This window comes from Erwinia sp. QL-Z3 (assembly GCF_004551645.1).
GTDB classification, from domain to species: Bacteria; Pseudomonadota; Gammaproteobacteria; order Enterobacterales; family Enterobacteriaceae; genus Erwinia; species Erwinia billingiae.
Genome location: NZ_CP037950.1, coordinates 2,071,502 through 2,302,187, shown reverse-complemented (window position 1 = coordinate 2,302,187; position 230,686 = coordinate 2,071,502). Strand labels below are relative to the sequence as shown.

Below are 230,686 nucleotides of genomic sequence, written 5' to 3'. Positions count from 1 at the left end.
ACGGGACCGACGGGCAGCGGGAAAACGTTCACGCTTTATAGCGGCTTAAATTCGCTGAACACGCCACAGCGTAATTTATGCAGCGTCGAAGACCCGATTGAGATCCCGCTGGCCGGGATAAACCAGACCCAGCTCCACCCGAAAGCCGGGCTGGACTTCAACCTGGTGCTACGCGCCCTGCTGCGCCAGGATCCGGACGTGATTATGCTGGGCGAGATCCGCGATCGGGAAACGGCAGAAACGGCGGTGAAGGCTGCGCAAACCGGTCACCTGGTGCTGTCGACACTGCATACCAACTCCACTCTGGAAACCTTAACCCGCCTTGGACAGATTGGCATTCCAGGTTACCTGCTCGCTTCAGCCCTAAAGCTGATTGTCGCCCAGCGGCTGGTGCGTCGTCTTTGCCCGCACTGCCGGCAGAAAAGCGAGGCTGTCGCCCACTTCCCGCCCGCTATCTGGCCCGGCACCGTGCAAAACTGGCAGGCACCGGGTTGTGAGCGTTGCTACTCGGGCTTTTATGGCAGGCTGGCACTGTTCGAGATGCTGCCGATCACCGCGCGGCTGCAAAATGCGATTGCCGCTAACAGCACGGCAGAGCAGCTTGAAATGATTGCCCGCCAGCATGGAAGAAACTCGCTGTTTATCGAAGGACTGCATTGCGTCAATCGTGGCGACACTACCCTTGAGGAACTGAACAGGATCGTCGGCAACAATGATGGCTGAACCTTACCTGTTTCGCTGGCAGGCGATGGATCAAAGCGGCAGGTTGGTTGAAGGTGCCCTGTTTTGCCAAAGCCAGCAGGAGGTGATGGATCGCCTGCTGGCTGACGGGCTAATGCCACTGTCGCTCTCTGCCGCTAAACGCTACCGGGCGCGTGAGTGGCAATGGGCACAGAAAATTGCCTTCTTTCGTCAGCTGGCGACGCTGTTGAAGGCCGGTCTGACCCTGTCTGCCAGTCTGAATCTGCTGGCGGAAGAGCATCCTCATCCCGGTTGGCAGGCATTGTTCAGGCAGCTGGAAAACAACGTGGCGGAAGGCATGCCCTTTTCTGACGCGCTGGCGCTGTGGCCGCAGGTCTTCCCACCGCTGTTTCCGGCATTGATGTACGTTGGCGAGTTAACCGGCAGGATCGATGAGTGCTGTCTGCAACTGGCCTGTCAGCAGGAGCGCCAGCAGCAACTGCAAAAGAAGGTGACGAAAGCGCTACGCTACCCTTTGTTTATCCTGTCGCTGGCTCTGTTGGTCAGCATTGGCATGCTGGTGTTTGTGCTGCCGGAATTTATGTCTGTCTATCAGGCTTTCAATGCGCCGCTACCGGCGTTCACTGCGGGCGTCATCGCGCTTTCTGGGGGGTTACAGCATTACGGTTTTCAGTTGCTGGTAGGTCTGACGGTTCTGGCCTTCAGCTGGCGCTGGCAGACCAAACGCTCCCCGGAATGGCAAAAGAGGGAGCAGCGCTGGCTGTTAGCCTTACCGCTAACGGGCAAGCTGTATCAGGGCGGGCTGTTAAGCCGGATATTTATGACGCTGGCACTGACGCAGCAGGCCGGGCTGACACTGCTACAAAGCTTGCAGGCGGTGGAGAAAACGCTGACCTCATTGCTGTGGCGTGAAGCGATCCAACAGCTTAAACACCACATTGCCACTGGCTATCCGCTTTACCAGGCCCTGAAGCAACACCCGCTTTTCAGCCCGGTGTGTTATCAGCTGATAAAAGTGGGTGAAGAGTCTGGCTCACTGGACAGCATGCTGGAACGGCTGGGAGAATTACATGAAGAGATGACGCATGAGCTGGCAGACAATCTGGCCGCCGCGCTGGAACCGATGATGATGGTGATTACCGGGGTGCTGGTGGGCGCGTTGGTCATTGCTATGTATCTGCCCATCTTCAATCTGGGGGATGCGTTGGGATAAAGGTAAATCCAGCCTGCCATGGATGTTAGCTGGCTGGATTAGCGCGCCGTTAAGCGGACAATGGCGGTGGCGCGTTGCCAGTTGCCTGGCGCCGGTTGCCGGTTGCCCGCGAAGGTAACGCGAACAGGCTAGCGGTTAAATACGCGGTTTTCCTGCTCGTTAACCCGAATAAAGGTGGTGCGCTTGGTCAACTCTTTCAAATGCTCAGCACCGACATAGGTACAGGCTGAACGCAGGCCGCCAAGGATATCGCGCACGGTGTTGTCGACCGGGCCACGGAAGGGGATCTTAACGGTTTTACCTTCCGCTGCGCGATAACCCGCCACGCCGCCAACATGGCGCTTCATCGCAGATTCGGAGCTCATGCCGTAGAACAGCATAAACGCTTCGCCCTCTTCTTCCACCAGCGTGCCCTCGCACTCTTCATGGGCTGCCAGCATACCGCCAAGCATCACAAAATCAGCCCCGCCGCCGAACGCTTTTGCCACATCGCCTGGCATAGAACAGCCGCCATCGCTGACAATTTGCCCGCCGAGGCCATGCGCCGCATCGGCACACTCAATCACCGCAGAAAGCTGCGGATAGCCCACGCCCGTTTTAACCCGGGTGGTGCAAACTGAACCCGGACCAATGCCCACTTTGACAATGTCTGCGCCAGAGAGGATCAGTTCTTCAACCATTTCCCCGGTCACCACATTGCCTGCACAGATGGTTTTGCCCGGACAGGCTTCACGGGCACGCTGCAGAAACTCTACGAAATGTTCGGAGTAGCCGTTAGCCACATCGATACAGATGAAATTCAGCAGTGGCGAAAGCGCCAGAATCTGCTTCATCTTGATGAAGTCGGCATCGGAAGTGCCGGTAGAGACCATCACATGCTTCAGCACATTTTCAGGCACACGGGAGACGAACTGCTGCCATTGCTCAACACTGTAATGTTTATGCACCGCGGTGAGCATATCAAAGGACGCCAGCGCTTCGGCCATAGTAAAGGTGCCCACGGTATCCATATTGGCAGCAATGATCGGCACACCTGACCAGGCTACACCGGAATGTTTGAAGGTAAATTGACGGGTAAGTTCTACCTGAGAGCGGCTTTTCAGCGTGGAACGCTTTGGCCGAATAAGGACATCTTTAAAGCCTAATTTAATATCTTCTTCAATACGCATGATAGATTTCCTGGTTGATGGCGCGAAAGTCAGCAATTGCCAGCTCCAGTGACGCTATCATACGCGCTAAAATCGCGCGGACAAGACTGCGAAAGCAGGTTTATTTACGCTACAATCTCATAAATTTATCTGCTATCCGCTCGTGTGACCGGTGCCTCATTTTTAAGCCAGTAGCCGCCTTGTTAATCCTCCGCGATACCGACTGCCCACACTCAGAGCCAGGAGAGAAGAGGCTTATGCGCTATACTGTTGCGCTGACCGGTGGCATCGGCAGCGGAAAAACCACCATTGCCAACGCCTTTGCCGACAGAGGTGTGGATATCGTCGATGCTGATGTGATTGCCCGTCAGGTCGTCGAGCCAGGCCAGCCAGCGCTTGCCGCGATCCGCCAGCGATTTGGCGCAGACGTGATGCAAAGTGATGGCAGCCTCGATCGTAAAGCGCTGCGTCAGCGCATTTTCACTTCGGGGGAGGATAAAACCTGGCTCAACGCCCTGCTCCATCCCCTTATTCAGGCAGAAACACGCCGCCAGCTCGCGCTAACTCACTCCGTTTGGTGTTTGTGGGTCGTGCCGCTCCTGGTTGAAAATAATCTTCAGCATCTGGCGAACCGGGTGCTGGTCGTCGACGTGGATCGTGAGACCCAGTTAAGACGCACCATCGCCAGGGATGGTATCAGCCGCGAACAGGCGGAACATATTCTGGCTGCCCAGGTATCGCGCGAACAGCGCCTTGCGGTAGCAGACGACATTATTGATAACGGCGGGTCACCCGAGTCGGTGACCGCGCGCGTTGCCCTGCTTGACCAGCAATATCGCCAGCTGGCCGGGGCCATTGACCAGGATTAACAGCATGAGCACAACGATTCTATTTGAGTACCCACTGAACGAAAAAATGCGCACCTGGCTAAGAATCGAGTTTTTAATCAGCCAGTTAGAGAGCAGCCGAACCATCACCGATCCTCTTGGAGCACTGACCTTTTTCCGTAACGCGGCCGAACTGCTTGATGTGTTTGAACGCGGCGAATTACGCACTGATATTGTGAAAGAGCTGGAAAAACAGCAGCAGAAATTGCGCGCCTGGGCGGATGTGCCGGGTGTGGCTATGGAACTGATCGATACGCTGCGCGACAAGCTTAAAGCCTGTTCCGGCACGCTGATGGCCGCCCCACGAATGGGTCAGCTGATGCGTGAAGATCGTCTGATTGGCCTGGTACGCCAGCGGCTGAGTATTCCCGGCGGCTGTTGCAGCTTCGATCTGCCGACTCTGCATATCTGGCTACATGTCGCACAGGAACAGCGTGATGCCCAGGTTGCGGTCTGGATGGAGTCGCTGATGCCCATCCGCGAAGCGCTGACCCAAATTCTGGATTTGATCCGTCAGTCTGGTGAGTTCCGCACGCAAACCAGCGTCAACGGTTTTTTCCAGGACAACGGCGAAGGTGCCGAGCTCCTTCGGCTTCAGCTTTCGCTGGATGATTCCCTATACCCGCAGGTTTCCGGTCACAAAAGCCGCTATGCAATTCGTTTTCTGCCATTAGACAGTGAACGCGGTGAAGTGCCGGCACGCCTCGATTTTGAACTTGCCTGTTGTTAAGGTTTTGCCTGATGAATAAAGATGATGTGATAGTTGTTAACTGCCCGACCTGTGCGAAAGAGGTGATTTGGGATGAACTGAGTCCGTGGCGGCCATTTTGCTGCAAACGCTGCCAGTTAATCGACCTTGGGGAATGGGCTGCGGAAGAAAAGCGTATTGCCAGCAATGACCAGCATTCAGAAAGCGTAGGCTGGAGCGAGCACGACCCAAACCACGATTAAGATGCTCCCGCCATCGCTGGCGGGAAGCTTGTTAAAGCACTTCGGCCAGCAGTCGACGAACGATTGCGGCGTTGGCGGGAGGAAATTCATCCGCCACCAATTCCCGTTGCGGTACCCAGCGCTGCGGTTGCCCTTCGCGGCCATAGGGTTCTCCCTGCCAGCGATCGACAATAAAGAAGTGTAGCGTCACGTGGAAACTGCTGTCGCCATGCTCACCTGAGCCATACGCCACGGCGTTTTCAACCTCAATGCCCGTCTCTTCATGCAGCTCACGCTTCAGCGCCTCTTCAGGCGTTTCACCTGCTTCAATTTTGCCACCCGGGAACTCCCACATGTTCGCCATATGCGAGCTGGCTGAACGCCGTGCGAGGAAAATATTCTGGTTTTGATCGCGGATAATTCCTACCGCCACTTGCAGCTGCTTCATTCACTTTCACTCTGAGAAACTTTACACCTCGCCACTATTCCAGCGTTAACGGGGAATGGCAAGCCAGAATCCGCCTGTTTCGAGCCCGCCCGAAAATCTGCTTTGCAAGGCGATGTAATCATCTTGTGCACCTTCTGAGGCCTCAACTCAGGCGTATAGTACCGGCAGACGCTACTGAAGCATGGGGACCAGGGAGGGGAAATGATGGTGCAGGCATTACAGGGATCGGGGCTGTTATGGGCAAATGGCGTCTGGCTAACGACAGGCCTTATCGGCGCGATGATGGGCAGCCTGGTCTGGCTACTGAGTGGCTGGTTGCCCGCTAAGATACGGGGTGTGTCCTTCGAGATCAGCCGTGAAAATATTCCCGGCTTCTGGCTGCTGCCAACGCTCTGTTGCGGCATTTCATTGCTGGTAGCCGCAGTGCTCCCCGCCCGTCTGCTGCCCGCTTCCCTGTTGTTAAGCTGGATACTGCTGGCGTTGATCGTTATCGACCTGCGCTATCTGCTGCTTCCCGATGTACTGACCCTTGCACTGCTGTGGCTGGGATTGCTGGGCAACGTCGCAGGCGTGATTTCCTCAGCGCTTCTCACCGAGGCGGTGCTTGGCGCGGCGGCTGGCTTTACGGTGCTGGCGCTACTTTCATATGGCTACCGGATGGTCTGCAAAAAAGAAGGACTGGGGCTGGGAGATGCGAAGCTGCTTGCCGCACTGGGTGCCTGGCTCGGGGTGTACTGGCTGCCCATACTGGTGCTGATGGCCTCGCTCGCCTCGCTAATTGCTTTAGGCATAATGCAGTGGGTATCAGGACGTCCATTGCGCGATCCCTTTCCATTTGGCGCGGCGCTGGCAGTTAGCGGCTGGTTATTGTTTATCTGCAACCCTGTTGTGGCATAAAAAAAGGGCCGGAGAATCTTCTCCAGCCCTCTTATGCTCACCGTCTGCTGTTAAGCAAGACGACCGTGACACTGCTTGTATTTTTTACCAGAACCACATGGGCAAAGATCGTTACGGCCAACTTTACGCTCGCCGGTTTGATCTGCCATCTCGATGGCGGCTTCGGTTTCAACATCAACGTGGCTCAGCTGCTGCTGGCTAGCCAGGCGTTCCGCTTCTTCACGGCGCTGCTCTTCCATTGCTTCCACTTCTTCAGGCATACGTACCTGAACTTTGCACAGCGTACTGATCACTTCGTATTTCAGTGATTCCAGCATCGCAGCAAACATGGCGAAGGATTCACGCTTGTATTCCTGCTTCGGATCCTTCTGCGCATAACCACGCAGGTGGATACCCTGACGCAGGTAATCCATCGCGGCCAGGTGCTCTTTCCACAAGGAATCCAGCGTTTGCAGCATGACGCCTTTCTCGAAGTTACGCATCATCTCGACGCCAACCACTTCTTCTTTGCGCAGATACTGCTCTTTCGCATGTTGCATGATGCGCTCACGCAGCGTCTCTTCATGCAGTTCTGGCTCTTTATCCAGCCATTCTGCTACTGGCATATCCAGATCGAAGTCGTTTTTCAGACGCTCTTGCAGACCTTTCACATCCCACATTTCTTCCAGGGACTGCGGTGGAATGAAGGTGTCCAGCGTGGTTTTGAACACGTCTTCGCGGATGCTGCTGATGGTTTCTGAAACGTCAGACACGTCCAGCAGTTCATTACGCTGAGAGTAAATCGCACGACGCTGATCGTTAGCAACGTCATCATATTCCAGCAACTGCTTACGAATATCGAAGTTACGGCTTTCCACTTTCCGCTGGGCGTTAGCGATCGCTTTGGTCACCCACGGGTGTTCAATCGCTTCGCCAGGCTTCATGCCCAGTTTACGCATCATATTAGACACGCGATCGGAGGCGAAAATACGCATCAACGCATCTTCCATCGACAGGTAGAAGCGGGATGAACCGTTATCACCCTGACGACCCGAACGGCCGCGCAACTGGTTATCGATACGGCGTGATTCATGACGCTCGGTACCAATGATGTGCAGACCGCCCGATGCCAGTACCGCATCATGACGAATTTTCCAGGCGCTCTTGATCGCGTCGATCTGTTCTGCGGTTGGATTTTCCAGTTCAGCAATTTCTGCCTGCCAGCTGCCGCCCAGCACGATGTCCGTACCACGACCCGCCATGTTGGTGGCGATGGTGACGGCACCTGGCTGACCAGCCTGCGCCACGATATCTGCTTCGCGGGCGTGGAATTTGGCGTTCAGTACCGCGTGCTCGATCTTGGCAAGTGAAAGCTGCTCAGAAACCACTTCGGATTTCTCAATGGAGATGGTACCCACCAGTACCGGCTGACCATTCGCGGTCCGCTCGCGGATGTCTTCGATGATCGCGTCAATCTTCTCTTTCTCGGTCATATAGACCAGATCGGCCAGATCTTTACGCACCATCGGACGGTTGGTTGGTACAACAATAGTTTCCAGCTTATAGATCGAGCTGAATTCGAACGCTTCGGTGTCCGCTGTACCGGTCATCCCGGCCAGTTTGTTGTAAAGACGGAAGTAGTTCTGGAAAGTGATGGAAGCCAGAGTCTGGTTCTCATTCTGGATTTCCACGCCTTCTTTCGCTTCAATTGCCTGATGCAGACCGTCAGACCAGCGACGTCCCTGCATGGTACGGCCGGTGTGTTCATCAACGATGATCACTTCGCCGTCTTTTACAATGTAGTCAACGTCGCGGGTGAACAGCACATGAGAACGCAGAGCGGCGGTCACATGGTGCATCATCATGATGTTGCCTGGGGAGTACAGCGACTCGCCCTCTTCCATGATGCCTTCGCTGACCATCAGCTCTTCAATCGCCACCAGACCCCGTTCGGTCAGGTGAACCTGGCGGGCTTTCTCATCTACTGAGAAGTGGCCTTCGCCCTGGAAGCTGTCGGAATCTTCTTTTTCCTGACGGATCAGGCTTGGGATGATTTTGTTGACCTTAATATACAGCTCAGAGCTGTCTTCCGCCGGACCCGAGATGATCAGTGGGGTACGGGCTTCATCGATCAGGATGGAGTCAACCTCATCCACCAGCGCATAGTTCAGCTTACGCTGTACACGGTCTTCAGGGCTGAAGGCCATGTTGTCACGCAGGTAGTCGAAGCCGTATTCGTTGTTGGTGCCGTAGGTAATATCGGCTGCATACGCTTCACGCTTGGCCGGTGCAGGCATACCTGGCAGGTTGATACCAATGCTCAGGCCAAGGAACTCGAACAGCGCACGGTTGTTTTCCGCATCACGAGAGGCCAGATAGTCATTGACCGTGACCACGTGGACGCCTTCGCCGCTCAGGGCATTCAGGTATGCTGGCAGCGTTGCGGTCAGAGTTTTACCCTCACCAGTACGCATTTCAGCGATGCAACGGTCATTCAGTACCATACCGCCCAGCAGCTGTACGTCGAAGTGACGCATACCAAATACACGCTTACTGGCTTCACGAACGGTAGCAAAGGCTTCCGGGATCAGGTTTTCCAGTACTTCGCCTTTTGCCAGACGGGCGCGGAACTCAACGGTTTTTGCCTTCAGCTCATCATCAGACAGCTTCTCAAAATCCGGTTCCATTTTGGTGATCTGATCGACGACTTTGCGCATACGGCGCAGGGTGCGGTCATTGCTACTGCCAAAAACTTTGGTTAATAATTTGATTAACATAGTAAATACTTTCTCTCAGCCACCACATGACGTGGTGAAGCGCTTAATTATAAGTTAGGTGTAATGAACGTTGACGTTACGCGAGAGAGGCAGGTCCGGCACGAATGCCCTGAACCTGAGCAAGCCACAGGCCGGTCTGATAACGGGGTTTTGCTGCGCTCTGAGGCTCAGTGGTCTGACGAATGATCGTCGGCGGTCTGGCTTCGTGCGTCAGTAAGGCGTTCAGCGTATCCAACAGCGCCAGTTTCTGCACTTCGAGCGGCATAACCTGCTCGGCAGTGGGCTGATTGGCTGGCGTTAGCGTGAAGGAGAGATGACGAATAACGGTGCGGATGGCATGCTGATGCCAGTAATCCACGTTAAAATTAGGACGACGGACGCTTTCCTGCAGCAGTGCGAGGCTGTCGAAGCGCACGCCATTGCTGATATTCAGGCTTCGGGAGGCGGTTTCTGGTAAAGTTGTCCGGTCGCTGGCAGCGTGAGGCAGGCCAAGACCAGCCGCGACCATCCCCAACAGGAGATGCGGCCAGAAATAACGTCTGCCAAGTTGTCGCCAACGATTTAGAATCCCGATCACTGTTTCCGCCGGAGCTTGCTATGCGTGATAGTCGCCCGCATTCAATTGAAAATTTATTCGAAGTCACCGATGCCAAAGGTATGCTGCAATCCATTCAGCAGCGCGCCATTGCGCTAAACAAACTGAACCGGGCCGTGCAGGGTATTCTTCCTGCGCAGATGCATCCCTGGTGCCGCGTGGCCAATTTTCGCCAGGGCATTCTGGTGCTCGAAACCGCTAATGCCAGTTGGATGATGCGCTTACGCTATGAACAATCCAGCCTGCTGTCAGCTTTACGAGCGCAAATATTACCATCATTGACGGCAATCGACATCACGATAAATCCTTCACTGGCAGCAAAAGGGCAGGAAAGCGTGCAAAAAAGCGGCGGTCGACCTGAAGCAGAAGAAAATTCGCCGGGACGTCAGCTGAGTGAACAGAGTGCGGAGATACTGCGGAGTGTGGCGAGCCGGGGCTCTGAAAAACTGAAGAAGACAATAGAACGACTGGCCTCACTGGCCGGAGAGAGTACCAGCTCAACCAGTCGTAATAAGTAATGCTGACTTTATGCCCACACCAGATTTGGTGCTCTGAAGGTCACTGGCAACTCGGCTTCGTCCTCGAACGTTGCCCATTCCCAGGCTTCTTGCTTAGCCAGAACCGCCTGAAGCAGCTTGTTGTTTAATGCATGACCTGATTTATAGGCAGTGAATGCGCCGATAATGTTGTGGCCACACATAAACAGGTCACCAATGGCATCCAGCATTTTGTGACGGACGAATTCGTCTTCAAAGCGTAAACCGTCTTCGTTCAATACGCGGTAATCCTCCACCACGATTGCACAGTCAAAGCTGCCGCCGAGACACAGGCCACGGGACTGCAATGCTTCGATATCACGCATAAAGCCGAACGTACGGGCACGACTGATCTGACGCGCAAAGGCTTCAGCAGAGAAATCCATGCTGTAGCGCTGTGAACCGGAATCGATCGCCGGATGGTTAAAGTCGATGGTGAAATCCAACTTAAAACCGTTGTGCGGCGTAAATTCGGCCCATTTGTCACCATCTTCAACCCGGACTGGCTGTTTGATGCGGACAAATTTCTTCGCAGAATTCAGTTCTTCGATGCCTGCGTCCATCAGCAGATAAACAAAGGGGGCGGCGCTGCCATCCATAATAGGAATTTCTGGCGCGTTCACTTCCACCACGATGTTATCGATGCCCAGACCCGCAAGTGCTGCGTTCAGGTGTTCGACTGTCGAAATACGCACGTCATGCTCATTAACCAGGCAAGTACAGAGCATGGTATCACGCACGGATTTGGCATCAGCCGGGAAATCTACCGGGGGATTCAAGTCAGTGCGACGATAGATGACCCCGGTATTAGCCGACGCGGGGCGCAACGTCAGCGTGACTTTTTTGCCGGTATGTAAACCGACTCCAGTCGTCTGAACGATACGTTTTAATGTCCGTTGTTTGATCATCGTATTATCTCGCAAAATTACTCATCCGACCGCCAGTATAACTTACTGACGGGCGAACATTTTAACACAAAGAGCGGAGAATCCCAATTCTCAGGAAATTCCTAATCCGCCTGCTTACGCAGGAAGGCTGGAATATCAAGATAATCAGGCTCTTTGTTAGTCTGCGTGCTCGGATCGTTGACCACTTTAGCGGCGGGTTTCTGCTCCTGAGGAAGCGGTGCCATACCGTGCTGCTGGTAACGGTGATCCATCACTGGCTGAGTCTGCTGCTGCTTGTTGGTGACCAGGGTAATCTCTGGACGCTTGTCCATGCCAATACCGGTAGCCACGACGGTTACGCGCAGTTCGTCGTTCATTTCCGGGTCCAGCGAGGTACCGATAACCACGGTCGCATTGTCAGAAGCAAACGCACGGATGGTGTTACCCACCGTTTCAAACTCATCGAGACGCAGGTCGAAGCCCGCGGTGATGTTAACCAGCACACCACGCGCGCCAGACAGGTCGATATCTTCCAACAGTGGGCTGGAAATCGCCATTTCGGCTGCTTCTTCTGCACGGTCTTCACCGCACGCCACGCCAGAACCCATCATCGCGTAGCCCATTTCGGACATCACGGTGCGCACGTCAGCAAAGTCGACGTTCATCAGGCCAGGACGGGTAATCAGTTCGGCAATACCCTGCACAGCGCCTTTCAGCACGTCGTTCGCTGCGCCAAACGCGTCCAGCAGTGAGATACCACGGCCGAGCACTTTCAGCAGCTTGTCGTTTGGAATAGTAATCAGTGAATCGACATGCTTGGACAGCTCAGCGATACCCTGCTCGGCGAATGCCATGCGCTTCTTGCCTTCAAAATTGAAAGGCTTGGTCACCACAGCAACCGTCAGGATACCCAATTCTTTTGCAACTTCAGCGACAACTGGCGCTGCACCGGTACCGGTACCGCCGCCCATGCCTGCAGCGATGAACACCATGTCTGCACCATCAAGTGCCTGACGCAGTGCTTCACGGTCTTCTTCTGCCGAGTTACGACCCACTTCCGGGTTCGCGCCGGCACCCAGACCTTTGGTAATACCATTACCAATCTGGATAGTCTGGCCAACCGCAGTCTTACGTAACGCCTGCGCGTCCGTGTTTACTGCGAAGAACTCAACGCCTTCGATGCGCTCACGCACCATATGCTCTACGGCGTTGCCGCCGCCGCCGCCGACGCCGATGACTTTAATCACCGCGTCATTGGTTAATTCCATTGGTTCAAACATAATTTCTCTCCGTTATGTGCCTGTCGCCTGGAGATCATAAAAAGTCTAGCATGATCCCCTTTTCTCTAAATTAAAACTCTTTTCTCAGCCAGCTGTTGATTCGTTTGAACCAGTTGCCCACTGAGGCTCTTTTTTCTACATCCGCCTCACCGTTAAGGTGTGACTCTTTTCCGTAGTGCAGTAAGCCAACCGCTGTTGAGTAGTACGGCTCCTGCGCGTAATCCGTTAATCCTGTGATGTTTAACGGCTGTCCGATACGCACCTGCGTGTGGAACACACGCTGGGCGCAAGCCGCTAATCCTTCAATTTGTGCTGCGCCACCGGTCAGGACGATACCCGCTGCCAGATGGTGCTTAACGCCCTGTTGGCGAAGCTGTTCCTGCAACTGCAGGATCTCGTCATTGACCAGATTCAGCAGTTCGGTGTAGCGAGGTTCAATCACCTCTGCCAGCGTCTGACGCTGCAGACTTCTCGGTGGACGTCCACCGACGCTTGGCACTTCGACGTTTTCGTCTTTACCGACGATGGAACCCAGCGCGCAACCGTGGCGAACTTTAATCGCTTCCGCATCGGTCGGCGGTGTGCCAAACGCATAAGCGATATCGCTGGTGACAACATTACCTGCATACGGGATCACCTTGGTGTGACGCAGCGCGCCACCGGTGTAAACCGCGATATCCATGGTGCCGCCGCCAACGTCCACTACGCAGACGCCCAGCTCACGCTCATCTTCAGTCAGCACCGCAAAGCTGGATGCCAGACCGGCGAAAATCAATTGGTCAACTTTCAGGCCACATCGTTCAACGGCTTTTACAATGTTTTTCGCCATATCGTTGTGACAGGTGATCAAATGCACTTTTGCCTGCATTCTCACGCCGGACAAGCCGACCGGATTTTTGATCCCTTCCTGATAGTCGATCGCATATTCTTGCGGAATAACATGGAGGATGCGGTGCTCGTCACGAACACGGACGGATTTGGCGGTGTGTACCACGTTCTCCACATCTTCCTGTGTCACTTCCTCTTCGGAAATAGGAACCATCCCTATTTCGTTCTGGCAACTGATGTGTTTGCCCGATAATGCAAGGTAAACCGACGAAATCTGGCAATCAGCCATCAGCTCAGCCTGGTCGATCGCGCGCTGAACACATTTGACCACGGATTCGAGGTCGTTCACCCCGCCTTTATCCATTCCGCGGGAAGGACAGCTGCCCACGCCAATGATATTGACCATGCCATCCGGCAGAATTTCCCCTACCAAAGCGGCAACCTTCGCGGTGCCAATCTCGAGTCCAACTACCAGTTTTCTGTCCGTCGACTTGATCATTGTTGTTTAACCTGTGCCTGATTCTGTTGCTGATTATTGTCGGGGGTCTTAATTTCTGCCGGTGCCCATCCTACTGCCGCGCCAGAGTCGTACCGCAGATCCCCGTAAGTGATACGTTTGTTTTCTGCCTGTCCCTGCTGCTGCAGCGTGGGGTAAAGCTGAATGAAACGTTTCAAACGCTTCATATCTTCGTTGCGTCCCAGTTCCAGACGGACATCATCGCTCAACACCAGTTGCCAGGACCGCCTTGCGGTCATCGACGCCACCTTCAATTTAAATTTGCTTGCCGCCAGCAGATCGCTCATCTGGTGATAGCCGGTCAGCACTTCTGTTTCGCTCCCTTCCGGGCCATACAGCATTGGCATCTCTTCCTTGCCAATGTGGTTAGCCGGCACGGAGAATGACTTTCCGTCTGCATCAACCATATGCAGGTCGTTCCAACGCGCAACGGGCACATACTCAACCAGGTGGATCTTCAGCTCGTCAGGCCATTGCTTGCGCACGCTGACCTGCTGGATCCCCGGCAGACGTTCAATCTGCTGCTGGATGACGTCGACATCCTGGGACATAAACGTTCCCGGCGCGCCAAGCGATAAAATCGCCTGGCGAATATCGTCGTTGGTGGTGTAATGCGTCTGCCCGGTCACCACCAGCTTTGACAGCGGTTGCCTTGAGGCATCATCCCTCCACTTCACCACCACAAATCCGGCGGCGAACACCACGCCAAGCACTATCGTCAGAAAGATGATGCCTGCCAGTCTGGAGCCATTACTGCGCCCGGATCGCGCTTTTTCCTGCGCCTCGCGGTTTCGAACATTCAGAGCAGCCTGGGACATATCAGTCCGCCAGCTCCAGAATGCGCGCGACCAGCTGGGAGAAACTCAACCCCGCCTGCTTACCCGCCATCGGCACCAGACTGTGCCCGGTCATGCCTGGGGAAGTGTTCACTTCCAGCAGGTAGAACTGACCATCGCCGCCCATCATCACGTCAACACGTCCCCAGCCGCTACAGCCTAATGCGCGCCAGGCTTTAATAACAATATCGCTCAGTTCAGCTTCCTGTTCAGCAGACAATCCGCTTGGGCAGAAGTATTCAGTATCGTCAGAAAAGTATTTTGCTTCATAGTCATAGAACTCAGAAACCACCTTTATGCGTATTGAAGGCAATATTTCATCGCCAATCACCGCTACGGTGTATTCCGGTCCGCTTAAAAACGCTTCCACCAGCACATCGTCGTCATGGCGGAACGCTTCAACCAGCGCAGCCTGAAGCGTGTCAGCGCTGTTCACCCGGCTGATGCCAACGCTGGAACCTTCGCAACTTGGTTTTACGAAAACCGGCAGGCCCAGCGCAGCGATTTTTGCTTCCGTTTCCGGCGTCAGTCCGGCGTCCATTTCCTTACGGGTCAGCGCCACATAAGGAGAGACCGGAAGACCACAGCCCTGCCAGAGGAACTTGGTACGCAATTTGTCCATGGTAATGGCCGACGCCATTACGCCGCTGCCGGTGTAAGGGATGGACAAGAACTCCAGCACGCCCTGTAGCGTGCCGTCTTCGCCACCGCGACCGTGCAGCGCGATGAAGGCTTTATCAAAACCCTCTTCTTTCAGGCGCATCACCGGGAAATCACGGATATCTACCGCATGTGCATCAATACCGGCTTCAATCAGCCCGGCCAGCACTGCATTACCTGACATCAGCGAGACTTCTCGCTCCGCAGAGGTGCCACCCAGCAATACCGCTACTTTCTCAGCCATGATGTTCCCCTTCTTTATTCTGCAGTTGTAACTTTTGCTCTGACAGCGTGCGGGCAATACGGCCGACGTTGCCTGCACCCTGAATCAGGATTAAATCGTTGCCGGACAGTTTTGGTGCCAGCATATCGAGCACCGCATCGTGGTCAGAGACCAGGATTGGATCCACTTTGCCACGGCCACGAATGGTGCGACAGAGTGAACGGCTGTCCGCGCCGGGGATCGGTGCTTCACCGGCCGGATAGACATCCAGCATCAGCAACACATCGACCTGAGACAGCACGTTAGCGAAATCGTCATACAAATCACGCGTACGTGAATAGCGGTGCGGCTGGAACACCATCACCAGCTGCTTGTCCGGCCAGCCCGCACGGGCGGCTTTAATGGTGACATCCACTTCGGTCGGATGGTGGCCGTAATCATCAACCAGCATCGCCGTACCGGCAGTGCCGTTGGCCGCCTGCACCGGGTATTCCCCCAGGAAGTCAAAGCGGCGTCCCGTGCCCTGGAAGCTCTCCAGCGCACTGAGGATCTCTGCATCTTCGATGCCTTCTTCGGTTGCCACCGCAACCGCTGCCGCCGCATTCAGCGCGTTATGACGGCCCGGCGCATTCAGGGTCACGTGCATCAACGGCTTGTCATGACGGACCAGGGTGAAATGGCCCTGAGCGCCATTCTGCTGGTAATTTTCTACCCGGACGTCAGCATCCTCGCTGAAGCCGTAGGTGGTGATATGGCGGCTGATACGCGGGATCAACTCGCGGATCACCGCATCGTCAATGCACAACACCGCACGGCCATAAAACGGCAGATTGTGCAGGAAGTTCACGAACGTCTGTTTCAGGTTCTCAAAGTCGCCATGGTAAGTATCCATATGGTCGGCTTCGATATTGGTCACAATCGCCACCATCGGCTGCAAATGCAGGAAGGAGGCATCGCTCTCGTCGGCTTCAGCAATCAGATAACGGCTGCTTCCCAGACGGGCGTGTGTGCCGGCGGCTTTGACCAGGCCACCGTTGACGAAAGTCGGATCCAGTCCGCCTTCCGCATAAATGCTTGAAACCATCGCGGTGGTGGTGGTTTTACCGTGCGTGCCGGCAACGGCGATGCCGTGGCGGTAACGCATCAGTTCAGCCAGCATTTCTGCGCGGCGGATCACCGGGATACGCGCTTCACGCGCGGCAACGACTTCAGGGTTATCCTGAGACACCGCGGTAGACACCACCACCACGCTGGCGTCACTGACGTTCTCAGGGCGATGGTTGAAATAAATGGTCGCACCCAGGTTGCTCAGATGCTGAGTCACCGCATTCGGCGCCAGGTCGGAACCACTGATTTCATACCCTTCATTGGCCAACACTTCGGCAATACCGCCCATGCCAGCACCACCGATGCCAACAAAGTGAATGTGCCGGACGCGACGCATCTCGGGCACTATGGAACGCAGTTTTGCCAGTTGTTGTGTATTCATCTCTTCTGCCTGTCGCTACCTTTCAGTATCGTGTTGCGGACCGGAATGCTCCGGGCCTGAAATTCTGTTAAAGCGCAGCTTTACTGACTTCCGCTGCAACCCGGTCGGTCGCATCGGGGATCGCTACGGCACGCGCTTTTTCTGCCATTTGCAGTAAAGTCGGTCGATCCCAACGGGCCAGCGTGTCTGCCACACCCTCCGCAGTAAACTGCGGCTGTTCATAAATTTTGGCGGCGCCCGCCTGCTCCAGCGGTATCGCATTCCAGTACTGCTGGCGGTCTTTATGCTGAAACGGTACAAAAATCGCCGGTAAGCCTGCGGCGGCGACTTCACTGACCGTCAGCGCACCTGAACGGCAAACGACGACGTCTGCCCAGGCATAGGCCGCAGCCATATCGTCGATAAATTCGGTGACTTTATGCTGCGTCAGGTTCAACTGCTCATAAACCTGATTCACGCCTTCCAAAGCGCCCTTCCCTACCTGGTGCCAGAGGGTAACTGAGTCACCCAACAGCGCCGCAACCTGAGGCATGGTCTGGTTCAGCACCCGCGCGCCCTGGCTTCCGCCGATGATCAGCACGCGGATTGGGCCGCTGCGGTTGGCCAGACGTTCAGCCGGTAACGGCAGCGCCAGCACATCGGTACGCACCGGGTTGCCAACAACGTCCGCATTGGGGAATGCGCCGGGGAATGCCTGCATCACCTTTTTGGCAATTTTCGCCAGCCATTTGTTGGTCAGGCCGGCAATACCGTTCTGCTCATGCAGCACCACCGGGATGCCGCAGCTCCAGGCCGCTAAGCCACCCGGACCGGAAACGTAGCCGCCCATCCCCAGTACCACATCCGGCTTGTAGGCCTTCATGATGGCTCTGGCCTGACGCACCGCGTTGAAAATACGCAGTGGCGCGGTGAGCTGCGCCTTCAGGCCTTTGCCGCGCAGGCCGGAGATCCGGATAAAATCGATGTCGATACCGTGCTTAGGAACCAAATCGGCTTCCATACGATCCGCCGTGCCCAACCAGCGAACCTGCCAGCCCTGATCCATCAGATGATGCGCAACCGCCAGCCCGGGGAAAACGTGCCCACCGGTTCCGCCAGCCATGACCATCAGTCGCTTCCCTTTCATCGACTACCCCGCGTAAACGCCTGCGCTTTTGCCAGACGCGTTTCATAATCAATACGTAACAAAAACACGATGGCGGTCGACATGATGATCAGACTCGAACCACCGTAACTGATCAGCGGCAACGTCAGACCTTTGGTCGGTAACATGCCCGCTGCAGCGCCAACGTTAACCAGCGCCTGGAAGCTGAACCACACGCCAATCGAGCACCCAAGGAAGCCGGAAAAACGCTGGTCAAGCTCAAGCGCACGACGACCAATGGACATCGCGCGAAAAGCGACGAAGAATACCATTAACAGGGCTAAAACCACACCGATATAACCCAGTTCCTCACCGATTATGGAGAAGATAAAATCGGTATGTGCCTCCGGCAGATATTCCAGTTTCTGCACTGAATTTCCCAGCCCCTGGCCCCAGAATTCCCCACGACCAAAAGCCATCAGAGACTGGGTCAGCTGGTAGCCACTGCCGAACGGATCTTCCCAGGGATTCCAGAAGGACGTGACGCGGCGCATACGGTACGGTTCGGCCACAATCAGCAGGCAAACCGCGAAAATACCGGAGCCGATGATCGCCAGGAACTGCCAGAGTTTGGCTCCGGCGAGGAACAGCATCGCCAGCGTGGTGACGAAGAGCACCACCACCGTACCCAGGTCAGGCTGAGCCAGCAGTAACACCGCCAGCACCACCATCACGCCCATCGGCTTACAGAAGCCCCAGAAGTTGTTACGCACCTCTTCCACCTTGCGCACCAGATAGCTTGCCAGGTAGCAGAATAACGACAGCTTGGAGAGCTCTGCGGGCTGAATACGCAGCGGACCCAATGCAATCCAGCGTGAGGCGCCGTTGACCGAGCTACCCACCACCAGCACCACTAACAGCATTACTACCGTCACCAGCAGCATGATGTTGCTGTAACGCTGCCAGAAATCCATCGGCACGCGCAGCGTAACCAGCGCCATGCCGACCGCCAGCGCAATATAGAACGCATCACGCTTGGCAAAGTAGAACGGATCGTCAGACAAACGCTGACCGACCGGCATCGACGCCGAGGTCACCATCACAAATCCAATGATCGCCAGACCGATGGTCAGCCACAGCAGCGTGCGATCATAAAGAACCATCGAGCTGGCGTCGCTCTCGCGTGGGCCCATCACCCAATCTTTCAGACGATTCGTGACGCCACCGGCAAGGCTTAATCCTGGTAAACGCATCAGCCAAGCTCCTTTGCCAGTTGAGTGAACGCGTCGCCGCGCTGCTCGAAGTTTTTAAACTGGTCCAGGCTGGCGCAGGCTGGGGAAAGCAGCACCATATCGCCCGGCTTGACCTGCGTGGCGATCTGCTTCATCGCGTCTGCCAGCGTTTCTGTGCGTACGGCGATTTCAGGACGCAGTTCAGCCAGCGCTTGCGCATCACGACCAAAGCAGTAAGTGCGGACGTTATCGCCCTGCAGGTAGCGGGTCAGCGGGCTGAAATCAGCCGACTTGCCATCGCCACCCAGCAGCAGCCACAAGGTGCCCTGCACCTGCAGTCCGTTCAACGCCGCTTCAGTACTGCCGACGTTGGTGGCTTTAGAGTCGTTAATCCAGCGCACGCCGTTACGATCCAGCGCAATCTGGAAGCGGTGCGCCAGCCCGCTAAAGGTGGTTAAGGCTTTCAGGCTGGATGCCAGCGGCAGACCAACGGCCTCAGCCAGTGCCAGCGCAGCCAGCGCATTGGTCTGGTTATGCTGTCCAACCAGCGTCATGTCGCTGGTTTTCATCAGGTTGTCACCCTTCACGTTCAGCCAGCTCTCGCCAGATTCCGTTGCGAGGTGATAATCGCCGGCGTTGATGCCAAAGCTGACGCAGCGCGCATCCAGTCCACGGACCGGGAAGGTCATCGCATCATCGGCGTTGACCACGCAGACGGCAGCGTTTTCATAGACGCGCAGTTTGGCGGCACGGTACTGCTGCATGCCTAACGGATAGCGATCCATATGATCTTCAGTAACATTGAGGATCGTTGCCGCGGCGGCCTTCAGGCTGGCGGTTGTTTCCAGTTGGAAGCTCGACAGCTCCAGCACATACAGTTGAGCCGGTTGCTCCAGTAGCATCAGCGCAGGCAAACCAATATTGCCTCCCACGCCAACCTGCCATCCGGCCGCCCTCGCCATATCGCCCACTAAGGTGGTCACGGTGCTTTTGCCATTGGAGCCGGTGATCGCCACGATCGGCGCCTGGGCTTCACGGCAGAACAGCTCGATATCCCCGACGATTTCCACACCCGCTTGCGCGGCATCCATTAACGACGGATGCGCCAGCGCCATACCCGGGCTGGCAACGATCAAATCAGCGGCCTGCAACCAGCTGTCATTCAGCGAACCCAACCAGCGCTCAACGCTGGCGGGCAGTTTATCGAGGCCCGGCGGGGCGACACGGGTATCCATCACGCGTGGCGTCACGCCGCGCGCTAAAAAGAAATCAACACAGGAGAGCCCGGTCAGGCCCAACCCGATAATGACCACTTTTTTACCCTGATAGTCAGCCATTGTTACCGCACCTTCAGTGTTGCCAGGCCAATCAGCACCAGCATCAGAGAAATAATCCAAAAGCGCACAATCACGCGCGGTTCCGGCCAGCCTTTAAGTTCGTAATGGTGGTGGATCGGCGCCATACGGAAAATGCGCTGACCGCGTAATTTGAAGGAACCCACCTGCAGGATCACCGACAGGGTTTCAACCACAAACACGCCGCCCATGATCACCAGCAGGAATTCCTGACGCAGCAGCACGGCAATGGTGCCCAGCGCGCCGCCCAACGCCAGAGAGCCGACATCGCCCATAAAGACCTGCGCCGGATAGGTGTTGAACCACAGGAAACCCAGACCGGCTCCGACGATCGCCGTACAAACGATCACCAGCTCGCCGGCATGGCGCAGATAGGGAATGTGCAGGTATTCAGCAAACTTGACGTTACCCGTTGCCCAGGCGACCAGCGCAAAACCGGCGGCGACAAACACGGTCGGCATAATGGCCAGGCCATCGAGGCCATCGGTCAGGTTAACGGCGTTGCCGGTGCCGACAATCACGAAGTACGCCAGCACCACATAGAACAGGCCCAGCTGCGGCATGATGTCTTTGAAGAACGGCACCACTAACTCAGTGGCTGGCGTCCCTTTACCGGCGATGTACAACCCGAAGGCGACACCCAGCGAGATCACCGACATCCAGAAGTATTTCCAGCGGGCGATCAGCCCTTTGGTATCTTTACGCACCACTTTGCGGTAGTCGTCGACAAATCCGATGATGCCGAAGCCGACTAATACCACCAGCACGCACCAGACGTACGGGTTAGAAGGATAAGCCCACATCAGCACGGATACGGTGATGGAGAACAGGATCATCACCCCGCCCATCGTCGGCGTGCCGCGTTTGCTGAAGTGTGATTCCGGACCGTCGTTACGGACGACCTGACCAAAGGACATTTCCTGCAGACGGGCGATCATTTTCGGCCCCATCCACAAAGAGATAAACAGGGCGGTCAGCAGGCTGACAATGGCGCGAAACGTCAGATAGGAAAAGACGTTGAAGCCAGAATAAAAAGTGACCAAATGTTCGGCCAGCCAGACTAGCATGTTCCTTTCTCCTGTAAGCTCTGTACTACCTGCTCCATGGCGGCACTACGCGAACCTTTGACTAAAATAGTGATGACGTCATGCTCAGCGAGCAGCGTCTGCAGGCGTGCCGTAACGGCCGCCTTGTCTTGTAAATGCTCTCCTGCGCCGCTGGCTTCACTGATAAGGTGACTCATCTTGCCAACGCTCAGAACTTTATCGATTCCTGCCAGCCGTGCGGCTTCGCCCACTTCGCGATGGCACTCTTCTGCCTCATCGCCCAGCTCGCCCATATCGCCTACCACCATCACGCGGTAACCCGGCATCTCGGACAGCACCTGTGCGGCAGCCGTCATTGAACCGACGTTGGCGTTGTAACTGTCATCCAGCAGCAGTTTGTTCTCAGCCAGCGCTACCGGATATAAACGTCCCGGTACGGCCTGAAGATGGCTTAATCCCTTCTGGATAGCGCTTAATGGGGCATCGACCGACAACGCCAGTGCCGCAGCGGCCAGCGCATTGGCAATATTGTGGCGTCCCGGCAGCGGGAGCTGAATGGCGATGCTGCCAGCAGGCGTGATCATCACGAAGTGCGTACCGCTGCTGGTGACCTTAACGTCGGTCGCGGAGAAGTCGCTGTCAGCTTGCGGCGCGGAGGAAAAACGCCAGACCGTTTTGCTGTGCAGGGAATGCTGCCAGTGCGGCCAGTCATTGCTGTCTGCATTGAGGATCGCCGTGCCGTTGATTGGCAATCCCTGGAAAATTTCGCCTTTGGCTTTAGCCACACCCGCCAGCGATCCAAATCCTTCCAGATGCGCGGCCGCCAGGTTATTCACCAACGCCGTTTCTGGACGGGTAATTTCTGTGGTGTAGGCAATTTCGCCCTGGTGATTGGCACCCAGCTCGACGACTGCATATTGATGCGAGGCATTCAGGCGCAACAGGGTCAGGGGCACCCCAATATCATTATTCAGGTTTCCTGCGGTATAGAGCGTCTCGCCACATTCACGAAGAATGGCGGCCGTCATCTCTTTCACCGAGGTTTTACCTGAGGATCCGGTCAGAGCTACCACGCGCGCGGTGGATTGCTGACGCACCCAGCCGGCCAGCTGACCCAGCGCGATGCGGGTATCAGCCACCACGACCTGAGGCACAGCCACAGTTACGTGCTTACTAACCAGAAGTGCGGATGCACCGGCTGCCATCGCCTCACCCACAAAGTCATGGGCATCAAAACGTTCACCCTGTAGGGCGATGAACAGGCAACCCGCGCTGACTTTGCGAGTGTCGGTGGTGACTTCATCGACGGACAGGTCACCACCGAACAGTTTGCCGCCAGTTAAGTCGGCCAGCTTTTGCAGAGTCAGTGTAATCATGCGATCACTCCCAGCAGACGGGCGACCGTAATGCGGTCTGAGTAGTCCAGTCGGCGGTTGCCAACTATCTGATAATCTTCGTGGCCTTTGCCGGCTACCAGCACGATGTCGCCGTCCTGCGCCTGCATCACCGTGTTAGTGACCGCTTGCGCGCGTCCTGGCATAACGCGAGCGCGACCGGCATCCAGCAGCCCGCTCAGCACATCGGCGACGATAGCCGCAGGATCTTCGCTGCGCGGATTGTCATCGGTGATCACCACCACGTCAGAGAATTGCTCGGCGATAGCACCCATAAGTGGGCGCTTACCTTTGTCACGATCGCCGCCGCAGCCAAAGACGCACCACAGTTTGCCTGTACAGTGCAGACGCGCGGCTTCCAGCGCCTTTTCCAATGCATCCGGCGTGTGGGCATAATCCCCCACCACCGTCGGCTTGCCTGGTGCACTAAACACTTCCATACGGCCCGTCACCGGCTGCAGTTGATTGCCGGTGGCAATCAGCGAATCCAGCGGATAACCCAGCGCCAGCAGCGTGCCTAACGCTACCAGCAGGTTACTGACGTTGAACGCGCCCATCAGGCGGCTCTCAATTTCCCCTTCGCCCCAGCTGGAATCGAAGCGGATTTTAGCGCCGTTGTCGTGGTAATCGACTTCTGTCGCCTGCAGCCAGCGGCCATGGCAGCCGGGATCAATGTTGTCTTCCATGGTGACCGCGACCGCATCCGGCAGCTTCTGCAACCAGCGGCGACCGACTTCATCATCGGCATTGACGATGATCTGGCCGACCTGATGTTCAGAGAACAGCAGCCATTTCGCGGCTTCGTAGCGCGCCATATCACCATGATAATCAAGGTGGTCACGGCTCAGATTGGTGAAAGCGGCCGCGGCGAAAGGCAGTGCCGCAACGCGATGCTGTACCAGACCGTGCGAAGAGATCTCCATCGCCGCCAGCGTCGCGCCCTGCTCAACCAGTGAGTGCAACGTTTGCTGAACCTCAACCGCAGAACCGGTGGTGTTTTCTGCCGGAACAAGATGGCCGTACAGGCCATTGCCCACGGTACCCATCACCGCCCCGGTTTCACCCAGTAACTGGCCCCATTGCGCCAGCAGTTGCGTCGTCGTGGTCTTACCGTTGGTGCCGGTCACACCAATCAGACGGAGCTTATCGCCCGGCTGCTGGTAGAAGCGTCCGGCCAGCGCCGATAAACGCTGCGAAAGCTGTGCGAGATAAATCACCGGCACGCCGTGCATTTCGGTGATGTCGCCATCTTCAGCTTCACCCTCTGCATCGGCTATCACTGCGGCAACGCCCTGGGCGATAGCTTGTGGAATAAAGCGGCGACCATCGGCCGCATGACCTTTAATCGCGACGAACAGATCGCCGGACGCAGCCTCGCGGCTGTCCAGGATCATTTCATGCAGCGCCCGCTCAGGTGCTCCAGGCACCCACGGGGCCAGTAAGTCGCGCAAACTACGATCGGTCACTGGATCCCTCTCTTCTGTTCTCTACCATCTCGGTTTTTTCCGTCGGTGTCGGTGGCAGCGCATCCGGTTCAATATTCATGGTGCGCAGTACGCCGCCCATGATCGCGCCAAACACCGGTGCAGAAACTGCACCACCGTAATATTTGCCACCCTGTGGATCGTTAATCACCACAACCAGCGCAAAACGAGGACGGCTTGCAGGTGCAACACCTGCGGTATAAGCGATGTACTTGTTAACGTATCCGCCATCCGGCCCGACTTTCTTCGCGGTACCCGTTTTAATGGCGATACGATAGCCCTTGATGGCGGCCTTCACGCCGCCGCCGCCCGGCAGAGCAACGCTCTCCATCATATGCATGACGGTGCGGACCAGCTCTTCAGGGAAGACGCGTTCACCCGCCACCGGCGGATCAACTTTGGTAATAGACAGCGGGCGCAGAACGCCATAACTGCCAATCGTTGAGTAGACTCGCGCTAACTGTAACGGCGTTACCATTAGCCCGTAGCCGAAAGAGAAGGTGGCCCTCTCTATGTCAGACCACCGTTGTTTTTGAGGATATAAGCCACTGCTTTCTCCGACCAACCCCAAATTGGTCGCCTTACCCAATCCAAAGCGTGCGTAAGTATCTACTAACGCTGAGGATGGCATCGCTAACGCCAGCTTTGAAACACCGACGTTACTCGATTTCTGCAGAACCCCGGTCAGGGTCAGTTCGTTGTAGCGCGCCACGTCTTTGATTTCATGGCCATTGACGCGATACGGAACGGTATTCAGCACGCTGTTTTCTTTCACCACGCCACGTTGCAGCGCGGTCATCACCACCATCGGTTTCACGGTAGAACCCGGTTCAAAGATGTCGGTGATGGCGCGGTTACGCATCACGTCTTTGGTGGTGCCAGTGAGATTATTGGGGTTGTAAGCCGGGCTGTTCGCCATTGCCAGCACTTCGCCGGTGTTGACATCAACCAGCACTGCGGTGCCGGACTCGGCTTTATTGAAGGCCACCGCGTTGTTGAGTTCGCGATAGACCAGCGCCTGTAAACGTTCGTCGATGCTCAGCGCGAGATTATGTGCAGCACGACTGTCGACCGAGGAGATGTCTTCAATCACGCGGCCGTGACGGTCTTTACGCACCGTTCGCTCACCCGGTTGGCCGGTCAGCCATTTATCGAAGCTTTTCTCAACGCCTTCAATCCCCTGGCCATCAATATTGGTAAAACCGATCAGGTGCGAGGTGACCTGGCCTGCCGGATAGTAACGGCGTGACTCTTCGCGCAGGAAGATGCCGGGCAGCTTCAGTTTTTTGATGTAATCGCCGATGGCAGGATTGACCTGGCGCGCCAGATAGACAAAGCGGCCTTTCGGATTGGCGTTGACTCGGGCGGCAAGCTGGTCCAGCGGAATGGACAGGGCATCCGACAGCGCTTTCCAGCGGCTATCAAGAGTAATACCGCCCTTATCGTGAAGTTCTTTCGGGTCAGCCCAGATAGCATTGACCGGCACGCTGACCGCCAGAGGGCGTCCGGCGCGGTCGGTAATCATGCCGCGAGACGTTGGCACGGCCTGCACGCGAAGCGAACGCATATCGCCTTCGCGCACCAGTTTGTCCGGGTTGATCACCTGCAGATAAGCCACACGGGAGAGCAGGAAGACCAGGCCAAGGAAAATGCAGCCGCACAACAACGCAAAACGCCAGCTTACAAAGCTGGCCGGATTCTCGCTGCGTTTAACCTTCTTGTTGCTTGCGGCTTTCATTCAGTCCCTTAAGGTTGTACCACGATGTTTTCCTGCGATGGATCGACATGCTGCATTTGCAGTTTTTCCGTTGCCGTCCTCTCAACCCGGCTGTGATCGCCGAGGGCATTCTCTTCCAGGATCAGGTTGCGCCATTCGATATCCAGCGCGTCCCGCTCCAGCACTAACTGTTCGCGCTGTGCGGTGAGCAGGCGCGTTTTATGCGCCGTGGTCACCACTAACACCGCTGAGATCAGCACAGCGACAGCGAGGATCACCGGGATTTTACCGTGGCGAAGGATATCGCCGCCGATCACGCCCGGTAAGCTGTGTCGCTCGTTGCCAATCATGACGCCGTCCTCTCTGCGACGCGTAAGACAGAACTGCGGGCGCGTGGATTCTCTTTCACTTCCTCGTCACCCGGCATCATTTTGCCGAAGGCTTTGAGGTGGCGCCCACCCAGCTTAGCCAGCTGCGCTTCGGTCATCGGGATCCCGGCGGGGACCTGAGGTCCGCGACTCTGCTCGCGCATAAAGCGTTTAACGATACGGTCTTCCAGTGAATGGAAGCTGATCACCGATAAACGACCTTCCGGTGCCAGAGCCGTCAGCGCGCCTTTCAAGGCCTGCTCAATCTCTTCCAGCTCGCTGTTGACCCAAATGCGGATCGCCTGGAAACTGCGGGTCGCCGGGTGCTTAAACTTGTCTTTCACTGGCGTGGCGGCGTAGATCACATCCGCCAGCTCTTTGGTGCGCGTCATCGGCTGTTCGCGGTTGCGTTCAACGATGGCGCGGGCAATACGCTTGGCAAAACGTTCTTCGCCAAAGGTCTTCAGCACAAAAGCAATATCGCTCTCTTCAGCCTGCAGTAACCACTGCGAAGCCGACTGTCCTTTGGTGGGATCCATGCGCATATCCAGCGGTCCATCACGCATAAAGGAGAACCCGCGTTCGGCATCATCCAGCTGCGGCGATGACACGCCAAGATCCAGCAGAATGCCGTCGATCTTGCCGGTCAGGCCGAGTTCGTCGGCATAGTCTGCCAGCGCGGAAAAAGGGCCATGGATGATCTGGAAACGTGGGTCAGTGATCTCTGCGGCGGCGGCAATCGCCTGCGGATCGCGGTCTATGGCATAGAGACGACCGTGCTCTCCCAGTTGAGAGAGGATCAGGCGCGAATGTCCACCTCGTCCAAAGGTGCCATCGAGATAAATGCCGTCAGATTTAATGTTGAGGCCATTTACCGCCTCATCTAACAGCACCGTGGTATGTTTGAAATTATCCTGCATAGCTATAGTGACAAATCCTGCAAACGCTCAGATAACGGTTCCTGAGTCGACTGCTCTGCGTCAATATCCTCCCTGACTTGTTGATACCAGGTCTGTTCATCCCACAGCTCAAACTTGTTGAACTGTCCAACCAGCATCACTTCTTTGGTCAAATTCGCATGCTGACGTAGCGTTGTGGCTACCAGCAAACGACCTGCATTATCCATCTGACACTCGCTGGCATGTCCCAGTAACAGGCGCTGTACGCGGCGTTCTGCCGGGTTCATGCTCGATAAGCGGGCCAGTTTACGTTCAATAATTTCCCATTCGGGCAGGGTATAAAGCAGCAGGCATGCCTGGTGAAGGTCAATGGTACAAACCATTTGCCCTTGTGATTCCCCGATCAGCGTTTCGCGATAGCGCGTGGGTACGGCGAGCCGTCCCTTGCTGTCGAGATTGACTAACGTTGCCCCACGGAACATGCCAGCCTCACCCTCCAGTTACCCCTGTTCACCACTTTACACCACAATTTCCCACCAAAGGAGTTTACGGAGCGAAGGAAAACATTGTCAAGGCGCAGCAGTGGTTGGAGAGAATTATTTCTGAGCCAGTTAAAACTGGAGGGAGTTAAAAAGAACGCGGTCTGGTCAGGAATTTAAAAATAAACTAATGAATAGTGGCAGGAAATTCTGCGGTAAAATTAGATTGTTCAAAAATATGCCAGTTCTACGCCGTAAATTCCTCACCCTCAACTTTGCGACATGGACGGCATTTTAGGGTATATCCTAAGAGATTCCTACCTCAGTCGCGCTGCGCCTGAGCTTCTGTCGACTGGTTTGTCCTAAATTTTTAATAATCAGGAAGATTTAGATAAATGATAAGCGGCGGACTGATTCGCCTTTACTTTTATTTACGTGAATCCTGGTCACAGAAAACTCACGACAATTTAGCAGTTGTTAACGCAGGCTGATTTTTGCCAGGCAATCAAAAAGAAAAAAGGCAGTCAGGCTGCCTTTTTATGTGGAAATGTTAACTCGCTTTACGGCTTAACCTGCCCCGCCGATAAAGATTACGCCGGATTCGCGTTAATCCTGGCTTCGGTTTTCGCGGTTCATCCAGACTCGCCAGCACCAGCTCAAGCACCCGTTCGGCCACATCCCGATGACGCTGGCCGACCGCCAGCACCGGACAATCGAGGAAATCCAGCAGCTCATGATCGCCGAAGGTGGCAATCGCCAGATTGCTTGGCAGACGTCCCTCACGTTTCAGCGTCACGTCCATCACGCCCTGCAACAGGCCGAAGGAAGTGGTAAACAGCGCATCGGGCATATCGTGCGTCTCCAGCCACTTCTCGAACAGCGCGGCTGCCGCGGTCCGTTCAAAGCTGTTGGCGTAGATAAAGTCGATGGTGCGTTCGTCCCCTTTCCAGGCATCCCGGAAACCCATCTCGCGCAGGAAGCTGACGGATAACTCAGGTAAGGCCCCCATAAACAGAATCGATTCGACCGGTTGCTTGCGCAATTCCGCAGCCAGCATTTCGGCGTCGTCCTGATCGGCACCGACCACGCTGGTGAAGTGCTCGCGATCCAGCGCACGGTCAAGGGCGATGATCGGTAAGGGATCGTTGATCCAGCGCTGATAGAAAGGATGTTCCGGTGGTAACGACGTTGAGACGATGATCGCATCAACCTGACGCTGCAACAGATGCTCCACGCAGCGCATTTCGTTATCGGGCTGATCTTCAGAACAGGCAATCAGCAGTTGGTAGCCGCGCTGACGCGCCTGTCGTTCAAGGTAATTCGCAATACGCGTGTAGCTGGTATTCTCCAAATCAGGAATAACCAGCCCTATCGACCGCGTACGCCCCGCACGGAGCCCGGCAGCCACCGCGTTGGGATGGTAATTATGCTCGCGCACGACTGCCATGACCTTTTCGACGGTTTTGTCGCTGACACGATACTGCTTAGCTTTGCCGTTAATAACATAGCTGGCAGTCGTGCGCGAAACACCGGCCAGGCGCGCAATTTCATCCAGTTTCACAATAACCCCACGCTAGCACCGTGACGGCGCAGAAAATAGCCACGTCCCGGCTATGGATAAGAGATTTGTTACATCTAACAGCAGAACAGTTTAGCGAGCAACCGCTTTTACTTCTGTGCGTTAGCTTTCAGACAAAAAATAAAAAACCCAGCATTACGCTGGGTTAGCAGAAGAGAGCGATAATCACCGGGCGTGATTAACGCATAATGCGGTCACCACGAGAAACGCCGACGATACCGGAGCGGGCGACTTCAACAATTTCCGCCACTTCGCGCACGGTGTTGAGGAACGCATCCAGCTTATCGCTGGTGCCGGTAAGCTGAACCGTATAAAGCGAAGGCGTCACATCCACAATCTGGCCACGGAAGATCTCAGCGCTGCGTTTCACTTCTTCGCGGCCGTAACCGGTAGCCTGAACTTTCACCAACATCACTTCACGTTCGACGTAAGCGCCCTGACCTAATTCCGTCACGCGCAGCACGTCCACCAACTTGTGCAGCTGCTTTTCGATCTGTTCCAGCACCTTGGCATCACCCACGGTTTGAATGGTCATGCGCGAAAGCGTTGGGTCATCGGTCGGTGCCACGGTCAGGCTTTCAATGTTGTAGCCACGCTGGGAGAACAGGCCAACCACGCGGGACAATGCGCCGGATTCGTTTTCCAGCAGTACTGATAAAACACGACGCATAATTAAGTCCTCTCCGTTTTGCTAAGCCACATTTCGTCCATTCCCCCGCCGCGGATATGCATCGGGTAGACGTGCTCAGTGCCATCGACGTTAACATCGACAAACACCAGACGCCCTTTACCTAACTCTTCCAGTGCCTGAGTCAGCTTGGCTTCCAGATCCTCCGGCCGGCTGATATTGATGCCGACGTGGCCATAAGCTTCTGCCAGTTTCACAAAGTCAGGCAAAGATTCCATATAAGACTGTGAGTGACGGCCAGAGTAGATCATGTCCTGCCACTGTTTCACCATGCCCAGCACGCGATTGTTCAGGCTCAGCACCAGCACCGGCAGATCGTACTGCAGCGCGGTGGACAGTTCCTGAATGTTCATCTGGATGCTGCCGTCGCCGGTCACGCACACCACCGTGGCTTCGGGTACCGCCAGCTTGACGCCCAGCGCAGCGGGCAGGCCGAAGCCCATCGTGCCGAGGCCACCGGAGTTGATCCAACGACGCGGTTTGTCGAACTGATAATAGAGCGCGGCAAACATCTGGTGCTGACCCACGTCGGAGGTGACATAGGCTTCACCATGGGTCAGACGGCAGATGGTTTCGATAACCGCCTGAGGTTTGATCTGCTCACTCTTACGATCGAACTCCAGACACTGGCGGGAACGCCATTGATCGATGCTCTGCCACCAGTCGCGAAGACTGTCGAAATCCTGCTGCTTGTCACCCTGTTCCAGTAGCTCAAGCATCTGCGTCAGCACCTGCTTAGCATCGCCGACGATCGGCACATCTGCCGGCACAGTCTTGGAAATAGACGTCGGATCGATGTCGATATGCAGCACGGTAGCATTCGGGCAGTATTTCGCCAGATTGTTGGTGGTGCGGTCATCAAAGCGCACACCGACGGCGAAGATTACGTCAGCATTATGCATGGTCATATTGGCTTCGTAGGTGCCGTGCATACCCAACATGCCGACGCTCTGGCGATGGGTGCCGGGGAAGGCGCCCAGGCCCATCAGCGAACAGGTGACCGGCAGGTTAAGTTTTTCGGCGAGTTGACGAAGCTCATCATCACATGCGGAAGTGATTACGCCGCCGCCGGCATAGATCACCGGCTGTTTCGCCGCCAGCAAGGTCTGCAAGGCGCGCTTAATCTGGCCTTTGTGTCCCTGAGTGGTCGGGTTGTATGAGCGCATGCTGACTTCATCTGGCCAGACATACGGTAATTTGTTCGCCGGGTTCATCATGTCTTTCGGCAGATCGATCACCACCGGACCAGGACGTCCGCTGGCAGCCAGCCAGAATGCCTTTTTCATGATGGTCGGAATATCTTCAGCCGACTTGACCATAAAGCTGTGCTTCACCACCGGGCGGGAAATCCCGACCATGTCGCACTCCTGGAAAGCATCGTAACCAATCAGTGAGGAAGGCACCTGGCCGGAGAGCACGACTAATGGGATTGAATCCATATAAGCAGTGGCGATGCCGGTGATGGCATTGGTCGCACCTGGGCCGGAGGTGACCAGCACCACGCCCACTTCACCGGTGGAACGGGCGTAGCCGTCCGCCATGTGCACCGCGCCCTGCTCGTGACGAACCAGTATATGATCGATGCCGCCGACGGTTTGTAGCGCATCATAGATATCAAGTACTGCCCCGCCGGGGTAGCCGAATACATGTTTAACGCCCTGATCGATCAACGATCGGACGACCATCTCGGCTCCTGACAACATCTCCATTTTTGCCTCCAGGCTCTTAAGGTGCTGAATTATCGTATAGGCAGATAAGGTCAAAACCTGTGTTTATGCAAAGACGCTGGAAATCATTTCCAGAATCCAGGTACAGGGTGAATCCCTGGCTATTTTTATGCGTTGATGGACGTACCATAACCGTAGAAAAGTTGGCAGGCAAACCTGCAAGCACGGCTTTTAACGAATACCAGGTCCGCAAGGCACTACCGCTAATGGGGACTTGTCGACAAATACACTGACCAAAGGCTGAAAGAAAAGCGGTTTGTTCTGGTGAGCAATTCTTTTGCAGTGTGATCGTTTTGTTATCAAAACGCTCACAGCCTTAATTCAAGCTCACCTGTTCAAACATCGCGCCTAATTTAGTTTTATCTGCTGCCAGCATTTAATTATCAAACATATTTAGCTGAAGAGAAGTGGCATAAGCCTCAAAGCAAGCCATAAGATTTTCCTATGCAAGCCATTGATTAACCGCTTTTTTAAAGGCCAGCCTGGCGCGAATAATCCGGCCGCATTTCCCGCTGAAAAATATCCCTGTTTGCCCGCCTTCCTTTTTGTTCTGCTCACGGGCTTCCCCCCAGAATATCTTTCCTGAGCCACGTTGGCTGCCGCCGTTATAACCTTACGGCGAAGGTTGACATCGCCCCCGCAAATCAAGTATCAATAAGGGAACAGCAAATTTATGAGGTCTGAAGACATGATTCGTACCGTTCGCCTACTCGGTCTACTACTAAACGCATCCCAATTGCGCGGTAGACTTGTGGGCGAAGAAATGAATCAGTGATTCAGGCTTACAAACCTAAAGAACCCGCGCCGATGCGCGGGTTTTTTTATGCTCGTAGCACTGGTAAAGCAAACACGACAAGGAATATCCCGATGAGCCAACAAGTTATTATTTTCGATACCACTCTGCGTGATGGCGAACAGGCCTTACAGGCCAGCCTGAGTGTGAAAGAAAAGCTGCAGATCGCCCTGGCGCTGGAGCGCATGGGTGTGGACGTGATGGAAGTGGGTTTCCCAATTTCTTCCCCCGGTGATTTTGAATCCGTCCAGACCATTGCGCGTCAGATCAAAAACAGTCGTGTTTGCGCCCTCGCCCGCTGCGTAGAAAAAGATATCGATGCCGCCTATGAAGCCCTGCGCGTGGCCGAGGCTTACCGTATCCATACCTTCCTGGCCACCTCGCCAATGCATATCGCCACCAAGCTGCGCAGCACGCTGCCCGAAGTGATTGAGCGCGCGGTAACCATGGTGAAACGCGCCCGTAACTACACCAACGACGTGGAATTCTCCTGCGAAGATGGCGGACGTACGCCGATTGACGATCTGTGCCGCGTGGTGGAAGCGGCGATCAACGCCGGTGCCACCACCATCAACATCCCGGACACCGTGGGCTACACGCTGCCGGAAGAGTACAGCAACATCTTCGCGCAGCTGCGTAATCGCGTGCCGAACATTGATAAAGCCATTCTGTCCGTGCATACCCATGACGATTTGGGCATGGCCACCGGCAACGCCATTGCCGCCATTCAGGCCGGTGCGCGTCAGGTTGAAGGCACCATCAACGGTCTGGGCGAACGTGCCGGTAACTGTGCGCTGGAAGAAGTGATCATGGCGATCAAAACCCGCAGCCAGTTGATGAATGTGAATACCAACATCCATCACCATGAGATCTACCGTACCAGCCAGCTGGTCAGCCAGATTTGTAATATGCCAATCCCGGCAAACAAAGCGGTAGTCGGCACCGGTGCCTTCGCTCACTCTTCCGGTATCCACCAGGATGGCGTGCTGAAGAACCGCGAAAACTACGAAATCATGACCCCGGAATCTATCGGCCTGAATAAAATCCAGCTGAATCTGACCTCCCGTTCTGGCCGTGCCGCCGTGAAGCACCGCATGGATGAGATGGGCTATAAAGAAAACGACTACAACCTGGATAACCTGTACGACGCGTTCCTGAAGCTGGCTGACAAGAAAGGCCAGGTCTTCGACTACGATTTGGAAGCGTTGGCCTTCATTAATAAGCAGAACGAAGAGCCGGAACATTTCCGTCTGGATTACTTCAGCGTGCAGTCAGGCTCAAGCGTGATGGCGACCGCGTCGGTCAAACTGGCCTGCGGTGAAGACGTGAAGTCCGAAGCAGCAACCGGTAACGGTCCTGTCGACGCGGTTTATCAGGCGGTTAATCGCATTACCGATTTCGATGCCGAGCTGGTTTCCTATCAGCTCACGGCAAAAGGCCATGGCAAAGATGCGCTGGGCCAGGTGGATATCGTGGTGAAGTACAACGATCGCAAATTCCACGGCGTCGGTCTGGCAACGGATATCGTCGAGTCTTCGGCGAAAGCGATGATCAATGCCCTGAACAACATCTGGCGCTCGCGTCAGGTTGAGCAAGAGTTGCAGCGCAAATCTCAAACAACCGATCATAAGGAAGTGGTGTAATCATGTCAGGCTCTTACCATATTGCAGTATTGCCCGGTGATGGCATCGGCCCGGAAGTGATGGCTCAGGCCAGTAAAGTGCTGACTGCCGTTCGTGAGCGCTTCAACCTGCGCATCACCACCAGCGAATATGACGTTGGCGGCATCGCCATCGATCGTCACGGCGAGCCTCTGCCGGCGGCGACGGTAGCCGGCTGTGAACAGGCTGATGCGATCCTGTTTGGTTCTGTTGGTGGTCCAAAATGGGAACACCTTCCACCGGCCGAACAGCCAGAGCGCGGGGCGCTGCTGCCCCTGCGTAAGCACTTTAAACTGTTCAGCAACCTGCGCCCAGCCAGCCTGCATAAAGAGCTGGAAGCCTTCTGTCCACTGCGCAGCGATATCGCCGCGAAAGGCTTTGATATTTTGGTGGTGCGTGAACTGACCGGCGGCATCTATTTTGGTCAGCCAAAAGGCCGCGAAGGCAGCGGCCAGCACGAGCGCGCGTTCGATACCGAGGTCTATCACCGTTTTGAGATTGAGCGCATTGCCCGCATCGCCTTCGAGTCAGCGCGCAAACGTCGCAATAAAGTGACCTCAATCGACAAAGCGAACGTCTTGCAGTCATCGATCCTGTGGCGCCAGATTGTGAATGAAGTGGCGAAGGATTATCCGGACGTTGAACTGAGCCATATGTATATCGATAACGCCACCATGCAGCTGATCAAAGAGCCGTCGCAATTCGACGTGATGCTTTGCTCCAACCTGTTCGGCGATATCCTGTCCGATGAGTGTGCGATGATCACCGGCTCGATGGGCATGTTGCCTTCCGCCAGCCTGAACGAGCAGGGTTTTGGCCTGTTTGAACCGGCAGGTGGATCGGCCCCGGATATCGCAGGCAAGAACATCGCCAACCCAATTGCCCAGATCCTGTCACTGTCGCTGCTGCTGCGCTTTAGCCTGAATGCCGCAGACGCCGCCGATGCGATTGACCAGGCCATCAGCCGCGCGCTGGCTGAAGGTCACCGTACTGGCGATTTAGCCGGTGGCGGCCAGTCCGTCGGCACCGAGGAAATGGGGTCGATTATCGCCCGTTACATTCGCGAAGCCTGATTATGAAAACATTATACGAGAAGCTGTTTGATGCGCATCTGGTGCACGAAGCACCAGGCGAGACGCCACTGCTGTATATCGACCGTCATCTGGTGCATGAAGTGACTTCCGCGCAGGCCTTTGATGGTCTGCGGGCACACAATCGCCCGGTGCGCCAGCCGTCAAAGACCTTCGCCACCATGGATCATAACGTCTCTACCCAGACGCGTGATATCAATGCGAGCGGTGAGATGGCGCGGATCCAGATGTCGATGCTGATCAAAAACTGTGAAGCCTTTGGCGTGCGTTTGTATGACCTCAAGCACCCGTTCCAGGGCATCGTGCATGTGATCGGTCCTGAGCAGGGCCTGTCCCTGCCGGGTATGACCATCGTCTGTGGCGACTCGCATACTTCCACTCACGGTGCCTTTGGCGCGCTGGCATTTGGTATCGGCACCTCAGAAGTTGAGCATGTGCTGGCCACCCAGACGCTGAAGCAGTCCCGCGCCAAAACCATGAAGATTGAAGTGGTGGGACACACCGCACCGGGCATCACTGCCAAGGACATTGCGCTGGCGATCATTGGCAAAACCGGCAGCGGCGGCGGCAATGGCCATGTGGTTGAATTCTGTGGTCCGGCGGTAGAAGCCCTGAGCATGGAAGGCCGCATGACGCTGTGCAATATGGCGATTGAACTGGGCGCGAAAGCGGGCCTGGTTGCGCCGGATGACACCACCTTTGATTACGCCCGTGGCCGCCAGTTTGCGCCGAAAGGGGCGGAATGGGATGAAGCGGTCGCCTGGTGGCGGACGCTGAAATCCGACAGCGGTGCGCACTTCGACAAAGTGGTGACCTTAAATGCGGCGGACATCGCGCCACAGGTTACCTGGGGCACCAATCCCGGCCAGGTGATCGCCGTTAACGAGCTGATCCCCGATCCGGCCTCGTTCAGCGATCCGGTTGAGCGTGCCTCAGCCGAGAAGGCGCTGGCCTATATGGATTTGCAGCCTGGCATCCGGCTGACCGAGGTGAAGATCGACAAAGTCTTTATCGGCTCCTGCACCAACTCACGTATTGAGGATTTGCGGGCGGCGGCATCGGTGGTGAAAGGCCACAAGATTGCGCCAGGCGTTCAGGCCTATGTCGTGCCGGGATCCGGTCCGGTCAAAGCACAGGCGGAAGAGGAAGGTCTGGATAAAATCTTCCTTGATGCCGGTTTTGAATGGCGCTTACCAGGCTGCTCAATGTGTCTGGCAATGAATAACGACCGTCTGAATCCCGGTGAGCGTTGCGCATCCACCAGCAACCGCAACTTCGAAGGTCGTCAGGGCCGCGGTGGCCGCACGCATCTGCTGAGCCCGGCAATGGCTGCGGCTGCGGCGGTAGCAGGCCATTTTGCTGATATCCGCGAACTGATTTAAAGAGGCTGTATGGCGAAGAAATTTACCCAACATACCGGCATCGTGGTGCCGATGGATGCGGCAAACGTCGATACCGATGCGATTATCCCGAAGCAATTTTTGCAGATGGTGACGCGCACCGGTTTTGGCCGCAACCTGTTTTACGACTGGCGTTACAGCGATGCCGAAGGCCAGATCCCCAACCCGGATTTCGTGCTGAACAAGCCCGCGTTTCGCGGTGCCAGCATTATGCTGACGCGGGAAAACTTTGGCTGCGGCTCCTCCCGTGAGCATGCGCCCTGGGCGCTGACTGACTACGGTATTCAGGCGATTGTCGGCAGCGATTTTGCCGATATCTTTGCCAATAACTCGTTTAACAATCAGCTGCTGCTGGTGTCGTTGAGCGAGGAAGAGGTGGACACGCTGTTCCAGCTGGTTGCCGCACAGCCGGGCGTGGAAATCACCGTCGATCTGGAAAAGCAGGAGGTCATCGCCGATGGCAGGCACTACGCGTTCAGCATCGACAGCTTCCGCCGACACTGCCTGATCAACGGGCTGGATAACATTGGCCTGACGCTACAACATGACGCCGACATTACGGCGTATGAGAAAACCCAGCCGGCCTTTCTGCGTTAGTTGCCCTCACGGGCGGAAGCACTTCCGCCCGAACTTCCCTCAGACATCCTTCACTTTGGCCGACATCACCAGCGCCCCAATCGACAGCACCAATGCCGCCCAGTACACCGAATAATGGCCAAAGGTTTCCGCCAGCGCGCCCTGAATCACGCCCGCCAGAATCACCCCCGTCGAAATACTGTTGGTAAATAATGTGGTCGCCGCACCGGGCCTTCCCGGCATCAGATCCTGGAAATAGAGCATGCCAATCCCGGCGACAATACCAATAAAGATGGCATTAAAGATCTGCAACGCCATCAACGCCGCTTTGTCGTGGAACACCACCAGCCCCAGATAGAATATCGCCCCGGACGCCACCGCAAACAGCATCATTTTGCGTTTGCCGAAGCGCTTCACATAATGGCCGGCCAGCAGCATCGCCGGGATTTCCAGCCCGGCCGCCACGCCCATCAGCAATCCAGCCAGCTTATCCGGCAACCCCAACACGCTGCTGATATACAGCGGCATATCGATGATATACATGGTGTTGCAGGTCCACATCAGCAATGAAGCCATAAACAGCAGCCGCACATCTTTATTCTTCCACGCGCTGATTTGGGTGATCACCACTTCAGGCGGTTGTTCCACGCGCGGCACCGACGGCAGCGCAAACCAGATCAGCGCCACACAGACCACAAACAGTCCGGCGGCAATCAAAAACATGGTGGTGAAGCCGTAATTCAGCGCCAGCGCAAAGGACAACGGCGGCCCGACTACCCAGGCCAGTGACAGTTGGGCACGCATCACCGAACTGAACATCACCACCTCTCGGGCCGAGCTGTCAGCATATTCGCGGGCAAGGGCAAAGATTTGCGGCATTGACACGCTGGCCAGCGCGGAGAGCAGCACGCCAAAGGTAATCAGCGTCAGATAGTCACGGTTGAAGGCAAAGATCAGCGCGTTGCCAATCGCCATCACGCAGCAAAACAGGATCAGCATGCGGCGATCGCCCCGGTTGTCCGAGCGCTTTGCCAGCAGAATGCTCACCGCAATGCCGGCTATCGCATTGATGGTGTAAAACAGCCCGACCCAGAACGGGCGAACGGCCACTTCACGGGTCAGAAACAGGCTAAGCGTCGGAGCCTGAAGCGCACCCGCCACGCCCACCATAAACGACACGGCCATAAAGGCGACGTAAACAGGATTAATACGGCGACGGCGCGTGAGGAGCGATTTCATAGCTGATCCTTCAAAAAAAGTCGCCACAAATGTGAGTCGACAAACAGCAAGCATAGAAGAAAACATGGAGCAGCGAAAAAAGCCAGCAAGGTATTAACCCGGCTGGCTGGTGAAAGGCACCATACTCAGAATCATCAATGTCAGAGCGCATTCGAAGAATGTCTCCCGCTCTTTCATCTGCGGGCATTATCGTCCTAATATAAGGAAGAAAAAACAGACTGCTTTCTGATAAGGGTTCCTCTTTTATGTCTTCTGCCCGCTTACAACAACAGTTTATCCGCCTGTGGCAGTGCTGCGAAGGCCAGCCGCAGGAGACCACGCTCAACGATCTGGCGGTACAACTGAGCTGCTCCCGCCGGCATATGCGCAATCTGCTGAATGCGATGCAGGAACAGGGCTGGCTGGACTGGCAGGCTGAAGCCGGGCGGGGAAAACGTTCGAAGCTCAGCTTCCATTACACCGGACTGGCATTGCAACAGCAGCGGGCGGAAGAGTTGCTGGAGAACGATCGCATCGACCAGCTGGTGCAGCTGGTGGGCGATAAAAACGCGGTCAGACAGATGCTGATCTCGCATCTTGGCCGCAGTTTCCGCCAGGGGAAACATATCCTGCGGGTGATGTACTATCGCTCGTTACTGAATCTGTTACCCGGTACGCCGCTGCGTCGTTCTGAAACCCACCTTGCCCGTCAGATTTTTAGCAGCCTGACGCGGATAAATGAGGAAAATGGGGAAATCGAAGCCGATATTGCCCACCACTGGCAGCAGCTTTCTCCGCTGCACTGGCGGTTTTATCTGCGCCCGGCGATCCACTTTCATCATGGCCGGGAGCTGGAGATGGCCGACATTATCAGCACCCTTGAGCGACTGAAGCCCCAACGCCTTTATGCCCATTTCGATCGCATCGAGTCCTCGGCGCCCTGGACGCTGGATATTCATCTGCATCAGCCCGACAACTGGCTACCCTGGCTGCTGGGCAGCGTCAGCACCATGATCCTGCCAAAAGAGTGGCCATTCCTCGCGGACTTCGCCCGTCAGCCGATTGGCACCGGCCCGTATGCGGTGGTGCGCAATCAGACCAGCCAACTGAGGATCCAGGCGTTTGATGACTATTTTGGTTACCGCGCGCTGATTGATGAAGTGAATATCTGGGTGCTGCCGGAAATCAGTGATGAGCTGGTTTATGCCGGGGTTAAGCTGGAAGGCAAAGGGCTGGAAGAAAAATCGGAAGAGAGTCGTCTGGAAGAAGGCTGCTACTTCCTGCTGTTTGACCAGCGATCCGAACAGGGTCGCGATGAACAAATCCGTCGCTGGGTCAGCACGCTGTTCAACCCGATCGCCCTGCTGAATCATGCCGGTATTGGCTATCAACGCTACTGGTTCCCGGCTTATGGCCTGCTGCCGCGCTGGCATCATCGCCGCGATATGGCTGCCAGCCAGAAGCCCGACGGGCTGACCTCCCTGACGCTGACCTGGTATAACGATCACGTCGAGCATCAGGGCATCGCCAATGCGTTACGGCCGATCCTCGCCGAACAGGGCGTGGAGTTGATCACCCAACAGGTCGATTATGACGTCTGGCACCGTGGCGAAGCCGAAAGCGATATCTGGCTCGGCAGCGCCAACTTCACCCTGCCGCTGGAATTTTCCGTGTTTGCGCTGCTGTACGAAATCCCGCTGGTGCATCATTGCGTGACGCTGGACTGGGAAAAGGATGCGCAACGCTGGCGCGAACAGAAGCTGCCGCTGGCCGACTGGGGCAAGCAGTTGATCAACACCTGGACGCTGCATCCGCTGTTCCATCACTGGCTGCTGCTGGAAGGTCAACGCAGTATGCGCGGAGTCAGAATGAATATGCTGGGCTGGTTTGATTTTAAATCCGCCTGGTTCGCCCCTGACGACGCATGATGCTTTCGTTACCCAGCGGAAATCACTAGAATAGGCCGTTCTCAACGGGGTGCGTTCGCGGTGTTTCACTGCCAGCGCTGAGACAAACCCGTCGAACCTGATCCGGATAATGCCGGCGTAGGGATTTGAGACTCTCCAGATTGCTCAGATCCTTTGCGACCCCTAACTTTCAAGGAACGCAAAGTGTTAAAAAAAGTTCTGCCTTTACTGATCCTCGGCACCTTCCCGGCCTTCGCGGCTAAACCCGTCCTGACTGTTTATACCTACGACTCTTTTTCCGCTGACTGGGGACCGGGTCCTGCCATCAAAAAGGCGTTTGAAGCGGACTGCGGCTGCGAGCTGAAATACGTGGCGCTGGAAGACGGCGTCTCGCTGCTTAACCGTCTGCGGATGGAAGGTAAAAACAGCAAGGCCGATGTGGTGCTGGGCCTCGATAACAATCTGCTGGATGCGGCGGAGAAAACCGGCCTGTTCGCACCAGGCCAGGTGGATACCAGCAAGGTCACCGTTCCGGGTGGCTGGAACGATAAGACCTTTGTGCCGTATGACTACGGCTGGTTCGCCTTTGTATACGACAAAACCAAACTGCAAAATCCGCCCACCAGCCTGAAAGAGTTGGTCAACAGCGACAAACCGTTGAAGATTATTTATGAAGATCCCCGCACCAGCACCCCGGGCCTCGGCCTGCTGCTGTGGATGCAGAAAGTGTTCGGTGATAAGGCACCGGAAGCCTGGCAGAAGCTGGCGAAGAAAACCGTCACCGTCACCAAAGGCTGGAGCGAAGCTTACGGGCTGTTCCTCAAGGGTGAAGGCGATATGGTGCTGAGCTACACCACCTCTCCGGCTTACCACCTGATTGAAGAGAAGAAATCGCAGTACGCCGCCGCCAATTTCAGCGAAGGTCACTACCTGCAGGTAGAAGTGGCCGGCCAGCTGAAAAGCAGCAAACAGCCGGAGCTCGCGCAGAAATTCATGAAATTTATGCTGGATAAACCGTTCCAGGACAGCATCCCAACCGGCAACTGGATGTATCCGGTGGTGAAAAGCACCCTGCCTGCCGGTTTCGATACCCTGACCGTCCCGTCCAACTCGCTGCAATACACGCCACAGGAAGTCGCCAGCCAACGTAGCCAATGGATCAGTGCATGGCAACGCGCCGTCAGCCGCTGATTGCTGGCCCGTTAGTGCCCGGTGCGCTGGCGGCGACGCTGCTGGTCGCCGTGGCCCTGACCGCATTCAGCGCGCTATGGCTGAGTGCGCCGGCGGTCCACTGGCGGGATCTCTGGCAGGATGACTATCTCTGGCACGTCCTGCGCTTCTCCTTCTGGCAGGCCTTTCTTTCCGCGGTACTGGCGGTAGTGCCGGCGATCCCGCTGGCCCGCGCACTTTACCGACGCCGCTTCCCCGGCCGGGACACGCTGTTAAGACTCTGCGCGATGACGCTGGTATTGCCGGTGTTAGTGGCGTTGTTTGGCATCCTCAGCGTCTATGGCCGCACGGGCTGGCTGGCCGATCTCTGCACGTTGCTGGGCATTCCCTATACCTTCACGCCGTATGGCTTGCAGGGCATTTTGCTGGCGCATGTGTTCTTTAATTTGCCGTTAGCCGCGCGTCTGCTGCTGCAGGCGCTGGAACAGATCCCCGGAGAGCAGCGCCAGCTGGCCGCGCAGCTGGGATTACGCGGCTGGCACCATTTCATGGTGGTCGAATGGCCCTGGCTGCGGCGGCAAATTCTGCCTGCCGGCGCGCTGATTTTTATGCTCTGTTTTGCCAGCTTCGCAACCGTACTGTCGCTGGGCGGCGGACCAAAAGCCACCACCATCGAGCTGGCGATCTTCCAGGCGCTGAACTTTGATTACGATCCCGGCCGTGCCGCCCTGCTGGCGATGATTCAGATGGTCTGCTGTCTGGGATTGGTGATGTTAAGTCAGTGGCTCAGCAAAGCGATTCCGTCGGGCACGGCAAGCATCAACGGCTGGCGAAATCCCGAAGACAGCGGGCGCGCCAAAGTGTGGGATGCGCTGTTAATCTTCGCCGCGCTGCTTTTATTACTGCCGCCGCTGCTGGCGGTCATCGTGGATGGCCTGAATCAGGGGCTGCCCGCGGTACTACGCCAACCGGCGCTGTGGCAGGCCACCTTCACCTCAATACGCATTGCGCTTGGCGCAGGGTTACTGTGTGTGATCCTGACGGTGATGCTGCTGTGGAGCAGCCGGGAATTGCGCCTGCGTCAGCGCGTCTGGCTCGGCCAGTCAATGGAACTGAGCGGCATGTTGATTCTGGCCATGCCCGGCATCGTGCTGGCGACCGGCTTCTTTCTGCTGCTGAATGCCACCGTGGGCCTGCCGGACGCCGCCGATGGCATCGTAATTTTCACCAATGCGCTGATGGCCATTCCTTACGCCATGAAGGTGCTGGAGAACCCTCTGCGGGACATTGCAGAACGCTATAACCGGCTCTGTTTGTCGCTGGATATTCACGGCTGGAATCGCGTCAAACTGATCGAACTGCGCGCGTTAAAGCGCCCTCTTGCGCAGGCGCTGGCATTTGCCTGCGTGCTGTCGATTGGCGATTTTGGCGTGGTGGCGCTGTTTGGTAATGAAAATTTCCGCACGCTGCCGTTTTATCTCTATCAACAGATTGGCTCCTACCGTAGCGAAGATGGCGCGGTCACTGCGCTGCTGCTTTTGCTGCTCTGCTTCCTTCTGTTCACCCTGATTGAAAAACTGCCGGGACGCCATGCTGACGTTAACTAATCTGACCTACCTCTATAACCATCTGCCGATGCGCTTTTCACTGAGCATGCAGGCGGGAGAAAGGCTGGCGATCCTCGGCCCGAGCGGCGCGGGGAAAAGCACCCTGCTGAGCCTGGTGGCGGGGTTTCTTGCGGTAAATAGCGGCAGCTTGCTGCTGAATGGCGAAGATCACAGCCACACGCCACCGGCGAAGCGACCGGTTTCCATGCTGTTCCAGGAGAATAACCTGTTCCCGCATCTGACGGTGGCGCAGAACATCGGCCTTGGCCTGCATCCCGGGCTGAAGCTGGATCCTCAGCAGAAGCAGGCGTTGCAGGACATCGCGCGACGAGTCGGTCTGGACACCTTGCTGGACCGTTTGCCTTCGCAACTTTCCGGTGGCCAACGGCAGCGGGCGGCGCTGGCACGATGTCTGGTGCGTCAGCAACCGTTGCTGCTGCTGGATGAGCCGTTCTCTGCCTTGGATCCGGCCCTGCGCAAAGAGATGCTGCAGCTGGTGGTAGAGGTCTGTCAGGAGAGGAAGATGACGCTACTGATGGTGTCGCACAGTATTGAGGATGCCGCGCGGATAGCGCCACGCAGCATACTAATTGTCGATGGACGGGTTTACTGGGACGGCAGCACCGACGTGCTGCTCAATGGTGACGTGGCTGAAGCCGCCGTGCTGGGCATTAATGTCCGATAAAGACTTCTGACAACAGATGGCGGAATATCGGCATCATCGGATGGAATTGCAGGGCGACAAAGCTGGCCACGGCAATAACAATCACCAGCGGCGCCAGCCAGCGCAGACGGCTCGGCGGCAGATACGCGCTGGCCCAGTCGGCCTGCTTTTTCGAACGTAACCAGCGCCATCCCAACCAGCATCCCAGCCAGACCAGCAATGCCACCGCCAGCAACAGCCATTTAAACATGCTGCTGCTCGCCCCTTTCGGCACATCAATCGCCACACCCGCCAGAATGCCCGGCAACAGATACAGCGGTGGCCAGAGCACGCAGCCAATGATATTCGGCGGGATAAACTTCTTCACCGGCAGTTCCAGCATTCCCGCCACCAGCGGGATCAGCGGACGGGTCGGCCCGACAAAACGCCCAACAATGATGGTAAACATGCTGTGCTGATGCAGCGCATGTTCGGTTTTATCCATCAGCCCCTGATGCTTTTTAATAAATGACCATCGGTGCAGCGGCCCTTTGAATTGCCAGCCAATCAGATAGGAAATCCAGTCGCCGACCAGACAGCCAATGGTCCCCGCCAGCCAGGCGGGATACAGGCCAATTTGCCCGCTGCCGATCAGCGCGCCGAAGGAAGCCATTAAAACAGTGCCAGGCAACAGCAGCCCGACCAGCGCCAGGGATTCAAAAAAAGTGATAAGCCCCACCGCCAGCAAAGACCAGGCCAGTGATTGCGTAATAAGATGTTGCAGCCAGGCTTCCATACTTTCCACATTCTGTTTTGATTGAGGTCGGATTGTCCTGAGACACCCGTACTGCGTCAAGGTCTGTTTTGTATGAACTCATTGATCGCGGTCAGATTAAGATAACCTCCAGCACGGGCCGGACGGCATCCGCACTGACCCGACCGGGCGAGATTCCCCCGGCATCGCGCTATACTGTATAAATAAACATGCTATTATTGTGCAAAGAAGCAACATTAAGGATTTCCGGTGAACGATGCACGCGCAGGCTTTCTGCTCACCCGCCACTGGCGGGATACGCCTTCAGGCACGGAAGTGGTGCTGTGGCTGGCCACCGACAGTGGCCCGCAGAGAGTGGTGCTGCCGCCACAGGAATCCGTTGCCTTTATTCCGCAAGAGTATCAGGCGCAGGCTGAGGCGTTACTTAAGCAGGAACGCCATTTCCGTATCGTTCCCCTCGGGTTAAAAGATTTCCGCCATCGGCCGGTGTTCGGCCTCTATTGCCATCAGTACCGCCAACTGCAAAAGCTGGAGAAGCTGCTGCGTGAGAATGGCGTGATGGTGTATGAAGCGGATGTGCGGCCGCCCGAGCGCTACCTGATGGAGCGCTTTATCACCTCGCCCGTCTGGTTTAGCGGCCAGCCGGCGGGAAACAGCCTGATCAACACCCGCCTGAAACCCAATCCCGACTACCGGCCGCCGCTGAAGTGGGTCTCGCTGGATATCGAAACCACCCGCCACGGCGAACTCTACTGCATCGGGCTTGAAGGCTGCGGACAACGCGATGTCTATATGTTGGGCCCGGAGAACGGCGATGCCAGCAAACTGGACTTCAATCTGGAATACGTCTCCAGCCGGCCACAGCTGCTGGAAAAACTGAACGCCTGGTTTGTGCAGCACGACCCGGACGTGTTGATTGGCTGGAACGTGGTGCAGTTTGACCTGCGCGTGCTGCAAAAACACGCCGACCGTTATGGTATTCCGTTAAAACTCGGGCGCAATAACGAGGCGCTGGAGTGGCGTGAGCACGGCTTCAAGCCCGGCGTGTTCTTTGCTCAGGCCACCGGCCGGCTAATCGTCGATGGGATTGATGCGTTGAAATCGGCGTTCTGGAACTTCGCCTCTTTCAGTCTGGAAGCCGTCTCACGGGAACTGTTGGGAGAAGGCAAAGCGATTAACAATCCCTGGGACAGAATGCAGGAAATCGATCAGCGCTTTGCGGAAGACAAACCCGCCCTCGCCCATTACAACCTGAAGGACTGCGAGTTAGTCACCCGAATTTTCCATCACACCCAGCTGATGCCGTTTCTGCTGGAGCGGTCGACGGTAAATGGCCTGGCGGTCGATCGCCACGGCGGTTCTGTGGCGGCGTTCGGCCACCTGTATTTACCGCGCATGCACCGTGCAGGCTTTGTCGCGCCGGGCCTGGGCGAAGTGGCTCCTGAGGCCAGCCCAGGCGGTTATGTGATGGACTCGACGCCGGGCCTGTATGATTCGGTGCTGGTGCTGGACTATAAAAGCCTGTATCCGGCCATTATCCGCACCTTCCTAATCGATCCGGTTGGGCTGGTCGAAGGCCTGGCGCATCCTGATGACACCGATTCCGTCAGCGGTTTTAAGGGCGCGCGCTTCTCCCGCACCACCCATTGCCTGCCTGAAATCGTCAACCAAATCTGGCAAGGGCGTGAAGCCGCCAAAAAAGAGGGCAATAAGCCGCTGTCGCAGGCGCTGAAAATCATTATGAATGCCTTTTATGGCGTGCTGGGCACCAGCGCCTGTCGCTTTTTTGATCCGCGTCTGGCGTCGTCAATTACCCTGCGCGGCCATGAGATCATGCGGCAGACCAAAGAGCTGGTCGAAGCCGAAGGTTATGACGTGATTTATGGTGATACCGACTCGACCTTTGTCTGGCTGAAAAAGCCCCATGACCAGCAGTCGGCCAATGCCATTGGCCGGCAACTGGTGGAGAAGGTCAATGCCTGGTGGAAACAGCATTTGCAGCAGGCGTTTGGGCTGGAAAGCGCGCTGGAACTGGAGTTTGAAACCCATTTCAGCCGTTTTCTGATGCCCACCATTCGCGGTGCCGAACAGGGCAGCAAGAAGCGTTATGCCGGGCTGATTTGCGAAGGCGACAGCGAACGCATGGTGTTCAAAGGGCTGGAAACCGTGCGCACCGACTGGACGCCGCTGGCCAAAAATTTCCAGCAGGAGCTCTATCGACGCATCTTTAAAAAACTGCCCTATCGCGATTATATCCTGGAGACGGTGCGCCAGTTGCTGGATGGCGAGCTGGACGATCAGCTGGTGTACGGTAAAAGGCTGCGTCGCCCGCTGGACGACTATCAGCGCAATGTGCCGCCGCATGTCCGCGCCGCCCGCATCGCCGACGAATTCAACGAGAAGCAAGGCCGTCCGCTGCTTTACCAGAAGGGCGGAAAAATTCGTTACGTGATGGCCACCTCCGGGCCCGAGCCTTTAGAAGCGCGCATCACGCCTCTCGACTACGATCATTATCTGACAAAGCAGCTCCAGCCGGTGGCTGAGGGCATTTTACCTTTCCTTCAGGATGACTTTGCTACACTGGTGACAGGCCAGTTAGGTCTTTTTTGACAGGTGACGAACGCGCTACCTTCCAGTACCATAGCGCCCTTCCAGATAATTTGAATTTTCTGCCGGGCACCGAGTGCCGGGCGGTCATGCTATTGCCTGCCATAACCTCTAAGAGAATCGAGCCGAATATCTATGCCTTTTACACTTGGTCAACGCTGGATCAGCGATACGGAAAGCGAATTGGGATTGGGCACTATTGTCGCGATCGACACGCGCATGGTGACTGTGCTGTTCCCCGCCACCGGCGAAAACCGTCTTTATGCCAGAAATGATTCTCCAATCACCCGTGTGATGTTCAATCCGGGCGACACCATTACCAGCCATGAAGGCTGGCAGCTGGAAGTGGCAGAAGTCACCACTGAAAACGGTCTGATGACCTACATCGGCACGCGTCTGGATACCGAAGAGACCGGCGTGGTGATGCGTGAAGTAATGCTCGACAGTAAGCTGGTCTTCAGCAAGCCTCAGGATCGCCTGTTTGCTGGCCAGCTGGATCGTATGGATCGCTTTGCCCTGCGCTTCCGCGCCCGTAAATACCAGAGCGAGCAGTATCACCTTGCGGTCAGTGGCCTGCGTGGCATGCGCACCAGCCTGATCCCGCACCAGCTGCACATTGCCCATGATGTTGGCCGCCGCCATGCGCCGCGCGTCCTGCTCGCAGATGAAGTCGGCCTCGGTAAAACCATCGAAGCCGGGATGATCATCCACCAGCAACTGCTGGCCGGCCGCGCAGAACGCGTGCTGATCGTGGTGCCTGAAACCCTGCAACATCAGTGGCTGGTTGAGATGCTGCGCCGCTTCAACCTGCGTTTCGCCCTGTTCGACGATGAGCGCTATGCGCAGGCGCAACTGGACAGCGATAACGCCTTCGAAACCGAACAGCTGGTGATCTGCTCACTCGACTTCGTGCGCCGCAACAAAACGCGCCTCGAAATGATGGCGGATGCCTCCTGGGACCTGCTGATTGTCGATGAAGCCCACCACCTGGCGTGGGAAGAAGGCCAGCCAAGCCGCGAATATCAGGTGATTGAGCAACTGGCCGAACAGATCCCTGGCGTGCTGTTGCTGACCGCGACGCCAGAGCAGCTGGGACTGGAAAGCCACTTTGCCCGTCTGCGCCTGCTCGATCCTAACCGCTTCCATGATTTTGCTGCCTTCGTTGAAGAGCAGCAGCACTTCCGTCCGATTGCCGATGCGGTAACCGGCCTGCTGGCCGATAAGTCGCTCAGCGCGGAAGAGATGAATATGCTTAACGATCTGGTCGGCGAGCAGGATATCGAGCCGCTGCTGCAAACCGCCAACAGCGACCGTGAAGGAAAACTGGAAGCGCGTCAGGAACTGATCAGCATGCTGATGGACCGCCACGGCACCAGCCGCGTGCTGTTCCGTAACACCCGTAATGGGGTGAAAGGCTTCCCGAAACGTGAACTGCACCAGATCCGTTTGCCGCTGCCAACGCAGTATCAAACCGCGATCAAGGTTTCCGGCATCATGAGCGCGCGTAAATCTGTCGATGAGCGCGCCCGCGACATGCTGTATCCCGAGCAGATTTATCAGGAATTTGAAGGCGACAGCGGCACCTGGTGGAACTTCGATCCGCGCGTTGAGTGGCTGATGGGCTTCCTGACCAGCCAGCGCGATAAGAAGGTGCTGGTGATCTGTGCCAAAGCGGCCACGGCGCTGCAGCTGGAGCAGGTTCTGCGCGAGCGGGAAGGTATCCGCGCGGCGGTGTTCCACGAAGGCCTGTCGATTATTGAACGTGACCGTGCGGCCGCCTGGTTTGCCTCTGAAGAAGATGGCGCTCAGGTGCTGCTGTGTTCTGAAATTGGTTCCGAAGGCCGTAACTTCCAGTTCGCCCATCAGATGGTGATGTTCGATCTGCCGTTTAACCCGGACCTGTTAGAGCAGCGTATCGGCCGTCTTGACCGTATCGGTCAGACGCATGACATTCAGATCCACGTGCCTTACCTGGAAAAAACCGCCCAGTCGGTGCTGGTTCAGTGGTATCACGAAGGTCTGGAAGCATTTGAGCATACCTGCCCGACCGGCCGCGCTATATATGATAAGGCCTACGCCCAGCTGGTTGCATTCCTCGCCTCGCCGGAACAGACCGAAGGCCTGGAAGAATTTATCGCCGACTGCCGTAAGCAGCACAGTGCGCTGAAAATGCAGCTGGAACAGGGACGCGATCGCCTGCTGGAGCTGAACTCTAACGGCGGTGAGAAAGCGCAGGCGCTGGCAGAGAAGATTGGCGAGCAGGATAACGATACCGAACTGGTTAACTTTGCGCTTAACCTGTTTGATATCGTCGGCATCAATCAGGAAGATCGCAGCGATAACCTGATCGTGCTGACGCCGGGCGATCATATGCTGGTGCCAGATTTCCCGGGTCTACCGGAAGACGGTTGCACCATCACCTTCGATCGCGGCCAGGCACTTTCCCGTGAAGACGCGCAGTATGTCACCTGGGAACACCCGATTATCCGCAACGGTCTGGATCTGATCCTCTCCGGCGATACCGGCAGCTGCGCGCTGTCCCTGCTGAAGAACAAGGCATTACCGGTCGGCACCCTGCTGGTAGAGCTGATCTACGTGGTAGAAGCGCAGGCGCCGAAACATCTGCAGCTGACCCGCTTCCTGCCACCGACGCCGGTGCGCATGCTGGTTGACCGCAAAGGCACTAACCTGGCCGGTAAAGTCGAGTTTGAAAGCTTCAACCGTCAGCTGAACGCGGTGAATCGCCACACCGGTAGCAAGCTGGTCAACGCCGTACAGCAGGATGTTCATGAGATCCTGAAGCTGGCCGAAGACGAAGCCGCGACCATGGCCCGCGAGGTGATTGACGTCGCCCGCCGCGAAGCCGATGAAAAGCTCAGCGCCGAACTGTCGCGCCTGGATGCCCTGAGTGCCGTGAATCCGAACATCCGTCAGGATGAGATTGACGCACTGGAAAGCAACCGTGAGCAGGTTCTGTCCGCGCTGAACGAGGCAGGCTGGCGTCTCGATGCGCTGCGTCTGATTGTCGTAACGCACCAGTAACTCAACATGGGGCGGTTCACGCCGCCCCTGACAGGCAACAAGATGGAACCCTATAACCCACCGCAAGAACCCTGGCTGCACATCCTTTATCAGGATGAGCACATCATGGTGATCAACAAACCGAGCGGATTGCTGTCGGTCCCCGGACGTCTGGAAGATCATAAAGACAGCGTGATGACCCGCGTCCAGCGTGATTTTCCTGCGGCGGAATCGGTGCACCGGTTGGATATGGCCACCAGCGGCGTGATCGTTGTGGCGTTAACCAAAGCGGCTGAACGCGAGCTGAAGCGTCAGTTTCGCGAGCGTGAACCGCAAAAGCAGTACGTTGCCCGCATCTGGGGGCATCCGGAGAAAGCTAAAGGGTTGGTCGATCTGCCGCTGATTTGCGACTGGCCAAACCGGCCAAAGCAGAAGGTGTGTTTTGAAACGGGGAAGTCAGCACAGACCGAGTATGAAGTGCTGGATTATGCCGATGACAACAGTGCCCGTATTCAGCTGAAGCCGATTACCGGACGTTCTCATCAGTTAAGGGTGCATATGCTGGCGCTTGGCCATCCGATTCTGGGTGATAATTTTTACGCCCACGCTGAGGCTAAAGCCATGGCACCGCGACTGCAGCTGCATGCCGAGATGCTGACCATTACCCATCCGCAGTACCACACGCCAATGACCTTCCGTCAGCCGGCGGATTTCTAACGAATAAGGGCGGAATCTCTTCCGCCCTTATTATCACCGTCAGGTCATCGCCATCTGGCAAATCCGCTACTTAAACCCTTTCTCGCGTTTGATCAGATCGTAAGCCGCCTGAATTTCCTGCGCTTTCTGCTTGGCCATTTCCATCATTTGCGGCGGTAAGCCTTTAGCAACCAGCTTGTCCGGGTGATGCTCGCTCATCAGCTTGCGATAGGCACGTTTGATGGTGGTGCCATCATCGCTGCTTTTCACGCCCAGCACGCTGCAGGCATCTTCCAGCGTGGGTCCGCGTCGCGCCTGACCAAAGCCGCCGCCCTGCGAACCCGCACCGCTGTGATAATTGCCGCCACCGCCGCCAAACTGCTGACCGCTTTCCATCATCCGCAGGAACTGATCGAACTGCGCTTTGGAAATACCCAGCTCTTCGGCGATCACAAACAGCACCTGGCGTTCGTTAGGATGCAGAGAGCCATCGGCAAACGCCGCCTGAATCTGAATTTCCAGAAACATCCGAATCAGGTCAAAGCGGCCAAAGCAGGCGCTACGCAGTTCACGCAATTTACTGCGTAACGGGTAGTCGCCCTCTTTCCCTTCACGGAAAGCACGCTGCGCCGATGTTCGTGCGTCGCCGTGCAGCTGCATACGGTCCATCAGCAGTGAAGCCATCTGAATATCCGCATCCGTCCCGCGTCCTTTGGATTTGGTCAGATGGCCCATAACCTGAAAGGTGGTGCGGAAAAACAGCGACTGCCGGGTTTGCTGGTTAGCAAAATAGCCCTGTCCTTTTACTGCCCGCGCTTTGTCGATCAGGTGGCCAATCAGCAGGCCAAATGCTAAACCCCAGAAGCCGGTGCCGCTCAACAAACCGAGCACAAGGCCAATTACTTTTCCCCAATAGCGCATATACTCCTCAATTCGCCATGCTGAAGGCTAAAAATTGCATTATCATACCTGTCATTTAACTCAGAGCCTAACGGCAACGCGGCCAGACGACCAGGATTAACACTAGCGCAACGCAGTTGAGTGCGATAGTCTCTGACCGTTTGTCGGCATGATGCCAGCTATCACGGAATTCTCGATACCGCGTATGAAAAAAAGATTACCTACTTTGCTGGCCACGCTTATCGGCACAGCGATTTACAGCCAGCAAGGCCTGGCCGACGACCTGGCATCGCAATGTATGCTGGGTGTACCAAGTTATAACCGTCCTCTGGTCCAGGGAAAAACGAATAATGACCTACCGGTAACGATTAACGCCGACAATGCCAAAGGCAATTATCCCGATAATGCGGTCTTCACCGGCAACGTGGATATCCAGCAGGGTAACAGCCGTCTGCTGTCTGACGAGGTTCAGCTGCATCAAAAGCAGCAGCCGGGTCAGCCGACGCCTGTGCGCACCGTGGATGCCTTAGGTAATGTGCACTACGACGACAATCAGGTCATCCTGAAAGGTCCGAAAGCCTGGTCAAATCTGAACACCAAAGACACCAACGTCTGGAACGGCGACTACCAGATGGTGGGCCGTCAGGGCCGTGGTACTGGCGATCAGATGAAACTGCGTGGCCAGAACCGTTACACCATTATGGAAAACGGTACCTTTACCTCCTGTCTGCCTGGCGATAACAGCTGGAGCGTGGCTGGCACCGAGATTATTCAGGACCGCGAAGAGCAGGTTGCTGAAATCTGGAATGCCCGCTTCAGGATCGGATCGGTACCGGTGCTGTACAGCCCTTATTTGCAGTTGCCGCTTGGCGACCGCCGCCGCTCAGGTTTCCTGATCCCGAATGCCAAATACGGCAGCTCCAACGGTTTTGAGTTCATTCTGCCGTATTACTGGAACATTGCGCCGCAGGCCGATGCCACCATTACGCCGCACTATATGAGCAACCGTGGGCTGCAGTTACAGAACGAATTCCGTTATCTGACCCTGGCGGGTGCCGGTCTGATGGAGTTCGATTATCTGAATTCGGACAATCAGTTCGAAAAAGATGCGCCTTCACGCAACATCAGCGATGACGATTCCAAACGCTGGATGTTCTACTGGAAGCATGCCGGTGTTTACGATAAGAACTGGCGCTTCAACGTCGACTACACCAAAGTCAGTGACACCTATTACTTCACTGACCTCGACTCGCCGTATGCCAACTCGACGGACGGCTACGTCACGCAGAAATTCAGTATCGGTTATGCTGAGAAAAACTGGGACGCCACGCTGTCGACCAAACAGTTCCAGATCTTCTCCACTAACGCCAGCAATGACGTTTACCGTGCAGAACCGCAGTTTGACTACAACTATTACCAGAACAACGTCGGGCCGTTCGACACCCACCTGTATGCTCAGGCGGTGAAATTCACCAACGTCAACGAAGAGTTGCCGGATGCAACCCGTTTGCACCTCGAGCCGACCATCAACCTGCCGCTGTCTAACGGCTGGGGAAGTTTGAATACCGAAGCGAAACTGCTGGCGACCCACTATCAGCAGGACGACATTGAGTATTACAACAATACCGTTGATACCAACAAAGTTAACCAACTGAAAAGCAGCGTTAACCGCGTGATGCCGCAGTTTAAAGTTGACGGCAAGATGGTGTTTGACCGGGATATGGACTGGTCAGAAGGCTACACGCAGACGCTGGAACCGCGTATGCAGTACCTTTATCTGCCTTATCGCGACCAGAGCGATATCCGCGCCTATGACTCCACGTTGCTGCAAAGTGACTACACCGGCCTGTTCCGCGACCGCACATACAGTGGTCTGGATCGCATCGCGTCAGCCAACCAGGTGACCAGTGGTGTGACCACGCGAATTTTTGATAACGATCTGGTTGAACGTTTTAACGCTTCCATAGGTCAAATCTACTCGTTTACTCCATCCCGTACCGGTCTGGAGAACGCAGACAGCGACGATCGTGGCAGTCTGGTGTGGGCAGGTGACACCTACTACCGTATCAGCGATCGTTGGAGCACCCGTGGTGGCCTGCAGTACGACACCCGTCTTGATAACGTTTCGCAAGGCAATGCCGTACTGGAATACCGCCGCGATGCTGACCGTATGGTGCAGTTGAACTACCGTTACACCAGCCCGGAATATATTGCCCAAACGTTATCCACGGTGACCAACCCAGGCTATCAGGATGGCATTTCTCAGGTTGGCGCAACGGCAAGCTGGCCGATTGCTGATGCCTGGTCGGTGGTAGGCGCCTGGTACTACGATACCAAAGCCAAACAGCCGGCCGATCAGTTGCTTGGTGTGCAGTACAGTTCCTGCTGCTATGCAATTCGTCTGGGTTACGAACGTAAAATCACCAGCTGGAATAGCGATAACAGTACCAGTAATTACGACAATAAAATCTCGTTCAACATTGAGCTACGTGGCCTGAGTCCTTCTTATAGCCTCGGCACCGGTCAAATGCTGCGTGAGGGCATCTTGCCTTATCAGCGCTCTTTCTGATGTTGTGATTAATACAATGCAAACCCGCAGTGCGGATAGAAGAATGGAAAAAGTATGAAGAACTGGAGAATGCTGATCCTTGGTGCAGCGCTGACAGCCAGCACCGCGTTTGCAGCCCCGCAAGTTGTTGATAAAGTTGCCGCTGTAGTAAACAACGGCGTAGTACTTGAAAGTGATGTCGACGGCATGATGCAGTCGGTTAAAAGCCAGGCTCAGCAGGCTGGTCAGCAATTGCCTGATGACAAAACCTTGCGTCATCAGATCGTTGAACGTCTGGTCATGGACAATATTTTGCTGCAGATGGCAAAACAGTCCGGGATTCAGGTGACGGATGCTCAGCTTGATGGGGCTATCCAGAACATCGCCGCACAGAACAAAATGACGCCAGACCAGCTGCGCAGCCGCCTGGCGTACGATGGGATGAACTACGGCACCTACCGTGAGCAGATCCGTCGCGAGATGACCATTGCGGAAGTGCGTAACAACGAAGTGCGTCGTCGCGTCACCATCCTGCCTCAGGAAGTGGATTCTCTCTCCAAGCAGGTTGCGTCACAAAACAATGCCAGCACCGAGTTAAACCTCAGCCACATCCTGCTGCCACTGCCGGAAAACCCGACTCAGCAACAGGTTGACGATCAGGAAACGTTGGCGAAGCAGCTGGTCAGCCAGAGCAAAAGCGGCGCTGACTTCGGCAAACTGGCGATCACCTACTCTGCCGATCCCCAGGCGCTGAAAGGCGGCAACATGGGCTGGGGCAAGATTCAGGAGCTGCCATCTCTGTTTGCTCAGGCGCTGGTCACAGCGAAGAAAGGCGACATCATCGGTCCAATCCGTTCGGGAGTTGGCTTCCACATCCTGAAAGTTAACGATGTGCGTGGCGAGAGCCAGAACGTTTCCGTGACCGAAGTGCATGCCCGCCACATTCTGCTGAAGCCGTCTCCGGTAATGACCGATGAGCAGGCGCGTCAGAAGCTGGAGCAGGTGGTGGCGGATATTAACAGCGGCAAAACCACCTTCGCTGAAGAAGCTAAACAGCTTTCTCAGGATCCAGGTTCAGCCAATCAGGGCGGCGATTTAGGCTGGAGCTCCCCGGAGATGTATGACCCGGCGTTCCGCGATGCGCTGATGAAGCTGAAAAAAGGCCAGTTGAGCGCACCGGTTCACTCGTCCTTCGGCTGGCATCTGATTCAGCTGCTCGACACCCGTCAGGTGGACAAAACCGACGCGGCACAGAAAGAGCGTGCTTATCGTCTGCTGTTCAACCGCAAGTTTGCTGAAGAAGCGCAGACCTGGATGCAGGAGCAGCGTGCTGCCGCCTACGTGAAAATCCTGGATGCGAATGCACAGTAATCAACGTGTGGTGATCACTCCCGGCGAACCCGCCGGGATTGGTCCTGATGTTACCCTTCAACTGGCCCAGCGCGACTGGCCAGTTGAACTGGTTGTGTGTGCCGATCCAGCTTTGCTGCTCGACCGTGCAGCAAAGCTGGGTTTACCCCTCACCCTGAGAGACTATCAGCCCGGTACGGCGGCGCAGCCGCAGCAAGCCGGCACGCTGACCGTCCTTCCCGTCGTTTTGCCGCAGCCGGTTATCGCTGGCGAGCTGTGCGTCGCCAACAGCCATTACGTGCTGGAAACGCTGGCGCGCGCCTGTGACGGCTGCCTTAACGGCGAATTCGCCGCGTTAATCACCGGCCCGGTTCATAAGGGTGTGATTAATGACGCCGGTATTCCGTTTAGCGGCCATACCGAATTCTTTGCCGAACGTGCGCAGTGCGAACGTGTGGTGATGATGCTGGCGACGGAAGAGTTGCGGGTGGCGCTGGCGACGACCCATCTGCCGCTTAAAGACGTCTCCGCGGCGATAACCCGCGACAGCCTGCATGAAGTTATCGGCATTTTACATGCTGACCTGCAGCGCAAATTTGGCTTAGCCTCTCCGCACATCTTCGTTTGTGGCTTAAATCCGCACGCCGGTGAAGGCGGACATATGGGTCGGGAAGAGATCGATGTTATCATCCCTGCCCTGGACGAGCTTCGTCAGCAGGGAATGCTGCTGACCGGGCCGTTACCGGCCGATACGCTTTTCCAGCCAAAATATTTGCAACATGCCGATGCCGTCCTGGCGATGTATCACGACCAGGGGCTTCCGGTGCTAAAATATCAGGGATTCGGGCGCGCGGTGAATATCACCCTCGGCCTGCCCTTTATCCGTACCTCCGTTGACCATGGCACCGCCTTAGAACTGGCTGGCCTGGGCAATGCTGATGCGGGCAGCTTTATTACGGCGCTTAACCTCGCCATCACCATGATCAAGAGCAGTAATGAATAATCGCGTCCACCAGGGCCACTTCGCCCGCAAACGTTTCGGACAGAACTTCCTGAACGATCAGTACATTATCGACAGCATCGTCTCCGCCATTCACCCGCAGAAAGGCGAGGCCATCGTCGAGATCGGTCCCGGTCTGGGTGCGTTAACCGAACCGGTTGGCGAGCGTCTGGACGCCATGACCGTCATTGAAATCGACCGTGATTTGGCGGCTCGTCTGCAAACCCATCCGTTTTTGGGACCGAAGCTGACGATCTTCCAGCAGGATGCCATGGCCTTTGACTTCGCTGAGTATGCTCGCGAAAAAGGCCAGTCGCTGCGCGTCTTTGGTAACCTGCCTTACAACATCTCCACGCCACTGATGTTCCATCTTTTCAGCTATGCCACGGCAATCCGTGATATGCATTTTATGCTGCAAAAAGAAGTGGTTAACCGGTTGGTCGCGGGCCCGGGCAGCAAAGCCTATGGCCGCCTCACCGTGATGGCGCAGTATTACTGCCAGGTGATCCCGGTACTGGAAGTGCCGCCCGAATCCTTTACGCCCGCGCCTAAAGTTGATTCAGCAGTGGTGCGTTTAATGCCGCACGCGAAAATTGAACATCCGGTCACCGACATGCGCGTGCTGACCCGAATCACCACAGAAGCCTTTGGTAAGCGTCGTAAAACGCTGCGCAATAGCCTGGGGCATCTGTTCTCGCTGGAAGTCTTGCAGGAGATGAACATCGACCCGACCTTACGGGCTGAAAACATCACTGTGGCGCAGTATTGCCAGTTAGCTAACTGGCTGATTGCGCATCCGCAGACCCAGCCTCAGACCCAGACGCCGGAGAAGTAGCAGAATGATCGATACGCCTCGTGTATGTGTCCATGTTCAGAGTGCCTATATTCCTTCGCAATCTGTGCCTGAAGAAGAACGTTATGTTTTTGCTTATACCGTCACAATACGCAATCTGGGGCGTAACGCCGTTCAGCTGCTGGGCCGCTACTGGCTGATTACCAATGGTAATGGCCGTGAAACCGAAGTTCAGGGTGAAGGCGTGATTGGCGAGCAGCCGCACATCCAGCCCGGCAGTGAATTTCAGTACACCAGCGGCGCCGTGCTGGAAACGCCGATGGGCACCATGCAGGGACATTACGTGATGATCGACCATCAGGGCGCAAGCTTCCAGGTTGAGATCCCGGTGTTCCGCATGGCCGTTCCCAGCCAACTCCATTAATTCATCTGATTGCATAGACGGCGATCGGGCTTAACGGCTCAGGAACACGTCTGCCTGGAAAGGTCCAATGAGCACATATCTGATCGGTGACGTCCACGGTTGCTATGACGAACTTCATTCCCTGCTGGAGCAGGTTGCTTTCGATCCTCAGCAGGATACGCTGTGGCTGACCGGCGATCTGGTGGCCCGCGGTCCGGGATCGCTGGACGTGCTGCGCTACGTGCGTTCGCTCGGTGACTGTGTGCGCCTGGTGTTGGGCAATCACGACCTGCATCTGCTGGCGGTCTATGCCGGTATCAGCCGCAATAAGCCCAAGGATCGCCTGACGCCATTGCTGGAAGCGGACGACGCCGACGAGCTGATCAACTGGCTGCGTCGCCAGCCGCTGCTGCAGGTGGAGGAAGAGAAAAAGCTGGTGATGGCGCACGCCGGGATCACCCCGCAGTGGGATATTGAAACGGCGAAAACCTGCGCCCGCGAAGTTGAAGCGGTCCTCTCCAGCGATACCTACCCCCTGTTTATCGACGCCATGTACGGTGATATGCCGAATAACTGGACGCCGGAACTCAGTGGGCTGGCGCGTCTGCGTTTCAGTACCAACGCCTTGACGCGGATGCGCTTCTGCTTCCCGAACGGGCAGCTGGATATGATCTGCAAGGATACGCCCGACACCGCCCCACCGCCGCTGAAACCCTGGTTTGATATTCCTGGCCCGGTCGCCAGCGAGTACACCATTGTGTTTGGTCACTGGGCCTCGCTGGAAGGCAAAGGCACACCTGACGGGATTATTGGGCTGGATACCGGCTGTTGCTGGGGTGGCGTGCTGACGATGCTGCGCTGGGAAGATAAAGCGTGGTTCGTTCAGCCTTCCAACCGCGAACGTGCGCTGGAAGACTGACGCGATAAAGCGGCTTAGCCAATGCCAGACTCCGGTCTGGCATTGTCACATCTGGCGGGTGGTGATTAACGACGTTGCAGAATTTCGAAGCAGAAACTGTGGCTGTTCTTCTCATCCGCATCGTGGAATTCACTGAAGGTCGACTGCCACTCTTCCGGTTCGAAATCCGGGAAGGTGGTGTCGCCCACCACTTCCGCATCAATGTGCGTCAGATACAGACGATCGGCACGCGGCAACAGCTGTTCATAGATGCGACCGCCACCGATGACCATCACTTCATCCACTTCTCCGGCTGCCTGCAGCGCCTCATCGATAGAGGTCACCCAACTGACGCCTTCCGCATCGCCCGGCTGGCTGCTGATCACAATGTTCAGTCTGCCTGGCAGCGGGCGTCCAATCGACTCCCAGGTGCGGCGGCCCATGATCACCGGCTTATCCAGGGTCTGGCGTTTAAACCAGGCCAAATCGGCTGGCAGGTGCCACGGCATGGCATTATCCATTCCAATAACGCGGTCGGCCGCCATGGCCGCAATCAGGCTTATCATCATAGAAACTCAGTAAAGGGGGTAAAATTGGCGCCATCATACGTAAAGGTGAAACTTTCGTCGATACCCCTGGCGGGGGATTTGCGTAAAGGTTCTTCAAGGTAACGTTTGCGTTGTATTTGCTCTGGCTGATAGCTAAAAAACCCTGCGAACGTGCTAGAATCCGCCCCTCATTTGCTACAGGATGCCACCATGTTAGAGACCAGCTTGATTATCGCCACGATCGCGGCTCTGGGAATGCTCTCTCCCGGCCCCGATTTCTTCCTGATTATCAAGAATGCCGCCCGTTATCCCCGCTCAGCCGCAATGTTTACCGCGCTGGGGGTCAACTGTGCCGTCGCGACGCATATGGCTTACTGCGTGGCAGGTCTGGCGGTGGTGATTACCACCACGCCGTGGCTGTTTATGATGCTGAAGTATGTCGGCGCGGCCTATCTGATCTACATCGGTGTGCAGGCCCTGATGTCGCGTGGCAACAGCAAAATGGATCTCAGCAATATCGAGCCGGAAACCACCTCGCTGAAGAAGGCGTTCCTGCAGGGCTACCTGTGTAACCTGCTAAACCCGAAAGCCACGCTGTTTTTCCTGTCGATGTTTACCCAGGTGCTTAACGTGCATACCGGTTTCGGCGAGAAGATTTGGTACGCGGCGATCATCCTGATGCTCTCCTCGATTTGGTGGCCGCTGCTGGTGGTGATCATCCAGAGCGCCCCGGTCCGTCGTGGCCTGGCGAAGGCGCAAAAGCTGGTGGATAAACTGCTGGGCGGCGTGCTGATCGCGCTGGGCATCAAGGTCGCGCTCTCCTGATCGCGCGAACCGGCCTGCCGCGCTTAACGCCGGCGGCAGGCCGGTCAAACTGACCGGCTACGGCAACCGCTGCTGGCTGTCGGCATCAAACAGCTGTACCCGCTCCAGATCAAACTTCACCCCTCTGACATCCCCCGCCGCACAGCCCGACCGCTGCGTGCAGTAAATCATCATCGGTTCCCCGGCCAGCGTGCCATGAATTAGCTCAGACAAGCCGGTTGGCTCAATCAACGACACGGTAAACGGCATCGCACCCTGATCGGCCAGATCGCACAGCAGGATATTTTCCGGGCGGATGCCATAAATCACCGCTTTGCCATGGCTGAGCGGCGTGGCCCGCTCCAGTAACGGCAGGGAAAGTTCGGCGCTGACCTGCAGGCTGAGGCCCAGATCATGGCGTTGGATGTTGCCGCTGATAAAGTTCATTGGCGGCGATCCGATAAAGCTGGCGACGAACTTATTGGCGGGCGTGTCGTACAGCTCTAACGGCGTACCCACCTGCTGAATAACCCCGTGGTTAAGCACCACGATGCGGTCGGCCAACGTCATCGCTTCCACCTGATCATGGGTCACGTAGACGATAGTGTTGTTCATCTGCTGATGGAGTTTTTTAATCTCCACGCGCATCTGCCCACGCAGCTGTGCGTCGAGGTTAGATAAGGGTTCATCAAACAGAAACACCTTGGGCTGGCGGACAATCGCCCTTCCCATGGCCACACGCTGGCGCTGGCCGCCGGAAAGTTCTTTCGGGCGACGATCCAACAAGGCGGTCAGGCTTAAAATCTCGGCCGCCCGTTTTACCGCCGCCTCAATTTCGGCTTTGGGCCGTTTCTGCACCTCCAGACTGAACCCCATATTGCGCGCGACCGTTAGATGCGGATAGAGCGCGTAACTCTGGAACACCATCGAGATATCACGATCTTTCGGCGCGACCTGATTCATCAACCGGTTGCCAATGCGAATATCTCCGCTGCTGGCCAGTTCAAGCCCGGCGATGGTCCTTAACAGCGTCGATTTGCCGCAGCCTGACGGACCCACCAGCACCACGAATTCGCCGTCAGCAATGGTCAGATTGATGTCACGCAGCACTTCGACGTTGCCGTAGCGCTTTTCAATTTGCGAAAGAGAGATTTGAGCCATGATGATTATCCTTTTACCGCACCCGCCGTCAGCCCCTGAATGAGGTAACGCTGAATGAACGCGAAAAACAGACAGGCAGGGATCAGCGCCAGCACTGCGGCTGCCATCATATCTCCCCATGAAACGGCGAATTTCGAGACAAAACTCAGTAGTCCGACCGGAAAGGTCATCACCGAGTTTTTATTGATCAGCATCAGCGAGAACAGCAGCTCGCTCCATGCGGCGGTAAAGACGAACCCTAACGTGGCCGCCATACCCGGTAAGGTCAGCGGTGCCAGCACTTTGACTAACGCCTGAAAACGCGTACAGCCTTCCAGCATCGCCGATTCTTCCAGGTCTTTGGGAATGGCGTCGAAAAAGGACTGCATCAGGAAGGTGGCAAAAGGGACGTTAAACGCGGTGTAAATCAGGATCAGCCCCAGCAGATTATTGGTCAATCCTAACGGCGCCATCACCTTGTAAATCGGGGCGAGGATCATCACCAGCGGGAACATCTGGGTGAACAGCAACAGGGCAGCAATCACCGTTTTTCCTTTGAAGGAGAAGCGGGAAAAGGCATAGCCTGCCAGCGCGGAAATCACCGTCGCCAGTGCCGCGGTGGAAAACGAGACGATCAGGCTATTGCTGAAGAAGGTTGGAAAGTCGCTCTCAACAAATACCCGTCTGAAATGCTCGAAGGTGAAGGCGCTCGGCCACATTTTCACCCCTTCGCTGTAGAGCAGCTTGTCAGGCGTCACCGAAATTTTGATCACCCAGTACAGCGGAAACAAGGCAAACAGCAGGTAAGCCAGAATGCCCACCCGGTGACCCATCAGACGTAATAGCTGGCGCATTATGCTCTCCTTATTTCAGCATCTGATGACGGATCCGCAGCAGCACCAGGGCATAGCAGGTCATCAGGATCAGCAGGAACACCGCCATCGCGGAGGCATAGCCAAAGTCCAGCTTGCGATAGGCCGTGGTGAAGATATAGCTCGACAGAATCGAGGTCGATCCGGCAGGCCCGCCATCGGTCATCACCACGATCAGGTCAGCAAAGTTAGCAATCCAGATGGTCCGGAGCATCACGGTAATGGCGATCATTGGCGCCAGAAAAGGCAGCGTCACCCGCCTGAACTGCTGCCAGCTGCTGGCACCATCCATTGAGGCCGCTTCATACAGATCTTTCGGGATCGACTGCAATGCCGCTAACAGGGTGATGGCGAAAAAGGGAATGCCAAACCAGACGTTGGCGATCACCGGCCCATACAGCGCCAGTTGCGGATCGGAGAGAATGTTGTACGGTTCGCTGATCAAATGCAGGGCCGTCATCCAGTGCGGCAAAATGCCGATCACCGGGTTCAGCAACCATGACCAGGTTAATCCGGACAGAAACGCCGGAACTGCCCAGGGGAGAAACACCAGCGCCTGCACCCAGCGCCGCAGCGGAAACTCCCGGTTAAGCAACAACGCCAGCCCGAGCCCGAGGAAAAACTGCAGTCCCAATGACGTCAGCGTCCAGTTTGCGGTGTGCCCGAGCGCCTTAAAGAAACGGCGGTCATCAAACATTTCGCGGAAGTTATCCAGTCCCACCCAGCCGCTGTCCAGCGGATTAAGTAGCTGGATATTCTGGAAGGCGTACGAGATGCCGATCATCATCGGCACGAAGATAAACAGGCCAATCAGGATCAGCGTTGGGCTCATATACAGCCAGGGCTCTGCCAGCATCCGCAGCCGGTGGAAGCGCGGCGGTCTGGCAGTTTCAACCATTCTGACGTCCAGCATCATAATTCCGTCTCCATTGCCGCCCCCGTCACGACGGGGGCGCGTGGGTTACTGGGTAGCCATCCAGGCTTTTTGCTCTTTGGTCAGGTATTTGGCCCAATCCTCCACCATCGAGGTCGTGTCGTTTTCCCCTAACAACGTTTCCTGGGTACTCTCTTTCACCGTGACCGAGTTGAAATAGCCCCAGCCTTTCAGATGGGTTGGCATGGTCAGGGGAACGTATTTCGGGTCGTTAAGCTCGGTGAACCAGCCCGCAAACTGGGGTGAATGGTAGAACGGATCGTTCTCGGCCCCTTTGTAGATTGGCAAGGTGCCGACAAACTTCGACCAGGTGAGGTTATTGGCTTCACTGCTAAGGAACTGGATCAGCTGCCAGGCGTCATCCGGGTGTTTGGCCTGCTTGAAGATCGACCAGCCGGTGTAGCCAATCGTCGGATAGGCTTTGCCTGATGGCCCAACCGGCATTGGCGCCACGCCAAAGTCATCCGGATTCATGCTGTTTTTGATGGCGATCAGGGCATCGGGATCCTGGTCCAGCATTGCGCATTTTCCGGAGTAGAAGCCGGAGACAATTTCATTGAAGCCCCAGTTGACGCTGTCCTTCGGTGCACCACCCTGCTTGTACATATCGACCAGCAGCTGCGCGCCTTTGATCGCCCCTGGCTGAGTCAGCGTGCTGTTCCCGTCTTTATCAAAGAAAGCCGGTGAGCCGTTCATGGTGGTCATAAACATCATCCAGGCATTGGTGCCACCTACGCCGCCGCGCATGCAGTACCCGCTGATGCCATTGCCCAGCGCGCTGATCTTTTTGGCATCCGCCACAAACTCATCCATGGTTTTTGGTGGGCCACTCAGGCCTGCCTGCTGGAAAAGTTTCTTATTCCAGAACATGGCGCGCAGATAGAAACCGTAGGGAACCATATTGGCTTTGCCGTCCGACGCCCGCGCCATATCCAGCGTTTTGTCGGTCAGGTTGGCGGTGTTTGGCCACGCCTTCAGCTTAGGTTCCAGATCCACCAGCATATTGTTGCTGGCATACAGCCCTTGCCAGGTGTCCGGCATTTCAACCACATCCGGCACCTGCCCGCTTTGCATCATGGTGCCCAGTTTTTCAAATGCCTGCCCCCAGGGAAGGGAGATCACTTCGATTTCCGTCTCCGGGTGCTGGGTTTTATATTCGCTCAGCATTTTCTGCAGCATCGCCGTGCGGGCCGGGCTGGTGATCACTTCCACCAGCGTCAGTTTGGTGGCGGCCACTGTGCTGTAGGCACTGCACATTCCCAGGGTAATCAGGACGCTGTTAAGTAACAAAGAGCGTAAAGGCTGTCGCATTTTCATGACCTCTTGTTAATGGAGTGCGGGCAATCAGGTTACTGACGTGCGGCGGCAATCGCCTGCTGCAGGTCGTTCCACAAATCTGCGGTGTCTTCCAGACCGATGGAGACGCGGATTACGCGTGGTGAGACGCCAAAATCCACGGCGGAGTTAAATTCACCGGCCTGATTCAGCACCGAAATGGCGGGCATCACCAGACTTTCAAATCCTCCCCAGCTCACGCCCATATGGAACAGCTGCAACGCATTACAGAAGGTCGGAATATCGACCGACTGATCCAGCTCAAAAGAGAACAGCCCGCTGTAGCCGCTGAGGGTGGAAAAGGCGGCTTTGTGCAGGCCCGGATGGTTTACCGCGAGGATCTGCGGATGGTCCTGAAGTTGAGAAGCCAGCTGCAGCGCACTTTCATGGTGCTGCCGCATGCGTAACGGCAAGGTCCGCAGGCCACGGATCAGCAGCCAGGCTTCATTAGCCGACAGCTTGCCGCCAAGGAACGGGCTGATATAACGCGAGATGGCGCTGATGCGTTCGGCATTGGCGATAACCAGTCCAGCCACCACATCGCTGTGGCCACCAATGTATTTCGAGGCGGAATGCACCACCATATCGATGCCCAGCGCCAGCGGCTTCTGGAACAGCGGCGAGGCCCAGCTGTTATCAATCAGGGTGATCACCTTGTGCTCTTTCGCCAGCGCGGCAATCTTCTGCAGATCCTGTTCGCTCATCACCCAACTGCTTGGGCTTTCGAGATACAGCAACTTCGCACCCGGCAGCGCGGCGGCAATCGCCTCAAGCGAGTCGCCATCGACAAACTCACTGCTGATGTTAAAGCGGGTGCAGAACCCTTTCAGGAAACGGTAGGTATCCGGATAGACGTGATTGATGCAAACCACCTTATCGCCGGGCTGGACCACGCTCAGAATGGCATTGCTGATCGCCGCCATCCCGCTGCCAAAAGCCAGGCAGGCTTCCCCACCCTCCAGTTCGGCCATTTTGTCCTGCAGAACTTTGACCGTCGGGTTATCGACCCGTGAATACAACGGCTGATCGCTGTCGCCACGAAAGCGGGCAATCATGCTGTCGTAATCACTGAAGCTGAACAAAGAGGATTGATAGACGGGTGGGGAAACCGCGCCTTTGTCATGACGTTGATCGTGGGTCAGTCGGGTTTGTTCACTAAAGGGCTTTTCAGGCTGCATTAATCACTTCCTTCATATCACGCTCGGTTATATCGAGAATTAAATGGCTGATGCGGCGTGCTTCTTCCGCATTACGGTCGGCAATGGCTTCATACAAGGTGCGATGCAGGGAAAACGAATCGCTAAACAGGGCCTGTTCAGGCGGTGATTCAAAAAAGGCATGCAGCGTGTCGTAAAGACCGACCACCATCCGCAGTAACAGCGGATTGTGTGCCGCGTGGTAAATGCTGGCGTGAAATGCCCAGTCTTCTGCCCCAGCAGAACCGACTGCCAGATGGACTCTTTCCATCTCTTCCAGCCGGGTCTCAATGTCACGCAGATCGTCATCGGAAGCACGGACCGCCGCCAGCGCGCAGGATTCGCTTTCAATAATCCGGCGCACTTCCAGCGCATGGAGCATGTTGCTGGAGTCGTTTTTGAAACGCAGCGACAGGAAACTGTCATCACTGGTGACTTCAGCATGGAGAAAGGTGCCACTGCCTTTACGGCGAACGATGATACCCAGCGCTTCCCACCGTTTAAGGGCTTCGCGCACGGTGTTACGGCTGACGCCGAGCTTTTCTGCAAGCACGCGTTCCGGCGGTAAACGCTCGCCGATTTGGGTGCCGCTTTGGGCGACGTAACGGGTCAACGCGTCCAGTACCAGCACATCACTGTGCTGCACCGCAATCGGGCCGAGATTACCGATCGATGCTGACATGGCTTCCCCTGAATAATTGGTCCAACAACTCTACCTTTTTTACTTAAAGCAAATTGGGTGCCAATAAATCAAGCTACTGATTTGCTGGGATAATCGCCTGAAGATAATAAAAAGCTCTGATTAAAAAAGGTGCAAGTGGTTAACCGGTTGCACAACAATCGGCCAGCAAGGCGGGTTGGGATCGGGGGAATTTCAGGTAAAAAAAATCCCCGCCGAAGCGGGGATCGATGTTCGCTGACAGAGACTTAGCCCTGGATCTGCGCGTGCATTTCCTGCACCGAGATAACCTGCGCGGTGGGATCTGCGCTCAGTGAGTTTGCCGTAGCAAACGCACCGTTCAGCGTGGTGTCGTAGTGCACCTTGTACTGCAGCGCGCTGCGGCGGATCAGTTTGGAATCCTCAATCGCCTGGCGTCCTGCCGTGGTGTTTACGATGTAAGCGTACTCACCGTTTTTCAGACGATCCTGGATATGAGGACGGCCTTCATGCACCTTGTTGACCAGACGGATGTTGATCCCTGCTTCACCCAGCACCACTGCGGTACCGTGAGTTGCGTCCAGTTCGAAGCCCAGTGACTGCAGCTTGGCAGCCAGCGCAACGATGCGCTTCTTGTCGCCATCACGCACGGACAATAAGGCACGACCGGTTTTCTTCATATTGCTCGCCGCGCCCAGCATCGCTTTCGAGAACGCTTCTGCGAAGGTTTTGCCAACACCCATGACTTCACCGGTGGAACGCATTTCAGGGCCGAGGATGGGGTCAACGCCCTGGAACTTGTTAAACGGCAGCACCACTTCTTTCACCGAGTAGTAAGGCGGAATGACTTCTTCCGTAATGCCCTGCTCTGCCAGCGTTTTGCCTGCCATTACGCGTGCCGCCACTTTCGCCAGCGGCACACCGGTTGCCTTGGAAACAAACGGTACGGTACGGGCAGCACGTGGGTTCACCTCAATCAGGTAAACTTCGTTGTCTTTCACCGCAAACTGCACGTTCATCAGGCCACGTACGCAGAGTTCGAAGGCCAGCTTCTCAACCTGCTGACGCATCACGTCCTGGATCTCTTTGCTCAGCGTGTAGGCTGGCAGAGAACACGCGGAGTCACCGGAATGCACGCCCGCCTGCTCGATATGCTCCATGATGCCGCCAATCAGCACGCGCTCACCGTCGCAAATCGCATCCACATCCACTTCTACCGCGTCGTCAAGGAAGCGGTCCAGCAGCACCGGCGCATCGTTAGAGACGGCAACCGCATTCTGGAAGTAGCGCTTCAGGTCGATGTCGTCATACACGATTTCCATCGCACGACCGCCCAGCACGTAAGAAGGACGCACAACCAGCGGATAGCCAATCACCGCCGCTTTCTCTACCGCCTGCTCAATCGCAGTCACGGTGGAGTTTGCCGGCTGCTTCAGGCCCAGGCGTTCAACCGCCTGCTGGAAACGCTCGCGGTCTTCTGCACGGTCGATAGCATCCGGGCTGGTACCGATAATCGGCACGCCAGCGGCTTCCAGCTCACGCGCCAGTTTCAGTGGCGTCTGACCACCGTACTGCACGATCACGCCTTTCGGCTTCTCGATACGCACGATTTCCAGCACGTCTTCCAGCGTTACCGGCTCGAAGTACAGACGGTCGGAGGTGTCGTAGTCGGTGGAGACGGTTTCAGGGTTACAGTTGACCATAATGGTCTCGTAACCATCTTCACGCAGCGCCAGTGATGCATGGACGCAGCAGTAGTCGAACTCAATGCCCTGGCCGATACGGTTTGGACCGCCGCCCAGCACCATGATTTTCTCACGGTCGCTGTTAGGGTTGGATTCGCACTCTTCTTCATAGGTGGAGTACATGTAAGCGGTATCGGTAGAGAATTCCGCCGCACAGGTATCGACACGCTTATATACCGGGTGCAGATTGTACTGCTCACGCAGCTTACGCACTTCAGCTTCAGACACACCCGCCAGCGCAGACAGACGCGCATCGGCAAAGCCTTTACGCTTCAGGGTACGCAGGAAGTCCGCCGTCAGGCCATTAACGCCTTCGCGGGCAACCTGGCCTTCCAGCTGAACCAGCTCTTCAATCTGAACCAGGAACCAGCGGTCAACGTTGGTCAGGCTGAAGATCTCTTCCACGTTCATGCCCGCACGGAACGCATCCGCGATGTACCAGATACGGTCAGAACCGGCGTCTTTCAGCTCGTGACGGATAACCGTCATTGCTTCCGCATCGTTCAGGTCAACTTTCGGGTCAAAGCCATGTGCGCCAACTTCGAGGCCGCGCAGCGCTTTCTGCATGGATTCCTGCAGGGTGCGGCCAATCGCCATCACTTCACCCACCGACTTCATCTGCGTGGTCAGGCGGTCATTCGCGCCGGCAAATTTCTCGAAGTTGAAGCGAGGGATTTTGGTCACTACGTAGTCGATAGACGGTTCGAACGATGCCGGGGTCAGGCCACCGGTGATGTCGTTCATCAGCTCATCAAGCGTGTAACCTACCGCCAGTTTGGCCGCGATTTTAGCAATCGGGAAACCGGTGGCTTTCGACGCCAGCGCAGAAGAGCGCGACACGCGTGGGTTCATTTCGATGATGATCAGACGGCCATTCGCCGGGTTAACGGAGAACTGCACGTTGGAGCCACCGGTTTCCACGCCGATTTCACGCAGTACCGCCATCGAGGCGTTACGCATGATTTGATATTCTTTGTCGGTCAGGGTCTGGGCTGGCGCCACGGTGATGGAGTCACCGGTGTGGATGCCCATTGCATCGAAGTTTTCAATCGAGCAGACGATGATGCAGTTGTCGTTTTTATCACGCACCACTTCCATCTCGTACTCTTTCCAGCCAATCAGCGACTCATCAATCAGCAGCTCGTTGGTGGGGGAAAGATCCAGACCGCGTTCGCAAATCTCTTCAAACTCTTCACGGTTATAGGCAATACCGCCACCTGAGCCGCCCATGGTAAAGGAAGGACGGATGATGCACGGGAAGCCAACGTCTGCGGCAACCGCATAGGCTTCTTCCATGTTGTGTGCGAAGCCTGAACGCGCGGTATCCAGACCGATGCTCTTCATCGCTTTATCAAAGCGCTGACGGTCTTCTGCCTTGTCGATGGCATCGGCGGTAGCACCAATCATCGCCACGCCGAACTCTTCCAGCACGCCCTGGCGTTCCAGTTCCAGCGCACAGTTCAGTGCGGTCTGGCCGCCCATGGTTGGCAGAACCGCATCCGGACGCTCTTTTTCGATAATCTTGCGCACAACTTCCCAGTGGATCGGCTCGATATAGGTCGCATCGGCCATTTCCGGGTCAGTCATGATGGTTGCCGGGTTGGAGTTAACCAGAATCACGCGGTAACCCTCTTCGCGCAGGGCTTTACAGGCCTGTGCACCAGAGTAGTCAAATTCGCAGGCCTGGCCGATTACGATCGGGCCAGCGCCAAGGATCAGGATACTTTTTATGTCGGTACGTTTTGGCATTTTCTCGCTCCTGATTATTTAGCGGTTGAACGGTAGGCTTCGATCAGTTCGATAAAGTGATCGAACAGCGGCGCGGCATCGTGCGGGCCCGGGCTGGCTTCCGGGTGACCCTGGAAGCTGAACGCTGCTTTATCAGTGCGGTGAATGCCCTGTACCGTCTGGTCAAATAGCGAGGTGTGCGTCACTCGCAGGTTTGCCGGTAAGTTGGTTTCGTCTACGGCGAAGCCGTGGTTCTGTGCGGTGATCATCACGGTGTTGTTATCCAGGTCTTTCACCGGATGGTTGCCGCCGTGGTGGCCCAGCTTCATCTTGACGGTTTTTGCCCCGCTGGCCAGCGCCAGTAACTGGTGGCCAAGGCAGATGCCGAAGACCGGCACGTCAGTTTCCAGGAAGGCTTTGATTGCCGCAATCGCGTAATCACACGGTTCCGGGTCCCCAGGTCCGTTAGAAAGGAAGATGCCATCCGGGTTCATCTTCAGCACCTCTTCTGCTGGCGTTTGCGCCGGCACAATCGTCAGGCGACAGCCACGGTCAACCAGCATGCGCAGGATGTTGCGCTTCACGCCGTAGTCATAGGCCACGACATGGAAAGGCAGGTCGGCCTCTTGCTTCGCGTCCGGCAATCCGTCCAGCGTCCAGCTGCCTTGCAGCCAGCTGTAGCTCTCACTGGTGGTCACTTCTTTCGCCAGATCCATTCCTTTCAGGCCCGGGAAGGCTTTCGCCTGCTGCAGAGCCAGCTGCGCATCAGGTGCGTCGCTGGCGATGATGCAGCCGTTCTGCGCCCCTTTTTCGCGCAGCAGACGGGTCAGCTTACGCGTATCGATATCGGCAATAGCGACAATGTTGTGACGCGTCAGATACTCAGACAGCCCTTCTTCATTACGGAAGTTGCTGGCAATCAGCGGCAGGTCACGAATGACGAGGCCCTGAGCATGTACCTGAGAGGATTCTTCGTCAGCGGAATTGGTGCCGACATTGCCGATATGGGGATAAGTAAGAGTAACGATCTGGCGGGAATAGGAAGGATCAGTGAGGATTTCTTGATAACCGGTCATTGAAGTGTTGAAAACAACTTCCCCAACTGCCGATCCTGTTGCCCCGATGGCCCGACCGTGGAATTGGGTTCCGTCTTCGAGAACCAATAGCGCTGACTTAATCAAAACATCCTCCTGAGAATAAACAGTCACATTATTTGCATATTAATTCATAACAAAGCCATAAATCAATGCAAAAACCGCCTGAATTCTCGATTTTTGGCAAATTGCGCGCATTCTAATGATCGCTCACTCTGTTGTCTACCCCGCAGCTCACTTTTTCTTAGTCTTTTACTCAACTGGAGAGGAAATCGGAGGATTCACCCTGAAAAGGACAGATATCCAGTCCATAAAACCGGTTGCCTGACGGGATGTGCATAGGAAAAGGGAAAATGGCGTTAAAAAGTGGACCAAATGGTCAAAATTAACAAATTTTGCGGAATAAATTGAGGATAAAAACCCATAATAGCCATTATGGCTTTAAAATTAACTCAAGACAGGATTATTAAAAAATAAAAAGGGCAATAAAATTATTGCCCTGTCCAATCAGAACCTTATGATTGAAATAACCACATCACGATGGTGCACAACACTTATAAATCATCTAAATTCAACACGCTTCGCATATCATAAAGACCTGCTTTACGCGTGCTTAACCAGTCTGCTGCACGAACTGCGCCTTTCGCGAAGGTCATGCGGCTTGAAGCCTTGTGGGTAATCTCTACGCGCTCACCGATATCTGCAAACATCGCGGTGTGTTCGCCAACGATATCGCCGGCACGAACGGTGGCAAAACCGATAGTTTGCGCCTTACGTTCACCGGTATGGCCTTCGCGGGCATACACGGCGTGCTCATTTAAATCCCAGTCCATTGCATCAGCAATCGCTTCGCCCATCGCCAGCGCGGTCCCGGATGGCGCATCCACTTTATGACGGTGGTGAGCCTCAACGATTTCGATATCGGCATAGTCGCCCATCACTTTGGCGGCTTTTTCCAGCAGTTTCAGCACCAGGTTCACACCCACGCTAAAGTTCGCTGCGAACACAATAGCAATCTCATGTGACGCTTGTTTGATCGCCGCTTTGGCCGAATCATCCAGCCCGGTGGTACCGATCACCATCGCTTTCTGGTGCTGACGGCAAAAATCCAGATACGCCAGCGTGCCTTCAGGACGGGTAAAGTCGATCAGCACGTCGAAGTCGTTCACCACAGCGTCCAGGTTGTCGCTAATCCTGACGCCCGTCGCGCCGGTTCCGGCCAGCTCGCCGGCATCAACGCCGACCAGTGAAGAGCCTTCCCGCACCAAAGCTGCGCCTAAGCACACGCCGTCCGCCTCCTGTGCTGCCTGAATTAACTGACGCCCCATGCGTCCTGCGGCGCCAACAATGGCAAGGCGGATTTGTGCATTGTTCATAATGAATCCCTGTATAAAGTCTGTGCATGCAAAGCGTTGACAGGTTAACCATGCGGTAACCTCTGCGCCACAATAAAAACACCATGATTAGAATTTTATGCCAGACGCGACGGATTATCAGTAAAACAAATTTTGTCTGGCTTTGATCGGCGGGTATAGCAGGCGGTTCAGCGAAGTAAAAACTTCCGCAGCAGGGCGCTGCGGAAGGCGTTTAGTCGACCTGGCGGACGTCGACGCGGAGTTCTTTCGGCACTTCGAAAACAATGTTCTCTTCACGGCCGATCAGCTCGATAGCGGTTTCGCCACCGAACTCGCGCAGACGCTGGATCACTTCCTGCACCAGAATGTCTGGTGCGGAGGCACCGGCAGTGACGCCAACGCAGCTCACGCCTTTGATCCACTCTTCCTGGATGTCATCGGCGGAGTCGATCAGTCGCGCAAGTTTCCCTGCACGCTGCGCCAGCTCGGCCAGACGGTTGGAGTTGGAGGAGTTGCGTGAACCCACCACCAGCACCACGTCGGCGTCTTTTGCCAGCGTGCGCACGGCTTCCTGACGGTTGGTGGTGGCATAGCAGATGTCATCTTTGCGCGGGCCGACAATCTTCGGAAAACGGGCACGCAGCGCATCAATCACTTCGTAGGTATCATCCACCGACAGCGTGGTCTGGGTCATAAAGCACAGGTTGTTTTCATCCTTAACCTGCAACTTATAGACATCCTCGGGCGCTTCAACCAGATACATGCCGCCTTTAGGGCTGCTGTACTGGCCCATCGTCCCTTCCACTTCCGGGTGACCGGCGTGACCAATCAGGATCGCTTCAGTGCCTCTGCGGCTGGCACGCGCCACTTCCATATGCACTTTGGTCACCAGCGGACAGGTGGCATCAAACAGCATGGTCAGATCGCGGGCTTTAGCTTCCGCCCTGACCGCCTGAGAAACACCGTGCGCCGAGAAGATCAGGATCGAGCCGTCCGGCACTTCCCCGATATCTTCAATAAAGATCGCACCGCGCTCGCGCAGACTGTTGACGACATAGCGGTTATGCACCACTTCATGACGCACGTAGATTGGCGCGCCGTACATTTCCAGCGCGCGCTCCACAATGCTGATGGCGCGATCGACGCCGGCACAAAAGCCGCGGGGATTAGCCAACAGGATTTGCATTTGTCGCCTCCAGTACCGGATCGATCTCCAGCACTTCAACCTCAAAGTGGATAGTCTGCCCGGCCAGCGGATGGTTGAAATCAACGGTGATCGAATCACCGGAAATCTCGCGGATCACGCCGGGCATTTCGTTACCATCCATGCCGCTGAACAGCATGATGGCGCCGATTTCAGGCTCGCCTGCCTGGGTAAAATCCCGGCGGGAGAAATACTGAATCAAATCCGGGCTGCTCTGGCCAAAAGCATCGTCCGCCGTCAGCGAGAAGGATTTCTTCTCGCCCACGGTCAGACCCAGCAAATGCGACTCCAACCCTTCTGACAGGCTGCCGTCGCCCAGGCTGAACAGCGCGGGTTTGCCGTTATTGCGCGTGGATTCCGCCGTGGAGCCGTCTTCCAGCTTCAAGGTGAAATGCACCAGCACTGCGCTCTCGCGCTGTACAGAATCAGTCATGCCCTGCCCTTAATTTTTTGCCGGTTTGCCGGACGGGCTGAGAAAGCCCTCCAGCACGATCAGTGCGGCACCAATACAGATGGCACAGTCGGCGATATTGAACGTGGCAAAGTGCCAGTCGCCAACGTAGAAGTCGATAAAGTCGACGACAAAGCCATGATACGCGCGGTCAAACAGGTTACCTAACGCGCCGCCAATAATTAGCGCGTAAGCAATATTGTTGAGCTTATTGCTGGCGGCAGTGCGGTACATCATCACCAGCAACGCCACCACAATCGCCACCGCGATGCCGGCAAAGAACCAGCGCTGCCAGCCGCCCTTATCGGCGAGGAAGCTGAACGCCGCCCCGTAGTTATGCGCATAGAAGAAGTTGAAAAATGGCATCACTGACATCGACTCATGCAACATCAGCGTGTTCATAATCCACTGCTTGCTGGCGAAGTCGATGGCAATCACCACCAGAACCAGCCAGACCCAGCGTAAACCGGTCGAGAAGATAGGTTTACTCATCAGGCAAACTTACGCTGTTCGCCAGCGCCCGCAATGTTGGTGGCACAGCGTCCGCACACGTCCGGATGCTCAGCACTCTGACCAATGTCAGTAGTGTAATGCCAGCAGCGTGGGCATTTCTCGCCTTCTGCTTTATGCAGGGCAATTTTCAGACCTTTCACCAGCTCGCTCTGCTGCGCTTCTTCGGTTGCCAGCGCATAGTCAGCCACCTGGGCACCCGAGGTCAGCAGCACAAAGCGCAGCTCGTCACCCAGGCTAACCAGCTTCTTAGCCAGATCGGCATCGGCGTACAGCGTTACCGTCGCTTCCAGCGATCCGCCAACGCGCTTATCAGCACGCGCCTGCTCGATCACTTTGTTCACTTCGCCGCGCACTTTCAGCAGCTCAGCCCAGTAGCTGTCGTTCATCGATTCGTTATCCGCCAGACCAAACAGGCCGTCGAACCACTCACCGGTGAAGACATACTTCTCGCGCTTGCCTGGCAGTTCGCCCCAGATTTCATCTGCGGTGAAGGACATGATCGGCGCCATCCAGCGGACCAGTGCTTCCGCGATGTAATACAGCGCCGTCTGGCAGCTACGACGCGCCAGGCCATCGGCTTTCGCGGTGTACTGACGGTCTTTGATGATATCCAGGTAGAAGGAGCCCATCTCAACCGAGCAGAACTGCATCAAACGCTGGACGACTTCATGGAAGTCATAGTTCTCATACGAAGCGAGGATATCGTCCTGCGCCGCTTTGGCACGACCCACTGCCCAGCGATCCAGCACCACCATCTCTTCCGGCTTCACGCTGTCGGTTTCTGGGTTGAAGCCGTTCAGGTTAGCCAGCAGGAAGCGCGCGGTGTTACGGATACGGCGATAGGAGTCAGCCGAGCGTTTCAGGATCTCGTCCGATACCGCCATTTCGCCGGAGTAATCGGTAGACGCCACCCACAGACGCAGGATGTCGCCACCCAGCTTGTTCATCACATCTTGGGGTGAAACGGTGTTGCCGATGGATTTCGACATCTTACGGCCCTGACCATCAACGGTGAAACCGTGGGTCAGTACCTGACGGTAAGGTGCTTTGCCTTTCATCGCCGTCGAGATCATCAGGGAAGACATAAACCAGCCACGGTGCTGATCCGATCCTTCCAGATACATGTCCGGCGAGTGACCGTCGAATTCAGGACGGGCAGCCACCACCGAGAAGCTGGTCGAGCCGGAGTCAAACCACACGTCCAACGTGTCAGGCACTTTGACGTAGTTTTCTGCGTCGGCGCCCATCAGCTCGCTGGCGTCCAAATCCCACCAGGCCTGAATACCGTCTTGCTCAACGCGCTGAGCAACTTTCTCCATCAGCTCAAGGGTATCCGGGTGCAGCTGCTCGGTGTCTTTATGCACGAACAACGACATCGGCACGCCCCAGGTACGCTGGCGGGAAATACACCAGTCTGGACGGTTGGCAACCATCGATTCGATACGCGCCTGGCCCCAGTCTGGGATCCACTGCACGCCTTTAATCTCTTTCAGTGACTGCGCACGCAGACCTTTCTGATCCATGCTGATAAACCACTGCGGCGTGGCACGGAAGATGATTGGGGTTTTGTGGCGCCAGCAGTGTGGGTAGCTGTGCAGCAGTTTTTCCACATGCAGCAGAGCGCCTTTTTCACGCAGGATCTCAACGATCATGTCGTTGGCTTTAAAGACGTTTACGCCATCCAGCGAGGGATAGGTGCCCGGCAGGAAGCTGCCGTCTGGCCCAACCGGGTTGGCGGTTTCGATACCGTATTTCTGGCCGATAACATAGTCATCAGGACCGTGGCCCGGCGCGGTGTGAACGGCACCGGTACCCGCTTCCAGCGTTACGTGCTCGCCGAGGACAACCGGTGAAGTGTGATCGAGGAACGGATGCTGGAAGGCCTGCAGCTCAAGAGAAGCCCCTTTCACCTCGCCCAGCACTTTCCACTCGCTCACGCCGACGCGCTTCATCACGCTCTCGACCATCTCTTTTGCCAGGATCAGCGCGCGACCTTCGATCTGCAGCAGTTCGTATTCGAACTCCGGATGCAGAGAGATGGCGCGGTTAGCCGGCATGGTCCACGGCGTGGTGGTCCAGATCACCAGCGAGATCGGGCCGTCAACGTGCGCGGCGCCAAACTTGGCCTGTACCGCCTCTTTATCAACGGCATTAAACATCACGTCGATAGAGGGCGAGGTTTTGTCGTAGTACTCGACTTCGGCTTCTGCCAGCGCAGAGCGGCAGTCCATGCACCAGTGCACCGGTTTGGCGCCTTTGTGCATATGGCCGTTGCCGATGATTTTGCTGAGCGCACGGATGATGTTCGCTTCAGTTTTGAAGTTCATGGTCAGGTAAGGACGATCCCAGTCGCCCAGCACGCCCAGACGGATGAAGTCCTTTTTTTGGCCTTCAACCTGCTCGGCCGCGTATTCACGGCAGGCAGCACGGAATTCTGCCGCGGTGACTTTCTCACCTGGCTTACCGATCATCTGCTCAACTTTGTGCTCAATCGGCAGACCGTGGCAGTCCCAACCCGGCACATACGGCGAGTCGAAGCCCGACAGACCTTTCGACTTAACGATAATGTCTTTCAGAATCTTGTTAACTGAGTGACCAATATGAATGCTGCCGTTCGCGTACGGAGGGCCATCATGCAGGATAAAGGTTTTTTTCCCTTTTTTGGCTTCGCGGATGATGCCGTAGAGATTGTCATCATACCAACGCTGCAGCATTCCCGGTTCACGCTTGGCCAGATCGCCACGCATCGGGAACCCCGTTTCCGGCAAATTCAGGGTAGATTTATAGTCACTCATCAGATTCTCGATTCCGTATTTCGGTTCTGTTTAAACCGGTGTTTTCAGCCCGAAAAATGTCCGGGCGCTCACCACATCTTTAGCAATTTGCTCTTTGAGCTCGTCAAGTGAAGCAAAACGCTGCTCATTTCGTATTTTTTGACAGAGCACCACGTCTATATGGCGTCCATACAGGTGCATTGCAACGTCCAGCAGGTGAACTTCTAACTGCTGACGCATGCCGGCAACCGTTGGGCGGGTGCCAATGTTGGCAACGCCAGGCAACGGTTTATCGCCCAGACCCAGCACTTCCACGGCATACACCCCTTTCACCGGCGAAACGTAGCGTCGCAACGGCAGATTAGCGGTAGGGAAGCCTAACGTCCGGCCCAGTGCATCACCGTGCACAACCCGGCCTGAAATGCTGAAGGGATGTCCAAGAAGTGCAGCCGCCAGCGGCAGATTATCTTCGGCCAACGCCTGACGGACTGCCGTGCTGCTGATGCGCTTGCCATCATCACAGAAGGTCTGGGTACTGATGACATCAAAGCCATGTTCGATGCCCGCATGCTGTAATAACAGGAAATCCCCCTGGCGACCAGCGCCAAAGCGGAAGTCATCGCCTACGGCCAGGAACTTCACATCCAGCTTGTCCACCAGTAAGTCGGTGACAAAACTTTCCGCGGTCAGCGCGGCAAAGCGGCGGTCGAAACGCACGCACAGCACCGCATCCACACCCGCTTCGCTCAGGTAGCGAACTTTATCCCGCAGGCGTGTCAGCCTGGCAGGCGCTTTATCAGCCGCAAACAGCTCAAGCGGTTGCGGTTCAAAGATCATCACCACCACCGGCAAATTGCGTTGGCGTCCTTCTTCACACAGTCGGGCCAGCAGCGCCTGATGGCCGCGATGCACGCCATCGAAGTTACCGATGGTCAGTACGCAGCCGCGATGCTGCTCCCTAAGGTTATGTATGCCGCGGATAAACTTCATGGCTGGCTCAAATTTGTGGAAATCGGCGGATTATACCTTGTACAGCTCTGAAGGTTAACCCGCGAATGCGGCTTTACTCTGTTTATCGCGGCATTTTCTGCGGTAAACTGCTCCTTCAGGCGGCAATAGCATTTATCTTGTGATTAAGCTGTATTCGGTGAGATGAAGCTGGTAGAATCTTGCGCCATCGAAACGTAATAGAGTGTCGCGTGTTTGGCGGCGCTTATTTGCACAAATCCATTGACAACCATGGGCGAAAGAGGCATATTCCTCGGCCTTTGAATTGTCCTCATAGAACTATTTGGGAGTTGGACCTTGGCTAATATCAAATCAGCTAAGAAACGCGCAGTAACGTCTGAGAAGCGTCGTAAGCACAACGCTAGCCGTCGTTCAATGTTGCGTACTTTTATCAAGAAAGTCTACGCGGCTGTCGCTCTTGGCGATAAAGCGGCTGCGCAGAATGCATTTAATGAAATGCAACCAATTGTGGACCGTCAGGCAGCTAAAGGCCTGATCCACAAAAACAAAGCTGCACGCCATAAAGCAAATCTGGCTGCACAGATCAGCAAACTGGATTAATCTCCAGCCCGCTAATCGGCTTTGATGAAAAAACCGGCTCTGCCGGTTTTTTTGTGTCTGCAATTCAGGAAAACAGACCCGTAAAGTCCTTGTTGCAGATACGCTGTACCGCCGGATGCTGGATCATCCGCTCGGCAAATATCACGTGATACTCTTCCACCACGCTATCTATCCTGCCCAGTTCTAAAATCCCTTTCTCAAAAAATACATCATTCGCATAGCTGGATGGCGCGACAAATATCGCATTGTGGCTGGCACCGAACGCCTTCATCAGTGCGGCATCGTCAAACTCGCCCAGAATATCCACTTCCAGTCCCTGAGTCTGAAACCAGTTCAACAACTTTCGTCCCAGCATCGAACGACGGCCGGGGATCAGCAGCTTTCGCTGTTCAAGGCAGGCCGGGAAAGGTAAATCAGGTTGCGGTGCCTGACACCAGAAGCTGATGCAGGATTCGCCCAGCTTGACGGAGAACAGTCCTTCCTGCTGGGTGGAGTCGATTGGGCAGTCGGAGAGGATCATATCCAGCTTGTGCTGGCTCAGCTGCTCCAGCAGCATTTCGTGGGTCGATTCATAACAGCGCAGATGAATTTTATCTTCGTCGACCACCGCGGTTTGCAGCACCTGGCTGACCAACCGTTTCGACAGCACATCCGCCACGCCAACGTCGAACAGCAGACTGGCTTCCTTGCGATAGTTAACGATATCCAGCATCTCCTGGCTGAGCTGAAACATTTTGTCGGCATAGCGGAACACCAGCTGTCCAAGCTCAGACGGCACCAGCCCTCTTCCCTGGCGTTTAAACAGTTTGCCCTGCAGACGGTCTTCCAGCGCTTTGATCTGCCCGGTGATGGTCTGCGGCGTCAGATTAAGGGCATCTGCCGCGCCCACCACCGAACCGGCTTTGCACACCTGCCAGAAGTAATAAAGATGGTTGAAGTTAATGTGTGACATGCGCGCCTCCCTGATGGCGTGTTCGGAACCGGCCAGCCGGGGCTGGCCGGAAACGCGTTATCGCAGTTTAAGACGCAGCAGCGTGTACCCCATCACCGCAGAAATAGCCGAACCGACCAGGATACCCAGTTTCGCCAGCGTCACCATCTCTTCGTGGGCGGCATCAAAGGCCAGCGAGGCGATAAAGATCGACATGGTAAAGCCGATACCGCACAGCAGCCCGACCGACGCGATGTCCTGCATGCGGGTGCCTTCCGGCAAGGCCGCAATCTTCAGTTTTACCGCCAGCCAGCAGATCAGGGTGATCCCCAGCGGTTTACCGATAAACAGCCCGAGAATAATGCCGATTGGCACCGCCGACAGCAGGCCATCAGCAGACACGCCGGTTAACGAGACGCCGGCATTGGCAAAGGCAAACAGCGGCAGGATCACCCAGCTCACCCATGGCGCCAGGCCATGCGCCAGGTGCATCGCCGGGGAATGACCGTTCTCTTTTTTCAGCGGCACAAAGAATCCAACCAGCACACCCGCCACCGTGGCGTGGATGCCAGACTTCAGCACCGCCACCCACAGCACCATGCCAACCAGCATATAAAGCGAGATACTGCGCACGCCCAATTTATTTAGCAGCGCCAGCACCACAATCGCGCCGCCGGCAACGGCCAGTGACGTCACGGACAGGTCCTGGGTATAGAAGAAGGCAATGATCAGGATCGCCCCAAGGTCATCAATGACGGCCAGCGCCATCAGGAACATCTTCAGCGCAGGCGGCACGCGGCTGCCGAGCAGCGCAAGGATACCCAGCGCAAACGCGATGTCCGTCGCGGTCGGGATAGCCCAGCCGTGAATGGCCAGCGGATCGTTATGGTTCATCGCCGCATAGATCAGCGCGGGGGCCAGCATACCGCCCAGCGCGGCAATCAATGGGAACATCGCACGCTCACGCGTTGCCAACGAGCCGGAAACCAGCTCGTGCTTCACTTCCAGACCGATCATCAGGAAGAACACCGCCATCAGCGCATCATTGATCCACAACAGCAGGTTTTTGCTGATATCCAGGCTACCGAAGCGGAATTCGACCGGCATATTCAGGATAGATTGGTAAGCCTGCTGGGTGCCGGCCGTGTTCGCGAGGATCATCGCTATCGCCGCAGCGATAATGAGTACCACGCCACCGGTGGCTTCATTTTTCAGGAGTCGTTTGAGCGCTGCATTCATCTTGGCATTCCCTTAACAAAGTGATGAAGAAAAGTACCGCAAGCATACGCGTTTTAACTGCTCGTAAAAAACAGTTTATACCCGGTTATAAGGTAGGTATTTCCGAGTTGTGAAGCCGTTCGGGAAAATGCGCAAAAAAAAACGGACAGCCTGAGCTGTCCGTTAGTCTGACTTCCGCAGAAATTAGCGGGTCAGGTCATCGAAGAATTTCTTCACGCCGTCGAAGAAGCTTTTCGAGCGCGGGCTGTTCTTCTCGCCGCTAGGGCCACCGAAGCTCTCTTCCAGCTCCTGCAGCAACGCCTTCTGCTTCTCGTTCAGGCTGACCGGGGTTTCCACCACCACGCGGCACAGCAGGTCGCCCTGAGCACCGCCGCGCACGGATTTAACACCCTTGCTGCGCATACGGAACAGCTTGCCGGTCTGGGTTTCCGCCGGGACTTTCAACTTCACACGGCCATCCAGCGTCGGCACTTCAATCTCGCCGCCCAGTGCTGCCATGGCAAAGTTGATCGGCACTTCGCAATACAGGTTGTTCTCTTCACGCTCGAAGATTGGGTGCTTGCGCACCTGCACCTGAACGTAGAGATCGCCTGCCGGTGCGCCATGCTCGCCCGCTTCACCTTCGCCAGTCAGACGGATACGGTCGCCGGTATCGACGCCAGCCGGGATCTTCACCGACAGGGTCTTAGACTTCTCGACGCGGCCGTGACCGTGACAGGCATTACACGGATCTTTGATCACTGAGCCGCGACCGTGACAGGTAGGACACGCCTGCTGCACGGTAAAGAAGCCCTGACGCATCTGCACCTGGCCCTGTCCATGACAGGTGCCACAGGTCTGTGGTTTGGTGCCCGCTTTCGCGCCGCTACCGTCACACACCTCACACTCTTCCAACGTTGGAATGCGGATCTCTTTGGACACGCCGCGGACAGCTTCTTCAAGCGTCAGCTCCATGTTGTAGCGTAAATCGGCACCACGCGCAGCACGTTGCTGACGACGTCCTCCGCCAAAGATATCGCCGAACACGTCGCCAAAGATATCGCTGAAATCGGCACCGCCGCCACCAAAGCCGCCGCCACCGCCGCCCATACCGCCCTGTTCAAAGGCTGCATGACCGTACTGATCGTAAGCTGCACGTTTCTGGCCATCGGTCAGAATTTCGTACGCTTCCTTCACTTCTTTAAATTTGGCTTCAGATTCTTTATCACCGGGATTACGGTCAGGGTGGAGTTTCATCGCCAGGCGTTTGTAGGCCTTTTTGATTTCACGCTCATCCGCTGATTTGGAAACGCCTAAAATCTCGTAATAGTCTTGCTTCGCCATACTGGTGTTCCTGCCCTTAACATGCGTGCACGGGCGTGGAGAAATTCCCACGCCCGTGCCGGTTATCATCAGTGGCCTGTTACAGGCCACCGTGCCCGCTCAGGGCGATTATTTTTTGTTGTCTTTCACTTCTTCAAATTCAGCGTCAACAACGTCGTCATCTTTCTTCGCAGAAGCGTCACCGGCCTCCGCTGCGCCGCCAGCGGCCTGCTGCTGCTGTGCGAACTCCATCAGTTTGCTGGAAACTTCAGTCAGCGCCTGCATTTTCGCTTCGATAGCGGCTTTATCTTCGCCTTTCAGCGCTTCGTTCAGCTCGGCCAGGGCTGCCTCAATCGGCGCCTTGTCATCTGCTGGCAGTTTATCGCCGGCTTCGTCCAGCTGCTTACGGGTGCTGTGCGACAAGTGATCGGCTGTGTTACGAACCTGAACCAGCTCTTCGAACTTACGGTCTGACTCAGCGTTAGCTTCAGCGTCACGAACCATTTTTTCGATCTCTTCGTCGTTCAGACCAGAAGATGCCTTGATGGTGATCTTCTGCTCTTTACCGCTGTTTTTGTCTTTAGCAGACACGTGCAGGATACCATCGGCATCGATATCGAAGGTGACTTCGATCTGCGGCATGCCGCGCGGTGCGCCCTGAATCCCGTCCAGGTTGAACTGGCCCAGCGATTTGTTATCCGCAGCACGCTTACGCTCACCCTGAACCACGTGAATGGTTACAGCAGACTGGTTGTCTTCAGCAGTAGAGAACACCTGGCTGTGTTTGGTCGGGATAGTGGTGTTCTTGGTGATCAGTGAGGTCATCACGCCACCCATGGTTTCGATACCCAGAGACAGAGGGGTAACGTCCAGTAACAGAACGTCTTTCACTTCACCCGCTAACACGCCACCCTGAACCGCAGCACCGACGGCAACCGCTTCATCCGGGTTTACGTCTTTACGTGGTTCTTTACCGAAGAACTCAGCCACTTTCGACTGCACCATTGGCATACGCGTCTGGCCACCAACAAGGATAACGTCGTTGATGTCTGAAACAGACAGACCGGCATCCTGCAGCGCCACTTTCAGCGGGTCGATAGAGCGAGCCACCAGATCTTCAACCAGTGATTCCAGCTTCGCACGGGTCACTTTGATGTTCAGGTGCTTAGGACCAGTCGCATCAGCCGTGATGTACGGCAGGTTCACGTCAGTCTGCTGTGCAGAAGACAGTTCGATTTTCGCTTTCTCTGCCGCTTCTTTCAGACGCTGCATTGCCAGCGGATCGTTGTGCAGATCGATGCCAGAATCTTTCTTAAATTCTGCCACCAGATAATTGATCATGCGGCTATCGAAGTCTTCACCACCCAGGTGGGTATCACCGTTGGTTGCCAGCACTTCAAAGGTTTTTTCGCCATCAACTTCATCAATTTCGATGATGGAGATATCGAAGGTACCGCCGCCCAGGTCATAAACCGCGATAGTACGGTTGCCCTGGCCTTTGTCCATACCGTAAGCCAGTGCCGCTGCGGTTGGTTCGTTGATGATACGTTTTACGTCCAGACCTGCGATACGGCCGGCATCTTTCGTTGCCTGACGCTGCGCATCGTTAAAGTACGCTGGAACAGTGATAACCGCTTCAGTTACCGGTTCGCCCAGGTAATCTTCAGCCGTTTTCTTCATTTTCTTCAGCACTTCAGCAGAGATCTGCGGCGGTGCCATTTTCTGGCCTTTCACGTCGATCCAGGCGTCACCGTTGTCAGAACCGGCGATTTTGTATGGCATGATTTTGATATCACGCTGCACTTCTTCGTCCTGGAAGCGACGGCCAATCAGGCGCTTAATCGCAAACAGGGTATTCTGTGGGTTGGTCACAGCCTGACGCTTAGCCGGTGAACCGACCAGAATCTCGCCGTCCTGGGTGTACGCGATGATGGAAGGAGTGGTGCGATCGCCTTCCGCATTCTCCAGTACACGCGCTTTGCCGCCATCCATAATCGCGACACAAGAGTTAGTCGTACCCAGGTCAATACCAATAATTTTACCCATCTATACATCTCCCACTTAAATTTATGTCAAATCAGTTTATGAACACTTAATGCGGGCTTTTTTTGCCGTTTCAACTGCTGGCGCCGCGCTTTTTTTCCAGGTCCATAACCTTGGATGCCAAATAAGATGGGGCCATCCAGAGCGGCATCAAGGGGCAAGGTGAAAAAAATTTCGTTTTTTCCACTCTTCAGATCAAGGTTTGCCGGACGGCGGATCATTATGATGCCGCGCGAGTTGAAAAAATGGGGTCATTAATCCGCAAAAACAGCCCCTTTCAGTCAGTTACTTCACTTTTTTTTTACGTCTTGATCATGGATATCAGAGGACTTATGGACAGCAGCAAATTAGCGAACCCCGGACCGCTCGGCCTGATGGGCTTTGGCATGACCACCGTTTACCTTAATCTGCACAACGCCGGTTTCTTTCCGCTTAACGCCGCCATTTTCAGCATGGGGATATTTTTTGGCGGTCTGGCGCAGATCCTCGCCGGCCTGATGGAGTATAAAAAAGGCAACACCTTCGGCCTGACAGCCTTCACCGCCTATGGCTGCTTCTGGCTGAGCCTGGTGGGCATTCTACTATTACCCCGCCTCGGACTAGCAGAGCCCGCTGATGACACCGCGCTCGGTATCTGGCTGGCATTATGGGGCGTGTTCACGCTGTTTATGTTCTTTGGCACCCTGCGCGCCAACCGGGCCTTACAGTTTGTCTTCGCCAGCCTGACGCTGCTCTTCGCCCTTCTCGCTATCGGCCATATTGCCGGCAATCATGCCGTGATAACGCTGGCAGGCTATGAAGGCATTCTTTGCGGTGCCGGCGCGATTTATCTGGCCATGGCCGAAGTGATTAATGCGCAGTTGGGGCGCACAGCGCTGCCCGTTGGCGAGATGAATAAGGCGTAATTTGCGGAAGACAGTGACCCGCCCGGCCGTTGAAAAACGACCGGGCTTTTTATTAGCTGAAGGTACGACCAACCAGTGCGTCACGCTTGCCATCGCGCTTTAACCAGATGCCGACCAGCAGACCAATTGCTGACAGCGCCAGCACATAGTAAGCCGGGGCCAGCGGCGTCACCGCCATAATCAGGGTGACGAAAATTGGCGTTAAGCCGCCAAAAATGGCGTAAGCGACGTTATATGAGAAGGCAATACCGGTGAAACGCACTTCCGCCGGAAAGGCCCGCACCATCACATAAGGCACCGCGCCGACCACGCCCACGCTTAAGCCCACCAGCGCATAGCAGGGGAATAACAGCTCGGGATGCGCGCCAACCGTGCGGTAAAATATCCAGCTGCACACCGCCAGCAACAGGCTGCCCACGATAAAGGTTTTACTGGCGCCAAAGCGATCGGCTGCAAAGCCCGCGCAGATGCAGCCCACCAGCAGCATCACCGTTGCGAGGCTGTTGGCCTGCAGCGCTTGCGCCGTCGGAATACCGTACTGCTTTTGCAGCAAGGTCGGCGTCATCAGGATCACCACCACAATTCCCGCCGAGAGCAGCCAGGTCAGCAACATGCTGATGGCGATTTCGCGTTTATGTTTCACCACCACCGCTTTCAACGGCAGTTCCGCGGCCAGCGCTTTACGCGCTTTCATCTCGACAAAGATCGGGGTTTCCTGCAACCAGCGGCGCAGATACAGCGCGATAAAGCCAAACACGCCGCCCAGCAGGAACGGGATACGCCAGGCGCCGGACAGGATGCCCTGCGGACCAAAGGCGCTGTTGACCAGCGTTGCCACCACCGATCCCAGCAGGATGCCCGCGGTGAGCCCGGCGGTCAGGGTGCCACAGGCAAAGCCGATGCGTTTTTCGGGAACATGTTCAGCGACAAACACCCAGGCACCCGGCACTTCGCCACCGATCGCCGCGCCTTGCAGCACGCGCAGCAGTAACAGCAGGATCGGTGCGGCAATGCCCAGCGTGGCATAGGTCGGCAATAGCCCCATCGCCAGCGTGGGCAGCGCCATCAGCAGAATGCTCAGACTGAACATCTTTTTGCGCCCCTGGCTGTCACCGAAATGCGCCATGATCAGGCCGCCTAACGGACGGGCAAGATAGCCGGCAGCGAAAATGGCAAAGGTCTGGACCTGGCGCAGCCAGTCAGGAATATCCGCCGGGAAGAACAGATCGCCAATCACCGCCGCGAAGAACACGAAGATGATGAAGTCGTAGAATTCCAGCGCGCCACCGAGCGCCGCCAGAGAAAGGGTCTTGTAATCCTGCCGGTTCAGGCGGCGATCGTTATTGTGCAGCATAATTATTCAGGCACATCCAGAAGGTGAAGAAAAAAGGTGAGTAAGAAGTTGTAAAGCTATCCTTACTATACCGTTCAATTCCCGCTACGCCAGCTCGATCTTATGCCTGAATTACGCCATTTTTAGCCGTTTGTTTCGCGACGCGCACTTTTAGGACGAAATGCTGCTACCACCGCGTCATGCGTCTCTACATACGGGCCTTCCAGCAGCTGAATACAATACGGCACGCTGGCAAAAATTCCGTGCACGCGCGCCTTACCCTCGGCATCCTTCAGCCCTTCCAGCGTCTCTTGAATCGACTTTGGCTGGCCCGGCAGATTGATAATCAGCGATTGCTTACGGATCACGCCGACCTGACGGGAGAGGATCGCCGTCGGCACAAAGTTGAGGCTGATCTGGCGCATTTGCTCGCCGAAACCGGGCATCTCGCGATCGGCAATCGCCAGCGTGGCATCCGGGGTGACGTCACGACGCGCCGGCCCCGTGCCGCCCGTGGTCAGGACCAGATGGCAGAACATTTCCTCCACCAGCTCGCAAATCGCCTGTTCAATCATCGGCTGTTCATCCGGCACCAGCCGTTTTTCAATCTCAAACGGCGTCGCCAGCGCCTGGGTTAACCAGGCCTCAAGTGCAGGCAGCCCCTGATCCTGATAGATGCCGTTGGCGGCACGATCGGAAACCGAAATTAAGCCTATACGTAGTGTATTCATGGTGTGGTCACTGTGTTTACGGCCACGGTAAAAGCGCGGGCGTGGAGGAGGATAAAAGCAGGATAAACCATTACAAAGCGGGATGTACAGCGGGGGAAAACGGTGGCCGGATAACCGGCCACCGTCGGAGACTTACAGCAGGTCGGCAATCATTTTGTCGAGTTTGCCCTGGTCGAGAGCAAAGTTACGGATGCCCTGAGCCAGTTTGTCTACTGCCATCGGATCCTGGTTGTGCTGCCACAGGAACTCAGATTCAGTCATTTTCGCCGGACGCGCTTTCACTTCGCCGGTGTAAGACAGTTTACGCTCCAGCGTCCCTTCGGTTTCTGCCAGCTCTTTCAGCAGGTTCGGGGAGATGGTCAGACGGTCGCAGCCAGCCAGTTCGATGATTTCGCCAACGTTACGGAAGCTTGCGCCCATCACAACGGTTTCGTAGCCATGCTGCTTGTAGTATTCGTAGATTTCAGACACGGAAACCACGCCTGGATCTTCATGGGCAGCGTACTCTTTCTTGTCAGTGTTGGCTTTGTACCAGTCGAGAATACGGCCGACGAACGGAGAAATCAGGAACACGCCCGCTTCAGCACAGGCACGCGCCTGGGCGAAGGAGAACAGCAGCGTCAGGTTACAGTTGATGCCTTCTTTTTCCAGCTGCTCAGCAGCACGGATGCCCTGCCAGGTGGACGCCAGTTTGATCAGGATGCGGTCGTTGCTGATGCCAGCATCGTTATACAGTTTGATCAGGGAACGGGCTTTATTGATGCTGCCTTCGGTGTCGTAAGACAGACGGGCATCGACTTCGGTAGAGATACGGCCAGGGACCAGCTTCAGGATTTCCAGACCGATATTGACGGCCAGCTTGTCCGCAGCGTAGTTCACCTGCTCTTCTTTTTTGCTGCTCTGATCGCGAGCCCAGGTAACCGCTTCATCAATCAGCTTGCGGTATTCAGGGATCTGCGCGGCGCTCAGGATCAGGGAAGGGTTGGTGGTAGCATCTTGCGGCTTGTACAGCTTCATCGCTGCAATGTCACCGGTATCGGCAACAACGGTAGTCAGTTGACGCAGGGAAGTCAGTTTATCCGTCATGGTTGTCATTCTCATCAGAGTAGAGTTATCGGGTTCTAGAAAATGTCTGACACGGATAATATCACGCGAAGCTTGCCATGCAAGGTAAGGTTGCCCGCAGGCCACGCAGTGCTAAATTGATGAAGAATACCCCCTTTAACGCGCCGGGGATCAGTAAAGGCAATGGCAGCGATTACTCCTTTCATGTCACTTTTTTGCTAAAGTAGCGGCTAAACTTTTGCCCCTCGCGGCATATTCATACAAGGACTCAGGCATGTTGATGGTTATCTCCCCAGCCAAAACGCTGGATTTTGAAAGCCCGCTGGCGACCAAACGTTTCACCCAACCTGCGTTGCTGGATGATTCCCAAAAACTGATTGAGGTTGCCCGAAAGCTGACGCCAGCGCAGATCGGTTCACTGATGCATATCAGCGATAAGCTGGCTGGACTGAACGCCGATCGTTTCCATCACTGGCACCCGCCGTTCACCCCGGAAAATGCCCGTCAGGCGATCCTCGCCTTTAAAGGTGATGTCTATACCGGCCTGCAGGCGGAAACCTTTAAAGAGAAGGATTTCGATTTTGCTCAGCAGCACCTGCGCATGCTGTCCGGCCTTTACGGTCTGCTGCGCCCGCTGGATTTGATGCAGCCCTATCGTCTGGAAATGGGCATCAGGCTGGAAAACCCGGCCGGCAAAGATCTCTACACCTTCTGGGGCGATAAGCTGACCGAAGCGCTGAATGCCGCGCTGGCCGAGCAAGGCGATGATGTGTTGCTGAACCTGGCGTCCGATGAGTATTTCAAAGCGGTGAAGCCGAAAAAGCTCAATGGCCGCATCATCAAGCCGGTGTTCCTCGACGAGAAAAACGGCAAGTTCAAAGTGATCAGCTTCTATGCCAAAAAGGCGCGTGGCCTGATGAGCCGTTATGTCATTGAGAATCGCCTGACCAAACCGGCACAGCTGAAGAAGTTTGATGTGGACGGCTACGTCTTTGTCCCGGAAGAGAGTAGCGACAGTGAACTGATGTTTAAGCGCCGCGAAGCGGTCTGACAGCACACCCGCAGCATAAAAAAACGGCCCTTTTCAGGGCCGTTTGCATGGGTGGATACGGCCCGCAACGGGGCCGGAGACCTTATTTGTGCAACAGGAACTCGCGCAGTTCCGCGAAGTCCGCTTTCATCTCATGGGAGAGCAGCGGCAGGTTGGCACGCTGTGCCAGCTCTTCAGGCACCGGCAGCTTGCGGTCGAGGATCGCTTCCACGCTTTCGATAAACTTGGCCGGGTGCGCGGTGCCGAGGAACAAACCAAACTCCCCTTCCTGCAACTGATCGCGCAGCATACGGTAAGCAATCGCCGCGTGGGGCTCAGAGATGTAACCCAGGTCCGCCAGCTCACGCATGGTGGCTTTGGTGGTCTGATCATCAACCGCACCAAAGCCCAGATCGGTCAGGCGCCAGGTTTTGCGGCGGAAGATCTCTTCCACGCGCGGCCAGTTGTTCGGCTGGCTGACATCCATCGCGTTAGACAAGGTGGAAACCGTGGCATTAGGCTGCCATTCGCCCTTCTCAAGGAAGCGCGGAACGGTGTCATTGGCGTTGGTGGCGGCAATAAAGCGCTTAACCGGCAGGCCAAGGGATTTCGCCAGCAGGCCCGCGGTCAGGTCGCCGAAGTTACCACTCGGTACGGAGATCACCAGCTGGTTACGCTTCTCCTGAGGCAGTTGCGCCACCGCTTCGAAGTAGTAACAAATCTGCGCCAGCAGGCGGCTGATGTTGATTGAGTTTGCCGAGTTCAGGCCAATGGCTTTCTTCAGCAGCTCATCATCAAAGGCCTGCTTCACCAGTGACTGACAGGCATCGAAGTCGCCTTCAATGGCGATGGTCTGGATATTGCCACCCAGCGTACAGAACAGTTTTTCCTGCAGCGGACTGATTTTGCCTTTCGGATAGAGGATCACCACGCGAACGTTTTCCATGCCGAAGAAAGCATGGGCAACTGCCGCACCGGTATCGCCGGAAGTGGCGGTCAGAATGGTGATTTTCTCATCGGCGCCGCTAACGTAGGAGAGCATTTGCGCCATAAAGCGGCCGCCAAAGTCTTTAAACGCCAGCGTTGGACCATGGAACAGCTCCAGCGCAGCGATATCATCCGTCACCTTTTGTACCGGTGCCGGGAAGCTGAAGGCGGTTTTCAGGCGCTGATGCAGCTGATGAGGTTCGATCTCATCGCCAATAAAGGCAGAGAGGATTTTGCTACTGCGGGTAACGAAATCCATTTCCAACATCTCGTCGATGTCGGTCAGTTCAAACTCAGGCAGCTCGAGCGGAAAGAACAGGCCCTGCTGTTTGCCGAGGCCTTGCTTAACGGCCTGCGAGAAGCTTACCTGCTCGTTGTGATCCTTAAGATTATACAGTTTCATGCGTTATCCCAGTTTACGTGCGCCTGCCGTGTCTATGCGGCAGATATGAACGAAGCCTTCATCATTTTGCAGATAGTGCTGGCTGAGCCAGTCTGCCATGCGCTGCGCCGTGTCCGGTTGGTTACAGACGGCGAATAGCGTTGGGCCGGATCCTGAAATCCCACAGGCCAGCGCGCCAATATCCTGCGCGGCCTGACGGGCTTCAGCAAATCCCGGTAACAGCTTGGTGCGGTAAGGCTCGGCGATCACATCGCGCATCAGCTTTGCCGCCAGCGCCGGTTGCTGCGTGTGGCAGGCATGAATAAACCCACCCAGGTAGCGACCGTGCTTAATAATGTCTTCTTTACGGTACTGTGCCGGCAGGATCGCGCGGGCTTCCGCGGTGGAAACTTTGATCCCCGGGTAGGCCATTACCCACAGCCAGTCATCAAAGCCTGGCACCTGCTGGCTGATAATCCCATTTTCCTCGAGCATCAGCTGAATGCCGCCGAGGAAGCATGGCGCCACGTTATCATAATGCACGCTACCGGAAATACGCCCTTCCAGTTCGCCCATCAGCGCCAGTAATTCATTATCGCTCAGCGGCTTACCGCAGTGCTCGTTCATCGCCATCAGGCCAGCCACCACCGAACAGGCGCTGGAACCCAGGCCGGAACCGATTGGCATGTTTTTTTCAAGCGTCATCGCCACCGGCACGCGTTTGCCAATCGCTTCGCAGAAACGATCCCAACACTGCCAGACGATGTTTTCCTGCGGATTGGTGGGGAGCTTGCTGACGAAACGCCCTTCATTACGCAGGCTGAATTCGCTGGCCGCTTCCACGGTCACGCAGTCGCCCAGCAAGGCGCCGTCAATCGGAGACACCGCCGCACCCAGTACATCAAAGCCCACGCTGACGTTGCCGATTGAGGCAGGGGCATAAATCTTAACCATTCTTAAACTCCCAACTTCCATGACAAGGTGCGTAACAGGTCGGCGAACACGCCTGCTGCGGTCACATCATTACCGGCACCGTAGCCGCGCAGAACCAGCGGAATGGGCTGATAGTAGCGGCTGTAGAAGGCCAGGGCATTCTCGCCGTTTTTCACTTTATACAGCGGATCGTTACCGTCCACGGCATCAATTTTTACCTGACAACGGCCACCTTCTTCAATGGCGCCGACAAATCGCAGCACTTTGCCCTCTGCACTGGCCCGCGCCACGCGGGAAGCAAAGGCATCATCCAGCTCTGGCAGACGCGCCATAAAGGTTTCCACGTCGGCAATCGCCGTGAATTCTTCCGGCAGCACCGCTTCAATCTCGATGTCGCTGAGCTCCAGCTGGTAGCCGGCTTCACGGGCAAGGATCAACAGCTTACGCGCCACGTCCATCCCGGAGAGATCGTCACGCGGGTCTGGCTCGGTGAAGCCCATTTCACGTGCGGTTTTGGTGGCTTCCGACAGCGACACGCCTTCATCCAGTTTACCGAAGATGAACGATAAAGAGCCAGAAAGGATGCCGGAGAAACGCAGCAGCTCATCACCGGCATTCAGCAGGTTTTGCAGGTTCTCGATTACCGGCAGACCCGCACCAACATTGGTATCGTAAAGGAATTTACGGCGAGATTTCGCCGCTGCCGCACGCATCTGCAGGTAGTAATTGTAAGAGGAGGTGTTGGCCTTTTTATTCGGCGTCACTACGTGGAAGCCTTCACCGAGGAAGTCGGCATACTGATCGGCAACCGCCTGGCTTGAGGTACAGTCCACAATCACCGGGTTCAGCAGGTGATACTCTTTTACCAGACGCATCAGGCGGCCAAGATTAAACGGCTCTTTGGCGTCAGCCAGCGACGCTTTCCAGTTTTCCAGCGGAATGCCGTGCACGTTGGTCAGCAACGCTTTGGAATTGGCGATGCCGCACACCCGTAAATCGATATGTTTATTCTTCAGCCACGCCTGCTGGCGATGCAGCTGATCGATCAGTGCCGCGCCAACACCGCCGACGCCGATCACAAACACTTCAATCACCTGGTCAGTGGCGAACAGCATCTGATGCACCACGCGCACGCCGGTGGTGGCCTGATCGTTATCCACCACCACCGAGATAGAACGCTCGGAAGAGCCCTGGGCGATAGCCACGATATTAATATTAGCCCGCGCCAGCGCCGAGAAGAATTTGGCAGAGATGCCGCGTAGCGTGCGCATACCGTCGCCAACCACTGAAATCACCGCCAGATGCTCCATCACATCCAGTGGCTCTAGCAGACCATCTTTCAGCTCAAGATAGAACTCTTCTTCTAATACGCGGCGGGCACGCGCCTGATCGCTCTGCGGCACGCAGAAACTGATGCTGTATTCAGACGAGGACTGGGTGATTAACACCACGGAGATCCCGCTGCGGGACATGGCGGCAAAGACTCGCGCCGCCATGCCGACCATCCCTTTCATGCCGGGGCCGGAGACGTTAAACATCGCCATGTTATTCAGATTGGTGATGCCCTTAACCGGATTATCATCATCTGAGCTGTCGCCACCAATCAGCGTGCCGGGCGCCTGAGGATTGGCGGTATTCTTGATCAGGCACGGGATCTGGAACTGTGCGATAGGAGTGATGGTGCGCGGGTGCAGCACTTTCGCGCCAAAATAGGAAAGCTCCATCGCTTCCTGGTAGGACATTGATTTCAGCAGGCGCGCATCCGGCACCTGGCGTGGATCGCAGGTGTAAACCCCGTCCACATCGGTCCAGATTTCACAACAATCAGCGCGTAAACAGGCGGCCAGCACCGCGGCCGAATAATCGGAGCCATTGCGACCCAGCACCACCAGTTCACCTTTATCATTACCGGCGGTGAAACCGGCCATCAGGATCATGTTTTCTGGCGGGATTTGGCTGGCGGCAATGCGGCGAGTGGATTCAGGGATATCAACGGTGGATTCGAGGTAATGCCCAACGGCCAGCAGCTTCTCAACCGGGTCGATGACGCTGACGCCATGTCCGCGCGCCAGCAACAGCGCTTCCATAATGGCGATCGACAGCTTTTCGCCACGGCAGATAATCGCCGCGTTGACGCTGTCCGGGCACTGTCCCAGCAGGCCAATACCGTGCAGGATCTGCTTAAGCTGCGCAAACTCCTGGTCGACAACGGTTTTCAACTTGTCGTACTGGAAACCCGGCTGCACTTCCGCCAGGCCCTGCAGCAGGGAAGCAAAAATGCTTTCCGCATCGCTGATGTTCGGCAAGGCATCCTGGCCGCTGATGGTTTTTTCAATCATCGCCACCAGGTGATTAGTGATCTTAGCTGGCGCGGACAATACGGTAGCAACCTGTCCCTGCTTCGCATTACTTTCCAGAATGTCTGCCACGCGTAAGAAGCGTTCCGCGTTGGCTACTGAGGTTCCACCGAATTTCAGCACTCGCATATCAAAATCTCCTGAATTTTTGCCGAAAAAAAAGCCCGCACTGTTTAGGTGCGGGCTTATTTTTGATGATTCCTGTATGCGTCAGCCCGCACCGTTACCTGTGGTAATGGTGGTGGTAATAATGATTGTTGTCATCAGGCTGAAATTGCGCATTTTAGATTTATCGTCTGTCTGTTTATAAATTCTGTCGGCCTCCAGAAGTAAAGCAATCCCCTGGCCAAGTCAATTTTTTTATCACCGTCTGGCCGACGGCGCAGCGGAGAAGCCTTGGGGCATTCCCCGAAAAAACAGATCCATTCTGTTAGCTGTCGAAACAATGCCAGTAATACCCACTGCCATTGCTTTATTCGCCAGTTTTTTTATCTATAAGTTTTTTTTCTACATCATGCAGCAGACGATGCAGCATGGCGTTGTCGCGCTGTTCCAACAGGCCAAGTCGCTGGGCCAGCCAGTCCACCAGTTTGCTGTCCTCGCTGACTTCCAGGCTCAGCAACAGCCGATCGAGACGCTGCCGCAATGCATCCAGCTGCTGGGCATCCGCGGGCGCTTCTTTTATGGCACTCACCTGCCGTAGCGCGGAAAGCTGGTAGCAATAGACCATGACTGCCTGTCCCAGATTCAGGGAAGGATAGTCGGCAGCCATCGGGATCCCGGTCAGCACATCCACCAACGCCAGCTCCTCATTGGTCAGCCCGGTATCTTCACGGCCAAACACCAGCGCGGCACTTTGCACCCACTGCTGCTTCTCTTCTAACAGGCTCTGCACCTGCTGAGGCGTAGCGTAATAGCGGAATTTTGCCCGACTGCGCGCGGTGGTGGCGATGCTGAAGTCGATGTCCGCCAGTGCCGCGTCCAGCGATTCCCAGTGGGTGGCGTTGTCGAGGATTTCCCCGGCACCATGCGCAACCCAGCGGGCGGCCGGTTCAAGGTGCGCCTGACTGTTGACGATCCGCAGCTCATCAAATCCCATGGTTTTCATGGCGCGGGCGGCGGCGCCGACATTTTCTGGTCTGCGTGGTGAGACAAGGATCAGGGGAAAACGCATAACTGCCTTAATAATGGTTGGCCGGGCGGTAAACAAATTACAGCCAGCTTGTAAAAAAATTCGCTCACCAGTAACAAATAAACAACATTACCGGTGCATACTCTATTCAGTCATAAACAAATTATATGACGAGTTCAGGCTAAATACCCTAATAAAAACAATTATCAGCACATAAAACTATAGGGTTCAATCAATTACCAAATGTTAAATCCGATCCAAACTCCTTTTGCCTCCGGGCGCTAACTTGTCGGCGAAAAGCACATAAATGTGAGCTAAGCTGGCATTCTTGGAAGAGTTTTTCACAAACTTGTTAACGTGCTACAATTGGTTTGATATAAGTCAACTTAGCGTTGTTTATTACATTTCGGTCAGGTCTTGTACTGTTATATTGCTGTTAATGCGGATAAGATGTACACCCATTTTTAAGCGTACCAGGACAGGATGCACCTTGTCTTCCCGGGAAGCACGGCCTGGTCTTTAATGGCTCAAGAACATATTCTGTACAGTTGACGTTTTGCGCCGGATGACTCATCTGCTTTGTCTGGTCCTGTTAACTGTATGCCCTGTTTTAACTTTGTTGGCAATTTTAGGTAGCGAACACATGCAGACCCCGCACATACTTATCGTTGAAGACGAATTAGTGACTCGTAATACTCTCAAAAGTATTTTTGAGGCCGAAGGCTACATGGTTTATGAAGCTACGGATGGTGCTGAAATGCACCATATATTGACCGAGAACGACATCAACCTGGTGATCATGGATATTAACCTGCCTGGGAAAAACGGTCTGCTGTTGGCCCGCGAACTTCGCGAACAGGCTAACGTAGCCCTGATGTTCCTGACCGGTCGCGACAACGAAGTCGACAAAATTCTCGGCCTGGAAATTGGCGCAGATGATTACATCACTAAACCGTTTAACCCGCGTGAGCTGACCATCCGTGCACGCAACCTGCTTTCCCGCACCATGAATCTGGCGCCGCACAGTGAAGAGCGCAAGCTGGTTGAGAGCTACAAGTTTAACGGTTGGGAGCTGGACATCAACAGCCGTTCCCTGATCAGCCCACAGGGCGAGCAGTACAAGCTGCCGCGCAGTGAGTTCCGCGCGATGCTGCATTTCTGCGAGAACCCAGGCAAAATCCAGACCCGTGCCGATTTGCTGAAAAAGATGACCGGCCGTGAGCTGAAGCCACACGATCGTACCGTTGATGTGACCATCCGCCGTATTCGTAAACACTTCGAATCCACGCCGGATACCCCAGAAATCATCGCGACCATCCACGGTGAAGGTTACCGTTTCTGTGGCGATCTGCAGGACTAATTCCTGCGGGTGCAAAAAATTAAGGGCCGGTAATCCGGCCCTTTTCTATGCAGCAGACTATTTCCACGGCATAATAGGCACTGCGCTCAGGGCGTTTTTAGGCGAACCATCCACAACTTTATCGGAATAGCTCAGATAGATCAGCGCATTACGCTTCTGATCGTAAAACCGTACCACCTGAAGCTTTTTAAACACCAGTGAAGTCCGTTTCTGGAACACGACCTCGCCTTCCGCTTTGCCCTTGGCAATTTTATCGCTAAGTTCAACCGGACCAACCTGCTGACAGGAGATGGCCGCGTCTGAGGTATCCTCAGCCAGCCCAAGTCCCCCCTTGATGCCGCCGGTTTTGGCGCGACTGATATAACAAGTTACATTTTTTACATCCGGATCGTCGAAGGCTTCAACCACTATCTTATGGTCTGGGCCAAACACCTTAAACACCGTGTCCACTGATCCAACCTGCTCAGCATGAGCGGTTACCGATGCAAAAATTACCGACGTGACTATTAACAATTTTCTCATTGTCATAACGTTACCATTGCTTAGAAAATAGATGACATTGTAAGGTAAACTTCTTCAGGCACTTGCCGCATGGTAACACCTCCCCGTTGTTTGAGGCGCATCAGCACAGGGTATTTGTCTTCTTGCAGACTGAATGCGTAACAGAAGCCAGTAGTGGAACTTTTCCCTGCACTAATTTTAACCAGGTAAGGATGATTTATGGATCAAGCCGGTATCATTCGCGATTTGCTTGTCTGGCTTGAAAGCCACCTTGATCAGCCGCTGTCTTTGGACAACGTGGCGACCAAGGCCGGTTATTCAAAATGGCACTTGCAAAGAATGTTTAAGGAAGTCACCGGACACGCGATTGGCGCATACATCCGCGCACGCCGTCTGTCTAAGGCCGCAGTAGCGCTTCGCCTGACCAGCCGTCCGATTCTGGACATTGCCCTGCAGTATCGTTTTGATTCGCAACAGACGTTTACCCGGGCATTTAAAAAGCAGTTCAACCAGACGCCTGCGTACTATCGCCGCTCGTCTGACTGGAACTCGTTTGGCTTACGTCCGCCGATCCGCCTGGGTGATTTCCACGTTCCCGAGCCTGCCTGGATCACTCTGCCGGAAACGGTGTTGGTTGGGCAAACGCAAAGTTACACCTGTACGCTGGAGCAGATCTCCAGTGCGCGGAGTGAGATGCGGTTGCACTTCTGGCGTCAGTTCCTGGCCGAAACGGATATGGTGCCGCCGGTGCTGTATGGCCTGCATCAGTCGCGTCCAAGCATGGAAAAGGATGATGAGCAGGAGATCCTGTACACCACCGCCGTGCCGTCGGACAAGCTGTCGCAACCGTTGCAGTCCACGCAGACCGTGATGTTAGAAGGGGGGGAATACGTGCAGTTTACGTACGAAGGCCCGCACAGCGAGTTCCAGGACTTTATCCTGCTGGTGTACGGCACCTGTATGCCGATGCTGAAGCTGACCCGCCGCCATGGCCAGGATATCGAGCGCTTCTACACCCACGGTGGCAAGAAACGCGCCGAGCCGCCGACGGAGATCCGTTGTGAATATCTGATCCCCATCCGTGCGCCGGCAGATTCAGCAACCGCGTAACCACAGGGTAATTGAGCACGGTATTCCCCGGCTTTTAGCGTGAAGGGGCGAAACACATCGCCCCTGCTTCATCTTCCGGTGATTAGCGCTGCAGCTCATCCAGCGCAGGCTGATCGAGATGGGCAACATCCCCGGCCGTTTCCACGACCCAACCCGCTGCCAGCCAGGCACTTTGCTGATGATCGACGCGTGAAATCGAGCAGTTGCGTAAGCGCAGGCGACGTTCGGCATGCGCCGGCAGGCCCAATAAGGTACTGACCAACACGCCCAGCGCCATACCGTGGCTGACGATCAGCGGACGGCTACCTGCAGGCAGATCCAGACAGGCATTCAGCGCGTTATGCATCCGCTCTGCCATCTCCGTCATCGACTCTCCGCCAGGGATGCGGCCGTTTTCGGTGCCGTCGACCAGTGTTTTCCGCCAGCTCTCCTGCTCGGCGCTCAGTTCATCCAGCGGCTGCTCTTCCAGCACGCCCATGTTCAGCTCGCGCAAGCGTGGGTCGAGGGTGACGTTGCAGCCACAGGCATCCGCAATGATCTCCGCGGTGCGTTTGGTTCGCCCCAAATCGCTGGAGATCACATGGGTGATGCCAAGATGTTTCACGCGCTCCCCAACCTGATGAGCCTGCTGCTCTCCTTTCTCCGTCAACGCGCTGTCTGACTGTCCCTGAATGCGTCGGGCGGCATTCCAAAGCGTTTCTCCGTGACGAACAAGATAGACCTGTAACATGCGATTTTCCGTTATACTGCGACAAATTTGCCTAAAGGGTTCAAACAATTATGTACCATGTTGTCGCTGCCACCATCAATCCAGCCAAAATTAAGGCAATTTCTCAGGCATTCAGCGATGTGTTCGGTGAAGGATCCTGCCATATTGAGGGTGTCGAGGTCGACAGCGGCGTGGCCGCACAGCCAATAACAAATCACGAAACGAGAACTGGCGCACGCCAACGGGTGATGAATGCCCGCCAGGTTCGTCCGGAAGCGGATTTCTGGGTAGCGATTGAAGCCGGGATCGAAGAAGAGAGTGCCTTCGCCTGGATGGTGGTTGAAAACCACAAACTGCGCGGCGAATCGCGCTCGGCCAGCTTTACGCTGCCGGCCATCGTGATGAAAGGGATCCACGAAGGCCGTGAACTGGGTGAAGAGATGTCCCGCCTCACCGGCATTGATAACATTAAGCAAAAAGGCGGTGCCATCGGCGCCTTTACCGCTGGCCTGCTGTCACGCACCAGCGTGTACCATCAGGCGCTGATTCTGGCGCTCTGCCCGTTCCATAATGATATCTATCAGATGAAGCCGGGCGAATCCGACGGATCAGATCTTATCTGAGCCGGTCAGCAGTTGCGCCTCCAGCCAGGCTTTCAGCGCTGGCGGCGCACTTTTCAGGCTGTTCGACCCACGGGTAATGGTCGCAATCCCCACCCCTAAATCGTTTTTCAATTCACGCTGGCTCAATTCGCCCCGCATCAATTCTTCAATAATCCGCAGTCGCGTTCCCAATGCTTCGCGCTCATCGGGCGTCATCATCAGTTGCAGCAGCGGCAGATGTAATCCATTGCCAAAGGCACGTTGCAGCAGCGTCACAAAACGCTGCCACTCTTCGTTATGCGGTTCCATGGTAACGGGAACGGAAGATTCGCTCATGTGTGGCCCATACTATTAAACTAGTACAGAAGCATAGCACAGGCCTGGCGCGATCAGTAGCGTCGTTGCCACTCGTTATCCGTCAGAATTTTGTCTGACTTATCCATGAAATGGCGATAATACGCATCGTACGCCAGCACGTTTTTCACATAGCCGCGCGTTTCTGAGAACGGGATGGTTTCGATAAAGGCCACCGGATCCAGCTTGCCTGCGCTGTTACCCAGCCAGGTTTTCACCCGTGATGGGCCGGCGTTGTAGGCAGCAGACGAGAAGATGCGGTTCTGACCAAACTGCTGATAGACCGATTCCAGATACTGCGTGCCGATCTGAATATTGGTTTCCGGATCCAGCAGCTGGCTGCTGTTGCTGTAGCCCGGCAGGCTGTAGACCTTCACCGTATGCTGCGCGGTAGCCGGCATCACCTGCATCAGACCAGACGCCCCCACCGGCGAGCGCGCTTTCGGGTTCCAGGCGCTCTCCTGACGGGCGATGGCCATCGCATAGCTAATCGGAATCGCCTTGCCGTTGGCATAGCGCTGGAACTGATCCTGATAGGCCAGCGGGAAGCGTTCCTGCAGGCTGTTCCACAATTTGCCGGTAATGGTCGCCTGCACGCTCAGCACCCACCAGTTTTGCTGGTAGGCATACTGGGCCAGTTGCTGCTGCTGGCCGCTGTTTTTACTGGAAACAAGGTAGCTCCATTCGGTGCGGGCAAGGTTATCCATTCCCCAGTACATCAGCTCACGCACGCGGGCAATCTCGGCGCCCTGGGTCAGGCTGCTGTCCTGAGGCGGCGCCTTGTCGATCTGCATTTTGTACTCTTCGCCGAGCTTCTGCGCGGCCACCATCGGATAGAAGCCGCGTTCCTGCATCAGTCCATGCAGGATTTTCTCGGCTTCCTCTTTCCTGCCCTGCTCTAACAGCAGGTCGGCCTGCCAGTATTGCCACTCATCTTTCTGTTTGGCTTCAACCGGCAGGCGGGCTATCCAGGTATTCAGACCGCGACGATCGTTATTGCCGAGCGACATCCTGACCCGGCGTTCAATCAGTGACGTGGAGTCGCTGCGCATCACCACATCATCACGCCAGCGGGCCTGTTCAGAGGTGATATCGTTGCCCATCAGACGCCAGGCGACCGCCTCTTTCAGATCCTGCGCTTCCTGATCGCTCATTTTTTGCGCGGTCACCAGCGACGGGATCATCGCCCGGGCATTTTCCGCGTCTTCACGCGCCACGCGCGCAAACGCCAGCGAGGTCGCCTGACGGGTGAAGTCGGTCGGGCCCACGGCACGGGCAAAAGTCACCACCGTTTGAGGGTTGTTCTGCAGATCCATCACCGCGTTGGCCATGGTCTGATAATCTTCCGGCAGCTGTTTCGCGAGGAAATTGACCAGGTTGGTATTGCCTTCCTTCATCGCCAGACGCATACGCTCAAGGGTGGTAATGGGCGTTTGCTGACCTGCAGCCTGCCAGACGCTGAACAGCTTATCGCAGGTTGCTGGCAGAGACGTGCCGCGCAGCCAGATGGCTTTCGCGCCATCCCAGGCGACCTGCTGCTGCCCGGTCGCCCATTTGGCGTAATACCAGTTACAGCGCGCGGACACCGGCTTCGGCTCTTCCGGGCTGAACACCAGCAAACCGCGCCAGTCTTCACGACGGGCCAGTTCATTAACAAAGCGGGAAGGTAAGGAGCGTACCGGCGGTAAGGTCGGATACTGCTTAATAAAGGCATTCACCGCCAGCCCGGTTTCCTGATCCAGGTGCTGAGCCAGCTCACGGTATTCAAGATAAGGATAAAGAGGATAGTCACGTAACGTGGGCATCAGCTGCGCCACCGTATCCATTTGATTGCTGTCCCACGCCTGCTTAATCTGCAAATAACGACCGCGCTGCGCATCCAGCGAATCGGCGTGTGCCATTCCTGTAACTACCGTTAAACAGGCGCCTGCTATCCACAACTGCCACTTGTCCGCCATGACTTTCCCCACGTTAACGCCTCTCTTTATCCTGAACTCACGTTACAACTTCCTTCATGCTAACCAGGCTTACGCACTACTGCACTGATATGCACAAATATTTACTAAACTTTGGTCAGTTTTTTAGCGGATATGCATCACATTTCACGGATCAAGTGATTGCGGTATCCGCACCCGCCGTTAATCATGGCGCATGATTGTTACTGTGCATAGCACAGGCAAAACCTGGCACACCGTTTTCCCGGTGGGTCAGGTTTTTTTATTTTCAGGGCGGATAAATGAAGATCGCAAAAATCCTTAATAATAATGTGGCGATTATCCTGGCGGACAACGGCCACGAACAGGTGGTGATGGGACGCGGTTTAGCCTTTCAAAAACGCGTCGGCGATGAGCTGGATGCCGGCCTGATTGAAAAAGTGTTCGCGCTGCAAAGCGATGCGCTCACTGCCCGTCTGAGCGAACTGCTGTCGGAAATCCCGCTGGAGGTGATCACCACCACCGAGCTGATTATCGCCGAAGCCCGCCGCGAGCTGGGCACGCCCTTACATGAGAGCCTGTCGATTGCCCTCAGCGATCACTGCCACTTTGCGCTGGAGCGGCACCGGCAAAACCTGCCGATCCGCAATGTGCTGAAGTGGGAAATCAAAACGCTGTACCCTAAAGAGTTCGCGCTGGGCCTGAACGCCCTTGAGCTGATTGAAAAACGGCTGGGCGTAACGCTACCGGAGGATGAAGCCGGGTTTATTGCCCTGCATCTGGTCAACGCCCAGCTGGGCAGCGATATGTCCGATGTGTCGCATATCACCCAGTTTATGCAGGAGATCCTGCATATCGTGAAGTACCGCCTCCAGCTGGATTACCGCATCGACAGCCTGAGCTATAACCGCTTTGTTAACCATCTGAAGTTCTTCGCCCAGCGCATGCTCGGCAAACGCGGCGTGTGGAGTGACGATGAGTCGCTGCATGATGTGGTGCGCGATAAATATCCGCTCTCCTACCAGTGCGCGCAAAAAATTGACCAGCATATTCAGCAAAAACATCGCTACACGCTCTCCTGTGAAGAACGCATGTTCCTGACCATTCATATCGAGCGGGTGCGTAAGGAAACGCTGGCGTTAGCGGAGGATGCGGACGAGGCGTAACGCCGGGCGGAAACCGCCCGGCGAGCGGTTATTTCAGTGACTCACCGTGGCTGCGGATCACCTGCTGATACCAGTAAAAGCTCTGCTTACGGGACCTGACCAGCGTTCCTTTCCCGTGGTCATCACGATCGACATAGATAAAGCCATAGCGTTTGGAGAACTCCGCTTTCGAGGCGCTGACCAGATCAATCGGCCCCCAGCAGGTATAGCCCATCACTTCCACGCCATCTTCAATCGCTTCGCGCACCTGCACTAAATGATCGTTCAGATACTGAATGCGGTAATCATCCTGAATGCTGCCGTCGGCTTCGACCTTATCTTTCGCGCCCAGACCATTTTCAACAATAAATAGCGGCTTCTGGTAACGGTCATACAGCATATTCATCAGAATGCGCAGGCCTTCCGGATCGATCTGCCAGCCCCAGTCGGAACTGGCCAGATGTGGGTTCGGCACCATTGAGAGAATATTGCCGCGCGCCTTCTGGTTCTCTTCTTCATTGGTGGTGACGCAGCCGGTCATATAGTAGCTGAAGGAGATGTAATCGATGGTGTGTTGCAGGTCCTGCTTATCCTGCTCGCTCACCTCCAGCGTGATATTGCGGTCGGCAAAGAAACGGCGCATATAGGCCGGATAATAGCCGCGCACCTGCACATCACCGAAGAACAGCCATTCGCGGTTCTGCTGCAGGGTTTCCATCACGTCTGCCGGGCGACAGCTCAACGGGTAAAGTAATCCGCCCAGCAGCATATTGCCGATCTGCCCGTCCTTGACGATCTGATGGCACGCCTTTACCGCGCGGGCGCTGGCCACCAGCTGATGATGGATCGCCTGATAAATTTCCGCCTCGCTGCTCTCTTCAGCCAGACCCACGCCGGTGTAGGGCGCGTGAAGCGACATATTGATTTCATTAAAGGTCAGCCAGTGTTTCACCTTGTGCTGATAACGGCTGAACACCGCACGGGCATAACGCTCGAAACAATCGATGGTGGTCCGGCTTCCCCAGCCACCGTATTGCTCGACCAATCCCACCGGCATTTCGTAATGAGACAGGGTCACCAGTGGCGTAATCTGGTATTTGGCCATCTCATCGAACAGGCGATCGTAAAACGCCAGCCCTTCTTCATTCGGCGACTGTTCATCGCCCTGCGGGAAGATGCGCGTCCAGGCAATCGAGGTGCGCAGCACGGTGAAGCCCATCTCGGCGAACAGCTTGATGTCTTCCGGGAAACGGTGATAGAAGTCGATCGCCACGTCCTTGATGCCAGCATCCCCCGGCACGCGTTCCACTCGCCCGCCAAAAATGCCGTTGGGTTGCAGATCCGAGGTCGACAGCCCTTTGCCGCCCTGCTGATACGCCCCTTCAACCTGATTGGCCGCGACCGCGCCGCCCCATAAGAAATTATCCGGAAAACGTCTGTTCATGGTGAATCTCCTGTTAGTTCAATATGGTCAGTAACGGCGCACCTGCAGATACCGCGCCGTCCCTGAGGATAAGTACGTCGATGTAGTCATCGCTGTTGCTGACCAGTACCGGCGTGGTCAGGTCGTAACCCGCCGCTTTAATCGCCTCTAAATCAAATTCCAGCAGCAGATCGCCGACCCTGACCGGCTGGTCGTTGCTGACGCGCGGGAAGAAAAACTGTCCGTCGAGTTTGACGGTATCCAGCCCAACGTGGATCAGCACTTCGGCCCCTTCATCGGAGGTCAGCCCGACGGCGTGGCCGGTGCGGAACATCGATGACACCATGCCGTTGACCGGCGACAGCACGCGCCCCTGCTGTGGAACAATCGCCACCCCTTTGCCCAACAGCCCGCTGGCAAAGGTGGCGTCCTGAACCTGCTCCAGCGGCAGCGTTTCACCGCTGATGGGGCTGACTACCGCTTGCCTGCGCGAGGAGGCTTTCTCAACCGGCGGCTCAACGGGCACCTCAACCGGCACGGCAGATAAGCCGAAACCATAGGTGGTTACGGCGGCAAAAATCAGCGCCACCGCAGAGCCGACAAAGGCAGCCCACACGCTGGCATCAATGCCGGTCGGCGGCACGATTTGCAGGAAGGTGAAGATGCTGGCAAAGCCGAAGGAGTAGATGGTGGTATGGAAATAGCCGAGGATGGCGGCGCCCAGTGCCCCGCCGATGCAGCCAAAGATAAACGGACGGCGATGCGGTAAGGTCACGCCATACACCGCCGGTTCGGTGATACCGAAAATGCTGGCGGTGAAGGCTGATCCAGCAATCGCTTTCAGCTTCAGATCGCGGCTTTTCAGCATCACGCCAAGGGTGGCGCCCGCCTGCCCCATCACCGCAGGCAGCAGCAGTGGCACCAGCGTGTCCTGGCCGAAGGTGGCAAGGTTGTTCAGCATCACCGGCACCAATCCCCAGTGCAGGCCGAAAATCACGCAGATTTGCCAGATAGCCCCCATAAACGCGCCAGCCACCGTTGGGCTGAGGCTGTAAATCCAGACATAGCCTTCCGCCAGCCAGCGGCTCAGCCAGGTGGCGGCGGGGCCAATGATCAGAAAGGTCAGCGGCACCGCCAACAGCAGGCAAATCAGCGGGGTGGTAAAGTTGCGCACCGCAGACGGCGATCGTGGATGCACCACCCGCTCAATCAGGCTGGCCACCCAGGCGGCAAAGATAATCGGGATCACCGAATAGCTGTAATTGAGGATCTCAAGCGGGATCCCGAAGAAGTTAAGCGACTGCCCCAGCTTCTGGCTTTCCACCACCGCCATGATTTGCGGATGCACCAGCGCGGCGGCGATGGCCATGCTGATAAACGGATTGCCGCCAAATTTTTTCCCGGCGCTAAAGCCGAGCAGGATCGGCAGGAAGAAGAACAGGCCATCGCTGGCAACAAACAGCACTTTGTAACTGCCGCTCTCCTGATGCATCACGCCCAACACCAGCATCAACGCCAGCAGGCCCTTGATGATCCCCGAAGCGATCATCACGCCGATAAACGGGGTAAAAATGCCGGACACCAGGTCGATAAAGCGGGCGAACAGGTTCTCTTTACTGGCGTTCTCACCGTCTGACGGCCCGTTCTCGGTGCCTAACAGGCGATAGACCTCGCCGACATTATTACCAATCACCACCTGATACTGGCCGCCGCTCTCGACCACCATGATCACCCCAGGGTTCTGCTTCAGGGCCGCCGTATTGGCCTTGCGGCTGTCTTTCAGCTTGAAACGCAGACGGGTCGCACAATGCATCACGCTGTGAATATTGTTCTTGCCACCGACACCGTCGATGATTTCATCTGCCAGCTGCTGGTATTGCATACCCTGTCTCCTGAACGCGCCTGTGAAAAATGAGCAAAAAAAAACCTCAGGCACGGCGTCTTGGGGAAGACGCCGTGCCTGAGGTTTTGCCTGTAAACAGTAACAATCCTGTGGCCGCTATCAATGTCATTTCAGCGGCGAACAGGCAAGATTTTTAATGGGTTTCAGTAGCGAACTGTGAGGCGAGTCAAATTTCGCCGGCCTTTGCAGGGGTTAAACGGCGCGGAATAGCGGGAAAATGTGGGCAGCTTGCCGACGGCATTGCGAGGCTAATCATCGGCTTGTGGTGTTATTCTTATTAGCGGGCTAAAACGATGATAATAATAATTATTATGCTATTATCCAGCCTTGCTCCTGCCCAAGCCCTGACGATTTCTTAACTGATTCTATACTTCCGTTGATCGCAGGCTTATGTCCGTGGTCAGGGGTCAGTGAGGGTTCCCTTAAGAAGAGAAACGTTATGAACCACATAGTTTATGTTGTTGATGATGATGAGTCTGTGACCACCGCGCTGACCAACCTACTCAGCTCACAAAATTATGACGTGGCGGCCTTTTCGTCCCCGGACGCCTTTCTGGCGCATCCCTTTTACCCGTCGCCCTGCTGCCTGATTGTCGATATTAATATGCCGGGCACCGACGGATTCGGCGTGGCCAGCGCGCTGATTGAACGAGGCTATTCCATCCCCACCATCTTTCTGACCGGTTTTGGCACCATTCCGGTGACCGTCCGGGCAATGAAAGCCGGCGCCTTCGAGTTCCTGACCAAGCCGGTCGATCCCGAGCGACTGTTGCAGGCCGTGGAAGAAGCGCTGAGGATTTCCGAAGACGGTATGGCTTCCTCGCAGCAAAAGCTGGAGCTGACCGCGCGGCATCATTCGCTGACGCCGCGTGAAGGCGAAGTGATGTTGCTGGCTATTGGCGGCTTACAGAATAAGCAAATCGCCGCCGAAATGGGGATCAGCGAAATCACCGCGAAGGTGCACAAACGCCGGGTGATGGAGAAAATGCAGGTGCGTTCACTTTCCGATTTGGTGCGGGCGGCCGAACGGCTCAATATCGAAAAAACCCGGGGCCGCTAGCAGCCCCGGCTTATCCCCTACGCCTGCGGTTCGGTCGGCAGCGTAAACCAGAACATACTGCCGCCGCCTTCCCGATTTTCAGCCCGCAACTCGCCCCGATGCTTTTTAATGATCTCATCACTGATGGTCAGTCCCATGCCCATGCCCTCTTTCTTGGTGGTGTAGAACGAGTCAAAGATGCGTTTGATCACCGGTTCAGGCAGGCCGGTGCCGGTATCGGACACCTCAAAGCGGATCAGCGCAGGCGTTGGATTGGACGACGACAGCGTCAGCTGATGCGCCCGCTGCTGGGTTTCATCCATCGCTTCGATGGCATTCAGCACCAGATTTAACAACAGCTGCTGGATCTGCACGCGGTCGCAGTACACCGCGTCATTGCTGGCGCGCAGCTTAAGCTCAAGGCCGATCCAGCGCCTTTCCAGCTCCATCCGGGACAGCGACAGGATATCGCGGGCAATCAGGTGCAGATTCGCCCGGCCAAATTCAGCGGCATGATTGCGGGTCAGCGATTGCAGGCCACGGATAATATCGCCCGCCCGTTTCCCTTCGTTGATGATCTCCTGCAGGCTGGAACAGGCATTTTCGAGGTGGATTGGGTCACGTTTAAGCCAGCGCAGGCTGGCACCCGCATTCGCCACAATCGACATCAGCGGCTGGTTGATTTCATGAGCGATGGAGGAGGTCAGCTGCCCGACGGTGGTGGCGCGGGAAACCCTGGCGAGATCGGCCTGCGCCATGCGCGCAGCATCTTCCGACAGCCGCTGCGCGGTGATATCGCTGATGGTGCCGAAATACTCTTTCACCTCCGCGCCGCTGTCGACCGGCTCGCCGATCCCTTTGATATAGCGACACTCGCCATTCGGCCTGAGCACGCGAAACTCCGCCTGCATGATGATGCCGTTACCCACGCTGTCGCTCACCAGCTCGCTGATACACTGGCGATCGTCAGGATGGACGCGGGTTAAAAAGTTGGCCATCGACAGGCTCTTTTGCTGTTCAGGCAGCCCGAGGATCAGCCGGTACTCATCCGAAATCTCCATCATGTCCTGCTCCAGATACCAGTGCCAGGTGCCGGTATGGCTGATCTTCTCTCCGAGCATCAGCGAGGTTTGGCTGGATCGCAGCTGTTTCTCGACGCGGCGTCGCTGAATGTTCTCTTCCAGCAGCTCACTGTAGAGGCGGGTGGTTTCCAGTGAAATCGCCGCCTGCGCGCCCAAAATCGCCACGATTCTGGAGTGTTCCGCGGTAAACACCTCCGGCATCAGCCGGTTTTCCAGGTACAGCACGCCGACCATCCGCGCCTGCTTAAACATCGGTACGCACATCACCGCCGCGCCAGACGCCACCAGATAGGGATCCTGGCTGAACGGGCTGAACACCTCCGGTTTGCCGGTGCGGATCTCCTGGCCGGTGCGGATCACCGCCGATAAAACCGACAGCGGCAAATCCGTTGAGGTAGGGGTGACCTGCAAAATTTTCACCCGGGTGCCATCGGCCGTGGCGGTGGCCATCGCTTCGATTTCGGGAACCTGCCCTTCCAGTAAGCGGATCAGCAGGCACCGCTGCGCACCAGCCCGCTCCAGTAACATCATCATCAGGGTATTGATCAGGCGATCCAGGTTGATCTCTTCGGTCAGCGCGCGCATCGCGGCGATCACACTCTGCAGATCGCTGACCGCTTCATTCTGATCGAAGCTGACGGTATTGAAAGGCGAATGCTGGGCGGCCGGTGCCAGATAAGCATGGCGGGATCCCAGCTGCCGGACTTTGGCGTCGGCTCCCCAGCGTTGCCAGGCCTTGATCGCGCCCTTCAGGTAAGCTTCTGCCGCCACCGATAATCCGCGCGCGCTGGCAAAGCGGGCGGCCAGCTCATGCGCCACGCCGTTAATGTGCTCAAACTGGCCGCTGCGGGATAAGGCGACGGCCTGTTCATAATGCTCAGCGGCGGCACTGTGATGACCTTCCAGCCGCAGGATTTCGGCCCGCAGCAATGCCTGTTTATCGGCAAACGTTTTGGCATTTTCGGTGGCCCAGGTAGCGATTTTTTCAAAATGCGCCGCCACCTGTTGCTGCTTATCGGCAGTGAAGGTCGCCGGTTCCAGCTGCAGGGTCAGCGACAGCGCGCTGTAAAGATGAAAGTCGAGCATATGAATGTGCCCGGGGATTGAATCGGTAAAGCGCGCCGCCTGTGCCAGGCAACGTTCCGCATGGCGGTATTCGCCCGAGAAAAAATGCGCCATACCGCGATAAAGCCAGTGCCAGAACTGCATCAAAAACAACGGCTGCGTAGCGATACCGCTGCCGGCCAGTCGCAGTCCGCCCGCGACAAAATGCTCGCCTGACATCTCGCTTCGCGAGCCATCACGCAGGAACAACACGAAGTCGCGCTGCATCTGCAGCACGCATTCCACATCCTGATACTGCGCCTTGCGCACATAGGCCAGGCCGCGTTCAATGGTGGTCAGCACGCCTTCCAGGTGATCGCCTCGCGCCAGGTAGTTCATGGTTTGATGGCGTAACGCCAGACAGGCAGAGGTGCGATCGCCATTGGCCACCGCCACGTTGAAGGTTTCCTTTGCGCGCTCGATGGCATAGGCCAATGGCATGGTCCAGACGCTGACCTGATCCAGCGGCATCAGGGTGCGGGCCTTATAGCGGGTAAAATCGTGGTGATAAACCAGCTCCCGCGCCAGCAGCGCACTGGCATAGCCGCGGCTGTACTCGTCGTAATGGCTGCCGCACAGCACGCCATACCAGGACAGCGCAAAGGTCGAGGCCCCGCTGATCCCCTGGTCCAGGGTCAGGTGCAGCATTTTGCAGACGATCATAAAGTGCAGTCGCGGATTGCAAAACGCCGCAAACATGCTGGCGCTGGCCATCAGGTTGATGATCGCCTGGCTCTCACGGCTGGCCATCAGCGGCAGCGAGCGGAAGCGGGTGTAAGGATTGATGCCGACATCCGCCTTCAGCAAAATCCTCGCGGCATCACATTCGGCCTTGTCGGGATGCCGATTCAGCTGGATGCCAAATACCGCCAGCCAGCCAATGGCGGTTTCCAGCGCCAGGCTGTTGTCAGACTGGCGCATATGTATTTCCGCCAGCCAACAGGCGGCGATCGCTTTATCGGTGATGTTGCCCGGTGCTGCCAGCAACTGTTCGCAATGCGCCCGCGCCACGGCAAGATTGCCCTGAAGAAACGCCCACTCGGTCTCTTCCAGCAGCGTCCGGCGGGTAACCGACACCGATTCCAGCGGCGCTAACACAGGGGCGGCATGTTCCCTGTACCGGCAGGCGCGCAGGCCTTGTCGATCGTAACCCCATTTCTGCGGCGTGCGGCCGTGGTGGATGAGGCCATCCTGCACCGCCTGACGGAAAAACGCCTGGGTCGCGAGCGGATTACCGGCGGTTTTCTCGTGGATCAGCTGCGCCAGTTCCTCTGTCGCCGCCGGACGGTCATGGAAGGTGTCCGCCAGCCACAGCGCGACCGCGTTTACCGACAGGGGCTGAGGGCTGATCTCCACCGAGCGGCCCGCCGAACGCTGAAGCGCCGTTAGCTGCTGGCCGATCTGCGCACCGGGTAGCGAAGCCAGATCGTGATGGGCGATCACCAGCATCAACGGCGCATCTTCACTCATTTCCAGCAGGTTTTGCAGCAGCTGCAGGCTGGCCCGATCGACCCAGTGAATGTCGTCGATCAGCATCACCAGCGGCCTGCCCGGCCGGGCGAAGGCGTTGACCAGGCGACAGACCATATGGGTAAAACGGTGTCGGGCATCGGGCGACTCGACTTCGTCAGGTGCTTGCGCCTTCTGCTGCAACAACACCCCCAGCTCAGGCACAAAATCGATCGCCAGCCCGACATAATCGCCCAGCAGCCGGACCAGGTGCGATCGCCAGCGGGCGACCTCTTCCGCCGACAGTCCCAGCAGATTCAGCACCACCATCCGAAACGCAGCGGTAAAGACGCCATAAGGCCGCCGCGGCGCGTAGCGATCGGCTGTCACCACCGTTAACAGCAGCGACTTTTGCTGTAATTTTTTCACGCCGGAGGCCAGCAGCGCGGACTTTCCGCTGCCCGCGGCTCCCACGATCGCCGTCAGCGCGGATCGGCCGCTGTGCATCACTTCATCGAACTGCGCCAGCAGCTGGGCAGCCTGAGGGTGTTCGGTATTCAGGGTTTCGCAGGCAAACCCGTTGCGCTGGGTATCCTGCAAGCCTGGGGTAAAAGGCGCAATCTGGCCGTCGGGCGTCAGAGTCGCCAGGCAGCGCTGCAGATCGGCCTGCAGCCCCTCCACCGTCTGATAACGCTGCTGCGGGGATTTTTCCAGCAGCTTTAAGAGGATGGCAGACAGCACCGGCGGGACATCGCTGCGCATCAGGTGCGGCGGATGCGGCTCGGAGGCGACATGATGATGAACCCATTCGGCATGGCCGCCGTCGGCGTTGCCGAAAGGCAGCTTCCCGGTCAGTAGCGCGTACAGCACCATGCCGAAGCTGTAGAGATCGCTTAATGGCGTCACCTGCTGCGCGGTGCGGCGGGTATGCTCTGGCGACATATACGCCAGCGTGCCGCCGGATGCGGGTAATCCCGGCGGTAACGGCGCCGTTGACGTCAGCGAAGCCAGTCCGAATCCGCCTAACCGAAACGCGCCGTCTTCGGTGAGAAAGAAGTTGGCGGGCTTGATGTCGCCGTGAACCAGCCCCTGCTGATGCATCTGGCTTAACGGCGCACAAAGCCGGATGGCGCTGGTGAGGAAGTCGGCCAGCGTTTGCGGCGTCAGGCTAAGAAAGTCTGCCAGCGTGCGATGGGAAAAGAGGTCATAAATCAGCGCGTAACGACCATGGAAATGGCTTTGTGCCAGCGGCCGGATCGCCCAGCGTTCGCTAAGTTGCTCACGCAGCGCGTACTCATTTTTCAGCAGTGGCGTCACCTGAAAGGTGGCGTCTTCGCTGGCGGCGGTGGCAATAATAAAGCTGTCGGCCGTACTGCGGCAGAGATACCAGGCCCGCTGACTTTCCTGTGCCAGCGGACTGAGGGTCAGATCTTCCGGCAGCGAAAATCCCTCTTCGCCGACCAACTGCAGTGCGGCGGGTGACAGGCTCATGACGGCGCTTCTCCTGGCGATAACCAGCTGGCGGATGTGAGTGAACAACGTATCAATCTCGATGGGTTTGGGCAAAAAAGCAAGCGCGCCCAACTCAATCGCCACCCACAGCATGTTCTCGTCCCCGTCGCCCGAGATAAGAATGGCAGGCGGTGCCTTCAGCCGATGGCTCAGCTCGCTGAACAGCTCAACGCCACTCATCCCCTGCAGCCGCACATCAATGATAAACAGCGCCGCCTCGCGCAGCGCGATGCGATCCGCCAGCAGAGCCTCTGCCGACGCAAAGGCCAGCGTGCAGTAACCTTCTGATTGCAATAAGTTACTCAGCCCACTGCGGACCGAGGGTTCGTCATCCACAATAACAATGGGCCGTGAACGCATCCGGATATCCTTTTACATGGCGCGGGCGAGTCAGGGAAAGCGGCTCAGGGCGTTTTATCCCGGTCCGGGAGCGTCGACCCGGATCAGCGCGCAGGCACCGGTGCCAGCGTGCGGTGCTCACTCTTCTGACGGGAAGGGGCTTTGTGCACCATGGTATAGGCGTAATCCACGCCGATGCCGTAAGCACCCGAATGCTCTTTAGCAATGTTCATCACTGCGTCATAGGTATCGCGATGCGCCCAGTCACGCTGCCACTCCAGCATCACCTGCTGCCAGGTGACCGGCACCACGCCCGCCTGGATCATGCGCTGCATGGCAAAGTCATGCGCTTCTTTGGTGGTGCCACCGGACGCATCGGCCACCATATAAATCTCATAGTCCCCTTCCAGCATCGCGCAGAGGGCAAAACTGTTGTTGCACACTTCGGTCCACAGGCCGGAAACCACCACCTTCTTTTTACCGTTGGCGGCCAGCGCATCACGCACTTTCTGGTCATCCCAGGAGTTCATTGAGGTGCGTTCGAGGATATCCAGCCCTGGGAACACGTCCAGCAGCTCGGGATAGGTATGGCCGGAGAAGCTCTCGGTTTCTACCGTGGTGATAATGGTAGGAATATTGAAGACTTTTGCCGCTTTCGCCAGCGCCACGGTATTGTTTTTCAGCACCTGACGGTCAATTGACTGGACGCCAAAGGCCATCTGCGGCTGCTGGTCGATGAAAATCATCTGGCTGTTATGAGGCGTCAAAACTTCAAGTTTAGCGTTAGTCATTGTGGTCACCCATTGAGGTTGAAAAGCGAATTAAGCTAGCGAAAAATCACTGTCAGCCCGCAGTCTAAGGCGATTAATTCACCGTCACTATTATCTCTGCGTATAACTATACGGACGTATAGTTATCCCTTCGTATAACTAGACGATCGGCCAAACTCCTCACCATACTTCTTCAACGTTGGTGCCCTGCTGTCCGGCACCCAGCTCCCCTTTTCCGTACTGCCGCCTGCGCCGGGCGGTGCGGACATCTCACGTCAGGAGGATCCATGGTCACGCCCGCTAAAGCCGATCTTATTTTCACCAACGGCAAGTTCCACACCGTTGATCGTCAACAGCCCTTTGCGGAAGCCGTCGCGATTTCACAGGGTAAATTTTTGCAGGTGGGCACGGTGGCCGAGGTCATGCAGTACCACGATGACGCCACCAAAGTGATCGACCTTAAAGGCCACACGGCGGTGCCCGGCCTGAATGACTCCCACCTGCATTTGATCCGTGGCGGCCTGAATTACAACCTGGAGTTACGCTGGGAAGGGGTGCCTTCATTAGCCGATGCGCTGCGGATGCTGAAGGAGCAGGCGCTGCGCACCCCGTCTCCGCAGTGGGTGCGGGTAGTGGGAGGCTGGACCGAATTCCAGTTTGCCGAGCGTCGGATGCCGACGCTGGACGAAATCAATGAAGCCGCGCCCGACACGCCGGTGTTTGTCCTGCACCTTTACGATCGCGCCCTGCTCAACCGCGCTGCGCTGAACGTGGTCGGCTACACCAAAGACACGCCGAATCCACCGGGCGGCGAAATCCAGCGTGACGGCAACGGCAACCCGACCGGCATGCTGATTGCGCGGCCAAATGCGATGATCCTCTATGCCACGCTGGCAAAAGGGCCGACGCTGCCGCTGGAACAGCAGGTCAACTCGACGCGTCAGTTTATGCGCGAACTCAACCGCCTTGGCCTGACCAGCGCCATCGACGCCGGCGGCGGCTTCCAGAATTACCCCGAAGACTACCAGGTGATCGCCGAGCTGAACGATAAAAAGCAGATGACGCTGCGCATCGCCTACAACCTGTTTACCCAGCGACCGGGCCATGAACTTGAGGACTTTGAAAAGTGGACCGACATGCTGTCACCCGGCCAGGGCAGCGATTACTTCCGCCACAACGGCGCCGGCGAAATGCTGGTGTTCTCGGCGGCAGACTTTGAAGATTTTCTCGAACCGCGACCGGATTTAGCGCCGGGCATGGAAGACGAGCTGGAACGCGTGGTGCGCCATCTGGTCGAGCATCGCTGGCCGTTCCGCCTGCATGCCACCTATGACGAATCCATCAGCCGCATGCTGGACGTGTTTGAGAAAGTGAACCGCGACATTCCGTTCAACGGCCTGCACTGGTTCTTTGACCATGCGGAAACCGTCACCCAGAAGAATATCGACCGCATTAAAGCGCTGGGCGGTGGGATCGCGGTGCAGCACCGCATGGCGTTCCAGGGGGAATACTTTGCCGAGCGCTACGGCATTGAAGCCACCCGCCACACGCCGCCCGTGGCGCGCATGCTCGACACTGAGGTGCCGGTGGGTCTCGGCACCGACGCCACCCGCGTCGCCAGCTACAACCCGTGGACCGCGCTGTACTGGCTGGTCTCCGGGCGCACCGTCGGCGGAATGCAAATGTATGAGGCCAGCGCGCGTCTGGATCGCGAAACCGCGCTGATGCTGTGGACCCAGGGCAGTGCCTGGTTCTCCAGCGAGCAGGGGAAAAAAGGCCAGATCAAGGTCGGACAGCTGGCCGATATGGCGGTGCTGAGCAAAGATTTCTTCAGCGTGCCGGAAGAGGAGATCAAAGGGATTGAATCGGTGTTAACCGTGGTCGATGGCAACGTGGTCTACGCCGCCGGGACCTTTGGCGCCGAGGCACCGCCGTCGATTCCGGTGCTGCCCGACTGGTCGCCGGTGGTGAAGGTGCCGGGCCATTATCGCAGCGCACCCCCACAGGCCGCCTCCCGGGTGGGAATGATGCCGTCGGTGCACCATTGCAGCGGCCCGTGCGGCGTTCACAGCCACCAGCACGATGCGGCGCGCGGCGCCAACGTGCCGGTGTCCGAAGATACCGCTTTCTGGGGCGCGCTGGGTTGCAGCTGCTTTGCGTTCTGAGCCGATGAATAACGCCACGACTCCACCGTCTGAGGTACCCGCATGGCGCAGGTAAATGATATTCACAGTGCCAGCACGCCGCTGCCTGAAGACCTGCCGGCGGTGAGCGTTTCGCCCTGGCAGCCTTTACGGCTGCCGGTGTTCCGCATGCTGTGGCTGGCCACCGTCGTCTCCAACATCGGTTCATGGATGAACGATGTGGGGGTGAACTGGACAATGCTGACCCTGAGTGCCGATCCGCTGTCGGTGGCAATGGTGCAGGCGGCCAGCAGCCTGCCAATGTTCCTGTTTGCGCTGCCGTCGGGGGTGCTGGCCGATATCGTCGACCGGCGCAAATACCTGCTGTTTTCGCAACTGTGGGTCTTTATCGCCGCGGCGATCCTGACGGTGCTGTCGTTTACCGGCCACGTCACGCCGCTGGTGCTGCTGGTGGCGGCGTTCTTCCTCAGCGCCGGTGCGGCAATGAGCTCGCCGCCGTTTCAGGCCATCGTGCCGGATCTGGTCGACAAGCCGTCGCTGGGTCCTGCCATTGCCCTTAACTCCCTCGGTATCAATATCAGTCGCGCCATCGGCCCGGCGCTGGGCGGGTTGATCCTCTCCTTCGTGGGCCCGTGGATGGTGTTTATGCTCAATGCGCTGTCGGTGCTGGGGGTCGCGCTGGTGCTGTATCGCTGGAAAGCCGAGCCAACCGTGCAGCGCCTGCCGCCCGAGCATTTTTTCTCTGCGGTCCGCGCCGGTCTGCGTTACGTCCATGCCGCGCCGGTTTTGCGTAATGTGCTGGTGCGCACCGTCGCCTTCTTTGTTTTCGGCAGCGCGGGCTGGGCATTGCTGCCGCTGGTCGCCCGCCGTGAGCTGGGGCTGGGGCCTGGCGGTTACGGCATCATGCTGGCGTTTATTGGCGTCGGGGCGATTTGCGGCGCGCTGCTCCTGCCGTGGATGCGCAAACGTTTCAGTGCCGACCGGCTGATGGTACTGGCCAGCCTGATGTTTGCCCTCACTATGCTGGCGCTGGCCTGGGTGCGTCATTTCTGGCTGCTGAACGCCTTTGAATTCTTCACCGGTTTTGCCTGGATTGCGGTGCTGTCTACCCTCAATCTTGGCGCACAGCGCAGCGCCGCCAGATGGGTAAAAGCCCGCGCGCTGGCGGTGTACCTGACGGTGTTCTTTGGATCAATGACCGCCGGCAGCGCCATCTGGGGGCAGCTGGCGTCCCACTATGGCATTCCGGCCTCGCTGTGTATTGCCACCGCCGGGATGATCATCGCCAGCGCCACCGTGTTGCGCTGGCGGCTGGATCAGGACCCCGATCTGAATCTCGACAGCATCGCCCGCGATGAAAACGGCACCCTGCCCGATGTCCGTCACGATCGCGGGCCGGTGATGGTCAGCTATGAATACCTGATCGCCAGCGACGAAGCCCACAGCTTCACGGTCTGTATTCAGGAGATGCGCCGGGTAAGACGGCGCGGCGGTGCGATCAACTGGTGTCTGTACGAAGACATTTTGCGCCCCGGTATTTTTGTCGAAACCTTTGTCGTCGGCTCCTGGATGGAGCACCTGCGGCAAAAGGAACGTTACACCATTAACGACAGCAAAATTCAAAACCGGGTGCTGGCCTTCCATCAGGGAGACAGCCAGCCTGAAGTTCGCTATCTGGTCGCTCCGGTCTGACCGGGGCCCGTTATCACCGTTTCACTCAACGACAGGATAAACACCATGAGCACGATTAAAACCTCCGACGGTACAGCGATCTATTACAAAGACTGGGGCACCGGCAAACCGGTGCTGTTCAGTCATGGCTGGCCGTTGGATGCGGATATGTGGGACAGCCAGATGAACTTCCTGGCGGAACGAGGCTACCGTGGCATTGCCTTCGATCGCCGTGGCTTTGGCCGCTCCGATCAGCCGTGGACCGGCTACGATTACGATACCTTTGCCTCAGATATCAACGAACTGATCGTGCAGCTTGATCTGAGCGACGTGACGCTGGTGGGCTTCTCGATGGGCGGCGGCGACGTGGCGCGCTATCTCGGCACTTACGGCAGCGATCGCATTGCCGGGCTGGTGCTGCTGGGCGCGGTGACGCCGATCTTTGGCAAGGCCGATGACTATCCTGAAGGGGTGGATCTGTCGGTATTCAGCGGCATCAAACAGGGCCTGCGTCAGGATCGCGCGCAGTTTATCAGTGATTTTGCCGTGCCTTTCTACGGCACTAACGCCGGGCAGACCGTCTCCGCGGGCGCACTGACGCAGACCCTGAACATTGCGCTGCTGGCGTCGCTGAAAGGCACCATCGACTGCGTTACCGCCTTCTCAGAAACGGATTTCCGCGGCGATGTGCAGAAAATTACCGTGCCAACGCTGGTGATCCACGGCAGTAACGATCAGGTGGTGCCGTTCGAGACCACCGGCAAAGTCGCTGCGGCAATGATCCCCGGTGCCGGGCTGAAAGTGTATGACAATGCGCCGCACGGTTTTGCCGTCACCCATCAGGATCGGCTTAACGAAGATTTGCTGGCCTTCCTGCAAAGCCATTAATTTTGCGCGCCAGCACGAAAAACGGCCACCTTGCGGGTGGCCGTTGTTTTTTCACCTCGAATTAACGCGTCTGGTGATTCACTTCCACCGGCCGCAGGTCGAATAACAACACTTCCGCGTCATCACCGTCACTGAAGGTCAGCGTGGTTTCATTACGCACCCGGGCACCATCACCGGCTTTAAAGCGAATGCCGTTTACCGTCAGGCTGCCGCGTGCCAGCTGAATATAGGCATAGCGATCGGCATTCAGGGTGAAGGTTTGCTGCTCGTCACCGTTAAACAGACCGGCGTAAATCTTCATGTCCTGACGCACGGTCAGCGCGTTATCTTCGCCATCCGGGGAGACAATCAGCCGCAAATTGCCGCGTTTCTCAGCGTCACTGACCGACACCTGCTGGTAGCCCGGCGGGGTATTTTTCTCTGCCGGCACAATCCAGATTTGCAGGAAATGCACGCCTTCAGTGGCCGAGTGGTTAAACTCGCTGTGCGTGACGCCGCTACCGGCACTCATCAACTGCACATCGCCAGGGACAATCACCGAGCCGGTACCCATTGAATCTTTATGCTCCAGCGAACCTTCCAGCACATAGGAAATAATCTCCATATTGCTGTGCGGATGGGCACCAAATCCGCGGGCTTTCGCTACCCGGTCGTCATTGATCACCAGCAGATCCGAGAAGCCAACCTGTTTTGGATCCCAGTAGTTAGCAAACGAAAAAGTATGATGTGAGTTCAACCAACCGTGGTCGCCCACTCCGCGTTGTTCTGACAGTCTTTGTTCGATCATGATCTGCTCCGGTAATCTCAGTGTAGGTTTCTGGAGAGCGGTTGCCCTTCCGATGAACCCAGATTACAAGTAAACTCATTTGCTCAACAATGGCCTGAAAAGGCAATCACTGTCACAAATAAGTGGACAATATGCAGATTGACGATCTGAGGATTTATCTGGTGGTGATCGCCTCCGGCAGCTTTACCGCCGCCGCCGATCAGCTGATGCTCTCGAAGCAGTACGTCAGCCGCCGGATGGCAGCGCTGGAGGACTCGCTGGGCGCCAGGCTGTTGATCCGCAACACCCGTAAGCTGTCGGTCACCGATACCGGCCACACCTTTGCCCAACACGCGCAGCGCATCCTGGAAGATATCGAGGAAGCCCAGCAGGCGGTGTCCGATCGCCATCAGGCGCTGCACGGTGCCTTTCGCATCAGCATGCCGATGTCCTACGGCATGAGTCACCTTTCTCCGCTGATTGCCGAATTTTTGTCGCACCATCCGGCGGTTAATTTCCAGATCGAACTGGCCGATCGCTATGTTGATGTGATTGGCGAAGGGTTCGATATGGCGATCCGCATCGGCACGCTGGCGGATTCCACGCTGGTTGCCCGCAAGCTTGGCGAGTTGCCACGGGTGATCTGTGCCAGCCCGGCCTACCTGCAGCGACTGCCACAACCGGAAAAGCCGGACGATTTGCTGCAACATGCCTGCCTGCGCTATGGCCGCGAAGGGCAAACGGGCTGGGAGCTGAAGGTGGACGGGAAGCGCAAGATCATGGCGGTCAGCGGCCCGGTGCAGAGCAATAACGGTGAGGTATTGCTGGATGCCGCCGTGGCCGGGCTGGGGCTGGTGCTGCTGCCGGAATTTATCGTCGGCGGGGCGCTGGCGCGTGGCGAGCTGGTCCGGGTGCTGGATGAGTATATCCCCTCACCGCTGAGCCTGAATGCGGTCTTCCCCCAGCATCGCCAGCGAAGCGAAATTAACCGCCAGTTCCTCGCCTTCCTGCAGGACAGGCTGAGTCAGCCAAAAATCTGATCCCCGCGTACTCCCTGCCCTGTTTTTGCTCACTCCCTGCTCGTCCAGCGTGCACCGCTGACGGGGCGGGTTTCAAAAACGCATCAAATTCAACCTGTTACTGATTGGCACGCGTTTTGCTCAATTGAATTCAATCTTGTATACCAGATGGAATTCAACTTATGGCCCTGACCACCGGATTCACCCTTAGCGACTGGCAGCATCACTATCAGCAGCATCCTGACGCCGTTCTCGACACGCTGACCGGCCTGTTGGACGAATTATCCCCCGGGGATAACGCCTGGCTGTATCTGGCGACGCCGGCGCAGATCCGCGCACAGGTTGAACCGCTGCTGACCGCCTGGCAGCAGGACCCGACGTCGCTGCCACTGTTTGGGGTGCCGTTCGCGGTGAAGGACAATATCGACGTGGCAGGCTGGCCGACCACCGCCGCCTGCCCGGCATTTGTTTATAACGCGGCGGCGGATGCCACCGCCGTGGCCAATCTGAAAGCCGCCGGTGCGGTGGTGATTGGCAAAACCAACCTCGATCAGTATGCCACCGGCCTGGTCGGCACCCGCTCGCCGTTTGGTGCGGTCTGCAATACCTTCAACCCGGCGTATGTCAGCGGCGGCTCAAGTTCCGGTTCGGCGTCGGTCACCGCGCGCGGTCTGGTGGGCTTTGCGCTGGGTACCGATACCGCCGGCTCCGGCCGCGTACCGGCGGGCTTTAATAATATCGTTGGCCTCAAGCCGACCAAAGGCTGGTTATCCGCGACCGGCGTGGTGCCCGCCTGTCGCCTGAACGACACCATTTCGATCTTCGCGCTGACGGTGGAAGATGCGTTCCTCGCCGCCAGCTGTGCCGGCGGTTATGACGCCAGCGATGCTTACTCGCGCCGCAATCCGGGTCTGGCGCCCGCCTCACTGCCTGCCGCACCGCGCCTGGCAATCCCCGCCACGCTGGAATTCTTTGCCGATGCCCAGGCCGAAGCGGCGTGGGAGAAATCCGTCGAGGCGCTCAAAGCCACCGGCGCAACGCTGCATCCCATCGATTTCTCAGCTTTCCACCAGCTGGCGGAACAGCTCTATTACGGCCCGTGGGTGGCTGAACGCACCGTCGCCGTCGGCGAGATGCTGGCACGCAAGGAAGAGATGGATCCGGTGGTGTACGGCATCGTCGCCAGCGGCAATAACTACAGCGCCACCGATGCCTTTAAGGCCGAATACCTGCGCGCGGAACTGACCCGTCAAATCCAGCAAACCCTCAGCCAGTTCGATGCGCTGGTGGTGCCGACCTCGCCCACCATCCACACGCTGGAAGAGATGAAGCAGGAGCCGGTGCGCTTTAACTCGCAGTTCGGCACCTACACCAACTTTACCAACCTCGCCGATCTCTCGGCGCTGGCGCTGCCCGGCCCGTTCCGCGAAGACGGTTTACCGGCGGGCATCACCCTGATTGCCCCGGCCTGGTATGACCGCGCGCTGGTGACCTTCGGCCAGCGCTGGCAGGCCAGCCAGGCATTGAGCCTCGGCGCCACCGGCAAATCCCAGCCGGCCACCTACTCCGCGCTGCCGGCCTCGCCGCTGCATGTGCGCGTGGCGGTGGTCGGTGCCCACCTGACCGGCATGCCGCTTAACCACCAGCTCACCCGCCGCGATGCGGTACTGGTGGAAGAGACCCTCACCGCCGCCTGCTATCGCCTGTATGCGCTGGCCAACACCACACCGCCAAAACCGGGCCTCGCCAAAGGCAGCGACGGCGCGTCGATCGTGGTGGAACTCTGGGATATCCCGCTGGCGCGCTTCGGTGAATTTGTCGCTGAAATCCCCTCTCCGCTGGGGATTGGCACGCTGGAGCTGGCGGATGGCCGCCTGGTGAAGGGCTTTATCTGTGAACCCGCCGTGCTGCCAGAGGCGACGGACATTACTGAATTTGGCGGCTGGCGCAACTGGCTGACCCGCAAGGAGACCCCCCATGTTTAATACTGTCCTGATCGCTAACCGTGGCGAAATTGCCTGCCGCGCCATCCGCACCCTGAAACGCCTCGGCATCACCAGCGTGGCGGTGTTTTCGGACGCCGATAAAAATGCGCAGCACGTGAAGGATGCTGACATCGCCATCGCCCTCGGCGGGGAAAAGGCCAGCGACAGCTATTTACGCATCGATAAAATTCTCTCCGCCGCCAAAGAGACCGGTGCGCAGGCGATCTGGCCCGGTTATGGCTTCCTGTCAGAAAGCCTGCCGTTTGCCGCCGCCTGTGAAGAGGCCGGCATCGCTTTTGTCGGCCCGACGGCCCAGCAGATTGGCGAGTTCGGCCTCAAGCACCGTGCCCGTGAACTGGCTGCGGCGGCGGGCGTGCCGATGACGCCGGGCACGCCGCTGCTGGCCTCGCTGGACGAGGCGCTGAGCGCCGCAGAACGCGTGGGCTATCCGGTGATGCTAAAAAGCACCGCAGGCGGTGGCGGCATCGGCCTGACCCGCTGTGCGGATGCGGAGGCGCTGAGCAACGCCTGGGAAAGCGTCCGTCGCCTGGGCGAACAGTTCTTCAGCGATGCGGGCGTGTTTCTCGAACGCTGCATCGACCGCGCCCGTCATGTGGAAGTGCAGATTTTTGGCGATGGCAAAGGCAAAGTGATCGCCCTCGGTGAACGCGACTGCTCGCTGCAACGCCGTAATCAGAAGGTGGTGGAAGAAACCCCGGCACCGCAGCTGCCGGAAGCCACCCGCGCCGCGCTGCTGGAATCGGCGGTCAAACTGGGCGAACTGGTTAACTACCGCAGCGCCGGCACCGTCGAGTATATCTACGATGCTGAACAGGATGATTTCTTCTTCCTTGAGGTCAATACCCGCCTGCAGGTGGAGCATCCGGTCACTGAAAGCGTCACCGGGCTGGACCTGGTTGAATGCATGCTGCGCGTCGCCGCCGAAGAGGAAATTGACTGGCCACGCCTGACGCTGGCACCGCAGGGTGCGTCGATCGAAGTGCGTATTTACGCCGAAGATCCGCTGAAAAACTTCCAGCCAAGCCCTGGCGTGCTGACCGAAGTCTGCTTCCCGGACGACGTGCGCGTCGACGGCTGGATCAACACCGGCACCGAAGTGTCGGCGTTTTACGACCCGATGATTGCCAAACTGATCGTCCATGCGGAGAACCGCGAGGCGGCGTTAGCCAAAATGCAGCAGGCGCTGAGCGAAACCCGCCTGCACGGCATTGCCACCAACCTGGATTACCTGCGGCAGATCGTCGCCACCGAGGCCTTCCGCAGCGGCAAGGTGTGGACGCGGATGCTCGACAGCTTTGTACCGGCCTCGCCGGTGATTGAAGTGATCCAACCCGGCACCTGGAGCAGCATTCAGGACTACCCTGGCCGCCTGGGTTACTGGGACATTGGCGTGCCGCCGTCCGGCCCGATGGATGATTTTGCCTTCCGCCTGGCCAACCGCATTGTCGGCAACGCCGAAGAAGCGGCGGGCCTGGAGTTCACGCTACAGGGCCCAACCCTGCGCTTCCACAGCGATACCCTGATTGCCCTCACCGGTGCCGAATGCCCGGCCACGCTGGATGGCGACGCGGTGGCGTACTGGCAGCCGGTGTCCGTCAAAGCCGGTCAGACGCTGACCCTTGGTCGGGCGCAGATGGGTTGCCGCACCTATCTGGCGGTGCGCAATGGCTTTGACGTGCCGGAATACCTTGGCAGCCGCTCCACCTTCGCCCTGGGCCAGTTTGGTGGCCACGCCGGTCGCACCCTGCGCGTTGCCGATATGCTGGCGATTTCGCAGCCTGAACTGGCCGCCTGCACCACGCCGGCCCCGGTCAGCGAACCGCAGGCGTTAGACGCCTCGCTGGTGCCGGTGTACGGCGACGAATGGCGCATCGGCGTGCTGTACGGCCCGCACGGCGCGCCGGACTTCTTCACCCAGGAATCCATCGACGAATTCTTTGCCAGCGAGTGGCAGGTACACTACAACTCCAACCGTCTGGGCGTGCGTCTGGTCGGACCGAAACCGAGCTGGACCCGCGCCAACGGCGGTGAAGCCGGTCTGCATCCCTCCAACGTTCACGACTGCGAATATGCCATTGGCGCGGTGAACTTTACCGGCGACTTCCCGGTGATCCTCACCCGCGACGGACCGAGCCTGGGCGGTTTCGTCTGCCCGGTAACCATCGCCAAAGCCGAGCTGTGGAAAGTCGGTCAGGTTAAGCCTGGCGACCGCATCCGCTTCCATCCCATCAGCTTTGAAGAGGCCCATGCGCTGGAGCAGGCACAGGCGAAAAGCGTCGATAAACTGCACGCCACCTCGCAGCCTGCTTATCCGGTGCCATCACTGGCTGAAACCGAATACGGCTCGGCAACGGTGCTGGCCGCCATCAAGGCCACCGCCTTTACCCCAACCGCCGTTTATCGTCAGGCGGGCGACAACTACATCCTGATGGAGTACGGCGACAACGTGCTGGATCTGGCATTGCGCCTGCGCGTTCACCTGCTGATGACCGCCCTGCGCGAGACCGGCCAGCCGGGCATTGAAGAGCTGTCGCCAGGCGTGCGTTCGCTACAAATCCGCTATGACAGCCGCATCCTCAGCCAGAAACAGCTGCTGACCTTGCTGCTGACGCTGGAGAAAAACCTCGGCGACGTCAGCAAGATGAAAGTGCCTTCGCGCATTGTGCATATGCCGATGGCCTTTGAGGACAGCGCCACGCTGGGTGCCGTTGAGCGTTACAAAGAAACGGTGCGATCCACCGCGCCATGGTTGCCGAACAACGTCGACTTTATTCAGCGCATCAACGGTCTGAGCAGCCGCGAACAGGTCCGCGACACCATTTTTGATGCCAGCTACCTGATCCTCGGGCTGGGCGATGTCTATCTTGGTGCGCCGTGCGCCGTGCCGATCGATCCGCGTCACCGCCTGCTGAGTTCCAAATATAACCCTGCGCGTACCCACACCGCCGAAGGCACGGTGGGCATTGGCGGCATGTATATGTGCATTTACGGCATGGACTCGCCAGGCGGCTATCAGCTGGTGGGCCGCACGCTGCCCATCTGGAACAAATTCCTGAAAAACGAACAGTTCGCCGCTAACGAGCCGTGGCTGCTGCACTTCTTCGACCAGGTGCGTTTCTACCCGGTGACCGAAGCGGAACTGGATGTGCTGCGGGAAGATTTCCGCGAAGGCCGCGCCACCGTGACCATCGAAAAAACGGTGTTTGATTTCGCCGAACACCAGCAGTTCCTGCAGGACAATGCCGCGTCTATCGCCGAATTCCGCAGCAAACAGGCCAGCTCCTTCGACGCCGAAGTGGCGCTGTGGGCGCAGGAAGAGGAAGGCGCGCCGCTGACCAGCGATGAAAATCTGCTGCCAGAGGAAGTTGAAGATGGCGGCGTGCAGGTCAGCGCCGATCTGAACGGCAATATCTGGAAAGTGCTGGTGAAACCGGGCGATGAAGTGGTTGCCGGTCAGCCGGTGATCATCGTTGAAGCAATGAAGATGGAGCTGGCCATTCATGCGCCGCAGGCTGGCATTGTTAAACGCATTGCCTGTCAGCCAGGCCGTGCCGTCAGCCCAGGTGATGCCCTGCTGTGGCTGGAATAAGGAGTCAGGATGCAGGAACTTCAGTCCAAACGCGGTAAGGCCCGACCGGAAGCGCTGGCGGAAAAGGTCTACCAGACCATCAAGAACGACATTTTCGATTTCCGCCTGATGCCGGGTGACCGCTTCAGCGAAAGCGAAATGGCAGAACGGATGGAGGTCAGCCGCACGCCGGTGCGGCAGGCGCTGTTCTGGCTGGAGCGTGAAGGCTATGTCGAAGTCTATTTCCGCAGTGGCTGGCAGGTTCGCCAGTTCGACTTTGAATACTTCGAAGAGCTTTACGACCTGAGGATTGTGCTGGAGTGCGAGGCGGTGCGCCGCCTGTGCAGCATGCCGCCTGCGCGCGCCAGCGAACTGCTGAGCGCGTTAAGCCTGTTTTGGGTGGAGGCGCCACGGCTGGAAGACGGCAAGGCGGTTTCCCTGCATGACGAAGCGTTTCATATGGCGATGGTCGCCGCCGCCGGCAACAGCGAAATGGCGCGCATCCCCGCTGAACTGACCGAAAAAATTCGCATCATTCGTCGTCTCGACTTTACCCGGGAAGACCGCATTGAGGCGACCTATCACGAGCACGCCCGGATTTTGCAGGCGGTTTTACATCAACACGCTGAGGAGGCCCAACGCATTCTGACCGACCATATCGCTGTCAGTAAGGCGGAGGTCAGAAAGATCACGCTGCATATGCTGCAACAGGCAAGGCTACAACCGGATTCACAACCATAAACAACAATACTTTTGAGGGTTCGCCAGATGAAAAGACGTTCACTGCTCAAGGCTTTTGCGCTATCCGCCACGGTTGTCAGTATGGGCTTGTCATGGGGTGCGCAGGCTGCGGACACCATAAAGGTCGGGATCCTCTCGTCGCTCTCCGGCACCATGGCGATCTCCGAGACGCCGCTGAAGGACGTGGCGCTGATGACCATCGACGAGATTAACGCCAAAGGCGGCGTTCTGGGCAAAAAGCTCGAACCGGTGGTGGTTGACCCGGCCTCGAACTGGCCGCTGTTTGCCGAGAAAGCCCGTCAGTTGCTGACGCAGGATAAAGCGGCGGTGGTGTTTGGCTGCTGGACATCGGTATCGCGTAAATCGGTATTGCCGGTGTTTGAAGAGCTGAACGGCCTGCTGTTCTATCCGGTGCAGTATGAAGGCGAAGAGATGTCGCCAAACGTGTTCTACACCGGCGCAGCGCCTAACCAGCAGGCGATCCCGGCGGTGGAATACCTGATGAGCGAAGATGGCGGCAGCGCCAAACGCTTCTTCCTGTTGGGCACGGACTACGTCTATCCGCGTACCACCAACAAAATCCTGCGCGCCTTCCTGCATTCAAAAGGGGTGAAGGACAGCGATATCGAAGAGGTGTACACGCCGTTTGGTTACAGCGATTACCAGACCATCGTGTCGAATATCAAGAAATTCTCGGCGGGCGGTAAGACCGCGGTGATCTCCACCATCAACGGTGACTCCAACGTGCCGTTCTACAAAGAGCTGGCGAATCAGGGCATCAAAGCCACTGACGTCCCGGTGGTGGCCTTCTCCGTCGGTGAAGAAGAGCTGCGCGGCATTGATACCAAACCTCTGGTCGGTAACCTGGCGGCGTGGAACTACTTCGAATCGATTGATAATCCGGTGAACAAGCAGTTTGTGGCCGATTACCGTGCTTACGCCAAAGCGCACAACCTGCCGAACGCCGCCACCGCAGTGACCAACGACCCGATGGAAGCGACCTACGTCGGCATCCATATGTGGGCGCAGGCGGTTGAGAAAGCCGGCACCACCGATGTGGATAAAGTGCGTGCGGCAATGGCCGGACAGACCTTTAAAGCACCAGACGGCTTTACGCTGACCATGGACCAGACCAACCACCACCTGCACAAGCCGGTGATGATTGGTGAAATCGAAGATAACGGTCAGTTCAACGTGGTCTGGCAGACCGATAAGCCGGTACGTGCTCAGCCATGGAGCCCGTATATCGCCGGTAACGATAAAAAGCCTGACTATCCGGTGAAAACCACCAAATAACACCCACGGGCGGACGCCAGTTCGCCCGTAAGATCCTTACCGAAAGGGCCGATGCGTCGGCCTGTTTTCTGCAACCCTGACATGGACGGGCATTGCGATGACGATTCGCCCTTTACGCACATTTTTGCTGGCCCTGTGCCTGCTGGCCCCGCTGTCGGCCTTTGCCGGTCCGGCGGCGGATTTTGCGGCCGCCAGCCGCAGCGACCAAATCACACTTTTACAGAGGTGGGCGGCGACACCCGATCCGTCCCGTCTGCCCTTTCTTCAGGCCCTGCGTAACGAAAACGTGGTGCTGGATGAGCACAAACAGCCGTTCAGCGAGGTTGACGGCAAACTGAGCGCGCTGGACAGCGTGGCGCAACCGACGGGCAGTACCAAAAAGCTGTTTATGAACAACCGCCTGCGGGTAATGATTGCCACCACGCTGGCGGCGCATCAGCTGGTCAGCGACAGCGTGGCAACGCGCCTGAGCGCGGCGCGCGCGCTGCAAAACGACGCGCAGGCCGATCAGCTGCCGCTGCTGACCCAACGTCTGGCGGCGGAGAAAGACGACGGCGTCCATGCGGTACTGGCGCAGGCGGTGGCCGGTTTGCAGATTGCCGACAGCAACCCGCAGGTGCGTCTGCAGGCGGTGAAGCTGCTAGGTGAAACCAGCGACCCGCAAACCCAGGCGGTGCTTGAGCGCTTATCGCAGCCGCAGAACGAGCCGGATGCCACGGTGCGCGCCGCCGCCAGTGATGGCCTGAAGCAGATTAAACACCGGCTGGTGCTCGGCGATCTGCTGGGCCAGGCCTTTACCGGTCTGTCGCTGGGCTCGGTGCTGCTGCTGGCCGCGCTGGGGCTGGCGATCACCTACGGCCTGCTGGGGGTGATCAATATGGCCCACGGCGAGATGCTGATGCTTGGCGCCTACGCCACCTGGATGGTGCAGACGCTGTTCCAACGCTTTGCGCCGGAGTGGCTGGCGTTCTATCCGCTGCTGGCGTTGCCGGTGGCCTTCTTTGTCACCGCCGCGATTGGCATGGCGCTGGAACGCACCATTATTCGCCATCTGTACGGGCGTCCCCTGGAAACCCTGCTGGCCACCTGGGGCATCAGCCTGATGCTGATCCAGCTGGTGCGCATGCTGTTTGGTGCGCAAAACCTGGAAGTGGCGAACCCGCCGTGGCTGTCCGGTGGATTGCAGGTGCTGCCGAACCTGGTGCTGCCGTACAACCGCATGGCGGTAATTGTCTTTGTCTTTGCCGTGCTGTTCCTCACCTGGCTGCTGCTGAACAAAACCCGTCTGGGGATGAACGTGCGTGCGGTAACGCAAAACCGGGCGATGGCGGACTGCTGCGGCGTGCCCACCGGACGCGTGGATATGCTGGCGTTCGGCCTCGGTTCCGGCATTGCCGGTCTGGGCGGCGTGGCGCTGTCGCAGCTCGGCAACGTCGGCCCGGAACTGGGCCAGGGCTACATCATTGACTCGTTCCTGGTGGTTGTCACCGGCGGCGTGGGCCAGTTGGCCGGCACGGTGGTCGCCGCCTTTGGGCTGGGGATCCTCAACAAGGTGCTGGAGCCGCAGATTGGCGCGGTGCTCGGCAAGATTCTGATCCTGGTGCTGATCGTCCTGTTTATTCAGAAACGACCGCAGGGGCTGTTTGCCTTTAAAGGAAGGGTGATTGACTGATGACGCAACCGATGACGCTGATCCTGACGCAGAAAGCGCCGCGCCTGACAATCGGTATTGGCCTGCTGGCCCTACTGGTGCTGCTGGTGCTGCCTTTCCTCGCGCTGCTGCCGGCGGATAATCCGCTGGCCCTTTCCACCTATACCCTGACGCTGATTGGCAAGATCCTCTGCTACGCCATCGTCGCCGTGGCGCTGGACCTGGTCTGGGGCTACGCCGGGCTGCTGTCGCTGGGCCACGGGCTGTTCTTTGCCCTCGGCGGTTATGCGATGGGCATGTACCTGATGCGCCAGGCCTCCGGCGACGGGCTGCCGGCCTTTATGTCGTTCCTTTCCTGGAACGAGCTGCCGTGGTTCTGGACCGGCACCCAGCACTTTGCCTGGGCGCTGTGCCTGATCGTGCTGGTACCCGGCATCCTCGCGCTGATCTTCGGCTTCTTCGCCTTTCGCTCGAAGATTAAAGGCGTCTACTTCTCGATCATGACTCAGGCGCTGACCTATGCCGGCATGCTGCTGTTCTTCCGAAATGAAACCGGCTTTGGCGGCAACAACGGCTTTACCGGCTTCACCACCCTGCTCGGCTTCCAGGTGACCGCCACCAGCACCCGCATCGGGCTGTTTGTTGCCACCGTGCTGCTGCTGGTGGCCAGCCTCGGCATCGGTTTCGCCCTCGCGCGCAGCAAGTTTGGCCGGGTGCTGACCGCGGTACGCGATGCGGAAAACCGCCTGATGTTCTGCGGCTACGATCCGAAAGGCTTCAAGCTGTTTGTCTGGACGCTCTCTGCGGTGTTGTGCGGGCTGGCCGGCGCGCTGTATGTGCCGCAGGTCGGCATTATCAACCCCAGCGAAATGTCGCCCACCAACTCGATTGAGGCGGCGATCTGGGTCGCGCTCGGCGGCCGTGGCACGCTGATTGGCCCGCTGCTGGGTGCCGGGATCGTCAACGGCGCGAAGAGCTGGTTTACCGTGGCCTTCCCGGAATACTGGCTGTTTTTCCTTGGCCTGATGTTTATCCTGGTCACCCTGTTCCTGCCGCGTGGCGTCATCGGGCTGATCCGCCGGAGGAAGCATGACTGATCAACTGTTTACCCAACCCCATCCGGCCGACCGCCACCGCGACCAGACCGATCCGGTGCTGCTGCTGGAAAATATTAACGTCTCGTTTGACGGCTTTAAGGCGCTGACCAACCTTTCGTTGCAGATTGGCGTCGGCGAGTTGCGCTGTATTATCGGGCCGAATGGCGCCGGCAAAACCACGCTGATGGATGTGATCACCGGCAAAACCCGGCCGGACAATGGCCGGGTAATGTATGACCAGAGCACCGATCTCACCACCCTGTCACCGGTGGACATTGCCCGTATCGGCATTGGCCGCAAGTTCCAGAAACCGACGGTATTTGAAGCGCTGACGGTGTTTGAAAATCTGGAAATCGCGCTGAAAACCGACAAATCGGTGTGGGCCTGCCTGCGCAGCCGCCTGAGTGGCGAGCAGCAGGACCGCATTGACGAGGTGCTGAAGCTGCTGCGGCTGGGTGCCGAACGCTACCGGCTGGCCGGCTTACTCTCGCACGGTCAGAAGCAGTTTCTGGAGATCGGCATGCTGCTGGTGCAGGACCCGCATCTGCTGCTGCTGGATGAACCGGCAGCGGGCATGACCGATGCGGAAACCGAGTACACCGCCGAGCTGTTTCGCAGCCTGGCGGGGCAGCATTCGCTGATGGTGGTCGAGCACGATATGGGCTTTGTCGAAACCATCGCCGACCACGTAACGGTACTGCATCAGGGCCAGGTTCTGGCCGAGGGCTCGCTGCGCGATGTGCAGGCCAACGAGCAGGTTATCGAAGTCTATCTGGGGCGCTGACATGCTAAAAGTGTCTGAACTGAATCAATATTACGGTGGCAGCCATATCCTGCGCGGCCTCTCTTTCGAGGTGAAGACCGGGGAAATCACCTGCCTGCTCGGCCGTAACGGCGTCGGTAAAACCACGCTGCTGAAATGCCTGATGGGCATCATCCCGGCTAAATCCGGCACCATCAGCTGGCAGGATAAAACCCTTAATGGCCGCAAGCCGCATCAGCGCGTGCAGGCCGGCATTGCCTACGTGCCGCAGGGCAGAGAGATCTTTCCCCGACTGACGGTGGAAGAGAACCTGCTGATGGGGCTGGCGCGTTTTTCGGGCGCGGAAGCCAAACAGGTGCCGGAGGAGATCTACCGGCTGTTCCCGGTGCTGAAAGAGATGAAGCAGCGGCGCGGCGGCGATCTCTCCGGCGGCCAGCAACAGCAGCTGGCGATTGGCCGGGCGCTGGCCTGCCGGCCGCAACTGCTGATCCTCGATGAGCCAACCGAAGGCATTCAGCCCTCGGTGATCAAAGAAATTGGCGCGGTGATCCGCCAGCTGGCGCAACGCGGGGATATGGCGATCCTGCTGGTGGAGCAGTTTTATGACTTTGCCGCCGAGCTGGCGGACAGCTATCTGGTGATGTCGCGCGGCGAGATCGTCCAGCGCGGCCGGGGCGACAGTATGGAAACCGATGGCGTCCGCAGTCTGGTGGCAATTTAACGCAGCAAAAGAAGTGCCGGTAAACGGGGATAAGGGTCGGCATTATCCCCGTCTTTTATTTATATTCGCGCTTATTTACCCGACTTAATTAAAGCTGATTATAAACCACCATCTCGAAATAAGATGTTTATCTCCGTTAATAGTTATTTCACTTAAGTCATTATTCAGACGACCATCTCTCAATAAATAATTCCATTCTGCAAAGGGTGTGAATTATTCTCATAACAAAATAAATATAATTCCGTATCATATTTTTGAAATCTTCCTATACAATCCTTGCTGAGAATGCTTTCCCTATTTTGACTTTCCTTAACCGGAGGTATGCGCTTGTCTATTTATCCGTTAACGTCCTCACAGCAAGCCGTCTGGCTGGACCAGGCACTGACGCCCGATACGCCCTGCTACAACGTGGGCGGGCTGTGGCGCATCGACAGTCCGCTGGATACCTCCCTGCTGCACCGGGCAATTAATCTGGTATTACAGCAGCATGACGCGTTAAAAATAAAATTGACGGAAGGTGAAGAGGGAATTAATCAGACGACCGTCCATAAAAGAGAATTCATTCTCGAATGCCACGATGTCAGCAGGGAATTACAGCCGGTACACACCGCACGGGAATTATTAAACGCCCGTCTTATTCAGCCTTTCAAATTGTACGGTGAATTACTCTGGCGATCGTCTTTAGTGAAAGTGAATGCCACCACCTCTTTATGGTTAGTTAATGCTCACCATATTATTGCCGACGGCACCTCGGTGTCGTTATTAGGCCGGATGATTATCGATCGTTATAAATCGCTGTTGCTGGGACAGGCACTGGCCGTGACGGACGCCTGCGCGGGATATACCGATTTTATTGGCCAGGACCGCGACTATCTCGCCTCCAGCCGTTACCCACGGGATCGCGCGTACTGGCTGTCGCGCTTTGCCGATGCCCCGGCGTCGCTGCTGGAAAGGCGCAATGGATTTGCCGCCAGCGAAGCCTGGCCGAGCACGCAAATCCTGCGCACGCTGCCACAGGCGCGCTATCAGCAGCTGACGGCGTTTGCCGGACGCTATGGCGCGTCGCCGATGCATTTCTTTAGCGCGCTGATGGCGTGCTGGTTTGCCCGGCAGTGGCAGACGGAAGACTTTACCCTCGGCGTGCCGGTGCACAATCGCAGCGGGGCGCGGCATAAGCAGACGCTGGGGATGTTCTCGGCGATGCTGCCCGTCCGCTTGCAGATTGACACCGCCCAGCCGTTTTCTTCGCTGATCCGGCAGGTCTCTGCCGAGCTGCGCCGCAGCTATCGCCATCAGCGATTCCCGGTGGCCGAGCTGAACCGCCATCTGCGCCTCAGCCAGCAGGGGCGCCGCCAGCTGTACGATATGAGCTTCTCGCTGGAAACCTTCCCGACCGATATTGAGCTGAACGGCACGCCGCTAAAAGTGGAGGCCCTGCATCACGGCTTTGAGCAGATGCCGGTGGCGGTGTACCTGCGCCATTATCATCCTGGCGACGATCCGGTGCTGGAGTGCAACGTCAATCAGGCCTGGTTCAGCGAGCAGGAGGCCGGCAAGATTGCCGATCGCCTGCTGCACCTGCTGAACGCGATCCTCGACGCGCCGCCCGAACAGCCGATGGCGTTACTGCCGCTGCTGCTGCCCGAGGAACAGCACGCGATCCTCAACATGTGGAACGACACCGCCACCGACTGGCCACTGCCGGAAGGGATCCACCGCTGGTTTGAGCAGCAGGTCGGCAAAACCCCAGACGCGGTGGCGCTGAGTGGCGTGGCGGAGATGACTTACGCCACGCTGAACGCCGAGGCGAACCGGCTGGCGCACTGGCTGCGCGCGGGCGGGATCCAACCGGACGATCGCATTGCGCTGTGCGTCAGCCGCAGCGCCGACATGGTGATCGCCCTACTGGCGATCCTCAAAGCCGGTGCCGCCTACGTGCCGTTAGATCCGGATTATCCGCAGGACCGCCTGCAACATATGCTGACCGACTGCGGCGCGAAGCAGGTGCTGGTGGATGATGTCGGCGCCCGTGCGCTGCAACCGATCGCCAGCCTGCCGCTGGTGCATCTGCGGAATGACCAACCGCGCTGGCAGGCGGGATCGACCGACAATCTGCCGGCGCTGGCTGACGATCCGCAACGATCGCTGGCCTATGTGATCTACACCTCCGGCTCGACCGGCAAACCCAAAGGGGTGATGAACGAGCATCTGGCGGTAATGAACCGGCTGCAGTGGATGCAGGACGCCTACCCGCTGACCGCGCAGGATCGCGTGCTGCAAAAAACGCCGTTCAGTTTTGACGTCTCGGTCTGGGAGTTCTTCTGGCCGCTGATGATCGGCGCGCGGCTGGCGATGGCCAAACCGGGCGGCCATCAGGATCCCGGCTACCTGAGCGACTTTATTCAGCAGCAGCAGATCACCACGCTGCATTTTGTCCCGTCGATGCTGCAGCTGTTTTTGCGCCACGGCGAGATGGCGCACTGCCGCAGCCTGCGTCGGCTGTTCTGTAGCGGTGAAGCCCTGCCGCTGACCGCCGTCGAGCGCTGCCACCAGCAGCTTCCCGCCGTGGAGCTGCACAATCTGTATGGCCCGACCGAAGCGGCGGTCGACGTCTCTTACTGGCACTGCAAACCGGGCGAGATTGGCAGCAGCGTGCCGATTGGCCGGCCGGTGGCGAATACCCAGCTGTATATCCTCGATGCCAACCTGCAGCTTCTGCCGCCGGGCATCAGCGGCGAGCTGCACATTGGCGGCGTGCAGGTGGCGCGCGGCTACCTGAACCGCGAAGAACTCAGCCAGCAGCGCTTTATCGCCGATCCGCTGAGCGCTCAGCCGGATGCGCGGCTGTATAAAACCGGCGATCTGGCGCGCTGGCGGGAGGATGGCAACATCGAGTATCTGGGCCGCAATGACTTCCAGGTCAAACTCCACGGCCTACGCATCGAGCTGGGCGAAATCGAGCAGCAGATTGTCGCCTGCCCGCAGGTGGAGGATTGCGTGGTGCTGGCCTGCGAGGATGACGACGGCGATAAAAGGCTGATTGCCTGGGTGGTGGCACGGCCCGATCCGCAGCTGGCGGACAGCCTGCGCCAGCAGATCGGGCAATCGCTGCCGGAGTTTATGATCCCGGCCAGCTTCGTCAGGGGGGATGCCCTGCCGCTGTCGCCGAACGGTAAGCTGGACCGAAAAGCGCTGCCGATGCCTGCCGCCGACGCGCAACCTGCCTTTACGCCGCCGGCCACCGCGCAGGAACGGCTGTTAGCGGCCTGCTGGAGCGATCTGCTGGGCGTCTCGCCTGTCGGTCGCGATGACGACTTTTTTGCCCTCGGCGGCCACTCGCTGCATGCCATTCAGCTGATGATGCGGCTGAGAAAGCGGGGGATTGAGGTGGAAATGAAGACGCTGTTTGCCCATCCCAAACTGCGTCAGCAGGCTGAAGCCCTCAGCCAGCCTGCGACGGCACAGAGCCCGCAGTGGGTCGACACGCCTGCACCGCTGGCCAATCTGCTTAAGCAGCTGAATCGCCCGCAGCAAACCTTTGATCTGATCCAGCCGTCAAATGCCGCCACGCAAGGTGACGATCTGGGGATGATCCATCCGGCGGTGGTCGGCTGCGAGATCTATCAGGATCTGGCGGACAGCCTGAGCGGAAAATTCAACGTGCTGGGGATCAACAACTACAACCTGCACAACCGTCCGCACATTCCGACGCTGGCGGCGTTAGCCAGCTACTATCTGCAGCATATGCTGCAATGGGGCATGCCGACCGACCGGCCGGTGCGGCTGCTGGGCTGGTCGCTCGGCGGGGTGATCGCGCTGGAAATCGCCGCACAGCTTGAACAGCGGGGCTATACCCAGCTGCAGGTTTGCCTGCTGGACTCGCTGTATCAAACCGAGGTGCAACAACGGGTCGCGCCCGGCATGTTGGCGTCGCTGCTGAAGGCGATTGGGCTGGAAGGCGATGCGGCAAAACGCGCGATTCAGGCGGAAGAGACCGAGTTGAGCATCAATAATCAGGCGGTCAGTTCGCCATTGCGTCACACCCAGGTGACCTTGCTGAAAGCGATGCAGTTTTTCGATTTAAGCGACAGCGGCACGGCCGAAGGCAATGAGCTGCTGGCGATTAAGGATAACGGCGTAGGCGCGCTCTGTTCCTCGCTGAAAATCGTGCCGCTGGCGGCCAATCACCATTCGATTATCCTGTGTCATCAGGAGATTGCCGCCGCGTTATCCGCTGTCGGCGTCAGCCGCGAAACTCATCCACACTGATACCGTGCTTCTTCAGCTTGTTGTATAACCCGGCGCGGGAGACCCCCATCTTCTGCGCCGTTTTACGCAGATTGCCGTTAAGCGACGCCAGCATGTTAACAATATGCGCCCGCTCGTGGCTGTCCAGCCGCTGCGAGTCGCCGGATTTCGGCCGCTCTTCGGTGGCGATCTCTTCCGGCAGATCCCCGGCATCAATCAGCAGCTTGTCGCTGAGGTTAATCGCCCGCTCGACAATATTCTCCAGTTCCCGCACGTTACCCGGCCACGGATACTGCTCCAGCGCGGCCATCGCCGCCGGGGTAAACTGCATGCTGGCCTTCTTCAGTCGGGTACACATTTTCTCGCTAAACCACTCCACCAGCTGCGGCACGTCGCCGGTCCGCTCGCGCAGCGCCGGGATGCGCAGGGAAATTACGTTCAGACGGTAAAACAGATCGCGCCGGAAGGCGCCCGTTTCGATCGCCCGTTGCAGATCGCAGTTGGTGGCGGCAATAATCCTGACGTTGACCTTCACCGGACGCTGCGCGCCGATGCGCATCACTTCCGCCTCCTGCAACACGCGCAGCAGGCTGGTTTGCGCTTCCAGCGGCATATCGCCGATTTCATCGAGGAACAGCGTGCCGCCGTCGGCCAGCTCAAACTTGCCTGCCGCCCCGCCGCGCCGCGAGCCGGTAAACGCGCCGTCGACGTAGCCAAACAGTTCACTTTGCACCAGATCGCGCGGTAAAGCGCCGCAGTTGACCGCAATAAACGGCCCGCCGTGGCGCGCGCTGCCGTTGTGGATCGCCTGCGCGAACAGCTCCTTGCCGGTGCCGCTCTCGCCGGTCAGCAGCACCGTACTGTCACTGCGGCTGCTGGTGCGCGCTTTATCGAGCACTTCCGATAGCGCGGTCGAACGTCCGCAGATCATCTCAAAGGTGTAGCTGGCACCGATGCCCATCACCTGGCGGGTGATCGCCCGGATACGCTGATTATCGCGCAGCGAGACGATCCGCCCACCGTCCGGCGCCGGCATCACCGACACCAGGCAGGAGACGCGCGGCCGATCCTGCGGCTGAAACACCACTTCGCGGTCGTTGCAGAAGGTGATGCCGGTGAGCGTCACGCCCTCCGGGTTTAACGCGCTGTCGACCGATTTTCCGGTCAGCATCATGCCGTGGAAAATTTGCCGGGCGTAGCGGTTGATGGTTTTGATGATGCCGCGCGCATCGGTGACGATCACCCCTTCGTTCAGCGTTTCCAGAATGGAGCGCTGTTCGGCCAGCAGGCTGCGCAGTACCAGCTGGCGGCCAATGGCTTCGGCCGCGGCCTGCACCGTGCCGAGGGTGTGATAGTGGAAATTGTCCTGGCTGGCGGTCAGGGTCAGCACGCCAATCATCCGCCCTTCCGCATTGCGCACCGGCGCGGCGGCACACTGCCGGTGCCGCTGACGCAGCGCCTGTTTCCAGTTCTCGCCATTCAGCACGTAGACCAGCCGCTGTTCGTTAAGGCAGCGTCCGGTGCAGTTGGTGCCCATCACCGACTCGCGCAGAATGCTGCCGACCGGCGTCAAATCCAGCCCGCAGTAGCATAAGGTCACGCCGTTGGCGTCGGTCAGATTGATGTGCCCGTCCGGGTTATAGGCCAGCAGGCTTTGCATAATGCTGTCCGCCACTTCGATCAGCTCCGCATGGTTTTCCAGAATCGCCTTCAGTTCGTCCTCGGCAGGGAAAACGTAGTTGATGGCACCGGGATCGATACCGGCGTCACGGCTGGCCTGCCAGGATGCGCGGATCTGCGGACGCAGAAAAGAGGGCTCCTGCCCGGCTACAAACGCCCGCCAGGCCAGCTCAAACTGGGCATCCCAGCGGCTGGCTTCTGCCCCTTGCGGCAGACTGAGTTTACCTTCGCACTCTTCCACTATCGCGCCTGCCAAAACAGGTATATGCATTTTGTTCTCCCCCTTTCTGGAATGTCCATTTTATCGACATGTTGAGTTTACATGTCGATTTTGTGTTCACTTTGTGATCGAACGTCGACTGACAGGCCGCTAATCTGCGGGTTTTGCCACTGGCATAACATTTGCTTATTAGTGATTAGCCTGCATCCCTGCGGCTGGCCAATTGAACAAATGACTTCGGAGGAAGGACATGACCCTTTTCACTCTTTCAGTGTGTGCTGAAATGGTTTTCCTGGAACTGCCGTTTATCGAGCGCGTGAAACGGATCCACCAGTTGGGCTTTGGCGTGGAACTCTGGAACTGGCAGAACAAAGATATTCCGGCGCTGGCGGCTACCGGCGCGCGCTTTACCTCGATGACCGGCTACCTGTCCGGCAATTTTACCGATGACCGTGAGATCGCCAGCCTGCTGGCCAGCGCGGAAGTGTCGCTGGGCGTGGCTGAGCAGCTCGGTTGCCCGTCGCTCAACCTGCACGGCACCGGGCTGGATGAGAAAGGCCTGCCGGTGAAGCCGGTGGAGGTGGTGACCGGCGCGATGTGGCTGAAGGCCGCCAGCACGCTGGAAAAACTGGCGACGATGGCGGAACGCGCAGGCAAGGTGTTCACCCTGGAAAACCTGAATACCGCCGTCGATCATCCCGGCACGCCATTCGCCAAAGCCAGTGAGGTGCTGGCACTGGTCGAGGCGGTCAACAGCCCGCATCTGCGCATCAACCTCGACCTGTACCACGCGCAGATCGGCGAAGGAAACCTGATTGAGCTGGTGAAAAGAGCCGGCAGCGCGATTGGCGAAATTCAGGTCGCCGACGTTCCCGGTCGTCAGGAACCGGGCACCGGAGAGATCAACTACCGCGCCATTGCCAATGCCCTGCGGGCGATGAATTACCAGGGCGTGGTGGCGATGGAAGGCTGGGCATCAGGCGACAGCGAGACCGCCCTGATGCGTTTCAAAGAGCAGTTTATGTTGTAACCCATAACAAAATATCCCCAACAAGGGGAAAAACCCTACAGGAAGAATCGCTATGAAATTATCTCAATCGTTACTGTTGGTCTGTACGCTGGCCCTCAGCCCGTTAAGCCAGGCAAAAGAGCAAACCGTTGGCGTGGCGCTAGCCAACTTCGACCTTAACTTCGTTTCGATCCTGCGTACCCAAATGGTGAAAGAGCTGGCGAAAGAGAAGATCCATGGCCAGTTCGAGGATGCCAAAGGCGACGTTGCCGTGCAGGTGCAGCAGGTGGAGAACTTTATTAACCAGGGCGTCGACGCCATTATCCTCAACCCGGTGGATACCCAGGCGGTGAAACCGATGATGGAAGCCGCCAGCCGGGCCAAAATCCCGTTGATTTTCGTTAACCGAAAGCCGGAAATTCCGTTAAGCGCCAATATGGCCTATGTCGGTTCAGATTCTGAACTCGGCGGCAAAATGGAGATGGAAGCGCTGGCGAAAAAGATGAACTACAAAGGCAACGTGGCGATTTTGATGGGCGCGCTGTCGGCGGAAGAAGCCCGTCAGCGTACCAAGGCCACCGAAGAGGTGATCGCCAAATATAAGGATATGAAGGTGGTTGAGAAGCAGTCCGCGCAGTGGAGGCGTAACGAGGCGGTGGATGTCACCTCCGGCTGGTTGCTGAACGGCGACAAGATTGATGCGATTGCCGCCAACAATGACGAAATGGCGATCGGCGCGATCATGGCGCTGCAACAGGCCGGCAAAAAAGATGTGCTGGTCGCCGGCATCGACGGCACGCCCGATGCGCTGCGCTTTGTGAAGTCCGGCAAGCTGTCGCTGACCATCTTCCAGGACGCGGCCGGTCAGGGCATCGGCGCGGTGCAGACGGCGAAGAAAATGCTCGCCGGTGAGAAAGTTGAAAGCACCATCTGGATCCCGTACCAGACCATTACCCCTGAGAACTACACCGAATTTATGACCAAAAACAGCAAGTAACCGATAGGGGAGCCTGGCTCCCCTGTTCTTCCACCGTCGTTTATCGCGGCGCGGGCAACCGTTGAGCAAAGTAGTCGCTGAGAAAATCGATACAGGTTTTAATCCGCAGTGAGTGGGAGGAACGTTGGGTATAGACCGCCCAGATATTCGCCTGCTGATACCACGCTGGCAGGATCTGCACCAGCTCGCCGCTGGCCAGATGCTTCGCCACGTCCCACGCCGATCGCAGCACAATCCCTTGTCCGCGCAGCGCCCAGGCCAGCACCACGCTGCCGCTGTTGGACGAATGCTGACTGTTGACCCGGCAGACAATACTGTCCTCGCCGTTGGTCAGCGCCCAGTTGCCGAACGCCGCGCTTCTTTCCTGAATAATCAGGCAGTCATGCTGTCGCAAATCATCCAGCGATGTCGGTACGCCAGCCTGACGCAGATAGTCCGGTGAGGCGCACAGGATCCGGCGGTTAGCCGCCAGCTGCCGGGCGATATAGAGATCTTTAATTTCATCGCCGACGTGGATTTCGATGTCGATCCCTTCATCCACCAGATTCACTTCCCTGTCACTGAGCATCAGCTTCACGTTCAGCCCGTTATGCAGATTCATCAGGCCGGACAGGGCATCCGCCATATATTCGTGACCAAAACCAAACGAGCAGCTGAGGGTGATATTGCCGGTCACCGCGCCGCGCAGCCCGTTAAGGTCGCTGACAAAATCGCCGACGCCGCTGACGATTTGCATCGCCCCTTCCAGCGCAATTTCCCCTTCGGCGGTCAAGCGCATGCTGCGGTTATTACGGAAGAACAGCCGGATATCCAGCTGCTTTTCCAGCAAGGCAATCCGCTTGCTGATGGTGGACGGCGACAGCCCCAGCTCCTGTGCCGCGCGGGCGAAACCGCCGTTACGCGCCACGGTGACAAACACCGACAGATCGTCAATGGCAGGCCAGCCCTCAACAGGCTGGCGGAGATTTTTTCCGGCGGAAGGGGTTTTCATCGTCACCAAAAACAGAAGGAATAATAGGGTTTTATAGCACTGTTTTCAGGAAGGGCTGAAGTTTCTGCAAAAAGAGTTCCGCGATCTCCTCCTGCGGCGAATGGCCACAGGGCAACGCTTCGCCCTGCACGTTGAGCGCCTTATCGCGCCAGGTCGCCAGCACGTCGTACAGCTGGCCGACGGTGCCCTTTTCACCCCACAACAGCTGCAACGGGCAGCGGATGCGGTTCTCGCTGTCGGCCGCGTCATCCTCCAAATCAAGGATCGCCGCCGCGCGATAGTCTTCGCACACCGCATGAACCATCTGCGGATTCTGATAACAGCGCAGGTAGTCCTGGAACACCGCTTCCGACATCGCTCCCGGAATTTTGAGCTGTCCGTCGATATGTTTGCGCAGGAAAAATTCAGGATCGTGCAGGATCAGCGTTTCCGGCACCGGCGTCGGCTGGATCAGCAAAAACCACCAGAAATAGCGGGTGGCAAAGGCCTGGTTGGTCAGTGCGTACATGGTGGCGGTCGGCGCGATATCAACAAAGGTACAGCAGGTGACGCGTTGCGGATGATCCAGCGCCAGCCGATGTCCCACCCGCGCGCCGCGATCGTGGCCGACAAAGGCAAAGGTCGGGTGACCCAGCCCCGCCATCAGCTGCACCAGATCCTGCGCCATCACCCGTTTCGAATAGGGACGATGCTGTTGATCGCTGGCGGGCTTGTCGCTGTCGCCGTAGCCGCGCAGATCCGGCAGGATCACCGTGTGGGTTTTCGCCAGCGTCGGGGCCACTTTGCGCCAGCTGATATGATTCTGCGGATGGCCGTGCAGCATCAACAGCGGCGGGCCGTCGCCGCCAATTGCCACTCTGAGCGTGATGCCACTCTCAAGGGTGACATCGTGCAGCCTGAAGCCCGGCACAAACGGCGAATCGCCGCGTTCGGCACGGGCAATCATCCATTCCTCCCGGCGCTCTGGCTGGCAGCCGGACGCTTCAGCCAGGGTTTCTGGCCATAATGCTGCGCTTCAAACTGCTCAATGGCGCAGAGGTATTGCAGCGTCCAGCCAATCGCATCTTCGCCACCGGCGAGCATTTCCCGCTTCAGGGCGCTGACCGAAAACGGCAGGGTTTCTGTACCGGCGGTGATTTCGCACCTTTCCAGCGAGACGGTGATGCGGTTGCTGTCCGGGTTAACCGCCAGCTGGCTCAGGCGTCCGAAGCTGCTGTCGTCCAGCGACACGGTCAGCACGCCGTTGTTCTGGCAATTATCGTTGAAGATCCCGGCAAAGCTGGTGCCGATCAGCGCGCGGATCCCCAGCTGGCGTAATCCCCACACCGCATGTTCGCGGCTGGATCCGCAGCCGAAATTCGGCCCGACCAGCAGAAAGGACGCGCCCTGCCAGGCCGGCTGATTGAGAATAAAGTCGGGATTTAGTTCGCCATCGACGGTAAAGCGCCGATCGAAAAACACCCCTTTATCCAGTCCCTGACGATCGATCCCTTTCAGAAACTGTTTCGGCATAATGACATCGGTATCGATGTTCGCTTCCAGTAACGGCGCGAGGATGCCGCTGACCCGATCAAATGCTTCCATGATTTCCCCCTGCGTTAAGCATTGTGCGCACATCTTCAAGGTGGCCGCTGATTGCTGCCGCCGCCACCATCGCCGGGCTCATCAGATGTGTTCTGGCCCCGACGCCCTGGCGGCCAGGAAAATTGCGGTTGGTGCCGGAGGCGCAACGATCGCCCGGTGCCAGCACATCCTCATTCATCGCCAGGCACATTGAACAGCCTGACTGCCGCCATTCAAATCCGGCATCGAGAAATTGCTGCGCCAGCCCTTCCGCTTCCGCCTGTCGGCGGACCTGGCTCGATCCCGGAACGATAATTCCGCGCACGTGGCTGGCGATTTTGCGGCCCTGAAGCACCGCCGCCGCCGAGCGAAGATCCTCAATGCGGCCGTTAGTACAGGAGCCAATAAAGGCATGGGTAATGGGGATTTCCCGCAGCGGCGTGCCGGCCGTCAGTCCCATATACTGCAGCGCTTTGCGGATCGCCTGTTGCTTAATCAGGTCGGTCTCCTGTTCCGGATCCGGCACCGCGCCACCGATCGGGCTGGTTTGATCCGGGCTGATGCCCCAGGTCACTTTCGGATCCAGTTCGCTGCAGTCGATCTGCACGGTTTTATCGAATACCGCCAGCGGATCGCTGCGCAGTTGTGACCATTCGGCCAGCGCCTGTTGCCATAGCGCGCCGGTCGGCATCTGCGGTTTGCCCGTAATATAGTCGAAGACTTTTTGGTCCGGCGCGATAATCGCCCCGCGCGCGCCCGCTTCCACCGCCATATTGCACAGCGTCATCCGCCCTTCCATGCTCAGGTCGTCGATCGCGTCGCCATCAAATTCAATCGCATAGCCGGTAGCCCCTGAGGCGCTGATTTTCCCCAGCAGGTCGAGGATGATGTCTTTGGCGGTACAGGCATAGGGCAGCAGGCCGGTGACCGTCACCCGCATGGTTTTCAGTCTGCGATAGACCAGGGTTTGCGTGGCCAGCAGGTGTTCGATTTCTGAGGTGCCGATGCCAAACCCAAGCGCGCCAAACGCGCCATAGGTTGTAGTGTGGCTGTCGCCGGCGGCAATGACCATGCCGGGCATCACCATGCCCTGTTCATGGGCCACCACGTGTTCAATGCCCTGTCGTGGGTCAATCACATCAAACAGTTCGATGCCGAAATCCGCGGCGTTTTGGCGAAAGTAATCGACCTGCAGTTGGCCGCCCGCATCGGTCATGTCGGCATCGCGCATTGGTCGGGTGGGGTTTACATGATCGACGTTGAGCAAAATGTTCTCAGGATGGCGCACCCCACGGCCGCTTTCGCGCAGGCCGCTGAAGGCTTGCGGGCTGGTATATTCATTGAGAATTGAGCGGTCGATATAGAGTAAAACGTGGCCGTCGTTATCCAGTTCACGCACCACGTGCGAATCAATTAACTTTTCATACAGCGTTTTATTCGACATATCTGCGTCCAAAATATAATCACGGTGAAGGGGAAAATTCAGCGTCATTGGCGAGGAATTAATCAGCAGATTATGTCATGGAATCACGGCGTTAATGATTCCATCCGGGAAAGGATAGCGTGACGAAACGTGCATCACGGGTGGGGTTGTGGGCCTTAAGGTCAAAACCTAAAGGGCGGATGCAAAGGTCAAAACCCGCTCCGGCGATAAGGCGTCAGCATAGAGCGCGTTATCCGGGACGCCGTAAATCCATCCATGGAGGCTTGGCTGCGGCATCCCTGCCGCAGACACCCGGCTAATGCGCTCTATGCCGCCACCCGCAAGCATTGATGTTGTGGATTGGGCCGGTGGACGCACGGGTCAAAGGCGGATTGGGTGGTACGGCGTCAGCATAGAGCGCGTTATCCGGGACGCCGTAAATCCATCCCTGGAGGCTTGGCTGCGGCATCCCTGCCGCAGACACCCGGCTAATGCGCTCTATGCCGCCACCCACAAGCACTGACGTTGTGGGTGGGGCCGGTGGACGCACAGGTAAAATCAAATGGGGTTCGGTGGACGCACGGGTCAAAATCAAATGAAGTTTGGTAAACGCATGGGATGAACTCAGCGGGGTTTTGACCTGTGCGTCCACAATCGATCATTCAACATTGAAGCTTTGGGGGAAGGGAGATAGGGGGGAAAAGCAAAGCATCGGCGACAGGGATGTCGCCGCTGAGCCCCCAGGGACGGGTCTACGGCGTCTTTGTGTTCCCCCCTCTCTCCCTGAGCAAAGCACCGAAACATCCAGACGACTTCCCTAACACACAGGTCAAAAGCAGCTTCAGTGGTTCGGCGTCAACATAGAGCGCGTTATCCGGGACGCCGTAAATCCATCCCTGGAGGCTTGGCTGCGGCATCCCTGCCGCAGACACCCGGCTAACGCGCTCTATGCCGCCACCCACAAGCATCGACGTTGTGGATGGGGCCGGTGGACACACGGGTCAAAATCAAATGGGGGCCGGGGACGCACGGGTCAAAATCAAATGGGTTCGGTGGACGCACGGGTCAAAATCAAATGAAGTTTGGTAAACGCATAGAGTGAACTCAGCGGGGTTTTGACCTGTGCGTCCACAATCGATCATTCAACACTGAAGCTTGAGGGGAAGGGAGAGAGGGGGGAAAAGCAAAGCATCGGCGACAGGGATGTCGCCGCTGAGCCCCCAGGGACGGGTCTACGGCGTCTTTGTGTTCCCCCCTCACTCCCTGAGCAAAACACCGAAACATCCAGACGACTTCCCTAACACACAGGTCAAAAGCAGCTTCAGTGGTTCGGCGTCAACATAGAGCGCGTTATCCGGGGCGCCGTAAATCCATCCATGGAGGCTTGGCTGCGGCATCCCTGCCGCAGACACCCGGCTAACGCGCTCTATGCCGCCACCCACAAGCAGTGACGTTGTGGGTGGGGCCGGTGGACACACGGGTCAAAATCAAAGATGCCTTATGGGTTTTCGATTAGCCCGGTTTCCACGCTGAAATGCCGCTGCTCGCGCGGTTCCAACATGATCAACGTGCCGGCCTGCTTAGCCGCGTTGAAGCCTTCCGGGCGGCAGGTGGCCGGTAACACATAGGCGGCGACCTGCTGATCGCTGTTGTGCAGGATCCAGCGCGTGGCATAGTTGAACTGCGCGGTCTGGAAGGTGGTGCTGAAACCGTGGCCGTCCGGCGAGTGCAGATTAAAGGTCACCGTCTCGCCGTACTGCGCCAGATTATCAGCAAAAAACACAATCTCGGGATCGTACATCTCCGGGCGCGTCAGCCCGCCAAAGGCCTGCGGTTCCGCCGCAAGCTGACGAGTATAGTCCAGCCACACCGGCGTTGGATGCACGTGGCCAGGAATCGAGGCCCGCAACGTAAAGGCGCTGTCCGGGATACTCTGGCTAAAAGTGCCGTTCTCAACATAGGCGCTGTTCATATGGCACATATACTGCAACGGCATCGCCTTGCCGGACAGATTGGTGACCGCCATCTCAATGCGCAAGCGTGGCCGATCCGCCAACAACGTCACGCCTGGCAATGCGCGATAGTGATGGCCGAAACCTTTGATGTACTCCACCTCGCCGCGCACCGACACGCCCTCTTCTTCCAGCACGATCCAGGCGCTGTCCATGCGGGCGCAGGCCATCTCGCCGTGCAACGCATGGACATCGCCCTCGCCAGGGCAACCGTTGGCCAGCAGGCCGGAGTGGAAGGCGAAGCAGCCGTAGGTGTCAATAATGTCCTTGCCCGGCAACGGTTGCTTAAAGCCGTTGCCCATGGTCATCCGCTGACCGTCGAAAGCCGCATCCCACACCATCTGCCCGTAATACGGCAGCACGATTACAAAGCCACGGCGGTTCTCCATCCGCACCGCCTCAATCCCTGAGGGGTAACGGAACAGCTCTACTTTGACGTCGGCGTTATCCAGCAGCGTACGCGGCGTTTCACCGAACAGCGAGGGATGCAGTGGCAACGTGGTTCTCATCGTGCCTCCTCAGCCAGACGACCGCTGACTGCCGGCTGTTTTTTATGGCGCAGTTCGCCCCAGAAGTAGAAGCCCACCCAGGCGAAGCACAAAAGTGAGACGCCAAACGCCATCTGCATCGAGCCGAGACGGTCAGACACCAGACCCTGCAAGGCCGGGATAAAGGCGGCACCGACAATCGCCATCACGATAAACGCGCCGGCCACTTCGGTGTATTTGCTCTCGACGGTAGACAGGGTGCCGGCATAAATCGTCGCCCAGCATGGCCCAAACAACACGCTGACGAACACGGCGGCATAGACGGCGGTGAAGTTTGGCACCAGCATCACGTAGGCCAGCGTGGCCACACCGACGATGGAATAAGCAATCAGCACCTTCTCGGCGCGGAAGCGCGTCATCAGGAAGTTGGCGACAAACTTGCCGATAAAGAAGCAGATAAAGCTGTAAATCATAAAGTTAGAGGCATGACGCTCGTTGGCCGCACCGAGGTTCAGCGCCAGACGAATGGTGAACGACCAGACCGCCACCTGCATCCCCACGTAAAGGAACTGCGCAATGATGCCGCGCTTGAAGTGGCGGTTTTTGGCCAGATAGCTGAAGGTTTCGCCAAGGCTCGGCAGCTTTTTCTCATTGCTCTGCGGTTTGCAGTGCGGATAACGGGTCAACAGGAACAACACCATCACCACCACCAGGACCATCACCAGGTATTTGTAAGGTTCCAGCGTGTGCTCCAGCATGGTCAGACGGAACTGGTGCAGCTGTTCCGGGTTCATGCCGGCCATCTGGCTGTGCAGGCTGTCGCCATCCTGGAACACCAGGTATTTGCCCAACACGATGCCCATCAGCGCGCCAATCGGGTAGAACGTCTGGCTGACGTTCAGCCGCAACGTGGCGTGATCGCGGTGACCGATCATCGAGCTGTAGGTATTCGCCGCCGTTTCCAGGAAGCTCAACCCGATAGCAATCGCGAAGATCGCCGCTAGGAACATGGTGTAGGTCGCCATATGCGAAGCCGGATAGAACATCACGCAACCGGCGATATACAGCGCCAGCCCCAGCAGGATCGCAATCTTGTAGCTACTGCTGCGGATCACCAGCGAGGCCGGAATGGCAATTAAAAAATAGCCGCCGTAAAAGGCGCTCTGCACCAGCGCGCTGGCGAAATCGCTGAGGGCGAAAACGCTTTTGAACTGGGTGATCAAAATATCATTCAGGCTGGCGGCGCAGCCCCATAACGGGAACAGGCACGAGAGCAAAATAAACTGAAACAGTGGCGTCTTATTTAAATAGCCATCAGGCTGCTGGACGATGGTCGGTTGCATAGCGAATCCTCAGTTAATCGTTGAGAAAACGGTGGAAGGTATCGGCATCAGGGTACGAAAGCTGGGTTCCCCGTCCGGTGACGCTACAGGCGGCATAGTCGGAGGCAGACTGCATTGCCTTCGCGATATCGCCATGCTGGATCAGAAAGTGGGCAAAGCAGCCGATAAAGGCATCCCCTGCGCCACTGGTATCAATCGCCTTCACCGGCGTGGGCTTAATGCGGTGGACGGCATCTCCCTGCATCCCCACCGATCCGCGGCTGCCGAGAGTGATAATCAGGTTTTTCAGGCCGCGTCCCAGCAGCATCTGCCCGGCGCGCAGCACTTCGTCTTCGGTGCTGACCGGCAGGCCCGTCAGGATCTCCAGTTCGGTTTCGTTCGGCATAAAGAAGTCGCACTGGCAGGCGTAATCGATGTCCAGACCGGCCACCGCCGGCGCGGGATTGAGGATCACCTGGATGCCGTTCTGCCGCGCAAAGTCGATGGCGTAATAGACCGTCGGCAGCGGGATCTCCAGCTGCAAAACCATCAGACGACAGCGCTTAAGATCGTCCGCGGCGGCATCAATATCCGCCGGAGACAGGTGCGCGTTGGCCCCTTTGATAATCAGGATGCGGTTTTGCGACTGGTCATCGACAAAAATCGGTGCCACGCCGCTGGAGGTGCCCGCCGCGACGGTGACGTGCTGCGCGTCGACGCCGAACCGCTGCAAATTTTTCACCGTGTTGTCCGCAAACAGGTCTTCGCCCACTTTGCTGACCATCATCACGCTGGCACCCAGCTTCGCCGCCGCAACGGCCTGGTTGGCCCCTTTGCCGCCGCAGCCCAGTGCGAAGTCGGGCGCTTCTAAGGTTTCACCGGCTTTCGGCATGCTGTTGGTGTAGGTGATCAGATCGACCATATTGGAGCCGATGACGGCAATGTCCATGACGTTTTCCCCGTGTAAATTTTCATCATTAAATGTTGTAGAAATAACAATAACAATCATCTCATGTTATTTTTGTGACACCCGTCTCAGCCTGAAAATCCCGCCCGCGAGATGTTAATTGGCGATTGACGCCAGAATGAAAATGTTATTATTTTAACAAAACCCCCTAATCTGCTGAGGAGCTTCCCGTGCAAAACCTGGACTATGCCCGCTACATCGACCACACCCTGCTGGCGGCGAATGCCACCGCGCAACAGATCGCCACCCTGTGTGACGAAGCCATCGCCCACCACTTTTACGCGGTGTGCGTCAATTCGGGTTATGTGCCGTTAGTGGCGGAGAAGCTGGCGGGAAGTGAGGTAAAGGTCTGTTCCGTCATCGGTTTTCCGCTGGGTGCCGGCCTGACCCGCGCGAAAGCCTTCGAAGCGAAAGCCGCAATTGCGGCCGGTGCGCAGGAGATTGATATGGTGATTAACGTCGGCTGGCTGCAAAGCGGTGAGGTGAAGGCCGTCAGCGCCGATATTCAGGCGGTGCGCGAGGTTTGCGGCCCGATCCCATTGAAGGTAATATTAGAGACCTGCCTGCTTAGCGATGCGCAAATCATTCAAATCTGTGAAATTTGTCGTGAACTGAAGGTCGCGTTTGTGAAAACGTCCACCGGTTTCAGTACCGGCGGCGCGCGCGAAGAGCACGTCCGTCTGATGCATGACACCGTTGGCCCTGAGGTGGCGGTCAAAGCATCCGGCGCGGTGCGCGACCGGCAGACGGCAGACATCATGATCCAGGCGGGCGCCAGCCGTATCGGCACCAGCTCCGGCGTCGCCATCGTTAACGGCAGCGCTGCCGGCGAGGGTTATTAACCGTATTATCAGGAGTGACTGACCATGGAAACCCGCCGCGACGAGCGCGTAAACAAGCTGGCATCTGCGCTTAAGCGAACCGATAAAATCCACCTGCGAGAGGCGGCGCGACTGCTGGGTGTGTCCGAGATGACCATCCGTCGCGATCTCAACGAACAGCCGTCGGTGGTGGTGTTATTGGGGGGCTACATTGTCAGCGATCCGAAAAGCAATCAGGGTCACTACTTTGTCTCCGATCAGCAGGCGCATAACGTCGAGAAAAAGCGGCGTCTGGGCCAGCTGGCGGCGTCGCTGATTGAGCCGGGTGATACGGTGTTCTTTGACTGCGGCACCACCATGCCGTGGATTGTCGATGCCATCGATAATGAGCTGGCGTTTACCGCCATCTGCTGCGCGATGAACACCTTCCTGGCGCTGAAAGAGAAACCGGCCTGTCAGGTGATCCTCAACGGCGGTGAGTTTCATGCCGACAACGCCATCTTCACTCCGCTGGGTCACGGCTCGGTAATGGACAGCCTGTGTCCCGGCAAAGCCTTTATCTCTGCGGCAGGCATTGATGCCGGTCAGGGTGCGACCTGCTACAACCTCAACGAATTGCCGATGAAGCATCAGGCGATGCAGCGTGCCAGCCACAAGATTCTGGTGGCTGACAGCAGCAAGTTTGGCAAAGTGTTGCCTGCCCGCATCGGCGAACTCAGCGCCTTCGAGACGCTGGTCAGCGACGATGCCCCGCCGAAAGAGCTGGCGCAGAAGCTGAAACAGCTGGGCATTGACGTGATGGTCGGGCAGAAAGCGCGTTAGGTCAGCCTCTTACGCCCAGCGATTCAGGATCTCTTCGCCATCGCGTAAGCGCCGCAGGTTTTCACATACCCCCGCCACGTTGCCGTTCAGCGAATTATCGGTGACGCCGCCGATATGCGGCGTGGCGATGACGTTATACTGAAACAGCGCGTCATCCGGCTCGGGCGGCTCCTGCCAGAACACATCCAGCCCGGCGCCTGCCAGGTGATTCACTTCCAGCGCCGCCAGCAACGCCTGCTTTTCAATCAGTCCGCCACGCCCCAGGTTGATCAGGAAACTGCCCGGCTTCATCTGCGCCAGCGCGGTTTCATCAATGATATGGCGGGTGTCGGCATTGTCCGGCAGGCTGAGGATCACAAAGTCGGCGTCATTCAGCAGCGCGGGCAGATGGGCCATATTGCCCAGCCAGTCCAGCTGATGCGCTTTAGCGAAGGCCTGATCGGCGGTGCGTTTCACGCCAATCAGCCGCACGCCAAAGGGTGCCAGTCGTTTCGCCAGCGCTTTACCGATGCCGCCCAGCCCCACCAGCCCGACGGTTTTCCCCATCAGCCCCATGCCCACCGGCAGGCCAAGCTGACGCGTGGCGATCATCTCAGGGATCTCGCGGGCTTTGCGCGCCAGGCCAATCATCATCCAGATCCCCAGTTCGGCGACCGAATCGGCATTGCCGGATCGGTCCGACGGCACGTTAGCTACCTGAATGCCAAGCGCTTTGGCGCTGGCCAGGTCCACCCCTTCCAGCCCGGCACCGGCCTGCTGTATCAGCTTCAGCCGGTCAGCGGTTTTGAGCAGCTCAGGCGTGACTTTTGCCATACCGGGGATTAAGGCATCGTATCCGGCCAGGCTTTCGGCGGCGTGGCCCGCAGAAGCCGTGAACTCGACGTCTGGCAAGGTGTGACGAAACTGTTGGATCATGCCGCCCCAGGCGTTCTCTTCCGCCGCGATCAGAACTCTCATCGTTATCTCCCTGCTTTGTAAGGCAAAAAAACAGCATAAAGCCATCGGCTCAAAAATCAATCAATAATCCGGCACGCGAGCGCCCTCCCGGCGCTGACGCGGTTCAATGAATGGGGCAGCCAACGCACCGATAACCTGAAGCAGGAAGGATATTCCTCGGGTGGCGGCTGTGATTAGCAAGCAAAACCAGCTAAACTTCTTCATCTGAGTGGGCATCTGCTGCCCCAATTAACACACAGACACCAAGAGGCTCATCCTACGTGGCTCAATTCGTCTATAGCATGCATCGCGTCGGCAAAGTGGTTCCGCCGAAGCGTCACATTCTGAAAAATATCTCCCTTAGCTTCTTCCCTGGCGCCAAAATCGGCGTGCTGGGTCTGAATGGCTCCGGTAAATCCACCCTGCTGCGCATCATGGCCGGTATCGACAAGGATATCGAAGGGGAAGCGCGTCCACAGCCCGGCCTGAAAATCGGTTACCTGCCGCAGGAACCGCAGCTGAATATGGAACACACCGTGCGCGAATCCGTTGAGGAAGCGCTGGCGGAAGTGGTTGGCGCGCTGAAGCGTCTGGACGAAGTCTACGCGCTGTATGCGGAAGAAGACGCGGACTTCGACAAGCTGGCCGCTGAACAGGGCAAGCTGGAAGAGATCATCCAGGCCCACGACGGTCATAACCTGAATACCCAGCTTGAGCGTGCTGCCGACGCGCTGCGCCTGCCAGAGTGGGATGCGAAAGTCGCCACCCTGTCCGGTGGTGAACGCCGCCGCGTGGCGCTGTGCCGCCTGCTGCTGGAAAAACCGGACATGCTGCTGCTGGACGAACCGACCAACCACCTGGATGCAGAATCCGTGGCCTGGCTGGAACGCTTCCTGCACGACTTCGAAGGCACCGTTGTGGCAATTACCCACGACCGTTACTTCCTCGACAACGTGGCCGGCTGGATCCTGGAGCTGGACCGTGGCGAAGGTATTCCATGGGAAGGTAACTACTCTTCCTGGCTGGAGCAGAAAGATGCCCGTCTGGCGCAGGAAGCGTCAAGCGAAGCGGCCCGTCGCAAATCCATTGAGAAAGAGCTGGAATGGGTTCGTCAGGGCGCTAAAGGCCGTCAGTCTAAAGGCAAGGCCCGTCTGGCCCGCTTTGAAGAGCTGAACAATACCGATTACCAGAAGCGTAACGAAACCAACGAACTGTTTATCCCACCGGGCGCGCGCCTGGGCGATAAAGTGGTGGAAGTGGCCAATCTGCGGAAGTCTTACGGCGATCGCCTGCTGATTGATGACCTGTCGTTCTCGGTGCCGAAAGGCGCTATCGTCGGAATTATCGGGCCGAACGGTGCCGGTAAATCGACCCTGTTCCGCATGATGTCCGGTCAGGAAGAAGCGGATTCAGGCAGCATCGTGCTGGGTGATACCGTGAAGCTGGCCTCTGTCGATCAGTTCCGCGACAGCATGGATAACAGCAAAACCGTATGGGAAGAAGTGTCCGGCGGGCAGGATATTATGCGTGTCGGTAACACCGAGATGCCAAGCCGTGCTTACGTGGGCCGCTTCAACTTCAAAGGGGTTGATCAGGGCAAACGCGTTGGCGAGCTGTCCGGTGGTGAGCGTGGCCGTCTGCATCTGGCGAAGCTGCTGCAGGTTGGCGGCAACATGCTGCTGCTCGATGAACCGACCAACGACCTGGACATTGAAACCCTGCGCGCGCTGGAAAACGCCCTGCTGGAGTTCCCGGGCTGTGCGATGGTGATCTCGCATGACCGTTGGTTCCTCGACCGTATTGCTACCCACATCCTCGATTATCAGGATGAAGGCAAGATCGAGTTCTTCGAAGGTAACTTTACCGAATACGAAGAGTACAAGAAGCGGACGCTGGGCGCAGAAGCGCTGGAGCCAAAACGCATCAAGTACAAGCGTATGACCAAGTAACACTCAGAGGGCGAAGCGATTCGCCCTCTGCTTTTTCTTCTGCGGGACGCACTCGCGTTGTCCCCTGCTTCCCAACGTTACTGATAAAACTCCCGAAACACCGGCGACTGCAAGGCGTAATCAATAAAGCGCGCCACCGCAGGCGAATTCAGCTTACGGCTTGGATAGACCAGCCACAGCTCATTGCCCTCCACCTGCCAGTCCGGCAACACCTGCACCAGGCCACCGCCCGGCAGGATCTCCTGGGTCAGAAATCGTGGCAGCAGCGTGATCCCGGCATCGCCCAGCGCGCACTCCCGCGCATACACCAGGTTATCGGTCATATGCGTTGGCGGCAGCAGCCAGCGGTAATACTCTTCCCCGCGGTTCAGCAGCCATTCGCTCCACGCCCGGTGCGCAATGCAGCGGTGTTCAGCCAGCTGCTGCGGATGCGTGATCGCCTCATATTGTTCAAGGTAGCCCTTAGAGGCCACCAGCAGCCGCTCGCAGTAACCAATTCGCCGCCCAATCAGCGAAGAGTCCTGCGGCTGTCCGGTGCGCAGCGCCACGTCGTAGCCCTCCAGCACGATATCCCGCACTTCATCGGACACCGAAACTTCCAGCGTGACGTCCGGGTATTCCTGCTGAAACGCGGCGTTTAAACGCGCCAGCAGCGTGGCGCCAATTCCCGCCGGTGAGGTGATGCGCAGCCGTCCACTGGGGTTATCCCGCAGACGTTCAATCGCCACATTAGCGCGCTCGCTGGCCTGCATCATCTCCTGGCAATGCACCAGGTAGCGCTCGCCGGCAAAGGTCAGGTTCAGCTGGCGGGTGGTACGATTAATCAGCCGCAGCCCCAGCGCCTGCTCAAGCTGACTGATGCGCTGACTGACGCTTGATTTCGGCAATCCTGCCTTTTTGGCCGCCCCGGTGAAACTGCCGCATTCGGCCACCAGGGCAAACAGGGCCATATCTTGCAGCTGTTTAAACATGATTGTTTACCTGAAACGAACACTTCGTTAGTTATTGTGCGGCTTATCATTAGCCTGCTTAGGTTCTACACTGAATAACACACCTTAAAGGAGATGCGCTATGACAATCAAAGCGATTGCTATCAATCCAGAAAAACCGCAGCAGTTTATTGAGATCCAGGTCGAGAAACCGACGCCAGGCGAATACGACCTGCTGGTCGACGTTAAAGCCGCTTCGGTAAATCCCGTGGATACCAAAGTGCATAAAGGCGCACAGAAAAACGGACTCCAGCACCCGCGCATCCTCGGTTGGGATGCCAGCGGCGTGGTGGTGGAAGTGGGCAGCAAGGTCAGCGGATTTAAGCCCGGTGACGAAGTGTATTACGCCGGCGACATCACCCGTCCGGGCAGCAACACCACCCAGCAGCTGATCGACGCACGCATCACCGGCCACAAGCCGGCGTCGTTAGACTGGGCAGAATCGGCGGCAATCCCGCTGACCGCGCTGACCGCCTGGGAAGGTCTGTTCGATCGTCTTCAGCTGGATAAGGCCGAAGAAGGCAAAACGCTGCTGATTGTTGGCGGTGCCGGCGGCGTCGGCTCGCTGGCGATCCCGTTCGCTAAGCTGCACAGCAAGGTAAAAGTGATTGCCACTGCATCCCGTCCGGATTCGGTGCAATGGTGCAAGGATCGCGGTGCCGATCTGGTGATCAACTACCACGACATGCCCGGCGAGCTGGAGAAGCATGGCCTGAAGCAGGTGGATTATATCTTCTGCCTGAATGACACCGACGGCCACTGGGATGCGATGGCTAAGCTGATTGCGCCGCAGGGGCATATCTGCACCATCGTCGAGAATGAAAAACCGTTAGAGATGAACGAGCTGAAGCTGAAAAGCGCGGCGCTGCACTTTGAGTTTATGTACACCCGCAGCATGTACACCACGCCGGATATCGCCCGTCAGGGTGAAATTCTGGACGCCACGGCGAAACTGCTGGATGCCGGAAAGGTCAGCAGCTCGCTTAGCAAGACGCTGCACGGCCTGAGCGTGGAAACGCTGTCAGAAGCGCACCGGCTGGTGCTGGAAGGCCATATGCGCGGCAAAGTGGTGATGGTTTACTGATGCCGATCCCGGCCTGCTGAACAGTGGGCCGGACGCTTTTTTAATGCACTACCGACAGCCGTTCAGCTTTTCACGGCTGTCGGCTGTCCTCGGACTTACGCCCCCAACATTTCCTTCACCAGCTCCACGCAGCGCAGGAAGCGCTCGTCGTAGCTGTCCTGCTCAACGTGCACGTAGCTGATGTTGTTCTCTTCCAGCATTGAGACCAGCAGCGTCTGGAACTCTTTGCGATCCACCGAACTGCCCAGGCTGCGTAATCCGTCGGCCACCCAGGGCACGTTATTCTCGACCAGGATCACCAGGTCAAAACGATATTCATCAATCAACGCCTGCACAAACGGGTGCTCGCGGCCTTCGTATTTTTTGCAGAAGGCCTGGGTGGTGACGAAATCGGTGTCGATAAAGGCCACTTTATTGGCGTACTTCACCGCAAAGTCGATGTACTGCGCCTGACCCAGGGCGATTTTGTCGTAGTCGGAATACTGCAACGCCATCTCATCGCCGCCGAGATGGGAGAAGACGTAGTCGCGGCCAAATTCCCAGGCACTGGTGGTATTAAAGATGTTGGCCAGCTTGTTGACCAGCGTGGATTTACCGCTGGATTCGCCGCCCAGAATCGCCACCGTACGCACAAAGAACGGCTTCACTTCGGTCGGAATATATTCCCAGTAGCGGAACGGATCGTGACGAATTTGCGCGCCGCTGATGCTCATAAACGAGCGCTTAGCATCGACCACCACCGCTTCAATACCCAGATGCTGCTGATATTGCGGGGCATCGAACTCTTCGCTGGTGTAAACCCGGTTGGGCACAATGCCGTGGTTTTCCATAAAGTCGTTAATGCCGCGGCTCCAGACATCCCAGCCGTGCGGATAGGGCTCCATTCCTTCCTCGTTGAACGAGTGGATACGGATGTTTTTCTGGTATTTGAAGGTTTGCAGCAGCCAGCGCAGGCGATCGCTCACCGTCGGCTGCTGCGACATGGCGCTGGCTTCAAACAGCTGACGGTCACGCGGCTCGTCGTAACCCATAATGATATGCAGCTCATCGACCTGACTACAGGCGCGCTGGATCAGGTAGATATGGCCGGTATGCAGCGGATAGAATTTGCCGAACACCACGCCGATGGTTTTTTCCCGGCGCGGAAACTCCAGCCCGAGAAAACGGTGCAGCGCTTCCAGCTTCTGCGCGCTGGGGCTTTTGATTTTGGCGTTCAGCAGCTGGCTCAGATAGCCCTTGGTCATGCCACTCGCATCCGCCACCTGTTGCAGCGTACAGCCCTGCTGGCGAATGGCGGTTTTCAAATAATCAAATGGTGACATCAATGCCTCCTGCGTTATAAGTCCTCAAGGATCGCCAGCGCATCGGCCAGCTTCTTCACGCCATACACTTTCATATTTTCCGGGGGTTTCTTCGGCACGTTAGCCGCCGGCACGATAGCCCGACGGAAGCCGTGCTTGGCCGCTTCGGAAATGCGTTCCTGCCCGCTTGGCACCGGACGGATTTCACCCGCCAGCCCCACCTCGCCAAATACCACCAAATCCTGTGGCAGCGGACGATCGCGCAGGCTGGACACCATCGACAGCATCAGCGCCAGATCGGCACTGGTTTCGGTGACTTTGACGCCGCCGACCACGTTCACGAACACATCCTGATCGGCCATCTGCAGGCCACCATGACGGTGCAGCACCGCCAGCAGGATCGCCAGACGGTTCTGCTCCAGCCCGACGGCAACACGCCGTGGGTTGCCCATCATCGAATGGTCCACCAGCGCCTGAATCTCTACCAGCAGCGGACGCGTGCCTTCCCACAACACCATCACCGAGCTGCCGGAGGTGACTTCTTCTCCCCGGCTAAGGAAGATGGCGGACGGGTTGCTGACTTCGCGCAGGCCCTGTTCGGTCATGGCGAACACGCCCAGTTCGTTCACCGCACCAAAGCGGTTCTTGTGGCTGCGCAGCGTGCGGAAACGGGAGTCCGCATCGCCATCCAACAGCACCGAACAGTCGATGCAGTGCTCAAGGACTTTCGGCCCGGCCAGCGAACCATCTTTGGTGACGTGGCCGACCATGATGATCGCCACGCCACGGGTTTTGGCGAAGCGGGTCAGATAGGCGGCGGTTTCACGCACCTGAGCCACGCTGCCTGGCGAAGACTGAATATCCGCCATATGCATCACCTGAATCGAGTCGATCACCATCAGCCGGGGTTGTTCCTGCTCGGCAATCATGCAGATTTGCTCGATGCTGGTTTCCGACAGCATGTTGAGGTTTTCGGTCGGCAGACCCAGCCGGTGCGCGCGCATCGCCACCTGCTGAAGAGACTCTTCGCCGGTGACGTACAGGGTTTTCATCCCCTCGGCCAGCTTGCACAGGGTTTGCAGCAGCAGCGTACTTTTCCCGGCACCGGGACTGCCGCCAATCAGAATGGCACTGCCTGGCACCACGCCGCCACCCAGCACCCGGTCAAACTCTTTAAAGCCGGTTGAGAAGCGCGGCAACGCCTCAAGGCTGATTTCCGACAGCTTCTGCACGCGGCTTGGTCCCGCGCTGCCGGCATAACCGGTGAGGCGCTCGTTGCGCGCCACGGTCGGCGACGCTGCGAGGCGCACTTCGGTGATGGTGTTCCAGGCCTGACAGGCGCTGCATTGCCCCTGCCAGCGAGGATAATCGGCGCCGCATTCATTACAAACAAAGGCGCGCTTTACCGCTTTGGCCAAATCTACCCCTTAACGCTCTTCATGGATCAGGCTGCCGCTGAGAATACACAGCACGCCCATTAAATCCGCATGGCGGATGATCACTTCTGTCTGCTCGTTCACTTTCGGCTTGGCGTGATAGGCAATGCCCAACGCGGACGCCTTAATCATCAGCAAGTCGTTAGCGCCATCACCGATGGCCACGGTCTGCTCAGGCGCGATTTCAAAACGCCCGGCCAGCTTTAACAGCGTATCGGCTTTGTATTGGGCATCAACGATATCGCCCAGCACTTCGCCGGTCAGCTTGCCGTCGCGAATTTCCAGCACATTGGCGGCAATCGCAGACAGACGCAGCTTATCGCGCAGGTACTCAGCAAAGTAGGTGAAGCCGCCGGAGGCAATCGCCACATGCCAGCCCAGCGCCTGCAATTGCTGCACCAGCTCAGTCAGGCCCGGCATCAGCGGCAGGTCGTCACGCACTTTTTTTAAGATATTGGCATCGGCATCTTTCAGGGTCGCCACGCGCTGACGCAGGCTGGCAGCAAAATCCAGCTCGCCACGCATCGCGCGTTCAGTCACTTCCGCCACCATTTCACCGCAGCCCGCCAGTTTGGCGATCTCATCAATGCACTCGACTTCGATGGCCGTCGAGTCCATGTCCATCACCAGCAGGCCTGGGGTTTTCAGATGCGGGATTTTCCCCAGCGGCGCAACGTCCAGACCGGCATCGTGGGCCAGCTGCGTGGCGCGCGCGGTCAGCGAACCGGCCAGACGGACAACGTGGTAATCCGCCACGCGCCAGGCACTGACAATCACCATCGCCGCACCCAGCTGATGCTGAAGATGCGTCAGGCTGTCTTTATTCAGATCGCGACCATACAGAAGCCAGCCGGTACGGCCAGCGCGGTAGTCCAGCGGCATCACTTCATCGCCACTGAGAGAAAGAGGTAAACCCGGCCAGAGAGAGACATCAGATGGCAGGTCGCACCAGGTCAGACTATTTGGCATTACAGCTCCTGAAAGGACATTTTAACCACGCAAGAGGCTACCCTGTCAGCCCCGCTTCTGGCAACATAAAGCTCGAGACGAACGCTGGTTCGTGCATAAAGTGTGAAGGGTACAGATGGCAAAGGCCAAACTTAAATTTCGTCTGCATCGCACGGCAATCGTGCTGATCTGCCTGACCTTACTGGTGGTGCTGATGCAGGGTGCGTCGTGGTTCAGTCTGAGCCACCAGATGGCACGTTCCGAGCAGGTGGATGAACTGGCCCGCACGCTGACGCGCCAGGTGGCGTTCAGCCTGACGCCGCTGATGGAAAACAGCGACGATAACCACCAGCAGATCGTCGATATCCTCGCCCAGCTCACCAAAGAGAGCCGCATCCTTGATGCCTCTGTCTACGACGACGACGGCACCTTACTGGCCCACAGCGGCGAAACCATTAACGTGCGCGACCGTCTGGCGCTGGACGGGCAGCGAGCCGGGAGCTACTTCAACCATCAGCTGGTGCAATCGCTGGACAGCGCTGAAGGCCCGCGCGGCTTCCTGCGCGTCACCCTGGATACGCACGTGCTGGTGACGGAATCCAAGCAGGTGGATAACACCACCAATATTCTGCGCCTGATGATGCTGCTGGCACTGGCTATCGGGATTATCCTCAGCCGGACCCTGCTGCGCGACCGCCGCACCCGCTGGCAACAATCGCCTTTCCTGCTGACCGCCAATAACCCGGTGAAGGAAGACGACGACGAGACCAGCGACACGCCGGCCCAGGCTGATAAGCCGTAATCAGGCCATGCGGGCGATGTGGGGCTCAAGCGATTTGAGCCCTTTTTGCATCTCCTGCGCAATGCGCCGAAAATCCTCACTCCAGGCATCATCACTACTCATCTGTAGCCAGTAACGATCGGCCATGGCCAGTGCTTTTTGCCAGACCGTTCGCCCCACGCTGCTATCCAGTTCAATCACCGGCGCGTCTGTACGCATATAGCCCGCGCTGTTGGGGGCGAAGCTCATCGGCAACATGTCGTAGGCCGGCGTCAGCGTCAGCGTCGGCGAGGTGAGGAAAAAGGCCAGGTTGCCAGCATGCATATCACCATTCGCGATCAGCTTGCCAAATGCCCATTGCAGGGTGCCGCGTTCGGCATCCGGCGTCACAATCATTTTTTGGCTGACCAGCGCGCTGAGTGCCTGCGGCCAGCGGGACTGTTGGCCAGTAAATTCGGCCTGCACAGACTCCAGCGACACCATGCTGCGTCGGCCTCTTTCGCCCAACCGATCGAACCTGACCACTTCAAGAAACAGCTGCTCTTCCGGGCCTGAGAGGATGGTGGCCTCGGCCGCCGACACGCCCTCTTCCCTCAGAACCTGCAAGGCCAACGCCTCGGCCCGCAGTAAATCACACCAACGCTGGCTGTTTTCGTTACGCCGGGCGGGCGTGAACTTCACCAGCACATGCGCATTCTCGCCATCCGCCAGCTGGGTGTAACAGGCAAATTTTGGCTGTTCGCCGCCCGCCGAAGAACCGACTTCTTCTCCCGCCAGCACTCTCTGCGCCAGCTCAGGATACAGAGCCGACGTCACCGGCGTTGGCGCGGGTTGCTGAAGCCACTGATGGTAACTTTCACGGCCAATCAGCCAGCTACCCGAGATATCGCTGCCTCTGGCAGTCAATGCCAGCAGGCTGTGATCGTCATTCCACTGGCGGATATCTTCCGGCAACCCTAATTTTTGCGCGCACTCGCGCCCCCATGCCCTGCCGAGAAAACCCTGCGGGCGCATATCACTGAGATACCAGGGTAATCCCGCAAAATGCTGCCAGTTACCCTGGGCATCTTCCACCACGCAGCTGCCGGCCGGCCAGACACTGAACAGCTGCCCGGCATGATGAGAATGCCCCTGTTCATCAATCTGCCAGAGCGGGAAGTGACTCTCCTCACGCAAGGGACGCAGCAATGCATAGCGGGTCGCGCGTGCGCGACCATATTTCATCACCTGCGGATGGGCAGCAATCAGACGCGATAGCGTGGCCTGGCTAATTGCCAGACGGGCAGTCAATGTCGTCGCATCCAGCGGCCCTTGCAAAAGAAGCGTGGTTAAATCAGACATAGTGAATAGATTCGTGAATAGATACTTGAATAGATAATTAGCACTTAATCAGCTGAAAAGACATAAAAATGATAAAAAATGGTGAGGAAAGATGAATAGATACTTTAGAGATTTCTACTGAAGGCTTTACGGAGAGGACGTTCATTAATATCACTGCTGGCCGGATTGCCCGGCCAGCAGAAAGCGTTACGTTACGCTTCTTTATCGCCCAGCAGCACAGATTCCAGCGCGATTTCAATCATCTCGCTGAACGTGGTCTGGCGCTCAGCCGCCGTGGTTTGCTCACCGCTGCGGATGTGGTCGGAAACGGTACAGATGGCCAGCGCTTTCGCACCGAACTCTGCCGCCACGCCGTAAATACCGGCAGCTTCCATTTCCACGCCCAGGATGCCGTACTTCTCCATCACGTCGAACATCTGCGGATCTGGCGTATAGAACAGGTCAGCAGAGAAGATGTTGCCTACGCGGGCAGACACGCCCAGCGCTTTGGCCGCATCGACGGCGTTACGCACCATCTCGAAATCGGCAATCGCGGCGAAATCGTGATCTTTGAAACGCATGCGGTTCACTTTGGAATCGGTAGATGCACCCATGCCGATCACCACGTCACGCAGCTTCACGTCTGAACGCACCGCGCCGCATGAACCGACACGAATGATCTTCTTCACGCCGAAATCGGTGATCAGCTCTTTCGCATAGATTGAGCAGGAAGGAATGCCCATGCCGTGGCCCATCACCGAAATTTTACGGCCTTTATAGGTACCGGTGTAACCCAGCATGCCACGCACGTTATTCACTTCTACCGCGTCCTGCAGGAAGGTTTCTGCGATATGTTTTGCGCGCAGCGGATCGCCCGGCATCAGCACCACGTCAGCGAAATCACCCATTTCTGCATTAATATGAGGGGTAGCCATTTTTCATCCTTTTTTCAGTCTGGCCAGCGGCTTAGCGCTGGTCGTTTAGGTTGCGCAGATTACAGCATGGATTTGCCGTATTCCATATCGGAAAGGCCAAAATAGTTCGCGACGGTCTGGCCGATGTCGGCGAAGGTCTCGCGATAGCCTAACGATCCCGGCTTCACGCCTGGGCCGTAAATCAGCACCGGGATGTGCTCGCGGGTATGCTCGGTGCCTTCCCAGCTTGGGTCACAGCCGTGGTCGGCGGTGAGGATCAGAATATCGCCCTCTTTCACCTGCGCCATCAACTCCGGCAGACGGCGGTCGAACAGCTCAAGGCCACCGGCATAACCCGGGATATCGCGACGATGCCCCCAGGTGGAGTCAAAGTCGACAAAGTTGGTGAAGACGATGCTGTTGTCCGGCGCGATTTTCATCTCGGCAACGGTGGCGTCAAACAGCGCATCCAGCCCGGTGGCCTTCACTTTTTTGGTGATGCCAACGTGGGCGTAGATATCGGCAATTTTACCGACCGAAATCACCTGGCCATTCTGCTCATCCACCAGCTTTTTCAGGATGGTCGGCGCCGGTGGTTCTACCGCCAGGTCGTGACGGTTGCCGGTGCGCTCGAAGTTGCCTGGCTTATCGCCAACAAACGGACGGGCGATCACCCGGCCAATGTTGTAGCCGCCTTCGGTTAAGGCTTCACGGGCGATTTCACACAGCGCGTACAGACGTTCCAGCCCGAAGGTCTCTTCGTGGCAGGCAATCTGGAACACTGAGTCAGCGGAGGTGTAGAAAATCGGCTTGCCGGTTTTCATATGCTCTTCGCCGAGCTGATCGAGGATCACCGTACCTGACGAGTGGCAGTTGCCGAGGTAGCCCGGCAGGTCGGCCTTCTCAACCAGCAGATCCAGCAATTCCTGCGGGAAGCTGTTCTCTTTGTCGCTGAAATATCCCCAGTCGAACAGCACCGGCACACCGGCGATTTCCCAGTGGCCTGACGGCGTGTCTTTACCGGAAGAGAGTTCGCTGGCATAGGCATAAGCGCCGGTAATTTCGGCGTCTTTATCCAGCCCTAACGGGAATTTTCCGGTCGACTCTTCCGCCGCTTTCCCCAGGCCTAAGGCGGTGAGATTTGGCAGGTGCAGCGGGCCTTTACGTCCAACATCCGCTTCGCCCTTGAAGCACGCCTCGGCAATGTGTCCGAGGGTATCAGAGCCTTCATCACCAAATTTATGGGCATCTTTGCTGGAGCCTATCCCGAAGGAGTCGAGCACCATGATAAATACACGTTTCATCCTGATCTCCTGCGTCTGTGACGCGCTGAGCGTAAATTTTATCGATCCGAACAGTATGACGCTTATCCGCTAATTCTGCGATAGATAACTGGGGTCTGGGCCAGCGCATTTTCGCTTAAGGTCACCGCGCGCTTCATCGCGTCAGCGGCTTCCTGCCAGGCGGTTTCCGTAGCGGCGTGGATCACCGCCAGCGGACGCTGGTTGTCTGCACGGTCACCCAGTTGCGCCATCTCACTGAATCCGACGCTGTAATCGAGGGGATCGCTGGCCTGACGACGACCGCCGCCCATCGACACCACCGCCATGCCGAGCGCACGGGTATCCATCGCGCTGACGATGCCCGGTTTGTCGGCATACACCGCCTTGCTGAGCATCGGCGCCGGTAAATATTTATCCATCTGCTCGATAAAGTCTGTCGGGCCTTTTTGCGCCGCGACCATGCGCGCAAAGATTTCTGCTGCCTTGCCGTTATCCAGCACCGCCTGCAGTTTGCCGGTGGCTTCATCGGTATTGGCCGCAAGCCCACCGGACACCAGCATTTCCGCACTCAAAGCCAGTGTCACTTCCAGCAGGCGTGGATTGCGGTATTCGCCGGTCAGGAAGCGCACGGCTTCACGCACTTCAAGCGCATTACCGGCACTTGACGCCAGCACCTGATTCATATCGGTTAACAGCGCGGTGGTTTTGCATCCCGCGCCGTTCGCCACGCCAACAATCGACTGGGCCAGCAGCTCGGACTGTTCGAAGGTCGGCATAAAGGCCCCGGAGCCGACTTTGACGTCCATCACCAGCGCATCCAGACCTTCCGCCAGTTTTTTGGCGAGGATCGAGGCGGTGATCAGCGGAATCGAATCGACGGTCGCGGTGATGTCGCGGGTGGCGTAGAAACGTTTATCCGCAGGCGCCAGCGAGTTGGTCTGGCCGATAATCGCCACGCCGACGTCTTTGATGATACGACGGAACGTCTCGTCATCAGGGAAGATATCAAAGCCCGGAATGGCTTCCAGCTTGTCCAGCGTACCGCCCGTGTGGCCGAGGCCACGGCCAGAAATCATCGGCACATAGCCACCGCATGCCGCCACCATCGGGCCGAGCATCAGTGAGGTCACATCGCCCACGCCGCCGGTTGAGTGCTTGTCCACAATCGGGCCGTTAAGATTCAGCGCCTTCCAGTTGAGCACCGAGCCGGAGTCGCGCATCGCCATGGTCAGCGCGACCCGCTCCTGCAGCGTCATATCGTGGAAATAAATGGTCATCGCCAGCGCGGCGATTTGCCCTTCAGACACGGTGTTATCACGCACGCCATTGATAAAGAAGCGGATCTCTTCTTCCGTCAGCGGCTGGCCATCTCTTTTTTTACGGATAATTTCTTGTGGCAGGAACACGTTGCCCCCTGGTGGTTGCGGTAATGAGGGCGAAATGATTTTCGCCCTTGCGGCTGAGGTTGGCGGGGTCGCCAGTCAGACTAGTAAGCGGAGTCGCTCTTGGCTCCAGCATGACCCGCCGTTTCCAGCAGGCTGGCTAACAGGCTGGACGCGCCAAAACGGAAGTGACGGGCATCGGCCCAGTCGCTGCCGAGAATGTCATCGGCCAGCTTCAGGTAAATTGCCGCATCGTCCGCGGTACGCACGCCGCCAGCCGGCTTGAAGCCCACCTGGTGCTTAACGCCTTTGTCAGCAATCACTTGCAGCATGATTTTTGCCACTTCCGGGGTGGCATTGACCGGCACTTTACCGGTGGAGGTTTTGATAAAGTCAGCGCCCGCTTCGATGGCAATTTCAGAGGCTTTACGGATCAGTGCCGCATCCTTCAGCTCGCCGGTTTCGATAATCACCTTCAGCAGCACGTCGGCTTCGGCGCAGGCTTCTTTACAGGCGCTCACGATCTCGTAGCCAATCTCTTCGTTACCGGCCATCAGCGCGCGGTAAGGGAACACCACGTCGACTTCGTCAGCCCCGTAGGCGATCGCCGCGTGGGTTTCTGCCAGAGCAATTTCTTTGTCGTCGTTGCCGTGCGGGAAGTTGGTGACGGTGGCAATGCGGATATCCGGCGTGCCCTGCTCGCGCAGCGTTTTACGGGCAATCGGGATAAAGCGCGGATAGATGCAGATCGCCGCGGTATTGCCCGCCGGGGATTTTGCCTGATGGCACAGCGCGATCACTTTCGCATCGGTGTCGTCATCATTCAGCGTGGTCAGATCCATCAGTTTCAGGGCACGTACGGCCGCTGCGGTTACGTCAGTCATTCTGTTCTCCAGACAAGGTTTAAGGCGGCTTCCCGGATGCCGGGCAAGAATTCCTTCCGCCTGAGCCCGCGAAGGGCTGTAATGTTAAAATAATAACGGAAAAGGCTGAGCCACTTCCGTGATGAAATTCACGAACAGGGAATTACTGTTGCAAGCATTGTACATGCAATGTGATTAATATCACATAAATAGCCTGTTAACCTGCCCGATACGGCCATTGTTGCGCAACAGAGCCTGATTTTAGCTGACATCATCAGAAAATGTTATAATTATAACATTCATCATTCAGTGTAGCAGATGCAGATGACAGTAGACCCGGCAGGCCAAAGGCGCACCGTCTCGCAGGGGACTTTAAGAGTTTAGCCAGTCAGAGCTGAAAAAGAGTGCGGGTGTTCTCAAGAAGGGTTTCGGCTATTTCCTGCGGGGATTCTTCCCGCAGTTCGCACAGGCTTTGCCAGACGTTCTTTACCCGCTCGGGGCGATTGGCCTGACCCTGAAAGCCCTGCAGCGGCATATCCGGCGCGTCGGTTTCCAGCAGCAGCGAGGTCAGCGGCAGCCGTGCGATGGTATTGCGGGTTTTGCTGGCGCGTTCATAGGTAATGGTGCCGCCCACACCGATGGCATAGCCGGCGCGGATAAAGGCCAGCGCCTGCTGTTCGCTGCCGGCGAAGCCGTGCACCACGCCACGGCGAGGAAGATCGAGGCGTCGCAGATGCAGGGCTAACTTATCGTGGGTGCGGCGGGAGTGCAGGATCACCGGCAGATCGTACTGCTTTGCCAGCCGGATTTGCGCATCCAGCACCCGCTCCTGCTTATCAAACTGGGGATTGTCGATAAACAGATCGAGGCCGATCTCGCCGATCGCCACCAGCTTTTTCGGCCGCTGTTTCAGCACCGCTTCCAGCTGGTCCAGATGTGAATCATCATGCTGCGCGATAGCCATCGGATGGGTGCCCAACGCGGCATATAGCGGTGGCCATTGCTCTGCCAGCGCCAATACGCCTGCGAAGCGGTCAGCCGACACGCCGACCACAATGATTTTCTCCACCCCTGCCGCTGCCGCCAGACGCAGGCTCTCTTCTTCGTTGCCAGAAAACGGCGCAAAATCGAAGTGACAATGGGTATCGATAAACGTGGGTGTCATGCCAGCGAACCCTTATCGTAATCGGCATCGTTGCCCGCCAGTGGATCGAGAATCACGCCATCCCGCACCGGTTCGTTGGCCACCGGCGCAGGTGGCACCACCGGTTTGGTACTCAGCAGCGTCTCATTCTCCTGCAACCATTGCCCCACGGTGGCGAGGAAATAGCGGCCGCAACGGCGTCCCAGATGATAATCCTGATTCAGCGAGGCCACGCGACTGCCCAGCGCCATGCTGGCGAGCGCATGCGGCGGGAAGATCTCAATAATCCGCAGATTACCCGGCGGATTGTCAATAAAGTCCTGCGTCTCGCGGTAGCTGTCTTCATGCAGATGCATGATATTGACCAACGGCTGCAGCGCACTGTCGCTCAGCCAGCGCTCAATGCGCTTCAGCCAATGTGGCGTATAGGTCATCTGCGAAGGAACGGTGCGGATCACCACGATAGTATCGGCCCCGCGACGCGCTGCTTCACGCACCGGAATGGCATCGCTGATCCCGCCATCGAGATAGCTGATGCCGTCCATCTCCACGCCGGGACGATACAGACCTGGAATGGCGCTGGAGGCCTTGATGATGTTCATCCAGTTGGCGGCGGTCGGGGCAAAATAGCCCGGCGAATAATCGTCGCTGCGGCAGGCGCACATATAGAATTCGCGGCCTGCGGAGAACATCTTCTCACCGGCTTCTATCGCCAGCGGGAATTCCTGAGAGGTGACATCCACCAGCCAGTCGAGATCGATCAGGTGCCCGCCGCGCACAAAGCGCAACGGATCGAAAAACAGTTTACTGGTGGTGTAACGGGTGATCACTCTGCGGGCATAGCCCGGCTGGCCGCAGACATAGGCAGAGAGATTCTGCGCCCCGGCAGAGGTGCCCAGCATCAAATCAAAGGGGTTGAATTTTGCCCGCTGGAATTCATCCAGCACGCCGGCCGTAAAGATCCCGCGCTGCCCGCCGCCTTCGCAGACCAGGGCCAGTTTGCCCGGACGAAAAGGGGTTAACGCCAGCGGCTCAATATTGCCGAGGGTTATAGGGATGCGCTTGCCCAATGGTGAGATCCTCTGAGGGAGTTGAAGACCGGAGGATACCCTGGATGGACGGTAACTGTTTGCCGTTTTTTGCGGCAGAATGTGTAAAGCCAGAAATGCTAAAGGCCAGTCAGTGACTGGCCTTCATTGAAACATCTGTTATTGGATCTATAACTTCTTGCGGCCGGTGAACAGGCTGATCAGGAAGATAATGATACCGACAACGAAGACGATTTTAGCTGCCCATGCGGCTGTACCAGCCAGACCACCAAAACCTAACGCTGCTGCGATAAGCGCAATAATCAGAAAAATAATGCCCCAACGAAACATAAGCTTCTCCTTACCCTATATGTAGAAAATCAAACTGCCTGATTTATTTACTCTGCCGAAACCGGCGAAAGTGGATTATTTTCTTCAAACATTTCAGTTGCGGACCGTCCTGTTATCAGCCGGTCCGCGACTGCTTTATGACTTCACAGTCAGATCGTTTTTAACGCTTTTCACACCATCAATCGCTTTAGCGATGCTTTCGGCACGTTCAGACTGCGCCTGGCTTTTCACCGTACCGGAAAGCTGGACAACACCGTTGGTGGTTTCAACTTTCACGTTACGTGATGGCACGATGTCGTCAGCTAACAGTTTAGCTTTAATTTCGCTGGTCGTTGCCGTATCACCGGCATAACCGCTGACGCTGGCTTTAGTGCTGTCTTTTACGTGTAGTTTGTCGCTAACAGATTTAACGCCTTCGACTTTTTTGGCCGCCGCAACAGCCAGTTCGGCCTGATCCTGCGACGGTACAAAACCACTCAGCGTCACGACGCCTGAATGGGTCTTAACAGAGATGTCTGTGCTTTTGATTGCGTCGTTGTCTACCAGAGCGGCTTTCACCTTGGCAGTCACGCCGCTGTCATCCATGTACCCACCGACTGATTTCATTGAACTATCGATTTTGGAACCCGCGTTGTCAGCAGCATTCTGCGTTTTGTTCATCATGGTATCTTCTGCCATTGCAGAACCACTTACCAGCGCAGAACCTACCAGTACAGCCATCAGAGTTTTAGTAATCTTAGTCGTGTTCATCGATTATTCCTTCTTCATGTGTTTTGCACTCACAACTGTGAGGTTTCAGTCACAAACGGCGTGACTGCAGTAGGAGAGACGTTGCAGCTTACCGCCGCATATTTTGCGTCCGTTGAGATTAAATATAGACGCTCGTCAGGATTTCACCGCCGCTTGTGGTTGATATGATGGATAAATGCACAAAAAGCAGGTTTTTTAAGAGCAGTCTGTAAAAAACGGGGGGCGGAAAGCGGTGTGGAGAGGAAGGCGAAAAAAAAGCGATGCATATTGCATCGCTTTTTCCAGTATAGACCAGACCTGATTATCTGTTAGTGTTCGCGCGTTTTGCGGAACACCACTTCAGGATAACGTTCCTGAGTAATGTTCAGGTTTACCATGGTCGGCGCGATGTAGGTCAGGTTATCCCCGCCATCCAGCGCCAGGTTCACTTCGTTTTTACGCTGGAACTCATCAAACTTCTTGGCATCGCTGCATTCAACCCAACGCGCGGTTGAAACGTTGATCGCTTCGTAGATGGCTTCCACGTTGTATTCGCTCTTCAGACGCGCCACAACCACTTCAAACTGCAGTACACCGACGGCGCCAACAATCAGATCGTTATTGTGTACCGGACGGAACACCTGCACGGCACCCTCTTCCGACAGCTGAACCAGGCCTTTCAGCAACTGCTTCTGCTTAAGCGGATCGCGCAGGCGAATACGACGGAACAGCTCGGGGGCGAAGTTCGGAATCCCGGTGAACTTCATGTTTTCACCCTGAGTGAAGGTATCGCCGATCTGGATGGTGCCGTGGTTGTGCAGCCCGATGATATCGCCCGGATAGGCTTCCTCAACGTGCGAACGGTCACCGGCCATAAAGGTCAGCGCATCGGCAATCACCACGTCTTTGCCCAAACGGACCTGACGCAGCTTCATGCCTTTTTCGTATTTGCCAGACACCACACGCATAAAGGCCACGCGGTCACGGTGTTTCGGATCCATATTCGCCTGGATCTTAAAGATGAAGCCGGTGAACTTCTCGTCGGCTGCAGTCACGGTGCGCAGCGTAGTCTGACGCGGCATTGGTGACGGTGCCCAGTCACACAGGCCATCCAGCATATGGTCCACACCAAAGTTACCCAGTGCAGTACCAAAGAATACCGGGCTAAGCTTGCCGGCGAGGAACTGTTCTTTATCAAACTCGTGGGAAGCGCCCTGCACCAGCTCTAACTCTTCACGCAGCTGAACGGCCAGCTCTTCACCAATGGCGGCATCCAGATCCGGGTTATTAAGCCCTTTGACGATACGCACGTCCTGAATGGTGCGCCCTTTACCGCTCTGGTAGAGGTAGGTTTCGTCTTTATAAAGGTGGTACACACCCTTAAACAACTTGCCACAACCGATTGGCCAGGTGATCGGCGCGCAGGCAATTTTCAGCTCGCTTTCCACTTCATCCAGCACTTCCATTGGCTCGCGGATATCGCGGTCCAGTTTGTTCATAAAGGTCAGGATCGGCGTGTCGCGCAGACGGGTCACTTCCATCAGCTTGCGGGTACGATCCTCAACGCCTTTTGCGGCATCGATCACCATCAGACAGCAGTCAACCGCCGTCAGCGTTCGGTAAGTATCTTCGGAGAAGTCTTCGTGTCCCGGCGTATCCAGCAGGTTAATCAGGCATTCGCGGTACGGGAACTGCATCACGGAGGTGGTGATTGAAATACCACGCTGCTTTTCCATCTCCATCCAGTCCGATTTGGCGTGCTGGTTAGAGCCACGGCCTTTTACCGTACCGGCGGTCTGAATAGCCTGTCCGAACAGCAACACTTTTTCAGTGATGGTGGTTTTACCGGCATCCGGGTGAGAAATGATGGCAAAAGTGCGGCGACGAGCCACCTCTTGCATAAAGGGTGCATTAGACATGAAAAAACTCTGTTTGGTGCTGTGCTGCCGCTGCGCAGACGGCGCGGGGGCAATTTCACAGGCGATTAATCATCAATGGCCGGCATTTTCGCCGATCCGGCGGTTATAAACAATGCAGAACGCCGCGTTATCCCCATAAATGCGTAGCGCAGCGAAACCAGATGGCTTCAGCTGCTGTTTTTTTCAGCCATTTTGCGGCGGGGTTCCGGGTTCTACACTGGCCTGACCTCTTGATAATCTTTTTGCTGGCCTGATTACAGCGGGCGGTTGAGTGCTTCGCGCTGCTGCTCGAATTTGTCCCTGCACTGGCAGCCCGCCAGATGATCGTTAATCAGCCCTAACGCCTGCATCAGCGAATAGGTGGTCACCGGACCCACCCACGTCCAGCCCCGTTTTTTCAACGCTTTGGACATGCGCACCGATTCGGGTGAAGTTTTGGCATTCTGCCAGTATTCCAGATCGACGGTATGAGGCCGTTCGCCCGGCTGCGGCTCAAACTGCCAGAACCACGCCGCCAGCGATCCGGCTTCTTCGATCAGTTCGATGGCCCGCTGCGCATTGTTGATGGTGGAAAGAATTTTGGCGCGATTGCGGACAATGCTTTTATCTTCCAGCAAACGGGCAACGTCCTCGTCGTTGAACTGCGCCACGGCGTGGAAATCAAAATCCTTAAAGGCGCGACGGAAGTTTTCCCGCTTGTTGTAAATCAGCTGCCACGACATGCCAGAGTGAAAACCTTCGAGACAGACTTTTTCAAACAGGCGGCGGTCATCCCCCACCGGTTTGCCCCACTCGTTATCGTGATAGTCAGGCATTGAAGGCTGCCAGTAGCAGCACACGCGTCCATCTTCGGTCAGTGTCAGTCCGGCTTCTTTCAGATCTGCCAGATAATGCTCATCCATTCTGTATTCCCGTTGAAGAGTGTGAAGAGTGCTGCGTAAAGATAAACGCCGGCCAGATCCTGATGCTATACCTGACATCCGATGTAACAACCGCGTTTGGTTTTTTGTGCAGACAGCAGCTATTTTTAGACCATCATCGGCGAGACGTCTGTGGGCTTTGCTCCAGGATGCGCCATTTTTTTATCAGAAAGGGGATTTTCGGACATGAGCACCAAGGATTATCAGCCAGCCAAAGTCTGGTCAGAAAACAAAGAAGCCGGCGGCACCTGGGGCAGCATCAACCGCCCGACCGCTGGCGCACGTCACGAAGCGGAACTGCCGGTGGGCAAGCACCCACTGCAGCTGTACTCAATGGGTACGCCGAATGGCCAGAAAGTGACCATCATGCTGGAAGAGCTGCTGGCGCTGAACGTTAACGATGCGGAATACGATGCCCACCTGATCCGCATTGGCGAAAGCGATCAATTCTCTTCAGGCTTTGTCGACGTAAACCCTAACTCAAAAATTCCTGCGTTGCTGGACTGCTCCACCAAGCCAGCCACCCGCGTGTTTGAGTCCGGCGCGATCTTGCTGTATCTGGCCGAGAAGTTTGGTCACTTCCTGCCGAAAGATCCAGCCGCCCGTACCGAAACGCTGAACTGGCTGTTCTGGTTACAGGGTTCTGCACCTTACCTCGGCGGCGGTTTCGGTCACTTCTATAACTACGCGCCAGTAAAAATCGAATACGCCATCGATCGCTTCACTATGGAAGCCAAGCGTCAGCTCGACGTGTTAGATCGTCAGCTGGCAAACCATCGCTATATTGCCGGTGAGGACTACACCATCGCGGATATCGCAATCTGGCCGTGGTATGGCGCGCTGGTCAGAGGAACCGTCTATAACGCAGCGGAGTTCCTCGACGCCAAATCCTACAAAAACCTGGTGCGTTGGGCAGATGAAATCGCACAGCGCCCGGCAGTCCAGCGCGGCCGCATCGTCAACCGTACCTTCGGTGAGCCTTCTGAGCAGTTGCATGAACGCCACGATGCATCGGATTTCGATCTGCGCACCGAGGATAAGCTGGCGAAATAACGCCGCTTAGTAAGACTACGGGCATCCTGCGGGGTGCCTTTTTTTTGGATGGACTTTATTGTGGGGAAACGCAGTAAAGTATGCGTGTTTGGCGGATATTTTTAGAGGTAAGGGTTTAATGGTACTTTGTTTGTGTGAAGAGGTTACAGGATGAAGTGCCTCTACAGATTTACGACTTTGAGTGTTCAGGAACATAGAGCTGTTCGCCCAGAGTCATGCCTACAGCATCACCCACAGCCAGACCAATTAACGCCCCTTTGGCACGGTTTAAATACACTTTCCTTTTCCATTGACCGTGTTGACGTAAGCCATTGCGGACGAAGGCTTGAGTCTTTGAACCAAAGGTTATACTCAAATTCATTATCCAAGCATCCTCCTACATAAATGGTAATTTAGAAATTACACAGGGAAAATTAACACCCTAAAAAATATAGAGAACGAGTGAAATACATATTATGAAGCTAATTATTTAATGATGAGAACCATTCTTTCTGATACTTATCCAGCTGCAATGGATCAGACACTAACATCGTATCTTCATAATCAAAGATATCCACAAGATCTTCTTTCCTGGCTTGTTTACCTAGTGTTGTTTCATAAGCACTCAATCCGGACGTCATCTGCCTGGTCATTCTGGATGGGAGAACATTAATTTTTGCACCCTTACAAAAGAAAGTAATTGAGGGATTTAACTCCATTAATTTACGAAAGCAACTGTAGAAATCGTCGGCTTCAATAACCTGCTCATTTTCACCCTCAAATGGCACCTTTAAAAAACATGTTGAATCTGAAGTTAAAATTATATTTACATTATGCAAAACACCATCGTTTTTATATGTTAGCTTTCTAAATAATAACTTCATATAACTACCTAATACTTTTTCTTTTCGATTAAAGAAAAAACACTTTTTTATTTCAGGTCAACCCGATGGGCTAAAGATTTTTGAGATAGCTTCCGATAAGTTATTTAGTTATAAAAATCATCATTTTTCAGATAATGAACCGTGGCATTCAGAAAATCCTCTTTTGTGGAATTAGGATTGTTATCGATTTCCTTTTCAATAATTGCAGTAAAAATAGGCGCCTCTAAAAAAGTGCCATATTTCTCTTCAAAATCCATTTCTTCGCCTTCAGTCTCCGCAAGAAAATACTCACCATTAATGATATTATTTCTTGATTCAAGATTGAAAGAATTTTCAACATATAACCAACCTAACTTCGGTAGATCTCTATGTTTTTTTAACAATTCATCAAACCCCATTATAACAATCATTCAAATACCTCCATTAAAATACGTTCATTAAACACTCTATTTATTACCCTTTAAAAAAAAGGATTACCAATAGCGCATAGGATATGCATTGATATTAAATTTAGATATTAACAATGAACTTAGCATATTCCAGTGAAAGAATATAAATCCTTAGGAATACAGGGCCATTAAGGGCATTATCCCCCTGAGTATTTACTGATTAATTCATTAACTGCGATCTTCGTTAGTTTCTTAATTACTCATATCAATTGATAGGTTAAACAACAGGAAACAATAAATTGTATAATTCAGTTCGACTAAGTCATTTATTAAACTACTTTCCTATTAGATACTTAAAATTCATTAATACATGATATTTTATTATTTTTCTCACTCAGAGTAATTATTGATGTTTTCGCGTTCATATATTCACAGGATGCTAATTATCAACCACTTTTTCATTCATTAATAATACAACCAACATTAAATATATATAATAAGTATTTTCAAGAGTTGATAGTAACAATTTTCACGTTAAATCAATTAGGCATTTCAAACTAAGAGATTACGAATTATTTAATTATTATGCCGCAATAAAACACACGGCATATTATTAATATCACTTTTGTAAATATCATCACTTCATACTAAATGGGTTGAATGCTGCAAGTGTTTTTTTGTCATTATTGTAACCGCATGGCAAGCAACCAGCTTTAAATATCCTGAAAATTTCTTCCAGTACAGAGTTGCTTTTAAGACCATACAAATACCTTTGAGTGGCTACCATATTTAGCATATAAATAGCTTCATCACTGACATCCTTAACAAAATCATCATAAAATGTATTCTCTGACAATCCGTTTTTTTTCCTAAGTAAATATGCCTTGCGCTTACGTATATTGTCTTTTAGTGAATCGTCTTTCATCTTTTTAGAGTTATCAAGAATGTCCTTCTGAGAAGCATTATAATTTTTGTCCAGAATGATATTTGATACCAACTCAGAGAAAAAATCATTCCAACATACATATGGTGCAGTTAAGTTTTGCTCAAAAAGCAACCTTCTAGCTTCCTCAGAATCTGAAATTATATCAACCCCAGCCAAAGACTCCCCCGTTCCTGATAGAAAGCTTGCATTGTTAATAAAGAGAATTGGTTCCATGTAAAAATCTTTTTGACTATTCATATTATCACCTAAATATATCTGACCATAAATTATATACCCTCTGCCTACCAACCTGTCCAACATCCCTACCAAAAATATCAGCGTTGTACATATCTTTAGATCTTATAGGAACTCCATCCATCATCCCACGACTGGCAGTAGCCTGAATAGTTGATACTTGCTTAGATATATCATTAACAGAATGACTCAAATCAATCTTATCCAATGCATCCTTAACAGCATCAGTATAACCATGATGATTACCTTGATGTCTTGACATTGTACTTGAAGCATCATCCGCTTTTCGAAGAAATATTCCGTTTGATGCATCATCAATATAATAATTGATCTTCCTAAGTGCCGGATGGCTGGATAATTCTTTTGGTATAATATGGTGAGCTTGGTATCCTTTCCAAGTTGTGGAACGCGGTAGTCCCATAGACCCCATCATATTTTTTCCCAAGGTGGTGGAGCACCCCGTTAATCCCAGCGGATCAACCCAAACCAGCGGATCCCCAACATAACTATAAGTATTCAACCCACCCGCCAACCCTATCGGGTCAGGCTGGGTAAACCTACCGCCCACTGGGTCATAATAGCGGAATAAATTGTAATGCAGCCCGGTTGATTCGGCACCTGCGGGGCCTCACCCCTTCGGGGCCATCGCTGAAGCGATGTTCAAATTTGCTGTCGCAAATTAGTCCCTGTCCAGCTACTGTCCCTGGAAGCGCAGATTTTGCGGCACTGACTGGAAGCCGCTGCTGCTTTCCTGCCCGGTCATTCCCCAGGTGGAGAACCGGCCGCGCCATACCACTTCACCCTCTTCGTTGGTCATCCGCTCTGGCAGACCATTCAGTTCGGTGTGGTACCAGAAAATATCCGCCTGTTCGCCAATGCTGTCGACCCGTGCCAGCGGCTCCCAGCTTCCTTCGCTGTAGAGATACTGTGTGTTGCGATCCGGCGTTAAGCTGCTGCTCTCGCCCACCATCCGCAGGCCGCTCCACAGGAAGGAAATCGTCTCCTCCGGCTTATGGTGGCGATGCAGGATTTTATGCGTGCGGCGGCCCAGCGCGTCGTAGCGGTATTCCGCGCGGCTGAACTCTTTATGCCCGCTAAAGCGGACTTCCGCTATCCGCTGCTCATCGTCATAGCGGTAATGCTGCTCTACGGCTTCTGGCCCGGTTTTAGGTCATCTGCCCAAAACCATCGTATGCCCAGCGTGCGCCTTTCAGCCCCTGCAACAGATTGTGCCAGACTATCTGACGCGGTTTATCCGTCCTGGAGACGTGGCTGAGGCGGGTTTTGCGGCGCTAACCGACGTCAGCCTCGCGGTGATGGACGACTGTCTGCTGCTGATACCCGACAGCCGTGAGGAGAGGCGGCTGCGGGCAATGGAAAAGCAGCTGGAGGCGCAGCAGCAAGAGCTGGAACAGACTAAGCAACGGATGATCGAGATGCTGGCGTAATCAGTGGCTCAGGGTAAAAAGCCGGAAGGATTTTGGGGATCGCTTCCGGCTATAATTTAGATATAGGACATTAATCTTTTATAAACATATTCAATGAAGTCATTTGCATACTTTTCTTCTTTATTTCCAAAGAAAACATACACAGATGCAATATCGCTAGTTTTAAAATAAAACTCCTCACCAAAATCAGTATTAGATAAGACTATTTTACCAAGAGCCAAGTTTTTATTTGCAATAGTGTTTTGATAGACTATATCCCCGCCTACCGCTTCATCAAATGGCATGCAGTAAATACTATATATTTCTTCCCCGCATATTTCACCCCCCCCGAATTCACCTAAAAACCATTTATAATCTTCTGGCAAGGTAACACCCAGTGCTTGCTCACACTTATCGATCCACTGAGATTCCGGCGCATCTTCTGAACTTCCCAAGTTAACAATATCTTCATGTTTCTTAAGAACATCCAGTAAGTCGTTTCTGTTCATAGATATCCACCCGCTCTATGCATCCAATATTGTGTTCGCCAAGTATTAAACTCGGCCCTGTTAATACCTGATGGTATTGTATTAGGATTTATATGAATCACACCATGATTAACTTTATGGAAGGTTTGACTCATCTCGGCAATAGGGCCTTTTTGAGATTGCAACATATGATGTAAGTTCACGGCATTCCCATCATATCCAACCGGTGCCCGCCCTGTAGCCATTCTGTCAATATTTGTACCTTTGAATACTTTACCTTTATCACGCCAGGTAGTCATTTTATAAGGATCAAACAAATCATCACGCTGATAAACTTTATTACCTTTAAATTGAACCGGTTCATTCGGCCAATGTTCTTTACCCGTTGAGCACTTCGTCAGCCCCAGCGGATCAACCCAGTTCAGCGGGTTCGGCGCATACGCATACTCATTCAACCCACCCATCAACCCTATCGGGTCAGGCTGGGTAAACCTACCGCCCACTGGGTCATAATAGCGGAATAAATTGTAATGCAGCCCGGTTGATTCGGCACCTGCGGTGCCTCACCCCTTTGGGGCCATCGCTGAAGCGATGTTCAAATTTGCTGTCGCAAATTAGTCCCTGTCCAGGTACTGCCCCTGGAAGCGCAGATTTTGCGGCACTGACTGGAAACCGCTGCTGCTTTCCTGCCCGGTCATTCCCCAGGTGGAGAACCGGCCGCGCCATACCACTTCACCCTCTTCATTGGTCATCCGCTCGGGCAGACCATTCAGTTCGGTGTGGTACCAGAAAATATCCGCCTGTTCGCCAATGCTGTCGACCCGTGCCAGCGGCTCCCAGCTTCCTTCGCTGTAGAGATACTGTGTGTTGCGATCCGGCGTTAAGCTGCTGCTCTCGCCCACCATCCGCAGGCCGCTCCACAGGAAGGAAATCGTCTCCTCCGGCTTATGGTGGCGATGCAGGATTTTATGCGTGCGGCGACCTAAAGCATCGTAGCGATATTCCGCGCGGCTGAACTCTTTATGCCCGCTAAAGCGGACTTCCGCTATACGCTGCTCATCGTCATAACGGTAATGCTGCTCTACGGCATCTGGCCCGGTTTTTCGCCAGGTCATCCGCCCAAAACCATCGTATTCCCAGCGCGCGCCTTTCAGCCTCTGCAACAGATTGTGCCAGACCACCTGACCCGGTTTATCCGTCTGGGAGACGCGGCTGCGGCTGGAGCAGGCACGGCTTGAACAACAGAAGCATGAGATTGAGCAAAGACTGCGTTAGGCGCTGGCATTGATGGCTCACCTTGAAAGGGTAGAACTAAAATGTTTTTCAAATGTAAAATGGTCATAGACTAAATTTATGAGGACATATAATAATTTATCAATAAGTTAAATCCTCAACTATCTCCGCCCCTTTAAACAAGAAAATCTAACTCTTTGTAAAAACTTTAACCCAAGATATTTTTTTCGAACCTCATTTACAATTTTAATGACTCTGGATTAAAAGCTACAATTTCACCATCTTTTTTCAATCCACAAGGATACAGACCACTTGTATAAATGATATACATTTTCTCTAGCAAATCGCTTTCATCATAACCTATTATAAATCTTCGTATTGAAAGCATTTTCATATGGTAATAAGACTCACCAATTACTGACATGAAAAAATCATCATACTTGTTATTATTATTTTTAATTTTAGATTTTCTATATTCTAAAGATTTTTTCTTTTGATAAACTGAGAAAATCCCTTCACTTTCAGCGATGAAATTTTCTGCTTCAGAATATTTATCACTCAATCTAAATTTCGAAACTGAATTATCAATAGCATCTTGCCAAACAAGATATCCCTTAGGTAGTTTTTGATCTAATGACAACTCTTTTTCTAACTCGATATCAGTAATCAATTCAAACGGAAAGTTTATTTCAAAACTACCGCGAACTAAAAAAATACGCCCTGATTGCAGAAATAATATTGGTTCGAAAATGAAATCCTTCTCCTTGGTAACCATAAAGCCCTCATGTACAGTAATAAAACTTGAAAATGCACACATAATTTGTGTCTAACTCGTCCCAACCTAAATGCTCCATGTTATTTGGTTGAAAACCATCAGTAATCTTCCCCGCCGCAAAGCAGCCTGAACGTTGCTGATACTGTGCCCACTCGTTCTGACCCGTGGCGCTTTAAAGTGGTTGTGCATAACGAGGGATGGTTGCTACAGGTTGAAAAAACTTAAAAAAGCCGAAAGAATTAGAAAACACTCCCGGCGATTCCCTTAAATAGTCATAAATGCATCATTATCCAGATAGTAATTCAATCCAGATATAAAATCACCTACAGTTGCATTTTTCTTTTGATGCAAAATATTCGTTAATACGTCTTCGAACTGTTCCCCATAATAAAATAACTCCAATCCGTTGTTAGTTACATAATTGGGATATTGCTCTTCGTCGTCATCAATTGTTGGATAACGCTCCAAGTACACAATAAGATTCTCATCCGCGATTGAAGTGTATTCTTTGGTATACAAGCAGAAATTATCACTTTTACAACCATTTTTAGTTATGTCATCAATAAGCTGACCTAACGTAATCTCTTTTTGAAATTCCAATTCTTTCATCGACATTTTACTCCTTTGAATTTACCAGTTTCACCATCTAACTTACCTCGCCTTCCCGGTTCGCCACCTCCCCACATATCACGCCCTCCTTTACCTGTGGGGTGATACAATGCGTGGTTATTTGCATGATCGAGTCGGTCTACAAGATTCAGTCGGCCTATTACCTCATGATGATGCCAAGTCAAATCTGCTGGACTAGCTCCCATATTAGGATTTTGAAGCCAATTGGACAGTTTGGGATATCGACTTAACATGTCCTCTCTAAAGGTCATATTGGTATTCATTTCATTAATAAAGGCCTTATTGGCTCTATTATATTGGACCGCATCGCTTGAAAAATAGTTCTTTGGAGCGACGGTATGATCAAAGAATGAATGATATTCACCATTATTAGGACGTGTCGCTAATCCTGACGGATCTATCCAATTTAGCGGTTCATGCGCATAACTATAAGTATTCACCCCACCCGCCAACCCTATCGGGTCAGGCTGGGTAAACCTACCGCCCACTGGGTCATAATAGCGGAATAAATTGTAATGCAGCCCGGTTGATTCGGCACCTGCGGGGCCTCACCCCTTTGGGGCCATCGCTGAAGCGATGTTCAAATTTGCTGTCGCAAATTAGTCCCTGTCCAGGTACTGCCCCTGGAAGCGCAGATTTTGCGGCACTGACTGGAAGCCGCTGCTGCTTTCCTGCCCGGTCATTCCCCAGGTGGAGAACCGGCCCCGCCATACCACGTCACCCTCTTCGTTGGTCATCCGCTCGGGCAGACCATTCAGTTCGGTGTGGTACCAGAAAATATCCGCCTGTTCGCCAATGCTGTCTACCCGTGCCAGCGGCTCCCAGCTTCCTTCGCTGTACAGATACTGCGTGTTGCGATCCGGCGTTAAGCTGCTGCTCTCGCCCACCATCCGCATGCCGCTCCACAGGAAGGAAATCGTCTCCTCCGGCTTGTGGTGGCGATGCAAGATTTTATGCGTGCGGCGACCTAAGGCATCGTAGCGGTATTCTTCGCGGCTGAATTCCTTATGCCCGCTAAAGCTGACTTCCGCTATCCGCTGCTCATCGTCATAGCGGTAATGCTGCTCTACGGCATCTGGCCCAGTTTTTCGCCAGGTCATCCGCCCAAAACCATCGTATGCCCAGCGTGCGCCTTTCAGCCTCTGCAACAGATTGTGCCCGACTATCTGACCCGGTTTATCCGTCTGGGAGACGTGGCTGAGGCGGGTTTTGCGGTGGGAACAGGCATCAGTCTGACTGTGCTGACGGCTGTCTGCTGCTGACGCCCGAAGGTGAGGAAGTGAAGCAGCGATGAGCGCAGGGGCTGGAGCTGAGACGGCTGAGTCGCCCGCAGGCTAAACTGCAGCGGGCTAAGAAGCGGGTAGGTAAGCCGCTGGTTTAGCGGGCAGTTAATAAAAAGCCGGAAGGATCGGGGTGATCTTTCCAGCTTATAATATCTAGTCTAAAAAATCATCTTCTTCGAGATAATAAATAACCGCTTCTAATAATTCCTCTTTAGAGGCATTAGGATGATGCTCTAACTTATTTTCAATAATAGCTTGAAATATCTGATACTCCAACCACGGAGTATATTTATCAGATGTATCATCCATGTCATCAAACTCATCCTCCGTTTCGGCAAGATAATAATCGGCTTGCCTAATATTGCTTTCTTCATTAACAAAACCAATGTCAACAAAAAAACACCACGGCTCATCCAATTCCTTGTAAATATCAAAAATGTTGAAAATGCTATTTATTTTCTTCATAAAAAAACCTCTTATCTACAACCATTCCCACCACCCCATTTTTTACGGCCACCAGAGCCATCAGGATGATATATTTTATGATATGTTTTGTGATCGTTGTAATCGACTAAACTTAAAATGCCATGTTTATTTTCATGGTGCCATGTCATTCCTTTAGGTGCTGTTGGTTTAAAGTTACCTCTTGAATTCGGTTGTACATGCTCAACCACACGCGGATATTTAGTCTGCATTTCTCTCTTAAAGGCTGGATCATGCTGCATCCGCTCATAAACAGACTGGTTTCCGCGTCTAAAATGCTCAGCATCTGACAACCCGTATTCAGAAGTATTTAAAGTATGCTCATGGAATACATGATATTTCCCTAACCCCCTATCTCCTTCGCCTGCATATAACCCCAGCGGATCAATCCACGTCAGCGGATTCGGCGCATAAGCATAGGTGTTTAATCCCCCCGCCAACCCTATCGGGTCAGGCTGGGTAAACCTACCGCCCACTGGGTCATAATAGCGGAATAAATTGTAATGCAGCCCGGTTTCCCTGTCCAGGTACTGCCCCTGGAAGCGCAGATTTTGCGGCACTGACTGGAAGCCGCTGCTGCTTTCCTGCCCGGTCATTCCCCAGGTGGAGAACCGGCCGCGCCATACCACGTCACCCTCTTCGTTGGTCATCCGCTCGGGCAGACCATTCAGTTCGGTGTGGTACCAGAAAATATCCGCCTGCCCGCCAATGCTGTCGACCCGTGCCAGCGGCTCCCAGCTTCCTTCGCTGTAGAGATACTGTGTGTTGCGATCCGGCGTTAAGCTGCTGCTTTCGCCCACCATCCGCATGCCGCTCCACAGGAAGGAAATCGTCTCTTCCGGCTTGTGGTGGCGATGCAGGATTTTATGCGTGCGGCGGCCCAGCGCGTCGTAGCGGTATTCCGCGCGGCTGAACTCTTTATGCCCGCTAAAGCGGACTTCCGCTATCCGCTGCTCATCGTCATAGCGGTAATGCTGCTCTACGGCATCTGGCCCGGTTTTTCGCCAGGTCATCCGCCCAAAACCATCGTATGCCCAGCGCGCGCCTTTCAGCCTCTGCAACAGATTGTGCCAGACCACCTGACCCGGCTTATCCGTCTGGTTGCCAGCCGCGTCCCAACTGAAGTGTTCCGTGTTATGGGGCTGGACGGCGCCGGTAATCTGCCCCGTCGCATCGTAGCCAAAACGTTGCTGATACTGTGCCCACTCGTTCTGACCCGTGGCGCTGTCCAGAACCCGTTGCTGCAAGACCTGATCCAGACGATCCCAGTTATAACGACGCTCAAAAACAGCGCCCGAACGATCTTCAAAGCCACTGCGCCGCATCACAATACGGCCCACCGGATCGTAACGGGTTTGCTGATTCAGTGGCCCCTGAGTCCGTCCCACTTCCCGATGCAACTTATCACGCTGATAGCCGGCAATCTCAACCTGTTTACCGCCCAGCTTCAGGTTCATCTGCAGCAGATGCCCGGTCCCGTAGCGCAAGCAGTTTAGTTCGCGGCCGTCCGGCAGCGTGCTGCCGATAAGATTACCCAGCACATCGTACTGATGGGCGATCGCCCCAGCGCTGCTTTCCTCGCGGGTGAGGTTGCCGACCGCATCGCTGGTCAGCGTAATCACCTCAGCGTCAGTGACCTCAAAGCCGCCTGTCCGGGCGCGCTGCCAGCTTTCGAGGGACATCTTTTTGATATCCACCCGATCGGGGCCGTAGTGATATTCGGTACGGTTCTGCCGGGTGAGCTTGGCCGTCAGACGGTTCACCACATCGTATTCAAACCAGGTCGAGTGCGGTGAAAGCTGTTCATCTGCCGCATTCAGCGGTGACTGGGTGACCTCGGTAACCTGACCCAGATCGTCATAGCGATAGCTTTTACGTCTGCCTGCATAGTCGATCTGCGCAAGCAGACGTTGGCCGTTATCATATTCAAACTGCCAGCGATCGTTGTTGGGGTTGATCAGCGCGGTCAGGTGGCCAAAACGATTGTACTGATAGCGGGTCTGGTGCCCGGCCTGATTGATTTCCGTGACGATCTGCCCACGAACATTGCGCTTAACGCGACGTTCGGAAAAGCCGTCAATATTTTCACCGGTGAGCATCCCGGCGGCATCATATTCATACTCGGTATCGCGACCATCTGGACGGGTCAGACATTGCAGTCGCCCGGCGTCGCTCCACTGATAGCGGGTGGTATTTCCTTCGGCATCGCAACTGGCGATCAGCCTGCCCGCCCCATCATACTGGTTATGGCTTTGATGGCCGGAACAGTCCTCATCACGTTGGATCTGACCGCGATCGTTCCACCAGAAGCGATGCGTGTTCTCCAGCGCATCGGTGCGGGTGACCAGGTCACCCTGCGCATTCCACGTGAAGCGGGTTATCCCGCCCAGCGGATCGATCACCGCCACCACATCGCCGGCAACGTTGTACTGGTATTCCCAGACCGCACCGTCAGGCAGGACCTCTTTCAGTGGGAAAGCGTAAGAAGGATGCCAGGTGGTGATGGTGGTTCGATCCGCCGGATCGCGCACCATCGTCAGGTTGGCACGCTCGTCATAGCCGTATTCCCATACCCTTCCACCCGGCGCCTCGGTTGCCATCAGCAATTCGCCTGCCCAGCGCCAGCGCCAGTGCGCCCCGTAGCTGTCGGTGTATTCCGTAATACGGCAAAGTTCATCCCAGCGATGCAGGGTGGTTCCGCCGGAAAAACAGGTCACTGACGCGCTGCGATCCTGTTCATCCGCATCGATCACCCAGTGTTCGAGTGTGGCCCTGTTTTCATCCAGCACCTGATACTCATAAACCCGCCAGTAACGCGGATCGATCGACGGCTTCCACTGATATGCCACCGTCAGTCCGGTGGCATAACTGTGCGATGCCATCAGATCGCTGGCACGATCCCAGCTGAAGCGTCGGGTAACCACGCCATCAGCATCCTGCACCGTCGTCAGCTGTCCTTCAGGATTGTAGCTGTAGCGCACCAGCGGCCGATGTTCTTCCCCCACCACCTGATGCAGCGCAATCAACCGCCCCTGCACCGGCTCATAACTCAGCCGGACATCAAGGGCCTGATTATCTCCGGCAATGGCCACCAGCTGCCCGGCGTCATTCCACTGGAAGTGCTGACAGTTTTCATGACGATCGTAAATGCGCCCAATGCGCCATTCACCTTCGCGGGTGGGATCGGGCTCATAGAGGTGAAACTCTCCCTGTGCGGTTTGCATAATGATCACCCCCTGAAGGGTGCAATAGAGCGTGAAGCCCTCTTCATCAAAATGAATCACATCGCCAGGGCTGATTTCGCCTAATCCCAGCTCCTGTCCGGAGATATCCCGCCACATAAACGGGTACGAACCATCCTCATGACGGAAACGAATCAGACGGGTTTCGAACGGCAGCATCCAGCCGGTCCCCAGCATTCCACGGCTGAGATTTCGGCTGTTATAGATACGTTGCCAGTAAAGCGGAAGGCGATCTTCAAGCACAAAATCCAGGTCTTCTTCGCCAGCAAGGATCTTCGCACCCGTGGCGTAATTCACCGGATGCGAACCCTGTACTGCGGCGATGGCAACCGCGCCCGCCACCTGTCCACCGGCCTGAGAGGCGATAATGCAGGTGATCTGGCGCAATGCACGTCGGGCGGCAATGCGGGTAAAGAGTTGCTTCAGCAACTGGGCCCCTTCTTTACCGATGCCGCCGCCCACAATTCCGCCAAGGAAATACGCGAGGAAGTTTTTCCCACTGCGAATATCGCGGACCACAACACTGTCGCCACCAATACGCACCCGGGGGTTTTCACTGACCTGAATTTTGGCTTCACAGGTACTGCGGTCGCCATTACGTGCAGCCGGGTGCCCATTAATCAGCACTTTTTTCGACCCTTCAGCGATAAAATTCACGCTTTCGGCGAGATGTCCTTTGGTGCAGGCCACCGTATCTTTGCTGGCTGGCGTGGCATACGGGCTGGCACTGGCGACCGTCGGTTGCACCAGGTCATCCCACAGGCTGCCAAACCAGTGCTTTACCGAATCCCCGCTGGTGCTGCTGACTTTATCCCACAAGGCACTGGCGGTTGCGCCAGGATGGCTGACCGCAGAGGCGATACCGGCCGCCACGGCCATAGCGATATCCAGTGCGCCGGGCTGTTCTTCACTTCCCGCCTGGGGCGAATTAAGCCATTCATGATTAACCGTGCCGGCGGCGCGCGCGGCGGGTTTACCCATTATTCTGACATTGTCTGAACCACTGGTGATGAACGCATCCGGTGGGCCGCGCATGCCCAGCATCTCCAACAGGCCATCAACCGCCTCTCCGGCCTTATTCCCCAGCTTTTCCGGATAACCGGACGCCATGGCGGCCACGGTTAAGCCCACCCCGACGGCGAGCCCCACGCCGGTGCTGGAGATCAGCGCGGCACCAAACAGAATTCCGCCGTAAATCGCCCCTTCAACCACGCCACTGACAAAATCGGCAATGACAGAGCTGTGAACCAGCGGATCGCCCAGCCGGGCAGCAATCAGTTCGTCAGACATCGATCAGGCCTCCTTGCCCGTGGCAGGCACAAAGCCCAGCTTGATGTTTTGCCAGACCGCCAGAGAGGCCTCATCGAAACTGGCTGCACGGCTGAAGGTGACCGCCATCAGGTGGGTTTCCAACATCACCACCAGCAGCTTTTGCATCACCACCACGCCATGATTTTCAAAATGCATACTCACTTCACGTGCAGGGATGCCGCCAAACGTCGTGTCTTCTACGGCGTCTGCAGCAAACTTTTTCATGTCGCGTTTAACTTTCGCTAACTGCTGCTGCAGATAGGCTTCTTCCTCACCCGCCTTCACTTCCCAGGCCCGGGTGACCACCAGCGAAGCCCCGATCTTTGGCAGTTTTAGCAAGGTGATGCTTTGTTCCTGCACGGCTTCCGGAAGCGGAAGCGTTCCTTCGGTGAGGTGATAACTGACTGGCTGACTCATTTGCTGCTCCCTTTATTCTGAAATGCTTCCATAACGTCATTTTTGATTTCATCCGGGGTTGGCGAGGGCTGAGCCGCCGTACCAGGCACATTAATATTGAGGTCGAGCGTCCCGCCGGTATTGATTTCAGCCTGCCCGCTGGCATTGATTTGGAACTGTTTGCACTGCAAGGATATGGTGCCGTTCGGCATAAGCGTCAGCATACTGTCCCCCGATACCAGGCTGATACCTTCCCCGGAGGCCAGCACCATTCCTCCCTGCACCTTCAGCACGTAATCACTGCCGACCAGCTCACTGCGAGTCCACTGTGTTTTCTGATCGTAAGTCCCGGACACGGTGCTGCTGAGGGCTTTTTCCACGCTGATGGTCTGATTGCCACCGACGGTTTGCGTTTCATCCGCCTTCACATGGGTATCCATGTTCTTCTGTGCCTGGATCCACACCTGCTCTTCCCCGGCCTTATCTTCAAAGCGCAGGGCGTTGGCGTTGTCCGGCGAACCGTCCTTCGAGCGGCTGAGGAAGCCCATCTGGGTGGCCGCTGCCGGCAGTGCCCACGGCGGCATGCTCGCTTCGTTGTAAACCCGGCCGGTGACGATCGGCCGGTCCGGATCGCCGTTGATAAAGTCGATCACCACCTCGTCGTTGACGCGCGGGATCTGCACGCCACCGAAGCCCTGACCCGCCCAGGCGCTGGAGACGCGCACCCAGCAGGAGCTGGTGTCGTCGCCTTTTGCCAGCCGGTCCCAGTGAAACTTCACCTTGATGCGGCCGTATTTGTCGGTCCAGATCGATTCGCCTTTCGGCCCCACCACCTTCGCCGTCTGCGGGCCGTGGGTGCGCGGCCATTCTGCCGTCGGCTGCGGCCGGAAGGTGACGTCGGACGGGATCACCACGATATCCACCTTGTGGATGGTGCTGCCGCTGTTGCTGCTGGCGTAGCTGTTCTCTTCGAAATCGTAAACGGCCTTAATCGTCAGGTATTCGCCGTTATCGCTGAAGAACGGCGCGTTCAGCAGGGTGAAGGTGTTGCCCGGCGCCAGCCCCAGCGCGGTGCCGGAGGCGGTGACCTGCTGATGCTGGGCCTGCCACACTTCCTGGCGGATTCTGGCGTAAAACTCGCCGTGGTCGTGGTCGATAAAATGCCCCGGCCAGTCGTAGACGTCGATTTGACCCGGCGACGGTGAGGCCGGATTCTGCCGCGCCTGGAACATCCACGCGTTGGGCTTGCGGAAGTCGTAGTCATCGATGCTGTACAGCCCCGGCGTCACCTGGTCTTCCAGGCTCCACAGGCTGATGCCCTCTTCGCTGGTCGAGCCGCCGGACGGGGTGACGTGGTACGGAATGGTTTCGTAGCCGCTGAACGGCTGATGCTGCTGCGCGCTGTCCATCAGCACCATGGTGTGTTTATCCGCCTCATGGCGGAAGTAGTAGTAAATCCCCTCCAGCTCCATCAGGCGGCTGATGAAGTTAAAGCTGCTTTCCTGATACTGCACGCAGTATTCCCACACGCGGTAATTGCCGGTGAGCTTGTCTTCTACCGTCACGTTGTATTCGGAAAGCAGCGTTTTGATGATTTGCGTTACCGTCTGGCTCTGGAAGATGCGCAGGTTTCTGTCGCGCTTCAGGGGCCACAGGTCCGGCTCCATCACCAGGCTGTAAACCGCATAGCGCGTGCCGCTCAGCTCGGTGCTGCTGACCGACACTTTGGTGATTTTCCCGTTCAGGTAACGGGTTGCCATCAGGTTCTGGGTGGGGATGGACACAGTGATGGGCTGCCCCAGCAGGGCCTTACGCTCAATGCGGGCGTCGGTGCTCAGGAGCTGGACGGTGATTTCAAACGCGCTGGAAAGCGCCTCCGTGCCGTTCAGTTTCCAGAACAGCAGGCCGTCCATCGGCAGTTGAACTGTAATGCGATCAAGCATGATGATTTCCCTGAAAGACTGCGCCCGGCCGGCAGTTGCGCCGGGCTGAAGAGAGGTGATTAACTTTGCGGATTCAGCAGCCACACGCCTTCACGATCGACGGTGATGCTCTGGTCGCGGGTCTGGCCGTTATTGCTGATGCTGAAGCGGTAGTCGCCCGGCGGCAGTTGCAGCATGGCAAAGCCGTTTGGCGATGGCACTAACGCCTGCGGATTGCCGTTCATGGCGACCTGGTCACCCGGCAGCAGCTTGATGTAGACCTGCGCAACCGGGGCTGGCGGTGGCGGCGCAACGGCTGGGGTCGCCTGTTCGGCACCGGTCTGGGTTTCCGAAGCGGCCGGAGTCGCCGACGGATTTGCGCGGGCGGTTTCCGTTGGCTGCGATGCCGATGCTGGTGCGGTTGTCGATGCTGGCGCAGTTGCCGCGCTTTCTGGCTGGCTGTTGCTGCCGCCTCCGGCAATCAATGCCCCCACGCCGATGCCCACCAGCACGCCCGCGGCAATCAATCCCGGAACCATAAAGCGTTTCAGTTGAGAAACGGGCGTCGCCGCCACCTCTTCTTCTGGCTCCACCGCCACCAGCATGGTGCCCGGCCCGCTGACTTTCACTTCGTGGATCTCGTTGATGTCGGTCGGGGTGAACTCCATCAGCGCGGCAAACTCATCGACGGTTTGTGGGCGATCTTCTGGCTGCAAGGCCAGCGCCCGATCGATGGCATTCAGCAGCGCCAGCGAGTAGCCAAACGGCTGACGCTGCATCAGCGGCTGGTAGTTATCTTCAATGCTGCGCACCACGCTGACCGGCGGCGGCGATCCCACAATCAGCGTGTGCAGCACCGCGCCCAACGCATAGATATCGGTCCAGGTGCCCTGCTCGCTCTCGTTATCGTCGCTGTATTGCTCGATAGGGGCGAAGCCCGGCTTGAGCATGGTTTCGGTCTCATCGGACAGGTTGCCGATGGCCTTACGCGCCGAGCCAAAGTCCAGCAGCACCGGCACGCCGTTCTCCTGGATCTGGATATTATCCAGCGAGATATCGCGGTGCAGATACCCTTCGTGATGGATGGTGTTGATCGCGCCAAACAGAGGCGGCAGCGCGGTGCGGATCCAGGCTTCGCTAATCATCTCCGGACGTTGCTGATGCAGCTGAGAAAGCGTGGTGCCGGTATAGAACGCGGTGCCCATATAGGCGGTATCGTTCTGTACCCAGAAACGCAGCACGTGCAGCAGGTTCGGGTGATTGAAGCGGGCCAGCAGGCGCGCCTCCTGAATAAAGCTGTTCAGCCCGGCGTGGAAGGTTTTGCTGAAGCGTTCGCTACGCAGCACCAGCGTCAGGTCATCATTACGCACGGCCAGCGAGGCCGGCATAAACTCCTTGATGGCAATCGTCCGCTCCAGCTGATGGTCCCAGGCGCGGTAGACAATGCCAAAGCCGCCACCGCCAATCACTTCCTTGATTTCAAACTCGTTAAAGCGGTAGCCCACCGGTAAGGCATTCGGGACTGCGCGCGGATTATCGTGTTCTGACATATTGGACAACTCTCTGATAGTGACAGGCCTTAAGCCTCAAACTGACACTGGAATTCGCCCTGCTGTAAGGTCACACGCAGGCGGCGATACTGTTCATCCCGTGCGCTGGCGGTGAGCAACATCTGGCTCATCTGCGGCAACAGGGTATTGGTTAGGATGGCGTCAACCATGCGACCACCGGATTCCACCTCGGTGCAGCGCTGCACAATCTGGGCAATCACGCTGTCGTCCACCTCGGAAACAATGCCGTGGTTCTGCTCCAGGCGACGCTGGATGCGCTTCAGCTGCAGGCGAACAATGCTGGCCAGCATTTCGTCGCTGAGCGGGTAATACGGCACCACCAGCAGACGGCCCAACAGCGCGGGCGGGAAGACCTCCAGCAGCGGAGGACGTAGCGCAGCGGCCAGTGCATCGGGATCCGGCATCAGTTCAGGATCGGCGCACATCGCGCTAATCAGCTGGGTGCCGACGTTGGAGGTCAAAATGATAATGGTGTTGCGGAAATCGATATGACGTCCTTCACCGTCTTCCATCCAGCCTTTGTCGAACACCTGGAAGAAGATTTCATGCACGTCCGGGTGCGCTTTTTCGATCTCGTCGAGCAGCACCACGCTGTAAGGCCGACGGCGGACGGCTTCGGTTAACACGCCGCCTTCGCCATAGCCGACATAGCCCGGCGGTGCCCCTTTCAGGGTCGAGACGGTATGCGCTTCCTGGAATTCACTCATATTGATGGTGATGATGTTCTGCTCGCCGCCGTACAGCGTCTCGGCCAGGGCCAGTGCGGTTTCGGTTTTACCGACGCCCGACGGGCCGCAGAGCATAAACACCCCGACCGGCTTGTTGGGATCGTCGAGTCTGGCGCGCGATGTCCGCACCCGCTTAGCAATCAGATCCAGGCCGTGACGCTGACCAATCACCCGCTCGTTCAGCGTGTCTGCCAGCTTCAGCACCGCATCAATCTCGTTTTTTACCATGCGGCCCAGCGGGATACCGGTCCAGTCGGAGACCACCGCCGCAACCACGTTGGCATCCACGGCGGCAAACAGCAGCGGCGAGTCGCCCTGCAGATCCTTTAACTGCTGCTGACTTTCTTTCAGCGTGGCATGCAGTTCAGCCACATCTTCCGCACTGTCCTGATGCAGTTGGGCACGCAGGGCGATGATGCCATCGACCAGTTCGCGCTCGGCCTGCCAGCGGGCGGTTAACGCTTCAGCCTGCGCGGCGAGTTCGGCCAGCTGTTCGCTTAGCGCATCAACGCGCGCGCTGTCGCCAATGCCGACTTTCAGCTCGCGTCCGGCAATCTCTTTTTCGATTTCCAGCGCGTGGCTGCGGTGCAGGCAGTCTTCCAGCTGCGGCGGCTGAGCGCTCTGGCTGACGGCGACGCGGGCGCAGGCGGTATCCAGCAGCGCCACGGCTTTATCCGGCAACTGACGCGCAGGAATATAGCGGTGCGACAGTTTCACCGCCGCGGCCACCGCTTCGTCCAGCAGCAGGACGCGGTGATGCTTTTCCAGCGGGCTGACGGTGCTGCGCAACATCAGCAGCGCCTTCTCTTCATCCGGCTCCTGCACCTGCACGGTCTGGAAACGGCGGGTCAGCGCCGGATCTTTCTCGATGTATTTTTTGTATTCGGCCCAGGTGGTGGCGCCAATGGTGCGAAGCTGACCGCGCGCCAGCGCCGGTTTCAGCAGGTTAGCCGCATCACCGGTTCCCTGCTGACCGCCCGCGCCAACCAGCGTGTGGATCTCGTCGATAAACAGCACGATCGGCGTTGGACTCGACTGCACCTCGTTGATCAAGGCCTGCAGACGCGCTTCAAACTCGCCCTTCATGCCGGCACCGGCTTGCAACATGCCGATATCCAGCAGCCACAGCTGCACGTCCTGCAACGGTTGCGGTACGTCGCCTGCGGCAATGCGCAGCGCCAGTCCTTCCACCACGGCGGTTTTACCGACCCCGGCTTCCCCGGTCAGTAGCGGGTTGTTCTGGCGACGACGCATCAGGATGTCGACCATCTGGCGGATCTCTTCATCACGCCCGGCCACCGGGTCAATCTTGCCTTCGCGCGCCCGTGCGGTCAGGTCCTGGGCATATTGCGCCAGCGTGCCCTGCTGCTGAGGAACCGCACCGGCATCAACCGGCGCGACGCTCACCTGCTGTTCCTCTTTGCTGTTGGCAAAAACGGTGTCGAACTGTTCCAGCAGCGCGTCCACGCTGATGCGACCAAACTGCGGCGAGATGCCCTTCAGCAAATTGGCAAGGTTGAAGGTTTTCAGCATGCCGATCAGCAGATGGCCGCCACGAATTTTCTGCACGCCGAATTTCAGGGAACCGTAAACCCAGGCGCGCTCGACGGCGCTGTCGATATGTTCCGACAGATCGGCGACGGCGCTGGCCCCGCGCGGCAGGCGATCCAACGCCGCCACGATATCCCGCGTCAGCGCCTCTTCATCCAGCGAGAAATGGCGGATCGCCTGTTGCAGATCGCCCTCCTGATGCTGCATCAGCTGATGAAGCCAGTGCACCAGTTCAACATAGGGATTGCCGCGCAGTTTGCAGAACGCGGTCGCACTTTCCAGAGAGGTGAATAACAGCTTGTCCAGTTTGCCGAACAGTACGGCGCGGCTGATTTCTGACATAGTTTTTCTCAGTAGTTGAAGGCGGTGATAAGCGGGATGACGACAGAATGACGTCCTTAAATCCCAGGGGTTTCAGTCGGTTCAGGGCTGAAGGTCAGATCGTTACGCGGCTGCGGATTTTCAGGGCAACCCAGCCAGCCGTTGTAGCCCAGCTGAGCCGGGCCACCGAGGCTGACGCCCTGCACGTCTTCCGCCGCCAGGATCAGCCGCAGGTCCCAGACGTATTCGATGCCCAGATACTGCCGAACCCAGTCGCGCAGCTGCTGTGCCCAGGGTGTGCCGGGCAAAAACCGGTTGTAATTTGCCAGGCTCAGCGGCCCCAGTTCGATGCGAAATTTATGCTGCACATCGCGCACTGCGACGCCGAGAAAGGCGGACTGCCCCAGTGTCGGCATCCGCCGTCCGGCACCCAGCTGCGCGCGCTCGCGGCGATCGATCGGCTGCCAGTGCGGCACGTTTTCCACCAGCGTGACCGGCACCTTGAAATAGTGGCTGAGGATTTTTTGCAATCCTTCGGCATCGCGCCCGTTGCGGGTTAAGTGCCCGGCCACCGTATAGCGCGCGTGTTCGCTGAGGCTGCCTTTTTCCAGCTGGCCGGGCTGGCCCATGCCAATCAGGCTGGCCAGATAGCGTTCAAAGTGATGGGCGTCCTCGCGGTCCAGCGACACCGTCGGCTGCGCATCGGCCCAGGCACGATAAAACAGCAGCGTCAGGCGATGATGGAACAGATCCGCAAAGGCGCTCAGGCTGTGATCCTGGTGATGATAAATGCGCTCGCGCGCATATTCGGTCAGGTGAACCGGCAGCGGGCCGTTGGGGCCGAACAGGCCGAAGCTGAGGATCGAGACATCGTGCAGCGGGCTGTTCTCACGCGCGCTGGCGCTGGCGAGCGTCGAGGGTGCGAAGGCCAGCGAAGGCGTCTGACCAATACGCAGCGGCTCGTGGCGCGGCAGCGGCGCCCGTCCCAGCGGATAGCGTTCTCCGCCCTGCGCATCCAGCCGCCGCAGCAGCTGGAACAGATCGTAGCGCCAGGGTGCCAGCGTCACGCCTTGCCAGAAATGTTCCGGCAGCCGCTGGATTTTGCGGAATCGTAACGTCGATGGTGCCGTCGCATCACTCATATCAGCGCCCTTTTGCCCATCCTCGGCGACCAGTAACCCACTTCACCGCGCTGCTGACTGATCAGCGTCACTTCGGTAAAGCTGTTCATCGCCACCAGCCGCGAAAAGACCCGCTCCAGCACGCTGCCCAGTAACCACGGGCTTGAACCGGAGAACGCCTGTTCATCCCCGCTCAGTTCGATGCCCACGCCCCGCGCGAAGACGATCGGACCGGGTTCCGGCACCCGGCGATACACCGGCTTTAACTGACAGTGGCGGATGCCTTCGATCTGCCTCGCCACCGGCGCTTCCGCCAGATTGGCATACAGCCCCAGCAGCTGACGCAGCGCGGCAGCGCCCTGTCCTTCATCACTGTCCATCAGGCTGAGGTAGTTCATTTGCAGATGGCTGATCAAGCGCCAGGTCGTCAGCCCTTCGGCCAGCGCCGGACGCGGTGGCGTTGGCCCTTTCTTCAGCGTTAACTGACCGACCGGAATCGAGTCCGGCATCAGGAAGTTGCCCTGATCCTGTTGCAGCAGCATCAGCGGCAGATCGCGGCTGGTGCACAGCACGTCGGCGGTCAGATGGCGCAGATCATCGCTCCACGGGGAATGACGTTCATCCACCAGCGACAGGAAAACTTCCGAGCCGACATAGCCGGTCCGCGTACCGTAACGCTGCGCGCGCTCAGACAGCGTGCGCTGTTCGCGGCGCAGCGAGAAATAGGCGCCGTAATCCCCGTGGTCCTGACTAAAGGTGCTCCAGAACGGGCGGAAAACCTGTTCGTCCCGGCGCTTATCGCCGGTGGCATACAGCTTCTGAACCGAGTAAATCTCATAATCCAGCGGGCGAATATTGTCGACCACCAGATGATATTCATGCACGCTGTCGCTGATTTTTTGCCGCTCGGCCGTCTTCGGGAACAGGTTGATCACCGGCGTGCAGTGCAGCGACAGATGGCTTTTATCAATCACCCTTTCCAGCGCCGCGTCGGCTTTATCCAGCAGCAGCACGATCTCAAACGCCTTCACCTCCGGGCCGCACTTGCCGAGAATGCCGCGCAGCTGGCTGATGTTGATGAACTGGAAACGGGCCGGAAAAGCAAAGTACTCCTGCAACAGCCGGTAGCCGTCGAAGTTGCGCAGATCGTCCGGCAGCAAGGCCTGGTCTGGCGAAAATCCTTCCTGGGTCAGCGCCTCATCGTTCATCACCACCCGCTGCGGCTGTGCTTCCACCGTCTGGCAGAAGCTGCCCACCGTGTGTTGCATAATCAATTCAAGCAGCTTTTGCGCCTGAATATCCGGGCCGCTGAGGAAGAACATCAGATCGTCAAAGGTCAGGGTGTTGAGGGTTACGTCGTTGAAACAGGTCAGGCGGATGCGTAGCGCGCTGGCGGCTCCGCGCTGGCTGAGGCCCATCGGCCCCAGCGGGATATCCGCCGGCACGCCGCCCAGCTCGACGCTGGTGATGGTCAGCGGTTGCAGCATCACATCGTGGGCGGTGCTGTAGCTGCAGGTGACGCCGCTTTTCTTCAGCGTCTGGCTGTCCATCATCGTGCCGCGCGGGACGCGAAAGCCGCCGCTGATGTCGCCTTTCTGGCTGTCCGGATGCAGCTCCGCAATCGCCATCGACGGCGTAGGGGCCAGGTAGTTTGGCGCAATCATCTCCAGCATCCGCTGGGAGAAACGCGGGAACTCGGCATCCATTTTTAACTGCACGCGGGAGGTCAGAAAGGCAAAGCCTTCCATCAGCCGCTCGACATACGGATCGGCGACGTCAATCCCGCGCATCCCCAGCCGTCCGGCGACTTTTGGGTAGCGTTCGGCAAACTCCGCCCCCATTTCGCGCAGGTACGCCAGTTCACGGTTGTAATAATCGAGCAGTTTGCTGTCCATGATTACCCTACGTCTTTAAACTCAAAATGGCCGTTTTCCAGGTCGACATCGGTGCGGAACAGGAATTCCAGCGGATAGGGCACGCACCACAGCCGCCCCTTGATTTCAATCGACAACACGTTGTGCAGGTCCAGCGAGGTGGTGTCTGAAATGCAGCGCACCTGCAAACCCACCGGCAATATGCGCGGCTCAAAATGCAGGATCGAGTTGGTGAGCTTGCGCTGCACGTCCTGCCATTCGATGTCGGACATGCGCTGCCCGGAAAGCGGCGCGACGCCATAGTTCAGCACCGAGCGCTTCACCTCGGCGAAGGGCTCCAGATCCTGCTGCCCTTCGTTATTGATGCTGTTAAACAGCCACTGCAAATCCCGCAGCACATGCCGCCGCAGCGTGGTGTGGGAAATCACCGTGTTGCTGGCGGACTCTTTCAGCTTGTCCGGTGCGTTATCGGTCAGCCGATCCAGCAGTGAAGGCTGCATTTTGTCGCGGGCGTTTAACGCTTCCTGCTTGTTGCGGTGACGGTAGCCACCGCGCAGCAGATCGCTGCCCTGCTGCGGTTGATTCAGGTCGAAGTCATTGCTCATAGCGCCTCGTCGAAGGTCAGCACGTCCAGGCTCAGCAACGGATAGTCCGCTTCGCCGCTCAGCCAGGTTTTCTGCCCCAGTCCGCTAAAGTGCAGGCCGGCACCATCCAACGGCTGCCATTCGGTGACGCTGGCCAGCAGCAGGTTATCAGCGGCTTCAGCGCCAAACGGATAGCGCACCGGGATCTGACACACCTGCTCGCTGCCGTCGGTCAGCCTGACCGAGGTATGACGCCAGACCAGATCGGTCACGCTGGCCGGTGCCTGAAAACGCAGTTCGCTGATGGCGCTGAACGGCAGCCAGGTGTAGCGCCCGTTGACGATCAGCTCGCAGATTGGGCCAAGGCGGCCATCGCCATCAATCAACCATTCGACCGCCTGCGCTGACTCATCCTTCAACTGCTTCAGGCTGCCGGGATTGATTTCAGCCGCCTCGAACGCCGCCGCACGCAGCTCGTCAGCCAACAGGTTTTTGCCCGCCGCATCGGCCCGCAGCGCGCTTAACAACCCTTCGGCCCAGTTAAAGGCGTCCCCAGGCATCATCGGCGAGGCCTCGCCGGCAAACACCGCCGCGCGCTGCACCTCTCCCGCCACCGCCTGCTCCAGCAACGTCACCGTCGGTTTGGCCTGTGGCTTCAACGCCGCCCAGGATTTCATCTGGGTGATGGCGCGCGTCCAGTTTCCAGCCAGGCACAGCAGCTGCACGAAGGCCGCGCGCAAATCGGCATCCGCCGGGTTGGCTTTAATTTTGCCTTCGACGCGCGCCAGCGTTTCCGCAAGCGAGGCGCCGGACATCAGGGTGCTGAGGGAGTACATAAGCTTTCCTTTGACGTGCAGTGAACTAGTTGAGGGTGCGGAATGAACCGGCTGCCGGGTCTTTAAGCTGCGGATGGAGCGCCTGCACCAGTTTGATGGTCAGCGTGCTTTTATCCGCCAGGTAAGGCGACCAGACTTTACGTACCTCAGCGAGGCGCGCCTTCACATCGCTTTCGTCGCTGGCCTGTGCGGCGGTAATTTCCACCACCACCGTGCCATCCGTTTTCCAGCCGTTAACCGCCGGGTCGAACGGCACCACCATCCAGCTCTGCGGCGACTTCTCATCGCTCAGCACCATCCGCTGATTATTCACGGTGGTGATTTGCAGATCCTGGCTGAGCGCTTTGCTGGTCAGTCCGGCCACCGGGAAGCCTTGCAGGAAGGTCATGCGCACGTTTTTGCTGGCCCCTTTGCCCAGCTGAGCAATCTGGCTTTCGCCGCTCAGCCAGCCATCGCTGCCACAGCTGACGCCGCCTTTGGCAGGCACAAACAGGGCGCTGGTCTGGTTGCCGCTGCGGAAATAGGTGCGGAAGTGGCAACCGTCGAGCAGGCTGAACTGCACCCACGGCGTGGTATCGGCCGGCGGGGAAAGATCGGCCGCCGCTGGCGTGGCTGCCGGTGCGGTCTCGGCTGCCGGCGGCGCTGCTGGAGGCGTCACCGGGGAGTCAGGTTCCACCTTCACCGCCCAGGACTGGGCTTTGGCGGCGGTGCCTTTTGCCAGCGCACTGCCGTTGCTGTCGGTCATCTGCCAGTGAATGGATTCCATCTTGCCGCACTGATGCTGCAAGACCTTGCCGACGCGCGGCAGGAAATCGTTCAGCACGTCCGGATCCTTTTTGCCTTTTGCCACGATGCGCAGCGGAAGCTCACGCGTACACCAGTCGGCCGCGTTTTTGCTTTTAACGTTATCGATCCAGATATCCAGTTTCTGCGAAGGCGAAGAGACCACGAGATAATCCTGCGCCCAGGCGCTGGACGCGATAAACAGGGAGAGCGCGCCTGATAGCCAATATTTCATATAAGTCCTTTAAGGCCGTTAATCACGAAGAGGGAAAAACTGGGCTGCCTGCGACAAGGAGTGCAGCAGCGTGGTGTCTTGTGGATCGCCAACCCAGACCGCCACGGCGCTGTAGTTGTCCTGGCTGGCCTCGGATTGCAGGTCGTTCTTGCGGATCACTTCCTGCATCAGCGTCAGCCACTCGTCCGGGGTGTTCACCATATGCAATGACTGCTGCATATGGTCTGGCGAGAGGGCGTGCCAGAAGCCGTCCGTGCAGAGTAAAAACGCATCGCCATCTTCAATCGGCACCACATCGCTGTAGCTGGCATCCCGCTCTTCATCGCCCATGCCCAGCGCAAAATAGAGCAGATTGCTGTTGATCCCTTCGGTCTGGTGTCCGGCATCTTTCATCTGCTGCACCAGGCTGTGGTCGGTGGTGACGTGATAGAGATAGCCACGGCGAAACAGATACAGGCGGCTGTCACCGGCGTGCGCCCAGTAAGCCAGCTCGAAATCCCGATCGATAAACAGGCTGACCATGGTGGTGCCCATGCGTTTGTAGTCGGTCATGGCTTTCTGCTGCTGGCGGATAGCGCCATTGGCTTCGTTGACGTAGCGGCGGATGCTCTGCGCATCCAGATGCCGATCGCCGTTGAAGCGCTCAAGGATGGTGTTGCGCGCCAGCTCAGCAGCGACATCACCGCCTGGCAATCCCGCGACACCATCGCAGACCACAAAACAGGCCGACCGCTCACCGATGATCTCACCTGTCTGGTCCTGATTGCTTTCGCGGGCGCCCTGATTCGACATAGAGGCAATGGTGATATTCATCATTCTTCCGATCTGATTTGAGAGTCTTTGTACTGGTTCACTTCCATGTCATAGGCATGCAGAAACGCCTCGCCGAACAGGGTATGGAAGTCGTCTTCGATTTCACCGGCGGTTTCGCCATAGCGTTTGGTGAAGTGTTCCCACAGCGCGGCTTTGCGGCTGCTCGGCAAGGAGATCCGTGAGGTGATCCCTTCCTGTTTTGCTTCTTCTTCCAGCTGCTGAGGATTGAAGGATTGCAGCATCGAAGCGATGATTGCGCGGATCCCGGCGATCATCCCCAACTGGTGCGCCTGCAGATCGACCAGCGCATCGCGCACCGACTGTTTCGGCGGCATAAAGCCCGGCATGCGGCTGCCGAACATCTGCATCAGCACCGATTTACCTGACGGCAGCAGCTTGAACGGGTTGTTCGCCTCGTCGAGGATCACCGTCATTTCTGCCTTCACGCCGCGCTTGAGGATCGAACGGGAAGAGAGCAGCGCCACGGTCCCCTGCGAGAACATGCTGAGCATCTGCCCAAGCTCCTGCATGGAATCGCGATCGATGCGCGGCGTCGGTTGCAGATCGTTGAGCCCCATGCCGCCGATTAATGCGTCCAGCAGTTCACCGTCCAGCACCTGGCCACTGGAGGCCGTTGACGACGACTGCTGTGAAGTCGTATTGGAGACAGGATCGATGCGCAGACGGCCTTTTGGCGGCGGCGTGGTATTACGGGCTACCGCCTGCGGCGTGGGCAGCGTGATGCCGCCGTAATCCGGTTGAGCGGCCGTCGGCGGCTGATCAAACAACGGCGAGTCAGGCTGATTTGCAGAAGACTCAGCAAACAGCTGTGAATCGGCCAGATCTGAAGAGGATTCAGCGAACAGCGGCGAATCGCCAGGGCCTGCCGGGGAGCCAGCCGACCGTGATGGCGTTTCGTCGCCATGCTGTGGCGCATCATCAAACAGCGGCGAAGCGTGCTGCGGGTTGGGTTTGTCACCGGCAAACAGGTCGAAGTCGCTATCCAGCGCGTGCGGCGCTGGCGGCACGATGGTGTGCTGCGGAGGCTGCTGCGTCGCCGGACGCGGCTGGCTGCCTGACGCATCCATCGGCGTTAGCGGCACGGCATTGCCCATCATCAGGCCCAGCGGATCGTCGCTGTTGGCCTGAGCCGGTGCGCCACCGCCGCTGCCGCCAAACAGAGCCAGCGGATCCAGCTCATCTTTCCCTTTCCCCGGCTGCTGAGGCTGAGCCGCAGGCTGCTGCATCAGGGTGCTTGGCGTGCTGTCATTGAAGATGCTGTCCTGCTTAAACAGGCCATCGTCATCGGTAAACAGGGAATCCGGCGTTTGATCGCGGCGATCGAAGTTCAGGCTGTCCGGCTTGCTGGCAAACTGCGCCAGCGGATCCACCGGATTGCGATCCGGGGCCGGTGCCTCTGCAAACGGATTCAGGTTGGCCGGCTGTGGCTTGCTGCGATTAGAGAGGCTGTCGGAGATGGAAAACTCCTGCGCCAGGCTGTCCCAGATTTCGCTGGGGATGGCTGCGGGCGAGTTCTCTTTTGCAGCAGACTGCGGTGCTGAAGGCTGCGGCTGTGGAATTACCGTATTCGCTGAGGCGGCCTGCGTGGACACCGGCGGCTGCGCGGCATGTGCAGTTGCAGACGGTGCAGCCGCTGCCTGCGGTGGAGTGTTCGGCGGTACAGGTTGCGAAGCGGCATTGGGAGCCGCCGATGGTGATGATACGTGCTGTGGCGAGGCCTGCGCTGACGCTGGCGCATCGCTTACCACGGCGCGGGAAATCGGCGCGCTCACAATGGGTTGCGCGCTCGCACCCAGCTCGCTCACCTGCAGTGCGTAATCATCAATACGGATGATATCGCCATCCTGCAGTTCCACCTGGCGGCCGCGTTGCAGAGGAATATCATTCAGGTGCACCAGGGTGACGGTGCCTCGGTTGGTAATTTGGCACTCGCCATTCGCGCTGACATGCACAATCGCCTGCAGGCGGGAGATGGAGCGGTTCTCATCCGGCAGCACCAGATTATTTTCAGTTCCCCGGCCAATGGTGCCGCCCGGCGGCATAAAGTCGCAGCTACCCTGTGGCGGCTGCTGACCCGATTTGGTCGCTATTATCGTAAATCGCATAACGGTTTCCTGCGTTGGATTTAGTCGGCATTCAAGCCTCGCGGCTCTTTAAATAAAAGCGGCGAAGTTTGCAGGCTGAATTAGGGGGAGATGGCGATGGCGTTGAAATTTTACGATGCTGCTATCACTCTTGTATTCTTCTTCGATACGTTTCTTTGCAGCAGAGTACTCTTTATTTAAAACCGCCTCGGTGGCATCATTATTTCTTACGCTACAATTTTCCACTTCCCAGCTGATGGTTTTACTGCTGCAATTTTCTTCTGCTCGGGCGATATTACACAGTGCTAGCACAACTACTGTGAGAATAGATAATTGTAATTTACTCATTCACTTCGTTCCCAGCGCTATCCATGACGCCATTTATTCCCAAAACTATAATGAGTGAATGAGCGAGTCTGTAAAGCGCCTCCTGATTATTCTGCGGGTTGTAATAATGACAGATTACCGTTTTTAGGATCGTCCTTATCACTAACCATCTGATGTGTTTTTTTATCAACATAGACGCTAAACAAGCGATGCTGAACCTGAGGATCGCCAGGGCAAGTCCCCCCCTGTTTTTCCATGACATCAACCAGATCCATTCCTTTTTCTGCATCTTTGGTGAACAAATAATCTGTACAGGCGGGATCGCTGACCAGTTTCTCCTTCTCGACAGTACTTTTAACCTGCTTTATCACTGAATTTACAGTCGGTGAAGTTGTTGCACTTGCACAGCCAGTCACCAGCAGCAAAGACGCCGCCAAATATCCTTTCATTTTTGAATTAGCCACCGTATTCATATTGCTCCGTTATCGCCATCCGCCATGTGAATTCATTAAGGGTTCATCCAGGACTTACCATTCATAACTGACTGCATAAATGCGGGGAATCAGCCATAGGGCATTTCTTTAAACTGTGCGATACGCTGTTTGTCTAATTTATTTATGCAAATACTGACCATGCCAAGATGCGCACTGCTATCTTCGTCAGCAAGGCTGGCTTCCATTTTGCACTGCCCTTCACGATACTTTAACCAGTTGCGCTGAGTTTCCAGCAGGGTTTTTAATTGAAATTTTACGATGCTGCTATCACTCTTGTATTCTTCTTCGATACGTTTCTTTGCAGCAGAGTACTCTTTGTTTAAAATCGCCTCGGTGGCATCTTTATTTCTCACGCTACAATTATCCACTTCCCAACTGATGGTTTTACTGCTGCAATTTTCTTCTGCTCGGGCGAATTGAGAAACGGTGAGAGCTGTTACTGAAATTAAAAACAAAGCGAACTTTTTCATTTAATCCCTTAATGGAGATTGTGGAGAAGGCGGAGGCTCAACGAATTTCATTCTGAAGCACCTGAGGAGTTGCTCGACAATTGCTGGAAATAGAATGAAACTCACTATTGAAAAGATTAATGTGTGTAACACATCAGACCATTAAGCAATCACTGGCATAAGTTAGAATAATCAACAACGTAGCAATGACAGCCTGAACTTTAAAAATATTATAATAACTTTTGATCCAGCCATAATTTCCATTTGTTTTACTGATTAGCAAATTAGTCGCACTGGCATCAAAATAACGGTCTTTAGATGATTTGAAAACCTTTCCATTGAGTATCATTTTCAATATAGAAACTCTGAATGAAAACCCAAAAAAACCTAAATTTTTATAAAAAGATTCATCTTCGGAGTCCATATAACCTGCCCTAATCAGGCAAGCATAGAGAAAATTGACAATATCATTATTCTTTCTATAGAACATGTAAAGATATATCAGGGTCGCTGCAAATGCAATTATCAGCAGTAACTCTGCTGCAACCACAAGTTTAATCACATCCATTTAATTACCCTGGAAAATAACAATCGCAAACCCTTAACAGACTTTTCACCAACTGTTATTACAGCAATGCGGTCATTAGCAAGCCTAATCGTAAGGAATCTCTTTCAACTCTGTGGTTCTGGCCGCATCAAGTTTTGCAATGCAACTATCGGTAAATACCAGATAGGGGTTTGAGTTTTTATCCGCTACATGAGCATACAACTTACATTGTCCATCACGATATTTCAGCCAACTTCGTTGAGAGTCGAGGAACACAGTGAGGTAATCCTTTTTAATCTCTGGCTCACTTGCGAAAATGACATCAATTCTTTTTTTAGCCGCAGAGTATTCTGTATTCATGTCCTTCTCGGCTACAGCACGATTATGTTGAGTACAAATGAGCACTTCTGGATCGCTGGTTCTCTTTGAGCAATCCTCTGCGGCATTTGCCATGCCAACCGGAATAAAAAGCGCTATCGAAAAAAGACAGTAGGATCGAAAATTCATATTAAACCCTGTGCGTGTAGAAATTAACATCTTCAGAAAACCGGATTGTTTCAGTGAAAATTTTTAGTTATCGTCATTTAACGTCTCAACACGAGAAATCATGCTCTTATATAAACACTGACTATCATTTCCACATTTATTTCTTTGAGCAATCCAGGCATTTTGCTGTTTTTTGATTGTAGAGATAGTCTGATGGTCGTTAGGGTCGACTTCTGTCGCTTGAGAAACCACGGTGCGGAATGCATCATTAACACTGACATCCCATGCTGCCAGATCGAATGAGTTACAGATCGCCCGTTCAGCAGGTTTGGCTGCCTTGCTGCAGTTAAACGAAGGCGCTGGCTTTATGTCTGTCGGAAGTCTTTTCAATGTCAAATAGACATTCATATTACCTGGCATGATCAGCGTATTTTCATCAGTCATAATCATCCAGGCCTTTATTTTTTCACCGTCTTCAGCGAAGGACCCCGTCTTACATTTTAAAGTCAGTGGCGTAACTGTTTGAGTTCCCCGTAAGGACAGATCAAAATCTTTTGCTATGGGTAGTGAAGGTTCAGTCTTTCGCTCACCAGATGTTAACTCAATCAGTTTATCTAATGAAAGCGCTGCACCAGCGTCTAATTCAGGATGAAGACAGGTTGGGAATTGACTCATTGGGGCTGAGATTTTATCCGCTGTGATGATGACTCTACGCCCTACCAATAAAGGATCATCCGGAGAAACGCTAATATGGCTGGAAATCCAATCATCAATCCCTACATGCTTGACTTGCCATGCCCCCGCTAAAGGGTCAATGGAAGCAGGAGTCGCATAAGCCTGCGCGCTAAACATGACTGTGATTAGTAAAGCTTCAAGGCATTTCATCGTTTATTCTCATTACGATAATAAAATCGACCATCATGGTAAAAAAATAAGATAAATGAATTCTTACTTCAAAGTGCCAATATCTTATTTTAGACATCATCAGCTCTCACAAGCTGACTAAACGAAAATCTGATTTGTGATAACCCCTCAATATAATGTCTTATTGAGATAGTTAGCTTTTAATTCCGAGATAGTTTTAGCACCTGAAGAACCCATTTTATCGGTTAATTCTTTGTCTAATTCGAGATCCCGCGTTGAGTTTGCGACCGAAAAAACCAGTGTTTCATCGACGATTGCATTGGGAGATGAAGCTTCATAGATAACCGCGATTTTAGTGTCAGAATTGTTTGCACCTGAAATAATACCTACAGATTTTGTTTTATTACATTTTTCTGCTTCCCAAGCATCGTAACCGATTGTGGGGATGACGTTAGTAATTACAGGCTTTTCCTTAGACCAACCGACAAAACAAACATTTTCATCCTGCGCATTAAAACCACTCCCAGCGATGAATGTACCCAGAATTTTGCCACCTTTATTCAAAGTAAAGGTCTGCCCATCTACTGGTGTGCCACCTTCAATGGATTTTCTAGATGACTTTTTGAGTAAGTCTTTCTGAAACGCGGCATCACTAGCAGCATGTAGCGATGTTTGCGCCAACACGCCCGTAGGCAGTAGTAACCACATGACCATGATAACTAACCGCATATGTCCTCTCAGGATTATTCTGAATAGCGTTGGGATTTTGGCAAAAAATCAGATTCACTTAGAAAATATAAATTTTATTTTTCATCATATGAAATCTTACCTGACTCATCGATAGTCAATGTGAAATCAGATCGGAGTCTTGTAGAGTTTTCTTTCGAAGTGTTATTAACCCGCATTAGGACAGAATATTCACCAGGCTTCCACTCTATATCTGGCCATTGCGTGCACTCTCCAGGAGAAACAGAGCGTTCGGCAGAATTAACCCCTGAAGGAGAAATCGTTTTCCAATGGCTTCCGTCTAAAAATGAAACCATAATACCATTACTTACTAATCTATCATTCTTCCCTGCTATATCTGCAGGTATAAGAAAACAAGGTTTGTTATTAATAACACTTAATTGCATCACTTCAAATGTTGGTCGTTCAGTTCGACAACCAACTAAAGAAACGATTAAAAATGATATTACTAAAACTCTTTTCATAGAAACACTTTTTGACCGTACTTCATTGCTTTAATTATTAACTCATAAGTACTTTTAGTAATTAAAAACAACACTATGAATATATGCCGAGAGTAGTGCCATAACCAAAAATGCGCTTTGAATTAAATAATTCCGCCTCCATTCCCACATCCATTTTATTTCACTGGGATTAAATAAATGCATAAATTCATAACAAGCTTGATCAACAAGTACACCTTTAGTGGCATACATCTCTTTATTTTTTAGTAGCCTGATAAAAAATGCTATCTTTAAATAAAAAAAACACAAAACCAAAATGTGCACTTAATTTTGTTATGCTATCAATAAAAAGAGAATTTTTTTTGATAACTCTCTAAAAAATATTTATATCTTGAAAGATTTCTACGATATGAAACATACGAAATAAAAGTCGACACTAAGAAGAGAACAACAAAAAATATAATCACCATGAAACATTTGTGGTCTGTGCTCATATAATCGAATCCATCAAATAATCCTTTTACTTCGCGGCCTCATCGTATTCACCTACAACGTACTATTATCGATACGGATGATATCGCCGCCCTTGAATACTACCTTGCGGCGAAAAAGGTTCCAGAAAGAAGTATTAAAACCAACCTTCTCTTCTTTTAAATATACTAAAGCTTCTTTAGGAGGTGAATTGCTTATTAAAAAAAGTTAAAGTAATTACTCTAACGTTCCACTGTCAGTAGATATTACTTTATCTCCCTCAAAAACATTAAGTTTCCAGTTATTATTAGCACTGGCGACAAAATAATAGGTATAGGCACCATTCTTAAATTCATACCCACGAAAATCACAAACTTCTGGACAGTTTACGTTTACCGTCTTTCCTTTTAATGAAATTCCTTTTCCCGTTTTTTTACTTTTTGATTCAAGCGTGACATCATCACAGGAGACATTTCCTTCAGAACAATGCTCAGTAATCTTTGCAAGGAACTTTTTACCGTTAAAGACGGCGGTACTTTCTGCACTAGCCAATGGTGACCATCCTAAGAAAAACGCAATCAATGCGGTAGATGTAATGAGTATTTTCATAAAAGTAATATCCTTAGCATTCGAAATCAGTTCCTTCTCGGCTACAGCACGGTTGCGTTGAGTAAAAATGAGCACTTCTGAATCGCTAGTTCTCTTTGAGCAATCCTCTACGGCATTTGCTATGTCTACAAAAATGCATAGCGATGAAACAAAAAAAATTAACTTTTAATGTGACTTTAAATCTCATCACTTAGTTTACCCACCTATGATAAATCGACAACTACATCTTAAAGAAATATCGTAAGCGAACGTCCGATGACATTCGCTTTTAAATTAATCAATATGGCATTAATTTTAAATCTTTAATCCTCTCACCATCAATCTTAGCTACGCATTCATTAACTGAGACCTCATTAGCAAGTGTTCCTTCCTCTGCAACAAAAGCCTCTAGCTTGCATTGGGCATCTCTGAATTTTAACCAACCTCTCTGTGCATCAACTAATGTTTTTAAATACTCATCACCTAAAGTTTTATCCGCTTTATAAGACGTCAAAATTCGCTGTTTTGCAGATGTGTACTCTTTATTCAACGTAACTTCTGCACTAGCCTTTTTCTGGGCAGAACACTGTAAAATATCCCCTTCAGCCTGAGGATTCAGGCAGGCATCAGCTGCGAATACAGACGAGCTTAGAGACAACACAGTAAATCCAAGTAAAAAACTTATACTATATTTCATTACTATCCTTATGTACGGTGAGCGCGAAGGTAATTTGCACGCTGTCTTGCGGGTTCGTGAACTCTAATATCAGGGGTATTATCAATATAGTGGATGAGAGTGTCAAAGTCATTTGTCATGCCAGCAATCATCGGATTTGGACCGCGAGTAAATCCTTGGTAGACAAAATCAACCAAAATCTCTCTAATTGCAGGCTTAAGTTGGCTCCATTCTACTCTTCCAGAGAGACTTAAGGTATAACGGTCGTAGTTAGCACAAGCAGATTGCACATACCGAGGATAGATCAATTCAAATAGTCTAATTTGCATTTGATGACTGATAGTTCCTATGGCTTCGCGCTGATTATGAACAAAATCACGAGCGTGCGTCCCTTTCTTACCATGACTCTGAGCCATCTGTTGTGCCTGAACTGCTGGCAGTCCAGCCTGAACCATATCGGAAAAAATCGATCCTTCTGATCGCGAGCCCATGTCATACCCACGACCAATGGTTACTCCCGACTTTGCATTTCCAGGCCAATGAATCCTCCGACTAAAATACATATTATTCGGAAAATCATTACCTTCTGCATTGAAAGTTACCTGCCCTGCACTAACACTTAGAGGACCTGCTATAGGGTGATTATCTACAGGAGTAGGCTGGATCGTTGTGCCAGATGCCGAACTTGAAAATTTATTCTGCGCAAGATTATTATAAGAACGGCCATTAACATCGATTACGCCATCAGCTTGACTCATAAATCTTGATTGATAATCTTTAATTGCTTTAATAGTCTTGGGGCCGATACGGCCATCATCTTTTAACAGAGGGAATCCATTCCTTTGAAGCATTTTCTGAACAGTTTTTACATCAGTAATATTATTCTTACCACCCTGACCGACTGAACCTGAGATAGCCATTTCAATCTCCTTTAAAAAGTCATTGTCGAAATTTTATTTTTCTTCTTTATTGAGACATCAAATTAAAAGCAACCCCTAATCAGGGATTGCTTTATTATGATTAAGCTTCTTTATTTTCTTTTATATTCCAACCAGCACTGCTTTCTGCTCCTTTACCACCGGAAGTACTCTGCTCCCAATATTGCTGCTTAACTTTAGCAGCCTGGAATGTATAAGTTACACCTAAAGTTTCATCATGCTCAGCACCAACATATTGAACACCTGTCACTAAAACATCTTCTAAAGTTACGCGTGTGTACTCAATTTGAGTTCCACCAGCTTTACACACAGAAACTTCAACTTTATTAAGATGCTTACCACTGGCACAGTTCTTCAACAATGCTGTGACGCTTTTGTCAATTTTGGCATTTACATGCAGATCGTTGAAGTTCACTTTACCGGCACCGCCGCCGCCGCCCACAGACATATTGCCTGGCTGTGAAGCGCCCCAGGAGAAAGAAGTAATATCGGTCCAACCGGTGTGGTTTGAATCTTTTGATTCGCCAGTCACACCGTCAACTTTCATAAACATATCAATAGCCATGATTATCTACTCTTCATTAGTTAAAATTTGCTTTAGATAAAGCACTGATATGGCAAACAGGAAAGCATGGGGCTGAATAAAACAGTCCATATTTTACCTCTGCCTCGCTTCTGAATATCGCTACATGGGATTATCCAGAAATATAGTTACCCGCCACGCGGCGGTATAACTATTGTTGTGCCTTAAGTAACGTCAACTTTACTTAAGGCAAAAAAACTACTCAAACCTAATTAAAAATATTGAACGAATCACTTAAGCTCTGTCAGGTAATAGACAACGGATATATTCATGCGCTACATTACCCGGAATACATTGCATAATCATAATCGAAAAAGGATCAACAATTGAAAAGGATCATCTCAATCATTTTTATTTCCCTGTTATCGATCGTATCAATATATTCAATTTTAGATATTCTCTCTTCGTTCTATCTGGTCATAAGATATGAGCATTTATCTGTGTCATTTTTGGGTTTTATGCTGGGCGAAATTTTGTTCACCACCCTTTGCTTAACGGCTATTTGGTTAACCGTTAAAGCAATGAACCTAAAGAACAGATGAAATTGTGCGGAGTAAATCATTACTCCGCATACCCATTACGCATCGTTAGATTTCAAAGAAGGCAGTTTTGATACCAGACGCAGCGACACGGTCAGGCCTTCCAGCTGGTAGTGCGGGCGCAGGAAGAACTTGGCGGCGTAGTAGCCTGGATTGTCTTCGATCTCTTCAACCTGCACTTCTGCAGATGCCAGCGGCTTGCGGGATTTGGTTTCCTGCGAAGAGTTAGCCGGATCCCCATCGACGTAGTTCATCACCCAGTCGTTCAGCCAGCGTTCCATCTCGTCACGCTCGCGGAAGGATCCGATCTTGTCACGCACGATGCACTTCAGGTAATGCGCGAAGCGGCAGCAGGCGAACAGGTACGGCAGGCGTGATGCCAGACGGGCATTCGCGGTGGCATCGGCATCGTGGTATTCCGCAGGCTTCTGCAAAGACTGTGCGCCGATAAAGGCGGCAAAGTCGGAGTTCTTGCGGTGAACCAGCGGCATAAAGCCGTTTTTCGCCAGTTCGGCTTCGCGACGGTCGCTGATGGCGATTTCGGTCGGGCACTTCATATCCACGCCGCCGTCATCGCTTGGGAAGGTGTGGCAAGGCAGGTTTTCTACCGAACCGCCTGACTCCACGCCACGGATTGAGGTGCACCAGCCGTACTCTTTGAAGGAGCGGTTGATGTTAGCCGCCATCGCATAGGCAGCGTTGGTCCAGGTGTAATTGCTGTGGTTCGCACCGTCGGTCTGCTCTTCGAAGTCGAAGCTGTCCACCGGGTTGGTGCGAATGCCGTACGGCAGACGCGACAGGAAGCGTGGCATCACCAGGCCCAGATAACGGGCATCTTCCGATTCCCGCAGGCTGCGCCAGGCGGCATATTCGCTGTTCTGGAAGATTTTGGTCAGGTCACGTGGGTTCGCCAGCTCCTGCCAGGATTCCATCTGCATCACGCCCGGCGCAGTCCCGGTGATGAACGGACAGTGTGAAGCCGCGCCAATGCGCGCCATTTCGCTCAGCAGCTCAACGTCCTGCGGGCTGTGGTCGAAGTAGTAATCGCCGACCAGGCAACCGAACGGCTCGCCACCGAACTGGCCATACTCTTCTTCGTACACCTTCTTGAAGATCGGGCTCTGGTCCCAGCCGACGCCTTTATAACGCTTCAGCGTGCGGCCCAGTTCCTGCTTGGAGATGCTCATAAAGCGGATTTTCAGCATCTCGTCGGTTTCGGTGTTGTTCACCAGGTAGCTCAGGCCACGCCACGCCCCTTCCAGCTTCTGGAAGTCTTCGTGGTGGATGATCTGGTTTACCTGCTGAGACAGCTTCTCGTCGATCTCCGCGATCAGCGCCTGAATCGTGCGGTAGGCATCGGTGGAAACGGTGACGGTATTTTCCAGCGCCTGCTGCGCCAGCGTTTTCACCGCGCTTTCCACGGCGGCACGCGCAGAGTCGGTCTTAGGACGGAACTCTTTATTCAGCAGCGCGCTGAACTCATCCTGACTGTAAGCCTGCTGTTCCTGCAGTTCGGACTGTTGTGAAGGATTGCTCATCGGTTATTCCTCCCCACTTTTAGCGGCTTCATCCTGCTTCGGCAGGTGGCTCAGTGATTTCAGCAGCGTAGGATCCTGCAAAATTTTGGAGATCAGCTCTTCCGCGCCGTTTTTGCCGTCCATATAGGTCAGCAGGTTGGAAAGCTGAGTGCGTGCATCCAGCAGCTGATTCAGCGGCTCAACGTTACGCGCCACCGCATCCGGCGAGAAATCTTCCATGCTGTTGAAGGTCAGATCGATGTTCAGACGCCCTTCGCCGGTCAAGGTGTTGTCCGCCTGGAACGCCACGCGAGGTTTCAGCGCCTTCATGCGTTCGTCAAAGTTGTCGATATCGATTTCAAGGAACTTGCGCTCGTCTACGGCCGGCAGGCCTTCGACCGATTTACCGACCAGGTCGGACATCACGCCCATCACAAACGGCAGTTCAATTTTGCGTTCCGCGCCATAGATCTCCACGTCGTATTCGATCTGCACACGTGGCGCACGGTTACGGGCGATAAATTTCTGCCCACTGGATTTACTTGGTGCCATGGGGTTCTCCATTGGTATTCGCGGTAAAACGTGAATGAACGCGCAACTCAGTTATCGCGGCGTCCGAAGATATTTTCCAGCTGATGCACGCCGTCTGGCGCCAAATCACGGATGATGTCCATAAAGTCGAGCGCGATCATCCGCTGTACGCGGTCGATCATCAGCGGAGCCGGATGGCTTGGCTCGTGCTGCACAAAGTACTGCTTCACTTTCTCCAGCATCAGCTGGGCATCAGAACGCGAGCCAGGCTGAATCGTGCGCCAGTCCATATCGGCACGCGCCGGTCTGGCGGCTGGCGATGCCTGCGGGACTTCATCACTCGCTGGCGTTAGGCCGGGGATCAGGCTCGCCAGATCGGTAACTTCACAGGCCTGCGCGACGGTGTTCACCGTTTTTTGCAGCTGCTCCATCTCCGGCACGCCGGTTTCGCCGAGGTGTTCCACCAGCGTTTGACGAATTGTTTGTAACCGCTCACTTATGCTCAGGATGGCTTCCACGCCGGGTTGACCCGCGCGCGCCAGCTCATCTGTCAGCCGTGCGAGGCCGCCAGGATACTCCGGGCATTCGGTTTTGCTGCCGTCCAGTAGTGCGCAGGCATCGCGCAGCGAAATCTCATCTGAGGCGCTGCGAATCAACGGGGCCTGACGGGCTGCGGTAGTGAGTGCTGACTTATCGCTTAATGCCGCCAGCGCATTGACGCGATAAAACGGATCGCGCTCACCGTCCTCTTCCAGCACCGGCCAGAGCGGCTCCCAGTAACGCAGCAAAGACTGCTTGATCAGCTCCAGGCCGTTGGCGTAACCCGGCAGCCCTTTCAGCTGCGTCCAGGCGCGGGTCAATGCCAGCATCACGCGGAGATCTTTGGTGCGGCTCAACAGGTCGCTGGCCAGCCGCTCGACTTTGTTCCAGTCCGCAGGCTCGGCAGGAATGATGGTGCTGCCAAATTGCTGCTCGGCTTTGCCCGCGCAGGCCTGCTCCATCGCCATGTAATCGGCGTCGTATTCCAGATTCTCGCCGCAGGGCTTGTCAGCGCTTATCGGCTCAAGTAGCGCATCGATATTCATAGGATTTCCTTGCGTTATTACTCAAACATCGGCGGATAAAGACCGTGGCGACCGGGTTTGGCGCCGGCTGCAGGGTCAAACAGCATCGAGAACAGCTGACCGGTAAAGTTGCCGCTGTGCACGTGGGTATAAAGCGGATAGCCATCGGTCTGATTGGTCCACCAGAAGCTGGTGTAGTGCTGCGGATCGAAGCAGTCCGATACCTGCCGCCAGCTCAGCGTGCAGGGCCGATCGGCATAGCCAATCACGTCCAGAATGTCGGAGCGTGACTCTGCGGCAGGCAGCACCGGTGCGGGAATTGACAGCAACGCCTGGTCCAGCTGCTCAGCGCTGTACGCGTTGCGCACCGCGTTCAGCAGCGTGCGCCCCACCTGCTGATACCATTCTCCTGCCAGCGCCAGCTGCGGTTGCGTCCAGCTCTGCGGGGAAAAGGTCAGCAAGGCGCAGACCGGATACTGTCGGCCCACGTTGTCACGCGCGGGCAGCAGGCAGCCCATCTGCACCAGCTGACTGCCCAGCATCGGCGGCACCACAAAATTCCACACCGGCGCGGCGCTGAACGATCGGTCTCCGTCGGCGCGTTGATCTTCATTTTGCTGCCAGTTCAGCAAGCCCACCTGGAACCAGTGGGTCCATTGCTGCCAGAGCGTTTCGGGAAAACGGCGCTTAAGAAAGTCACCGGCACTGGGCAATTTCCCGTACCAGCCAATCGCAGGAGTCTGGTTCATTATCAAATCCTTGCCTTGCGGTTAGGGGCATGAGAACCCGGGAAGCTGAAACGGATTACGGATACTGTTTGGCGTGAACTCCAGCGTCACCCGATGACCATTGACGTTAAAGGCCGCCTGGCGGCTGAGGCTGCTGCTGCCGCGCGAGAGTTCGGCGCGGTCAAAGAAGCGATTCAGTGCCCATGCGCCGTTGGTGACCAGCGTGGCGGTGGTGCCATCCGCCAGCCCCAGCTGCATACGCACCTGGTTGGTGCCGCCGGGGCCCGGCCAGTTCATCAGCTGGACCGCCTGCGGCCCGTGGCTGTAACGCAGCAGCTGTCCATCCACATCCAGCGTTAAGGTCAGGATGTTGTTATCCATCTGCACGGTGCGGACGGTGACGCGGAATGAAGGCGTAGTCGCGCCATTGGCAAAGAAGGCATCACGAATGCTTTGCGCCTGCTGGAACGGGCGCAGCACGCTTTCGCCGCCTGGCAAGGTCTTGCCGTCGATGCCCGGCGTAAAGCGCCAGCTCGACTGCGTGGTATCGACCTTGTTGGCGAGATTGTCGCGGAAGAAGCTGTCCATCAAACCGGTGCCCGGTGCAAACATCCGCGCCAGATCGTCAGGCGTCACTTCAGAACGGCCACTGCGGGAGAGCGGATAGCGCCCGGCAATCGCCTGACGGCAGAAGCTGCCCACTTCGACATTGATCCGCTTGCGCACGTTATCCAGATCGCGACGCTGGGTATCACTGCTGGCACCCACCGCCATGCTGGTGAACATGTTTTGCAGTGAGCCCGGCAGGCGACCGGCGCTGGCCTGCAGACGACTGATTGAATCGCTGGCTGGCGGCGGCATACCGCTGTTGGCCGCATCCTGCACCGCGGTCAGGTAGCGATAGAGGTCGTCGATTTGCTTAAGGAAATCATCGAAGGCGATGGTTTTGCCGCCTTTCTCCAGTGGCTGAGCCAGTTCAATCACCGGTGCGAAGTGAGCGGTTACTGACTGCTCCGGCGTTTGCTGCTGCTGGCTGGCGGCGGTGCTGGCCTGGCGTGAGCGGAACAGCGCGCTCAGCGTGCTGCTGGCGCTGCTCTCCTGCTTGTCCTCGCCGGCCTTCGCCATATCCTCTTCCGGGGCCGCTTTCTCCAGCACCAGATAGTGGCTGAGGTTAATCACCAGTTTGCGCAGCGGCGAATTGCTGCTGGAAAGCAGACGCGCCGCGTTGATGCGTTGCGATAAATCCGCGCTGTTGTTCAGCTGGATGTCCTGCAGTAAGCCATCCCACTGACGCATGTAATCGGCCATATAGAGCTGGCGGACGGCCAGATCGGTTTGATCCCTGGTCTCGCCCTGCACCTGTCCGCCCAGCACCCACTGGTCATCGTCATGCAAAGCCGCCGTGACGCTCTCGATGTTTTTGTCGAAGCTGTTCCAGTAACCGTCTGGGGTAAACAGCCCCGGAATGCCTTCACCAATCGACTTGCCGCTTTTACGTGAGAAGACCAGTTCGCTTTGTGGACCCCCGAGTGAAGCCAGCGATACCGACTTCAGTGCATCATCCCTTTCCAGCAGGCGCTTGAGGCGTCCATAGACCCGCTGCGACAGCGGCATCTGATTAATCAGCGCCTGCTCGCGCTTTACCAGCGCATCATCCCGCGCATACGGCGACGCCTGAATTTGCGTCTCCAACAGCTGCATCAGATGCCAGTCGAGCTGCTTAATCTGTTGCTGGGTGATGTTCTGCGGCTGGTTGCGCTGAATATTCAGCATCAGCCAGGCGTGCAGGAATTTGCCGTCGTAATGCTTTGGCTGGTACAGCATCTGATAGGCTTTCAGCGCTTCGTAGCTGTAATCCGCATCACTGCCGTTGTCATTACGCAGCCAGGTGGTGATCAGCTGAGCCACCTGCGGCATCAGCAGCTGCTTCAGGGATTTCTGGTACAGCGACAACGTCGCATCACTGACTTCCACACCGCGATACAGCCCCATCCGGCGGGTGATCGGCGGATCGTTCAGATCGAAATCCTCACTCTCCGGCAGATGCAGTACGCCATTGAGGAACGGCAGCAGCGCATACAGGTCAGTCAGGTCATTGGCCTGCAGGTTCTGGCTGAGCTTCACCACCTGCGGCACTTTCGCCTGCACTTCCTGCAAATAAGCTTTGTTATTGTTGTAACTGGTGCTCCACAGCACGCCGGCCACGATCAGCGCTGCGGCCAGCAGCAGATAGCCGGACCACAGCACGGCGCGATTGCGCAGCTCCCACCAGCGGTTGCTGCCCGCCAGCCCGGCTTCCTGGAAAATGACGTTTTGCAGCAGGTCTTTCAGGAAGTAGCTTTGCCCTTTGTTGGCCGGGATCGGCGCGGCTTTGTCCACCTGATCCCACGCTTTGCTGTTGCCGCCCTCTTCCTGCGGCAGATTCAGCGCGCGGTTCAGTTCGCCCATCACCCGGTCAAACGGCAGACCTTCCTGAGTGCCGCTGGCAAAGTAGATGCCGCGTGGCGAGAACTGCGTTTCAAAATTGGAGCGGCTGAAGACGGTTTCCAGATAGTCATTCAGCAGCGGACGCAGCGCCGCAAACTCCTGCGGGAACAGGTAGCTCTCGGCCCGGGCTTTGCCGTCGCTTTCCTGTAACAGCGTGTCCGGCAGACCGGCATCCAGCCGCTGTTGCAGCAGGGCATATTCCTGAGTGAAGGCGCTTAACAGATCGAAATCGGCCAGCTTCGAGCGTTCCCACGGGAAGGTGAAGCCCCAGACCTGATCGCGCTGCGCCTTATCAAAACGGGCAAAGTACGAACGGAAGCCTTTCAGTAAATCCGTTTTGGTGACCATCACGTACACCGGGAAACGGATACCCAGCTGCTCATGCAGCTCCATCAGACGCTGACGCAGCGAAAGCGCCTGCTGACGCGACGCTTCAGCCGATTGCGTCAACAAATCGGAGACGCTGATGGTGACAATCACGCCGTTGATCGGCTGGCGACCGCGATATTTCCGCAGCAGTCCAACAAAGTTACCCCACTCGCTGGCATCCTGTTGCTGTTCGCTTTCCTGGGTGGTGTAGCGTCCGGCGGTATCCAGCAGCACCGCCTGATTGGTGAACCACCAGTCGCAGTTGCGGGTGCCGCCAATGCCGCGCAGCGCCGCTTTACCAAAGCGGTCGGCCAGCGGGAACTTCAGCCCGGAGTTGACCAGCGCGGTGGTTTTGCCCGCGCCCGGTGCGCCGATAATCACGTACCACGGCAGTTGATACAGATACTGACGGCTGAAGCGCTGGGTCCAGCGCTTATTGCCCGCGCCGCTGAAGTGGGCCTTTTTCAGCATCTCGGCGGCTTCGGTAAAGCGCTCGGACAGCACGCGGTCTTCACTGGTCAGACGCTTGTTGTCAGCGCTGCCCTCTTCGCCCGGCGTGGTTTTCAGGCTGCCCATCAGCTTGCGGTTCAGCCAGGCGTTATACAGGCGCGGCACCAGATTGCTCAGTCCCCACGCCAAGTACAGCAGCCCGATACTGATCTGGCGGTTCACTTCCGGCTCCAGCGGGCGGGAATCCGCAATCGAGAACACCGGCCCAATCACCCAGATGATAAAGGAGAGCGCGGTGATGCCGATAAAACCCCACATCAGACGGCTGGTCATGATGGAAAATAGAATATTCAGCATCCGTTAATTTCCTTGCTGCAAACCGTTAACTTCCGCGCGGGTGTTCTGCGGCGAAACTAACAGCGTGATGTCCACCCGGCGATTGCGGGCGCGATTTTCGGCGGTGGTATTCGGCACCAGAGGATTGCTCTCTCCGCGCCCTTCCGCTTTCACGCGTTGCGGCTGTGACAGATGTTGTTGCAGGCGCTCCTGCACGGACTGTGCCCTGGCCAGCGAAAGCTCATAGTTAGAGGCGAAGCGCGCACTGCGGATCGGCACGTTATCGCTATAGCCAATCACCAGAATGCGGCCATTAACGTTGTTCATCGCCTGAGCGATACGATCCAGCACCTCTTCATAACGCCCGCGAACCGAGGTGGACGCCGAGGTAAACAGGCCGTCGCCTTTCAGCGTGACCACGCTTTGATCGGCTTCATCTTTGACCGCCACCAGGCCCTGTTCGATTTCAGGACGCAGGAACGCCTTAAGGTTCAACGCCGCTGGCGGCGGCGGTGCCGGGTTATGAATGGTGACTTCCGGTAACGGCGTCTGGTAGACCGCAGCCAGCACCGGCGAGGTGACATCGCCCAGCCGCCAGTTCAGCAGGATATAGAACAGACAGGCGAGGAAGCCGACCAGCGCCGTGCAGGCCCACAAAGGCACCACCGGCCGCCATAACTTACGGGTGACCGGATGATCTTCAGGATGCGGTGAAAGCGGCGGCGCATAGCCACCGCGCACGGAGTGGATCATCTGCAGCAGGCGCTGTTTGATGGTTTCCAGCTGGGAACGGCCGTTATCCAGCACGCGATAGCGCCCTTCAAAGCCCAGTTGCAGACAGTAGTTGATCAGCTCCAGCAGAACGATTTGTTCACGCGGATTCTGTGAAAGTTTGGCCAGCAGCTGGAAGAACTTCTCGCCGCCCCAGGTTTCATTGTGGAAGGTGACCAGCAATCCCTGCCCGGGCCAGACGCCGCGACTGCCCCAGGGCGTGAGCGCAGCGGCTTCATCCAGTGCGGTACATAAGCAGTAGCGCGCGCCAATAATCACTTCATAAGCCAGCCCGGCCCGCTGGCAGTTCATCTCGAACTGGCGCATTTCGTCGATCAAACGCTGGCGTAACGCGGCCGGATCGGCATGGCTTACCGAATGGCGGATTTGCGGAATCGAATTCAATAACCCGTTCGCCGCGGCCACCAGAGGATTGTTATTGCTGGCGCCCGAGAACACATCGCCCTGGGCAAAAGCCTGTTGTTGCTGCATGTTGCTCGCTCCCTGCGTCAGACTGAGTGGTTACGGATAGCCCAGAATTCCATCTTCAGGCCGGGGAAATCCCCCGCCAGATGGAGCGCGAAGGTGCCGGATTTTTCCATCTCCTGCCACAGCTCACTGCCCTTCTCCAGCTCGAAGTAGCTGTAACCGGTGTGCCAGGGAATTTGCGGCGGCGCGACGGGCAACGGCCGCAGCACCATGCCCGGCAGCTGTAGCTGCACCAGATCGCGAATTTTGGTCACCGGCGCAATCTTCATCTGCGCCGGGAAGTGCGTTTGCAGCGCCTCGCCGGGCACATTGGCGCGCACCGCCAGCACAAAGCCGAACTCACGGACCATGGAGGTTTCGGTCACGGTAGCCACGTTCAGACCGTGCGATCGTTCGGTCAGCATCAGCTGAACGGCGTTCTCTTCCATCACCTGCGACAGCCCCTGACGCAGCATCAGCATCAGTTTGCCGAAGCAAAAGGCCAAATCGTCATGGTCATAGGTCGGCAGTTCGCTGTCCGGGAAGCGCTGAGGCGTGTAGGTGGCCAGTTCTGTCGCAAAGGCCAGCCAGGTGGAAAACAGCTGTTCAGGATGCAGCAGCGGCAGATCTTTCAGATGGCTGACGTGGCCAACGTGGTGGTTAACCAGCGCCAGCAGCATAAAGTCGACCATATCGGCCGAATTAAAGCGGCCAGGCTGTTGCAGACGCTGGCCGATTTCCTGGCTGCGTTGCTGTAACAGCCCATGCATGCCGCTGATATACTCATACAGCTTGCTGTGCGAGACGCAGTTAAGCATCGGCGGAATGAAGTTTTCATCCAGCCGAACCTGATTGTCACTGCGCTTCTCGGTGATGCGCAACGTGGCCATCGCCGTCCATTCCGCTGACAGCTCGCTTTCCAGCATCAACCGCAGACGAAGCTTGCCGAACTGCACGGCAGCGCCGCCCACCGACAGCGCATTGAAGTCATCCACTTCCTGTTCAAAGGTGACATAACGCGCCAGCGAATCCGCCGACTCGCTGAAGATCACCTCTTCACGGCCATTACGGCGGGCAGGCAGGGCCAGCACCACCAACTCATTGCCGTGATTATCCGGGATAGCCAGTGGCGGCGGCCCGTTACGCGCATCGCGGAAAGAGAAAAAGGTGCCGTCAGGCAGCAATCCACTGGCGGAGCTGAGGGCAACTTTCCCCTGCCGCAACATCGCTTCGTCGATTTCATAATCTAAAAAGCCCCAGAGATAAGGCCGCTGGGTCAGTCCCCAGTTACGAAGCGCGCTTTGTTGATAGCTCTCTGCTTGCTGGAAATGGTGTGGACGCAGGAACATGCCCTCGGTCCAGACCACTTTTTCTGCTTTATTCATAATGGCTTCCGTTGTCAGGCAATGCTCACGGTTTCACGGTGCGCAGACCGCTGATGTCAGCAATGATGTCGGCTTTCAGTTCGTCAGAAGACCCCTGCCAGAATGCGTAGGAATGGTCATTGGGTACCGGCAGCGGCAATGAGATACGCCATTTTTTGCCATCCAGAGACTGATACTCCGCGAGGATCCCGATATAACGCGCCTCTGAAGTGGTTTGCCCCTGGAGGACTTTATTCAGCTGACCTGGCATCAGGAAAAACTGCTCGCTGGTGATCAGGTTGTTGCCCAGCAGGGCGGGCGCGCTGTTTTGCAACGAATAGAAGTCGGCAGACATGAAATCCGCATCCGACTTCATTAACAGCACCCTGATCTTGAGCGGAGCGCCGTCATTGATTTGCGGATGCGCCTGGAAAACCAGGTTGTAGTGAGCAGGATTGCTGTGTGTAGACGAACCACAGCCAGCAACAAGGCTGACTGCTATCAGAAAAAGCGCCTGAAGACTCAGGCGCAAAAATGAATGTCTTTTCATAGTCAGGCGGCCATTAACCCGTTATCAGTCGATGATCCAGGTGCCGCTGTTGCTGTTCTGGCACGCTTTACTGTCACCCGCGGCAACGCAGGTTTTTTTGCTCGCGGCGCGCACACGCTTACGGCGGGAGTCGGCTTTGACGGTTTTGTCGTACAGATCGCTCTTCACCACGGCACGCAGCGGAACGTAGCCAATCAGCTGCTCCTGTCCCTGCTCGGCAATGGCGAACCAGTTGTTTTCCACCGAGCCCAGCACGGTATAAGGCTTGCCGTTCTCCAGATTGCTCACCAGCTTGCCGCCGAAGTCAGGACGGTTCATCACCGACGCGTCATACAGCGCGCGGTACTCTTCATTCACCGGCGTGAACGACGTCGGCGGCTGAACGGCGTGACGGTAAGTCAGCTTCACACCATCGACAGTGCTGGAAACAATCGTGTCATCCGTCATTGCTGGCGGTGGCGCTTTACAACCTGCAACGGTCAGGACAAAGAGCAGACTCAGTGCAATTCGAATTTTCACCATGATCCTCATGAAGTTTTTTTTGGAATGAAAGGCGTACGACAACTCAGAAATACGCGTGTACAGAATAGAGAGGGTGTCTGGGTCAGCAGGAAGCAGACCGTAACGACAAGCAGGAAGAGCGAGGCAGGCAAATGAAGCACGGCTTAACTGGACCAGTTATTAAAACAGGTCAACATTTATCCGTTTCACTTTATAGCCGAAAGCACGCTTCACAGCTTAGTAACGCAGATTATTCACTTGAGTAACATTGAAACGAGATAGAGGGCTTTATTAGCAGGTTAATAGTGTAGCAACAGGATCGATTCAGCAGACCATATCGCTCACTTAACGAACAAAAAAGGGGTTAAACTCCGTTTACCCTACAAGCCCTTTCCAAATATCCTACATAAAGAAGTGAATAATACTGTAGTGAATTACTCCACTCTTCTTACGCAAAGTCCCTATACTCATTACTTGTTTCAATAACATTTCACATTAATTACCTGTTATATATAGATTAAAAAACAGGCCTACTACCATAGCTACCGCACGAGCTGATGCAAACGCAAAACGCCCGTGACATTGGTTACAGTTTATTGTGAAATTTTCGGCAAGTTTACAGAGTCCAATCGATTATTCAACGCTAGGCAGACGCTGCCGCTAACATAAGAAAATCTAATGTTACAAAATTAAGGAAAATTCTGCATATTCAGGCGAAAAAACCCAGGACATTTCCAGGAGTTCGCTCAATATTTGGCTTTGTTAAAACAATATGGAATATAAATAATATTTTTAATAACCAAATATCATAAAGTAAAATTATCTAATGGCACTAATTTTTAGGATTTTATCGGGTGGGATTTTTGAGACAGGGGTCTACAGCTTTTTATATCTAAAAATGGGGTTATTTTGCTGAATGCCAGCGATTTGTGCTGGCATTCAGAGAGTGAGGGTATTTTTGACCAAAAATATCAAACTTAAGTATTTAGAATCACTTCCAGTTCCTGTAGCGTTTTTACCTGCCAGCCAGGCTGGATGCCTTCAGGACGTGGACGATTGTCGGCGTTGAGCCAGCAGGTCGCCAGACCGGCATTAATGCCGCCGAGAATATCCGAATCCGGGTTATCGCCAACCATCATCACCCGCTCACGCGGAGGATTGCCCATCTGATCCAGCGCGTAATCAAAGATGGCCGGATGCGGCTTAGCGTGGCCAACCTGCTCCGAGATCACCAACAGGTCGAAATAGCCGAGGAACCCCGTCCGCTCAAGCCGTGCCTGCTGCAATGCGGTAAAGCCGTTGGTGATGATGCCCATCTTCACCTTGCCTTTAAGCGAGTTAAGCAGGTTCACAGCACCGGCCAATGGCACGCACAGCTCGGCCATCGCAGCTAAAAAGCCGTCGTTAAGGTGCAGCGGCGTCACCTGCAGCTTCGCGGCCCAGCCTTCAAAGCGCTGATGCTGCAGCTGCAAGGCACTGATGGCGCCATTCTGATAATCAACCCACAGCGGTTTGTTAATCGCCTGATAATCATCGTAATCGGCCGTGGAAAAATCCACGTCATACTGCTGAAAAAGACGCTGTAAACCGGCAAACGCATCGAAGTGAAACAGCGTCTCGTCAGCGTCAAATAAGATCCAATCCCAGTCTTTAAGCATCTTTCAGTCGGTCCTTATAACGTCAGCGCCATAATAATGGCATCTTCTTTGCCGTCCGCCGTCGGGTAGTAATTACGGCGCACCGACACTTCGTTGAAATCCAGCTGCTCATAGAGCGCAATCGCTGGACGGTTTGAGGCGCGCACCTCCAGCCATAACGTCTGGATGCCGCGTGATTCGAGTTCGACGATCACATGCTCCAGCAGTTCCCGGCCAATGCCCTGGCGCTGAAAAGCCGGATCCACCGCCAGGTTAAACAGCGTGGCTTCATCAAGCACCACCTGAGTAATGGCAAATCCCGCCATCTGCTCACCGACGGTCAGCTGATAGTTCAGGTAACGTTCGCCCTGATTGCTGGAGAAGGTTTTTTCTGTCCAGGGAAAAGCATGACTGCGCTGCTCAATGGCAAAAGCGGTCTCAAGATCGTGCGGGGTCAGTAAAGAAATCTGATTCATAGTGGGAGATCTGCTGCCACAGCGCGCGTTTGGCACCGGCATTATGATAGAGCTCCGCAAGAACAGGCGAAGCGATCTGTGAACCGTCAGGCACGGCGGCGGGTTCTACACCCAGACACCAGCTCGCACAACGGGTATCGTCTGGCAGCATCGCCAGTTGTTCCGGGGTCAGCACCACCACCTCCTGCTCGCGCATCAGCATCGCGCGGAGCACATCGCTAATCAGCGGGTCCGAGAGCAGAGGCGGTACTTCCGCCACAATCAGCAGGCGAGTCTGTTCCGGCAGTGACACCGCAACCTCACCCTGTAAGGCACGCGGACGCCGCAGCGTATACTGCGTTATGCCCATTTGCTGTAATAACCAGTCACGTCTGGAGGACATCTTTATTCCTGTCTGGTCGCCCGATTGCGTCGCTATGCTAGCAAACCCATCGGTTCTGCGCCAACAAAGCCACCCTTAGCACGCCGGCTGACAGCACAAAACAACGGAATGCGGCGGGCAGTGCTGCAACTCTGGCTAATTTGGGTATAATCGCCGCTCTGATTCGTAAGGAGCCACCGATGTCTGCATTTAGCCCGGCCAGTGAAGTGATACTGCGCCACAGTGATGAATTTACTCAACGCCGCGTACTGTTTGCTGGCGATCTGCAGGATGACCTGCCCGCCCAACTGGACACCGTTTTGAGTCGGGTGCATACCCAACAATATCATCACTGGCAGATCCTGAGCCGCACGCTGGAAGACAACGCGCGCTACGGCCTGGTGGCGACAGCCGAAGACGTTGCAGAGTGCGACACGCTGATCTACTTCTGGCCGAAGAACAAACCGGAAGCGCTGTTCCAGCTGGAAAACCTGCTGTCGCTGCTGCCGGTGGGCACCGATCTGTTCGTGGTCGGCGAAAACCGCAGCGGCGTTCGCAGTGCAGAACAGATGCTGGAGCCGTGGGCAAAAATGAACAAAATCGACAGCGCACGTCGCTGTGGTTTGTATCATGGCAGCCTGGATGTTCAGCCGACCTTTGATGTTGAGCAGTACTGGGACGAATATCCGCTCGGCCCTCTGACCATCAAAACCCTGCCAGGCGTGTTCAGCCGTGACGGTCTGGATGCCGGCAGCAACCTGCTGCTCTCCACGCTGAAACCGCATATGAAAGGCAAAGTGCTGGATATGGGCTGTGGCGCCGGTGTGCTCTCCGCCATGCTCGCCAGCTTCTCGCCGAAAGTTCGCCTGTTTATGACTGACGTAAATGCGGCGGCAATCGAAGCCAGTAAAGCGACGCTGGCAGCGAACGATCTGGAAGGTGAAGTGTTTGCCAGTAACGTCTACTCCGACGTCAACGGGCGTTACGACATGATTATCTCCAACCCGCCGTTCCACGATGGCATGCAAACCAGCCTGGACGCAGCGCAGACGCTGATCCGCGGTGCGGTGAAGCACCTGAACATGGGCGGCGAGTTGCGCATCGTGGCCAACGCCTTCCTGCCTTATCCGCAGATTCTGGATGAGACGTTTGGCAGCCATGAAGTGCTGTTACAGAATGGCCGTTTTAAGGTTTACCGTGCCGTGTTGCAGCGCGCGGCGAAAGCCAAGCGTTAATCCGTAAAGCGGCGATTATTTCGCCGCTTTTTGCTTAGCAAGTACCTGATTCGCCAACCTGGCCGTGATAACGTCGCTTTTTACAGCGTTCATCGGGAAGGTGGCTAAATAACTGTTGACGTAGACTGGAAAATCTCTAGAATGCGCCTCCGTGGTTGCAATACAGTTTACCTGTGTTGATGGTATGCGAAGGTGGCGGAATTGGTAGACGCGCTAGCTTCAGGTGTTAGTGTCCTAACGGACGTGAGGGTTCAAGTCCCTCTCTTCGCACCATAAATCACGTTGTTCATATTACGCAGCATTCGAGCGATGGTGGCGGAATTGGTAGACGCGCTAGCTTCAGGTGTTAGTGTTCTTACGGACGTGAGGGTTCAAGTCCCTCCCTTCGCACCAATGCGGTGATATGAATAAAAAGTTAAGTTCAACAGAATGCGAAGGTGGCGGAATTGGTAGACGCGCTAGCTTCAGGTGTTAGTGTTCTTACGGACGTGAGGGTTCAAGTCCCTCTCTTCGCACCACGTTGAAACTGGCTCACTGCTTTTCCCTGCATCATCTCCCCGATTATCTCTGCACGGCCTTTCTCTGAATCACTTTCTGTTTTCACGCTCCAATCCGATTTTCATCTGTTCGATCCGCTATTCCTTTGCGACTCAGCGTCCCCTGCTCTGTTAAAGCATGCCGAAATTAACGGATATGGCCGCCATGCCGCCCGCCAGTGCCAGGCAGGAAGGTAACAGCAGGTAATGACGCAGACGTTTGTGATAGAGCATCGCCACGGTGGCCAACAGCGCAATCACCATGATCACCCGCCATTCGCTGAATGACAGTTTCATCAGGGCGATAAGCGGCATCACTGCACAGGGCAGCAAAACGCCCCAGGCGCTATCCAGTTTTTTTCCGAACATCCAGCTTACCCCCCAAAGTCCACATGCGGTGACCAGTGCTATCAGCATTGTCGTACCCACACCCTTTCAAATGATAATGATTACCAATAGCATATAAGAATATTTATCACTTTGCAGCATAATTTACCGTGGCGCTGTTGAAACTTTGCCCGCGCTGATGACACTCAGAATGTTAAGTGGTAAATTGGCTAGGTTCACTATTAAGAAATTCCAAATAATAACAGAAAGAAACTATTCCACGCGCGAATGTAGTCCGCCAATTTAGGTTAATGGTGCGGGTTTATTCATTGCAGTCACGAGTAGAAAATAATGAAATTACAAAGCTATGATGAATTGCTTAACAGCAAGCATCGGCTGTCGCTGATGCTCTTTCTCTTTTTAAACACAGCAACGTCTTTATTTTGTTTATGTAGCACTAAAGGGAAACTGGGACAGGTTCAGTTTTCAATTCCCACGGTTGCCATCGCACTATTTTGTGCGGTGATAATCGCGTGGATGCTTTTAAAGCCGTCAGGGAAATTTCCGATATTAAATCTGGTCGCGGTAATTACCGGTTTGCTGTGGACATGGCAAATTTACGATAAGTACGAAACGGTATTTTATTTCGACGGCAGCTTTTTAGTAATCAGTCTGATTAGCGTGTTTTTTATCAGTGCCATCGCGCTGGGCGACCATCTGCTGGCATTTTGTCTGCATACGGCTCCGCCTTCCGTCGCGGTGTTGGTGCTGGACCACGGGCAGAACACGCTGCTGATCCTGTTTACCATTGCGCTGCCGCTGATTGGCTTTACCTTGCACCACCTGATGCAGCGCCGCCGGGACAACTTTACCCTGCGCCTGATGCGGCAGCTGTATGAAGAGAAAGAGACCTACAGCGACCTCAGCATGCTCGATCCGTTGACCGGGCTGTACAATCGCCGTGGGCTGAAAAATCGTCTGGAGAACATCCTCGAGAACCACGCGGGCAGCCACTTCGTGCTGCTGCTGGATATCGATAACTTCAAGGCCTACAACGACAACTACGGCCATGCGATGGGCGATCAGGCGTTGGCGCGCGTCTCGGTGGCGATACGGGATGCGGTGCGTTCAAGGGACATTGTTACCCGCTATGGCGGCGAAGAGTTTCTGGTGCTGCTGACCAACGTCAATGAGTCGATTGCCCGCAAGCTGTCGGAGCGCATCCGCCAGTACGTGCTGAATCTGGAGATCCCGCATCTGTTTAATGACCGGGTCGCCACGCACGTCACCATCAGCGCCGGGTTTGCGCCCTTAATCGAAGAGGATTTCGATGCGGCGCTGGCCAATGCCGACCGCGCACTTTATCTGGCAAAAGGCCGTGGACGTAATACGATCCTCTCCTTTGAAGACATAACGAAAAGTCCGCTTACCCACCCCGCAGATGCAATGTGATATTTTTAACTGGCCCGGACGCCCGGGCCAATACGTTGAATTAATTTATCGCTCTCCTTAATACAAATCCCAGGCCTGACAGGTTTATTTGGCATAATGACCGGCGATTTTATTACCTATACATTAAGCCGATGAATGAAAAATTGTTGTTAATAAAAAATGGCAATAATGCATTCTTCGGCGAAGGTGATAACAGGAAATAACCCAGCCATTGTTATTCCCTATAATTGGAATTAACTCTACAGTGCCGGGAAACGTCGCGGCTATGGAATAAGTTGCTATAAAGCCGTCAATAATGCCTGCCTGCTAACCTTCAGCCTAATCCCTGCTGTTATTATGGCCAATGCGATCAAAATTCAGCCAGATTTCTTATCAATTGCCTTTCAGGCCCGGCGCACAATTTGCTGCTTGTTTGTGCGTATGGCCTCAGATAGAATCAAGAACGATTATCATTTGTTTTTGTATTCGGTTTACGCTGGAAATCCCATGGCCACCATCGTCCGTCAGGCAGTTGAGTATGGTTCACATCCGCTGATCTTTTTGCAGAGCAATCGTTCGCTGGCGTCTTCGCTGCGCGCGTTGTTCAGTGAACACCGTGCTTATTTCCTGGATAGCGTGAAGCTGGGGGAAGAAGCGCCCGCCAGCAGCATGACGCTGGACCGCTGGTCGACAGCGGAGAATTTCGCCCGCCTTAACGCGCAGTACGGTGACTATATCTACCGTGAGCATGGCGAGATGGAACGCGAAAACAAGCCGCTGCAATCGCTCTGGGCGCAATGGTATTTCGGCCTGGTGCTGCCGCCGATGATGATGGCACTGCTGATTGAAAACCGCCCGCTGGACTGCTCACCCGAGCATTGCCACGTTGAATTCCATGAAACCGGCCGCCCGGCAACCTTCTGGTTTGACGTGCGCGAAGATGAAGAAGCCCGTTTCCTTAGCCCACAACGTCGTATGGATCGCCTGATCCAACAGCATCTGATCCCGGCGGTGCGCGCCATTGAGCAGCACGGTGATATCAACGGCAAGCTTATCTGGAGCAACACCGGCTTCGCCGTGCACTGGTTCCTGGGTGAACTGGCCCCTCTGCTGGGCAAATCCCTGCACGCCGAACTCGAACACGCCTTCTTCTTCAGCAAAACCCTGCTGGACGGTTCCGACAACCCTTTCTATCGCACCATGCTCCCGCGCGACGGTGAAATGCAGCGACGTACCTGCTGCCAGCGCTATCGCCTGCCGGAAGTTGAGCGCTGCGGAAACTGTACGCTAAGCTAAATTAACGCCTTCCCGTTTACAGTCAGTCTGCTCTGTGGCAACTTTATGCGCTTCGTTATGTGGGAGAAAAGCATGAGCCTGGAGTCTGTACGGCAGTTCTTTGCCGAGCGCGCCCCTGATATTGGCATTATCGAGCTGGCCGAGAGCACGGCAACGGTCGCTCTGGCGGCACGGGCACACCATGTGGAGCCGGGCCAGATTGCCAAAACCTTGTCGCTGAAGGTGAAAGATCGGGTGGTATTAATTGTGACTCGCGGCGATGCCCGCCTGGATAACCGTAAGCTGAAAGCGACGCTGGGTGCCAAAGCGCGCATGCTCAGCACCGATGAAGTGGTGAACTGGACCGGTCATCCGGTCGGCGGCGTCTGCCCGTTCGGGCTGGAAACCCCTTTACAGATCCTGTGCGATATCTCGCTGAAGCGTTATGAAGAAGTGCTGCCTGCAGCCGGATCGATTAACAGTGCGGTGCGTATTTCGCCCGAGATGCTGGCGCAACTGACCGACGCCAAATGGGTCGACGTCTGCGAGATCCCTGCCTGACGGCAACAAAAAAGGGCGGCTCTGAGAACCGCCCTTTTCGCTTACTCCCCTAGCGGGACTGCTCGCTCACCTTGCCGGGTGAGGACGATATCTCCACCCCGCGCGTTTCCCTGCCGAAAGCCACCAACACACAGATCAACACCGCCACGGTGCCGGCGACAATCGCCATCGCCAGGCCATAGTTGTTGCCATGCGCTTCCGCTATCGATGATTGCAGCGTGGCATTGACTGAGGCAATCAGGTTACCCAGCTGATAAACGAAGCCTGGCAGCACCGCGCGGGTATTGGCCGGCACCAGCTCGGTCAGGTAGGTTGGCACCACGCCCCATGCGCCCTGCACCATAAACTGCATCAGGAACGCGCCCAGCCCGATCATCACCGAACCGGTTGAGAATGCCCACAGCGGGATCACCGGCAGCGCGAGGCAGGCGGCAATCATCATCGCTTTCTTACGGCCAATTTTCTCTGACAGCGTGCCAAAGAACACGCCACCGAGCATCGCGGCGATGTTGTAGCAGATAGCGATGATGCTGACGGTATGCGGATCGAAACCGTGCTGTACCTTCAGAAAGGTGGGATAGAGATCCTGCGTGCCGTGGCTGAAGAAGTTAAAGCAGGCCATCAGCAGTACCAGATAGACGCACAGCTTCCAGTGGCTGCGCAGCACCGGCATCAGCGCGGTGCTCTCTTTACGTTCCCGTGCCGCCAGCCACACCGGCGACTCAGGGACTTTGAAATAGATAAACGGCAGCAGCAGCACCGGCAACGCGCCGATCAGGAACATGCCGCGCCAGCCGACGGAGGCATAGAACAGGCCGAAGATAATCGACGCCAGCAGATAGCCACAGGGATAACCCGCCTGGAAGATCCCCGACATCAGCCCGCGCGAACGGTCAGGAATGGTTTCCATCGCCAGGGATGAGGCCACGCCCCAGACGCCGCCCATCGCAATACCGTAGATCACCCGGAAGGCGAGGAAGGTGCCGAGGGTCGGAGACCAGGCGGACAGCAGTTCGAAAATCGAGAACATCAGGATGTTGACCATCAGAATCGGTCGACGACCAAACCTTTCGGCCAGGCGGCCAAACAGCAGCGCGCCAATCGGTCGCACCGCCAGCGTCAGCATGATCGCCAGCGAGACGTGCGAAATTTCGGTGTGGAAGTTGGTAGCAATATCACTCAACACGAAGACCAGTATAAAAAAGTCGAACGCGTCCAGCGTCCAGCTGGCAAAGCTGGCGAAAGCCACATTGCGCTGGGTCGAAGTCCAGTTGAACATAGGGTTATCCTGTCTTGCTGCGGCCAAGGCCCGGATATCGGGTCAAGAAATGTTAACTATTTGTTTATAGCATGTAAGTAAATAGCGATCTTCGCGTCTTTGTCAGCGCAAGATTCAAGCTGTAAACCGGCGTAACACTTCATTACCCGCCTGATAGTTAGCAGGGGTAAGGTGCTACCGCGATGTTAATGCTTCGGCGCTAATTGTTTATTTGCTACACTCCCGCCGTGGATTTTTGACCAGGATGTTCAAGGCTTGTCGCTGATTCAGATGCACCGTTCGCCCAACCGCTTTGCGGCCTGGCTGGCGGTGGTTGCCATTTTGCTGCTGTTTATTGCCCCGGTGATTTCCAAATCCCTGGTGAGTGATGCTGCGCGTGATTCGATGATGATGCCGGGAATGGCCATGGATCATGACATGGCGATGGATGATGAGATGCCGATGGACGGCATGAACATGGCCACAATGTCGCCACTTGAACATGCCCGCATGATGCAGCACCATCCGATGTCGATGATGGATGACAGCGCCTGCGGCTACTGCGTGTTACTGGCGCACCTGCCGTTAGATTTGACCAACTTCCCGGTGCTGTGGTCTTCACTTCAGGCCGCCAGGCTTCCCGATTCACCGCCGTTCCGCCCCGCTGTGGCACGGTTTATTCCGCAATTTTTCCATCCCCGCGCCCCACCCGCTTACTGAGCCGGTTAAACACTAAAAATATCCTGTCGTTATAACGGCAGGCACCTGCTCATGCCTGGAAACAGGCGGATGGAAAAATATCATGTCAGAAAAAATCCTGGCGCAGTCTGCACGCGCCGAACAATCGCGCAGCGCCCTGCTGCCATTACTGCGTCGTCTGCATTTCTATATCGGGCTGTTTATCGGTCCGTTTATCTTCGTCGCAGCCTTCACCGGCGCGCTGTACGTGATGACGCCGCAGTTGGAAAACGCGCTCTACGCACATCAGCTGTTTACCGACAGCCAGGGGCCGGAACGCTCTCTTGCCGATCAGGTTCGGGTCGCTGAGTCGTTTATTGGCCCACAGGCGAAAATTACCGCCCTGCGTCCGGCGCCCGCTGCCGGGGAAACCACGCGGGTGATGTTCACCACGCCTGACGGCGGCAGTGCCACCACCGCGGTATTCGTCGATCCTCAGACCTTAGAAGTACGCGGCATGCTGAACGTTTATGGCACCAGCGGCGTGCTGCCGCTGCGCACCTGGCTGGATTATCTGCATCAGAATCTGCTGTTGGGCGACGTTGGCCGGAACTACAGCGAGCTGGCCGCCAGTTGGTTATGGGTGGCATCATTAGGCGGACTGCTGCTGTGGGCCACCAGCAGGGCG

At 55.9% G+C, this 230,686-nt stretch carries 197 protein-coding genes, 3 tRNA genes, 3 pseudogenes, 1 riboswitch and 1 other annotated feature (2 of these 205 cut by a window edge); of the genes and pseudogenes, 64 read left to right on the top strand and 139 right to left on the bottom strand.

Going from position 1 to position 230,686, the window contains the following annotated elements:
- On the top strand, positions 1-723 hold the 3' portion of the coding sequence (gspE, locus tag E2F51_RS11145; protein ID WP_134824857.1) for a type II secretion system protein GspE. 672 nt of this gene lie to the left of the window's left edge; only the last 723 of its 1,395 coding nucleotides appear in the window; its start codon lies off the left edge, out of view; its stop codon occupies positions 721-723.
- Positions 716-1,915 carry a protein transport protein HofC gene (hofC, locus tag E2F51_RS11140; RefSeq protein ID WP_134824858.1) on the top strand — a complete coding sequence of 400 codons (1,200 nt, stop codon included), beginning with the start codon at positions 716-718 and terminating at the stop codon, positions 1,913-1,915. Before gspE ends, hofC begins: the two co-directional genes overlap by 8 nt.
- A 128-nt stretch (positions 1,916-2,043) precedes the next feature.
- On the opposite strand, the gene E2F51_RS11135 is transcribed toward hofC, so the two are convergent.
- Complete coding sequence (locus tag E2F51_RS11135; RefSeq protein ID WP_013200771.1) at positions 2,044-3,084, bottom strand: GMP reductase; 1,041 nt, start codon at positions 3,082-3,084, stop codon at positions 2,044-2,046.
- A gap of 236 nt (positions 3,085-3,320) precedes the next feature.
- Here E2F51_RS11135 and coaE point away from each other — a divergent pair, with 236 nt between their 5' ends.
- The 3 genes from coaE to yacG are packed head-to-tail and all read left to right on the top strand — an operon-like array spanning position 3,321 to position 4,901.
- The gene (gene coaE / locus E2F51_RS11130; RefSeq protein WP_013200770.1) at positions 3,321-3,932 is read left to right on the top strand and encodes a dephospho-CoA kinase; all 612 of its coding nucleotides are present in this window, start codon (positions 3,321-3,323) and stop codon (positions 3,930-3,932) included.
- A 4-nt stretch (positions 3,933-3,936) separates the two neighbouring features.
- Positions 3,937-4,680: a cell division protein ZapD gene (gene zapD, locus E2F51_RS11125; protein ID WP_134823482.1), complete on the top strand. Its 744-nt coding sequence runs from the start codon at positions 3,937-3,939 to the stop codon at positions 4,678-4,680.
- An 11-nt stretch (positions 4,681-4,691) separates the two neighbouring features.
- Complete coding sequence (gene yacG, locus E2F51_RS11120) at positions 4,692-4,901, top strand: DNA gyrase inhibitor YacG (protein ID WP_134823481.1); 210 nt, start codon at positions 4,692-4,694, stop codon at positions 4,899-4,901.
- 31 nt (positions 4,902-4,932) lie between these two features.
- Here the strand turns inward: yacG and mutT are convergent, their stop codons facing one another.
- On the bottom strand, positions 4,933-5,328 hold the full coding sequence (mutT, locus tag E2F51_RS11115; protein ID WP_013200767.1) for an 8-oxo-dGTP diphosphatase MutT: 396 nt from the start codon (positions 5,326-5,328) through the stop codon (positions 4,933-4,935).
- Between the two features lie 201 nt (positions 5,329-5,529).
- On the opposite strand from mutT, the gene E2F51_RS11110 reads away from it, so the two are divergent.
- A complete protein-coding gene (locus E2F51_RS11110) occupies positions 5,530-6,225 on the top strand; it encodes an A24 family peptidase (protein ID WP_134823480.1) in 696 nt (231 codons plus the stop codon).
- A 50-nt stretch (positions 6,226-6,275) separates the two neighbouring features.
- Here the strand turns inward: E2F51_RS11110 and secA are convergent, their stop codons facing one another.
- Both secA and secM read right to left on the bottom strand, forming a co-directional pair.
- Positions 6,276-8,981 carry a preprotein translocase subunit SecA gene (gene secA, locus E2F51_RS11105; RefSeq protein ID WP_013200765.1) on the bottom strand — a complete coding sequence of 902 codons (2,706 nt, stop codon included), beginning with the start codon at positions 8,979-8,981 and terminating at the stop codon, positions 6,276-6,278.
- A gap of 76 nt (positions 8,982-9,057) precedes the next feature.
- Positions 9,058-9,558 (bottom strand): secA translation cis-regulator SecM, encoded by a 501-nt coding sequence (gene secM / locus E2F51_RS11100; protein WP_053140249.1) that lies wholly within the window; start codon positions 9,556-9,558, stop codon positions 9,058-9,060.
- A 20-nt stretch (positions 9,559-9,578) separates the two neighbouring features.
- Between secM and E2F51_RS11095 the strand changes: the two genes are divergently transcribed.
- Positions 9,579-10,094: a DUF721 domain-containing protein gene (locus E2F51_RS11095; RefSeq protein ID WP_013200763.1), complete on the top strand. Its 516-nt coding sequence runs from the start codon at positions 9,579-9,581 to the stop codon at positions 10,092-10,094.
- Between the two features lie 8 nt (positions 10,095-10,102).
- Here the strand turns inward: E2F51_RS11095 and lpxC are convergent, their stop codons facing one another.
- The 19 genes from lpxC to ilvI form a co-directional block, all read right to left on the bottom strand.
- On the bottom strand, positions 10,103-11,020 hold the full coding sequence (gene lpxC / locus E2F51_RS11090) for a UDP-3-O-acyl-N-acetylglucosamine deacetylase (protein ID WP_134823479.1): 918 nt from the start codon (positions 11,018-11,020) through the stop codon (positions 10,103-10,105).
- Positions 11,021-11,121: 101 nt separating this feature from the next.
- On the bottom strand, positions 11,122-12,279 hold the full coding sequence (gene ftsZ / locus E2F51_RS11085; protein WP_013200761.1) for a cell division protein FtsZ: 1,158 nt from the start codon (positions 12,277-12,279) through the stop codon (positions 11,122-11,124).
- A 70-nt stretch (positions 12,280-12,349) separates the two neighbouring features.
- Positions 12,350-13,606 (bottom strand): cell division protein FtsA, encoded by a 1,257-nt coding sequence (gene ftsA, locus E2F51_RS11080; protein WP_013200760.1) that lies wholly within the window; start codon positions 13,604-13,606, stop codon positions 12,350-12,352.
- Positions 13,603-14,442: a cell division protein FtsQ gene (ftsQ, locus tag E2F51_RS11075; RefSeq protein WP_134823478.1), complete on the bottom strand. Its 840-nt coding sequence runs from the start codon at positions 14,440-14,442 to the stop codon at positions 13,603-13,605. Before ftsQ ends, ftsA begins: the two co-directional genes overlap by 4 nt.
- 1 nt (position 14,443) lies before the next feature.
- Positions 14,444-15,364, bottom strand: a complete 921-nt coding sequence (locus E2F51_RS11070) for a D-alanine--D-alanine ligase (RefSeq protein WP_105760793.1) — start codon at positions 15,362-15,364, stop codon at positions 14,444-14,446.
- Positions 15,357-16,832, bottom strand: a complete 1,476-nt coding sequence (murC, locus tag E2F51_RS11065) for a UDP-N-acetylmuramate--L-alanine ligase (RefSeq protein WP_013200757.1) — start codon at positions 16,830-16,832, stop codon at positions 15,357-15,359. The genes E2F51_RS11070 and murC overlap by 8 nt, the downstream gene beginning before the upstream one ends.
- Before the next feature lie 67 nt (positions 16,833-16,899).
- Positions 16,900-17,958: an undecaprenyldiphospho-muramoylpentapeptide beta-N-acetylglucosaminyltransferase gene (murG, locus tag E2F51_RS11060; RefSeq protein ID WP_013200756.1), complete on the bottom strand. Its 1,059-nt coding sequence runs from the start codon at positions 17,956-17,958 to the stop codon at positions 16,900-16,902.
- Complete coding sequence (gene ftsW, locus E2F51_RS11055) at positions 17,955-19,169, bottom strand: cell division protein FtsW (protein WP_013200755.1); 1,215 nt, start codon at positions 19,167-19,169, stop codon at positions 17,955-17,957. Before ftsW ends, murG begins: the two co-directional genes overlap by 4 nt.
- Complete coding sequence (murD, locus tag E2F51_RS11050; protein WP_134823477.1) at positions 19,169-20,485, bottom strand: UDP-N-acetylmuramoyl-L-alanine--D-glutamate ligase; 1,317 nt, start codon at positions 20,483-20,485, stop codon at positions 19,169-19,171. The genes ftsW and murD overlap by 1 nt, the downstream gene beginning before the upstream one ends.
- A gap of 2 nt (positions 20,486-20,487) precedes the next feature.
- A complete protein-coding gene (mraY, locus tag E2F51_RS11045; RefSeq protein WP_013200753.1) occupies positions 20,488-21,570 on the bottom strand; it encodes a phospho-N-acetylmuramoyl-pentapeptide-transferase in 1,083 nt (360 codons plus the stop codon).
- Positions 21,564-22,925, bottom strand: a complete 1,362-nt coding sequence (murF, locus tag E2F51_RS11040; RefSeq protein WP_134823476.1) for a UDP-N-acetylmuramoyl-tripeptide--D-alanyl-D-alanine ligase — start codon at positions 22,923-22,925, stop codon at positions 21,564-21,566. The genes mraY and murF overlap by 7 nt, the downstream gene beginning before the upstream one ends.
- Positions 22,922-24,409, bottom strand: coding sequence for a UDP-N-acetylmuramoyl-L-alanyl-D-glutamate--2,6-diaminopimelate ligase (murE, locus tag E2F51_RS11035; RefSeq protein ID WP_134823475.1), 1,488 nt, complete (start codon positions 24,407-24,409; stop codon positions 22,922-22,924). Before murE ends, murF begins: the two co-directional genes overlap by 4 nt.
- Positions 24,396-26,165: a peptidoglycan glycosyltransferase FtsI gene (locus E2F51_RS11030; RefSeq protein ID WP_013200750.1), complete on the bottom strand. Its 1,770-nt coding sequence runs from the start codon at positions 26,163-26,165 to the stop codon at positions 24,396-24,398. The genes murE and E2F51_RS11030 overlap by 14 nt, the downstream gene beginning before the upstream one ends.
- A gap of 8 nt (positions 26,166-26,173) precedes the next feature.
- Positions 26,174-26,494, bottom strand: a complete 321-nt coding sequence (gene ftsL / locus E2F51_RS11025; RefSeq protein WP_013200749.1) for a cell division protein FtsL — start codon at positions 26,492-26,494, stop codon at positions 26,174-26,176.
- Positions 26,491-27,432 (bottom strand): 16S rRNA (cytosine(1402)-N(4))-methyltransferase RsmH, encoded by a 942-nt coding sequence (gene rsmH / locus E2F51_RS11020; RefSeq protein ID WP_013200748.1) that lies wholly within the window; start codon positions 27,430-27,432, stop codon positions 26,491-26,493. The genes ftsL and rsmH overlap by 4 nt, the downstream gene beginning before the upstream one ends.
- Before the next feature lie 2 nt (positions 27,433-27,434).
- Positions 27,435-27,893, bottom strand: a complete 459-nt coding sequence (gene mraZ / locus E2F51_RS11015; RefSeq protein ID WP_013200747.1) for a division/cell wall cluster transcriptional repressor MraZ — start codon at positions 27,891-27,893, stop codon at positions 27,435-27,437.
- A 547-nt stretch (positions 27,894-28,440) separates the two neighbouring features.
- Positions 28,441-29,451, bottom strand: coding sequence for a catabolite repressor/activator (gene cra, locus E2F51_RS11010; protein ID WP_013200746.1), 1,011 nt, complete (start codon positions 29,449-29,451; stop codon positions 28,441-28,443).
- Positions 29,452-29,647: 196 nt separating this feature from the next.
- Positions 29,648-30,139, bottom strand: coding sequence for an acetolactate synthase small subunit (gene ilvN / locus E2F51_RS11005; RefSeq protein ID WP_013200745.1), 492 nt, complete (start codon positions 30,137-30,139; stop codon positions 29,648-29,650).
- 2 nt (positions 30,140-30,141) lie between these two features.
- Positions 30,142-31,866, bottom strand: a complete 1,725-nt coding sequence (ilvI, locus tag E2F51_RS11000; RefSeq protein ID WP_134823474.1) for an acetolactate synthase 3 large subunit — start codon at positions 31,864-31,866, stop codon at positions 30,142-30,144.
- Positions 31,867-32,751: 885 nt separating this feature from the next.
- Between ilvI and leuA the strand changes: the two genes are divergently transcribed.
- The 4 genes from leuA to leuD (E2F51_RS10975) are packed head-to-tail and all read left to right on the top strand — an operon-like array spanning position 32,752 to position 37,426.
- The gene (gene leuA, locus E2F51_RS10990; protein WP_013200743.1) at positions 32,752-34,320 is read left to right on the top strand and encodes a 2-isopropylmalate synthase; all 1,569 of its coding nucleotides are present in this window, start codon (positions 32,752-32,754) and stop codon (positions 34,318-34,320) included.
- Between the two features lie 2 nt (positions 34,321-34,322).
- Complete coding sequence (gene leuB / locus E2F51_RS10985) at positions 34,323-35,411, top strand: 3-isopropylmalate dehydrogenase (protein ID WP_134823472.1); 1,089 nt, start codon at positions 34,323-34,325, stop codon at positions 35,409-35,411.
- 2 nt (positions 35,412-35,413) lie between these two features.
- A complete protein-coding gene (gene leuC, locus E2F51_RS10980) occupies positions 35,414-36,811 on the top strand; it encodes a 3-isopropylmalate dehydratase large subunit (protein WP_134823471.1) in 1,398 nt (465 codons plus the stop codon).
- Positions 36,812-36,820: 9 nt separating this feature from the next.
- A complete protein-coding gene (leuD, locus tag E2F51_RS10975; protein ID WP_134823470.1) occupies positions 36,821-37,426 on the top strand; it encodes a 3-isopropylmalate dehydratase small subunit in 606 nt (201 codons plus the stop codon).
- Positions 37,427-37,465: 39 nt separating this feature from the next.
- Here the strand turns inward: leuD (E2F51_RS10975) and E2F51_RS10970 are convergent, their stop codons facing one another.
- The gene (locus E2F51_RS10970) at positions 37,466-38,644 is read right to left on the bottom strand and encodes a sugar efflux transporter (protein WP_013200739.1); all 1,179 of its coding nucleotides are present in this window, start codon (positions 38,642-38,644) and stop codon (positions 37,466-37,468) included.
- A gap of 245 nt (positions 38,645-38,889) precedes the next feature.
- Between E2F51_RS10970 and sgrR the strand changes: the two genes are divergently transcribed.
- The 4 genes from sgrR to thiQ all read left to right on the top strand — a co-directional run bounded on the left by sgrR (position 38,890) and on the right by thiQ (position 43,992).
- Complete coding sequence (gene sgrR, locus E2F51_RS10965) at positions 38,890-40,551, top strand: HTH-type transcriptional regulator SgrR (protein WP_134823469.1); 1,662 nt, start codon at positions 38,890-38,892, stop codon at positions 40,549-40,551.
- A gap of 35 nt (positions 40,552-40,586) precedes the next feature.
- A riboswitch (TPP riboswitch) is annotated at positions 40,587-40,693 on the top strand.
- 41 nt (positions 40,694-40,734) lie between these two features.
- Positions 40,735-41,721: a thiamine ABC transporter substrate binding subunit gene (gene thiB / locus E2F51_RS10960; protein WP_134823468.1), complete on the top strand. Its 987-nt coding sequence runs from the start codon at positions 40,735-40,737 to the stop codon at positions 41,719-41,721.
- Positions 41,697-43,307 (top strand): thiamine/thiamine pyrophosphate ABC transporter permease ThiP, encoded by a 1,611-nt coding sequence (thiP, locus tag E2F51_RS10955; protein WP_134823467.1) that lies wholly within the window; start codon positions 41,697-41,699, stop codon positions 43,305-43,307. Before thiB ends, thiP begins: the two co-directional genes overlap by 25 nt.
- Positions 43,291-43,992, top strand: a complete 702-nt coding sequence (gene thiQ, locus E2F51_RS10950; RefSeq protein WP_134823466.1) for a thiamine ABC transporter ATP-binding protein ThiQ — start codon at positions 43,291-43,293, stop codon at positions 43,990-43,992. Before thiP ends, thiQ begins: the two co-directional genes overlap by 17 nt.
- Here the strand turns inward: thiQ and E2F51_RS10945 are convergent.
- The gene (locus E2F51_RS10945) at positions 43,979-44,746 is read right to left on the bottom strand and encodes a DedA family protein (RefSeq protein ID WP_013200735.1); all 768 of its coding nucleotides are present in this window, start codon (positions 44,744-44,746) and stop codon (positions 43,979-43,981) included. The genes thiQ and E2F51_RS10945 overlap by 14 nt on opposite strands.
- 228 nt (positions 44,747-44,974) lie before the next feature.
- On the opposite strand from E2F51_RS10945, the gene polB reads away from it, so the two are divergent.
- The 3 genes from polB (at position 44,975) to rluA (ending at position 51,070) form a co-directional block, all read left to right on the top strand.
- On the top strand, positions 44,975-47,335 hold the full coding sequence (gene polB / locus E2F51_RS10940) for a DNA polymerase II (RefSeq protein ID WP_134823465.1): 2,361 nt from the start codon (positions 44,975-44,977) through the stop codon (positions 47,333-47,335).
- Between the two features lie 132 nt (positions 47,336-47,467).
- On the top strand, positions 47,468-50,374 hold the full coding sequence (gene rapA, locus E2F51_RS10935) for an RNA polymerase-associated protein RapA (RefSeq protein ID WP_013200733.1): 2,907 nt from the start codon (positions 47,468-47,470) through the stop codon (positions 50,372-50,374).
- A gap of 42 nt (positions 50,375-50,416) precedes the next feature.
- The gene (gene rluA, locus E2F51_RS10930) at positions 50,417-51,070 is read left to right on the top strand and encodes a bifunctional tRNA pseudouridine(32) synthase/23S rRNA pseudouridine(746) synthase RluA (protein WP_134823464.1); all 654 of its coding nucleotides are present in this window, start codon (positions 50,417-50,419) and stop codon (positions 51,068-51,070) included.
- A 66-nt stretch (positions 51,071-51,136) separates the two neighbouring features.
- Here the strand turns inward: rluA and djlA are convergent, their stop codons facing one another.
- Positions 51,137-51,970 (bottom strand): co-chaperone DjlA, encoded by an 834-nt coding sequence (djlA, locus tag E2F51_RS10925; RefSeq protein WP_134823463.1) that lies wholly within the window; start codon positions 51,968-51,970, stop codon positions 51,137-51,139.
- Positions 51,971-52,118: 148 nt separating this feature from the next.
- On the opposite strand from djlA, the gene lptD reads away from it, so the two are divergent.
- The 6 genes from lptD (at position 52,119) to apaH (ending at position 58,962) form a co-directional block, all read left to right on the top strand.
- The gene (gene lptD, locus E2F51_RS10920) at positions 52,119-54,518 is read left to right on the top strand and encodes an LPS assembly protein LptD (protein WP_134823462.1); all 2,400 of its coding nucleotides are present in this window, start codon (positions 52,119-52,121) and stop codon (positions 54,516-54,518) included.
- Between the two features lie 54 nt (positions 54,519-54,572).
- Complete coding sequence (gene surA, locus E2F51_RS10915; protein WP_053140301.1) at positions 54,573-55,868, top strand: peptidylprolyl isomerase SurA; 1,296 nt, start codon at positions 54,573-54,575, stop codon at positions 55,866-55,868.
- On the top strand, positions 55,858-56,850 hold the full coding sequence (pdxA, locus tag E2F51_RS10910) for a 4-hydroxythreonine-4-phosphate dehydrogenase PdxA (protein ID WP_134823461.1): 993 nt from the start codon (positions 55,858-55,860) through the stop codon (positions 56,848-56,850). The genes surA and pdxA overlap by 11 nt, the downstream gene beginning before the upstream one ends.
- Complete coding sequence (gene rsmA / locus E2F51_RS10905; RefSeq protein WP_013200727.1) at positions 56,843-57,682, top strand: 16S rRNA (adenine(1518)-N(6)/adenine(1519)-N(6))-dimethyltransferase RsmA; 840 nt, start codon at positions 56,843-56,845, stop codon at positions 57,680-57,682. Before pdxA ends, rsmA begins: the two co-directional genes overlap by 8 nt.
- 4 nt (positions 57,683-57,686) lie before the next feature.
- Positions 57,687-58,064, top strand: a complete 378-nt coding sequence (apaG, locus tag E2F51_RS10900) for a Co2+/Mg2+ efflux protein ApaG (protein ID WP_013200726.1) — start codon at positions 57,687-57,689, stop codon at positions 58,062-58,064.
- A 67-nt stretch (positions 58,065-58,131) separates the two neighbouring features.
- Positions 58,132-58,962, top strand: a complete 831-nt coding sequence (gene apaH / locus E2F51_RS10895) for a bis(5'-nucleosyl)-tetraphosphatase (symmetrical) ApaH (protein WP_134823460.1) — start codon at positions 58,132-58,134, stop codon at positions 58,960-58,962.
- Positions 58,963-59,027: 65 nt separating this feature from the next.
- Here apaH and folA read toward each other — a convergent pair whose 3' ends face one another.
- The gene (gene folA / locus E2F51_RS10890; protein WP_013200724.1) at positions 59,028-59,510 is read right to left on the bottom strand and encodes a type 3 dihydrofolate reductase; all 483 of its coding nucleotides are present in this window, start codon (positions 59,508-59,510) and stop codon (positions 59,028-59,030) included.
- A 189-nt stretch (positions 59,511-59,699) separates the two neighbouring features.
- Here folA and E2F51_RS10885 point away from each other — a divergent pair, with 189 nt between their 5' ends.
- Positions 59,700-60,314 (top strand): LysE family translocator, encoded by a 615-nt coding sequence (locus tag E2F51_RS10885; RefSeq protein ID WP_013200723.1) that lies wholly within the window; start codon positions 59,700-59,702, stop codon positions 60,312-60,314.
- Positions 60,315-60,371: 57 nt separating this feature from the next.
- Here E2F51_RS10885 and E2F51_RS10880 read toward each other — a convergent pair whose 3' ends face one another.
- The 14 genes from E2F51_RS10880 to ribF all read right to left on the bottom strand — a co-directional run bounded on the left by E2F51_RS10880 (position 60,372) and on the right by ribF (position 78,282).
- Positions 60,372-61,454 (bottom strand): ABC transporter ATP-binding protein, encoded by a 1,083-nt coding sequence (locus E2F51_RS10880; protein WP_134823459.1) that lies wholly within the window; start codon positions 61,452-61,454, stop codon positions 60,372-60,374.
- A gap of 5 nt (positions 61,455-61,459) precedes the next feature.
- Positions 61,460-62,287, bottom strand: coding sequence for a carbohydrate ABC transporter permease (locus E2F51_RS10875; protein WP_013200721.1), 828 nt, complete (start codon positions 62,285-62,287; stop codon positions 61,460-61,462).
- Positions 62,288-62,297: 10 nt separating this feature from the next.
- On the bottom strand, positions 62,298-63,221 hold the full coding sequence (locus E2F51_RS10870; RefSeq protein ID WP_013200720.1) for a carbohydrate ABC transporter permease: 924 nt from the start codon (positions 63,219-63,221) through the stop codon (positions 62,298-62,300).
- 45 nt (positions 63,222-63,266) lie between these two features.
- Positions 63,267-64,550, bottom strand: coding sequence for a sugar ABC transporter substrate-binding protein (locus E2F51_RS10865; RefSeq protein ID WP_041692210.1), 1,284 nt, complete (start codon positions 64,548-64,550; stop codon positions 63,267-63,269).
- A 38-nt stretch (positions 64,551-64,588) separates the two neighbouring features.
- On the bottom strand, positions 64,589-65,752 hold the full coding sequence (locus E2F51_RS10860; protein ID WP_013200718.1) for an aminotransferase class I/II-fold pyridoxal phosphate-dependent enzyme: 1,164 nt from the start codon (positions 65,750-65,752) through the stop codon (positions 64,589-64,591).
- Positions 65,742-66,452 carry a FadR/GntR family transcriptional regulator gene (locus E2F51_RS10855; protein WP_134823458.1) on the bottom strand — a complete coding sequence of 237 codons (711 nt, stop codon included), beginning with the start codon at positions 66,450-66,452 and terminating at the stop codon, positions 65,742-65,744. Before E2F51_RS10855 ends, E2F51_RS10860 begins: the two co-directional genes overlap by 11 nt.
- Before the next feature lie 245 nt (positions 66,453-66,697).
- Positions 66,698-69,922, bottom strand: a complete 3,225-nt coding sequence (gene carB / locus E2F51_RS10850) for a carbamoyl-phosphate synthase large subunit (RefSeq protein WP_013200716.1) — start codon at positions 69,920-69,922, stop codon at positions 66,698-66,700.
- A 14-nt stretch (positions 69,923-69,936) separates the two neighbouring features.
- Entirely contained in the window at positions 69,937-71,082 is a 1,146-nt protein-coding gene (carA, locus tag E2F51_RS10845) for a glutamine-hydrolyzing carbamoyl-phosphate synthase small subunit (RefSeq protein ID WP_041691900.1), read from the bottom strand.
- 467 nt (positions 71,083-71,549) lie between these two features.
- Positions 71,550-72,371 carry a 4-hydroxy-tetrahydrodipicolinate reductase gene (gene dapB, locus E2F51_RS10840; RefSeq protein WP_134823457.1) on the bottom strand — a complete coding sequence of 274 codons (822 nt, stop codon included), beginning with the start codon at positions 72,369-72,371 and terminating at the stop codon, positions 71,550-71,552.
- Between the two features lie 211 nt (positions 72,372-72,582).
- The gene (gene ispH, locus E2F51_RS10835; protein WP_053140328.1) at positions 72,583-73,536 is read right to left on the bottom strand and encodes a 4-hydroxy-3-methylbut-2-enyl diphosphate reductase; all 954 of its coding nucleotides are present in this window, start codon (positions 73,534-73,536) and stop codon (positions 72,583-72,585) included.
- Positions 73,517-73,987 carry an FKBP-type peptidyl-prolyl cis-trans isomerase gene (fkpB, locus tag E2F51_RS10830; RefSeq protein ID WP_013200712.1) on the bottom strand — a complete coding sequence of 157 codons (471 nt, stop codon included), beginning with the start codon at positions 73,985-73,987 and terminating at the stop codon, positions 73,517-73,519. Before fkpB ends, ispH begins: the two co-directional genes overlap by 20 nt.
- Before the next feature lie 9 nt (positions 73,988-73,996).
- A complete protein-coding gene (gene lspA / locus E2F51_RS10825; protein ID WP_013200711.1) occupies positions 73,997-74,497 on the bottom strand; it encodes a signal peptidase II in 501 nt (166 codons plus the stop codon).
- On the bottom strand, positions 74,497-77,313 hold the full coding sequence (gene ileS / locus E2F51_RS10820; protein WP_134823456.1) for an isoleucine--tRNA ligase: 2,817 nt from the start codon (positions 77,311-77,313) through the stop codon (positions 74,497-74,499). The genes lspA and ileS overlap by 1 nt, the downstream gene beginning before the upstream one ends.
- A 30-nt stretch (positions 77,314-77,343) precedes the next feature.
- Complete coding sequence (ribF, locus tag E2F51_RS10815) at positions 77,344-78,282, bottom strand: bifunctional riboflavin kinase/FAD synthetase (protein WP_013200709.1); 939 nt, start codon at positions 78,280-78,282, stop codon at positions 77,344-77,346.
- Positions 78,283-78,597: 315 nt separating this feature from the next.
- Between ribF and rpsT the strand changes: the two genes are divergently transcribed.
- Positions 78,598-78,861: a 30S ribosomal protein S20 gene (gene rpsT, locus E2F51_RS10810; RefSeq protein WP_013200708.1), complete on the top strand. Its 264-nt coding sequence runs from the start codon at positions 78,598-78,600 to the stop codon at positions 78,859-78,861.
- Between the two features lie 64 nt (positions 78,862-78,925).
- Here the strand turns inward: rpsT and nhaR are convergent, their stop codons facing one another.
- From nhaR to E2F51_RS10785, 5 genes are all read right to left on the bottom strand, one after another.
- Entirely contained in the window at positions 78,926-79,813 is an 888-nt protein-coding gene (gene nhaR / locus E2F51_RS10805) for a transcriptional activator NhaR (RefSeq protein WP_013200707.1), read from the bottom strand.
- A gap of 57 nt (positions 79,814-79,870) precedes the next feature.
- Entirely contained in the window at positions 79,871-81,031 is a 1,161-nt protein-coding gene (gene nhaA / locus E2F51_RS10800) for a Na+/H+ antiporter NhaA (RefSeq protein ID WP_013200706.1), read from the bottom strand.
- 183 nt (positions 81,032-81,214) lie between these two features.
- Complete coding sequence (gene dnaJ, locus E2F51_RS10795; RefSeq protein ID WP_013200705.1) at positions 81,215-82,354, bottom strand: molecular chaperone DnaJ; 1,140 nt, start codon at positions 82,352-82,354, stop codon at positions 81,215-81,217.
- Between the two features lie 108 nt (positions 82,355-82,462).
- The gene (gene dnaK / locus E2F51_RS10790; RefSeq protein ID WP_134823455.1) at positions 82,463-84,379 is read right to left on the bottom strand and encodes a molecular chaperone DnaK; all 1,917 of its coding nucleotides are present in this window, start codon (positions 84,377-84,379) and stop codon (positions 82,463-82,465) included.
- 26 nt (positions 84,380-84,405) lie between these two features.
- Positions 84,406-84,597, bottom strand: a complete 192-nt coding sequence (locus E2F51_RS10785; protein ID WP_041691897.1) for a hypothetical protein — start codon at positions 84,595-84,597, stop codon at positions 84,406-84,408.
- A gap of 111 nt (positions 84,598-84,708) precedes the next feature.
- On the opposite strand from E2F51_RS10785, the gene satP reads away from it, so the two are divergent.
- Positions 84,709-85,281 (top strand): acetate uptake transporter, encoded by a 573-nt coding sequence (gene satP / locus E2F51_RS10780; RefSeq protein ID WP_134823454.1) that lies wholly within the window; start codon positions 84,709-84,711, stop codon positions 85,279-85,281.
- Between the two features lie 52 nt (positions 85,282-85,333).
- On the opposite strand, the gene E2F51_RS10775 is transcribed toward satP, so the two are convergent.
- From E2F51_RS10775 to tal, 3 genes are all read right to left on the bottom strand, one after another.
- Positions 85,334-86,635: an MFS transporter gene (locus tag E2F51_RS10775; protein WP_134823453.1), complete on the bottom strand. Its 1,302-nt coding sequence runs from the start codon at positions 86,633-86,635 to the stop codon at positions 85,334-85,336.
- A gap of 122 nt (positions 86,636-86,757) precedes the next feature.
- Positions 86,758-87,345, bottom strand: a complete 588-nt coding sequence (gene mog, locus E2F51_RS10770; RefSeq protein ID WP_134823452.1) for a molybdopterin adenylyltransferase — start codon at positions 87,343-87,345, stop codon at positions 86,758-86,760.
- 132 nt (positions 87,346-87,477) lie between these two features.
- The gene (gene tal, locus E2F51_RS10765) at positions 87,478-88,431 is read right to left on the bottom strand and encodes a transaldolase (RefSeq protein ID WP_013200700.1); all 954 of its coding nucleotides are present in this window, start codon (positions 88,429-88,431) and stop codon (positions 87,478-87,480) included.
- Positions 88,432-88,684: 253 nt separating this feature from the next.
- On the opposite strand from tal, the gene yaaA reads away from it, so the two are divergent.
- Positions 88,685-89,461, top strand: a complete 777-nt coding sequence (yaaA, locus tag E2F51_RS10760; protein WP_134823451.1) for a peroxide stress protein YaaA — start codon at positions 88,685-88,687, stop codon at positions 89,459-89,461.
- 82 nt (positions 89,462-89,543) lie between these two features.
- On the opposite strand, the gene thrC is transcribed toward yaaA, so the two are convergent.
- The 5 genes from thrC to E2F51_RS10735 form a co-directional block, all read right to left on the bottom strand.
- The gene (gene thrC / locus E2F51_RS10755) at positions 89,544-90,830 is read right to left on the bottom strand and encodes a threonine synthase (RefSeq protein WP_134823450.1); all 1,287 of its coding nucleotides are present in this window, start codon (positions 90,828-90,830) and stop codon (positions 89,544-89,546) included.
- 3 nt (positions 90,831-90,833) lie between these two features.
- Entirely contained in the window at positions 90,834-91,763 is a 930-nt protein-coding gene (gene thrB / locus E2F51_RS10750) for a homoserine kinase (protein WP_013200697.1), read from the bottom strand.
- 2 nt (positions 91,764-91,765) lie between these two features.
- On the bottom strand, positions 91,766-94,228 hold the full coding sequence (gene thrA / locus E2F51_RS10745; RefSeq protein ID WP_134823449.1) for a bifunctional aspartate kinase/homoserine dehydrogenase I: 2,463 nt from the start codon (positions 94,226-94,228) through the stop codon (positions 91,766-91,768).
- Between the two features lie 24 nt (positions 94,229-94,252).
- Positions 94,253-94,374 (bottom strand) — a sequence feature (Thr leader region).
- On the bottom strand, positions 94,310-94,381 hold the full coding sequence (gene thrL / locus E2F51_RS10740) for a thr operon leader peptide (RefSeq protein ID WP_071822137.1): 72 nt from the start codon (positions 94,379-94,381) through the stop codon (positions 94,310-94,312). (Overlaps the previous feature by 65 nt.)
- 190 nt (positions 94,382-94,571) lie before the next feature.
- Positions 94,572-95,273, bottom strand: a complete 702-nt coding sequence (locus tag E2F51_RS10735) for a tRNA/rRNA methyltransferase (protein WP_134823448.1) — start codon at positions 95,271-95,273, stop codon at positions 94,572-94,574.
- Positions 95,274-95,874: 601 nt separating this feature from the next.
- Between E2F51_RS10735 and arcA the strand changes: the two genes are divergently transcribed.
- Positions 95,875-96,591, top strand: a complete 717-nt coding sequence (arcA, locus tag E2F51_RS10730; protein ID WP_013200694.1) for a two-component system response regulator ArcA — start codon at positions 95,875-95,877, stop codon at positions 96,589-96,591.
- Between the two features lie 57 nt (positions 96,592-96,648).
- Here the strand turns inward: arcA and creA are convergent, their stop codons facing one another.
- A complete protein-coding gene (gene creA, locus E2F51_RS10725) occupies positions 96,649-97,119 on the bottom strand; it encodes a protein CreA (RefSeq protein WP_013200693.1) in 471 nt (156 codons plus the stop codon).
- A gap of 192 nt (positions 97,120-97,311) precedes the next feature.
- Between creA and robA the strand changes: the two genes are divergently transcribed.
- Complete coding sequence (gene robA / locus E2F51_RS10720; RefSeq protein ID WP_013200692.1) at positions 97,312-98,202, top strand: MDR efflux pump AcrAB transcriptional activator RobA; 891 nt, start codon at positions 97,312-97,314, stop codon at positions 98,200-98,202.
- A gap of 82 nt (positions 98,203-98,284) precedes the next feature.
- Here the strand turns inward: robA and gpmB are convergent, their stop codons facing one another.
- Positions 98,285-98,932, bottom strand: coding sequence for a 2,3-diphosphoglycerate-dependent phosphoglycerate mutase GpmB (gene gpmB / locus E2F51_RS10715; protein WP_053140358.1), 648 nt, complete (start codon positions 98,930-98,932; stop codon positions 98,285-98,287).
- 50 nt (positions 98,933-98,982) lie between these two features.
- Between gpmB and yjjX the strand changes: the two genes are divergently transcribed.
- On the top strand, positions 98,983-99,534 hold the full coding sequence (gene yjjX / locus E2F51_RS10710) for an inosine/xanthosine triphosphatase (protein ID WP_013200690.1): 552 nt from the start codon (positions 98,983-98,985) through the stop codon (positions 99,532-99,534).
- On the opposite strand, the gene trpR is transcribed toward yjjX, so the two are convergent.
- Positions 99,520-99,849, bottom strand: a complete 330-nt coding sequence (gene trpR, locus E2F51_RS10705) for a trp operon repressor (protein WP_041691896.1) — start codon at positions 99,847-99,849, stop codon at positions 99,520-99,522. The genes yjjX and trpR overlap by 15 nt on opposite strands.
- Before the next feature lie 53 nt (positions 99,850-99,902).
- Positions 99,903-101,825, bottom strand: coding sequence for a murein transglycosylase (gene sltY / locus E2F51_RS10700; RefSeq protein WP_134823447.1), 1,923 nt, complete (start codon positions 101,823-101,825; stop codon positions 99,903-99,905).
- Between the two features lie 278 nt (positions 101,826-102,103).
- Between sltY and licT the strand changes: the two genes are divergently transcribed.
- Complete coding sequence (licT, locus tag E2F51_RS10695) at positions 102,104-102,967, top strand: BglG family transcription antiterminator LicT (RefSeq protein ID WP_134823446.1); 864 nt, start codon at positions 102,104-102,106, stop codon at positions 102,965-102,967.
- Positions 102,968-102,995: 28 nt separating this feature from the next.
- On the opposite strand, the gene E2F51_RS10690 is transcribed toward licT, so the two are convergent.
- Both E2F51_RS10690 and bglF read right to left on the bottom strand, forming a co-directional pair.
- Positions 102,996-104,390: a glycoside hydrolase family 1 protein gene (locus E2F51_RS10690; protein ID WP_134823445.1), complete on the bottom strand. Its 1,395-nt coding sequence runs from the start codon at positions 104,388-104,390 to the stop codon at positions 102,996-102,998.
- A 13-nt stretch (positions 104,391-104,403) separates the two neighbouring features.
- Positions 104,404-106,251 (bottom strand): PTS beta-glucoside transporter subunit IIABC, encoded by a 1,848-nt coding sequence (gene bglF / locus E2F51_RS10685; RefSeq protein ID WP_134823444.1) that lies wholly within the window; start codon positions 106,249-106,251, stop codon positions 104,404-104,406.
- Positions 106,252-106,711: 460 nt separating this feature from the next.
- Between bglF and E2F51_RS10680 the strand changes: the two genes are divergently transcribed.
- On the top strand, positions 106,712-107,332 hold the full coding sequence (locus E2F51_RS10680; protein WP_053145510.1) for a response regulator transcription factor: 621 nt from the start codon (positions 106,712-106,714) through the stop codon (positions 107,330-107,332).
- A 17-nt stretch (positions 107,333-107,349) separates the two neighbouring features.
- On the opposite strand, the gene E2F51_RS10675 is transcribed toward E2F51_RS10680, so the two are convergent.
- Together E2F51_RS10675 and E2F51_RS10670 are read right to left on the bottom strand one after the other, a co-directional pair.
- Entirely contained in the window at positions 107,350-112,818 is a 5,469-nt protein-coding gene (locus tag E2F51_RS10675) for an AAA family ATPase (RefSeq protein ID WP_134823443.1), read from the bottom strand.
- An 83-nt stretch (positions 112,819-112,901) separates the two neighbouring features.
- Positions 112,902-113,588 carry a hydrolase gene (locus E2F51_RS10670; RefSeq protein ID WP_013200682.1) on the bottom strand — a complete coding sequence of 229 codons (687 nt, stop codon included), beginning with the start codon at positions 113,586-113,588 and terminating at the stop codon, positions 112,902-112,904.
- Between the two features lie 266 nt (positions 113,589-113,854).
- On the opposite strand from E2F51_RS10670, the gene E2F51_RS10665 reads away from it, so the two are divergent.
- Genes E2F51_RS10665 through E2F51_RS10655 form a run of 3 tightly spaced genes read left to right on the top strand, consistent with a single transcriptional unit; the run spans position 113,855 to position 118,270 of the window.
- On the top strand, positions 113,855-115,732 hold the full coding sequence (locus E2F51_RS10665) for an amidohydrolase (RefSeq protein ID WP_134823442.1): 1,878 nt from the start codon (positions 113,855-113,857) through the stop codon (positions 115,730-115,732).
- Positions 115,733-115,774: 42 nt separating this feature from the next.
- A complete protein-coding gene (locus E2F51_RS10660; protein WP_134823441.1) occupies positions 115,775-117,403 on the top strand; it encodes an MFS transporter in 1,629 nt (542 codons plus the stop codon).
- Between the two features lie 45 nt (positions 117,404-117,448).
- A complete protein-coding gene (locus E2F51_RS10655) occupies positions 117,449-118,270 on the top strand; it encodes an alpha/beta fold hydrolase (protein WP_134823440.1) in 822 nt (273 codons plus the stop codon).
- A 61-nt stretch (positions 118,271-118,331) separates the two neighbouring features.
- Here E2F51_RS10655 and E2F51_RS10650 read toward each other — a convergent pair whose 3' ends face one another.
- Positions 118,332-119,057 carry a pirin family protein gene (locus E2F51_RS10650; protein WP_134823439.1) on the bottom strand — a complete coding sequence of 242 codons (726 nt, stop codon included), beginning with the start codon at positions 119,055-119,057 and terminating at the stop codon, positions 118,332-118,334.
- A 131-nt stretch (positions 119,058-119,188) separates the two neighbouring features.
- Here E2F51_RS10650 and E2F51_RS10645 point away from each other — a divergent pair, with 131 nt between their 5' ends.
- The 10 genes from E2F51_RS10645 (at position 119,189) to E2F51_RS10600 (ending at position 136,167) form a co-directional block, all read left to right on the top strand.
- The gene (locus E2F51_RS10645; RefSeq protein WP_134823438.1) at positions 119,189-120,076 is read left to right on the top strand and encodes a LysR family transcriptional regulator; all 888 of its coding nucleotides are present in this window, start codon (positions 119,189-119,191) and stop codon (positions 120,074-120,076) included.
- A 161-nt stretch (positions 120,077-120,237) separates the two neighbouring features.
- On the top strand, positions 120,238-122,040 hold the full coding sequence (gene atzF, locus E2F51_RS10640; protein ID WP_134823437.1) for an allophanate hydrolase: 1,803 nt from the start codon (positions 120,238-120,240) through the stop codon (positions 122,038-122,040).
- Positions 122,033-125,650: an urea carboxylase gene (gene uca / locus E2F51_RS10635; protein ID WP_134823436.1), complete on the top strand. Its 3,618-nt coding sequence runs from the start codon at positions 122,033-122,035 to the stop codon at positions 125,648-125,650. Before atzF ends, uca begins: the two co-directional genes overlap by 8 nt.
- 9 nt (positions 125,651-125,659) lie before the next feature.
- Positions 125,660-126,370, top strand: a complete 711-nt coding sequence (locus E2F51_RS10630) for a GntR family transcriptional regulator (protein WP_134823435.1) — start codon at positions 125,660-125,662, stop codon at positions 126,368-126,370.
- A gap of 27 nt (positions 126,371-126,397) precedes the next feature.
- The gene (gene urtA / locus E2F51_RS10625; protein ID WP_013200673.1) at positions 126,398-127,666 is read left to right on the top strand and encodes an urea ABC transporter substrate-binding protein; all 1,269 of its coding nucleotides are present in this window, start codon (positions 126,398-126,400) and stop codon (positions 127,664-127,666) included.
- Between the two features lie 97 nt (positions 127,667-127,763).
- Complete coding sequence (gene urtB / locus E2F51_RS10620) at positions 127,764-129,338, top strand: urea ABC transporter permease subunit UrtB (protein WP_134823434.1); 1,575 nt, start codon at positions 127,764-127,766, stop codon at positions 129,336-129,338.
- Positions 129,338-130,414, top strand: a complete 1,077-nt coding sequence (gene urtC / locus E2F51_RS10615; protein ID WP_134823433.1) for an urea ABC transporter permease subunit UrtC — start codon at positions 129,338-129,340, stop codon at positions 130,412-130,414. The genes urtB and urtC overlap by 1 nt, the downstream gene beginning before the upstream one ends.
- Entirely contained in the window at positions 130,407-131,198 is a 792-nt protein-coding gene (gene urtD, locus E2F51_RS10610; protein WP_013200670.1) for an urea ABC transporter ATP-binding protein UrtD, read from the top strand. The genes urtC and urtD overlap by 8 nt, the downstream gene beginning before the upstream one ends.
- A 1-nt stretch (position 131,199) precedes the next feature.
- Positions 131,200-131,898, top strand: a complete 699-nt coding sequence (urtE, locus tag E2F51_RS10605; RefSeq protein WP_053140410.1) for an urea ABC transporter ATP-binding subunit UrtE — start codon at positions 131,200-131,202, stop codon at positions 131,896-131,898.
- A gap of 321 nt (positions 131,899-132,219) precedes the next feature.
- Entirely contained in the window at positions 132,220-136,167 is a 3,948-nt protein-coding gene (locus E2F51_RS10600; RefSeq protein ID WP_134823432.1) for a non-ribosomal peptide synthetase, read from the top strand.
- Here E2F51_RS10600 and E2F51_RS10595 read toward each other — a convergent pair.
- Positions 136,142-138,097 carry a sigma-54-dependent Fis family transcriptional regulator gene (locus E2F51_RS10595; RefSeq protein ID WP_134823431.1) on the bottom strand — a complete coding sequence of 652 codons (1,956 nt, stop codon included), beginning with the start codon at positions 138,095-138,097 and terminating at the stop codon, positions 136,142-136,144. The two genes, E2F51_RS10600 and E2F51_RS10595, sit on opposite strands and share 26 nt — an antisense overlap.
- Positions 138,098-138,296: 199 nt before the next feature.
- Between E2F51_RS10595 and E2F51_RS10590 the strand changes: the two genes are divergently transcribed.
- Entirely contained in the window at positions 138,297-139,076 is a 780-nt protein-coding gene (locus tag E2F51_RS10590; RefSeq protein WP_134823430.1) for a TIM barrel protein, read from the top strand.
- A 52-nt stretch (positions 139,077-139,128) separates the two neighbouring features.
- Positions 139,129-140,052 carry a sugar ABC transporter substrate-binding protein gene (locus tag E2F51_RS10585; RefSeq protein ID WP_134823429.1) on the top strand — a complete coding sequence of 308 codons (924 nt, stop codon included), beginning with the start codon at positions 139,129-139,131 and terminating at the stop codon, positions 140,050-140,052.
- Positions 140,053-140,092: 40 nt separating this feature from the next.
- Here E2F51_RS10585 and E2F51_RS10580 read toward each other — a convergent pair whose 3' ends face one another.
- The 7 genes from E2F51_RS10580 to rbsK form a co-directional block, all read right to left on the bottom strand.
- Positions 140,093-141,043 (bottom strand): LysR family transcriptional regulator, encoded by a 951-nt coding sequence (locus tag E2F51_RS10580; protein ID WP_134823428.1) that lies wholly within the window; start codon positions 141,041-141,043, stop codon positions 140,093-140,095.
- A 31-nt stretch (positions 141,044-141,074) separates the two neighbouring features.
- On the bottom strand, positions 141,075-141,989 hold the full coding sequence (locus tag E2F51_RS10575; RefSeq protein WP_134823427.1) for an alpha/beta fold hydrolase: 915 nt from the start codon (positions 141,987-141,989) through the stop codon (positions 141,075-141,077).
- Positions 141,986-142,627 (bottom strand): 3-isopropylmalate dehydratase small subunit, encoded by a 642-nt coding sequence (gene leuD / locus E2F51_RS10570; protein WP_134823426.1) that lies wholly within the window; start codon positions 142,625-142,627, stop codon positions 141,986-141,988. Before leuD (E2F51_RS10570) ends, E2F51_RS10575 begins: the two co-directional genes overlap by 4 nt.
- Positions 142,614-144,050: a 3-isopropylmalate dehydratase large subunit gene (gene leuC / locus E2F51_RS10565; protein WP_134823425.1), complete on the bottom strand. Its 1,437-nt coding sequence runs from the start codon at positions 144,048-144,050 to the stop codon at positions 142,614-142,616. Before leuC (E2F51_RS10565) ends, leuD (E2F51_RS10570) begins: the two co-directional genes overlap by 14 nt.
- Before the next feature lie 1,477 nt (positions 144,051-145,527).
- Entirely contained in the window at positions 145,528-146,550 is a 1,023-nt protein-coding gene (locus E2F51_RS10560) for an aldose 1-epimerase family protein (RefSeq protein ID WP_134823424.1), read from the bottom strand.
- Positions 146,547-147,872, bottom strand: a complete 1,326-nt coding sequence (gene fucP, locus E2F51_RS10555) for an L-fucose:H+ symporter permease (protein WP_106382159.1) — start codon at positions 147,870-147,872, stop codon at positions 146,547-146,549. Before fucP ends, E2F51_RS10560 begins: the two co-directional genes overlap by 4 nt.
- Before the next feature lie 13 nt (positions 147,873-147,885).
- Positions 147,886-148,800, bottom strand: a complete 915-nt coding sequence (gene rbsK, locus E2F51_RS10550) for a ribokinase (RefSeq protein WP_134823423.1) — start codon at positions 148,798-148,800, stop codon at positions 147,886-147,888.
- A 188-nt stretch (positions 148,801-148,988) separates the two neighbouring features.
- On the opposite strand from rbsK, the gene deoC (E2F51_RS10545) reads away from it, so the two are divergent.
- Together deoC (E2F51_RS10545) and deoR are read left to right on the top strand one after the other, a co-directional pair.
- Positions 148,989-149,660 carry a deoxyribose-phosphate aldolase gene (deoC, locus tag E2F51_RS10545; RefSeq protein WP_167738395.1) on the top strand — a complete coding sequence of 224 codons (672 nt, stop codon included), beginning with the start codon at positions 148,989-148,991 and terminating at the stop codon, positions 149,658-149,660.
- 24 nt (positions 149,661-149,684) lie between these two features.
- Entirely contained in the window at positions 149,685-150,461 is a 777-nt protein-coding gene (deoR, locus tag E2F51_RS10540) for a DNA-binding transcriptional repressor DeoR (protein ID WP_013200657.1), read from the top strand.
- Positions 150,462-150,470: 9 nt separating this feature from the next.
- On the opposite strand, the gene E2F51_RS10535 is transcribed toward deoR, so the two are convergent.
- On the bottom strand, positions 150,471-151,418 hold the full coding sequence (locus tag E2F51_RS10535; RefSeq protein ID WP_134823422.1) for a 2-hydroxyacid dehydrogenase: 948 nt from the start codon (positions 151,416-151,418) through the stop codon (positions 150,471-150,473).
- Between the two features lie 260 nt (positions 151,419-151,678).
- Here E2F51_RS10535 and ettA point away from each other — a divergent pair, with 260 nt between their 5' ends.
- Positions 151,679-153,346: an energy-dependent translational throttle protein EttA gene (ettA, locus tag E2F51_RS10530; RefSeq protein ID WP_013200655.1), complete on the top strand. Its 1,668-nt coding sequence runs from the start codon at positions 151,679-151,681 to the stop codon at positions 153,344-153,346.
- 77 nt (positions 153,347-153,423) lie between these two features.
- Here the strand turns inward: ettA and E2F51_RS10525 are convergent, their stop codons facing one another.
- Positions 153,424-154,320, bottom strand: coding sequence for a LysR family transcriptional regulator (locus tag E2F51_RS10525; protein ID WP_041691892.1), 897 nt, complete (start codon positions 154,318-154,320; stop codon positions 153,424-153,426).
- Positions 154,321-154,417: 97 nt separating this feature from the next.
- Here E2F51_RS10525 and E2F51_RS10520 point away from each other — a divergent pair, with 97 nt between their 5' ends.
- Entirely contained in the window at positions 154,418-155,419 is a 1,002-nt protein-coding gene (locus E2F51_RS10520; protein ID WP_134823421.1) for a zinc-binding alcohol dehydrogenase family protein, read from the top strand.
- A 95-nt stretch (positions 155,420-155,514) separates the two neighbouring features.
- On the opposite strand, the gene nadR is transcribed toward E2F51_RS10520, so the two are convergent.
- Genes nadR through serB form a run of 3 tightly spaced genes read right to left on the bottom strand, consistent with a single transcriptional unit; the run spans position 155,515 to position 159,125 of the window.
- On the bottom strand, positions 155,515-156,741 hold the full coding sequence (gene nadR, locus E2F51_RS10515; RefSeq protein ID WP_013200652.1) for a multifunctional transcriptional regulator/nicotinamide-nucleotide adenylyltransferase/ribosylnicotinamide kinase NadR: 1,227 nt from the start codon (positions 156,739-156,741) through the stop codon (positions 155,515-155,517).
- Between the two features lie 14 nt (positions 156,742-156,755).
- The gene (gene radA / locus E2F51_RS10510) at positions 156,756-158,138 is read right to left on the bottom strand and encodes a DNA repair protein RadA (RefSeq protein ID WP_053145505.1); all 1,383 of its coding nucleotides are present in this window, start codon (positions 158,136-158,138) and stop codon (positions 156,756-156,758) included.
- 9 nt (positions 158,139-158,147) lie between these two features.
- Positions 158,148-159,125, bottom strand: coding sequence for a phosphoserine phosphatase (gene serB / locus E2F51_RS10505; protein WP_106382151.1), 978 nt, complete (start codon positions 159,123-159,125; stop codon positions 158,148-158,150).
- Positions 159,126-159,240: 115 nt separating this feature from the next.
- Here serB and E2F51_RS10500 point away from each other — a divergent pair, with 115 nt between their 5' ends.
- Positions 159,241-159,906, top strand: coding sequence for a YtjB family periplasmic protein (locus tag E2F51_RS10500; RefSeq protein ID WP_106382150.1), 666 nt, complete (start codon positions 159,241-159,243; stop codon positions 159,904-159,906).
- Here the strand turns inward: E2F51_RS10500 and yjjJ are convergent, their stop codons facing one another.
- The 11 genes from yjjJ to E2F51_RS10445 all read right to left on the bottom strand — a co-directional run bounded on the left by yjjJ (position 159,907) and on the right by E2F51_RS10445 (position 171,720).
- On the bottom strand, positions 159,907-161,226 hold the full coding sequence (gene yjjJ, locus E2F51_RS10495; RefSeq protein ID WP_134823420.1) for a type II toxin-antitoxin system HipA family toxin YjjJ: 1,320 nt from the start codon (positions 161,224-161,226) through the stop codon (positions 159,907-159,909).
- Positions 161,227-161,417: 191 nt separating this feature from the next.
- Positions 161,418-162,140: a purine-nucleoside phosphorylase gene (gene deoD, locus E2F51_RS10490; protein ID WP_013200647.1), complete on the bottom strand. Its 723-nt coding sequence runs from the start codon at positions 162,138-162,140 to the stop codon at positions 161,418-161,420.
- Between the two features lie 59 nt (positions 162,141-162,199).
- The gene (gene deoB / locus E2F51_RS10485) at positions 162,200-163,423 is read right to left on the bottom strand and encodes a phosphopentomutase (RefSeq protein ID WP_134823419.1); all 1,224 of its coding nucleotides are present in this window, start codon (positions 163,421-163,423) and stop codon (positions 162,200-162,202) included.
- A 62-nt stretch (positions 163,424-163,485) separates the two neighbouring features.
- Positions 163,486-164,808: a thymidine phosphorylase gene (gene deoA / locus E2F51_RS10480; protein ID WP_134823418.1), complete on the bottom strand. Its 1,323-nt coding sequence runs from the start codon at positions 164,806-164,808 to the stop codon at positions 163,486-163,488.
- 80 nt (positions 164,809-164,888) lie between these two features.
- Positions 164,889-165,668, bottom strand: coding sequence for a deoxyribose-phosphate aldolase (gene deoC / locus E2F51_RS10475; RefSeq protein WP_013200644.1), 780 nt, complete (start codon positions 165,666-165,668; stop codon positions 164,889-164,891).
- A gap of 367 nt (positions 165,669-166,035) precedes the next feature.
- Entirely contained in the window at positions 166,036-166,812 is a 777-nt protein-coding gene (locus tag E2F51_RS10470) for a TatD family hydrolase (protein ID WP_134823417.1), read from the bottom strand.
- On the bottom strand, positions 166,809-167,861 hold the full coding sequence (locus E2F51_RS10465; RefSeq protein ID WP_134823416.1) for a patatin family protein: 1,053 nt from the start codon (positions 167,859-167,861) through the stop codon (positions 166,809-166,811). The genes E2F51_RS10470 and E2F51_RS10465 overlap by 4 nt, the downstream gene beginning before the upstream one ends.
- A 147-nt stretch (positions 167,862-168,008) precedes the next feature.
- A complete protein-coding gene (locus tag E2F51_RS10460; RefSeq protein WP_013200641.1) occupies positions 168,009-168,170 on the bottom strand; it encodes a DUF1328 domain-containing protein in 162 nt (53 codons plus the stop codon).
- A 135-nt stretch (positions 168,171-168,305) separates the two neighbouring features.
- Entirely contained in the window at positions 168,306-168,920 is a 615-nt protein-coding gene (gene osmY, locus E2F51_RS10455) for a molecular chaperone OsmY (RefSeq protein WP_013200640.1), read from the bottom strand.
- A 308-nt stretch (positions 168,921-169,228) separates the two neighbouring features.
- Entirely contained in the window at positions 169,229-170,818 is a 1,590-nt protein-coding gene (gene prfC, locus E2F51_RS10450) for a peptide chain release factor 3 (RefSeq protein WP_134823415.1), read from the bottom strand.
- 254 nt (positions 170,819-171,072) lie between these two features.
- A complete protein-coding gene (locus E2F51_RS10445; RefSeq protein ID WP_134823414.1) occupies positions 171,073-171,720 on the bottom strand; it encodes a DNA-3-methyladenine glycosylase I in 648 nt (215 codons plus the stop codon).
- Positions 171,721-171,924: 204 nt separating this feature from the next.
- On the opposite strand from E2F51_RS10445, the gene yghU reads away from it, so the two are divergent.
- Positions 171,925-172,791, top strand: a complete 867-nt coding sequence (yghU, locus tag E2F51_RS10440) for a glutathione-dependent disulfide-bond oxidoreductase (RefSeq protein WP_013200637.1) — start codon at positions 171,925-171,927, stop codon at positions 172,789-172,791.
- 169 nt (positions 172,792-172,960) lie between these two features.
- Here yghU and E2F51_RS10435 read toward each other — a convergent pair whose 3' ends face one another.
- The 5 genes and pseudogenes from E2F51_RS10435 to E2F51_RS24035 all read right to left on the bottom strand — a co-directional run.
- Positions 172,961-173,152 carry a hypothetical protein gene (locus E2F51_RS10435; protein ID WP_134823413.1) on the bottom strand — a complete coding sequence of 64 codons (192 nt, stop codon included), beginning with the start codon at positions 173,150-173,152 and terminating at the stop codon, positions 172,961-172,963.
- 100 nt (positions 173,153-173,252) lie between these two features.
- Positions 173,253-173,654: a hypothetical protein gene (locus tag E2F51_RS24040; protein ID WP_134823412.1), complete on the bottom strand. Its 402-nt coding sequence runs from the start codon at positions 173,652-173,654 to the stop codon at positions 173,253-173,255.
- Between the two features lie 104 nt (positions 173,655-173,758).
- Positions 173,759-174,064: a hypothetical protein gene (locus tag E2F51_RS10425; RefSeq protein ID WP_134823411.1), complete on the bottom strand. Its 306-nt coding sequence runs from the start codon at positions 174,062-174,064 to the stop codon at positions 173,759-173,761.
- 616 nt (positions 174,065-174,680) lie between these two features.
- Positions 174,681-175,226, bottom strand: coding sequence for a hypothetical protein (locus E2F51_RS10420; RefSeq protein ID WP_134823410.1), 546 nt, complete (start codon positions 175,224-175,226; stop codon positions 174,681-174,683).
- A gap of 4 nt (positions 175,227-175,230) precedes the next feature.
- Positions 175,231-176,488, bottom strand: a pseudogene (locus E2F51_RS24035) (AHH domain-containing protein); the annotation flags it as partial.
- A 3-nt stretch (positions 176,489-176,491) separates the two neighbouring features.
- Here E2F51_RS24035 and E2F51_RS10405 point away from each other — a divergent pair.
- Positions 176,492-176,671 (top strand): annotated as a pseudogene (locus E2F51_RS10405) (growth inhibitor PemK); the annotation flags it as partial.
- Between the two features lie 56 nt (positions 176,672-176,727).
- Here the strand turns inward: E2F51_RS10405 and E2F51_RS10400 are convergent.
- The 45 genes and pseudogenes from E2F51_RS10400 to E2F51_RS10195 form a co-directional block, all read right to left on the bottom strand.
- A complete protein-coding gene (locus tag E2F51_RS10400) occupies positions 176,728-177,159 on the bottom strand; it encodes an SMI1/KNR4 family protein (RefSeq protein WP_106382138.1) in 432 nt (143 codons plus the stop codon).
- On the bottom strand, positions 177,156-177,539 hold the full coding sequence (locus E2F51_RS24030) for an HNH/ENDO VII family nuclease (protein WP_371732182.1): 384 nt from the start codon (positions 177,537-177,539) through the stop codon (positions 177,156-177,158). The genes E2F51_RS10400 and E2F51_RS24030 overlap by 4 nt, the downstream gene beginning before the upstream one ends.
- A 9-nt stretch (positions 177,540-177,548) precedes the next feature.
- Positions 177,549-177,677, bottom strand: a pseudogene (locus E2F51_RS24310) (RHS repeat-associated core domain-containing protein); the annotation flags it as partial.
- A 75-nt stretch (positions 177,678-177,752) separates the two neighbouring features.
- Positions 177,753-178,319 (bottom strand): RHS domain-containing protein, encoded by a 567-nt coding sequence (locus tag E2F51_RS10395; protein ID WP_167738373.1) that lies wholly within the window; start codon positions 178,317-178,319, stop codon positions 177,753-177,755.
- Between the two features lie 290 nt (positions 178,320-178,609).
- The gene (locus E2F51_RS10390; protein WP_134823406.1) at positions 178,610-179,146 is read right to left on the bottom strand and encodes a hypothetical protein; all 537 of its coding nucleotides are present in this window, start codon (positions 179,144-179,146) and stop codon (positions 178,610-178,612) included.
- A 264-nt stretch (positions 179,147-179,410) separates the two neighbouring features.
- Positions 179,411-179,755, bottom strand: a complete 345-nt coding sequence (locus tag E2F51_RS10385; RefSeq protein WP_134824855.1) for a hypothetical protein — start codon at positions 179,753-179,755, stop codon at positions 179,411-179,413.
- Positions 179,752-180,297, bottom strand: coding sequence for an RHS repeat-associated core domain-containing protein (locus E2F51_RS24305; protein WP_371732181.1), 546 nt, complete (start codon positions 180,295-180,297; stop codon positions 179,752-179,754). Before E2F51_RS24305 ends, E2F51_RS10385 begins: the two co-directional genes overlap by 4 nt.
- A gap of 78 nt (positions 180,298-180,375) precedes the next feature.
- Positions 180,376-180,876: an RHS domain-containing protein gene (locus E2F51_RS24300; protein WP_167738372.1), complete on the bottom strand. Its 501-nt coding sequence runs from the start codon at positions 180,874-180,876 to the stop codon at positions 180,376-180,378.
- 336 nt (positions 180,877-181,212) lie between these two features.
- A complete protein-coding gene (locus tag E2F51_RS10375; RefSeq protein WP_134823405.1) occupies positions 181,213-181,524 on the bottom strand; it encodes a hypothetical protein in 312 nt (103 codons plus the stop codon).
- Positions 181,525-181,535: 11 nt separating this feature from the next.
- Positions 181,536-186,074 carry an RHS repeat-associated core domain-containing protein gene (locus E2F51_RS10370; protein WP_167738394.1) on the bottom strand — a complete coding sequence of 1,513 codons (4,539 nt, stop codon included), beginning with the start codon at positions 186,072-186,074 and terminating at the stop codon, positions 181,536-181,538.
- 3 nt (positions 186,075-186,077) lie between these two features.
- Positions 186,078-186,512, bottom strand: a complete 435-nt coding sequence (locus tag E2F51_RS10365; RefSeq protein ID WP_053140468.1) for a DcrB-related protein — start codon at positions 186,510-186,512, stop codon at positions 186,078-186,080.
- Positions 186,509-188,434, bottom strand: coding sequence for a type VI secretion system Vgr family protein (locus tag E2F51_RS10360; protein WP_013200633.1), 1,926 nt, complete (start codon positions 188,432-188,434; stop codon positions 186,509-186,511). The genes E2F51_RS10365 and E2F51_RS10360 overlap by 4 nt, the downstream gene beginning before the upstream one ends.
- 59 nt (positions 188,435-188,493) lie before the next feature.
- Positions 188,494-189,963: a serine/threonine-protein kinase gene (locus tag E2F51_RS10355; protein ID WP_134823404.1), complete on the bottom strand. Its 1,470-nt coding sequence runs from the start codon at positions 189,961-189,963 to the stop codon at positions 188,494-188,496.
- Between the two features lie 29 nt (positions 189,964-189,992).
- On the bottom strand, positions 189,993-192,605 hold the full coding sequence (gene tssH, locus E2F51_RS10350) for a type VI secretion system ATPase TssH (protein WP_134823403.1): 2,613 nt from the start codon (positions 192,603-192,605) through the stop codon (positions 189,993-189,995).
- 56 nt (positions 192,606-192,661) lie between these two features.
- On the bottom strand, positions 192,662-193,726 hold the full coding sequence (gene tssG / locus E2F51_RS10345) for a type VI secretion system baseplate subunit TssG (protein ID WP_134823402.1): 1,065 nt from the start codon (positions 193,724-193,726) through the stop codon (positions 192,662-192,664).
- Entirely contained in the window at positions 193,723-195,600 is a 1,878-nt protein-coding gene (gene tssF / locus E2F51_RS10340; RefSeq protein WP_134823401.1) for a type VI secretion system baseplate subunit TssF, read from the bottom strand. Before tssF ends, tssG begins: the two co-directional genes overlap by 4 nt.
- A gap of 2 nt (positions 195,601-195,602) precedes the next feature.
- Positions 195,603-196,184: a type VI secretion system baseplate subunit TssE gene (gene tssE, locus E2F51_RS10335; RefSeq protein ID WP_053140497.1), complete on the bottom strand. Its 582-nt coding sequence runs from the start codon at positions 196,182-196,184 to the stop codon at positions 195,603-195,605.
- Positions 196,181-196,999: a type VI secretion system accessory protein TagJ gene (locus E2F51_RS10330; protein ID WP_134823400.1), complete on the bottom strand. Its 819-nt coding sequence runs from the start codon at positions 196,997-196,999 to the stop codon at positions 196,181-196,183. Before E2F51_RS10330 ends, tssE begins: the two co-directional genes overlap by 4 nt.
- A gap of 25 nt (positions 197,000-197,024) precedes the next feature.
- Positions 197,025-198,017 carry a hypothetical protein gene (locus E2F51_RS10325; protein WP_134823399.1) on the bottom strand — a complete coding sequence of 331 codons (993 nt, stop codon included), beginning with the start codon at positions 198,015-198,017 and terminating at the stop codon, positions 197,025-197,027.
- Between the two features lie 18 nt (positions 198,018-198,035).
- Positions 198,036-198,830, bottom strand: a complete 795-nt coding sequence (locus tag E2F51_RS10320; RefSeq protein ID WP_134824854.1) for a PP2C family serine/threonine-protein phosphatase — start codon at positions 198,828-198,830, stop codon at positions 198,036-198,038.
- Positions 198,830-200,956: a type VI secretion system-associated FHA domain protein TagH gene (tagH, locus tag E2F51_RS10315; protein ID WP_134823398.1), complete on the bottom strand. Its 2,127-nt coding sequence runs from the start codon at positions 200,954-200,956 to the stop codon at positions 198,830-198,832. Before tagH ends, E2F51_RS10320 begins: the two co-directional genes overlap by 1 nt.
- A 48-nt stretch (positions 200,957-201,004) precedes the next feature.
- Positions 201,005-201,283: a hypothetical protein gene (locus E2F51_RS10310; protein ID WP_134823397.1), complete on the bottom strand. Its 279-nt coding sequence runs from the start codon at positions 201,281-201,283 to the stop codon at positions 201,005-201,007.
- An 86-nt stretch (positions 201,284-201,369) separates the two neighbouring features.
- Positions 201,370-201,735 carry a hypothetical protein gene (locus E2F51_RS10305; protein WP_013200623.1) on the bottom strand — a complete coding sequence of 122 codons (366 nt, stop codon included), beginning with the start codon at positions 201,733-201,735 and terminating at the stop codon, positions 201,370-201,372.
- Between the two features lie 89 nt (positions 201,736-201,824).
- The gene (locus E2F51_RS10300; RefSeq protein WP_013200622.1) at positions 201,825-202,226 is read right to left on the bottom strand and encodes a lysozyme inhibitor LprI family protein; all 402 of its coding nucleotides are present in this window, start codon (positions 202,224-202,226) and stop codon (positions 201,825-201,827) included.
- Positions 202,227-202,359: 133 nt separating this feature from the next.
- Complete coding sequence (locus E2F51_RS10295) at positions 202,360-202,773, bottom strand: hypothetical protein (RefSeq protein ID WP_134823396.1); 414 nt, start codon at positions 202,771-202,773, stop codon at positions 202,360-202,362.
- Positions 202,774-202,857: 84 nt separating this feature from the next.
- The gene (locus E2F51_RS10290; protein ID WP_134824853.1) at positions 202,858-203,259 is read right to left on the bottom strand and encodes a lysozyme inhibitor LprI family protein; all 402 of its coding nucleotides are present in this window, start codon (positions 203,257-203,259) and stop codon (positions 202,858-202,860) included.
- A gap of 63 nt (positions 203,260-203,322) precedes the next feature.
- Positions 203,323-204,123 carry a lysozyme inhibitor LprI family protein gene (locus E2F51_RS10285; RefSeq protein WP_134823395.1) on the bottom strand — a complete coding sequence of 267 codons (801 nt, stop codon included), beginning with the start codon at positions 204,121-204,123 and terminating at the stop codon, positions 203,323-203,325.
- A gap of 147 nt (positions 204,124-204,270) precedes the next feature.
- A complete protein-coding gene (locus E2F51_RS10280) occupies positions 204,271-204,816 on the bottom strand; it encodes a hypothetical protein (RefSeq protein WP_134823394.1) in 546 nt (181 codons plus the stop codon).
- A gap of 89 nt (positions 204,817-204,905) precedes the next feature.
- On the bottom strand, positions 204,906-205,313 hold the full coding sequence (locus E2F51_RS10275; protein ID WP_134823393.1) for a putative T6SS immunity periplasmic lipoprotein: 408 nt from the start codon (positions 205,311-205,313) through the stop codon (positions 204,906-204,908).
- Positions 205,314-206,000: 687 nt separating this feature from the next.
- Positions 206,001-206,372, bottom strand: coding sequence for a hypothetical protein (locus E2F51_RS10270; protein ID WP_134823392.1), 372 nt, complete (start codon positions 206,370-206,372; stop codon positions 206,001-206,003).
- 277 nt (positions 206,373-206,649) lie between these two features.
- The gene (locus E2F51_RS10265) at positions 206,650-207,048 is read right to left on the bottom strand and encodes a lysozyme inhibitor LprI family protein (protein ID WP_134823391.1); all 399 of its coding nucleotides are present in this window, start codon (positions 207,046-207,048) and stop codon (positions 206,650-206,652) included.
- Positions 207,049-207,056: 8 nt separating this feature from the next.
- Positions 207,057-207,947, bottom strand: coding sequence for a peptidoglycan-binding protein (locus E2F51_RS10260; protein WP_134823390.1), 891 nt, complete (start codon positions 207,945-207,947; stop codon positions 207,057-207,059).
- Between the two features lie 100 nt (positions 207,948-208,047).
- Positions 208,048-208,530, bottom strand: coding sequence for a type VI secretion system tube protein Hcp (locus E2F51_RS10255; RefSeq protein WP_106381762.1), 483 nt, complete (start codon positions 208,528-208,530; stop codon positions 208,048-208,050).
- A 595-nt stretch (positions 208,531-209,125) separates the two neighbouring features.
- On the bottom strand, positions 209,126-210,625 hold the full coding sequence (gene tssC, locus E2F51_RS10250; RefSeq protein WP_053140535.1) for a type VI secretion system contractile sheath large subunit: 1,500 nt from the start codon (positions 210,623-210,625) through the stop codon (positions 209,126-209,128).
- Positions 210,626-210,628: 3 nt separating this feature from the next.
- Positions 210,629-211,156 (bottom strand): type VI secretion system contractile sheath small subunit, encoded by a 528-nt coding sequence (gene tssB, locus E2F51_RS10245; protein ID WP_106381763.1) that lies wholly within the window; start codon positions 211,154-211,156, stop codon positions 210,629-210,631.
- A 47-nt stretch (positions 211,157-211,203) separates the two neighbouring features.
- A complete protein-coding gene (gene tssA / locus E2F51_RS10240) occupies positions 211,204-212,220 on the bottom strand; it encodes a type VI secretion system protein TssA (protein WP_053140538.1) in 1,017 nt (338 codons plus the stop codon).
- A 17-nt stretch (positions 212,221-212,237) separates the two neighbouring features.
- A complete protein-coding gene (gene tagF / locus E2F51_RS10235) occupies positions 212,238-212,948 on the bottom strand; it encodes a type VI secretion system-associated protein TagF (protein WP_013200617.1) in 711 nt (236 codons plus the stop codon).
- Between the two features lie 21 nt (positions 212,949-212,969).
- Positions 212,970-216,590 (bottom strand): type VI secretion system membrane subunit TssM, encoded by a 3,621-nt coding sequence (tssM, locus tag E2F51_RS10230; protein ID WP_134823389.1) that lies wholly within the window; start codon positions 216,588-216,590, stop codon positions 212,970-212,972.
- Between the two features lie 3 nt (positions 216,591-216,593).
- Positions 216,594-217,832 carry a DotU family type VI secretion system protein gene (locus E2F51_RS10225; protein ID WP_134823388.1) on the bottom strand — a complete coding sequence of 413 codons (1,239 nt, stop codon included), beginning with the start codon at positions 217,830-217,832 and terminating at the stop codon, positions 216,594-216,596.
- Between the two features lie 17 nt (positions 217,833-217,849).
- On the bottom strand, positions 217,850-219,193 hold the full coding sequence (tssK, locus tag E2F51_RS10220) for a type VI secretion system baseplate subunit TssK (RefSeq protein ID WP_134823387.1): 1,344 nt from the start codon (positions 219,191-219,193) through the stop codon (positions 217,850-217,852).
- 25 nt (positions 219,194-219,218) lie between these two features.
- On the bottom strand, positions 219,219-219,722 hold the full coding sequence (gene tssJ, locus E2F51_RS10215) for a type VI secretion system lipoprotein TssJ (RefSeq protein WP_013200613.1): 504 nt from the start codon (positions 219,720-219,722) through the stop codon (positions 219,219-219,221).
- 24 nt (positions 219,723-219,746) lie between these two features.
- Positions 219,747-220,241, bottom strand: a complete 495-nt coding sequence (locus E2F51_RS10210; protein WP_167738438.1) for an SH3 domain-containing protein — start codon at positions 220,239-220,241, stop codon at positions 219,747-219,749.
- A gap of 959 nt (positions 220,242-221,200) precedes the next feature.
- On the bottom strand, positions 221,201-221,881 hold the full coding sequence (gene yjjG, locus E2F51_RS10205) for a pyrimidine 5'-nucleotidase (protein WP_134823385.1): 681 nt from the start codon (positions 221,879-221,881) through the stop codon (positions 221,201-221,203).
- Between the two features lie 14 nt (positions 221,882-221,895).
- Positions 221,896-222,336, bottom strand: a complete 441-nt coding sequence (gene rimI, locus E2F51_RS10200) for a ribosomal protein S18-alanine N-acetyltransferase (protein ID WP_041691887.1) — start codon at positions 222,334-222,336, stop codon at positions 221,896-221,898.
- Positions 222,299-222,718: a DNA polymerase III subunit psi gene (locus E2F51_RS10195; RefSeq protein ID WP_134823384.1), complete on the bottom strand. Its 420-nt coding sequence runs from the start codon at positions 222,716-222,718 to the stop codon at positions 222,299-222,301. Before E2F51_RS10195 ends, rimI begins: the two co-directional genes overlap by 38 nt.
- Positions 222,719-222,897: 179 nt before the next feature.
- Between E2F51_RS10195 and rsmC the strand changes: the two genes are divergently transcribed.
- The 4 genes from rsmC (at position 222,898) to E2F51_RS10175 (ending at position 224,450) form a co-directional block, all read left to right on the top strand.
- A complete protein-coding gene (gene rsmC / locus E2F51_RS10190; protein WP_134823383.1) occupies positions 222,898-223,932 on the top strand; it encodes a 16S rRNA (guanine(1207)-N(2))-methyltransferase RsmC in 1,035 nt (344 codons plus the stop codon).
- Positions 223,933-224,118: 186 nt separating this feature from the next.
- Positions 224,119-224,205 (top strand) — tRNA-Leu (locus E2F51_RS10185).
- A 33-nt stretch (positions 224,206-224,238) separates the two neighbouring features.
- Positions 224,239-224,325, top strand: a tRNA-Leu gene (locus tag E2F51_RS10180).
- Positions 224,326-224,363: 38 nt separating this feature from the next.
- A tRNA-Leu gene (locus E2F51_RS10175) sits at positions 224,364-224,450 on the top strand.
- A gap of 150 nt (positions 224,451-224,600) precedes the next feature.
- Here the strand turns inward: E2F51_RS10175 and E2F51_RS10170 are convergent.
- Positions 224,601-224,885, bottom strand: a complete 285-nt coding sequence (locus E2F51_RS10170; RefSeq protein ID WP_041691886.1) for a DUF1435 domain-containing protein — start codon at positions 224,883-224,885, stop codon at positions 224,601-224,603.
- 261 nt (positions 224,886-225,146) lie between these two features.
- On the opposite strand from E2F51_RS10170, the gene E2F51_RS10165 reads away from it, so the two are divergent.
- From E2F51_RS10165 to E2F51_RS10155, 3 genes are all read left to right on the top strand, one after another.
- Entirely contained in the window at positions 225,147-226,247 is a 1,101-nt protein-coding gene (locus tag E2F51_RS10165; protein WP_134823382.1) for a diguanylate cyclase, read from the top strand.
- A gap of 486 nt (positions 226,248-226,733) precedes the next feature.
- Positions 226,734-227,522 (top strand): siderophore-iron reductase FhuF, encoded by a 789-nt coding sequence (gene fhuF, locus E2F51_RS10160; protein ID WP_106381770.1) that lies wholly within the window; start codon positions 226,734-226,736, stop codon positions 227,520-227,522.
- Between the two features lie 72 nt (positions 227,523-227,594).
- Positions 227,595-228,062, top strand: coding sequence for a YbaK/EbsC family protein (locus tag E2F51_RS10155; RefSeq protein ID WP_041692203.1), 468 nt, complete (start codon positions 227,595-227,597; stop codon positions 228,060-228,062).
- 49 nt (positions 228,063-228,111) lie between these two features.
- Here the strand turns inward: E2F51_RS10155 and E2F51_RS10150 are convergent, their stop codons facing one another.
- A complete protein-coding gene (locus E2F51_RS10150) occupies positions 228,112-229,341 on the bottom strand; it encodes an MFS transporter (RefSeq protein WP_013200603.1) in 1,230 nt (409 codons plus the stop codon).
- 255 nt (positions 229,342-229,596) lie between these two features.
- Here E2F51_RS10150 and E2F51_RS10145 point away from each other — a divergent pair, with 255 nt between their 5' ends.
- Together E2F51_RS10145 and E2F51_RS10140 are read left to right on the top strand one after the other, a co-directional pair.
- Positions 229,597-230,040, top strand: coding sequence for a DUF2946 domain-containing protein (locus E2F51_RS10145; protein WP_338137466.1), 444 nt, complete (start codon positions 229,597-229,599; stop codon positions 230,038-230,040).
- An 82-nt stretch (positions 230,041-230,122) separates the two neighbouring features.
- A protein-coding gene (locus E2F51_RS10140; protein WP_134823381.1) for a PepSY domain-containing protein crosses the window boundary here: on the top strand, positions 230,123-230,686 show its 5' portion. 981 nt of this gene lie beyond the right edge of the window; only the first 564 of its 1,545 coding nucleotides appear in the window; the start codon lies at positions 230,123-230,125; the stop codon falls past the right edge of the window.

Bases quoted from the DNA above. Each gene is read 5' to 3' on its own strand.
- coaE (WP_013200770.1), top strand. From the start codon at position 3,321: ATGCGCTATACTGTTGCGCTGACCGGTGGCATCGGCAGCGGAAAAACC.
- apaH (WP_134823460.1), top strand. From the start codon at position 58,132: ATGAGCACATATCTGATCGGTGACGTCCACGGTTGCTATGACGAACTT.
- lpxC (WP_134823479.1), bottom strand. From the start codon at position 11,020: ATGATCAAACAACGGACATTAAAACGTATCGTTCAGACGACTGGAGTC.
- E2F51_RS10575 (WP_134823427.1), bottom strand. From the start codon at position 141,989: ATGATTGCCCGTGCCGAACGCGGCGATTCGCCGTTTGTGCCGGGCTTC.
- E2F51_RS10445 (WP_134823414.1), bottom strand. From the start codon at position 171,720: ATGGATGAGCATTATCTGGCAGATCTGAAAGAAGCCGGACTGACACTG.
- hofC (WP_134824858.1), top strand. From the start codon at position 716: ATGGCTGAACCTTACCTGTTTCGCTGGCAGGCGATGGATCAAAGCGGC.
- tssB (WP_106381763.1), bottom strand. From the start codon at position 211,156: ATGGCACCAAGTAAATCCAGTGGGCAGAAATTTATCGCCCGTAACCGT.
- E2F51_RS10630 (WP_134823435.1), top strand. From the start codon at position 125,660: ATGCAGGAACTTCAGTCCAAACGCGGTAAGGCCCGACCGGAAGCGCTG.
- E2F51_RS24040 (WP_134823412.1), bottom strand. From the start codon at position 173,654: ATGAAGTTATTATTTAGAAAGCTAACATATAAAAACGATGGTGTTTTG.
- yjjJ (WP_134823420.1), bottom strand. From the start codon at position 161,226: ATGTCTGATTTAACCACGCTTCTTTTGCAAGGGCCGCTGGATGCGACG.
- zapD (WP_134823482.1), top strand. From the start codon at position 3,937: ATGAGCACAACGATTCTATTTGAGTACCCACTGAACGAAAAAATGCGC.
- arcA (WP_013200694.1), top strand. From the start codon at position 95,875: ATGCAGACCCCGCACATACTTATCGTTGAAGACGAATTAGTGACTCGT.
- thrB (WP_013200697.1), bottom strand. From the start codon at position 91,763: ATGGTTAAGATTTATGCCCCTGCCTCAATCGGCAACGTCAGCGTGGGC.
- E2F51_RS10305 (WP_013200623.1), bottom strand. From the start codon at position 201,735: ATGAATACGGTGGCTAATTCAAAAATGAAAGGATATTTGGCGGCGTCT.
- tssK (WP_134823387.1), bottom strand. From the start codon at position 219,193: ATGAATAAAGCAGAAAAAGTGGTCTGGACCGAGGGCATGTTCCTGCGT.
- ispH (WP_053140328.1), bottom strand. From the start codon at position 73,536: ATGCAAATCCTGTTGGCTAATCCCCGCGGCTTTTGTGCCGGCGTCGAT.
- E2F51_RS10580 (WP_134823428.1), bottom strand. From the start codon at position 141,043: ATGAAAACCCCTTCCGCCGGAAAAAATCTCCGCCAGCCTGTTGAGGGC.
- bglF (WP_134823444.1), bottom strand. From the start codon at position 106,251: ATGCAATACCAGCAGCTGGCAGATGAAATCATCGACGGTGTCGGTGGC.
- E2F51_RS10390 (WP_134823406.1), bottom strand. From the start codon at position 179,146: ATGGTTACCAAGGAGAAGGATTTCATTTTCGAACCAATATTATTTCTG.
- murC (WP_013200757.1), bottom strand. From the start codon at position 16,832: ATGAATACACAACAACTGGCAAAACTGCGTTCCATAGTGCCCGAGATG.
- E2F51_RS10330 (WP_134823400.1), bottom strand. From the start codon at position 196,999: ATGTACTCCCTCAGCACCCTGATGTCCGGCGCCTCGCTTGCGGAAACG.
- thrC (WP_134823450.1), bottom strand. From the start codon at position 90,830: ATGAAACTGTATAATCTTAAGGATCACAACGAGCAGGTAAGCTTCTCG.
- satP (WP_134823454.1), top strand. From the start codon at position 84,709: ATGGACAGCAGCAAATTAGCGAACCCCGGACCGCTCGGCCTGATGGGC.
- E2F51_RS11095 (WP_013200763.1), top strand. From the start codon at position 9,579: ATGCGTGATAGTCGCCCGCATTCAATTGAAAATTTATTCGAAGTCACC.
- yghU (WP_013200637.1), top strand. From the start codon at position 171,925: ATGAGCACCAAGGATTATCAGCCAGCCAAAGTCTGGTCAGAAAACAAA.
- E2F51_RS10655 (WP_134823440.1), top strand. From the start codon at position 117,449: ATGAGCACGATTAAAACCTCCGACGGTACAGCGATCTATTACAAAGAC.
- rsmH (WP_013200748.1), bottom strand. From the start codon at position 27,432: ATGCAGGATAATTTCAAACATACCACGGTGCTGTTAGATGAGGCGGTA.
- leuC (WP_134823471.1), top strand. From the start codon at position 35,414: ATGAAAACATTATACGAGAAGCTGTTTGATGCGCATCTGGTGCACGAA.
- creA (WP_013200693.1), bottom strand. From the start codon at position 97,119: ATGACAATGAGAAAATTGTTAATAGTCACGTCGGTAATTTTTGCATCG.
- ilvN (WP_013200745.1), bottom strand. From the start codon at position 30,139: ATGCGTCGTGTTTTATCAGTACTGCTGGAAAACGAATCCGGCGCATTG.
- E2F51_RS10520 (WP_134823421.1), top strand. From the start codon at position 154,418: ATGACAATCAAAGCGATTGCTATCAATCCAGAAAAACCGCAGCAGTTT.
- dnaK (WP_134823455.1), bottom strand. From the start codon at position 84,379: ATGGGTAAAATTATTGGTATTGACCTGGGTACGACTAACTCTTGTGTC.
- E2F51_RS10290 (WP_134824853.1), bottom strand. From the start codon at position 203,259: ATGAATTTTCGATCCTACTGTCTTTTTTCGATAGCGCTTTTTATTCCG.
- E2F51_RS10195 (WP_134823384.1), bottom strand. From the start codon at position 222,718: ATGTCCTCCAGACGTGACTGGTTATTACAGCAAATGGGCATAACGCAG.
- ileS (WP_134823456.1), bottom strand. From the start codon at position 77,313: ATGAGTGACTATAAATCTACCCTGAATTTGCCGGAAACGGGGTTCCCG.
- ftsQ (WP_134823478.1), bottom strand. From the start codon at position 14,442: ATGTCCCAGGCTGCTCTGAATGTTCGAAACCGCGAGGCGCAGGAAAAA.
- E2F51_RS10675 (WP_134823443.1), bottom strand. From the start codon at position 112,818: ATGCGTTCACGGCCCATTGTTATTGTGGATGACGAACCCTCGGTCCGC.
- E2F51_RS10375 (WP_134823405.1), bottom strand. From the start codon at position 181,524: ATGAAGAAAATAAATAGCATTTTCAACATTTTTGATATTTACAAGGAA.
- E2F51_RS10880 (WP_134823459.1), bottom strand. From the start codon at position 61,454: ATGGCTCAAATCTCTCTTTCGCAAATTGAAAAGCGCTACGGCAACGTC.
- E2F51_RS10170 (WP_041691886.1), bottom strand. From the start codon at position 224,885: ATGCTGATAGCACTGGTCACCGCATGTGGACTTTGGGGGGTAAGCTGG.
- E2F51_RS10265 (WP_134823391.1), bottom strand. From the start codon at position 207,048: ATGAAATATAGTATAAGTTTTTTACTTGGATTTACTGTGTTGTCTCTA.
- thiP (WP_134823467.1), top strand. From the start codon at position 41,697: ATGGCAACGCGCCGTCAGCCGCTGATTGCTGGCCCGTTAGTGCCCGGT.
- E2F51_RS10665 (WP_134823442.1), top strand. From the start codon at position 113,855: ATGGTCACGCCCGCTAAAGCCGATCTTATTTTCACCAACGGCAAGTTC.
- E2F51_RS10945 (WP_013200735.1), bottom strand. From the start codon at position 44,746: ATGGAAGCCTGGCTGCAACATCTTATTACGCAATCACTGGCCTGGTCT.
- E2F51_RS10365 (WP_053140468.1), bottom strand. From the start codon at position 186,512: ATGAGTCAGCCAGTCAGTTATCACCTCACCGAAGGAACGCTTCCGCTT.
- tal (WP_013200700.1), bottom strand. From the start codon at position 88,431: ATGACGGATAAACTGACTTCCCTGCGTCAACTGACTACCGTTGTTGCC.
- E2F51_RS10270 (WP_134823392.1), bottom strand. From the start codon at position 206,372: ATGAAAATACTCATTACATCTACCGCATTGATTGCGTTTTTCTTAGGA.
- E2F51_RS10275 (WP_134823393.1), bottom strand. From the start codon at position 205,313: ATGAAAAGAGTTTTAGTAATATCATTTTTAATCGTTTCTTTAGTTGGT.
- E2F51_RS10155 (WP_041692203.1), top strand. From the start codon at position 227,595: ATGAGCCTGGAGTCTGTACGGCAGTTCTTTGCCGAGCGCGCCCCTGAT.
- E2F51_RS10855 (WP_134823458.1), bottom strand. From the start codon at position 66,452: ATGTCAGCATCGATCGGTAATCTCGGCCCGATTGCGGTGCAGCACAGT.
- mraY (WP_013200753.1), bottom strand. From the start codon at position 21,570: ATGCTAGTCTGGCTGGCCGAACATTTGGTCACTTTTTATTCTGGCTTC.
- E2F51_RS10585 (WP_134823429.1), top strand. From the start codon at position 139,129: ATGAAATTATCTCAATCGTTACTGTTGGTCTGTACGCTGGCCCTCAGC.
- E2F51_RS10670 (WP_013200682.1), bottom strand. From the start codon at position 113,588: ATGACTAACGCTAAACTTGAAGTTTTGACGCCTCATAACAGCCAGATG.
- E2F51_RS10470 (WP_134823417.1), bottom strand. From the start codon at position 166,812: ATGACACCCACGTTTATCGATACCCATTGTCACTTCGATTTTGCGCCG.
- tssF (WP_134823401.1), bottom strand. From the start codon at position 195,600: ATGGACAGCAAACTGCTCGATTATTACAACCGTGAACTGGCGTACCTG.
- deoC (WP_013200644.1), bottom strand. From the start codon at position 165,668: ATGACTGACGTAACCGCAGCGGCCGTACGTGCCCTGAAACTGATGGAT.
- E2F51_RS10500 (WP_106382150.1), top strand. From the start codon at position 159,241: ATGGCAAAGGCCAAACTTAAATTTCGTCTGCATCGCACGGCAATCGTG.
- urtC (WP_134823433.1), top strand. From the start codon at position 129,338: ATGACGCAACCGATGACGCTGATCCTGACGCAGAAAGCGCCGCGCCTG.
- ftsZ (WP_013200761.1), bottom strand. From the start codon at position 12,279: ATGTTTGAACCAATGGAATTAACCAATGACGCGGTGATTAAAGTCATC.
- E2F51_RS10165 (WP_134823382.1), top strand. From the start codon at position 225,147: ATGAAATTACAAAGCTATGATGAATTGCTTAACAGCAAGCATCGGCTG.
- E2F51_RS10320 (WP_134824854.1), bottom strand. From the start codon at position 198,830: ATGAATATCACCATTGCCTCTATGTCGAATCAGGGCGCCCGCGAAAGC.
- E2F51_RS10690 (WP_134823445.1), bottom strand. From the start codon at position 104,390: ATGAACAGACGTTTTCCGGATAATTTCTTATGGGGCGGCGCGGTCGCG.
- rapA (WP_013200733.1), top strand. From the start codon at position 47,468: ATGCCTTTTACACTTGGTCAACGCTGGATCAGCGATACGGAAAGCGAA.
- E2F51_RS10400 (WP_106382138.1), bottom strand. From the start codon at position 177,159: ATGAACAGAAACGACTTACTGGATGTTCTTAAGAAACATGAAGATATT.
- E2F51_RS11135 (WP_013200771.1), bottom strand. From the start codon at position 3,084: ATGCGTATTGAAGAAGATATTAAATTAGGCTTTAAAGATGTCCTTATT.
- djlA (WP_134823463.1), bottom strand. From the start codon at position 51,970: ATGCGCTATTGGGGAAAAGTAATTGGCCTTGTGCTCGGTTTGTTGAGC.
- apaG (WP_013200726.1), top strand. From the start codon at position 57,687: ATGATCGATACGCCTCGTGTATGTGTCCATGTTCAGAGTGCCTATATT.
- rluA (WP_134823464.1), top strand. From the start codon at position 50,417: ATGGAACCCTATAACCCACCGCAAGAACCCTGGCTGCACATCCTTTAT.
- ilvI (WP_134823474.1), bottom strand. From the start codon at position 31,866: ATGGAGATGTTGTCAGGAGCCGAGATGGTCGTCCGATCGTTGATCGAT.
- tssM (WP_134823389.1), bottom strand. From the start codon at position 216,590: ATGCTGAATATTCTATTTTCCATCATGACCAGCCGTCTGATGTGGGGT.
- E2F51_RS10295 (WP_134823396.1), bottom strand. From the start codon at position 202,773: ATGGATGTGATTAAACTTGTGGTTGCAGCAGAGTTACTGCTGATAATT.
- E2F51_RS10600 (WP_134823432.1), top strand. From the start codon at position 132,220: ATGCGCTTGTCTATTTATCCGTTAACGTCCTCACAGCAAGCCGTCTGG.
- E2F51_RS10300 (WP_013200622.1), bottom strand. From the start codon at position 202,226: ATGAAAAAGTTCGCTTTGTTTTTAATTTCAGTAACAGCTCTCACCGTT.
- tssJ (WP_013200613.1), bottom strand. From the start codon at position 219,722: ATGAAAAGACATTCATTTTTGCGCCTGAGTCTTCAGGCGCTTTTTCTG.
- E2F51_RS10325 (WP_134823399.1), bottom strand. From the start codon at position 198,017: ATGAAATATTGGCTATCAGGCGCGCTCTCCCTGTTTATCGCGTCCAGC.
- urtD (WP_013200670.1), top strand. From the start codon at position 130,407: ATGACTGATCAACTGTTTACCCAACCCCATCCGGCCGACCGCCACCGC.
- E2F51_RS10460 (WP_013200641.1), bottom strand. From the start codon at position 168,170: ATGTTTCGTTGGGGCATTATTTTTCTGATTATTGCGCTTATCGCAGCA.
- ribF (WP_013200709.1), bottom strand. From the start codon at position 78,282: ATGAAGTTTATCCGCGGCATACATAACCTTAGGGAGCAGCATCGCGGC.
- rbsK (WP_134823423.1), bottom strand. From the start codon at position 148,800: ATGGACATTGCCGTCATCGGCTCCAATATGGTCGATCTGATCACCTAC.
- mraZ (WP_013200747.1), bottom strand. From the start codon at position 27,893: ATGTTCCGTGGGGCAACGTTAGTCAATCTCGACAGCAAGGGACGGCTC.
- serB (WP_106382151.1), bottom strand. From the start codon at position 159,125: ATGCCAAATAGTCTGACCTGGTGCGACCTGCCATCTGATGTCTCTCTC.
- deoB (WP_134823419.1), bottom strand. From the start codon at position 163,423: ATGAAACGTGTATTTATCATGGTGCTCGACTCCTTCGGGATAGGCTCC.
- dapB (WP_134823457.1), bottom strand. From the start codon at position 72,371: ATGAACAATGCACAAATCCGCCTTGCCATTGTTGGCGCCGCAGGACGC.
- nhaR (WP_013200707.1), bottom strand. From the start codon at position 79,813: ATGTCACACATTAACTTCAACCATCTTTATTACTTCTGGCAGGTGTGC.
- E2F51_RS11110 (WP_134823480.1), top strand. From the start codon at position 5,530: ATGATGGTGCAGGCATTACAGGGATCGGGGCTGTTATGGGCAAATGGC.
- nhaA (WP_013200706.1), bottom strand. From the start codon at position 81,031: ATGAATGCAGCGCTCAAACGACTCCTGAAAAATGAAGCCACCGGTGGC.
- E2F51_RS10535 (WP_134823422.1), bottom strand. From the start codon at position 151,418: ATGAGAGTTCTGATCGCGGCGGAAGAGAACGCCTGGGGCGGCATGATC.
- lptD (WP_134823462.1), top strand. From the start codon at position 52,119: ATGATGCCAGCTATCACGGAATTCTCGATACCGCGTATGAAAAAAAGA.
- E2F51_RS10310 (WP_134823397.1), bottom strand. From the start codon at position 201,283: ATGAGTAAATTACAATTATCTATTCTCACAGTAGTTGTGCTAGCACTG.
- leuB (WP_134823472.1), top strand. From the start codon at position 34,323: ATGTCAGGCTCTTACCATATTGCAGTATTGCCCGGTGATGGCATCGGC.
- E2F51_RS10225 (WP_134823388.1), bottom strand. From the start codon at position 217,832: ATGCAGCAACAACAGGCTTTTGCCCAGGGCGATGTGTTCTCGGGCGCC.
- E2F51_RS10425 (WP_134823411.1), bottom strand. From the start codon at position 174,064: ATGATTGTTATAATGGGGTTTGATGAATTGTTAAAAAAACATAGAGAT.
- dnaJ (WP_013200705.1), bottom strand. From the start codon at position 82,354: ATGGCGAAGCAAGACTATTACGAGATTTTAGGCGTTTCCAAATCAGCG.
- E2F51_RS10560 (WP_134823424.1), bottom strand. From the start codon at position 146,550: ATGAGAACCACGTTGCCACTGCATCCCTCGCTGTTCGGTGAAACGCCG.
- carB (WP_013200716.1), bottom strand. From the start codon at position 69,922: ATGCCAAAACGTACCGACATAAAAAGTATCCTGATCCTTGGCGCTGGC.
- E2F51_RS10785 (WP_041691897.1), bottom strand. From the start codon at position 84,597: ATGATCCGCCGTCCGGCAAACCTTGATCTGAAGAGTGGAAAAAACGAA.
- deoD (WP_013200647.1), bottom strand. From the start codon at position 162,140: ATGGCTACCCCTCATATTAATGCAGAAATGGGTGATTTCGCTGACGTG.
- ftsA (WP_013200760.1), bottom strand. From the start codon at position 13,606: ATGATCAAGTCGACGGACAGAAAACTGGTAGTTGGACTCGAGATTGGC.
- fucP (WP_106382159.1), bottom strand. From the start codon at position 147,872: ATGCAACCGACCATCGTCCAGCAGCCTGATGGCTATTTAAATAAGACG.
- E2F51_RS10775 (WP_134823453.1), bottom strand. From the start codon at position 86,635: ATGCTGCACAATAACGATCGCCGCCTGAACCGGCAGGATTACAAGACC.
- rsmA (WP_013200727.1), top strand. From the start codon at position 56,843: ATGAATAATCGCGTCCACCAGGGCCACTTCGCCCGCAAACGTTTCGGA.
- tssH (WP_134823403.1), bottom strand. From the start codon at position 192,605: ATGTCAGAAATCAGCCGCGCCGTACTGTTCGGCAAACTGGACAAGCTG.
- thiQ (WP_134823466.1), top strand. From the start codon at position 43,291: ATGCTGACGTTAACTAATCTGACCTACCTCTATAACCATCTGCCGATG.
- leuC (WP_134823425.1), bottom strand. From the start codon at position 144,050: ATGTCGAATAAAACGCTGTATGAAAAGTTAATTGATTCGCACGTGGTG.
- E2F51_RS10735 (WP_134823448.1), bottom strand. From the start codon at position 95,273: ATGCGTTTTCCCCTGATCCTTGTCTCACCACGCAGACCAGAAAATGTC.
- surA (WP_053140301.1), top strand. From the start codon at position 54,573: ATGAAGAACTGGAGAATGCTGATCCTTGGTGCAGCGCTGACAGCCAGC.
- E2F51_RS10360 (WP_013200633.1), bottom strand. From the start codon at position 188,434: ATGCTTGATCGCATTACAGTTCAACTGCCGATGGACGGCCTGCTGTTC.
- prfC (WP_134823415.1), bottom strand. From the start codon at position 170,818: ATGTCTAATGCACCCTTTATGCAAGAGGTGGCTCGTCGCCGCACTTTT.
- atzF (WP_134823437.1), top strand. From the start codon at position 120,238: ATGGCCCTGACCACCGGATTCACCCTTAGCGACTGGCAGCATCACTAT.
- ftsW (WP_013200755.1), bottom strand. From the start codon at position 19,169: ATGCGTTTACCAGGATTAAGCCTTGCCGGTGGCGTCACGAATCGTCTG.
- murF (WP_134823476.1), bottom strand. From the start codon at position 22,925: ATGATTACACTGACTCTGCAAAAGCTGGCCGACTTAACTGGCGGCAAA.
- tssA (WP_053140538.1), bottom strand. From the start codon at position 212,220: ATGAATATCGATGCGCTACTTGAGCCGATAAGCGCTGACAAGCCCTGC.
- E2F51_RS10970 (WP_013200739.1), bottom strand. From the start codon at position 38,644: ATGAAATCGCTCCTCACGCGCCGTCGCCGTATTAATCCTGTTTACGTC.
- E2F51_RS10865 (WP_041692210.1), bottom strand. From the start codon at position 64,550: ATGCGACAGCCTTTACGCTCTTTGTTACTTAACAGCGTCCTGATTACC.
- E2F51_RS10255 (WP_106381762.1), bottom strand. From the start codon at position 208,530: ATGGCTATTGATATGTTTATGAAAGTTGACGGTGTGACTGGCGAATCA.
- E2F51_RS10285 (WP_134823395.1), bottom strand. From the start codon at position 204,123: ATGAAATGCCTTGAAGCTTTACTAATCACAGTCATGTTTAGCGCGCAG.
- E2F51_RS10590 (WP_134823430.1), top strand. From the start codon at position 138,297: ATGACCCTTTTCACTCTTTCAGTGTGTGCTGAAATGGTTTTCCTGGAA.
- leuD (WP_134823426.1), bottom strand. From the start codon at position 142,627: ATGGAAGCATTTGATCGGGTCAGCGGCATCCTCGCGCCGTTACTGGAA.
- E2F51_RS10150 (WP_013200603.1), bottom strand. From the start codon at position 229,341: ATGTTCAACTGGACTTCGACCCAGCGCAATGTGGCTTTCGCCAGCTTT.
- tssC (WP_053140535.1), bottom strand. From the start codon at position 210,625: ATGAGCAATCCTTCACAACAGTCCGAACTGCAGGAACAGCAGGCTTAC.
- yjjG (WP_134823385.1), bottom strand. From the start codon at position 221,881: ATGCTTAAAGACTGGGATTGGATCTTATTTGACGCTGACGAGACGCTG.
- uca (WP_134823436.1), top strand. From the start codon at position 122,033: ATGTTTAATACTGTCCTGATCGCTAACCGTGGCGAAATTGCCTGCCGC.
- robA (WP_013200692.1), top strand. From the start codon at position 97,312: ATGGATCAAGCCGGTATCATTCGCGATTTGCTTGTCTGGCTTGAAAGC.
- tagH (WP_134823398.1), bottom strand. From the start codon at position 200,956: ATGCGATTTACGATAATAGCGACCAAATCGGGTCAGCAGCCGCCACAG.
- secA (WP_013200765.1), bottom strand. From the start codon at position 8,981: ATGTTAATCAAATTATTAACCAAAGTTTTTGGCAGTAGCAATGACCGC.
- E2F51_RS10660 (WP_134823441.1), top strand. From the start codon at position 115,775: ATGGCGCAGGTAAATGATATTCACAGTGCCAGCACGCCGCTGCCTGAA.
- E2F51_RS10355 (WP_134823404.1), bottom strand. From the start codon at position 189,963: ATGTCAGAACACGATAATCCGCGCGCAGTCCCGAATGCCTTACCGGTG.
- leuA (WP_013200743.1), top strand. From the start codon at position 32,752: ATGAGCCAACAAGTTATTATTTTCGATACCACTCTGCGTGATGGCGAA.
- mutT (WP_013200767.1), bottom strand. From the start codon at position 5,328: ATGAAGCAGCTGCAAGTGGCGGTAGGAATTATCCGCGATCAAAACCAG.
- E2F51_RS10870 (WP_013200720.1), bottom strand. From the start codon at position 63,221: ATGATGCTGGACGTCAGAATGGTTGAAACTGCCAGACCGCCGCGCTTC.
- E2F51_RS24300 (WP_167738372.1), bottom strand. From the start codon at position 180,876: ATGACCTGGCGAAAAACTGGGCCAGATGCCGTAGAGCAGCATTACCGC.
- urtE (WP_053140410.1), top strand. From the start codon at position 131,200: ATGCTAAAAGTGTCTGAACTGAATCAATATTACGGTGGCAGCCATATC.
- rimI (WP_041691887.1), bottom strand. From the start codon at position 222,336: ATGAATCAGATTTCTTTACTGACCCCGCACGATCTTGAGACCGCTTTT.
- fhuF (WP_106381770.1), top strand. From the start codon at position 226,734: ATGGCCACCATCGTCCGTCAGGCAGTTGAGTATGGTTCACATCCGCTG.
- E2F51_RS10645 (WP_134823438.1), top strand. From the start codon at position 119,189: ATGCAGATTGACGATCTGAGGATTTATCTGGTGGTGATCGCCTCCGGC.
- E2F51_RS10595 (WP_134823431.1), bottom strand. From the start codon at position 138,097: ATGCATATACCTGTTTTGGCAGGCGCGATAGTGGAAGAGTGCGAAGGT.
- E2F51_RS10650 (WP_134823439.1), bottom strand. From the start codon at position 119,057: ATGATCGAACAAAGACTGTCAGAACAACGCGGAGTGGGCGACCACGGT.
- urtB (WP_134823434.1), top strand. From the start codon at position 127,764: ATGACGATTCGCCCTTTACGCACATTTTTGCTGGCCCTGTGCCTGCTG.
- lspA (WP_013200711.1), bottom strand. From the start codon at position 74,497: ATGAGTAAACCTATCTTCTCGACCGGTTTACGCTGGGTCTGGCTGGTT.
- E2F51_RS10885 (WP_013200723.1), top strand. From the start codon at position 59,700: ATGTTAGAGACCAGCTTGATTATCGCCACGATCGCGGCTCTGGGAATG.
- yacG (WP_134823481.1), top strand. From the start codon at position 4,692: ATGAATAAAGATGATGTGATAGTTGTTAACTGCCCGACCTGTGCGAAA.
- osmY (WP_013200640.1), bottom strand. From the start codon at position 168,920: ATGAACACGACTAAGATTACTAAAACTCTGATGGCTGTACTGGTAGGT.
- fkpB (WP_013200712.1), bottom strand. From the start codon at position 73,987: ATGACTGATTCTGTACAGCGCGAGAGCGCAGTGCTGGTGCATTTCACC.
- E2F51_RS10370 (WP_167738394.1), bottom strand. From the start codon at position 186,074: ATGTCTGACGAACTGATTGCTGCCCGGCTGGGCGATCCGCTGGTTCAC.
- E2F51_RS10875 (WP_013200721.1), bottom strand. From the start codon at position 62,287: ATGCGCCAGCTATTACGTCTGATGGGTCACCGGGTGGGCATTCTGGCT.
- nadR (WP_013200652.1), bottom strand. From the start codon at position 156,741: ATGTCACCATTTGATTATTTGAAAACCGCCATTCGCCAGCAGGGCTGT.
- yaaA (WP_134823451.1), top strand. From the start codon at position 88,685: ATGTTGATGGTTATCTCCCCAGCCAAAACGCTGGATTTTGAAAGCCCG.
- sltY (WP_134823447.1), bottom strand. From the start codon at position 101,825: ATGGCGGACAAGTGGCAGTTGTGGATAGCAGGCGCCTGTTTAACGGTA.
- tagF (WP_013200617.1), bottom strand. From the start codon at position 212,948: ATGAACCAGACTCCTGCGATTGGCTGGTACGGGAAATTGCCCAGTGCC.
- E2F51_RS11070 (WP_105760793.1), bottom strand. From the start codon at position 15,364: ATGGCTGAGAAAGTAGCGGTATTGCTGGGTGGCACCTCTGCGGAGCGA.
- urtA (WP_013200673.1), top strand. From the start codon at position 126,398: ATGAAAAGACGTTCACTGCTCAAGGCTTTTGCGCTATCCGCCACGGTT.
- E2F51_RS10435 (WP_134823413.1), bottom strand. From the start codon at position 173,152: ATGAATTTGAGTATAACCTTTGGTTCAAAGACTCAAGCCTTCGTCCGC.
- rsmC (WP_134823383.1), top strand. From the start codon at position 222,898: ATGTCTGCATTTAGCCCGGCCAGTGAAGTGATACTGCGCCACAGTGAT.
- E2F51_RS10385 (WP_134824855.1), bottom strand. From the start codon at position 179,755: ATGAAAGAATTGGAATTTCAAAAAGAGATTACGTTAGGTCAGCTTATT.
- E2F51_RS11030 (WP_013200750.1), bottom strand. From the start codon at position 26,165: ATGAAAGCCGCAAGCAACAAGAAGGTTAAACGCAGCGAGAATCCGGCC.
- E2F51_RS10280 (WP_134823394.1), bottom strand. From the start codon at position 204,816: ATGGTCATGTGGTTACTACTGCCTACGGGCGTGTTGGCGCAAACATCG.
- ftsL (WP_013200749.1), bottom strand. From the start codon at position 26,494: ATGATTGGCAACGAGCGACACAGCTTACCGGGCGTGATCGGCGGCGAT.
- E2F51_RS10420 (WP_134823410.1), bottom strand. From the start codon at position 175,226: ATGAATAGTCAAAAAGATTTTTACATGGAACCAATTCTCTTTATTAAC.
- murD (WP_134823477.1), bottom strand. From the start codon at position 20,485: ATGGCTGACTATCAGGGTAAAAAAGTGGTCATTATCGGGTTGGGCCTG.
- folA (WP_013200724.1), bottom strand. From the start codon at position 59,510: ATGATGATAAGCCTGATTGCGGCCATGGCGGCCGACCGCGTTATTGGA.
- murG (WP_013200756.1), bottom strand. From the start codon at position 17,958: ATGAAAGGGAAGCGACTGATGGTCATGGCTGGCGGAACCGGTGGGCAC.
- licT (WP_134823446.1), top strand. From the start codon at position 102,104: ATGAAGATCGCAAAAATCCTTAATAATAATGTGGCGATTATCCTGGCG.
- thrA (WP_134823449.1), bottom strand. From the start codon at position 94,228: ATGCGAGTGCTGAAATTCGGTGGAACCTCAGTAGCCAACGCGGAACGC.
- mog (WP_134823452.1), bottom strand. From the start codon at position 87,345: ATGAATACACTACGTATAGGCTTAATTTCGGTTTCCGATCGTGCCGCC.
- gpmB (WP_053140358.1), bottom strand. From the start codon at position 98,932: ATGTTACAGGTCTATCTTGTTCGTCACGGAGAAACGCTTTGGAATGCC.
- tssE (WP_053140497.1), bottom strand. From the start codon at position 196,184: ATGAGCAATGACTTCGACCTGAATCAACCGCAGCAGGGCAGCGATCTG.
- E2F51_RS10260 (WP_134823390.1), bottom strand. From the start codon at position 207,947: ATGGCTATCTCAGGTTCAGTCGGTCAGGGTGGTAAGAATAATATTACT.
- leuD (WP_134823470.1), top strand. From the start codon at position 36,821: ATGGCGAAGAAATTTACCCAACATACCGGCATCGTGGTGCCGATGGAT.
- E2F51_RS10860 (WP_013200718.1), bottom strand. From the start codon at position 65,752: ATGCAGCCTGAAAAGCCCTTTAGTGAACAAACCCGACTGACCCACGAT.
- pdxA (WP_134823461.1), top strand. From the start codon at position 55,858: ATGCACAGTAATCAACGTGTGGTGATCACTCCCGGCGAACCCGCCGGG.
- yjjX (WP_013200690.1), top strand. From the start codon at position 98,983: ATGTACCATGTTGTCGCTGCCACCATCAATCCAGCCAAAATTAAGGCA.
- E2F51_RS10680 (WP_053145510.1), top strand. From the start codon at position 106,712: ATGAACCACATAGTTTATGTTGTTGATGATGATGAGTCTGTGACCACC.
- deoR (WP_013200657.1), top strand. From the start codon at position 149,685: ATGGAAACCCGCCGCGACGAGCGCGTAAACAAGCTGGCATCTGCGCTT.
- trpR (WP_041691896.1), bottom strand. From the start codon at position 99,849: ATGAGCGAATCTTCCGTTCCCGTTACCATGGAACCGCATAACGAAGAG.
- sgrR (WP_134823469.1), top strand. From the start codon at position 38,890: ATGTCTTCTGCCCGCTTACAACAACAGTTTATCCGCCTGTGGCAGTGC.
- tssG (WP_134823402.1), bottom strand. From the start codon at position 193,726: ATGAGTGATGCGACGGCACCATCGACGTTACGATTCCGCAAAATCCAG.